Below are 222,316 nucleotides of genomic sequence, written 5' to 3' on the forward strand. Positions count from 1 at the left end.
TGCCGCCGCCTTCGCCACGCAGGATACATGGCAGACCTTCCTCGTCGGCCTTTCGGCCTCGGTCGGTGCCGGCATCTCGATGGGCTTCACGGAAGCCGCACACGACGACGGCAAAATCTCCGGCCGTGGCTCCCCGATCAAGCGTGGCCTTGCCTGCGGCATCATGACGGCGCTCGGCGGCCTCGGCCATGCACTGCCCTACCTCATCCCGCAGTTCTGGACCGCGACCATCACTGCTGCCATCATCGTCTTCTTCGAGCTTTGGGCGATCGCCTTCATCCAGAACAAATATATGGAGACTCCGTTCCTGCGCGCCGCCTTCCAAGTGGTCGTCGGCGGCAGCCTGGTGCTGGCCGCAGGCATTCTGATTGGGAATGGGTGAGCTGCGGTCGGGCAAAGCCCGAGCAATCGATCCGGTGGATCGATTGCAGCAGCGAACGCCCGGAGCCGAAGCGCAGGACCGGGCACCGGCAGCGGCACACTCAACATGAGAACCCCTTGGGCAAAGTCCGAGCACATGAACAGGAACTGAGAACCCCAAAATGAAAAAACCGGCTTTCGCCGGCTTTTTCACACTCCCCCCTCAAACTCTTTATTTCAAAGCGCCGACCAGAACGTCGCGGCCATTCTCGATAGTGACCCAGCGACCGGCATTGAAGCTCGACTGGCGCTTGATGAACGTATAGGGCGTCGAAAACCATGGCCTGACATCGCTCGCAAGGTTATCGAGCACGAAGTCGCCTTCAGCCGTGCGCAGCGTCAGTACCGCGTGGCCTTCGCCGTCAGGTTTGCGCACGACGGTCATCAGCAGGTCAGCGGGCGAAAAGCCGCGCTGGATGAGGATACGGCGCTTCAGGAGTGCGAAGTCCTCGCAATCGCCGGCTGTGGTCGGATAGGCCCAAACCTCGTCCTTGCCGTAGATTTCCTTGTCCGTCATCGGCGTGACGGTGCGGTTGACCGTCGCGTTGACGGCGCGAACGGTAGCCCATTTGCCGCCGGTCATGACCACCGGGCCGCTATTGCGATTGGCACCGCATTCGGCGCGGTGCGACTGACAGAAATCGTAGTGACCAATCGGCTGCGAGGTCGCGCTGCCGGTTACCATGGATGCATTCTTGCTCGGAGCCGGAATAGCCGCCGGTGCCATAGCAAACACGGCCATCATGGCCACGAGGAAACCCTTGATCCGCACGCCCTACTTCCCTGCATCGCCCTTTATTTATTAACAAACAGTTAACGGAGAGGGCCGAAAGGAGTCAATCGTTACTTCTTGGGAGGGCTTTGCAACTCGCAGACATGGTTAAAATGCGACGTAACCTTTGGGTGATCGAACGGAACTTCTTCAACCATTGCCTTCTATTCGGGCAGTTGCATATTCTTTGGTAAGTGAGCAGCTTCCGCTCAGCGGATTAGGCCTTTGACAGCGCTGCGCAGCCGGTCGATATCCTGAGGACGCGAGAGCCTGTGGTCGCCGTCGCGAATGAAGGTCAGGATAACGTCGTCTGCGGGCAGGTGTTCTACCAGCTTTATCGCATGCATATAGGGAACATCCGCATCCTTCATGCCCTGCAGGATATGGATCGGGCAGCCCGTCTCGATGATGCCGGTCAGCACCCGGCTTTCGCGCCCGTCTTCAATCAGTGCACGGGTATAAATATTGGGTTCCGGGCTGTATTGCGAACGCTCTTCGAAATAACCGCGCTGTTCGAGGGATGCGCGCTCCTTCTTCTTGAGGTTCGGTTCGATGAGGTCGGAGGTGAAGTCGGGTGCCGGCGCGATCAGCACCATGCCTTCGAGCTTTGGTCCGCCGTGCTTGGCAAGCTCCTGCGCTGCCCTCAGCGCGATCCAGCCGCCCATCGACGAGCCGATCAGGATCATCCGCTCCGGCGCATGATGGCGGATGACCGCAAGCGCTTCCTCCAGCCAGCGCGAGATCGTACCGTCGGTGAAGGCGCCGCTGGAAAGGCCGTGGCCGGAATAGTCGAGGCGGATACAGGCCGCTCCCAGTTCCGCCGCCAGACGATCGGTCTCGATCGCCTTGCTGCCGCTCATGTCGGATCGGTAGCCGGATAGCCAAACGAGAGCAGGAAGGTCTATATTGTTCCGGGCCGGACGCACCAACATGGCGATCCGTCGCGCTGCCTCGCCTTCGCCGACATCGAGGAACTGGGGCTCAAGAACGGGCATTTGATCGGACATCGGGTTCAACTCCTATTGTTTTGGCCTATAAAACAGATTCTTGACGGGCTGACAGCGGATGATTTTTCCGCTAAAGGATGTTATTGAATCCGTTGCAGTGATGACGTGACCCGTTTGTGCCCCCATTGGATTAGGGACACGAAGCTGCAACGTTCCGATCAACGCGAGGAGAATACGACCATTCGCAGACCCTTTAAAGCCGACGCGCCCGTAAAGGATGGGCCGCGCTCGAACCGGGAGATCCGCATTCCCAAAGTTCAGCTGATTGCAGCTGACGGACAGAATATGGGCATCGTGCCCACCGACCAGGCCTTGAGAATGGCGGAAGAAGCCGGCCTCGACCTCGTTGAAATTTCCCCAAATGCCGAACCGCCGGTGTGCAAGATCCTCGATCTGGGCAAGCTGAAATATGCCAACCAGAAGAAGGCCGCCGAGGCGCGCAAGAAGCAGAAGATTGTCGAAGTCAAAGAAATCAAGATGCGTCCGAACATCGACACCCATGACTATGAGGTGAAGATGAAGGCGATGGGCCGCTTCTTCGACGAAGGTGACAAGGTGAAGGTGACGCTGAAGTTCCGCGGCCGCGAAATGGCCCACCAGGAACTCGGCATGAAGCTTCTCCAGCAGGTCAAGGCCGACACGCTTGAGATTGCCAAGGTCGAGGCCGAACCCAAGCTCGAAGGTCGCCAGATGATGATGGTGCTGGCGCCGAAGTGATCGGTGCCATAGCCTTTCGCTCAAAGCCGTCCGACAGGGCGGCTTTTGTGCTTACTGGGGCAGCAAGATTCGTCATTCGCCCCGTTGCACTTTCATGACGCTGCGGTTATAAGCGCGCGTCCGAACTGACCGGCAGGGCATGCCGTGGCAGTTTCGAATGCTCGCGGGCAGGTTTCGTCACTGGACCCGCAGATCAACAACAAACGCTCCCGCGCCTTGGCGAAGACCGGCAAACCGGGCTTTCGCAGAAGGGCTTCTTTAACGAAGCGAGTGAGGAGCTCTCAGAACGGAGTAGCAAAATGCCCAAGATGAAGACGAAGTCCTCTGCCAAAAAGCGGTTCAAGATCACCGCTACCGGCAAGGTCAAGGCGGCTGCCGCTGGCAAGCGCCATGGCATGATCAAGCGCACGAATAAGTTCATTCGCGATGCACGCGGCACCATGGTTCTGGCAGAACCCGATGGCCGCAAGGTCGTGAAGAACTATCTGCCGAACGGTCTCTGAGACTATTCCGGTAACGCGTTAGATTAAGGAGATCATGAAATGGCACGTGTAAAAAGAGGCGTCACCGCCCACGCCAAGCACAAGAAGGTTCTGAAGCAGGCCAAGGGTTTCTACGGCCGCCGCAAGAACACCATCCGTACCGCCAAGGCTGCCGTCGATCGCGCCAAGCAGTACGCATATCGCGACCGCAAGGTTAACAAGCGCAATTTCCGCGCCCTCTGGATCCAGCGTATCAATGCTGCCGTCCGCGAATTCGGCCTGACCTATGGGCGCTTCATCGACGGTCTGAACAAGGCTGGCATCGAAGTTGACCGCAAGGTTCTCTCCGATATGGCAATCCACGAGCCGGAAGCATTCGGCGCTCTGGTTGCTGCCGCCAAGAAGGCCCTTGAGTACCTCAAGGAAACCGGCACGGCTAACGAGTTTGAAGGCGCGGTTCGTTGAGCCGCGCGCGTTCCTAAGAACGCGCAAAGCTGGCTCAACTGCTTAAAGTGGCGCATGTACCTTTCGAGCGGGCTTCGCCCACACGGGACATGCGCTGCCAGCGCTTCCCAAGCTTGACGCTTTTTTGAATTTTGGGAAACCCGCGCTGGTTTGGGCTAGCGCGGGTTTTTCTTTCTCTATAGTGCTGGTGCGGCCTTGCCGAGCCCGCCTTTCGAACGCCGCCTGATCCGGACGGAAAGAAGACAATGTCAGATATCGACCAGCTCAAATCCTCTCTGCTTGCCGAAATTGCCGCAGCCAATGATGAGCCTGCGCTCGAAGCCGTCCGTGTTTCCGCGCTCGGCAAGAAGGGCTCGATTTCCGAGCTCCTGAAGACGCTCGGTGCTATGACTCCGGAAGAGCGGCAGACCCGTGGTGCCGCGATCAATGCCCTGAAGAACGAAGTAACCGACGCCCTTGCCGACCGCAAATCGGTTTTGAAGGAAGCGGCGATCAACACTCGCCTCAAGGCCGAAACGGTCGACGTCAGCCTTCCGGTCCGCTCCTCGCCCGCCGAACGTGGCCGCATCCATCCGATCAGCCAGATCGTCGATGAAATCACCGCGATCTTCGGCGACATGGGCTTCTCGATCGCCGAGGGGCCGGATATCGAGACCGATTATTACAATTTCACGGCCCTGAACTTCCCCGAAGGCCATCCGGCCCGTGAGATGCACGACACCTTCTTCTTCAATCCGGATGAGAACGGTGAGCGCAAGGTTTTGCGAACGCACACCTCGCCGGTGCAGGTGCGCACGATGGAATCGCAGAAGCCGCCGATCCGCATCATCATTCCCGGCAAGACCTATCGCCAGGATTCCGATGCCACGCATTCGCCGATGTTCCATCAGGTCGAAGGCCTCGTCATCGACAAGAAGTCGAATGTCGCCAATATTCGATGGGTGCTGGAAGAATTCTGCAAGGCCTTCTTCGAGGTCGATAGCGTGACGATGCGTTTCCGCCCGTCCTTCTTCCCGTTCACTGAACCCTCCTTTGAGGTCGATATTCAATGCGACCGTTCCGGCCCGATCGTCAAGTTCGGCGAAGGCACGGACTGGATGGAGATTCTCGGCTGCGGCATGGTCCACCCGAACGTGCTGCGCTATGGCGGTCTCGATCCGGACGAGTATCAGGGTTTTGCCTGGGGCATGGGCCTCGACCGCATCGCCATGCTGAAGTACGGCATGCCGGACCTGCGCGACTTCTTCAATGCCGACGTCCGCTGGATGAACCATTACGGCTTCCGCCCGCTCGACATGCCGACCCTGTTCGGCGGTTTGAGCGTTTAAGGGAGGATTGGACCTATGAAATTCACGCTCTCCTGGCTGAAGGATCATCTGGAAACGGATGCAACGCTCGATGAAATCTGCACTCGCCTGACTGAGATCGGGCTGGAAGTGGAAGATGTCGACGACAAGGCGGCTTTCCAGCCTTTCGTCATCGCCAAGGTTCTCTCTGCCGAAAGGCACCCGCAGGCCGATCGCCTGAAGGTGCTCATGGTAGATATTGGTCAGGGTGCTCCGGTGCAGGTCGTCTGCGGCGCGCCGAATGCGCGTGCCGGCCTCGTCGGCGCCTTCGCCGCTCCCGGCACATATGTTCCCGGCATCGACGTAACACTGTCGGTCGGCAATATCCGCGGTGTCGAAAGCCGCGGCATGATGTGCTCGGAAAAGGAACTGCAGATCTCCGACAATCACGACGGCATTATCGACCTGCCCGATGACGCGCCTGTGGGTACGAGCTATGCCGCCTACGCTCATCTCGACGATCCGGTCATCGAGATCAACCTGACGCCGAACCGTCCGGACTGCACCTCGATCTATGGCATCGCTCGCGATCTCGCAGCCTCCGGCCTCGGCATGCTGAAGACGCGTCCTGCGCCATCCTTCGCTGTCGACGGCGAAACACCGGTCAAGCTGACGCTCGATCTCGATGATCCGAAGCTCTGCCCGGGCTTCAGCCTCAGGCTCGTGCGCGGCGTCAAGAACGGCCCTAGCCCGCGCTGGATGCAGCAGCGGCTGCTCGCTATTGGCCTGCGCCCAATCAATGCCCTCGTCGATATTACCAACTATATGACTTTCGATCAGGGCCGGCCGATGCACGTCTTCGACGCCGCCAAGGTCACGGGCAACCTGACTGTGCGCCGCGCCAGGGAAGGCGAAACCGTGCTGGCGCTCGATCAGCGCGAATACAAGCTCGGCCCGAACAACGTCGTCATCGCCGATGAAGACGGCATCGAATCGATCGGCGGCATCATGGGCGGTGAACATTCCGGCTGCGATGAACACACGGTCGACGTGCTGATTGAATCGGCCCTCTGGGATCCGATGAACATCGCCAAGTCCGGTCGCGCCCTCGGCATCATCACAGATGCCCGCTACCGTTTCGAACGCGGCGTCGATCCGCAATATATGGTTCCCGGCCTCGAGCGCACGACGGAACTGGTGCTTGAGCTTTGCGGCGGGATCCCGGCCAGGGCAGAGATCGTCGGCTATAAGGGCTACGAGCCGAAGATCGTCGACTTCCCCTATTCGGAAGTTAAGCGCCTGACAGGTCTCGAAGTCTCGACCGATGAGAGCAACACGATCCTGACCCGCCTTGGCTTCAAGGTTTCGGGCTCGGGTGAGCGCGTCTCCGTCGCCGTTCCCTCCTGGCGTCCGGATGTGGACGGCAAAGCCGATCTTGTCGAAGAGATCATGCGCATTCATGGCGTCGATAAGATCAAGCCCGCCCCGCTCGAAAGCCATGCTGCCGTCAACAGCCGCATCCTGACGGTGCTGCAGATCCGCACCCGGACCGCCAAGCGTGCGCTCGCCGCGCGCGGGATGCTGGAAGCGGTCACCTGGTCTTTCATTGCCGAAGATCAGGCAAAGCTCTTCGGCGGCGGTTCTGCGACCCTGAAGCTCGCCAATCCGATTGCTGCCGAAATGTCGGACATGCGACCCTCGCTGCTGCCGGGTCTGCTGACGGCTGCCCAGCGCAACGCCGACAAGGGCTATGGTGACGTGGCGATCTTCGAAGTGTCAGGTACCTACGAAAACGACAGGCCTGAAGGTCAGCGCCGCGTGGCGGGCGGCATTCGCCGCGGCACGGCTTCGCTCGCCGGTGCCGGCCGCATGTGGTCGAACGCGGCTAAGGGTGGTGGCAAGCTAGTCGATGTCTTCGACGCCAAGGCCGATGCATTGGCGGTTATTGAAGCCTGCGGCCTGCCGATGGCCAATATACAGGTTGAGCAGGGTGGTCCTGAATGGTACCACCCCGGCCGTTCCGGCACGATCAAGATGGGTCCGAAGGCGATTCTTGGTTACTTCGGCGAGTTCCACCCGACCACACTTGAGAAGCTCGATGTCTCCGGCGCGCTCTGCGGCTTCGAAGTCTATCTCGATGCCATGCCCGAGCCGAAGAAGAAGGCGACCCGCACCAAGCCGGCGCTCGACCTCCCACCCTTCCAGGCCGTCAAGCGAGACTTCGCCTTCGTCGTCGACAGGACAGTGGAAGCCGGCGCCATCATCAAAGCCGCCACCGGCGTCGATCGTAAGCTGATAACAGGCGTGACTGTTTTCGATATTTTCGAAGGCGCCTCGGTCGGCGAAGGCAAGAAGTCTGTCGCGATCGAAGTCCAGATCCAGCCGGTCGAGCGCACCTTGACCGATGAGGATTTCGAAGCGCTGACGCAGAAGATAGTCGCCAGCGTTGCCAAGTTCACCGGTGGCGTATTGAGAAGCTGAGCCGGCTACAGCAGAATCTCGATGGCCGGCGGCGTGAGCTGCCGGCCTTTTCATGCTTGAATCTTTTCATATGTGAAGATGATAGAGTTTGCTGACGATTATCCAGCGGCCTTCAATCTTCAGCAGCGAAAGATAATCGGTGAAGCGCATGCCAGCGAATTCGTCGGTCACTTTTACGGATGCAGCATCGCCTGATATGTCGATGCTGCCGATATCCATGTAAGGCTGAGTACCGGGCGGTGCTGCCCCTTCCTCGATGATGGCGGCAATAAATTCATCGCGCGAGAGCCATTCCACCGCATCTTGGTAGTGCCCGATGATCGAACTCTTCGGGTGGAAAGCTTTTTTCAAGGCCGCCTCGTTGGCGAAGGCCATGCCTTCCACGTAGAGATGAACCGTCGCTTCGATTGCCTGCCTGTCGGCCATATCGACACCTCGCCTCATATTCTGAAGGAAATGATAGTGGGGTCCTTGGCGAAGACAAGGCTGGAAGAAGGAGAGCAGCCGGTGCCGCCTGCTCTCCTTACCGGTGTGAGGGCAAATATCAGGCTGCGCGAGATGCCTTCTGGTTTGCTGCAGTTGTTGCAAGCTTCGTCAGAAGCTGATCGGTCCTGGCTTCTTCCTGCAGCGTCAAGTCGAGAAGCGTGACAGCTTCCTTGAAGCCGAGTGTCTGCGCCCAGGTTTTCAGCGTCCCATAGCGGGCGATTTCATAATGCTCGACGGCTTGGGCGGCAGAAATCAGGCCGGCATCGACGGCCGATGTGCCTTGGAATTCTTCCATGATTTCTTCGCCTTCGGCGATGATGCCCTGGATCGCTTCACAGGTTTTGCCCTGGGCACGCTTGCCGATGATCTCGAAAACCTGCTGCAACCGCTCGACATGGCCTTCGGTTTCTTCACGGTGCTTTTCGAAACCCGCCTTCAGTTCCGCCGATTGGGCGGCGCGTGCCATTTTCGGCAAGGCGCGCAAGATCTGCCGTTCGGCGAAATAGATGTCCTTCAACGTATCGTAAAACAGATCTTCCAGTGTCTTTTCCTTGGCCATTGTTCCGTTCCTTTGTTGATGGATTCGCGCCCCTTGGGCGACATTCTTAGAAGTTGGCACTGGGCTAATTGTTCCCTCGCGTTTCGGGTGGAAACACCGCATGGTCGGCGCAATGCTATCGTGAAGAATTGGGAGGGCCGCGCATGAAGAAACCGGGATCGATGAAGGGGCTTGAAGATCTCGGCCGGGTGCGCCTGTCGAAAAACTTCTTCTTCCGCGATTTCCTCCACTCCGAGATCGCCGATTTCTATCGTATCCAGAATATCCCCGAAAATCCCGATCTTGCTATCGAGACAGGACGTCGCCTGTGCGAGGAACTTCTGGAGCCGCTGGAGGCGACCTTCGGGCGCCTGCATATCCGCTCTGGCTACCGCTCACCCGAGGTCAACCGCTTCGGCAACGAGAATAAACTGAACTGCTCGACCAACGCCGCCACTGCCGCGCACCACATCTGGGATGCCAGAGATTTCGACGGCTGCATGGGTGCCGCAGTTTGCATCGCGATACCTTGGGTAGTCGATCACTATCGTGATGAAAGCGACTGGCAGAGGCTCGCCTGGTGGATCCATGACCACTTGCCCTATGCCTCGCTCTGTTTTTTTCCGAAGCTATGGGCCTTCAATATCCAGTGGCACGAGCGCCCGAAGCGTGTGATCCAGAGCTATGTGCGCCCGCGCGGCATCCTGACCAAGCCTGGCATGGCCAATTGGGAAGGCGATCACTCGCAATGGTATGAAGGCTTTCCGCACCTCAGAAATTGATGCGGTAACGGATGTGTCCGTCGCTTTTGACATAGCTGTCGTAGAGTGCGCGTGCCGTCTTATTCTGCTCGTTCGTATGCCAGTAGAGCCGCGACCAGCCGTTCTCTTTGCAGAGAGCCACGAGGTCGTCCATCAGCGCCCGGCCGACTCCCTTGCCGCGCATCTTCTCTGAGACGAACAGGTCTTCCAGATAGCAGTCCTTGCCGCGGATCCAGGTGCCCTCATGGGTCAGGCAGAGTGTGAAGCCCACGGCTTCGCCGTCGAGTTCTGCCACCCGCATGAAGATCGCCGACGCCGGATTGAAGATCCGGCGCCAGGTGGAATCGGTGATGTCGGCATCGACGGTGACTTCGTAGAAGGCGAGATAGTCCGCCCAGAGCGCGCGCCAGCGCGCTTCATCTTCGGGCTTCGCATCGCGGATCGTCACGGTCATGCCATCACCTCGCTTTCAGGCGCCTGCCTGATCGAGCAGCGCCATCGACTCGTCGGAGAGTTTGAGCGTTGCTGCTTTCACCAGGCTTTCAAGTTGGGAAAGGCTCGTAGCACTGGCGATCGGCGCCGTCACGCCCTTCTTGCACAGAAGCCAGGCAAGCGAGATTTCCGCCGGCTTGGCGCCCGTCTCGGCCGAGACTTTATCGAGGGCCGCAAGGATGCGCATACCCTTGTCGTCGAGATACTGGGAAACGCGGCCTTCACGTGCGCGTCCCTCCGTATCCTTCTTGCTGCGGTACTTGCCGGAAAGGAAGCCGGCCGCGAGGCTGAAATAGGTGATGACGCCGATATCTTCCTTCACACAGAGATCGGCAAGCGGGCCTTCGAAGCTCGAACGCTCATAGAGATTATATTCCGGCTGCAGCGCCTGATAGCGCGGCAGGCCGGCCTTGTCGGCCGCGTCGAAGGAGGCCTGCAGCAGGCTCGCATCATAGTTCGAGCAACCGAAGGAGCGGATCTTGCCTTGCTCCTTAAGCTTGGCATAGGCGCCGAGCGATTCCTCATGCGGCGTATCGGCATCCGGCCAGTGCGAAAGATAGAGATCGATATAATCGATCTGTAGCCGGCGCAGCGAATCCTCGACCGCCTTGAAGATATAGGATGCCTTCAGCGTCCTCCCCTGGCCCATATCCGAGCCGACCTTGGTGATGATGATGGCCTTGTCGCGGGAAACCCTTCCCTTCTTCAGCCACTTGCCGATGATCTCTTCGGAATCGCCGCCCTTGTTGCCCGGCACCCAGGCGGAATAGACGTCGGCCGTATCGATGGTGTTGAGACCGGCGTCGAAAAAAGCATCCAGAATGTCGAACGATGTTTTCTCATCGGCCGTCCAGCCGAATACATTGCCGCCGAAGACGATCGGCGAAACTGAAAGACCTGTTTTTCCAAGCCGGCGCATTTCCATGGCGCTCTCCCAAAATGCTGAAGTGATTGAAATCAGGAGCGGCAGAACGCCGTCCATCGGTAACCTAGCGCGGAGTACTCTCGAAGGAAACCAAACTTCCGTGATCACACGTCGCGCCATTGCGCCGCATGAGAGGGCTGAATAAGGTGCGCCCCACTGATTTCAGGAGGATCTTTCATGTTGCGCTTCGGTATAATTTCAACGGCCAAGATCGGCCGGGACAATGTCGTTCCCGCCATTCAGGATGCGGAAAACTGCGTCATCACCGCAATCGCCAGCCGTGATTTTGTGCGCGCTCGCGAAATGGCGGACCGCTTCTCCGTGCCGCATGCCTTCGGCTCCTACGAGGAAATGCTGGCATCCGACGTGATCGATGCCGTCTATATTCCGCTGCCGACCTCCCAGCATGTCGAATGGTCGATCAAGGCTGCCAATGCCGGCAAGCATGTGCTGTGCGAAAAGCCGATCGCGCTGAAGGCATCCGAAATCGACGATCTCATCGCCGCGCGCGACCGCAACAAGGTCATCATCTCCGAAGCCTTCATGGTGACCTATTCACCGGTCTGGCGCAAAGTGCGCTCGCTGCTGCAGGAGGGCGCAGTCGGCGAGCTTCGCCACGTCCAGGGTGCTTTCACCTATTACAATCGCGACCCCGGCAACATGCGCAATATTCCCGAGCTCGGCGGCGGTGGACTGCCCGATATCGGCGTCTATCCCGTCATCAGCACCCGCTTCTCCACTGGCAAGGAGCCGTCCTGGATTCAGGCGATCACCGAGCGCGATACGGAATTCGGCACCGATATCTATTCCAGCGTGAAGGCCGATTTCGGCGATTTCGAGCTGAGCTTCTACATCTCCACCCAGATGGCCGGCCGTCAGATCATGGTCTTCCACGGCACCGACGGCTATATCGAGGTGAAATCGCCCTTCAACGCCAATCGTTGGGGGGCTGAGGAGATCGAAGTGACCAATCGCGGCCACAATGAATCCCGTATCATCCGCTTCCAGGACACCCGCCAATACAGGTGCCAGGTGGAAGCCTTTGCCCGCGCCGCATCGGGCGAAAAGGAAGAAATCGTCACGCTGGAAGATTCCAAGCTCAATCAGAAGGTCATCGACGCCATTTACCGCGCCAGCGAGCAGGATGGCTGGGAAGCAGTTTGATACCTACTCGGCTTCGCCCCGGAAGACGAAGCGGGAATAGCCGAAGAAGCTCAAGAACATCGACGCTGCGGTCGCGAGCACCATTGCGGCAAGCGGCTGTAGCGCCGGTAATGACAGAAGCAACGCCGAATAAAGCCCGTAATTAACGAACGCGGCCGTCACGCCGACGGAGCCGTAGCGAAAACCTTCCGCAGCCAGCGACCGGCCGGAACGGGCGAAAGTGAATGTCCGGTTCAAGGCCCATGTCGTTGCCATTGCGAGCGCAATAGCAATCAGCCGGGCAATGAAGGGGCCGAGCGTCAGGTGCAGAAGGGCCGCGAGCACGCCTGCATCGACGATGAAGCCAACCCCACCCGCAATCGCAAAGCGGATGAGCTTCTTCATGCGGCGTCCGCCTTTCCGCCATCAAGCGTTATCGGCAAGGTCTTGTCCTTTGCAGAGACCGGTGCTGCTAGGCTGATATAATGGATGCGCAACTGCTCGGCGCGCGCCCGTGCAACGGAGTCGAGAATGACGCCGGCCGTAAACAGCATGATGGAGATCATTGCGAGCGCTGTCGAGAGCACCCAGGTCGGCATGCGGCTGACGAGGCCTGTTTCGAAATATTCCGCCAGCACCGGGCCCATGAAGCCGAGACTTGCCAGCATGAAGAGCGCGCTGATTGTGCCGAAGAAAGCGAAAGGTCGCGTCTCCTTCATCAGCATGGCGAACATCCAAAGAATCTTGCCACCGTCGCGAAAGGTTGAGAGCTTCGACTGCGAGCCTTCCGGGCGCCTGCCGTAATGCAGTTCCAGTTCACTGACAGGCAGCTTCAGCCGTGATGCATGCACCGACATTTCCGTCTCGATCTCGAAGCCGCCGGAAACTGCGGGAAAGCTCTTGACGAAGCGGCGCGAGAAGGCCCGGTAGCCGGAGAAAATATCGGTGAAGTCAGGCCCGAAGATTGCACGATAGAGGATGTTGAAAAGCCGGTTGCCGAGGGCATGTCCCTGCCGGCCGGCATCGTCATGCACGCCGCGCCGCGTGCCGACCACCATGTCGGCCCGTTCCGTCAAGAGCGTTCGCACCAGTTCTTCGGCATCCTCGGGTGCATAGGTCCCGTCGCCGTCGGCGATGATGTAAATGTCGGCGTCGATATCGGCGAACATGCGGCGCACCACATGGCCCTTGCCCTGCCGCCGCTCGCGCACGACATGCGCGCCGGCGAGCATGGCATGCAACGCCGTGCCGTCAGTGGAATTGTTGTCGTAGACGTAGATATGCGCATCGGGCAGTGCCGCCCGGAAGCCCCTGACGACGGGGCCGATCGTCGCCGCTTCATTGTAGCAGGGAAGCAGAACGGCAATAGCAGGACTTTCGCTGAGCGATCGCGCCATAAGGTTACACTCGTTACAAGAAACCGCAGAGAGTTTACCGCATCCAGCGTTAACAAGCCTCTACGAGGAAATGAAAGCCGGCACTTCCTGTGGTTTACACTTTCTTGATAAGCCAGGGCTAAGGTTCGCCCATCACGCAACGACCTGGCTATCATGATGAACGCAGTGCAGCCGATCGCCAAGGCGCAATCCGCATCAGCCAGGACTGGATTCATCGGCAGGATCCGTCAGCGGCTGACACATCTCCTGCCGTCCGCCCTCATCTACACGGTGATCCTGATCGGCATCATCGCCGTGATGAAATATGCCGGCGGTCCGGTCGACTATGTCGGCCCCGATAATGACGACGGCATGCGCCTCGTGGAAGTCAGGGATTTCCTGGACGGGCAGGGCTGGTTCGATCTGATGCAGTATCGGCTCGGCCTTGGCGAAGGTACGCTCATGCACTGGTCACGGCTGATCGATCTGCCGATCGCCGCCTTGATCCGCTTCTTCGGTTTGTTCCTGGGACATGATGCGGCAGAAGCTGCCGCACTCGTGATCTGGCCGTTGTCGCTCGTTTTTCCTGCCATGCTTGCCATGGGCCTTGCCGGCCAAAGGGTCGGCGGCCTTGCCGGCATGCACCTGTCTTTCTGCTTTGCAGGCATGGCGATCTATACCGGCAATCGCTTTGCGCCGGGCGCCATCGATCATCACAACGTCCAGTTTGCGCTCGTCGCAACCATGACCGCGATGCTCTTCGATGAAAAACAGCGTGCCTGGAACTACGCTGTTGCCGGCGCGGCAGCTGCTTTGGCGATCGCGATCGGCGCGGAAACCACGCCCTTCGTCGCCACCTATTGTCTTGTCGTGGCGCTGCTCTGGGTCTGGGAAGGCGAGCCGTTCGCTGCCGCTACCAAGGCTTTCGGCCTCAGCCTCGCCGTCACGGTCAGCATCTTCTTCTTCGCGACAGTGCCGCCACAGCACTATTCGGCAGTGACGTGCGACAACCTCTCGCTCGGTTTCTACAGCCTGGCGACGATAGGCGGTGGCTTGCTGCTGGCTTCCGCGGTCTTTGCCAGCCGTTTTAGCCGCAGCCTGCGCTTTACTGTGCTCGCTGCCGTCGGCGCTGCTATTTTCGGTTCGGCACTGGTCATCGCACCGCAATGCCTGCGAAATCCGCTTGCCGATCTCGATCCTATGCTAGTCGAGCTCTGGCTTCGCAATGTCTCAGAAGCGCAATCCATTCTCGCGCTCAGCCGCACAGATCCCGTCTCCATTGGCGCATTCTATGCGCCCGGCCTGCTCGCGATCGCCGTCTGCATTTTCCGCTCGGCGCAGGGCGATCGTGTGCAGGTCCATCTCGTGCTTCTGGCGCTCTTGAGCGTCAGCTGGGTTGTCGCCCTCGTCCAGGTCCGGGGCGCCGTCTTCTCAAACCTGCTGTCCATCCTGCCGCTTGCCTTGCTGATCATCGACGTCCGGCGCATGTCGAACGGCGATAGCGAGAATGCCGCGGCTGCTCTCGTCTATATCGTGGCGGTTCTGGCAAGCGTACCACCGGTATGGGCCGTCGGCGGCGCACTCGTCGAAATGCAGATCGACAAGAAGAATGCCGCTGATACGGACAACCTCTCCTGCTCGTCGAAACAGGCACTCGCTCCGCTTGGCGATCTGCCGGCAGGTCTGGTCTCCGCACCATCGGAAATGGGTGTGCCGATCCTGCGTTACACTGCCAACCGCGTCTTGTCGGCGCCGTATCATCGCAATCAGGGCGGCATGCTGACCGAGATGCATGTTGGCCTGGCCGAGCCGCAGGAGGCGGAAGCATTTCTGAGAGGGGCGGGCGTCACCGTGCTTGCCTTCTGCCCGAATGATCTGCAGACAAGCAAAATCGCCAGATTGAAACCCGACGGGCTTTATGGGCAGCTTGGCAAGGGTAATATTCCAGCCTATCTCGACCCGCTGCCAAAGGCCGCTGATAGCGGCGCGCAGTTCTTCCGTTACCGTATGACGCCGAAGTAACGCCCTTTTCTCAGGAGAGGGCGCGAACCGCCCGCAGACGATCGGTGGTGAAGAGGCCGCCGAGAAAAAGCAAGAGGCCGGCATTGTAACCAAGGATCGTGTAGAAGAGCGCCAGGAATGAAACCGCGCCGCCCGAGACAATCGCGGCGATGGCAAAGGTTACGCCGATCAGCATGGCGACGATCGCGATAACGCCGGCCGAGCGCATCAGGCCAGCGGTGAGGCCCAGGGTAGTTGCTGTCAGGATGATCATGTTGTCACCTCTTCTTCAGGTCGTTTGCGAGGAACCTAGGGATCCTCCGCTAACAAAAGTTTATTGGCCACCCTTAATGAAAGCTGCACTTGCAGCCATGGTTACGGATGCGTTCACCTGACGGCATTTCCTCCGGCTTGCGCCGGGCATGTGTTTCGTTACAGATCAACTCTGTTACAGGCTGAAAAGTTCCGTTACCCTCTCGCTTACGTAAACGGAACTCACCGGCTGCAACAACCGCGCTCGCACGAAGCAGCATTACGCTGTCAATTCGATCGCGCCTGATCGATCAGTTGTTCGGAAAGAGGGCGAGCCGGTACCTAGAAGGTTGAGCAATAGCGACGACGATAGAAGCGACCGCTCCCGCGTCATTCATCGACGGGGAATTTTCACTCTCACCAGCATGCTCATTTTCGGGTCGGGTGTTCGCCACTCCCTACGAACATGAATGATACTAAGATTTTTTTTAGAGTAGCGATATCCCTATTTCTTGGGTCTCCCACCGTTTTTTGAATAAAAATCTGTCCTTCCCCTACCCCGACCTTTTCGTTCGGGGGCGATCAAAATAGAAAGAGGGGATGAGCAATGTCTTTGATGGCGATTCGCCTACGAATCTTGCGGAATATTCGGTCTCGGAGCTCTCCGGTTCCATCAAGCGGACCGTCGAGACAGCCTTCGATCAGGTGCGTGTGCGCGGCGAGATCTCGGGTTACCGTGGTCCGCATTCCTCGGGCCATGCTTACTTCTCGCTGAAGGACGATCGCGCGCGGATCGATGCGGTCATCTGGAAGGGCACGTTTTCCCGACTGAAATTCCGCCCGGAAGAGGGCATGGAGGTGATCGCGACCGGCAAGGTAACGACCTTTCCCGGTTCCTCCAAATACCAGATCGTCATCGAGACGCTCGAGCCCGCCGGCGCCGGCGCGTTGATGGCGCTGATCGAGGAGCGCAAGCGCCGACTCGGTGCCGAAGGCCTGTTCGATCCCTCGCGCAAGAAGCGTCTGCCTTTCATGCCCAAGGTGATCGGTGTCGTGACCTCGCCGACGGGCGCCGTCATCCGCGATATCCTGCATCGCATCTCCGATCGTTTCCCCGTCCATGTCATCGTTTGGCCGGTCAAGGTGCAGGGGGAGGGCTCCGGCGAGGAGGTGGCAAACGCCATCAACGGCTTCAACGCCCTGGAACATGGCGGCGAGATCCTGCGTCCTGACGTGCTGATCGTTGCTCGCGGCGGCGGCAGCCTCGAAGATCTCTGGAGCTTCAACGACGAAATCGTCGTGCGGGCCGCAGCCGATAGCCGGATTCCGTTGATCTCTGCTGTCGGTCACGAGACTGACTGGACGCTGATCGACTACGCCGCCGATATCCGCGCGCCGACACCGACGGGCGCTGCCGAAATGGCCGTGCCCGTCAAGGCCGAGCTTGAGGCGCAGATTGCCGGGCTTGCCGCGCGCCTGCAGGGTTGCATGAGCCGCCAGATGGATCAGCGCCGTCAGTCCGTCCGCGCCTTGATGCGCGCCCTGCCATCGCTCGATCAACTGCTGGCGCTGCCCCGCCGTCGCTTTGACGAGGCGGCCGCAGGCCTTGGTCGCGGGCTGGAGCTCAACACTATCAACAAGCGCCGTGGCTTCGAGCGCGTCGCCTCGCATTTGCGGCCAGACGTGCTCTCCAATCGCATCACTGAGCGCCGCCAGCGTCTCAGCGAGCGTATGGCCCGGGCTGAACGCAGGGTCGAGCGCATGCTCGACCAATCGAAGTCCCGCATCGAGCGCGCCGAGGCGATCCTTGCCTCGTTGCCGGCACGGCTGAAGACCCAGACCGAACGCGGCCGCGAACGCCTCGGCAATCTGTCGCGGCATGCCGATACGGCAATCCGTCATCAATTGAGCCGAGCGCGCGCCGAGCTTTCCGCACAGGACCGTGTCTTGCAATCGTTGTCCTACAAGAACGTACTGAAGCGCGGTTACGCCGTCATCCGCGACGAGGACAACAAGCCGGTCTCGCAGGCTGCCGCGCTCTCTGCCGGCACGGGCATCGCCATTGAGTTCGCCGACGGCCGCGTCGGTGCCATGACGACGGAAGGTGGTGTGCCACCGGCAGGATCAAAGAAGCGCGTGGCAAAGGCCGCGGAGCCACCGCCGAAACAAGGAAGCCTGTTTTAGTGATGCGAGTCCTGCTGGTGCTTGCCCATCCGCTGCCGGAGAGCTTTGCCGCCTCGGTGGCACGCACGGCCCGCGAAGCGCTCGGAGCCTCAGGTCACACCGTCGATCTGCTGGATCTTTATGCCGAGGACTTTGATCCTCGTCTGTCAGAAGCCGAGCGCCGCGGCTATTTTAACATGCCCTACGACACCTCAGCCATCGCCGGCGTCGTGGATCGATTGAAGGCGGCGGATGGCCTGGTGCTGGTTTTCCCACAATGGTGGTTCAACTTCCCGGCAATATTGAAGGGCTTTATCGATCGGGTTTTCGCACCGGGCGTAGCCTTCACGCACGATGCTGCCGGCGGCCGCATCGTGCCGCAGCTCACCAATATCAAGCAGCTCTACGCCCTGACGACGACAGGCTCGCCCTGGTGGCTGGTGCATTTCTATATGGGCAATCCGGTCCGGCGCCTGCTGAAGCGCGGCATTGCCAATTTCTGTTCCAGACGTCTGACGTTCCGTATGCTCAGCCTGCACAACATGGACCGTGCGACGGAGGCTAAGCGCAGAGCGCACCTGGCACGTGTCCGCAAGGCGCTTGCCGCCATCTGACTATTCGAAATCCGAAAGGAATTTCTTCAGCAGCCGATCAAGCTCCGCCTTGTCCTCGGCTGTCAGATTACGCGTCAGCCGCTGCTGATTGGCGACATGGGCACCGACAGCATCTTCCACGGTCGCAAGCCCCTTGTCGGTGAGCGCGATCAGGACGCTGCGCCTGTCCTCTGGATTGAACAGGCGCTCCACGAAGCCGGCCTTTTCCAGCTGGTCGATCCGATTCGTCATCGTGCCGGAACTGACCATCGTCATGCCGAGCAGCTCTCCAGGCGAAAGCCTGTAAGGAGCGCCGGAGCGGCGAAGGGTCGCTAGGACATCGAAGGCAGAAGAAGAGAGACCGTGCTTGAGAAGAACTGCCTCGACCTCGCGGCCGATATGCGTCGTCAGCCGTTTCAGCCGGCCGAAGATGCCCATGGGTTCGACATCCAGCTCCGGCCGCTCGCGCCCCCATTGCGCCAGGATCCTGTCAACATGATCTTCTTTCGTTTCACCCATAGCGCATCGATATCAGCAGATCCCTTGACGTCAAGATAAAATACTCTATCCTGATTTTATCTTGAAGTAGAGATTCTTGATATGAAGACAAATCTCCGTTACGCCGCCGATGTTTTGACGACTGCGGTTGCGCCCGCCATCTGGGGCAGCACCTATTTTGTCACGACCTCCTTTCTGCCGCAGGGTTATCCGCTGACGGTCGCCATGCTGCGCGCATTGCCGGCCGGCCTGCTTCTGCTGCTGATTGTCCGGAAACCGCCTACTGGCATCTGGTGGAGCCGCGCCTTCATTCTCGGCGCGCTGAATTTCTCCTTCTTCTGGGCAATGCTCTTCGTTTCAGCCTATCGCCTGCCGGGCGGCGTGGCCGCCACCGTTGGCGCTATACAGCCGCTGATCGTCATTGCATTGTCGCGTTTCTTTCTTGGCAAGTCGATCCGCATCCTTGCGCTGATTGCTGGTCTCATCGGTATGGGCGGGGTGGCGCTTCTGGTGCTGACCCCAAGAGCGGCTCTCGATCCTGTCGGCGTTGCCGCTGGTCTTGCCGGCGCCATCTCCATGGCTTTTGGCACGGTGCTGACCCGCCTTTGGCAGCCGCCCGTCTCCAGCCTGACCTTCACCTCATGGCAATTGACCGCGGGCGGCATCCTGCTCGTGCCTGCGGCCTTCATTCTGGAACCAGCCCTTCCCACGCCGACGACAATCAATATCCTCGGCATCGCCTGGCTCGGCCTCGTCGGCGCAGCCTTTACCTATCTGCTCTGGTTCCGCGGCCTGTCGCGCATCGAACCGTCGGCGGCCTCGTCGCTCGGATTCCTGAGCCCGGTCGTAGCAACCCTGCTCGGCTGGCTGGCGCTCGGACAGAGCCTGACGCCGACGCAGCTTGCAGGATTTGCCATGGTGCTTGTCAGCGTCTGGCTCAGCCAGCGCAGCCTGATGCCGAAAGCGGGCGCTGTTACGCCCATTCCCCCTGGCGCATCACCGGCACCCGCGATCCGTCAGGCGTGATGCCGTCGATATCGACCTTGTCGGAGCCGATCATCCAATCGATATGGATCAGGCTGGAATTGCCGCCCTGCGTCTTGATCTGCTCCTGGCTGAGCTTTGCCCCATCGAGGAAGCACTTCGAATAGCATTGGCCGAGCGCGATATGGCAGGAAGCATTCTCGTCGAACAGCGTGTTATAGAAGAGGATGCCGCTTGCCGAGATCGGCGAGGAATGTGGTACCAGCGCCACTTCGCCCAGCCGGCGCGCACCTTCATCCGTGTCCAGCACCTTGTTCAGCACCTCTTCGCCGCGTGATGCCTTGGCTTCGACGATGCGGCCGCCTTCGAAACGTACCCGGATATTGTCGATCAGCGTGCCCTGATGCGAAAGCGGCTTGGTGCTCGACACATGGCCTTCGACACGAAGTGCGTGGGGCGTGGTGAAGACCTCTTCGGTCGGAATATTCGGGTTGCAGGTAACACCGTTTTTCGCCGTCGAGGCACCGCCATGCCATTCGTGGCCGTCTGCCAGTCCGACGGTGAGGTTCGTACCCGGTCCGGTGAAGTGCAGCGCGGCGAAGCGCTCGCCGTTCAGCCAGGCTGACCGCTTGGCGAGATTGGCATTATGTTCGGCCCAGGCTGCGATCGGATCAGGCAGGTCGACACGCGACGCTGCGAAGATCGCCTTGGCAAGCTTGGCGACGGCAATTGCTTCAGGATCGTCGGGGAAGACGATTTTTGCCCAGGAGGGGTTGGGGTAGGAGACAATGTTCCAGTTGATGTCGAAATTGGAAATCTTCTCCAGTGCCGGCTTGTAGGCCGTGGAATTGGCGCGGTTGGCGCGGCCGACCTTGCTGGGGTCCTGCTCGGCCAGCAGCATCGGATTATCTCCGGCAACGGCAAGGCGCGCAGCACCGTTCTCATAGGCTTTTGCCATGCCGTCATAGAGCCAGCCGGAAGCCCGGTCGAAGCTCTCGTCGCTACCATACTGATAGCGCGCCAGCGTCGTCTCCTCGTCGGAATAGAAGGTGGAAACCAGGCCGGCACCTGAGAGGTAGGCGTGCTTGGTGATCAGCCGCACCAGCGGCAACGCCACGACAGGGGCGGTGATGACCAAATCCTGCCCCTCTTGAAGCTGAAGACCCACTTTGATGGCGACTTCCGCGAGCTTCTCAAGTTTGACGGGATCAACCGAGCTGTGACTCTGGGGCATGAATGTCATGGGATCAACCTGCCTTCTCTGATCTGCGATGGGGTAGAGACTTAGACCCCTTTAAGGCGAAATTGAAGCGTCCCGCATCCGATTTGAAGGCGGCCGGACGCATATCCGGCCGCTTGCGCGCGTCAAGCGGCGGCGGGCAGCCTGAGCAGGATCGAGTTATGCTTCTCGAGGAACTCCATCAGCCGCTGCGGATAGTCTTCGCCAATGGCGTTGCGGACGCTTGCCCGTTCGGATAGTGCTCCGCGCCAGCGCTTGACCCGCTCGAGCCCGTCGAAGATGTCGCGGTTGCCGAGCGTGTCGAAGAGATCGAAATATCGGAAGATCGGTCCAAAGACGGCGTCGACGAGGCTGAAGGTGGCTCCGCCAAAATAGGGTCCGTCTGTCAGCGCACCCTCGATCGTCGTGAATTTGGCGATAAGCGCCTTGTGCTTGGCCTCCAGCTGCGCACCGTCCTGCGCCGTCTCGTAGCCCCAGAGATCGGAAAGCACGGAAGAGCCGAATTCCATCCATCCGCGATGGCGTGCGCGGGTCAGCGCGTCAGTGGGATGCAGGGCGGCACCTGACTGCGTTTCCTCCAGATATTCGCAGATGACGCTGCTTTCGAACAACACCTCTTCGCGCCCATCGTCTTCCTCTATCCGGAGCAACGGCACCTTGCCGAGTGGAGAAATTTTTAAAAACCAGTCCGGTTTGTCGGCCAGATCGATGTTGATGCGCTCGAAAGGCACGCCTTTTTCGAGGAGCGTAATCGCGGCGCGCTGCACGTAGGGGCAGAGGTGATGACTGATGAGGGTAAGCCTGCTCATAAAGGTCTCCTGGTGGTTCATAAAGAATGCCTGCCAATATAAATGCAAATGCATATAATATTGCTTGCGATGAGATTCAAGATAAATGTATCTGCATTTATGTCTGAGAAAATGCCGAAGCCGAGCGCAGCAATCGTCTCTGCCTGGACGCGCATCATGCGAGCCCGCGAGCGGCTGCTGAATGTGATCGAAGCCGATCTGAAGGCGGCCGGCCTGCCGCCGCTTGCCTGGTACGATGTGCTTTGGGAACTGGCGCGCGCGCAATCAGGCAAGCTCCGCCCCTATGAGCTCGAGGAGCGCACGCTGTTGGCGCAGTATAATCTTTCCCGCCTGATCGATCGGCTGGAAAAAGAGGGGCTGGTCGGTCGCGAGGTCTTCGCACAGGATGGGCGCGGCCGCTGGGTGGTGATCACGGATGCCGGCCGGAAGCTTCGGGAGCGCATGTGGATCGTCTACGGCAAGGCGATCGAAACTCATATAGGCTGCAAGCTTTCCGAAGGCGAGGCGAAGACGATTGCCGGCCTGCTGGATCGCTTCCTCTGATCAGGCGATCAGGGGAGCAGCAGTGGCCTTCAGTGCTTTCAACGCGTCCTTCGGATCGAGCCGCACCTGTAACCCGCGCTGCCCGCCATTCATATAGACCAGGAGCTCGGTAAGCGCTGTTTCCTCGATCGCCGTCGGCACGAGCTTCTTCTGGCCGAACGGGCTGATGCCTCCGACATGATAGCCTGTCAGACGCTCCGCATCGGCAGGCTTCATCATATTGGCCGATTTGCCGTGAAAGGCGCTCGCAAGCCTCTTCATGCTGACCTCGCGGTCGGAAGGCACGACCACGCAGACCGGCTTTCCGTCCACCTCCGCCATCAGTGTCTTGAGCACGCGATGCGGCTCTTCACCAAGTGCCTCTGCCGCCTGCAGCCCGACGCGTTCGGCGTTCGGATCATAATCGTAGGTGTGAAGCGTAAAGGCGACGCCGGCTTTCGTCAGTACCTGGGTCGCGCGGGTGGTCTTGGACATGGCTCAACCTTTGAATGTCTGCGCGTAATTCTCCGGCTTGAAGCCGACCAGCAGCTTGCCGCGGGTTTCCAGCACCGGCCGCTTGATCATCGAAGGCTGCTCGAGCATCAGAGCGATTGCCTTATCGCGGTCGAGATTCTCGCGCGCGGCGTCAGGTAGATTGCGAAAAGTCGTGCCGGATCGGTTCAGCACCGTTTCCCAACCTGCCTCATCGATCCAACGTTCCAGATGTGCGCGGTCGACACCGACAGCTTTGTAATCGTGAAAGTCGTAGGCGACGCCGTGGTCGTCCAGCCAGCTGCGGGCCTTCTTCATCGTGTCGCAGTTCTTGATACCGTAGATGGTAATGGCCATGCCTACTTGATCTCCCTGTTTCGGCAGGGAGATAACATGCGGAATGAACGCTGCAAACGATGTCCGACGCTTATCCCTAAAGCTCGTCGATGAGTAGCATGCGAGTACGCCTGTGTGACAGTTGCGTGGGGGCTTACATCAGCGTGCGGAAAAGAACCCGATTCAGTCTTCCAGCGTACCGGCCTTTCGCGTTGCCTTGCTCGGCTGGTCAGCCACAATCTTCATCAGGTCGCCGCGCCTGCGCACGAGCCGGTCGGAAGTACGGGTCAGCAGCAGCCCGTCCTGTGGCGCCCGGATGTCGATATCGCCTTCGGCAAAGCCGGGTTGGGTGACGATTGTCGCCAGAAGCTCTCCTTCCGAGACGCGCTCCCCGATATTGCGCTGGAAGAGCACGGTACCACCGTGCGGCGCGCGCACGATCTCCACATTGTCGAGCGGCACGGCCGGCCCTGAAAAGGGAGCGTGTCCGGTAGCTCCGCCGCTGATGACGCCGCGCCCCATCAGGAATTGCAGCAGGCCTTCGGCATCCTTCTCGGCCATACCAGGATAGACGTCGCGCCTGCCACGCAATTCCACCGTCACCGAAAGCTTGCCCGGAAGCTTCGCCCTGCGCTCGCCTGGCACCTCATATTTCCAGGCAAAGCCGACCGCTTCCTCGAAGGCGGAGCTTTCGCCGTCCGAAAGCAGCACCGCTTCCACGTCGAGCGCGGCCGCCAGATCCGCCGCCTCCGGCCAGAAGGCCTCGTCGATATAGGCATATTGCAGCGATTCATCGTCACAGTGCAGGTCGAGAACCAGATCGGCGGCAAGCGCCATATGAATCAGCTCCCGTTTCAATCGATCTATAGCCGGATAGCTACAGAGTCCGTCAAGCAGCTCTGCCCGATCACGGATCGAGATCAGCGGGAAATCACGGTTGAAGTTGGTTCGCGATCCCAGATCGAAGCGCCCCTGCAATTCACCGAAATGCGATTGTGCTGCTCCAACAGGGTTTGCCTGCGGCACCAGTGTAATATCGCCGGCGATCCGCCCCTCGCTTTCAGCCTGCCGCAGCTTGCCGCAGAGAAAGTGCGCGAGCGCCGTGCCCGGCAGCTCGTCGGCGTGCAAGGCAGCCTGGATATAGACTTTAGGTGCTGCAGGATCGTTTCCCTTGAAGCGCATGACTGGCAAGCGCCATTCGATACCTGGCGTATCGCCGGAAAGGATGATCTCTGAAACGTCCACCGTCTTGCTCCGCATCTTCTTATGGGGTGGAGCGTTTTTATGCGAAACCCCACCCGCGGCGCAAGCGCAGCTCAGCCGAGCAGTGGCCAGCGGTTGATGACGTGATGCTCGCTCTTCCCGTAGATACTGTGGATCAACAGGAACTCCCGGATCGTCCACCGTAGAGGCTGGTCAAGCTTTTCAGGCAGAACGGTCTTGCGATCATATACCAGTGTCATGTGCGGCGTTATATGGCCGCCGGCATTATATGGCAGTCCGGCTTTGAACAGACCGTCTTGAATTTGCCGCCGAAGATCCATCAGCGCCTGATTTTCTTGTCTGCTGCAGACGACAAAGGCTTGTGACTGGCCCGGATGGAGAAAGCTCATAACTTCGTCGAGCACAAGTTCGAAGGGCTCGGCACGAACTGCACCGGCGATCTGTTCCGCACCGAATACGACATCATCCGGTAGCCGACGGTAGGAGCCGATGCCGTTGAGCGTGACGTTGAGAACAGAGCTGGGGCGCGAAGGACCAGTCAAAAAATGGGTATCGCGATAGAATTGAGCGATTTCCAGCGCTCCGGAGGTCACTTCGAGGGTCGGTCGAACTGCGAAGAAGATCGTGTGGTGAGGTTTCCCGATAGGACGTGATTTCCTGGGATCAGTACCGCTCGGATCGAGTGGAAGATGAGGCATTTGAACTACGGACTACATCGCCCGCCTCCTTGTTTTGCAAGGAGGAGCATACCTGCAATGGCACTTTAGCCAAGAACAAAACATGAACAGACTGCGTTGTAAGGGGTATCAAAACAGAAAGGGCCACATTCGCGGCAGCCGTTTTAGCGTCAATCAAGCCGTTAGGCATTTTTGGCAGAGTTGTTGACGAGCCCGGGATTTGGACGCTGAAACACCCGCTGTTCGGGTATTTAGGTATCCTCCAGAACTCTGGAGGCCGAGGCAAAAACGAGAACCTCTATCGGATTCCCCAGATCGTCACTCCCATTCGATTGTTCGGGGTCGAATTAACCAATTGAATTCATTGAAGAAAAATATTTCTTCGTCCAAATACTATCGGCCCATGACCCGTCAAAAAGATAAACTGCTGATATCGTTAAGGAATTTCAGCCGACGTCCGCAAGCCATCTATCGGCTACCATCGGTTCTTGTACAGCTCTGACGCCCGAACCCAGATTGCGGCGAAAAGTACCGTCAACGTTGGCACAACCCGGCGCCTACGCGAACAGGCAAAGTCTGGCTTGCATCGGATCCGGCGCCTACCGGAATGACCACCAAGTCGTTGCCTAGCGTATCGTTCGGCATTGCCACTGGCGAGATGCGCCTCCGACGCAGCAAATTGGCCAACAGCTTTCTCGGCCTGGTCCATATCGCCACCGCTCGACACTGGCTCAAATTTGTCCACACACGCCTCAGCTTGCATCATACCGGACGCGAGCGTCCTGGATGTTCTCCTGATTGGCGTACGCCCACGTGACGAGACCCATTACCGGCGCAAGAAGCGTCCGCCCCACCTCCGTCAGCTCATAATCCACGCGCGGCGGAATAGTGGGGAACAATGTCCGCTTCACCAACCCGTCGCGTTCCAGTCCGCGCAAGGTGATCGTCAACATCCGCTGCGAGATGCCGTCGATCCGACGCCGCAGCTCATTGAACCGAACTGGTCCATCTTTGAGCGTTGCGATGATGTACAGGCTCCATTTGTCGCCGACGAGATCAAGGATTTCCCGAACCGTCCGGCAGTCGTCCCCTTTGCTGGGGGTAGGAAAATCAATGTCACCAAGTGTCATGGGGGTGCCTTCTTGCGGAGGATCGAACAGTTACCTTAATAGTGTCGGTAACAAGAATTTACTACCTTGCTCAAGTCAGTTCAAAGGCCTGTCGAAGGCGCCGGTCCGTTCTCGCCGTGAACGCGGACATGAATAGCGCGAGCAACAAGACCACGAGGAATGAAATGAAGATCGCTCTCTTTGGAGGGACCGGACCAACCGGAAGGCACATCATCGAAGAGGCGCTCCAGCAGGGATATCAGCTCTCCGTCTACACGCGGGATGCCGGAAAGCTCTCGACCTTCGGTGACAGGATCGACGTCGTCGTCGGTGACTTGAATAATCGCGAAGCGATCAAGGCTTGCGTCGCGGGCGCAGACGCAGTGATGAGCGCGCTGGGGCCTAACAGTCTGAAATCGCGCGCGAAGCGGCCGATCAAGCGCGGCCTCAGTACGATTATCTCCGTCATGGAAGAGCAGAAGGTTCGTCGGCTCATTCAAATTTCGACGGCCGCCTATCGTGATCCGAAGGACGGCTTCGACTTCAAGTCGCGAGCATTCGTGCTGCTGTTCAAGCTGATCGTTCACAACGCCTATGACGACATCAAATCGACCGCTGAACTGGTGAGCACCTCACGCCTGGATTGGACGCTGGTACGGATTCCCAACCTGAAGGATGGACCCGCAACAGGTCAGGTGGACATTGGCTGGTACGGCAGGACGAAGCTCGGCACGAAGCTGTCGCGCGGGAACCTCGCGAAGTTCCTGGTCGATCAGGTCACGGCCAAGGAGTTCGTGAACGCAGCGCCGGGGATAGCCAATCGTAGCTGAGGGCAAAGGGTATCCGCGATCTGCGGGACAGACCCAGTCGCTCGTCAAGCGGAAGGAGAAACCTATGCCATCCGAGGGGTTCACGACGGCTGATGTGCCCGATCAGTCAGGCAAGTGCTTCATCGTCACGGGGGCCAATACCGGCATAGGCTTTGAAGTGGCGAGCGCGCTGGCGGCGCGGCGTGCGCGAGTGCTGCTCGCGTGCCGCGACGAGGCGAAGGCGAGAGCCGCGATGAGCCGGATTCGTCAAAAGACTTCGGGAGCTGAGCTCGCGTTCCTACCACTTGACCTGGCGGATTTGGCGAGCGTGCGACGGGCGGCTGAACTGGCCGCCAAGGAGCCGTGTGTCGACGTGCTGATCAACAATGCCGGCGTGCAGGGACCGACGCTCAAGCACACAGCGCAGGGCTTCGAGCAGACGTTCGGCGTCAATCATCTTGGCTGCTTCGCGTTCAGCGCGCTTATGCTGCCGAAGCTCATGGAAACGTCCGGATCGCGCATCGTCGTCACGAGCAGCGGGCAGCATAAGGGCGCGAAGATCGAGTGGAACGACCTTAACGCTCAGAAGAGCTACCGGTGGCTTCCACGCTATGGCGCCAGCAAGCTCGCGAACCTGCTCTTCGTCTTCGAGCTGGATCGGCGGCTGAGGGCGGCGGGAGCGCCGGTAACGGCGGTGGCCTGTCACCCGGGTCTTGTCGGGACAAACCTCGCCCGCGGCAGCTGGTGGGGCAACATAGTGATGTCGCTGATCGGCTTGCTATTCGCCACGCCCACCATGGGCGCCTGGGGCGCGCTGCGCGCAGCGACCGGACGAGTAAAGCCAGGCGGTTACTACGGGCCGACGGGATTCTCCGGGCTGCGCGGTCCTTCCGGTGAAGGTGTTCCCTCCGAGGACGCGAGGAATCCGCAGCTCGCCAAGCGACTGTGGGATGTGTCCGTCAAGATGACCAGGATCGACCCTGGCTTGCCCTCCGTCGATGGCCCGTCCTGACTTAGGGATGCAAGGCGCTGCAGTCGACGCGAAACGGCTCAATTAATCCCAGACTGTCGGTTCAACGACCAGAAGAATGAGATAATGCTGCAAATCGATCTTTACACCGAGATCACCTGCCCCTGGTGCATCATCGGGCATCACCGTCTCGACAAGGTCCTGGCGGAACGCTTCCCCGATCTGGACGTGGACATCCGCCAACATCCGGTCCTTCTGCTTCCCGATGCACCGGCCGAGGGCCTCTACATTCCCGATCTTCTCCTCTCGCGCTATGGCGTGACGGATCCGAAGGCGTCGTTCGCCCGGCCGGAGGTGGAAGCGCGGGCATCCGGCCTTGATCTCGACCTGAGCCGTCAGCCCTGGACCTACAGGACGCAGGCAGCGCACGGGTTGATCCTTGCGGCGCGAGCAAAAGGAACGCAGCATCAGCTCGCGGTCGCGATCACCGATGCCCATTTCCTGAAAGCAAGGAACATCTCAGACGCCGATGTCCTCGCGGACATTGCCGTGGCCTATGGGTTCGAACGCGAAGAAGCTCGTGCGACAGCGCTCGACCGCGAGCAACACAGACGTGTCGAGCAGGAGGCGGCCAAATCGATGGCGGCCGGGGTCAGGTCAGTGCCCCACTTCGTATTTGGCGGACGCATCGCCATCAACGGAGGACGCAGCGAAGACGAGATTGCATCGGCCATCCGTGAGGCTGCTGGTGTCGCCGCGTCCGCCTAGCAGCGACCGGGTCACCATCGCAGCGAAACATTCAGGGTTGCGCTCCAATGCAAAAGCGGCCGGCAACTTCCGCTCTATCGTCGGCCACAGGCCCATGCTTGCTCAAAGTCGTTTACACGCCTAGCCGAGTGGCGGCTGGAGGCCCACGCTCCGGGTGTCATTAGGTTGCGGCCGCGAGGACAAATTTGGGGATAACGCTAGTTCGTGAATTGTGAACTACGAGCTTTCGATAGCTATCGAAACGCCTACCTCGCCGAGACCCCGACGCACTATCCTTGAATATCCAAAAGCACGCCCCCTACTCCCACTCGATCGTACCGGGTGGCTTGCTTGTCACATCATAGACCACACGGTTGATGCCGCGGACTTCGTTGATGATGCGGGTCGCGGCTCGGCCGAGGAATTCCATGTCGTAGTGGTAGAAATCCGCCGTCATGCCATCGACCGAAGTGACGGCGCGCAACGCGCAGACGAACTCATAGGTGCGGCCGTCGCCCATGACGCCGACGGTCTGGACCGGCAGCAGCACGGCGAATGCCTGCCAGATTGCGTCGTAAAGGCCGGCCTTACGAATCTCGTCGAGATAGATCGCATCGGCTTCGCGCAGGATGTCGAGCTTTTCGCGAGTAATGCCGCCCGGGCAGCGGATGGCAAGGCCCGGACCCGGGAAGGGATGGCGGCCGATGAAGCTGTCGGGCAGACCGAGCTCCTTGCCTAGCACGCGTACTTCGTCCTTGAAGAGTTCGCGCAGCGGCTCGACGAGCTGCATCTTCATGCGCTCGGGCAGACCGCCGACATTGTGGTGCGACTTGATGGTGACGGACGGGCCGCCGGTGAAGGAGACGGATTCGATCACATCAGGGTAGAGCGTGCCTTGGCCGAGGAAATCGGCGCCGCCGAGCTTCTTGGCCTCCTCCTCGAAGGTTTCGATGAACAGGCGGCCGATGATCTTGCGCTTCGTTTCCGGATCGGAAACGCCCTCAAGCTCGCCGATGAAGCGGTCGGAGGCATCGACATGGATCAGGTGTAGATTGTAGTGCTCGCGGAACATGGCGACGACTCCAGCCGCCTCGTCCTTGCGCATCAGGCCGTGATCGACGAGGATGCAGGTCAGCTGGTCGCCAACGGCCTCGTGGATGAGCAGGGCTGCAACAGAGGAGTCCACTCCGCCGGACAATGCGCAGATGACGCGCTTGTCGCCGACCTGCTTGCGAATATCTTCGACGGCCTTCTGGCGGTAGGCCGACATGGTCCAGTCGCCCTTGATGCCGGCGATGTTATGGATGAAATTCGCAATCAGCTTGGCGCCGTCGGGCGTATGCACCACTTCCGGATGGAACTGCACGCCGTAATATTTGCGCTTCTCGTCGGCGATGAAGGCGTAGGGCGCGTTGGACGAGGTCGCAACAACTTCAAAACCCTCAGGCAGCTTCGTCACGCGGTCGCCATGGCTCATCCAGACCTGATGGCGCGAACCCTTGGACCAAAGGCCCTCGAAGAGAACGCAGTCCTCATCGACCTCCAGGAAGGCGCGGCCGAATTCGCGGTGATGGCCGCTTTCCACCATGCCGCCAAGCTGCATGCACATCGTCTGCTGGCCGTAGCAGATACCGAAGACCGGAAGGCCGCTGTCGAAGATGATCTGCGGCGCCCTAGGCGATCCTTCGTCCACTGTCGAGGCCGGGCTGCCGGACAGGATCACGGCTTTCGGCTGAAGGCGCTGGAAACCTTCTTCGGCGGATTGGAAGGGAACGATCTCGCAATAGACACCGGCTTCGCGCACGCGTCGTGCGATGAGCTGGGTCACCTGGCTGCCGAAATCGACGATGAGAACGCTGTCGGGATGTGCTGTCTGGGTCATGGCGAGCCTTTAATGAAAAGCGCCTCTTCTTGCAATGCGGGAATTCAGCTGCAGCAGGCTTTTATTGTCCCGATTGTCCCTGCTTCCAAACCCTCAGAACCAGAAAACGCCGTCCTCCAGAGCGGTGAAGAGGCTATCGACGGCATAGGAAAGCTTGCGGTCGACGATATGCAGATACTCGGTCCAGCCGGAAATATGCTGAAGTTCGACCGCGCCATCCGAAATGCCGCGAAGGCCGATCAGCGGCAGCTTGTAACCCTGGCAGGCGCGCAGCACGGCATAGGTTTCCATATCGACCATGTCGGCCGCGATATTAGCATAGGCGGCACCGGAGACGACATTGCCGCCGGTGGAAAGAGTGGCTTCGGGAATGCCGGGGATGCGCAGCGGCAGGTCGAGATCCGCCGGGAGGTCGAGGAAGGGCGTTTTACCTCTTTCGAAGCCGAGCGGCGAGGCGTCCATGTCGCGATAGGAAACCGTGGTGACCTGATAGACCTCGGTCTGCTGCAGGCGCGCCGAACCGGCCGAGCCGAGCGAGACGACGAGATCGGGCAAATCGTCGGATGCATCGAGACGGGAAAGGGATTTGGTGATCGCAATCGCAGCCTCGACCGGCCCGACGCCGGTCATCAGTGGTTCGATGCGTGAACGCAGGAAGGGTCCATATTCGGCCTCGGCCGCCATGACGAACAGGATCGACTTTCCTGCGACCGACTTCAGTTCGAACTTCATCCCGTAATTCCCTCTCTTCCGCGAATGACCATCATCGTTCCGGTCATGGAGGCGATGAGCTTGGCCGGCCCGTCGCTGATCGCATAACCTCGCCCATCGGCAACGATAATGTTGGAACCGGGTTTGGTGATTTCGCCCCTGAAGAGGAAGCGTTCGCCGCGCCCCGGCGACATGAGATTGACCTTGAACTCGATCGTGAGGATCGAGGCATCGGCATCGATAACGCTATAGGCGGCAAAACCGCAGGCCGAATCGAGCGCTGCGGAAATGATGCCGGCATGCAAAATGCCGTGCTGCTGTGTCAGTTTGACGTCGAAGGGAAGCTCGATTTCCACCATGCCGTGCTCGACGCGCGTCAACTCCGCGCCGATGGTATGCATGGCCGCCTGTCGTGCAAAACTCTGGCGGATCCGCTCCCGGAAGTCGCCTCTGTCGGTATCGTTCATCGCAGCCCTCTCGCGACCGCGAAAGTGGCATGGTCGGCCGGATTCGACAAGGTTGCAATCCGGCTCCTCATGCTTTTGTCTTTCAGCCAAGGCTTTTTGAACACGCGACCTGTCGGTAGTTGCCGATGCGGCCCCGTCGCGATTGAGCATCGTTTTTGCCTATTTGTGCCATGGGATATCTTCTGAACAGGCTTCCACGGGATTATGATCGCTCGAACCTGAGGGCGAGCCGATGAAGAAGTTTCCTCAATCTATGAGCGATTACGAGGCTTGGCTGGCAAACGAGCTGGAAAACGAGCTCGTGCAGGAAGATCTCGACGAGAAGCACCGAAAGATGCGTGAGGAAGCATTCTACTTCCTTCGCGCCACCTATTGGCGCTGGGCGGAGATCATCTATGACGTCAAGCCGGAGCTCGCCGATATGCCGCAAGTGCTGTCGATCGGGGATACGCATCTGGAGAATTTCGGAACCTGGCGGGATATTGAAGGACGGCTCGTCTGGGGGGCCAACGATTTCGACGACGCAGCAATCATGCCTTATGGGCTGGATCTCGTGCGGCTGGTGGCAAGTGCCGTTTTGGCCCGGCGGGACGATGAGATTTCCGGCAGGGCGATCGCCGAGCTCATTCTCGCCGGCTATGTACGCGGCCTTGACCATCCGGCTCCGATCAATTTGGAGCGCGATCATCCTTGGCTGCGCGACAAGCTTTTGCTTTCGGAAGAGGAGCGGGAAGATTTCTGGAAAAAATGCGACAAGCGCCAGCCCGGCAAAAAGCCGGTGCCCGGCCGTTTTGTCGAAGCCTTGAAAAACGCGCTGCCGAAGGGTTCGGGAAGCGTCACGCCCGTGCCGGTGACGAAGGGAACGGGGAGTCTCGGGCGGCCGCGTTTCATCGCTTATGTGAAGGAGTGGCGCGGCGGACCCGTGCTGCGTGAAGCCAAGGCGCTTGTGCCCTCCGCCTGGTCGTTGGCGCGGCCTGGAGATTACGTCATCAGGACCGGGGTTATCGCCGCCGGGCGGATGCGCAGCCCTGATCCTCATTTCGCCGTATCGGGCCGCATTCTCGTTCGCAGGCTCTCGCCGAACAGCCGCAAGATCGAGATCAAGACCGATGCGAAGACCCTGCTGAACGGTTCGATGCTGGAACTGATGGGATTTGAGATTGCCAACTGTCATTCGGACGACGCAGCAGGTGCTACGGCAATACGCAATGACCTGCGCTCTCGCGGCGAAGACTGGCTTTATGAGGCGGCGCGGGTATCCGCCGAAGCCACGGAAAGGGAATGGAAGGCCTACCGCACGGACGCTTGATGAGCGATATGCACGATATGCTGATCCCAGGCGACATCGCTGTGAGCGGACAGGAAATCGCCGTCATAGGAAGAAACTGCAAAGCCGCCGGGGGCAGGCGCAATGCCTGCGGCATCCGGGACGTTCTCCTCGCGTAGCACCTTGCCCGTCTTGGCATCGATGGTGATAGACGCGCCGCCGATCGGCGAGGTGACGCCGACCAGCCCTTCCCTACGGTTGACCGCGATTGCCCCGACATAATTGGCAAGTCGCCGCGTCGTCTCCTCGGGCAGATCGATGAAAACAAGATGCTCGCCTTTGGCGAAATGACCAACGAGTGGCGGCAGATCCTTGCGATGGCCTTCATACTGACAGGCAAACCAGATGCGGCCATCGGCGTCGATATCGACATGCCGTGTTGAGACAGAGGACCATTGCTCTGGCAGCGTGTGTTTTTCGATCAGCGCGCCGGTCGTCGCATCGATGAGGACGAGCGACGGCTGCATATTGCCGAGATTGAGCTTGGTGCGGCCGAAATCCGGGTGGGTCTCGATGCCGCCATTGGCAACGATCAACATACGGCCGTCATCGGAGATCGTCATGTCATGCGGGCCGACGCCATAGCTTTCGTATTCGCCGATGCGGGCAAAACGATTCATCGCATCGTAGAGACCGATCATGCCGCGGTTGTTGTCGAAGTCGTTCTCGCTGGCGTAGAGCAGCCGCCCATCGGGCGAAAAGGCACCGTGGCCATAGAAATGCCGCCCCTCCGGCGAGGTGATGACAATGGGCCCTCCCTTGTTCCAGGGATCGAAGATCATGGCAAAGGTGCCTGGCCGGCGTGCGAAGGCGACTGTGCGGCCGCTGGCGGCGCTATAGGCCATGCCGTGGGCGCGGGCGGGCAGCGTCATCTGATCGACGATCTCGCCGCGCTCGGTGACCGTCGCTATGGCAAAGGAGCCGTTGGCGGCGCGGATGCCCGAGGCATAGACGGCATCGGCGCGCTGGACCGCCAAAAGTGCTTGCGGCTTCAACCCTGCAAGAAAGCCGATGCCGGCGGCCTTGATGAAGCCGCGGCGGTCGATAGCGGCGCTGCGCCACACCGGCTCAGTCTCCATCCGAGAAGGAGAAGCCGGCCGAAAGACCGATTGCCGTCCCATATTGATCGCTGATCGTGGTGATGAGATCACGGCTTTCGGTAAGTAGCATATCAAGCTTGGCCTTCTCCGAATCGCTGGTCGCAACCTCGATATCCGGGTTCAGCTTCGACACGCCGTCGATGATCGTCTTCAGCTTGGTATCGATCGCCTCGGCGACCTGCTTCTTCTCCGGCGGCAACAGGTCGGCCATCCCGGCCTTCTGCCAGAGTATGCGGATACCTTCTAGATTGGCGGCGATGGACTTCCAAGTGTTCTTCGAGCGCCAGTAGATCGCCATATGTGGGCGAGCGGGCGTATCCTTGCCTTTGTAAAACTGCTCGAGCCGCTGGTCGCGGACATTCTCGGCGCCGTGGACGAGGATGCCGAGTAGAGCGGTAACGGCTTCCTTGTTGTCCATGAAGTCATTGCTCTGCGGCCCGGGATGCTTCCAGCTCACCTGCACGCCGTCGGGCTTCTCCCAGGCGGCGACCACTTCGCCGGCCTCGCGCTGGATATTGCCCGCCACTGCCTGGCCGTAGAGGCAACGGAAGCCGCCCTTCTGCTTGATGAGGTCCTCCGAGCCGTTGCCATAGAGAACATATTCGAGCGCTGTCAGGCCCTGCAGCGCCACACTCTTGCCGGCGATCGCGTCGACGGTCGCGTCTTTTGGATCCGCCTTGGCGATCAGCGCCTGAACCTGCTTGAGGCCAACCCCTTTGCGGTCAGGGTAGAAGAGGATGTGTTCGAAGAGATTGTCCTGGATGACAGGACCGGTCTGCACGATTTCGATCGTCGACCAGTAGCGGATTGTATCGTCGAAAGCAGATTTGGCACGGTCAAGCGTCTGCTGCGTCCCGGCAGCGCAGAGATCGTTCATAGCTGTCGTCAGCCGCGCGGATGATTGCTGCATGTTGCGATAACCGGGCCGGATGACCTCATCCACGGCACGTTGCATGACCGAAGGCACGGCATCCTCGTTGAGGCCCGAAGCGGGTGCGGCGCTCTGGGCGCCGGCCGATGTGGCAAGGCCGGTCAGGGCGAGGCAAAGGAGGGTGTGCCAGGGGCGCATCAAAGTGACTCCAGAAATGCAATTAGAGCCTCTCTATCGTCTTTTGACAGCGAGGAGAATGCGTTACGGGCTTTTTCAGCTTCGCCGCCATGCCAGAGGATCGCTTCGGTGAGATTTCTGGCGCGGCCGTCGTGCAGGAAGAAACTGTGTCCGCTGACAGTCCGGGTCAGTCCTATACCCCACAGCGGAGGCGTACGCCATTCACGTCCGTCTGCAAATCCCACCTGCTGGCCATCAGCAAGGCCGTCGCCCATGTCGTGCAGCAGGAAATCTGAATAGGGCCAGATAAGCTGGAAGGATTGCGCTTTTTCGGCCGTATCGCGGCGGGTAACGAACTTCGGGACATGACAGGAAATGCAGCCCGATTCATAGAAGATCTTCTTGCCACGTAGGGTCTCGGCAAAGCTTGCCTTGCGGCGGGCTGGCACAGCGAGGTTCTCCGAATAGAAGGTGACGAGATCGAGTACCGGGCCTGGAGCCTCCTCGTTACCGAGGCGTTTCTGCACGCCGATTGGCATGACGAGGCACATTGACTCAGCTGCAGTGCAATCGCCATGGGCATCGGGTCTGTCCGGTGTCGAAATGCCGATATCGTTGAAGAAGGCATCGGCGCTCTGATCGCGCACATTGGCATTCTGCGCCTTCCAGCCGAAGCGGCCGAGTGCGATCTTGCTGGTGCGATGGTCGCGTACGGTGGCTGCCTTCCCAGATATGCCGTCGTGATCCAGATCGTCAGGATCGGCATACGCGAGGATATCGGCCTCGGGAATGGCTTGGATGAGCCCAAGGCCGATCATCGGAGGAGCGACGCGCGCCGAGATTGTCGTCGCAGGGTCGAGTGGACCATAAGCGAGGTCCTTGACGGAATAAGCGGGCTTACGCAGCCGCACCGTCTCGCCATCGGCAAGTGTGACCGCTTCCTCCGTATAGGTAATCGCGACCTTGCCCTCGGCCGGAAGCCCGGGAACGGCGAGATCCTGAAGTTGGTGACCGTAAACCGGATCGGGGAAAGTGACGACATCCGCATCGGCGAGCGCCTTTTCCTCCTCAGGCGTCTTTGCCGCACGGGCAAGGCGCAGGAACATGGAGGTGGCGCTCGGGCCGCCTTCCGGCGGTTTGCCGCGGCCATCGTTGAGATGGCAGCTCATGCAGGAGCGGGCGTTGAAGAGCGGGCCGAGGCCGTCGGAGGCCTGCGTCGAGGAGGGCGCGGAAACCCAGAGCTTGCGGAAGAGCGCGTTGCCGAGCCGGAAATTCTGCTCTTCCTCGAAAGGGATATTGGCCGAAATATGAGAGAAGCTGTCTTCGGTGACCGGATCGACGGAGGTCGCCGCACCCGCCTGCATGGCCTCGTATGGCTCGGCCTTACTGAAGTCGCTGGTCGGCCGTGTGATTTCGTCGACACGCTTCAGGTCCGCATCGGAAAGGTCGGTCCGTCTGGTTGGAAGATCGAAGGCGCCGGCGATGGCGACGGGAAGCCCGGCGAGCATAGCGCAAAAAGCTGCGCTGACAAGGAGACGACGGGCCGGTTCATGCGACATTACAAGGGTTCGGGCCGCTCCGGTTTCAGAGCGGCCCGCCTTTTGCTTATTTGAAGACGGCGTTAGGATTATCCAAGCTGTCGGAACCTTCAAGCTCGACGGTGCCGAGGTCAAGTGCGGCAATAACGCGCTGGACCGACTTCGTTTGGTCTATAAGCCCGTCGATGGCGGCCTGGACGACGGCGTTGCCTTCCTTGTTGCCCTCGCCGATCATCTGGTCGTACTTCTCGACCGTCTCGCCGCGCTTGGCCATGGCGTGCATGGCATCCAGCGTTTTGTTGAGTTTGCCGGTCATTTCGGCGTCGAGGGCCTTGTCCTTTGCTGCGACGAGGTCGTGCAGCGACGGGCCGGTCATCTTGGTGCCGTCGACGCGGGTATATTCGCCCGTATAGGCGGCGGCGATGCCGATCGCGTCGTTCAGATGCGAATTGTAGGTATTGTCCGAGAAGCAATCATGCTCTTCTTCCGGATCGTGCAGCAGCAGGCCGAGCTTCATGCGCTCGCCGGCGAGCTCGCCGTAGGAAAGCGAGCCCATACCCGTCAGGATGGCGACGAGGCCAGCCTTCGGATCAGCTTCGACATGCTTGGTGGCTTCGCCATCCGCCGCCCAGTCGTCGGTCATTTCCTGCAGGTCGGAAACGAGCAGCGTGGAAGCTGACTTCAGATATTCGGCGCGGCGGTCGCAATTGCCATGCGTACAATTCTTTAGATCGTAATCCGTGGCGGGGCGCTCGCCGGCGCCCGGTCCGGTGCCATGCAGATCCTGGCCCCAGAGCAGGAATTCGATGGCATGATAACCGGTCGCGACATTGGCTTCGATACCGCCGGCTTCGGCCAGCGTGCCGGAGAGGAATTCGGGCGTCAGTTTGGAAGCATCGACATCCTTGCCGTCGATCTTGATCGTCTTGTTGGCGATGACGTTGGCGACATAGAGAGAGTTCTCATCGCTTTCGGTGCCGTAGGAGGGATCGACGTAATCGATGAGGCCTTCGTCGAGCGGCCATGCATTGACCTCGCCTTCCCAGTCGTCGACAATGGGGTTGCCGAAACGATAGACTTCCGTCTGCTGATAGGGAACGCGCGCCTTTATCCAGGCGTCCCTGGCAGCCTTCAGCGTCGCGTCGTTAGGCGTCTTCAGCAGCGCATCTATCGCTGCATCGAGCGTCTTGGCTGTTGTCAGCGAATCCTCGTACTTGGCATGGGCGATTTCGGCATAGTGCTTCACGACAGCGGCTGCGTCGATTTCCGCGTGGGCGGGAAGGGCGAGCAGGGCGGCGGGGGCAATCGCCAGCGCGGCTGCGCGGAACGTGCGTCTGAGCTTCATAATCCTCTCCTGTGACGGATTTCCGTCTGAATCCGGCAACGTCTCTTCGCGCAAAAGCAAACTGGTGTCAAATACTCTAGTTTGGAATGGTTTTAGGACGATGTCCGTTGCTGTCGCCGTCGGCTCAGCCGTTCCTTCTCAGGCGGCAGAAGAAGAAGCCGTCCGTATCCGTCGAAGCCGGCGTCAGCGTGATGGTCTTGCCGTCAGAGGAACGCGGGCGCGTTCCTGCCTGGCCGAACAGGCTGTCCCAGGCGGGCAGGGCGCTGATGATTTCGAAATCGCCGTTGTCGGCAGCAAATCGCCGCACTTGTTCTTCATTTTCCTGCGGCAGCACCGAGCAGGTGACGTAGATCAGCTCGCCGCCCGGGCGCACGAAGCTGCTTGCCTGCTTGAGCGCCTCCTGCTGCTGAGCTGTACGTTCATCGAGATTCTTTGCGGTCAGCCGCCATTTCGTATCCGGGCGGCGTCGCCAGGTGCCGGTGCCGGTACAGGGCGCATCGACCAGAACCTTGTCGCAGCGATCACGCAGATTGGAGAGGTCCTTGGCATCGTCATGGACCTGCACATTGCGGGTGCCGGCGCGCTTCAGCCGCTCGATGATCGGCGCAAGCCGCTTACGATCAGCATCATAGGCGTGGACCTGGCCCTTGTTGTGCATGGCGGCGGCCATGGCGAGCGTCTTGCCGCCACCGCCGGCGCAGTAATCCAGCACCTGCTCCCCATCCTTCGGCAGCACGAGATCGGCAACGATCTGTGATCCCTCGTCCTGAACTTCGAACCAGCCCTTCTGGAACGAAAGTTCGGCGGTGACGTTGGGAAGACGTGAGGCTCCTTCGCCGGCGGGAATCCGGATGCCATAGCGTGCGATCTTCGCCTCGTTTGCGCCCGCACGTTCCAGCGCCTTCACGGCCTTTTCGCGGGTAGCCTTCAGGATATTGGCGCGCAGATCGAGTGTCGGGCGCCCGGCAAGTGCCTGCGCCTCGGAAAGCCACTCGTCGCCGAAAGCCTGCTCGAAGGAGGATTGGACCCATTCTGGAATATCGCCCTGAACATGTAGCGGCGCATCGGAAAGAGAACGGCTGGTGAAGGCCGCAAGCGCTTCTGTCGAGAGCGGTGTGGGCGCAAACTTGTCGTCGGCAAGTTCGGCAGCCAGCGTTTCCGGCGTGAAGCCCCATTGGCGGAACATGACGGCATGAGCAATCGCGACGGCGCTGTCGTCGTCCATCAGGTAGGCATGGGAGAGCCGCATGCGCAGCGCGTCATAGACGATGTTGCCGATCGCCGCCCGGTCGCCGGAGCCGGCGAAACGGTGGGCGAGGCCCCAGTCCTTCAGCGCATCGGCAACGGGCCTTTTGCGGGCATCGATATCAGCCAGAACCGAGATCGCCCCTTCGAGGCGGCCGCCCAAACGCATTCAAACTTCTCCTGTTGCCTTGGCTGGTGAACTATCCGCGCAAGAATGAGCACCCAGAAACCTGACCGGCTGGGCAGATTGTTCACAAGTCTCAACCGCGTGGTACCCGCGATTGACGGCAAGAGCAAGCGCCGCATCCGGCGCAGATATTGTGCGGAGGACTTAACCTCAGCTGATGACTTCGTAGCAGACCTTCGCAGTGCCTGTAGAGACCATGCCGATATTCTGTGCAGCAGCGCGCGACAGATCCAGCACGCGACCGCGGATGAACGGACCACGATCATTGATGCGAACGACGACGCTGCGGCCGTTGTTGCGGTTGGTGACCTTCACCTTGGTGCCAAATGCCAGAGAGCGATGTGCGGCTGTGTAGACGGCCGGGTTCATGCGTTCCCCGGAAGCAGTTTTGGAGCGAAGTGCGTACCACGAAGCACCGCCGCATCCGTTGGCAGCAAATACTTCAGCCGGGAGGGCGAAAGAACAGGCTGCAATCGCTGCGACAGTGATTAGAGAACGGCAGATTTTCTTCAAAACGGATTGTCCCTCAACTATTGAACTCACGCCTTTGCGGGCGGCGGGGCTTAAATCCGGCGAAAAATGGCGAAAAAGTGCCAAAGGCGATCACGGAATGCTACAGTCTGTAATATTTGTGATTCCGATAACATTGCGGTAGCAGGACACCGCTTTCGCAACTTGTGGAAAAAACCCAATAAAATCAGCTAAAATATGAACGATTTTTTCGCAGAAATGCTAAGTATCTGATGATGGCGTCAAATCACAAAATTTTTTTACTCAGCCTGCCATATTTGCTGCCACATTTGCGCAAATTTAAGGGCTGTTAACCATAATGCGGAGCGAAATTCAGCTCGTGAAATTTAGAAAGTAGGAATTTTCTACTCTTTACGGGTTATAACCCGCTCACCCGAACGGGAGGGCTTCGTCAGCCTTTCCAGCGGCCGTTTTCCCAAAGTTGGGCGAGCGACATCGGATAGTCGGGGAAGGCAAAACGGTAGCCTGCAGCCTTCAATTTAGCATTCGAAACCCGCTTGTTCTCGCCATAGAAAGAGCGGGCCATCGGCGTCATCTCGGCTGTCTCAAAAGCCTGTTCGGGCGGCGGCTCCACCCCCATCAGGCGGGCCGCTTCGACGATAACATCCTGCGGCGGGCCGGGCCGGTCGTCTGTGACATTGTAGATGCCGCCGAGCGCGTGCTCTGACAGAAAGCGGGTCGAAGCGCCGATATCCTCAACGCGGATGCGGTTGAAGACCTGGTCCTTCTTGATGATGCGACGCGCCGTGCCGCGGTCGAGATTGACGAACGCATTGCGTCCCGGCCCATAGATGCCGGCCAGACGCAATATTGCGGCCGGCACGTCCCGCGCGCGGCCAAGCGCTAGCCAGCCCTCCTCGGCTTCCAACCGTTCCTTCGAGCGGCCGGAGACCGGCACGCAAGATGTTTCTTCCGTTACCCAGCCGCCCTTATGGTCGCCATAAACGCCCACGGTGGAGAGATAACCGATCCATTGAAGGTCGGGCAGAAGTGCCGTGCCATCATAGCCGAGCAAGGCGAGCAGCGGATCGGCATCGCGCGGCGCGATCGACTGGATGAGATGGGTGACATCCGCCATCGCCTTCCGCAGCTCATCGCCCAAAGTCTCGCCATCGAAGAGGAAGGTTTCAATCCCCGCGTTCCGCAACTCCTCGGCTTTCTCCTGCGAACGAGTCGTGCCGGAGACGCGTATGCCGCTCTCGCCAAAGGCCTCGGCGATCACAGTGCCGGAATAGCCGCAGCCAAAGATCATCACGTGCATCAACTTACCCCCGCCAGTCGCCATTCGTTGAGGACGTCTTCGTTCGACTCATTTTCCCTTTGTGCGGCAAAGGCTCCGAATTCGCCAGCCTCCATAAGCCTCGATAGTGCCCAGACCGCCATGCCGCGAACAACAGGCGAGGCATCGAAGGCGAGCAGGCGACATTGTTCGATTAGGCTCCGCTCGCCGGAATTGCCGGCAGCGATCAGTACGTTGCGGATGAAGCGGTCACGGCCGATGCGCTTGACCGGCGAGCCGCTGAAGAAGGTCCGGAAGGTCGGATCGTCGAGCGTCAGAAGGAAGGCGATGGAGGGTTCCTTCAGATCCTCGCGAGCCTTCAGCTTCATTTCCGAGGCTTCGCTGGCGAACTTGTTCCACGGGCACGCGGCAAGACAATCGTCGCATCCATAGATGCGATTGCCGATCAGTGGCCGGAACTCGGGATCGATCGCTCCTTTGTGCTCGATACTCAGATACGAAATGCAGCGTCGCGCATCCATCTGGTAGGGTGCCGGAAAAGCGGCGGTCGGGCAGGCATCGAGGCAGGCGCGGCAGGAACCGCAATGATCCGTCTCCGGCCTGTCGATGTTGAGCTTAGCGGTCGTGAACATGGAGCCGAGGAACAGCCAGGAACCGTGTTCGCGGCTCAGGAGATTGGTGTGTTTGCCTTGCCAGCCGAGACCGGCGGCCGCGGCGAGCGGCTTTTCCATGACGGGTGCGGTATCGACAAAGACCTTCACGTCCGCGCCCGCCCTGGCGGCAAAGCGCGTCGCAATCTCCTTCAGCCGGCCCTTGATAACGTCATGATAGTCGCGATTGCGGGCATAAACGGAGATCGCTGCCTTGTCCTTCTTGCCAAGAACGTCGCGGGGGTCCTCATCCGGCCCGTAATTGAGGCCAAAAACGACGATGGAGCGCACATCGCTCCAGAGGACGCGCGGATCGCCACGGCGCTCGCGCGTCTCCGCCATCCATTCCATGCTCCCATGCCGGCCTGCATCGATAAATTGGCCGAGCCGTTCCTTCGCTTCAGGAATCGAATTCGGACCGGTGATGCGGCAGAGATCAAAGCCGAAAGCGACCGACTCCGCCTTCACGAAGGTGGTCAAATTGTCGCGGCGCTTCCGCTCTCTGATATCGACTGTCTTCGTTTCGGGCATCAAAAGCCCTCGTCAGAAATCCAGATCGGCGTAATGGGAAACCGGCGTCAGTCCGCGTACGCGCTCGGTCAGCATCGGCCGGAAGGAGGGGCGCGATTTCAACCGCTGGTACCAGTCCTTGGCGAGCGGCGATTCCGACCAGTCGATTTCCCCGAGATAATCGAGGATGGAAATGGAGGCTGCGGCGGCCAGATCAGCGTAACTCATCCGGTCGCCGGCAAGCCACTGACGCGAGCCTGCGAGCCAGGTGAGATAACGCATGTGCTGGCGGATATTGGCGCGTGCGGTACGCAGCACCTTGGAATCCGGAGCTCCTCCGCCCTGATCCGCCGTCATTTGCAGCTTGTAGACGCGTTCACGCGCCAGCGGCTTTGTGACGTCGTTTTCCATCTTCTGCATAAACCATTCCGTCAGGCGGCGGATTTCCGCGCGCTGGAATGGATCTTCGGCGAGCAACCGGCGGTCGCGCTTCAACACGCCATGCGTCTCGTCGAGATATTCTGAGATGACGGTCGCGCCACAGAGCGCCCGCATGCTGTCATCGACATAAACCGGCAGCGTACCGGCCGGGTTGAGCGCCAGGAAGTCGCGGCGCTTCTCCCAGGTCTGTTCCTCGATCAGCTCAGCCTGATAGCCGTATTCGGCCAGGATGAGCCTGACGAAGCGGGATGCGGACGACATGGGATGATGATAAAGCGTGGGCATCGATACTCGGACTTTGATTGCGATAGATGGGCTAAGGGCGCGCCGACTATACCGCCCTAGTCATGACTCATTGGTTGAAGCTATAGGAGCTTGGCTCCTCCAATACAAGCGAATCGGGCCGCACATGCCTGACAACGGACAAAACATGACTGCATGGATCATCGCAACTCCCGCCCGCTTTTTCTTCCCCCGCTCTGGCGAATTATGATTGTGCAGTGCAATATGCGCCTGATCGCTATTCCAGTCCGACCGAACCCCCAACCGGAGACACTTTATGGACTATGTAAGCTCTATAATTCTGGGCATTATAGAAGGGATTACCGAGTTCCTGCCGATATCGAGCACCGGCCACCTGATCATTGCCGAACAGTGGCTTGGCGCACGCAGCGAGACGTTCAATATCGTCATTCAGGCAGGTGCGATCCTCGCCGTCACGATCATCTATTGGCGCCGTCTGCTCGATCTGCTGCTTGGCTGGCGCGATCCCAAGAACCGGGACTATGCCTTCAAGCTGATCATCGCATTTCTGATTACGGCGGTCCTCGGTCTTATCGTCAAGAAGCTCGGTTTCGAACTGCCGGAAAACGCCACGCCGGTCGCCTGGGCACTGATCATCGGTGGTATCTGGATGATTTTTGCTGAATGGGCCGCCGCCCGTCGCCCCCCGAGCACGCACATCACCTGGCTCGTGGCTGTTCTGGTGGGTATCGCTCAGATCGTGGCGGGCGTCTTCCCTGGAACGTCCCGCTCTGGCGCGACGATCTTCGTCGCCATGCTAGCCGGTACGGCTAATCGCGCTGCGGCGACCGAATTCGCCTTCCTCGTCGGCATTCCGACCATGTATGCGGCGAGCGCCTTCTCGCTGCTGAAAACCGTCAAGGATGGCGGCGTGGCCAATGAGGATTGGACAGCGCTCGGCATTGCCTTCGTCGTCTCGACGGTTGTCGCCTTCATCGCCGTCAAATGGCTGCTGACTTATATTAGGAGCAACCGTTTCACGGTTTTCGCGATTTATCGCATCATATTGGGTGTCGTACTGCTCGGGATGGCGATGGCCGGCTTAATCGCCTGAGTCGCTAAATCTGCCGGCGACCGAATATGTGTCGCTTGCACCGGGATAAAAATAGAGCCGGCCCGAAAGAGCCGGTTCTTTTACTAATGAGTGATGGAGGCCGTCGAGCAGGGATCGACGCCATAGGCCGGCGAGCAACTGCCCTTCACCGCTGCGACGGAGCCCGGCGCAATGAAGGAGCCTGCGAGGATTACCAGTGCCGCACACGCAAAAAGAAGCGCGATTGACTTGCCCATCAGAAATAGCCTTTCACAGTGATTGCCGCACGCCTGCGAGGCGCCTTGAGTCCATCTGGAGTTGCGCGGGGTGTTTAGTCAGTGGAATAGCAAATAGCAATAAATGTTCCCGCTAAATTTGGTGTTAATTTCACTAATTTTCCTATGCGTCTTTTATGCAACGTCACACACTACCGAACGCGTCATGACACGTCATGCTTGCGCCAAGTTTGCAACTCACAAAAAGTAAAACGCCGCCCGCGAAACTTCACGAGCGGCGCTTGAACTGTCGGCTATCGATTCTCAGGCAGCCTTGCCGGAACCGGTATACTGGCCGTGCGGGCGATACTGCACCAGATAGGAGCCTAGCACCGAGGTCACCATCGTCGGTGTGATGCCAAGGCCCTTCAGAGTACGTCCTTCGGCTTCGGCTTCCTTGGAAACGACATTGTCATGTTTCAGCAGCTTGACCTGATCGGGCGTGATCGGCGGCGTAATGAATGGGACGAGCGAGGCAATGCTGCCGATCAAAGACGCGATGCTGAAGGGCAGAGAAACGAGCGAGTTCTTACGAGCCGTGACCTTGAGCATGGTCTCCATGCATTCACGGAAGCTCAGGACTTCGGGGCCGCCGAGCTCATAGATCTTGCCAGTTTCGACCTTGCCGTCGACGGCGCGGGCAACGGCCTCGGCGACATCTTCGACATAAATCGGCTGAAACTTCGTCTTGCCGCCGCCCACGAGCGGCAGAACCGGGAACGTGCGCGCCATGTCGGCGAATTTGTTGAAGAAGCTGTCTTCCGGGCCGAAGACGATAGATGGACGGAAGATCACCGCGTCCGGCTTGATCGACAGGATCGCCGCTTCCGCACGGCCCTTGGTGCGGCCGTAACTGGACTGCGAGCCTGAATTTGCACCGATGGCGGAGATGTGGGTGAGTGTCGCACCGGCGTTGCGGGCGGCTTCAGCTACGGCGCGGCCGCCGAATTCCTGCACGGCGTCGAACGTGTTACGGCCGCTCTCGAAGAGGATGCCGACACAGTTGATGACGTGATCAGCACCTTCGACTGCGCGATCGATCGAGTTGCGGTAGCGCAGGTTAGCCTGAACGAAAGAGATCTGGCCAACATTGCCGAGGGGCTGCAGAAAGCCGGCGAGATCGGGACGGCGCACCGCAACGCGGATGCGGTAACCACGCTTGGCCAGCGCCCGCACGACGTGTCTGCCGATAAAGCCGGACCCCCCGAACACGGTGACGAGCGGCGGCAGGTTGGCAAGGGTCATGGCAGGCTCCTCGAAAGGCTTTGGAATGCTGAGATAGATTTCGTCTTAGCCGAATCCCGGCGCGACGAAAAGAGCCATCGCGCCGCAGTTTTTACCTGTTTAAACAGGCTTAGACGCCTTCGACGACAACCATTTCGGCATCGGCCACTTCATGCCGGATTTTCGCAGCAGCTTGATATTCCGGCGAATTATAGCAGTCGACGGCATGCTGCATCGATGGGAACTCGATAACGACATTGCGGGCGCGCGCCTTGCCTTCCAGTTCGGTGATCGCACCGCCGCGGGCGAGGAAATTCGCACCGTATTTTTCGAAGGCAGGCTTTGCCGTTGCCACGTAGTCTTTGTAGCGCTCGAGGTCGCGCACATCGACACGAGCGATCCAGTATCCCTTGGCCATTATTCTCTCCCTTTCAGCGGTTTGCCGGCCAGAGCGCGGCAACCATTTCATTGAGGATCGCCCGTGCGGCTTCCTGCGGTTCCGGCGCCTTGACGATCGGCCGGGCGACAACGAGATGGGTGGAGCCGGCCTTCAACGCATCGGAAGGCGTCATCACCCGCTTCTGATCGCCCTTTTCAGAGCCGGTCGGCCGAATGCCTGGGGTGACGATCGCCATGTCTGGCCCAATGATTTCGCGCACGCTCGCCGATTCCTCAGCTGAGCAGACGACGCCGCCCATTCCAGCAGCACGTGCCTGCTCGGCTCGGCGCGCGACGAGCGTCTTCGGATCATATTGATAGCCGGCCTCGACGAGATCTTCGGCGTCCATCGAGGTCAGCACGGTCACGCCGAGCAGACAGAGGCCGGAGCCCTTTGCCGCTTCGACCGCCGCCTGCATCGCTTTCGGATAGGCGTGTAGCGTCAGCATCGACATGCCCATCTTGGCGATGTTCTCGACGCCTGACGCAACTGTGTTATCGATGTCGAGCAGCTTCATGTCGAGGAATATCTTCTTGCCGCTGGCGGCAAGGTCGCGGGCAAATTCCAGCCCGCCGGCAAAGACGAGCTGATAACCGATCTTGTAGAAGAGAATATCGTCGCCAAGCGCAGAAACCAATCTTTCCGCTTCGCCAATCGTTGGAACATCCAGCCCGACGATCAACCGCTCGCGTGCGTCCATCTCAAATCATCCCCGCCAGTCTTCGATGGGTGTCCAGTCGCATGATAGACGCCGGTCTGCAAGACCGAAAGCATAGAGATTGCCGCCACCGCCCGGCTGGTCGCGATCGCGTGCAATGGGTGCACTCATCAAATGGCACTTGAGGAGCGTTCCGACACCCCCATGGCCGACAAAGGCGATCGGTGCATTTTGATCGTGCGATGAGAGGATTGCTTCGACCGCAGAGACGATGCGGGCTTGCGCGTCGATAGCGCGCTCCCAGCCCTTAAAACTTTCCTGCGGATGGGCGAAGAACCAGTTGGCCGCCTCTTCAAACTTGTCTGGTGGCAGGAAGCCTGTCGCGGAGCGATCGTTCTCATGCATATGATGCACGATCTCGATTTTCACGCCGGAAGCCTCGGCAAGGATTTCCGCCGTCTCGATCGCCTTTGTCTCATCGCTGGAGATGATGCGGGTCAGGCGCTTTGCCCAGCCATTCGCTGCAGCCTTGCGGGCACGCTCGGTGCCAATGTCGGAGAGTCCCCATTTAGGAACCGGAATCTGCGGGTCGATCTTGACCTGAGGGTGAGTAATATAGAGGCCGAACATTTATCCGCGCCGATAGATCCAGAGTTGAGCTGGAGGAATATTGCGCACGATGAAATCAAAATGATGAATGCTGTAACGATCGGCATTGGCAACGATCGGCGAGACCGCGCCATAGGAAATCTGCACCATGGGCCGACCGGCGGGCATACGGTCGAGTAGGCTTTCCAGGAGCGCAATGCGCGCCTGCATAGGAAAGTTCAGAAGCGGTATGCCTGAGATCACGCAATCGAACCTCTGATCTTTGAGCGCACCTAACGTCCGGTCGAGGTCGAAGGCGTCGCCGTTAATGAAGGTCACACCAGGATAAAGCTGCACGAGATGCTGGTAGAAATCCGTCGAATATTCGATGGCGACCAGCTTTTCCGGCTTCACGCCATGAGCGAGGATCGCCTTGGTGATGGCGCCGGTGCCGGGCCCGAGTTCCAACACGGGCAGATCCGAATGCGGATTTGCGACACTCGCCATCTTGCGGGCGGTGATTGAGGACGTAGGCACGATCGAGCCGACAGTCTTCGGGCCCTGCATCATGCCTTTGAAGAAGCGGATCTCTTCGTCGAATTTTTTGCCGAGCCGTTCCTTGAGCCGCAATGCCATGCTGTCCTCCCATGCCTGCCGTCAACGCTCCTTTAATTGCAGGAGGATGAAGCAAAAACAAGGGGTGATGTCGCAATCAGAAAGGTTTTAAGAGCAAAAGCGACGCGCGTTTACACGCGCATCGGCATCAGCACATAAAGGGCATCGTCACCTGCGGTATCGCGCACGAGCGTGGGCGAACCGGCATCCGCCAGCAGGAAGATCGCCTCATCGCCGGAAAGCTGCGCAGTGATGTCGAGCAGGTACTTCGCGTTGAAGCCGATTTCCATTGGATCCGTATCGTAGCCGACGGCGACTTCTTCCGTAGCGCTACCGGAATCCGGATTGTTGACGGTGAGCAGCAGCTGACCGTCGGAGAGTGCAAGCTTCACGGCACGGCCGCGTTCCGACGAAATGGTGGAAACGCGGTCAACGGCCTGGGCGAAGCTCGTGCAATCGACGCGCATCTCCTTGTCGTTGTTGGTCGGGATGACGCGCTGGTAGTCCGGGAAGGTGCCGTCGATCAGCTTTGATGTCATGACGATGGAGCCGATCGTGAGGCGAATTTTGGCATCGGAAACTTCGATGGTGACGATCGCATCAGGTGCGTCCACGAGCTTCTGCAACTCGCCGACCGTCTTGCGCGGAATGATGATGCCGGGCATGCCTTCCGAACCGGAGGGTGCGTCCACATCGGCGCGGGCTAGGCGATGGCCGTCTGTCGCGACGGCGCGCAGTTTCAGGTCGCCGTTGCTTTCGATCGTGTGGAAGAAGATGCCGTTCAGATAATAGCGGGTTTCTTCCGTCGAGATCGCAAACTGGGTGCGGTCGATCAGCATCTTCAGGTCGCTTGCCTTCAGCTTGAAGGAATGCGTAAAGGTACCGGCCGTCAAATCCGGGAAATCGGATTCCGGCAGGCATTGCAGGGAGAATTTCGAGCGGCCGGACTGGACATTCATGGAGCCGCCGTCCTGTGTGGTGGCAAGAAGCACTTCTGCTCCATCGGGGAGCTTTCGCACGATATCATAAAGAAGATGAGCGGGAACGGTCGTGGCGCCTGCCTGCTCGACATTGGCAGGCGTCGCTTCGGTGATTTCGAGATCGAGGTCGGTCGCCTTCATGTCGAGGTTCTGGCCGTCCGCCTTCAGGAGCACGTTGGACAGGATCGGGATCGTGTTGCGGCGTTCGACCACGCGGTGGACGTGGTTCAGCGACTTCAAAAGGTTTGACCGCTCAATAGTAATACGCATGGGATGCTACCGCTTTCGACCTTCATTGTCCGGGCGCCTGCAAGCGCCGCGTCACTGCTTTCCCCTTTGGGAGAGGGGAGTGGACAGGCAAAATGGCAGAACTTTGCCAGCGATTGCAAGAGGCATGGCTGTCCGCAGGCCCGCAAATGCCGTTTTGCGGTGCAATGCTCACAGAAATTGCGGCCCCTTGTCGAAGCGGCACGGCTCGCTCATAAATAGAGGAGCCGGACGGGACGAAAGCGAGTGACATGACGGAAGAGATGACAGCGGAAACCGGCGCCCGGCGCGGCTTTCGCCTGCACAATATTGCGGTGCCGGCGCGCCCGCTCGAACCGGCTCTCTATCTCGTCGCAACGCCGATCGGCAATCTCGGCGACATCACGCTGCGTGCACTGGAAACGCTCGCCGGCGCCGACGTTTTAGCCTGCGAGGACACGCGCGTTACACGCATCCTGCTCGACCGCTACGGTATCCAGAACCGCCCTTTTGCGTATCACGAGCACAATGCCGATGAAGCCGGGCCGCGGCTTCTGCAGGCGCTTGAAGCCGGCAAATCGGTGGCGCTCGTCTCCGATGCCGGTACGCCGCTCGTCTCCGACCCCGGCTATCGCCTGGCGCAGCAGGCGATCGAGGCTGGCTACCGTGTCGTTCCTATCCCTGGCGCCTCTGCGCCGCTTGCCGCTCTCGTCGGTTCGGGCCTGCCGAACGACGCCTTTCTCTTTGCCGGCTTTCTGCCGACCAAGGACAAGGCGCGGCGCGACCGGCTCATGGAATTCGCAACCGCGCCGGCCACGCTGATCTTCTTTGAATCGCCCCATCGCATCGGCGCGACGCTGCTTTCGGCCGCCGATGTGCTCGGCGGCACGCGTGAGGCATCTGTCTGCCGCGAGCTGACCAAGACTTATGAGGAGTTCCGCCGCGGCACGCTCTCCGAGCTTGCCGCCTATTATGAAGAGCATGACAATGTGAAAGGTGAGATCGTCCTCGTAGTCGGTCCGCCGAAGCACGAGCCGGCGACCGCAGCGGATGTCGATGCGGTTCTCGCGGATCTTTCAAAATCTCTGCCGACGGCCAGAGCCGCGACGGAGGCTGCCCGTTTGACCGGCCTCCCGCGGAAGGTGCTCTACCAAAAGATACTCGACATGAAGGCGGCGAATGGCTGACGGCGAGGTTACGCTCCGCAGAAGAAAGGCGCTGCGTCGCGGCTGGGCGGCGGAGTATATGGCCGCCATTTTCTTGATGCTGAAAGGCTATCGCATTCTCGCTCTGCGTTACAAAACGAAGCTTGGTGAGATCGATATCATCGCCCGCAAGGGGGATCTGGCTGTCTTCGTCGAAGTCAAGGCACGCGCCGACGAGATCGGCGCTGTCAATGCAGTCTCCTATGCTTCACAAAAGCGTATCCAGGCTGCCAGCGATCTCTGGCTTGCCGGTCAACGCGATTTTGCTCGCCTTTCGCAACGCTACGATATTGTTGCGATATTGCCGCGGAAGCTACCTCGTCATTTCCCGGATGCTTTCTAAGCATAGCCATGAAGTCGTGAGCGGCCATGCTCCTTCCAACAAAATCCGCTGGCATAAACGAGCCTGCCTTCGTTAAAATTTTAGTGTCTGCTTGAACGCGCTTTTACGACTCTTTTGTTATCCACGGCCCAGCTAGGGGTAGCAACTGGGGGTAATTCATGGCCTGGAAGATGATGCTTGCAACCGCCGCCGCGACGGCTGCGCGGTCTGTGCCTTATGCTGGGTTGAAGTCGGCCGGCAAATCTTTTGTCGCGCAGGCAAGTGAAGGCATGGTGCTGAAGTCGACACCGATCAATCCGGATTGGATCATCAGCGGCAACCCGCAAGCGCGTACGGCGGAACATTCCCGAGGCCACGACGAAGCAGCACTCACGGCGATCTGGGATTGCACGGCTGGCGAATTCCGCTGGCGCTTCGGCTGGGACGAGACGGTCATGATCCTTGAAGGCGAGGTGCACGTGACCACCGAAGACGGCATGGAACGCACGCTGCAAACGGGCGATGTCGCCTTCTTTGCCGGGGGCACCTGGGCGAACTGGCGGGTGGACAATTACGTCCGCAAGGTCGCCTTCCTGCGCAAGCCCTTCCCGAAGCCGCTCGCCATCGCCTACCGCCTGCGCAACCTCTTGCGCAACAACGGCAACGCGGGCATCGCCGCCTGAAAGTGGCGCCCGCGAAAACATCCGAAGCCGTTGATTGCCGTTGCGTTTGATGTCTGACCGACCTAAATCTGGGCGGCATCAGCTCAAGGGATGGAAATGGCCAAGATCAAGAATGTAGCGGTCCAGATGGACCATGTCGCCGGTATCAATATCGCGGGCGATTCCACCTTCGCCATGAGCATCGAGGCGCAGGCGCGCGGCTACAAGCTCTTCCATTACACACCTGAGCGCTTGAGCTTCCGCGACGGCACGCTCTATGCGTCCGTCGAGCCGATGGTGCTACGCGACGTCAAGGGCGACCACTATGAGCTGGGCGCGCCGGAGCGTGTCGACCTGTCGACCATGGATGTCGTCCTGCTGCGCCAGGACCCGCCCTTCGACATGGCCTATATCACATCGACGCATCTGCTTGAGCGCATCCATCCCAAAACCCTCGTCGTCAACGATCCGGCCTGGGTGCGCAACTCGCCGGAAAAGATCTTCGTCACCGAATTTTCCGACCTGATGCCGAAGACGCTGATCACCAAGGATCCGACCGAGATCCGCCGCTTCCGCGACGAACTGGGCGATATCATCTTGAAACCGCTTTATGGCAATGGCGGTGCCGGCGTTTTCCATTCCACCAGGGACGACCGCAATCTGTCCTCGCTGCTCGAAATGTTCGGTCAGCTCTTCCGCGAACCCTTCATCGCCCAGCAGTACCTGCCTGACGTGCGTAAGGGCGACAAGCGCATCATCCTGGTCGACGGCGAATTCGCCGGTGCCATCAACCGTGTCCCGGCAGAGCATGACAGCCGCTCCAACATGCATGTCGGCGGCCGCGCCGAGCCGACCGAACTGACGACGCGTGAAAAGGAAATCTGCGCGCGCATCGGCCCGGCACTCCGCGAACGAGGCTTCCTGCTCGTGGGCATCGATGTGATCGGTGACTACATGACCGAGATCAATGTGACCTCACCGACCGGCATCCGTGAAGTGAAGAAGTTCGGCGGCGCCGACATTGCAAGCCTGTTGTGGGATGCCATCGAGCGCAAGCGCGGCTAAAGCAGTCCTGGCGAGAGTGTGCGCGGTTTTGCGTCTGGAATTGTATGATAAGAGCAATTCCCGCAAACTGCGTGTCGGTGTGCCTGGAGAAGGCGTTCCGCGTTTGATCGCCTTCGTTCCAACTTTACAACCCGTCACAATTGGACTGCCGTTTCTGGGTGAATCCGTTCGCTAATCGTTCTTGTTTTATTCTAAATTCCATGCCAAGTTGTGACCGCCTTCATAGGCAGGGTGTAAAAATATGGGGCAGAGGCATGGTGGCGCGCGTCAGCACGGTGGCATTTCAGGGGATTGAAGGTGTGCCGGTCGAGGTCCAGGTGATGGTCGCTCCCGGTAAGATGGGAATCCAGATCGTCGGCCTGCCGGACAAGGCGGTTGCGGAAAGCCGCGAGCGAGTGCAGGCCGCCTTGCATGCTTCCGGCCTGGCGCTGCCGTCAAAACGCGTGACGGTCAATCTCGCACCTGCCGACCTTCCCAAAGAAGGCAGTCACTTCGATCTTCCCATTGCACTCGGCCTGATGGCGGCACTCGGTGCGATCCCGGCAGACGCCTTGTCGGACTATGTCGTCGTCGGCGAACTCAATCTCGACGGTACGATTGCGGCAATCGCCGGCGCATTGCCGGCTGCCATCGGCGCCAATGCGCTTGGGAAGGGACTGATTTGCCCGGCAGAAAGCGGCGCGGAAGCCGCGTGGGCAGGTTCTGACGTCGATATCCTGGCACCCCGCAGCCTGATTGCGCTCGCCAACCATTTCCGCGGTACCCAGATTCTTTCGCGTCCGGAGCCATCCATCCGCCCCAACGCCGCCAACCTGCCCGACCTTTCCGAGATCAAGGGGCAGGAAAGCGCCAAACGAGCGCTGGAAGTGGCGGCTGCCGGCGGCCATAACCTCCTGATGGTCGGGCCGCCTGGTTCCGGGAAGTCGATGCTGGCCTCGAGACTGCCATCCATCCTGCCGCCACTCTCGGCTGCGGAACTGCTGGAAGTCTCGATGATTCATTCTATCGCCGGCCAGCTTTCCGGTGGAAAGCTCTCCGACCGCCGCCCCTATCGCACGCCGCATCATTCGGCGACCATGGCAGCCCTCATCGGCGGCGGCCTGCGGGCTCGGCCGGGCGAGGCTTCGCTTGCTCATCATGGCGTGCTTTTCCTTGATGAGTTTCCGGAATTCGCGCCGCAAGTGCTCGATGCCTTGCGCCAGCCGCTGGAAAGCGGCGAATGCGTCATCGCACGCGCCAATCACCGTGTCTCCTATCCGGCGCGGATCCAGCTCATTGCCGCCATGAACCCCTGTCGCTGCGGCATGGCGGGAGAACCCGGCCATACCTGTGCTCGCGGTCCGCGCTGCATGACCGATTATCAGGCACGCATCTCGGGTCCACTGATGGATCGCATCGATATTCGTATCGACGTGCCGGCTGTTTCCGCTGCCGATCTCATCCGACCGACGGCCGCTGAAGCGAGTGCCGACGTTGCCCGGCGTGTTGCGCGTGCCCGCGAAATCCAGCGCGAGCGCTATGTTGCTGCGGGCGCCGCCGGCATTTCCACCAATGCCGGTTGCTCGACGGCCATGATCGAGAAATTCGCGGAGCCGGACGTGGCCGGATTGCAGCTGTTACGCGATGCCGCAGACAAGATGAAGTTTTCGGCGCGCGGTTATCACCGCGTCCTCAAGGTCGCCCGCACGCTGGCCGATCTCGACGGCAAGGAAACCGTAAGCCGGATCCATCTTGCGGAAGCAATCTCCTATCGCGTTGCCGGCGCCCGGCTGACGGCAGCGGCATGATAAATGGGGCGCCGCAACGCCCCAGATCGGGTGAGAGGATCAACCAGGAGAAATTTCGGATCAGCTCCCCAAGCCTTCAAACAACGCCGTCGAAAGATACCGTTCGGCAAAGGAAGGGATAATGACGACGATGTTCTTGCCGGCATTTTCCGGACGACGTCCGACTTCGATCGCCGCAGTCAGCGCTGCACCCGAGGAGATGCCGACCGGCACGCCTTCAAGCTTCGCGACGAGCCTCGCCTGCTGGAATGCATCGTCATTACTGACGGTGACGACCTCGTCATAGATGCTGGTATCGAGGATCTTCGGGGCAAAGCCCGCGCCGATGCCTTGGATCTTGTGCGGGCCTGGCGTGCCGCCTGACAGGACCGGCGAGTCCGTCGGCTCGACGGCCACGACGCGGATATCCGGTTTGCGGCTCTTCAGCACCTGACCGACGCCGGTGATCGTGCCGCCGGTGCCGATGCCGGCAACGAAGATATCGACCTTGCCGTCCGTGTCGTTCCAGATTTCCTCGGCCGTGGTCTTACGATGGATTTCCGGGTTGGCCGGGTTTTCGAACTGCTGCGGAATAATGGCGTCGGGCAGCGAGGCAGCGAGTTCCTCTGCCTTGGCGATCGCTCCCTTCATGCCCTTTGAACCTTCGGTCAGCACCAGTTCCGCGCCGAGCAGCGCCAGCATCTTACGGCGCTCGACAGACATGGTTTCCGGCATGGTGAGGATCAGTCGATAGCCTTTGGCGGCCGAGGCGAAGGCAAGCGCGATACCGGTATTGCCCGATGTCGGTTCGATCAGCACGGACTTGCCGGGCGAAATCTTGCCCTGTGTTTCCAGGCTGTCGATCATCGCGACGCCGATACGGTCCTTCACCGAGGCGATCGGATTGAAGAATTCCAGTTTGGCGAGGATATTCGCCGCCACGCCTTTTTCTTTGGCCAGTTTTTCGAGGCGAACGAGCGGTGTGTCGCCGATCGTATCGGTAATAGAGGAATAGATACGGCCGCGGCCCGGTTTGTGCGACATGGCGCTCTCCCTTTGAAACTCCGTCCTGAAATCTGCGGAGAGAATAAGGTCAAATGGGCGGTGAGACCAGAGTGGCTTCATCCGCCGGCCGCTCAAGCCGAAGAAAAAATGCTGTGAAAACCGTTCGTTGTCGAATGTTTATTTCAGGCCGCGCGTGTGGCGATAAAGGCTGCCGTGCCCGCCAGAATACTCGCGGCGACACGGTTCAGCGCCTGAAGTGCCCGTGGCTGCTTCAGCATCGTCCGGGCGCGAGATGCGAGCATCATATAGGGAATAAGCACGATCATCAGCACCGCGAAAGTGACGGCCAGCAGTATGAGATATTCGCGCATCCCGATGCTGTTCAAATCGATCAGCGTCGGCACCAGCGCTACGTAGAAGAGCATGGTCTTGGGATTGCCGAGCGTCACCAGCAGGCCGGACAGGAAGGACATGCCGGCGCTGCTGGATTTCTTCGCTGCGATCTCCTGCGGCAGCAGTCCGGCCGTCCAGAGCTTCCAGGCGATATAGGCGAGATAGAGGGCGCCAGCGATCTTTATGACGAGGAAGATCTCGGTAAAGGCCTGTGCTACGAAGGCAAGGCCAAGAATGACGGCGGTAAGATAGGTCATGTCGCCGAGCACGAGGCCGAGACCCATGAAGAAGGTCTCGCGGAAATTCGAGCCGAGCGCACGCGCCACGATCGCCGTGATCCCCGGACCGGGAATGGCAGCGGCGATGAAAAGAGCTCCAGCATAGGCGATCAGGGCGGTAAGGCTCATCTTCAGATCCAAAAGGTTGCGCGGTCTTCCTATAGGCGGCGAGCTAGGCTCCATCAATCGCCTCGGGCTGATCTGTCCATAACCATAAAGAATAGATCAGCTGAACCTTGATCTACTTGGAAACTGATCCGGCCTTGCTATTTTCCTCTTGCAAGCGGCCGGAGACGGCCTGCCGCGGCTTCCTCTAAGCCGTTGGCGCTGACGATTTTCATCACCAAGGAGAGAATGCATGTCGCCTACTACAGCTGAAGTCCGCAAACGTTCGCCGCTCAATACGCCTTCCGACCTGCCGACAAACGCGATCACCGATATCTCGGCCGCGCTGACGGGATTGCTCGCCGATGTCTTCACGCTCTATGTGAAGACCAAGAATTTCCACTGGCACATGTCCGGGCCGCATTTCCGCGACTACCATCTGCTGCTCGACGAGCAGGCAGAGCAAATCTTCGATATGACGGATGAAGTTGCCGAGCGCGCCCGCAAGATCGGCGGCACGACGCTACGCTCGATCGGCCAGATCGCGCGGCAGCAGCGCATTCCCGACAATGATGCGGATTATGTCACCCCTGAGGACATGCTCTCGGAACTCCGCGAAGACAATCTTCACCTCGTCTCCATCCTGCGCGAAGTGCATGAAGTGTGCGACGAACATAATGACGTTGCGACCGCCAGCCTCATCGAGAACTGGATCGATGAGAGCGAACGCCGCGTCTGGTTCCTGTTCGAGACGACGCGCCAATCGAGATAACAAGTATGGTGAGGTAATGGTTCAGCTTCTGGCCGCCGGCAGGCGAATAAGCCTGCCTGGCGACCAGCCGAGATTCATGCCCGCGGCGGCAAGCAGAATGACCGCCGCCCCGATGATTTGCATCGGCTGCAGCGTGTGACCGAAAGCGAAACAGTCGACCAGGATGGCGGCGATCGGATAAATGGAGGATAGAGCGCCGGTCAGATGCGTCGGCAGCTTCTGTATTGCGCCATAGAGCAGCACATACATCAGGCCGGTATGGATTACGCCGACCGCGATCAGGATCAGCCATGATTTCATATCGGCTGGCAGGTTCGTGAAATCGGTCATCGGCGCCAACATGATGATACCTGTCGAAACCTGAATTAGTGCGATCAAATGCGGCGGTGTGCCGCACAGCCATTTGGCGGCAAGTGCGGCCAGCGCATAGAAGAAGGCAGCGCCGAGCGCTAATAGAATGCCGAGCCCATAGCTACCGGAGACCGCATCTGCCTGCGGTTTCGCCTCGACGATAGCCGCCATGCCAGCAAAGGAAAGCCCGAGCCAGAAGAGTTTTGTGCCGGTGATTTTCTCACCGAGGAAGAGTGCGCCGAGCGCAAGCAGCATGAAGGGCTGGGTATTGTAGACCGTCGTCGCGATCGAGATCGACGCGTGCGAATAAGAGGCGAACAGCAGCAGCCAATTGGAAACGATGGCGATGCCCCCAAAGACAGCGATGCCGAGGGAGCGCAGGCTGATGATGCCGGGCCTGAGCAGGCCGAGGCCGGTACAAATGACAAGCAGGGTCAGCGCACCGAAGAAGCAGCGCCAGAAGACGACGCCGCTGACGGGTTGGCCCGATATGACGACGAACCAACCGATCGTTCCTGAGATCAGCATCGCTGCTGTCATCTCCATCGTGCCTCTTCTGATATTGTCGTGCATCGCCATCTCCGTTCGTTAGCGGGAAATTGTATTGCGGCAGCGCAGCATTTTCTATATGATAAGAAAGGGAACGGCTGGATAAACCTAATCTTGTTAGGAGTTTTTGCCATGTTGGCTAACGAGATACAGGCAGTCGACGATATTGACCGCGCAATGATAGAGGCGCTGGCAGGAAACTCGCGTATTTCCCTAAAAGAACTCGCTCAGGCTGTAGGACTTTCTTCGCCGAGCGCCGCTGAGCGTCTGCGGCGGCTTGAGGATCGCGGCGTGGTGACGCTCTTCACCATCGATCTCGATCCGACAGCGATCGGCTATCCGCTTCAGGCGATCGTGCGGGTGCGCCCGCTGCCCGGCCAACTCCATATCGTTGAGCGGATTATCCAGGACACGCCCGAATTCATCGAATGCGACAAGGTGACGGGTGACGATTGTTTCATCGCACGCCTCGTCGTCCGGTCCATGGGCGAACTCGACAGCATTCTCGACAAGGTTGCCGAGCGGGCGGAAACGAATACTTCGATGATCAAGTCGTCGCCGGTCAAGCGCCGCCTGCCACCGCTGATACGGAAAAAGTGATCTCAAAAGTCCGCCATTGGTGAGAGCATTGCCGGGTGATCGAGGCCCACCGCTTCCACCCCGCGCAGCATCAGCCGCGTTCCGCCCTCGTAAGCCACTGCCGCGCCGGACCAGCCGAGCTTGTCCGGCCGAAAGAGTGTGTCGACAGCCGTCGCCTGAATGCCGAGACCGGCAAGGATTGCGGCAAGTGGGGGAATTTCGGGCGCAACCACGTCGAGAAGGATGAAATGTCCCGATGCCGGCACCTTCCAGGCAATGGCGGCCTTGCTCTCTTCCAGATAGTTGAGGCGAATATCACGGTCGAACTGCGTGTTGATGAGAAACATCGCTGGGCTGCTGGCGACGGCGAGCGTCTCGGAAACCGGTGTGCGGTTCCTAAGCAGGTCCTGAAGCAGGGCAAGATCACTGGCATTGTGCGGCTGCAGCGCCCGCGATGCTGTTGGGCTTGCAGGAGCTGGTGCAGGGCCGGCATATTTATGAAGCGGAAGCGAACGGAAGCCATAGGGCTCGTAGAGACCAGGCTTGTCCGTATAGAGGATGATGGCCTCAAAGCTCTGCGCCTCGCACCAGGCGAGCGCCTTGCACGTCACATCGCGGTAGAGGCCGCGCCCGCGCCATGGCGGACGGACCGCACCGGATTGCAATGCGGCCGCATTGATAAGTCTGCCGTTGAAGACGAAAGGCATGGCAAAAGCCGACAGGTTGGCTACAAGTATGCCTTCCTCGTTAAACCAGCCAAAGGGCATGCTGGTCGGATCCGCGCCGCCGAGCTTGCGCAGCGGATCGATATCAATGCCGAAGGTATCGTCGAGAAGGGAGACGAGAGCTTCCCAGGCCGCTGGATCACTGAAATAATCCTGTCGGAATATGAGGTCGCTCGTATCTGCCGCGCTCATACGCCGGTGGAGCCGAAGCCGCCGGCGCCGCGCACCGTTTCGGTCGTCTCCGAGACTTCGGCCACGCGCGCCTGGATGAAAGGCGCAATCACCATCTGCCCAATGCGCATGCCGCGGGTGACGGTGAAATCCTCCTCGCCATGATTGATGAGAATGACCTTCACTTCGCCGCGATAGTCGCTGTCGACGGTGCCCGGCGAATTCAGGCAGGTGACGCCGTTTTTGGCCGCAAGGCCGGAGCGCGGGCGAACCTGGCCCTCGAAACCTTCGGGGATTTCGAAAACGAAGCCGGTCGGAACGAGCGCGCGTTTGCCGGGCGCCAGCACCAGCGGCTTGTCCTCGTCGATCGCCGCGCGCAGGTCCATGCCGGCGGCACCGCGCGTTTCATAGGCGGGCAGATCGAGGCCCCGGCCGTTCGGCAGCCGGATCAGATTGAGGGTCGGAAGCGTATCGGTGCGAATGGTCATGCGGCATTACTTCGCGCCCCATGCCGCAAGGTCAATTGCAATGGCGCGCTTTAATCGTTAGATACGCCGCAATTCCACAGGATTCACATCATGGCCGAAAGTCTCGCCGAGGCGGTCTCCCGCCGCCGCACATTCGCTATTATCGCTCACCCGGACGCGGGCAAGACGACGCTCACGGAAAAGCTGCTGCTTTTCGGTGGCGCCATTCAGCTCGCCGGTGAAGTGAAGGCGAAGAAGGACCGCATGCAAACCCGCTCGGACTGGATGAAGATCGAGCGCGAACGCGGCATTTCGGTCGTCACCTCAGTCATGACCTTCGAATATGAAGGCAATGTCTTCAATATCCTCGATACGCCCGGCCACGAAGACTTCGCCGACGATACCTATCGTACGCTGACGGCAGTCGATGCGGCCGTCATGGTCATCGACGCCGCCAAGGGTATCGAGCCGCGCACGCTAAAACTCTTCGAAGTCTGCCGCATGCGCGACATCCCGATCATCACCTTCATCAACAAGATGGACCGCGAAAGCCGCGACCCATTCGAAATCCTGGATGAGGTCGAAGAGAAGCTGGCGCTGGACACGGCGCCGGTCACCTGGCCGATCGGCCGCTCCAAGACCTTCTGCGGCTCCTATCATCTGAAGGAAAACACCGTCCGCGGCTCCGATACGGAAGTCGACGTCACAGCCGTGAACGGCCCGCAGAGTGTCGCCGACCGCTTGCCGGAAAACGAACGTGATGCCTTCATCGAAGAGGTCGAGTTGGCGATCGAGGCCTGCCGTCCCTTCGACCGCCAGGCCTTCCTTGAAGGCCATATGACGCCGGTCTTCTTCGGTTCGGCGCTGCGTAATTTCGGTGTCCGCGATCTCATCAACGCGCTTGGCGAATTCGCGCCGCCGCCGCGTGACCAGGTCGCCGATATCAGAACCGTGCATGCTGCCGAAGACAAGATGACGGCCTTCGTTTTCAAGATTCAGGCGAACATGGACCCGAACCATCGCGACCGCATCGCTTTTGCCAGAATCTGCTCCGGTAAGCTGGAGCGCGGTATGAAAGCCCGCCTCGCGCGCACAGGCAAGCAGCTTGGCCTGACCGCGCCGCAGTTCTTCTTCGCCTCGCAACGTCAGCTCGCAGATACGGCCTTTGCCGGTGACGTGGTCGGCATTCCGAACCATGGCACGCTGCGAATCGGCGATACGCTGACGGAAGGCGAAAGCCTGGTCTTCCAGGGTGTGCCGAATTTCTCGCCGGAAATCCTGCGCCGCGTCCGCCTGGAAGATGCCATGAAGGCCAAGAAGCTGAAGGAAGCTCTGCAGCAGATGGCGGAAGAAGGCGTGGTCCAGCTCTTCCAGCCGGAAGACGGCTCGCCCGCCATCGTCGGTGTCGTCGGCGCGCTGCAGCTCGATGTCCTTAAGGAGCGGCTGATGGCCGAATACGGTCTGCCCGTCTCCTTCGAAATGTCGCGCTTCTCCGTCTGCCGCTGGGTCTCGTCCGACCAGCCGGCCGATCTCGAAAAGTTCCTCACCGTCAAGCGCGGCGATATCGCCCGTGATCTCGACGGCGACCCGGTTTTCCTGGCGCAGGACGGTTTCTCGCTGCGTTACGAGGCGGAGCGTTATCCGGCGATCAAGATGGTGGCGGTCAAGGAATATCACGCGGCCAAAGCCGCCTGATCATCCCGCCAGCCGCTCGGTAGGGAACTCGACGACCGCACGTACGGACGGCAATTGTCCGCGCCGATGCGTCATGAGGAGAGTCGTGGTGATGCTGCCGGCAGTCCAGCCCGGCAGCAACCCGACCAGCCGCCCGTCCCGTAGGGCCTCGTGACAAACCGAGGTGGTCAGCCGCTAGTGCCAACGCCCATCTCGGCACCCGCAAGGATCGTCCACAGCTTTGCCCAGATGAGATCAAGTTCCGCCGACAGATCCTTGCCCGCCGCAGCTTTCGCATCGCAGCCCATCGTACCGCTTACGAACAGGAAGCGGCAGGGTTCCTGACTTCCATCGTGTGAACATAGTCTGACCTCGCGGCATAGATGCCGCGGCTCGGGCCGGGCGGGCTTACCCGGCAAACCGCTCAGGCAGCGAGATCACGCAGGAAATTGTCGCACCAGCGTGAGACATCGTGCTCGAGGAGATGGTCCATCATCCGCCGCCAGCGTTCACGGCGCTCATCGAGCGGCATATTGAGCCCGCGCGCCAGCGCATTCGACGTACCGACGATATCGTAAGGGTTGACGAGAAGAGCCCCTTTCAGCTCACGGGCCGCGCCGGCGAAGCGGGAGAGAACCAGCACGCCCGGATCGTCAGGGTTTTGAGCGGCAACATACTCCTTGGCGACGAGATTCATGCCATCCCGCAGCGGCGTAACGAGCCCGACCTTGGCAAGCCTGTAGAGGCCGGCCAGCACCGGCCGGCTGACGGAGCGGTTGATATATCGGATGGGCACCCAGTCGACCGTGCCGAGCGCGCCGTTCACGCGGCCGGCCTGTTCGGCGACCATCCGCTGCATCGCCTCGTATTCTGGCACTTCCGAACGAGATTTCGGGGTTATCTGCAGGTAGGTGACCTTGCGCTGGTGCGCTGGATTGTTGGTTACGAAATGCTCGAAGGCATCGATGCGCTGTGTGATGCCCTTGGAATAATCCAACCGGTCGACGCCGATGATGAGGCTGCGATCTTCGATGCTCTGCTGTGCCTTCAGCACCATGCTGTGGCTGCCGGCTTTTCTCGCAAATTCCGCGAAGGCGGCCGTCTCTATGGAGATCGGGTATACGTCACCGCGGAATATCCGTTCGCCGGCGGTAAAGCGCCCCGCACCAGTCAGATCGCCCATTCCCTCGCGGCGCAAGCAGCCCGCGAAATTTTCCAGATCGTGATCGGTCTGGAAGCCGACGAGATCGTAGGCAGCAAGCCCTCGCATGATTTCCTCGTGGACGGGCATTGCGAAGAGCACGTCTGCCGGCGGCCAGGGAATGTGCAGGAAAAAGCCGATCCTGTTCTTCAACCCCATCTGCCGAAGCTCGGCGGCGAGCGGAATGAGGTGATAATCGTGAACCCAGATGACGTCGTCAGGCTTGATCAAAGGCGCCAGCCGATGGGCAAAGAAGCGGTTGACACGAAAATAGCCGGCCATTTCCGTGCGCCCATATTCCGCAAGATCCAGCCGGTAATGGCAGATCGGCCAGAGCATGCGGTTGGCGAAGCCGAAGTAATATTCGTCGACATCCTTGGACGTCAGGTCGGTGAGCGCATAGGTGATGTTGCCCCGTTCCTCGATCGAAAGCGGGCTAGGTTCACCCTCGTCGCTGATCTTCCCCGACCAGCCCATCCAGATGCCGCCGCGTTTTTCAAGGGCGGCTTCCAATGCCACAGCAAGCCCACCAGCGGATGCAGCCCCTTTTTTCTCCGGAACAGGGACACGATTGGAGACGACGACAAGGCGGCTCATGACAAATTCCTTTCATTAGAAATAATGGCAAATTCAATCAGCTGGCAAAATATGCGATGATTTTGCGAACCGTTTCAGGGGAAGGCAGCGTGCCACGCGCGGCGGTTGCGGCAGACGCGGGGCCGACGCGGATGGAATATCCGCCGTGCTGGTTCGCTACGCCGAACATCGCCTCGTCCGTAAGGTCATCGCCTATGGCGATCGGATGACGGCCATTGAACGGTGGAACTGCGAGAAAGCTCTCCAGTGCATCGCCCTTGTTGGCTCTGGCAGGCCGGATTTCGAAGACCATCTTACCCTGCTGCAGCGTCCAGTCCGGTCCCGCACGATTTGCGAGACGCTGCATCAATTCCGCAAGTTCCGCTTGCCGCGCCGGTGCAAGGCGAAAATGGGCGGCGACAGCCGCGCCCTTGTCCTCGATAAGGATGCCGCTCCATCCTGCCGTCTCTGCCCTCAGTTCGATCTTCAGCCTCTCGAACTCGGCTGTCGGCTCCACTTTGAAAATGTTGCCGTCAGAGGTGCGGCGCTCGGCCCCATGCAGGCCGGCGATAGGAAATTGGAAGGGGGCGAAGAGGCGGTCGGCATAGGAAAGTCCTCTGCCCGTCACCAGAGCAAGTGCCCCCCCGAGCTTCTGCGACAGCGCGTTGAGCTGCGCCGGAAGCGAAGGCGGCACGGATATTTCATCCGGCGTCGGCGCGAGATCAAGGAGCGTGCCGTCGATATCGAGAAAGAGGGCGCCGTCCTGGAGATAGGAAGAGAGTGTGGAGAGGTTTTCATCCTGTCGGAAAGCGTCGCCGGATGGCGGAGCTTCTGATAGCTGATTGCTGTTTGTCATGACTGGGAAACTAGGTCAGCCCAGCCCTCCGGCAACCCTTAGCTGCCGTCAATCCGCCGGTGGACCCGCAGGATGTTCGGCATAAAAGGTCTTCGCATCCGCGGTGAATGCGGCGCGCTGGCCGGCAGTCGTATAGAACATGTGCCCGCCACGATAGAGCTTCAGTGACACGCGATTACCCGCAAGCGACGGCGGAAGATGATCGACCACATAACGGCTGACGCCGTAAGGCGTCACGAGGTCGCTATAACCATGGGCGATCAGCAGGTGAAAGGACGGGTTGGAGGCGAGAATCTGCCTGATGTCGTCGGTGGCGCTTGCCTGGAAGCGCGAGCCGCCGCCACGTCCGCTGCCCCATTCCCAGCGCCGACTGATATCGTTTTCGAGCAGGGTATAGGTCATCTCCGTTTTGAAGCCGAGTTCGTTGCGGGCATAATCGGCGAAGGCGCCGCCATAGGCGCGGGCGAAGCCGTCAAGGATTGGGTCGTCGCCTCGATCGGAATCGGATTCCGGATAGGGATCAGGTGTTGCGAAAGAGGCGTCATAGGGGCTCATCACTTCGCCGCTCTTGTCGCCGGAATGCTTGGTGAAAGCATAGCCGAGGAAGCCGCGATTGCGGGTAACGACATCTTGCGGAATGCCGGTGAGGTTGGAGATCTTGCCGTAGAAGGCCGTCGCCGCATCCCCCGTGGGTGCGGCGCCGGCAAGCGTTGTCAGGTATTCGCCGAGCGCGAATCTTTCGGCATCGCGCTGGATGGATTCGCTGAAACCTTTGCGCCGGTCGGCCTCGGCGGCCGCCAGCGAGGGAAATTCCAGCGCCGCTCCAAGCGCGAACTGGTCGGCATTGAACATCAGCTGCCCTTCGAGCAGCGGCGACAGCATGACAATGCCGGCGATGATGATGCCCTGGCTCTCCTGTAGCGAGGACGCCACTTTGGCGGCACGGAAGCCGCCATAGCTCTCGCCGAGCAGGTACTTCGGCGAATTGGCGCGGTTGTTATGAGCGATGTAGAGCGCGATCGCCTTCGCCATCGTCTGCGCATCAGTGCTGACATTGTAGTAGTTCGAAGCGTCGTCGGCCTTCACTGTGCGACTCCAGCCGGTGCCGATTGGGTCGATCAGTACGAGATCGGTGAAATCGAGCCAGCTATTCTTGTTATCGATGAGCTTCGAGTTCGCCCCGTCACGCCCATCGGGGCCGAAGTCTAGCACTTTCGGGCCGACGAGGCCGAGATGCAGGAATGCGGAAGCCGCACCCGGTCCGCCATTGAAGGCGAAGGTGATCGGGCGGCTCGGCCCGGCGTCCTTGGCGACATAAGCAGTGTAGAATATTGCCGCATTCTGCACACCATCCTGGCCAAAGAGGTCAAGCGTGCCAGCAGTTGCCGTATAGGCGATCTTGCGCCCGCCGGCGGTCGTAAGCTCATGTTCGGTGACGGAATCGGCCGGCAATAATTTCAGCATGCCCTCGCGGGCTGAACTCTGTTGGGCTGGTGCGCGTCGTTCCCCAGCTTCCTGCGCAAAGCTGAGGGAAGGCGCGAGCGTGGCTGTCAGCGCAGCGAATAAAAGCAGAGATCGAAAGCGCAAATACATATCCTCCGGCGGGCGCAATGCGGCTGAAATAGGGTAGCAGCCATGCCATTGCGATGGAGATCAAGAGATGGTGATGCGCAAGTGAGCCTGGCTCATTGGCGCTTCTCGATCGTGCGCGCGTTCACATGCAGCGCGCGTCCGGCCTGCCATCCGTTGAAGGCTGCACCAAGGCCGAGTGCAACGAAAAGCACTGCGCACCAGGCGAAGCTTCCCGTCCAGCCGCGGATCAGGCCGACAATGAACGGCCCAATTGCGGCGAGCAGATAGCCGACGCACTGCGCCATGCCCGAAAGATGGGCGGCGACGTGCGGATCGCGCGAACGCAGCACGATGGCTGTCATCGCCGCGGCAATGAGCCCGCCCTGGCCGATCCCCTGCAGGACAGCCCAGAGCCAAACGGTGGAGAGTGGCGCGAAAAGCAGACCGAGAAGCGCCGCAACGGCGAGGGCGCAGAGCGTGACGTTGATAAGGCGCTGGTCCCTACCGCGCACGGCGATGTGCGGCACGACGAGGCAGGCGGCGGCCTGCACCATGACGGACGCCGAGACAATGCCGCCGGCAGTAACGCCATCAAGCCCGCGCTCGCGCAAGATGGGAACCAGCCAGCCGAAGACGCAATAGGCGAGCGCCGACTGCAGGCCCATGAAGAGCGTGACTTGCCAGGCGAGCCTGTCACGCCAGAGCCCTTCGACGCGAAAGCCGCTGCGCCGCGGCTGTCGGCCGCTCGCAACGACCTGGGGCATCCAGATGAGCCCAGTAACGAGAACGGGCAAAGCCCAGACGGCAAGTGCGCCTTCCAGCGAGCCGCCAAGCGCGTGTTCGATCGGCAGCGTCAGGCCGGCCGCGCTTGCAGCACCTGCGCAAAGCGCCATCGTATAGAGGCCGGTCATCAGAGCGGCGTTCGCGGCGAAGTCGCGCTTCACCAGTCCGGGAAGCAGCACGTTGCCGACGGCGATCGCAGCACCTGCAAGAGCGGTGCCAAGAAAGAGCAGCGGAATGGAAGAAAGGCCGCGCAGCGCCGTGCCGATGGTCAATAGCAGGAGCACGCAGAGCAGCGTCCGTTCCGAGCCGATGCGCTGGGCAAGGCGTGGAGCCAGCGGCGAGAAGGCGCCGAGGCAGACGACTGGAAGCGTCGTGAGAAGACTGGCGCCGAGCGCCGAAAGGTCGAGTTCGGCCCGAATTTCCGGGAGCAGCGTAGAGGCGCTGGAAAATACTGGCCGCAGATTAAATGCGATCAGCACGAGGCTGGCACCAAGCAGGAAGCGGGCGGCCGTGCTCTGCGTCTGCGCCGGCAGCGGGGCCGGCACACTGTCGATTTCTGCATCGACTATCGTCTCATCGACAGCGTCGAGCGTGGCATTCTTTATGGACATGGTCACGAAAGAAGCATCCGGTCGAGGGCGGAAAGGACGGGCGCCATGAAGCCGCGCACGGCTGCGTCGGCCTTGCCGGGATCGCCGGTCTCGATGGCGTCGACGATCACCTGATGTGCTTTCATGTCGGGCTCGGGGATTGCTTTATCGAGTGTGGCGGCAATGGTCTCTGCAATCGAGGCGGAGAAGAAATCGTAGATCTCGATCATTGCCTGGTTACCGGATGCTGCGATCACGGCCTTGTGGAAGGCGAGGTCGCGTTCGATGAAGCCTGCCGTATTGCCGCCTTCATAATTGCCGCGTTCTGCAAGCAGCGCGCGAAGCCCGGCGACGACATCAGGCGTCTTGCGAATGGCGGTCAGCCGCGCGCCTTCGACATCAAGCGCGCAGCGAGCCTCGAATTGATCGCGCAGGCTGGCGCGGCGCGCCATCGTGAGCGGTCTGCTGTTATCGGTGGTCGAAACCACGTAGGTGCCGGAGCCCTGCCGCGTGTCCAAAAGGCCCTGCGAGACGAGAACGCGTACGGCTTCGCGCACCGTGCCACGGCTGACCGACAGCATTGCCGAGAGCGAGGCTTCGTTCGGAAGTTTCTCGCCGACAGGCCAACGTTTGGCGAGGATTTCGCTACGGATGGCCTCGATTGCCGTATCGGCCAGATTGGTCCGGTTGATCGGTTGCATTGGCATTATTCGTAAAGTCATCAGATGATTTTATCAATAATGCCTTTTGATCCGGGCGTCAACGCATGAACAGCGGAAATAAAAAAGGGCCGCTTTCGCGACCCTTTCCATGAGGTTTGGCCTGTAACCGGCCGGACCGTCTACGCGGCCCTAGGAAGGTAGGGTTTTAGAGCGAGGGCTGCCTCGCTTTCATCACCACTTCCATGCCCGTTACGAGGTCCGAAAACTCACTAGACATCGGATCACCTTCCTTTCGTTACGTTGAACACGAATTAAACGTAGGCCGATTCTTCTGAGATGCAAGAAAAAATCACTTGCCAGAATTGTAACCGGCGTTCGACTTCAATGCGCGGCCTTGATGAAGGTGCCGTTCTGCAATTCGCGCATTGCCTGTTTGATCTCCTCATGGGAATTCATGACGATTGGCCCATGCCAGGCGACCGGTTCTTCGAGCGGTTTTCCGGAAACGAGCAGGAATCGGATCCCTTGTTCGCCGGCCTGCACCGTCACTTCGTCGCCGGTGTCGAAGACCACAAGCGTACGATTGCCAGACATGTCGCGGATATTCAGTTCCTCGCCGTTGACTTCCTTTTCGACGCGCACGCCGAATGGTTTAGAGGCGTCGCGGAAGGTACCGGAACCTGCGAAGATATAGGCGAAAGCATTGCGATAGGTGTCGACCGGCAGCCGCTTCTTCTTTCCTGGAGGCACCGAGACATCGAGATAGATGGGATCGGCGGCGATACCATCGACAGGCCCGCTCTTGCCCCAGAAGTTGCCGCAGATAACGCGCACGGCCGTGCCGTCATCATCGACGACGACAGGAATATCCGCGGATTTGACGTCCTGATAGCGGGGAGCGATCATCTTGAGCGACGAGGGCAGATTGGCCCAGAGCTGGAAGCCGTGCATTCGGCCGGCAAAATCACCCTTCGGCATTTCCTGATGCATGATGCCGCTGCCGGCCGTCATCCACTGGATATCGCCGGCATTCAGCAGGCCGCGATTGCCGAGGCTGTCGCCGTGCTCGACCGTACCGGCAAGCACGTAGGTGATCGTCTCAATGCCACGATGAGGATGCCAGGGGAAGCCGCGGATATATTCAACCGGGTTGTCGTTGCGGAAATCATCCATCATCAAAAATGGATCGGTCATAGACGGATCGCCAAAACCAAAGACGCGGTGGAGCTTCACGCCGGCGCCTTCTATCGTGGGAGTGGCGGTGCTTTGATGTTTTATCGGGCGGATCGACATTGCATCCTCCAAGGGTTCAATTTGCGACAACTATAACGGCCGCAGGATCGGTCGCGAAGTCACCGGGGCCGACAACGGACTGTTCACAAAGACCGCTATGGTTTTTGTCAAAAGTGATCCCACGAGGCGTCAAGAATTTGTCATCTTCGCCTTGCAAATCGGGTAGCCATTAAGTCGTTGTTAGCCATAACGTCCGACAATCCAAGACGTTTTCAGCATTCCTGCCGCAGCAGGCGGTGGGCCGGAGCAAGAACATGTGTCGCTGGGCAGCCTATCGTGGGGACCCCCTCTATCTCGAGGAGTTGGTATCTTCGCCCGCCCATTCCCTGATCGAGCAATCACATTGCGCCACGCGCGCCAAGACGGCGACGAACGGCGACGGCTTCGGCATCGCCTGGTATGGCGACCGGCCGGAGCCGGGGCGCTACCGTGATATCCTGCCGGCCTGGTCTGATTGCAATCTGAAGAGCCTGGCGCGGCAGATCCGATCGCCGCTTTTCCTAGCCCATGTCCGAGCTGCGACCGGCGGCGGCACACGGCGCGACAATTGCCATCCCTTCACGCACGAAACCTGGTCCTTCATGCACAACGGCCAGATTTCGGGTTTCGAACGCCTGCGCCGGCCGATGGAAACCATGCTCGACGATGAACTGTTCAATGCCCGCAGCGGCACGACCGATTCCGAGCTTCTGTTCCTGCTCGCACTGCAGTTCGGGCTCCGGAAGGCGCCGGTTGCTGCCATAGCCCAAACCATCGCCTTCGTTGAAGGCCTGGCCGAGAATATCCTTGGCTCCGCGCTGTTGCGATTCACGGCAGCCTTCTCGGACGGAAAATCGCTTTATGCAATCCGCTATGCGACCGACCGCAAGGCGCCGACGCTCTATGCTTCGCCGCTTGCTGGGGGCTATTGCCTCGTTTCCGAGCCGCTGAACGATGATGGTGATGCCTGGGAGGAAATTCCCGATGGCAGTGCCGTAACCGTCAGCGCCGATGGTCTGAAGGTCAACGCTTTTCAGCCCGATAAGCGTGCGTTCGCAAGGCCGGAACCTGCCTCTATCCTCGCATAAGCTGTTCGGAGATCATTGCCGCCAGCCGTTCAGCCACCTCGTCTTTCGAGAGATCGGGCCACTGTTCAACGCCGTCCCGGCTGACGAGTTTCACGCTGTTGCGTGTGCCCCCCATGACACCGGTTGCGGGAGACACGTCATTGGCGACTATTATGTCCGCGCCCTTGCGATCCAGCTTCACCTTGGCATTGGCCTCGACATCCTGTGTCTCCGCCGCAAAGCCGATCACCAGTTTCGGCCGCGTCGTGTGATGGCCGACGGTTTTCAGAATGTCGGGATTCTCCGTCAGCGCCAGCGTGGGGATGGATTCGCCCGGATGCTTCTTGATTTTCTGGTCGGCGGCCGACGCGACGCGCCAGTCGGCAACTGCGGCGACCATGACGGCGACATCGGCGGGAAGGGCGGCGAGCACGGCATCGCGCATTTCTTCCGCCCGCTCGACATGCACCACCCTGACGCCCGCAGGGTCGGGAATGGTCACCGGACCGGACACCAGCGTCACATCCGCGCCGAGCCGCGCCAGCGCGGCTGCGATGGCGTGTCCCTGTCGGCCGGAGGAGCGGTTGGCGATATAGCGTACCGGATCGATCGGCTCATGAGTCGGGCCTGAGGTGACGATCGCTTTTCTGCCGGTAAGCGGTTTTGGACCATCGTCGAGGAGGGAGTCGGCAGCCGCGACGATTTCCAGTGGTTCGGCCATACGGCCTGTGCCAGCTTCCCGACTTTCCGCCATCTCACCAGCTGCAGGGCCGATGAAACGGATGCCGTCGTGCTGCAGCGTTTCGATATTGCGTTTCGTCGCCGGATGCGCCCACATCTTCGGGTTCATTGCCGGCGCGGCGAGCACCGGCCGGTCGGTGGCGAGCAACACGGTGGAGGCGAGGTCGTCGGCAAGCCCATGTGCCGCCTTCGCCATCAGGTCGGCGGTGGCGGGCGCAATCAGCACTAGATCGCAGTCGCGTGCCAGCCGGATATGGCCGACATCCTGCTCGTCCTGCCGCGAAAACAGGTCGGTGAAGACATGGTCCGCCGCAAGTGCGCCGACGGCAAGCGGAGTCACGAACTCCTGCGCACCCTTCGTCATGATCGGGCGCACGGAAGCGCCGCGTTCGCGCAGGCGGCGAATCAAATCGAGGCTCTTGTAGGCCGCGATGCCGCCCGAGATGATGAGGAGGATGCGTTTGCCGCTGAGAGCCATGATTTTTCCCGCCGCTTCTTTGGTTGGGCAAAACCCTAAGCCTTTGGCGGAAAACATGCAATCGCCGATGCTCAGGCCTGCTTGGGCCGCGTCGGCGTAAAGATCGCAATTGCCATGCCGACGCCGACCAGCTGGAGGATCGCACCGCCGGCTTCGGGTACTGTCGGCATGCGCTGCTCGAACAGGAAACCATAGAACAGGCCGAAGACCGTCTCCGCAACGATGAGTTGGGCGGCGAGTGCCAGCGGCAAAAGGCGCGAGGCAATCATCCAGCAGAGTGTGGCAAGCCACGAGCCCGCAACGCCCATGACGGCCGCCCAGAGCAGGAAGTGAAGGGTCTGCGCGCCGGTGAAGCTGACTGTCTCTCCAAGCGAAGTAAAAGGCAGGAGAACAAGTGCGCCGATGCCGGCGCCGATCCCCTGCAGAGCGGTCCAATGGATGGCGCTTGGCGCATCCTGCGACTGCATGACCGCAGCGCTCATCATGCCATAGGTAACCCAGAGCGCCAGTCCGATCAAAGCGGCGACGATGCCGATCAGGATCCCCGCCTGATCGCTGGAGGATGTTCTGGCAAAGATCGAGACATTCACCCAGCCGATGCCAATGGCTATCAGGATCAGCGGTATCGCCAGTGCTCTCCAGCCGATGGACCGGTCCTTGATATTGGCAATGACGGCAAGCAGTACGGGCATCGTGCCGATGACGAGCGGTGGGATGGCAGTGCCTGCGTAACGCACAGCATAGGAAATACTCATGAAGTAACCGACATAGCCGACACTGCCGAGCGCGAGCCCGGTAAGAACAAGCGAGCGGCGCAAACCCACCGGACGAAAGCGCGGATTGATCATCAAGATCAGGCTGACGACGGCAAACAGCCCGTAGCGCGCCACTGTCAGGTCGATCGCCGTATAGGGCGCGACGACACGCGGCGCAACGAAGCTGAGCCCCCATAGCGCACAGGTGGCAAGACCGCACATGATGCCGATCAGCATGTGAAACTCCGAAGAGGCGAGGCGAGGCTCCGACAGGAAAGGGATAGGGAGCGGTCACACGGAAGGATATTCCTAGCCGATATGTCCTAACGGGCATCGAAACAAGGGCCAGCCTGCGACACCCGGATGATAGTCGGGACAAAGATCGCAAAATTGATGCGCAGAAGTCACTAATCATGTGACATAAGCGCACTTCAGTCAAAGACGCCGCATCGGCATAGTGGGCCGACCCGAATAAAGGAGTTGCCCATGTTTGCTGTAACAGGAATGACAGGTCAGGTCGGCGCCGCTGTTGCCGATCATCTGCTGAAGGATGGCGCCGAGATTCGCGCTGTCGTCAGAAACCCTGAAAGGGCGGCCGTCTGGAAAGCGCGCGGCTGCGAACTCGCCGTCGCCGACATGAGCGACGCACCGTCGCTGACATCGGCCTTCAAGGGTGCAGAGGCCGTTTTCCTCGTCATTCCGCCACTCTTCGATCCGGCGCCGGGCTTTCCGGAGGTGAAGGGCATGCTGGCGACGCTGAAGACCGCGCTTGAGGCGGCAAAACCCGGAAAGCTGGTTTGTCTGTCGACGGTCGGCGCGCAGTCGACGCAGCCGAACCTGTTGAGCCAGCTTGGCATCGTGGAGAAGGAGCTTTCGACACTCCCCATCCCGGTCGCTTTCCTGCGCGCTGCATGGTTCATGGAAAACGCCGCCTGGGATGTGGCGCCGGCCCGCGAAAGCGGTATCATCCCGAGCTTCCTTCAGCCTCTCGACCGTGCAGTGCCAATGATTGCCGTTGATGACATCGGCGCGCTCGGTGCGAAGATGCTGCGTGAAGACTGGCGGGGTGTGCGTGTAGCCGAACTGGAAGCACAAGCGCGTGTTAGCCCGGCCATGGTCGCGGCTGCCTTTGCCAAGGCGCTTGGCAATCCGGTGTCCGCGCAAATGGTGCCGCGTGAGAGCTGGGAAGAGCTATTCCGTGCCCAAGGCATGAAAAACCCGGAACCTCGCATGCGCATGCTCGACGGTTTCAACGAGGGCTGGATCGATTTCGAGGGCGGCCGCGAGAAGTCGCTGAAGGGCACGACGACAATCGAAACGGCGATCCGCCGCCTCGTCGCCGGTGCATGAACGAAAAGGCCGAGGTAGAAGACGGAACCGCGGCCTTTTTCATTTGGAGCAATTCCAGCAAAAGTGTGCAGCGGTTTTGCGTCCGGAATTGCGTGAAAACAAAAAGATAGGGCATTTTCGTGATTCGAAGAAAAACGGAAATGCTCTTGGGAAATGCCTCACCGTCAGGTGCGGGTGATCGATATTCCGCCATCAATCAGAGAAGCCGTGCCGGTGACGAAGCTTGCATCGTCGGATGCGAGATAGAGCACAGAACGGGCGAGTTCTTCAGGCGTTGCGACGCGCTTCAGCGCGTGAAGGTTGGTGATGAAGGACTGCTTGTCCGAGGTGTCATTCATTTCGCGATACATGTCGGTATCAACCGCACCGGGCAGAACGGCGTTGACGCGGATGTTTTGCGGGCCGTATTCGGCGGCAAGCGCCTGCGTCAGCCCGATGAGGCCGGACTTGCTGGCGGCATAGGCGGCGACACCAGGGAACGAGAAGCTGTAGCCGACGAAGGTCGAGGTGAAGATCACTGAACCGCTGCCGTGCTTGACCATTTCGGCGATCTGATGCTTGGCGGCCAGGAAGGAGGCCGTCAGGTTGATCGCCACCGTGTCGGCAAAGCCTGCTTCCGAAACTTCGGTGCTCGGACCTGCTTCGCCGATCGTGCCGGCATTGTTGAAGGCGATGTCAAGTTTGCCGTAGTTTTCTAGGGCGGCTGCGACCAACGCCTTTTGATAGTCTTCCGACCGGACGTCGCCGGCAACGGCAACAGCGTCACCACCGGCAGCCTTGATTTCGGCCACAAGGCTTTCAAGTTCCACCTGGCGGCGGGCGCCGACGACGACCTTGGCGCCTTCGGCAGCGAAGAGTGTTGCGGTGACACGACCGATACCCGAGCTGGCGCCGGTAACGATCGCGACTTTGTTGATCAGACGATTCATTGTTCCATTTCCTCCATTTGTACTGGATCGGCAGAGCCATCCGATTTCGATGACTGGAAGATGGCATTGTTCTTGCGTTCGGATTAGTCTCCCGGTTGCGGAGCTCAAATTCGGAAAAGCCGAACGATGATGAAGATCGAAGGTATTGCGGCTTTCGTCGCCGTGGTGGAGGCAGGCTCGGTGAGCGAGGCCGCACGGCGGCTCCGGCTTTCGAAGTCCGTTGTCAGCGAAAGACTGGCGGAGCTGGAGAAGACGCTAGGCGCCATGCTCGTGCACCGCACCACCCGCAAACTGACTTTGACCGAGGATGGGGCCGCCTTTCTGAAGCGTGCCGCGCGTATCGTCCGCGAAATGGAAGATGCCGAGGCTGATATGGCCGAACGCCGCGGCACGCTCTCAGGCCCGTTACGCATAGCAGCCCCCGTCACTTTCGGTCGTCTGCATCTTGGACCAGCGCTCTACCCGTTCCTGAACGCGCACCCGCAGATCGCACTGACGCTGGATATGGATGATCGGCGCGTCGATGCGTCCTCTGACGGATATGACGCGATCATCCGCCACGGGGCCATAGCGGACTCACGGTTGATAGCCTGGAAGCTAGCCCCCAGCCGGCGACTGCTGGTCGCATCGCCTGATTATCTGGAGCGGCATGGCACGCCGTCGTCGCTCTCCGATCTCAATAACCATCGGGGCATCTTCTATACCAACCGTGGTGTCGCCGACTGGCGCTTTCAGACTGATGAGGGCGCCGTGCTTGTCCGCGCCACACTGGGCCTCGGCATCAACAATGGTGATATGCTTCACGATGCAGCGATATCGGGTCTTGGTATCGCACTGCTGCCGACCTTCATCATCGGCTCCGCAATCCGTGAAGGCCGCTTGATGGAGATCAATGTAGGCGCCCGGCCGGAGCCGGAATTCATTTACATGGCTCATCCAGAAGGCCGAAATCCTTCTGCCAAGTTGCGCACTATCGCCGATCATCTGAAACAGACCTTTGGCAATCCACCTTATTGGGATCCAGACTGCTAAGCCAGAAGGCTCATGAGGTTTTTCGTGACGGGGGAGCGCTTACTGCGCAACACGGCAAGCGCCGGTCGTGCCAGGCGATGGACGGATGGCTGCGTCGTAATCTTCATGCTCGCCCAATGGTGGCGTTCTTTTCTGCGCTCGCGGCGCGAAGCTCGCTCGGCGTTCGACTTGACTTCCGTTGCTTACTGATTAATTTAACCGATAGGTTAAATATGAATCGGAGGAGCATCGTGAAGAAGACTTACCATGGAAGCTGCCACTGCGGCGCCGTCGCCTATGAGGTTGGACTCGATCTTTCAGCCGGTACGTTCAAATGCAATTGCTCGATCTGCCGCAAGAAGCGGAACTGGCTGGCGGTCGTGCAGCCGGCCGATTTCCGGCTGGTATCAGGCAGAGGGCATTTGCGTGAATATCTCTTTGGCGCAGGCTCGATCCATCACCTCTTCTGCGAGACCTGCGGCATAGCGTCCTTCGCCCGTGGCGAAAACGAGGCGATCGGCCCCTTCATAACCGTCGCCGTCAATTGTCTCGACGATGCGAGTGCCGAAGAGCTTGTCGCAGCACCGATTTCTTATTTCGATGGTCTGCATGACCGCTACGACTCCGCGCCGGTCGAAACGCGACATCTCTAAGCGGATGGCCTTCAGCCGAGCAGGATATAGGGCACGTCCTTTTTCGCTATTTCGTCCAGCGCCTCGTCATAGCCGGCGTCGGCATAACGCATGACGCCGAGTGCCGTATCGTTGGTGAGCGCATGGTCGAGGCGCTCGTCCGCGGCTTCGGAGCCGTCGGCAACCACCGTGACGCCACAGCTCGTCATGTAACCGGCATAACCGCCGCCGCCTGAATGGACGACGACGAGATCGGCCATCGAGGAGCAAAGCATCATCGCGTCGATCAGCGGCCAGTCGGCGATGGCGTCCGATCCGTCCTTCATGCGCTCCGTCATGATGTTCGGATGCGCCATGGCGCCAGCATCGAGATGGTCGCGCGAAAAGGCGATTGGGCCTTTGAGCTCGCCATTGGCGACGAGTTCATTGACACGCCGCGCAAGTGCCGTGCGCTCGCCATGGCCGAGCCAGGCGATACGCGCCGGCAGGCCTTCGAAGGGAATATGCTCGCGCGCCAGCCGGATCCAGTTGGTGATGATCTTGTTGTCGGGAAACATCTCCAGGAGCAGATCGTCGACGCGGGCGATATCGCTCTCCTCGCCTGAGAGCGCCATCCAGCGGAACGGGCCGATGGCGCGGGCAAAGAGCGGGCGCAGATAGGCTTCGGTAAAGATCGGGATGTCGAAAGCATTGGCGACACCGCCCTCGCGGGCCTGCGTGCGGATGAGATTGCCGTTGTCGAAGACTTCAGCGCCACGTTTCTGGAATTCCAGCATCGCGGTGACGTGCTCGACGATCGAGGCACGGCTGGCAGTCATCAACTGGCCCTGGCCATCGTCGCGCAGCCCCTTCACCTGATCGATGCTCATGCCCTTCGGCACATAGCCATAGACGAGGTCATGCGCCGAGGTCTGGTCGGTGACGACATCGGGCACGATGCCGCGCCGGGCAATCTCCGGATAGACCTCCGCCGCATTGCCGACGAGGCCGACAGAAAGCGCTCGCTTTTCATTGACCGCGGCATCGATCATCGCAAGGGCGCTGTCGAGATCGGTCGCGATCTCCTGCAGGTAACCGATCTGCTGGCGCTTGCGGGCGCGTTCCGGATCGATGTCGACGCAGAGGATCGCAGCACCCGCCATGCGGCCCGCCAGCGGCTGCGCCCCACCCATGCCGCCAAGCCCCGCCGTCAGCACAAAACGGCCGGAGAGGTCGCCGCCGAAACGGCGCTCCGCAATGCGCATGAAGATTTCATAGGTGCCCTGGATGACGCCCTGGCTGCCGATATATTGCCAGGCGCCGGCTGTAAGCCCGCCCCAGCAGATCAGCCCCTTGCGCTGCAATTCATAAAAGACCTCGGCTTTCGCCCATTGCCCAACGATGTTGCAATTCGCCATGATGACGAGCGGTGCTTTGGAATGGGTCTTCACGAGGCCGATCGGTTTGCCGGATTGGATGAGCAGGGTCTGATCCTCATCCATTTCGGTGAGCGCCCTGACGATACCACGATGCGCCGGCCAGTTGCGCGCCGCCTTGCCGAGTGCGGCATAAACAACGAGATTATCAGGATCTTCCCCGACCGAAAGCACATTTTCCAGGAGCCGCAACAGTGCTTCCTGCCGCCAGCCCTTGGCGCGCAGCCCCGGCCCGCCGGGAATCGGAAATTTCGGATGGCGTGGATTGGCCTTCGGCATCTTGGGTTCCTCGTCTCTAGTCGTCGGCGCATTCAGCACCGGTGATTTCACTTGGCTTGCATCGGTTCCACAAAGGCAAGCGCCGCATCGATCAGGCGCCGCCTCATGGCATCGTCGCCATAAACATCGGCATTGGCCCGCACCCAGCCATGCATGATCCGCTCGCCCGACAGCATCTGGATTACACCCGGCTGCGCCAGCGCCCAGCCGTCATTGCCCTTGCCGAGACGCAGCAGCATGCCGTCATGGCGCGCGCAGCAGAGCAGGTTGCCGTTGAGCATGAAGGCCCAGCCGCCGAACATGGATTTTTCGCTCAGCCCCGGTCGGTCGCCGAGCTCTTCGCGCATCAGCTCTTCCAGACCGCGATCGCGTGCCATAATTCAGGCCCTCGTCTCCAGTGCATAGCGTGCTATCTCAACACCCATCGCCTTTTCGACGGGCGGATAGACGGTTGGATCGAGCACGCTGGCCGACAGCGGAATTATGTCCTTCGGCACGTGCAGGATAAAGACATGCATGCCGCTCTTGAGTTGCCCGACGGAGAGCGGCTCACCCTCCATGGAAAGCGTGGTGATGACGGCGGGGAAGGTTGCCACACGTGTGCCGCTGGCATCATCGACCGCCATATATTCGTTCATCACATGCAGAGTGATGGCCTTGTCGCCGGCGCCGACCGTGATCGTGCCGATGTCGAAGGCTTCCTTCGTATAGATCACATCCTTCTTGGTGATCGTGCCCTCGGCGAGGATATGGCCGCCCGTCGTCTTGCAGATCGCGTCGATGATTGCCGATCCGCCCTTCTTTTCCGCCTCCATGATCGATTCGCCGAGCTTCAGCGCCATTGAGATGCCGCCAAGCGCCGCATTCTTGCGGACATAGGAAGCGCGCAGGGGATTGCGGCAGCTGGCGATGAAGCCGCCGGACTGGTCGGCTGCCGCCCGCAGCACCGGCGATATCTTTGCCGTCGCGCCCTTCACGACCAGTTCGATGTAGCGGTTCTCGGCGCGATTGCCGCCGACAGCCGTCTGGATCATCTGCTCCGGCGAACCTGCCATGCCGATCGATCCCATGTCGCCGGTCGGATGGGCGCGGATATCGCCAACCGCATCCACGACCTTGGTGCCGAGAATGGCCGAAGGCAGCCAGCCGTTCAGTGTCGAGGATTTGCCGTTCTGGCCGATGATGAGACCGGAGAGTTTTTCGCCAAGCGCCTCCTGCAGAAGCTGCACGGCTTTCACGTAGTCGATGCCCTGCATTTCCCAAGGTGTGGTCGAGGCCGGTGCGCCGATAGCAGCGGCAGTCGCGATCCAGTCATTGTCACCGAGTTCCTCAATGGAGACGAGTTCAGGCTTGCCGACATTGACGGCCGCATAGCCCAGCATGCGGCCGTGATCGGCCCAGCCACCACCGCCGGCGGCGTAGACGGAACCGCCCTTGACGGCGGCTTCAACGTCCTTATCAACCAATATGCGTCCCATTATCCTTCTCCGTCGTAAGTGTCCTATCCATCTCGCGCACCGCCTCGAACAGTACGGCGGCGCCGAGCGTTATGTCGTCATTTTCAGCCCATTCATCCGGGGAGTGGCTGCGGCCTTCCCTGCAAGGCACGAAGATCATTGCGGCCGGCGCCACGCGGGCGATCCAGGCGGTATCGTGGCCCGCACCCGAGGCCATGAAGCGATGTTTGGCGCCGACAGTCTCGCAGGCCCGTTGCAGAGTCGAGAGTAGACCGTGGTCGCTTGGTGTCGGGAAATTGTCGGAGATACGGTACGGGGGCGTGATCGTCACGCCAAAGGCCAGAGCGAGCTTTTCCGTATGGCCGTCCAGCCAGCGGCAGAAGGCTTCCATGTCAGCACGGATTTCGGCGCGCCCGTCAATCAGCAACACGACACGCGACGGCACGACATTGGCGGCATTCGGCTCCATGCGGAATTCTCCGACGGTTGCCGCAAAATGGCCAGGCGTCTTGGCGAGCTCGCTTGCAGCATTGCGGATATCGAGCACCAGCTGCGAAGCAGCAACCAGCGCATCGGCGCGCGAATCCATCGGGGTCGTGCCGGCGTGATCGGCACGACCCTCGACGGTGATTTCAATGCGAGTGATGCCCGATATCGCCGTGACGATGCCGACATCCTTGTGCTCATTCTCAAGGACCGGGCCTTGTTCGATATGCAGTTCCAGAAAACCGGCAATATCGGGCTTATTCTCATGAACAAGCACCCCTGGCGATCCGCCGACCTCGGCAATCGCTTCGGCCAGGTTGCGGCCTTCGACTGTTCGGGAGAGCCATACTTGCGGCAGTTGCCCCGTCATGCCGCGGCTGCCGATGCAGGAGACGCCGAAAATGCTGACCTCTTCTGCCAGAAAATCGACGATCTCCAGATCGTGGTCGAGGTGAATTTCCTGTTCGCGCAAGGCCCGCGCGACTTCGAGTGCCGCGGCAACGCCAGCAATACCGTCGAAGCGCCCGCCATCGGGCACGGTGTCGGAATGCGAACCGAGCATGATGATACCGGAGCCCGGTTTTGCGCCTTCCCGCCGGCCGATCAGATTACCGGACGGGTCGATGCGAGTATCGAGGCCGATCGCACGCATACGCGCCTCGAGATAGGCGCGACCTTCGAGAAAAAGCGGCGAAAAAGCCCGCCGTGTCCACGGATGCCCCGGCTCGGTAATATTGGAGAGAGCTTCGATGTCAGCGGATATCCGGCCAGGATTGACGGGCAGGTTGCGGTTCATGCCAGCACCTGTCTGGCAAGCGGTCGCACGAAGCGGCCGGTGCCGGGTTCGGCCAGAACCTCCGACCTCTCGGTGATCTTCTCTCCGCGCAGCCATGCGGCTGAAACTGTCCACGGCAGGCGGATGCCGTTATAAGGGCTCCAGCCAACGACATTATTGCCGCTGGACGAGGCGTCGTAGACCATCTCCTTCGGCTCCAGCACCACGATATCGGCATCCTTGCCCGGTGTGAGCGCTCCCTTGATGTGGTCGAGGCGGAAATGCCTGGCCGGGTTTTCGGCCATCAGCTTCGCCGCCCAGGTCAGCGGTACGCCGCGTTCCAGCGCGCCTTTGACGAAAAGCGGCACCATTACTTCCAGACCCGGAACACCTGATGCATTCGCCAGCATGTCGGGATTGGTCTTGCGGTTTTCGGACCAGCTCACATGGTCGGTCGACACCAGCCAGACGTTACCTTCGGCAACCTTGCGCCAGAGCGTCTCGACTTCGGCGCGCGGCCGCACTGGCGGATTGATCTTCGCTTTGCCGCCGAGCCGCCTCACATCGTTTTCCTCGTCGAGCGTCAGGTAGTGAATGCAGCATTCCACCGTCGCCTCGAAACCGTCGCGGCGATAGGCCCGCGCGATGTCGTAACCGCGCCCGAGCGAGCAATGCACGACATGCGACGGACAGCCGGTATTTGCGCCGGTTTCGAAGATCGTGTGCATGGCAAGCAGTTCGGTTATCGGCGGGCGTGACAGGCCGTGCGCCCGCCAGTCGGTGATGCCGCTTGCCTTCACCTGTTCCATATAGGTGCGGACCGCCTCGTCATCCTCGTTGTGCACGCCGGCCGTCAGCCCGGTCGGCGCAATCGCCGCAAAACAGGCGTCGAGCAGGGCCGGTGGGATGCGCGGGAAGCGTTTGGGATCGGTGCCGAACGTGGAGAATTTGAAGGCGGCGACACCCGCTTCCACCATTTCCGCGATGCGTGTCGCGCCTTCCTCGGGATCGACCGTACCATAGAGCGCAAAATCGACGCGGGCCTGCGGGCCGGCATGATCGACCTTCTTCTTCACGGCTGCCGCCGAGCAGACGAGATTGCCTTCGTCATAGGGCATGTCGACGATGGTCGTGACACCACCGGCCGCAGCCGAGCGCGTTGACCAGATGAAGTCCTCCTGGTCCTTCTGCGAAAGCGAATGGACTTGCGCATCGATAGCGCCCGGTAGGATCAGCGCGTTGCCGAGCAGATGCCGCTCTCTGGCCGATGGCGGCACGCCAAGTCCGACTTCCGCGACCTTCCCATCATAAACGGCGACATACCCGCCTTCGACAATGCGCTCCGGCAGCACTACGGTGCCCTGCAGAACGAGATCGAAATCCATGCCGCGTCTCCTCGATAGGTCGAAATTCAGATAATGGCAGCTTCCCGTGTCAGCCGTTCCTCGATGCGCTCAAGCGAGCCGAGCGCAAAGAAATCGTCGAAGGAGGCGATCGGCGCCTGCTCGATCAGCTTGGAGAGGAAGTCATCTGAGCCGAGTTCCTCTTCGATCGCCTCGACTTCAGCAGATAGTGGCCGGTCGACCGTATAGAAGGCGGCATGTTTGCGCACGATTTCGTAGAGCATGCCGGCTACACCCTTCGGCGTGTCGCCGATAATATCAATCGCCTGCGCAGAAAGCAGGGCTTCGAGTGCGGCCAGGCGCTTCAGCGCTCGCATCTGCCGGTCGAAACGTTCGATGACGAGCGGCAGGAAGGCCGCCTCGTCCTCCAGGCCTGCTGCAACGACAAGCGACTGCGCCGAAACCGGGTTCGACATGGATAGAACACGTGAGAAGATTTCACCGGCGAGCTTGATGATGGGGCCGAAGCCTGTGGCGATGCGGCCCGGCGGCACGAGATTGACCGGCAGATCGCGGCGCTGACCGTTGCCGAGCAAGACGCAGCGGTTGAAGGCGTTGCGCGCCGCATGCGCCATGCAAAGCGCCGCTGATTCCAGCAGGATCGTTACATCGAGCGGCAGCGAGCCGCCCGAGGTCATTACCCGCCCCTCGACGACAACGGGATTGTCGTCTGAACGGCCCGTGGCAGCAAGGATCTTGTGACCGGTCGACAACAGGTTCTCGATAACGGCACCGAAGACCTGAGCGATCATGCGCAGGCTGAGCGCATCCTGCACATGGGTCGCGACAGGCCATTCCCAATCTTCCGATGCATTGCAAAGCCAGGAGCCGATCAGTGCCTCGCGCGCCGTACCGACATGGCGCACGGCCCGCCAGGGGTCGCGCGAAGCGCCGAGCGCACCTGACGCCATCATGCCGGTCGCGAGCAGCACGCGGATCGAGGCAGCCGCATTGCGTGTCGTCTCGGCGGCCGCGGCAAAGCTGACGGCATTGACGCTGAGCGAGGCGAGGCTGTCACGCGGCGCCATCTTCACCGGCTCCATGCCAGCCGCCTGGAATGCTTCAGCCGCCTGCATGCGCTCCCCGCGATAGATCGCTTCGCCGACACCGGTCAGCACCGCGCCGATCTGGCCCATGAGACCGATATCCGCACAGCCGATGGAGCCGGTGCGGCGTACGACCGGAATGAGATCGGCCGAGAGCATCCGCATATAGGCTTCGATCAGGTCTGGCGTACAGCCGACCTGGCCCGTCAGCGCCGTGTTAACGCGCATCGCCATGGCATTGCGTACGACATTGCAGGAAAAGGGCGTGCCAGTGCCGAAATGGTGGGCGCGCACGAGGCCGAGATTGAAGGTCTCGAGATCTTCGGGCGACCATTCGACATCCTTCATGGCGCCGACACCCGTGGTTGCGCCGTAAACCGGCATGCCGGATTCGATGGCATCCTCGACGATCGAACGCGCAATCTTTACGCGCTGCATACCGATCTCAGACGCCCAAAGCGCAACCTTGCCGGAACCGATCCTCACCATCTCGGCAAAGCTGAAGGGCTGGCCGCTCAGTTCGATTCCGGGGCGTTCATGCTTCATGTGCTCATCTCCATGGAGGTGAGACTAAGCGAGCCTCACGTCTGGCGGGATATCCCAAATGCCGAACACATCATGCTTTTGCTGGTTCCCGATCAGCTTATTGCCCAGGCAATATAGAGAAGCGTGAGCGCAATGATCCAGAGGGCGACTTTCGCGGAACGATTATGGCGCGCTTCCGCCTTGCCGATCGCCTCGGCGGTGTGATCATCGAAACGCAGCCCATGCTCGCTCATATGCAGAAGCTGATGGTGGAATTTCTCCGTCTGGGCGGCAATTTCAGGGGCGGCTTCGGCAAGCTTTACGGCCGCCTTCAGCCCGTCTTTGAGATCGGTGACGATACGCTTGGGGCCGAGATTGTTCTTGATCCAGTCGCCGACCACGGGCTCGGACGCCTTCCACATGTTGAAGCGAGGATTGAGCATGCGCGAAACGCCCTCGACGACGACCATCGTCTTCTGCAGCATCACGAGTTCCGGTCGCGTCTGCATGTCGAAGAGTTCCGTCACCTCGAAGAGCAGCGTTAAGAGCTTGCCCATGGAGATCGTCTCGGCCGGCTGACCGTGGATCGGCTCGCCGATCGCGCGGATCGCCTGGGCAAAGCTTTCGACATTGTGGTGGCCGGGCACATATCCTGCCTCGAAATGCACTTCCGCCACCCGGATATAGTCGCGTGTGATGAAGCCGTAGAGGATTTCGGCAAGGAAGCGGCGTTCCTTCTTGCCGAGACGTCCGACGATACCCATGTCGACGGCGACGATCATGCCGCCGGCATCGACGAAAAGGTTGCCCGGATGCATGTCGGCATGGAAAAAGCCGTCCCGCAGCGTGTGGCGCAGGAATGACTGGATCAGCGTATCGGCAAGCGTGTTCAGATCGTGGCCGGCGGCCTTGAGCCCCTCGACGTCGGACATCTTGATGCCGTCGATCCACTCCATTGTGATGACGTCGCGGCCGGTGCGCTCCCAGTCCACTTTCGGCACCCGAAAGCCGGGATCCTTATCGGTATTTTCGGCGATCTCCGAAAGGGCGGCGGCCTCAAGGCGCAGGTCCATCTCCACCTTGGTGGTCTGTTCCAGCGTCTTCGTCACCTCGACCGGTCGCAGGCGGCGGCTCGCCGGCATGAAGCGTTCCTGCATATGGGCGACGAGGTACATCGCCTCGATGTCATGGGCAAACCGTGCCCTGACACCCGGCCGCACGACCTTCACGGCGACCTTTTTTCGCCCTGCTGGTGTGTCGACCTCGGCCGGGTGCACCTGCGCGATGGAGGCGGCGGCAATCGGATCGCCGAAGCTCGCATAGAGCTCCGAGATTGGCCGTCCGAGCGAGCCCTCGATATTGGCCTTGGCGGCAGAAGCCGGGAAGAAGGCCATCCGGTCCTGAAGCTGCGACAGGTCGTCGGCAAACTCGACGCCGACGACATCAGGACGCGTCGCGAGAAACTGGCCGATCTTCACATAGGACGGCCCGAGCCGCTCGACGGCCTGCGCCAGCCGGTCGCTGCGCTTCTTTTGTTTGCTGCGTTTGCGTGCAAACAGGCCGACGAAGGATTTTGCGAGGCTGACGGATGGCGGCAATCCCTCTGAAGGAAGCGCCGAAATGACGCCTTCGCGCACCAGAATCCAGCCGACCCTTGCGAGCCTGAAATATGCCCCGAAAGCACTCATGCGGATCAGAGCTTCCAGCCGGAATGCAGCGCTGCGATACCGCCGGTATAATTGGTATAGGTCACGCGGGAAAAGCCGGCCGTGCTGATCATCGCCGCGAAATTCTCCTGGTTCGGGAACTTGCGGATCGATTCCACGAGATACTGATAGGGTTCTGCGTCACCGGTGATCGCCTTGCCGAATTTCGGAATGGCGTTGAAGGACCAGGCATCATAGACCTTGTCGAGAATCGGCAGGTCCACTTCCGAAAACTCCAGCACGAGCAGCCGTCCGCCGCGCTTCAGCACGCGATAGGCCTCCGAGAGCGCCACCTCGATCCGCGGCACGTTGCGGATGCCGAAGGCGATCGTATAGGCATCGAAACTGTTTGCCTCGAAGGGAAGCTCCTCGGCATTGGCCTCGACGAAGGTGAGATTGTCCGAGAGCTTCTTTTTTTTGGCCCGTTCGGCGCCGACGGTCAGCATCGAGCCGTTGATGTCGAGAACGGTTGCATGCGCCTGGCGGTTCGAGGCTTCGACGATGCGGAAGGCAATATCGCCGGTGCCGCCGGCAACGTCGAGAACCTTGTAGCCACGCTCCTTGCGAGGGTTGAGCGACACAATCATCGCGTCTTTCCACGCGCGGTGCATGCCCATGGACATGACGTCGTTCATGATGTCGTAGCGTTTGGCGACCTTGTGGAAGACCTCGTTGACGAGGCCTTGCTTTTCACCGGTCGGCACCTCGCGGAAGCCGTAGGACGTTTCCATGCCGCCATCGGCGGAGGTCCGGCTGTCTGACATCAAGCAACTCCGTTCACATCAAGAATTCGGCGCGGCGACCATAGCGAAAGCGAGGGCGCGGCGCTATCTCTGGGCCACGGTCCGCCCGCGGCACGTTGGCGCTATAGCGCACATCGCGGGCGGTTGATACACGTTAGACATAGATGAGTTAAGATGCCGGAATTGCCAGAAGTCGAAACGGTGAAGCGCGGCCTGGCGCCGGCCATGGAGGGTGCGCGCATCGAGAGGCTGGAATTGCGCCGCGGCGACCTGCGGTTTCCTTTCCCCCAGGATTTCCAAGCCCAGGTCTCTGGCCGCACGATCATCGGCCTCGGACGGCGCGCCAAGTATCTGCTGATCGATCTCGACAGTGGCAAGACGATCATTTCCCATCTTGGCATGTCCGGCTCTTTCAGGATCGAGCAAGGGCCGCTTTCCGCCACGCCCGGGGACTTTCACCATGAACGCTCCAAGGACGAGAAACACGATCATGCGATCTTCCATCTGCAAGGCGAGGGCGGCCCCCGCCGTGTCATCTATAATGACCCGCGCCGCTTCGGCTTCATGGATATCGCTGACCGCTCCGAGCTCGATGCTACCCCTTTCCTGTTCGCCCTGGGGCCGGAACCGACCGGCAACGAACTGTCTGCCACCTATTTGGCGGATCGGTTCGACGGCAAGGCCCAGCCGCTGAAGAGCGCGCTCCTGGATCAGAAAAACATCGCCGGGCTCGGCAATATATATGTCTGCGAGGCGCTGTGGCGGGCGCATCTCTTGCCGACACGCGCTGCCGGTACCCTGGTGACGAAGGCTGGAAAGCCGAAGGAACCGCTGAACAGGCTCGTCAGCTCGATCCGCGATGTCATCGCAGAAGCAATCGCCGCCGGCGGATCGTCGCTGCGCGACCATATCCAGACGGATGGCTCGCTCGGTTATTTCCAGCATTCCTTTTCCGTCTATGATCGCGAAGGTCTAACTTGCCGCACGCCGGGTTGTGGCGGTACGGTCTCGCGCATCGTGCAGGCTGGCCGTTCCACCTTCTTTTGCGCCACCTGCCAGAAATAGGAGAGCGCCATGGTCTACGAAACCTTGATCGTCGAAACCCGCGGCAACGTCGGCCTCATCACCCTGAACCGGCCGCAGGCGCTGAACGCGCTGAATTCAACTGTGCTCAAGGAATTGAAGCAGGCCTATGCAGCATTTCACGACGACGAGAGCGTCGGCGCGATCGTGCTGACTGGCTCTGAGCGCGCCTTTGCCGCCGGCGCCGACATTAAGGAAATGCAGCCGCTCGAATTTGCCGAAGTCTATAAGAGCGATTTCATCAGCGGCTGGGACGAGATCGCCAAGGCTCGCAAGCCGATCATCGCTGCCGTCGGTGGTTTTGCGCTCGGTGGCGGATGCGAACTCGCTATGCTCTGCGATTTTATCATTGCCTCTGAAACCGCAAAGTTCGGCCAGCCGGAAATCACCCTCGGCGTTATCCCCGGCATTGGCGGCTCACAGCGCCTGACGCGCGCAGTCGGCAAGGCCAAGGCGATGGATCTCATTCTGACCGGTCGAATGATGGATGCGGCGGAAGCCGAGCGTGCCGGACTCGTTTCGCGGGTGGTGGCGCCTGGACGGCTTCTGGATGAGGCGCTGGAGGCGGCAGCTAGGATCGCGTCGCTGTCACGCCCCTCGGTGCTGATGGCTAAGGAGGCGGTCAGCCGAGCCTTTGAGACGACGCTGGAGGAGGGTTTGCGTTTCGAGCGCCGTCTCTTCCAGAGCCTGTTTGCGACCGAGGACCAGAAAGAAGGCATGGCCGCCTTCATCGAGAAGCGCAAGCCGGCCTTCAAGAACAGGTGAGCGGACGGCGTCGTGAAAGGGGCTTTTCCTTGAAAATGCGCGTTGACGTGGATGCGCTTTAGCGTTATATGCCCGCCCACGGTTCGGAAAGCCCATCAGCTTTTCCGCTAATGCTCCCGTATTGCTGAATTGAGTGGCCGCAGGGCCGGCGCGGCAATGGTGGAGTTTGTTCGAATTCTTGAGAGAGGCATCCATGGCCAATACAACTTCGGCGAAAAAGGCGACCCGCAAGATCGCTCGCCGTACCGCAGTAAACAAGGCTCGCCGTTCGCGCGTTCGCACTTACGTTCGCCAGGTCGAAGAGGCGCTTGCCGCCGGTGATGCCGTCAAGGCAAAGGAAGCCTTCAGCGCCGCTGAGCCGGAGCTGGCGCGCGCCGCAAGCAAGGGCGTCATGCACGCCAACACGGCATCCCGCAAGGTCTCGCGCCTTGCTGCTCGTGTGAAGGCTCTTTCGGCTTCCGCGAACGCTTAAATATCTCATTAACGAACTGCTCGTTATGATTAGCCCGGTAATTTTACCGGGCTTTTTCGATTCCGGCGGCCGCCGCAGATATAGTTAATTCGGCGACGATTTCGTGTCAGGGGCATGACAGGAAAAATCATTTTAAAACAATAACTTACGCAAGGATCTTTTTAAAGGTTGCGACTCTGGTCACGCAACCCGCGGCATCAAATGAGTCAAGAAGATTTTTTCTTTTTTCTTTTTATGCGTGTCCAAAATAGCCCAGTTGGGGAATCTCCTTGATTCAAAAGCGATTCTTTTTTGACGCTGGTGTGACGCCCTAAAAGCCTTGCCCGAGTCAATGGCCGCTTCTTAATTTTGCGTAAAATTCATCGTTGATCTTGCCATTTGATCCTGCCTAAATGGCCTCCAGCAAAGGGCGCGGACATCATCTGCAGAAGTCAGTCCAAACTGCCATGTCGGCAGGATGGTGGCGCTGTGTCACTTGCGACGGAGCGCATAGCTTCCGTTTTCTCAAAGCACTCGACGGCATTGTACCGTGACGTGGCTGTCACGGAACGGGGACGTTTTGTGCCAAGGCCACACGTTTTACGCGAGGCCGGGAGAAGGGCAGGGGAAAGTAATAGTGCGTTCGGGCTGGCGGGCGAAAAACGAGGATCGGCCGCTGGTCTGACTGAGGGAATTGGGACGGTTGCCGCATGAGCGCGGCCACCGGAGGGTTTTTGTGTCGATCCCGAAAGGGACAGTGTTTGAGTGAACCGGCAGGCGGGCGGCTCATGAGGGTGTCGTCGGTTTTGTCAAAGCGGGGAATGATCGGGCGGCTGTCAATGAATGACCGCCCGAGGAAATGAAAGGCGGCATTATGCAGATGAATTCGATGACGACGGGTGCGCTGGATAACGGGGAAGCTGCACCGCAGTCCTTCGGTTCCATTCACCTGAGCGCGGCGGAAGAAAAGAGCGAGATGAAGCATGGCGTTCTCTTCGACCGCGTCAGCGCGCGTCTGAAGGCACAAGTCGGTCCTGATGTCTATGCAAGCTGGTTTGCGCGGCTCAAGCTTCATTCGGTTTCCAAGAGTGTCGTTCGTCTCACCGTCCCCACGACCTTCCTGAAGTCGTGGATCAACAACCGCTATCTCGATCTCATTGTCGGTCTGTTCCAGGCCGAGGATTCCGAAATTTTGAAGGTCGAGATCCTTGTGCGCACGGCAACGCGCAGCGGCGTGAAGGCGCTGGATGAGGCGGCTTCGATAGAGCCGGCTGCCCAGCCGACCGTGCTTCGCCGTCCGGCGTCAGCCCAGCCGGCGGGGCAGATCGTTCAGCAGGCGGTATCGGCGGTCGTTGCGGCCCGTCCGGCGAGCGTAGGTTCGCCGCTCTTCGGCTCTCCGCTGGATTCCCGTTTTACCTTCGACACTTTCGTTGAAGGCAGTTCCAACCGCGTGGCGCTCGCCGCCGCAAAGACCATTGCGGAAGCGGGTCAGGGTGCTGTGCGCTTTAATCCGCTGTTTGTTCATGCGACTGTCGGCCTGGGCAAGACCCATCTGTTGCAGGCGATCGCCAATGCCGCGGTGCAGAACCCCCGCGGCTTACGCGTCGTCTATCTGACGGCCGAATACTTCATGTGGCGTTTCGCGACTGCGATCCGCGACAATGACGCGCTGACGCTGAAGGACTCGCTGCGCAACATCGATCTTCTGATCATTGACGACATGCAGTTCCTACAAGGCAAGATGATCCAGCATGAGTTCTGCCATCTGCTGAACATGCTGCTCGACAGCGCCAAGCAGGTCGTCGTCGCGGCGGACCGGGCGCCGTGGGAGCTGGAATCGCTTGATCCGCGTGTCCGTTCGCGTTTGCAGGGCGGTGTGGCGATCGAGCTTGATGCTCCGGACTACGAGATGCGCCTCGAAATCCTGAAGCGCCGCCTGACGGCTGCACGTCTTGAAGATCCGTCGCTGGAAATCCCGGCCGAGCTGCTGCAGCATGTCGCTCGCAACATCACCGCGAGCGGCCGTGAACTCGAAGGCGCCTTCAACCAGTTGATCTTCCGCCGCTCCTTCGAGCCGAACCTGTCGATCGAGCGCGTGGATGAGCTTCTGGCCCATCTCGTCGGTTCCGGCGAGCCGCGTCGCGTGCGCATCGAGGACATCCAGCGTATCGTCGCGCGTCACTACAACGTCTCGCGCCAGGAGCTGGTCTCGAACCGCCGTACACGCGTCATCGTCAAGCCGCGTCAGATCGCCATGTATCTGTCGAAGACATTGACGCCACGCTCCTTTCCGGAGATCGGCCGCCGCTTCGGCGGACGCGACCATACGACGGTTCTGCACGCCGTGCGAAAGATCGAGGAACTGATTGCGGAAGACACGAAACTTTCGCATGAAATCGAGCTTCTGAAGCGCCTCATCAACGAATAGGCTGGGATTGCCACCGATCCGGCAGCCGGGATCGCTCCCGGCTGTTTTCTTTTATAAGCCTTTTATTCTATACAGCCTCCACATGAACAAACCGTGCCGGCGAAGACGTCGGCGCTCGGGAGGAGACATCAATGAGTTTTGAAAGGATTGCCGTGATCGGCCTGGGCAAGGTCGGGCGGCTCGCGGCGACGCTTTTGCACGAGGGCGGCTTCGAAGTTATCGGAGTCGACGCGCAACTGCCCATGGGCGAGCTGCCCTTCAAATGCCGGAGCGGCGATATCACTGACGCCTCTGTCATCGGCGAATTGCTATCGAGCGTCGAGGCTGTCCTGTCTTGCCTTCCGTACCATTTGAATATCGAACTGGCGCGGGCCGCCCATCTCGCGGGGATCCACTACTTCGATCTGACCGAAGATGTGCCGACCACAAATTTCATCATCGAGCTTTCCAAGACAGCACGCGGCCTGATGGCGCCGCAATGCGGTCTGGCGCCGGGCTTCGTTGGTATTGTCGGCGCAAGTCTTGCCGATGGCTTCGATCGCTGCCGCTCGATCCGCATGCGCGTCGGCGCTTTGCCGCAGAACCCGACCGGACTCCTGGGTTATGCCTTCAACTGGTCGCCGGAGGGCGTGGTTAATGAATATCTGAACGACTGCGAGGTCATCGAGGGCGGCGTTCGCAAGCTCGTCTCGCCGATGGAATGGCACGAGACGATCTATGTTGACGGCGTCAAGCTGGAAGCCTTCACGACCTCCGGCGGCCTCGGCACCATGTGCGACACTATGCTCGGCAAGGTGGATAACCTTGACTATAAGACAATGCGTTATCCCGGCCACATGGAGCTGATGAATTTCTTTTTTCATGAACTCCTCATGCGCGAAAGGAGACGGCTGGCTGGCGAAATCCTGACCAATGCCAAGCCGCCTGTCGATGACGATGTCGTCTACGTGCATGTCGCAGCCGAAGGCACTGTCAATGACGTGCTCCGCCGCAAGGAATTCGTACGCGCCTATTATCCGATCGAGATTGCCGGCGCCCGCCGCACGGCCATTGCCTGGACCACTTCCGCGTCCGTCGTTGCCGTGATCGAGATGGTCCGAGACGGCTTGTTGCCGGCCAGCGGCTTCCTGCATCAGGAGCATATTCCGCTGGAGATGTTCCTGAAGACGCCGACGGGCAGCCTGTTCAAGGCGGGTGCTGCCGACAGGGGTTAGGCCTTCGCTTCCGAAAGCAGCCAACGCCGGAACGCTGCGACCGCGGGTCGTTCCACTGCTGTGCCCGGATAAACGAGATGATAGGCAAGCTTGCTTGCAAGTCCCAGCGGAAACGGTGCGACGAGCCGGCCTTCGGCAAGCTCCTTCTCGATAAAGGAGCGGCGCATAAGGGCCACGCCGAACCCTGACTTCATTGCTTCGAAGGCGCCGCTGCCGTCGCTGAAAATTGGACCGCGGGAGGCATCCACCTTGGTGGCGCCTGCCGCGGCGAGCCACAGTTGCCAGTCACGGCGGTAGACGTCATGGATGAGTTGATATTCTGCGAGCTCATCGGGCGAAGGATTGGCACCAAGGGCTGCCGCTATCGCCGGCGTGCAGACGGGCATCAGTTCGTCATCCACCAGCCGTTCGCTGATCAGCCCTTCGTAGCCGCCAAGCCCGTGGCGAATGGCGAGATCGATGCCATCACGTTCGAAATCGAACATGCGATGGGAGGCACTGATACGCACATCGATATCCGGATGCATATCCTCGAAGCGCTGAAGCCGCGGCAGCAGCCAGTGTGTCGCAAACCCGGCCGTGCAGGTAAGTGTCAGGGCATTGCCGCGCCGCCGTGCGGTAAGCGATGCCGTCGCCTCGCGCACGAGCTGGAAGGCGGTGCGCAGTGTGACGAAATAATCTCGGCCCTCCGCCGTCAACAGAATCTGCCTCGGGCGCCGTTCGAACAGCGAGACGCCGAGCGAAGCCTCGAGGTCACGGATCTGCAGGCTGACGGCGCCGGGCGTGACATGCAGCTCATGTGCCGCCTGCGTCATGCTGAGATGGCGCGCCGCCGCCTCGAAGGCGCGCAGAGCCGACAGCGAAGGCAGCGGATCGGTCATGATTTAACTCAACTCAATCATGTGAGGAGAAATGCTCGTTTGTTAACGACGGAGAATACTAGTAAAAACGTGGGCAGTTGGCAAATCCGGACGGATGAGCTGAGAAGGATACGTTAGCGGAACTCAATAAGGGGATAGGCATGGCCACGCAGAAATCCATGGGAGGCGCAGAATGGACTATGCTGATCGTGCTTTCGCTTCTCTGGGGTGGCTCCTTCTTCTTCAACGGCATTCTCGTAAAGGCGCTGCCGCCTTTCACCATTGTGACCGGGCGTGTATTGCTCGCTGCCATTGCGCTCAATCTGATCGTGCGCGCCATGGGCCAGACCATGCCGCGAGACCGGCAGAGCTGGGTCGCTTTCTTCGGCATGGGTTTCTTGAACAATATGATCCCCTTTTGCTTGATCGTCTGGGGGCAGACACATATTGCAAGCGGCCTCGCCTCGATCCTCAATGCGACGACGCCTCTTTTCGCCGTGGTCGTTGCCCACGTGCTGACAGCGGATGAGAAGCTTACGGCAAACCGGTTCTTCGGCGTAATCGTCGGCTTTGCAGGCGTGGCCTACATGATCGGCATCGATGCTTTGAAGGATCTCGGCTCGAACGTGCTTGCCCAAGTCGCGGTCCTCGCCGCAGCCTTCTCCTATTCGCTCGCCGGCATCTGGGGCCGGCGCTTCCGTCGCATGGGCCTTGCACCGCTCATCCCTGCGGCAGGGCAGGTGACTGCATCGACAGTTCTGATGCTGCCGGTCGCCCTGATCGTCGATAAGCCGTGGACGCTTGCCATGCCCTCAGCCGAAATCTGGCTGGCGCTATCAGGCCTTGCGGTCCTCTCGACCGCCGTGGCCTACGTGCTCTTCTTCCGCATACTGGCAACGGCAGGCGCCACCAATCTGATGCTGGTGACTTTCCTGATCCCCGTCAGTGCAATCCTGCTTGGCGCACTCGCACTCGGCGAGCAACTGCAGCTCAAACATCTGATCGGCATGGCGCTAATCGCGATAGGCCTTGCAGCGATCGACGGAAGGCTCGTCAATTTCGGGAGGAGGCGGGCTGCTTGAAAGGCTCAGCACGCCAAATCTGCGACGACGGAATCCAGAATCAGCATACCGGCCGGCGTACAGCGCAGGCGAGAATTGCCGATCCGTTCGATGAAGCCGTGTTCCAGTAAAAACTGTTCGCGTTTCGGATCGGGATCGCGGCCGGAAAGCTGCTGCCAGCGAGCAAGATCGACACCTTCCTTCAGCCGCAGACCCATCAGCAGCAGTTCGTCGGACTGCTCCTCGAACCCAAGCCGCTCTTGGTCGATGATGCCGTGCCCGTTGCGCTCGACGAGATCCAGCCACGCTTCCGGATTGCGCTCTGTTGCCGTGGCAATCTTCTCAGCCCCGCGTGTCAGGCGGCCATGCGCACCAGGTCCGATACCGGCATAATCGCCGTACCGCCAGTATGTGAGATTATGGCGGCTCTCAGCGTCCGGCCGAGCGTGGTTGGACACCTCATAGGCCGGCAGCCCTTCGCGTTCGGTGATTTCCTGCGTGGCCTCGTAGAGTGCGGCGGACTGGTCACCATCGGGTACAATTAGCTTTCCGGCCTTATGCAGGCCGTAGAACGGCGTGCCTTCTTCGATCGTGAGCTGATAGAGCGAGAGATGATCGACTGCATAGGAGATCGCTTGCCTGAGCTCGTGTTCCCATTCCTCGACCGTCTGGCTTGGCCGCGCATAAATCAGGTCGAAGGACATGCGCGGGAAGATGTCGCGCGCCAGCTTAATCGCCTTGAGCGCATCGGCGACGTCATGCAGCCGCCCGAGGAATTTCAGATCGCGATCATTCAGGGCCTGTACACCGAGCGAAACACGGTTGACGCCGGCGGCACGATAACCGCGGAAACGCTCCGCCTCCACGCTGGAAGGATTGGCCTCCATCGTGATCTCGATACCGTCAGGCACATGCCAGCGCCGCGAAATGCCATCAAGGATCGCATCGACCGTTTCCGGCTTCATCAGCGACGGCGTGCCGCCGCCGAGAAAGATGCTGGTCACCGTCTTCGGCCCGCTCATCAGGCGGGCATTTGTGATCTCCTTCAGGAAAGCGGCGACATAGCGCTCCTGATCGACCGCCTGATGGCGGACATGGCTGTTGAAATCGCAGTAAGGGCACTTCGCTGCGCAGAAAGGCCAATGCACATAGATCCCGAAACCGGGCTCGCCGGTATCTGGCAGAAGCTTGGCATCGCGTGTTAGCGCAGGCTGTTCGATCATGTTCAAAGCGTAGCCTTATGCTTCCAGGCAGGTTTCGACAAAGGGCTTGAAGGCACGCGCGCGATGCGACAAAGGCTGCGGCTTTCCAATGCTCCAACCGTGCTTTTCTTCTGCGCTCATCTCGCCGAAGGTCACTGTATAGCCTTCCGGCTGGAAGAGGGGGTCATAGCCGAAGCCCTGCATCCCGCGCGGCGGCCAGACGACCGTCCCTTCCACTTGACCGCGGAAAAGTTCGGTATGACCATCCGGCCAGGCGAGGCAAAGCACGCTGACGAAGCGGGCGGTGCGCTGCTCAGGCTTCGTTGCGCCGGCCTTTTCCAGTGCCTTCTCGACCTTTTCCATGGCCATGTTGAAATCGCGGGTGCCGTTGCCTGTTTCAGCCCAGTCGGCGGTGTAGACGCCCGGATCACCGCGGAGTGCATCCACGACGAGGCCAGAATCGTCTGACAGTGCCGGCAGACCCGAGGCCCGAGCTGAGGCGAGCGCTTTAATCGTGGCATTTTCCTCGAAGGTAGTCCCGGTTTCCTTGGGCTCGATGAAATTGAGCTCTGCCGCCGATTTGGCGGTAAAGCCGAGTGGCCCGATCAGATCCTGGATCTCGCGAATCTTGCCCTGATTATGGCTGGCGACGACAATGGTCTTGGTTTCGAGCTTACGCATAAATATCCTTATCCCATGCCCCAGATTTTTGCCTCCGCGCATTCCAGGCTGTTGCCATCGGGATCGCGGAAATAAATGGACCGGCCGCCCTGCGGCCAGTGAACTTCAGATTCGATGGCGACACCTGCAGACTTCAGCTTTGCAGCCATCGTGTCGAGATTGTCTCCCGATACGCGAAAGCAGGCATGCCCCTTTCCGGTGGTGCCATGCGGCGGAACCTGCAGACTATCAGGTGCCGGCGGCTTCATCGTTTCCTCCGGGTTGAAGATCAGGAGCACGCCCGGTCCGCAGCGGAAGAACACATGACGGTTGCCCAAACGCGCAATCTTCTCGAGGCCAAGCACATTTCCGTAAAAGGCTTCGGCCGCATCGAGATCGGTCGCGTAAAGCGCGGTTTCAAGAATGCCTTCTATGGGTTGCGCCATTGCTGCCTCTTGTCCGGCCTTGCCCCCGAAGCAGGGACAAGGAAATTCACTGGCGAGATCCCGAATAGAAGCCTCAGGCGATCGCCTGCTTCTGCAAGTCGACGAGTTCGGCAATGCCTGACTTGGCAAGGCCCATGAGCGAGGAGAATTCCTCCTCGCTGAAAGGCGTGCCTTCTGCCGTGCCCTGGATTTCCACAATGCCGCCGGCACCCGTCATGACAAAATTGGCGTCGGTCTCTGCCGAGGAATCTTCGAGATAGTCGAGGTCGATGACGGGCTGGTTGGCGAAGATGCCGCAGGAGATTGCTGCGACATGATCCTTCAGCACGCGATCGGCTTTGATCATGTTGCGCGTTTCCATCCAGCGCAAGCAGTCGTAAAGTGCGATCCAGCCGCCGGTGATCGAGGCCGTGCGCGTACCGCCATCGGCCTGAATAACGTCGCAGTCGAGTGTGATCTGGCGTTCGCCGAGCGCGGTCAAGTCGATCACGGCGCGCAGCGAGCGGCCGATCAGGCGCTGGATTTCCTGCGTGCGGCCACCCTGCTTGCCGGCGGCAGCTTCACGCTTCATGCGTTCGCCGGTTGCGCGCGGCAGCATGCCATATTCGGCGGTGACCCAGCCCTTGCCGGTATTGCGCAGCCATGGCGGCGTCTTGTCTTCCAGGCTTGCCGTGCAGAGCACGTGTGTATCGCCGAACTTTACCAGGCAGGAGCCTTCCGCATGCTTGGAAAAATTGCGCTCGAAGGAGACCTTGCGCATCTGGTCGGTTTTTCTGCCTGAAGGCCGCATTCTCTTCTCCTGAAACATAATGCCGAAGGCGTAGGCGGCTCTCGGGCAATGTCACGCGTGCATTGTATCGTCGCCCGCTTCTACGATTGGCCGCGTGCATTTGCAAATTCCCTTTTGCCACGGGGACGAGTTTGGCTATATTTTCGGAGACATCATTCAGTATGGGTACGAAAAGTTCATGAGCTACAGGTCGACATCGGTTTCGGATGCCGTGGCTGCGCTGGATGAACGATCGAAGGAAATCTTCCGGCGTATCGTCGAAGGCTACCTGGAGCATGGTGAGCCGCTCGGCTCCCGGAATCTGTCGCGCCTTCTGCCCATGTCGCTGTCACCTGCCTCCGTGCGCAACGTCATGAGCGATCTGGAAGAGCTCGGGCTCATCTATTCACCGCATGTCAGCGCCGGCCGCCTGCCGACCCAGGTGGGTTTGCGTTTCTTCGTCGACGCCTTCATGCAGGTCGGCGATCTCTCGGCTGACGAGCGTGCCAGCATCGACCGCCAAGTGCGAGCCGAAAGCCGCGACAATCCGGTGGAATCGATGATGAACGAGGCTAGCCGCATGCTGTCGGGCATTTCGCGCGGCGCCGGCCTCGTCATCACCTCCAAGAGCGATCCGGTGTTGAAACACGTCGAGTTCATCCGCCTGGAGCCGACCAAGGCGCTGGCTGTGCTGGTGGGCGATCACGATCAGATTGAGAACCGGATTATCGAACTGCCTGCAGGTGTTACCTCTTCGCAACTAACCGAAGCCGCCAATTTCCTCAATGCGCACATGACCGGCCAGACGCTGCCGGAATTGCGGCTGCAATTGAGCCGGTTGAAGGATGAAGTTCGCCACGAGCTCGATGCGCTGTCGCGGGATCTCGTAGAACGCGGTGTTGCCGTCTGGGCTGGCAATTCGGACGAGACCAAACCGGCACAGCTCATCATCCGCGGTCGCGCAAATCTGTTGGAAGGTGTAGGCGGTGTGGAAGATCTCGACCGGTTGCGCCTGCTTTTCGATGACCTCGAGAAAAAGGACAGCTTGATCGAGCTCTTGAATCTCGCCGAAAGCGGACCTGGCGTGCGTATCTTCATCGGTTCGGAGAACAAGCTCTTTTCGCTTTCGGGTTCCTCCTTGATTGTTGCTCCTTATCGCGATGACGACGACCGCATCGTCGGCGCTGTCGGCGTAATCGGTCCCACGCGGCTCAATTACTCGCGCATCGTGCCTATGGTGGACTATACCGCCCAGCTCGTGTCGCGTCTTTCGCGTGGTTCCCTCTGACCCCTCACGCGAAACCGGCGGAATTTCAGCTTCTTCGTAACGCAGACTTGATTTTTTCCGGCCAAACATCGATATCGGGCGCATCTGAGAATATACGAACCGGAGATCGTCATGACTGATGAAACGACGCAAAACGGACCGGACGCAGCTGCAGCGGAAGCCGCAGCCGAGGCTGCCGCAAACGTCGAGAATGAAGCCGTGAAGGAAGCAGATGCAGGCGAACCGGATGCGCTTGAGCTTCTGAAGGCCGAAAATGCCGAACTGCGCGACCGCTATCTGCGTCTCGCTGCCGAAATGGATAATCTGCGTCGCCGCACCGAGCGTGAGGTCAAGGACGCCAAATCCTATTCGGTTGCAGGATTCGCCCGCGATATGCTGGCAGTCTCGGACAACCTGCGCCGCGCGCTCGACGCGATTTCGCCCGAAGCCAAGGCTGCTGCCGACGCCGGCTTGACGACGCTGATCGAAGGTGTCGAGATGACCGAGCGTTCCATGCTCTCGGCTCTGGAGCGCCACGGCGTTCGCAAGCTGGAGCCGGTCGGACAGAAGTTCGACCCGAATTTCCATCAGGCGATGTTCGAGGTGCCGAATACGGAAGTGCCGAACAATACGGTCGTGCAGGTCGTGCAGGCCGGTTTCTCCATCGGCGAACGCGTGCTGCGCCCGGCCATGGTAGGCGTTGCCAAGGGCGGTCCGAAGCTCGTGGAGGCCGAGGCCAACTCGGTGCTCGACGAGAAGGACGCCTGATCCAATAAGAATACCCGGTAATTAAGAAAGGCCGCGCGAGCGGCCTTTCTTATTCCTGTCTGATCTTGGCAGATCATATCCGCGCGAAGCGCTCGATCAGCAGGTCGAAAAAGCCGTCGGCATCCACATGGCGCATGACCTTCGCATTGCGCTTGCGGTCCGTCACATGCCACCAATCGACGACGGTCATGCCGACGGTCAGTTCCGATTTCACTTCGATCTCGACATTGCAGTCGCGGCCTTTGAAGAGTTCGGGTTTCAGCAGATAGGCGACCGTCGTCGGATCGTGCAGTGGACCACCGTCCGAGCCGTATTTTTCAATGTCGAAGCGCTCGAAGAATTCCAGCATCTCCACCATCGCCTTGGCCGGCGGGGTGCCGATTTCCGCCATGCGTTTTACGCGCTCCTTGCGGGTCAGAAGCTGGTGCGTGACATCAAGCGGCATCATGACGACAGGCACGCCGGAGCGGAACACGATATCGGCGGCTTCCGGATCGACATAGATGTTGAATTCGGCAGCCGGCGTGATGTTGCCGCCTTCAAAGAAACCGCCGCCCATCATGACGAGTTCGCGGATTCGCGGCACGATGTCGGGCGCCTTCTGGAAGGCCAGGCCGATATTGGTCAGGGGCCCGAGTGTGCAGAGCGTGATTGTGCCTTCCGGCTCGCGCCGCAGCGTTTCGATGATGAAGTCGACAGAATGCTGCGGCTGCAGCGGCATCGTCGGCTCAGGAAGGGTGGGGCCATCGAGACCTGTCTTGCCATGCACGTGCTCGGCGGTGACCAGCTTGCGGGCAATCGGCCGGTCCGCACCGGCAAAGACCTTGATGTCGGTCCGCTCGCAAAGCTCGCAGACGATGCGCGCGTTGCGGCTCGTTAAAGACAGCGGCACGTTACCGGCGACGGTAGTGATGCCCAGGACATCGAGTTCTTCCGGGCTGCCGAAGGCCAGCATGATCGCGGCGGCATCGTCCTGGCCGGGGTCGGTGTCGATAATGATCTTTCTCGGTTCTGCCATCCGGGTAGTTCCATCCTCTGGTGCGCGTCGCTATAGCATGCACCTTCTCATTGTCTTCACGCTCCCGTCGCAAATCAGCACATTGCGCTCGGGCATGTTTTGATGCGAGGCGTTGCGCCCTTTGTCAAGGAAGGGATCTGTTGGGGCTTTACCTTAAAATGCAAGAGGGCTGGACGGACCGCCATCACGCCTTGCAGCAAACAACCACCGTTCCCATATTAGGTCCACCCGGATGCTGCATGAGGTCCGGAGAGGTCGCTTGCATCAAGGACTTTGGAAGATGAACCGCATCACCCCTTTCGCCAGCCCGCTGCTTCTGGGCTTCGACGCCATGGAAAAGACGCTTGAGCGAATTTCCAAGGCGAGCGACGGTTACCCACCCTACAATATCGAACGTATCGCTGCGGGCCACGATGCGCCTGAGCGGCTTCGCATTACGCTTGCCGTTGCCGGTTTCAGTGAAGAAGAGCTCGATGTATCCACTGAGGAAAACCAGCTTCTAATCCGTGGCCGCCAAGTCGATCAGGGCGAGCATGATTATCTCTACCGCGGCATCGCCGCGAGGCAGTTCCAGCGGACCTTTGTTCTCGCCGATGGCATGCAGGTTTTGGGCGCAAGTCTCAAGAACGGTCTGCTCTCGGTTGATCTAATTCGTCCGGAACCGGCGCGCATGGTCAAAAAAATTAACATTTCGGTTTCACAGTAAGACAACGGTTCGCTGAGCCGTTGGTCCCTTCTCCCGGAGGAACAGGAATGTTGATGAAAGAAGCCACGTCGCGTCTGACCAAGTCCGAACTTGCCGGCATCGGCAATGGCGAGGTCGCTTATATCCGCAAAATACGCACCGAAGAGGTTGCCAAGTGCTTTCCCGAGGCGCCGGATATCGATCCGAGCGTTGATCTTTGGGCATTGTTCGGCGCCGACGGTACCCCAATCCTGCTGACGGACAATCGCTCGAGCACCTTCTTTAAGGCCGCCGAGGACGAGCTGAAGACAGTCAGCCTGCATTGATCACGATTGGCTGCCCAGGGTGGCCGCAACAATGCGTGTATGAAGAATGGTAATGGGCGATGCGAGGGGCTCGTGTGAGTCGCTTGCCCATGCGTATAGCCACCTTCCAGAGTTTTCCCATTTCGGACGACGCCGAGGCCGCGGCCGATAGGAATTGAGCGATTTGCTCTGGACCGAAGCATACGGCGTCTATCTCGCGCTCTTCTCCAAATCGATGGCTGCGCGGCGATCGTTGCGCCCGACGGCTCGGCGACAGGCACGGCTCGTCGAAGGCGTGGAAGATGTCGTAGTGGCCGACCTGCCCTGAGAACTAATGTCTGCGTAGTCAGGTCCGCTTGAAGGTGAGATAGGCCGAGGAGCGGCCCTCGCGGCGGGCCTTAGCTTCGTAGCGGGTGCTCGGCCAGCCTTGATAGGGCGTCAGCCAGTCGGCAGCATTCTCTGCCGTCCACGCGAAGCCGCCATGGTCGCGGCATTTCAGCAGCGTCCAGTTCACATAGGTGTCGATGTCGGAAGCAAAGCAGAAAAGCCCGCCTGGCTTCAGCACGCGATGGAAACGGTCGAGATTGGTCTTCGAGACAAAGCGTCGCTTCCAGTGCTTCCGCTTCGGCCACGGATCCGGGTAGAGCAGGTCGATTTGCTCGAGGCAGCCATCGGGAAGCCAATCGAGCAGTTGCGTCGCATCGTCGTTGTAGACACGCACGTTGCGCGCACCTGTCTCATCGATACGCGCCAGCAGCTTCTGCATGGAGTTGATGAAGGGTTCGACGCCGATAAAGCCTGTCGAGGGGGTTTCCAGCGCGCGGTGAATGAGATGCTCCCCGCCGCCAAAGCCGATCTCCAACCGCATCTTTTCGACTGCAGCGGGGAAAAGCGTCTTCAGCGGCTCCGGGGGAGCCGTTGAGAGATCGATGATGAATGCCGGGAGCAGGGTGGCAAGCCTTTCGGCCTGCTGTTCACGCAAAGCCTTCCCCTTACGGCGACCGAAAAAGGCTTCGGTCGCCCGGCTCCGGCGTTCTAAATCCGTCATGCCGCGACCTTGGTCCTGACGGCATCCTTGAGCGCCTTCACGAGGTCGGTGCGTTCCCAGGAGAACGAGCCATCGCGGCCCGCTTTGCGACCGAAGTGACCGTAGGCCGAGGTCTTGGCATAGATCGGCTTGTTGAGATCGAGATGACGACGAATACCCGACGGCGACAGGTCCATGTTCTGACGGATCGCGGCTTCAACCTGATCTTCCGATACACCCTTGCCGGTGCCGTGCAGGTCGACATAGATCGACAGCGGTTGCGCGACCCCGATGGCGTAGGAGAGCTGGATCGTGCAACGGTCGGCAAGGCCGGCGGCTACGACGTTCTTGGCCAGATAGCGGGCCGCATAGGCAGCTGAACGATCGACCTTGGTCGTGTCCTTGCCGGAGAATGCGCCACCGCCGTGGGGAGCAGCACCACCGTAAGTGTCAACGATGATCTTGCGGCCGGTGAGGCCCGCGTCACCGTCCGGGCCGCCGATGACGAACTTGCCGGTCGGGTTGATGTACCACTTGCAATCCTCTGCAATCTGCAGGTCGCCGAGGGCTTCGCGGATATAGGGCTCGACGACGCTGCGAACTTTCTTCGAATCCCAGCTTTCGTCGAGATGCTGCGTGGAAAGAACGATCGACGTAACTTCCGCCGGCTTGCCGTCGACATAACGTACGGTGACCTGGCTCTTGGCGTCGGGGCCTAGTTTGGCGACTTCGCCTTCGCCCTTCTTGCGGGCAGCAGCGAGGAGCTGAAGGATCTTGTGAGAATAATAGATCGGCGCCGGCATGAGGTCGGGCGTTTCCTTGCAGGCGTAGCCGAACATGATGCCCTGGTCGCCGGCACCTTCGTCACCCTGCTGGTCGGCGGCGCTGTCCACGCCCTGGGCGATGTCGGCCGATTGCGAGTGCAAGAGCACGTCGATCTTGGCCTTCTTCCAGTGGAAGCCATCCTGCTCGTAACCGATATCCTTAATGGCGCGACGGGCCGCAGCCTTGAACTTCGAGGGGTTGATGACGTCCTTGCCGTCCTTGTCCTTCTTCATCAGGCTCGGCGGAAGGCGAACTTCGCCGGCGATGACGACGCGGTTGGTCGTCGCGAGAGTTTCGCAGGCAATGCGCACGCCCCACGGATTGACGCCGGTCTTTGCCGCTTCACGGTAGACCAGATCGACGATCTCATCGGAGATGCGGTCACACACCTTGTCCGGGTGACCTTCGGCAACAGATTCGCTGGTAAAGAGATAATTCGCGCGCATTCCGGGATTCCCCTCAAAGAACAAAAGCAGCCTAGTAGGTACTCAGTTCGCGCCTGAATGACAAGCGCAGAAGGACATAAATATATCTTTATATCTGCGGTGAAGTGACAAATTTTGCCTCAAAAACGGAAAAAAGCGGCCTTTTGAGCCGCCTTTGAGTTCTTAGAGCGTGGGTGGACGCTCAGTCGGAGTCGGCTTCCGCTGCCAGCGCCTTCACCAGTTCGACGACTTTGCGACGAACCTTGGGATCGGTGATCTTCACAAATGCGCGGTTGAGCTGGAGTCCCTCCGAAGAGGACAGGAAATCTACCACGTAATTCGAGCTCGACGCTTCCGACATACCGGTCAAGGCAGCGGAATGTTCGCCGGGAGCATCTTCGAAGAAGAAGGAAACGGGAACGTTGAGGATGCTGGAAATATTCTGGAGGCGGCTGGCACCAACGCGGTTGGTGCCTTTCTCATATTTCTGGATTTGCTGAAAGGTGATGCCGAGGCTTTCCCCAAGCTTCTCCTGACTCATACCCAACATGGTACGGCGAAGTCGAATACGGCTACCGACATGAATATCGATAGGATTCGGCTTCTTCTTATTTTCAATCATGGTCGTGCCCTAGCAAAGAAAAATTCAACCTTGTTCTAACCGGCATGCCCTGACCTCATTCCGTAACGCCACGTTGCAAGTCGTGATAACTCACGCTGAAGCGTACGTTACTAACGCCGATTGCTACCACTATGCAATTTTAGGGGTTTTCGGTCAATTCAACCCGAATATAAAACCCTTGCGTGAAATTAGCGCAATGAGCATCAGTAACGTTTCAGTCAACCAGAAGTACGTTTGGCGAGGGTATGAGCTTCCATTGTTTTTTCCGAGTCCATTGAGGGTTGCATCAATAAAGCCAATTTCGTCCAATTTTAGACCTGTAACGATTTCGCCACGCGCGTCTACAACCGCCGAAATTCCGCTATTCGCGTCGCGAATCAGCGGTAAACCGGTTTCAACCGCTCGCACGCGTGCTTGCTGAAAATGCTGATAGGGACCCGGTGTCGAGCCGAACCAGCTGTCATTCGTGACGTTGAGAAGGGCATTCGCTTGGCCGATGTTGCCGGTCATTTCGTCCGGGAAGATGATTTCATAGCAGACGAGCGGATAGAGTTTCAGGCCGTTTGGAAGTTCGAGCAGATGACGGCTGGCGGCCGCCGAAAAGCCCCCCGGCATTTCCACCACATTCTGGATACCGAACGCATTCAGGGTATCCTCAAAAGGAAGATACTCGCCGAAGGGAACGAGGTGCACCTTGTCGGAAGCGGCGACGATCTGCCCCCGCCCGTCGATCACATAGATCGAATTATAATAGCGGGTAGGAGAACCAGGCCCGAGTTCTTCGGCGCGCACGGCGCCCGCGATCAGAATCTGGTCGTCGTCGAGCGTATCGGCAATCCGCGTCAGCGCATCCTGGTTGTCGGTGAGAATGAAGGGGATCGACGTTTCCGGCCAGACGATGATGTCAGGCTTCTTGCCGCCCTCCCTTGGCGCCTCCGCCGAAAGCTTGAGATGGGTCTCGAAGATCGCCTCGCGATCCGCATCATTGTCCATCTTGGCGGTCTGGTCGATTGCCGGTTGAACGAGGCGAACTACCGGCCGCTTGTCCGCAGGTAAAGCCTCGGGTTTCGGCGTAAGATAGAGGATGTAGGCGCCGTAACCGAGATGCACCGCAAAGAGCATGGCAGCGAGACCGAGGCCGAGTTTCGCCCCCTGCCGGGTTCCGATGAGGGCAGGGGCAGCAAAGACGAAAACCGAGAGAGCCGTTATCCCCATGGCGCCGATCACATGCGCGGACTGCATCATGACGGGCATGGGCATCATGGCATAGCCGATGGCGTTCCACGGGAAGCCGGTGAAGATGAAGCTGCGAAGCCACTCGAGCAGGCCGAAGCTCGCAGCGAGCGCCGCAATCCGCCCCATGCCATCGGACCAGAAGATGCGGGCAAGTGCTGCGGCCAACCCATAGAAGATCGCAAGGCAGGCCGGGAGTCCAAGGATCGCGAGAGGCAAAGCCCAGGCAAATTCCTCTGAATCGATCAGCAGTGCGTGTCCAAGCCACCAAAGGCCGGCAACGAAATAGCCGAAGCCGAACAGCCAACCCGTGGCAAATGCCGGCCAGAGCCTGCCGAGCAGGCTGCTTTCCGGTGAGGCCGCTGCCCCATCAATCAGCCAGACGAGCAGCGTGAAGGAAACAAACATCGCGGCGAAGAAACCGATCGGGGGCAGCGCCAGGACGCCGAAGGCACCCGCTGCGATCGCAAGCAACGACCGTTTGAACCCCCAGACGAGGATAATCCTGTCCGCAAGCCGCTCCATGCGCACTCCCATCAAAGCTGCGAATCAATCCAATCGCAGTCTTTCAAAAAAGCATGCACTTGTCGTCTTACGGAACGTTCAGTTTGCCGTCGATTCCGCCGGCCGATCATCGGTTCCTTCGCCAATCGGCGGTCCATCGCCGTCTGTCTTGACGCGGCGGCGGATTGCCTGGCGCTTACGGGTAATGCGCACCCGCTTGATGCGGCGCGGATCTGCGTCGAGAATATGGAACTCGAAATCCGGCAGCGCCTGCACGACTTCGCCGCGCACCGGGATGCGCCCCAGTGCTGAGAAGATCAGGCCGCCCAGCGTATCGACTTCGTCGATCTGTTCGCTGATGTCGAAATCTGGGCCAATGGCTTCGGCAATTTCCTCGAGCTCGACACGGGCATCGGCAACGAAGACGTCTTCCGAAACGCGCTTGAACATCACTTCTTCATCGTCATGCTCGTCGTCGATATCGCCGATCACCATCTCGACGATATCTTCATGCGACGCGAGGCCGTCGGTGCCGCCATATTCGTCGATGACGAGCGCCATCTGCGTGCGGTTGACCTGCATGCGGCGCAGGAGATCGGAGGCCAGCATGGAGGGCGGAACGAAGAGGATCTGTCTGATGATACCGGTTTCGGCGAGCGTCCTTTGCAGGTCGACGCGTGCGAGGTCGAAATTCGGCTTGGCCGAACGCGGCGCCTTCTGGATATGTTCCGGCGATACCTCGATTGCCGGTGCCCCTGCTGTGGGCTTGGTACTTCCGCGGCGCTTGTTGCGCGCCTGCTTGGCGACATAGGAGAGAAGGTCGCGGATATGCACCATGCCGCGCGGATCGTCGAGCGTTTCGGCATAGACGGGCATGCGTGAGCGACCGCTTTCCTCGAAGAGGATCATCAGTTCGCCGATGGTGATATTCTGGTCAACCGCCTCGATATCGGCGCGTGGCACCATCACGTCGGCAACGCGCACTTCCCGGAAGCGCAGAATATTGTGGAGCATCGCCCGCTCGTCGGGCGAAAAGGCATCGGCTGCGGCCGGATCGGTCATCAATGCGTCGGCAATGTCTTCGCGCAGGCGGGAGCCCTGTTGCGGCCTCAGCATACGCGCAGCGCGCGACCAGAAGGATTGCGGTCGGTGTCGACTACTGCCACCCTCGTCGGAAGAGGAGGATTGGTCGGAGTCCTTGGCGTCTGACGCCGGCTTCGTTGAAAAGTCGCTCATGGTTCCATTTTAAGGTCTTGACCCTCGTAGGGGTCAGATAGGCCGAGCATCGCCAAAATACGAGTCTCTAGCCTCTCCATAATTTCGGCCTCGTCATCATTAATATGGTCGTAGCCGAGCAGATGCAAGAAACCATGCACCATAAGATGGGTCAAATGGTCGTCGAAACTCTTTTCGAGTTCCTGCGCCTCCCGCTCCACCGTCTCCCTGGCGATGATGATATCACCGAGCATAGGGCCGGGCATCTTGCCGGGTTTCACCGGGAAGGCGGGAAACGACAGCACGTTGGTCGGCTTGTCCTTGCCACGCCATTCCGCGTTGATGTCCTGGATGGAGGCATCGTCGGTAAAGACGAGTGAGACTTCCGGAGGCATCTTCGGGAAGGGTTGCTTTTCCTCTTCCCGCAGATAAATGGCCGCCGCGCCCAGCACGCGTTCGCCAAGGGCGTGCAATACATCTTCGGCGGGCCAGCCCGTATCCTCGATGCTGATCTGTATGTCGAGCTCGGCCATCAGTCCTGCCGGCTGTCCTCTTCGTTTGCCGCTACATAGGTCGCATCATAGGCTTTGACGATGCGGCCAACCAGCGGATGACGCACGACGTCGACATCCTTGAAGCGCACCATCGAGATGCCTTCGACGTCGTTCAAGAGGTGCAGCGCCTCCACGAGGCCGGATTTGACGCCCCGCGGCAAGTCGATCTGGCTCGGATCCCCGGTGATGATCATGCGCGAATTCTCGCCGAGACGCGTCAGGAACATCTTCATCTGCATCGACGTGGTGTTTTGCGCCTCGTCGAGGATGATGGCGGCGTTGGCAAGCGTACGGCCGCGCATGAAGGCGAGCGGGGCGATTTCGATGACGCCGGCGGTAATCGCCCGCTCGACCTTGTCGCCGGGGATCATGTCGTAGAGCGCATCATAAAGCGGGCGCAGATAAGGATCGACCTTTTCCTTCATGTCGCCCGGCAGGAAGCCCAGGCGTTCGCCGGCTTCGACGGCAGGTCGCGAAAGGATGATCTTCTCAACGGCGCCGCGCTCCAGCAGCTGGGCTGCATGGGCGACAGCGAGGTAAGTCTTTCCGGTACCGGCAGGACCGACGCCGAACACCATCTCCGAGCGCTCCAGCGCCCGCATATAAGCATCCTGTGTTGGCGTACGCGCAATGATCGTCTTTTTGCGCGTCGAAATCTGCGCCATCGTCAATTTGGCTTTTTTTTCCATCGTCGGCAACGTGAGCTGGTCATCGGCTGCAACCGCCATACGGATTGCACCTTCTACGTCAGAACGCTCCACACTGCCGCCTTTCTGGAGTTTTTCATAGAGGTAATCGAGTGTGCGCCGCGCCTGATTGGTCGCCAGCACATCTCCGGTAATGACAACGGAGTTGCCGCGCGCGCGAGCATCGATATTGAGCCGCTGCTCCAGCAGCTTCAAATTCTGGTCGAACTGTCCGAAAAGTTCGCTGGCGAACCGGTTGTTCTCGAACGTCAGGACGAAGTGATTGGCGTCGCTCGCTATGCGTGGGTGGCGCGGTGAAGTAGAAACCAATTCCTGTCCGTTCAAGCGGTCGAGCTCCCTGGGTTAGACCTCAGCCTCTGCGCGTTCGGCAAACAGGCTGTTGGTTCCGGTTCCTGTGATTCGCACTTTAATAATGTCACCGATTTGCGATGCTTTTGCATCAACATTCACTGACTGCAGCCACGGCGATCTGCCGATAAGCTGGCTCGGCATGCGGCCGGGCTTTTCCAGAAGAAGATCGATTTCTTTGCCGATACAAGACTCGTTGAATTCCTGCGTCTGCTTGAGAAGCAGCGCTTGCAGGCGTTCCAGCCGTTCTGCCTTGATGTGTTCCGGCACCTGGTCCTTCAATTCCGCGCCGGGCGTACCCGGGCGCGTCGAGTATTTGAACGAGAAGGCCTGCGCGTAACGGACCTCCTCAACGAGTTTTAGTGTATCCTCAAATTCCTTGTCTGTCTCCCCCGGAAAGCCGGTGATGAAATCGCCCGACAGTGCAATATCGGGACGCGCCTTGCGGATGCGCTCTATGAGGGAGAGGTATTCGGCCGCCGTGTGCCGGCGGTTCATCGCCTTGAGAACGCGGTCGGAACCCGCCTGAACCGGCAGATGAAGATAGGGCATCAGCGCGCGGAGATCGCGATGCGCTTCGATCAGCCGGTCATCCATGTCGCGCGGATGGCTCGTCGTATAGCGCAGGCGCGCGAGACCGGGGATATCGGCAAGCCGGTAGAGCAGATCGCCGAGGCTCCATTCTTCGCCTTTCGGGCCAACGCCGTGCCAGGCATTGACGTTCTGGCCGAGCAAGGTGATTTCGCGCACACCAGCGTCGACGAGCTTCATCGCTTCCTCGACGATCTGCGAGACAGGCCGCGAGACTTCCGAGCCGCGCGTGTAGGGCACGACGCAGAAGGTGCAGAATTTGTCGCAGCCTTCCTGCACTGTCAGGAAGGATGTCACACCGCGGGCGCGGATCTTCGGCGCCTCGGCGATCGGCAGATGCTCGAACTTGTCCTCGATCGCATATTCCGTATCGACAACGCGGTGGCCTTCCTTGGCGCGTCGCAGCGCGTCGGGGAGGCGGTGATAGGTCTGCGGGCCGATGACGACATCGACGGCAGGTGCACGGCGCAGGATTTCCTCGCCTTCCGCCTGCGCGACGCAGCCGGTCACGCCGATCATCATCTCGCGGCCGTCCGCAGCCTTGCGCTTTTTCATCTCGCGCAGGCGCCCAAGCGCGGAGTAGACCTTCTCCGCAGCTTTTTCACGGATATGGCAGGTATTGAGCAGGACGAGATCAGCCTCTTCCATGTCCTCGGTCGGCTCATAGCCGTCGCGGGCTAGAGCATCACTCATGCGCGTCGAGTCATAGACGTTCATCTGGCAGCCATAGGTCTTGATGAAAACCTTGCGGCTGTTAGAGCCATCGCGGAGAGAGGTCTCCGGGGCTTGAAGAAAGGCGCTGTCCTGGGTCATGGCGGCTATTTAGTGGTTTTTGGCGCGCGAGAAAAGGGACTCTCGGTTCAGCCGATATTACGGCCGCGTAGGCTGCTGTTCAGCAGGGTGCGGATGCGAGCGGAGATCGTGGTGCTGACTGCCTTGCGATTGGTCTTCTCGCTATATTCGACCGCCTCGCCAAAAGAGACCTCGACGTCGATCGCACCGCATTTCAGGATATCGATCAGATGCGGCAGAAGCTCGATATCGCCGGGCCAGGCCGCAAGCGGGCGATGATAGCGACCCATGGCGATACCGTGAACCTGCGTATAGGCGATGGACACCGGCTGGACCATAACCGTGCCGTTCGGGGAATGAGGCACTGCCATCGCCGCCGCGCCAAAGAGCGACGATTTGACTTCCAACAGGCGATTGCCATCTGACGTGGTCCCCTCAGGAAACAGCACGACGATTTCGCCGTCCGCCATCCGCCCGGCGATCTCACTCGCCTGGTGGCCGGTGCGGCGCTTTTCCTCCCGCACCACAAAGACGCTCTTCTGCAGCTTCGCAAGCATGCCGAAAATCGGCCAGTCGCGCACCTCGATCTTGGCGATAAAGGCGACATCGGCCACGGCAGACATCACCATGATGTCCATCCAAGAGGAGTGGTTCGAACAGAGCATCAACGGGCGGCGGCTTTCGAGCGCACCGCGAACCCGAATGCGGATGCCGAGACAATAGCAGACGATACGATGCCAGCGGCGAGGCAGGGTGCGCCTCAGTTTCCAGTCGAAACGCAGCGCCAGCACCTGTAGCGGCATGAGCAGGATGCTCGTGACAATGATAATGGTAAGCGCGAAGGCGATGCGCAGCCAGACGATCAAATGCGGCGCTCCCGGACTGCCATTCTATCAGATTTCGTCTTTCTTCAGCGGGATGCCGTAGAGTTCTAGCCGATGATCCACGAGCTTGAAACCGTGTTCTCGGGCGATGCGTTCTTGCAACGCCTCGATTTCCGGCGAGCGGAATTCAATGACGGCGCCGGTTTTCAGGTCGATCAGATGATCGTGATGTTCTTCGGGAACCGTCTCGTAACGAGAGCGACCGTCGCGGAAATCGTGCCGGGCGATGATGCCGGCATCTTCGAACAGCTTCACCGTGCGATAAACTGTAGAGATCGAAATCTTTGTATCGACCTTCACGGACCGGCGGTAAAGCTCCTCGACATCGGGATGATCTTCGGAGTCCTCGAGAATGCGCGCGATCACACGGCGCTGCTCGGTCATGCGCATGCCGCGTTCAGCGCAAAGCTCCTCAAGGGTCTTGGCTACCTCAGTCATGGCTGCCTTCTCGCTATTCTTGCCGAGAAGGGAACTACCGAAGAACGCGCTTCATGACAAGCGCCGTGGAGGTAGCCCCATTGGCGTCCTTATAATAGCCCTTGCGCTCACCCGCTTGCTCGAAACCGAGCTTGCGATAGAGGCCGAGGGCCGCGGCATTGCCGTTATCGACTTCCAGGAACATGCTCTCGCCGCCGCGAAGGCGCGCTTCGCGCATCGCCGCCTGCATCAGCCGCCAGCCGAGGCCTGAGCGCGCAACCTTCGCCTGCACGGCGATCGTTAGAATTTCCGCCTCGCCCGCCACCTGGCGCGCCAGGATGAAGCCCGGCAGGGTTTTTTTCAGAATGGCATTGGTCTGGCGGGCGACGAAGCCAAAGACGGTGGCCTGCGTAAGCAGGCTGTGGAATTCGCCGTCACCCCAGGGACGGGCAAAGCGCTCGCCATGCAGGACCGAAACGTCGAGGCAATCCTCCGGCTCCATGGCGACGATTTCGAATTCCGGCTTTAGCGTCAGATAGGCTTCCAGCATCGTCATACTCTTGCAATCGCGTACCCGGCCTGCGGTTTGGCATCGGGTCCGCGCAGATAAAGGGGTTTCGGCTTTCCGGAATTCGGGCTCGCGGCCGCACCGAGGCGCGCCACGATGGAGATCGGGAAGGAGTTGGCGTGCTCGCCTGCCACATCGGGCTTCAGGAGTGGTGTCGCCGAACCGGTGATCTGACCGTCGAACCCGGCAACAAAAGCCTTGGCCTCCGATACGCTCACCGCACGCGCCTCGTCGAGCGGCGTGCCGTCGGCTGCGAAGGGCTGGAGGTAGATTTCGTCCCGCTTGGCATCCATTGCCGCAAGCACGGGCTGGCCTGGCATCTTTTCGCGCTGAGCAGCCGCCATGACTTCGAGTGTGGTGATACCGACGGCTGGCACATTGAGGGAAAGCGCAAAGCCGCGGGCCGCGGCAACACCAACGCGGATACCGGTAAAGGAGCCGGGTCCGATGGTGACGGCGAGGCGGTCGACATCGGAGAGCGTGACGCCCGCCTGATCCAGCGCACGGTCGACAATACCCATCAGATGTTCAGCATGCCCCTTGCCGATCATGTCCGATGCCTCCCCCAGCACCGTATTCCTGCCGCTGTCATAAACGGCGGCAGCGCAATCTACACCTGCCGTGTCGAGCGCCAGAACGATCATGCCATCAATTTCCGAATAAACTATTGTTGCCTATCCATAAATCCGTCTGGCCGAACGCAAAGTGAACAGCCTGACGAACTTCAGATTTTTAAGCGGCAATCACTTCCTGAACTTCCGGAACAAAATGGCGCAGCAGATTCTGAACGCCGTGCTTCAGCGTTGCCGTCGAAGACGGGCAACCGGAGCAGGAACCCTTCATGTTCAGATAGACCTTGCCGTCCTTGAAGCCGCGGAAGGTGATATCGCCGCCATCCTGGGCAACGGCCGGACGCACGCGGGTCTCCAGCAGTTCCTTGATGGTCAGCACGATCGCTTCGTCGCCTGCGTCGAAAAATTCATCGCCGGCGTCGACATCTTCCGAGAGGATCGAGGCATCACCCATGACCGGCTTGCCGGACATGAAGTGCTCCATGATCGAGCCGAGAATAGCCGGCTTCAGATGCTGCCACTCGGCATGGTCCTTGGAGACGGAGATGAAATCATAGCCGAAATAGACGCCGGTGACGCCGGGAATTTCGAAAAGACGCGCAGCGAGCGGCGATGCCTGGGCTTCATCGGCATTGCGAAATTCGGCCGTGCCGTTTTCCATTACGACCTTGCCCGGAAGGAACTTCTGCGTGGCAGGATTTGGCGTGGCTTCGGTCTGAATGAACATCTCGCTCTCCATGCGGCGGGCCGTGACCTCAACCGTTTTTAGAATTCTTCAAAAGAAAATAAGCCCATTGTCGAGCCGATTCAAGAGACTCGTACTCAAGAAATGGCTTAGCACAGGGCGTCTATTTCCTCATTGGTTAGCGTGTCCGGAAGCACGGTGACCGGAATGGGGAAAGCCGCCCCGCGTCCGGCAACGGAAGAAACCAGCGGTCCCGGCCCTTCCTTGGCGGAACTCGCTGCAAGCACAAGGATCGCGACGTCCCGGTCTTCCTCGATAACGGCATTGATCTGCTCGGCCGAATTGCCTTCGCGAATGACAATCTCGGGTTCGATGCCGATCGTTTCACGGACGATCTGGGCGGCTTTGGCAACGGTGGCTTCCGCTTCTTCGCGGGCTTCCGCCCGCATGATCTCCTCGACCCCCAGCCATTGCTGGAAATCGCCGGCCGGGATCACGTAGAGCAGGACAAGTCCGCCATTGGAATTTTTAGCGCGCCGCCCGGCATAGTGGACGGCACGTTGGCATTCGGGTGTAGCATCGATCACCGCCATGAATTTGCGGCGATGACCTTCGAGCCGTGAGAGTCGCTTCGATACCATGGCGCGGACTCTGACACCCGCGACGGAGAATTTGCAAGCCCCCGTTTTGCACGGGAGCTCTGCATGTCGATGGGATTAGTAGAGGAAGCCGATGATCTCGCGAAGTTCGCGCATCGTCACGTCTGCACGCGCCCTTGCCCGCTCGTTGCCATTGCGCAGGATCGCGTCGATATGGCTCGTATCGTTCATCAGGCGACGCATCTCACCCGTTATCGGTGACAGAACCTGAACGGCGAGATCGATCAGCGCCGGCTTGAAGACGGAGAACTGCTGGCCGCCGAATTCCGAGAGCACCTGATCCTTCGTCTTGTCGGCGAGTGCTGCAAAGATCGAGACGAGGTTTTCGGCTTCCGGCCGGCTTTCGAGACCGGCGGCTTCGCTCGGCAAACCGTCCGGATCGGTCTTGGCCTTCCGGATCTTCTTCGAGATCGCGTCCTCGTCGTCCATCAGGTTGATGCGCGAAAGGTCCGAAGGATCGGACTTCGACATCTTCTTCGTGCCGTCACGCAGCGACATGACGCGTGGCGCCGGCCCGCCGATCAGCGGTTCGACCATCGGGAAATAGGCATGCACCGGCTCGTCGCCGACGGTGATGTCGATTCCGTAGTTGGTCTTACGGATATGCGAGGCGAAATCGAGATTGAACTTCATCGCGATGTCGCGGGTCAGTTCGAGGTGCTGCTTCTGGTCTTCGCCGACGGGCACATGTGTGGCGCGGTAGACGAGAATGTCGGCGGCCATCAGGCTCGGGTAGGCATACAGACCGAGCGAGGCCTGCTCGCGGTCCTTGCCGGCCTTGTCCTTGAACTGCGTCATCCGGTTCATCCAGCCGATGCGGGCGACACAGTTGAAAATCCAGGCGAGTTCGGCGTGCTGCGGTACGGCGGACTGGTTGAAGACGATATGCTTTTCAGCGTCGATGCCGGAAGCGATGAAGGCGGCAGCGATCGATCGTGTCTGCGACAGCATGTCCTCGTGGACGAGCTGTGCGGTCAGCGCATGTAGGTCGACGACGCAATAGATGCAGTCGTTGCCGTTCTGGAGCTGCACGAAGCGGCGGATCGCGCCGAGATAGTTGCCGAGATGCAGGTTGCCCGTCGGCTGAACGCCGGAGAATACCAGCTTCTTGAATTCGCCCATGATGTTGTCCTCGATTAGGCTGGTGGAGGGCCCCAGGGCCAAGGGCCCATGTTGCTAACGCGGGCGCTTATGCACGCGCTCCAGGTTGCAATCAAGAGGCGGCGGGTGCAGCGTGTTGAATGAGATCGAAGGTGTTGCCGTAAGGATCCGAAAAGACTGCGACGGTGCCGTAAATCTCATGCCGCGGCTCTTCCAGAAAGCGCACACCGGCGGCGAGCATCCCGGCGCGGTCGCGCGCGAAATCATCCGTCTTCAGAAAGAAACCGACGCGGCCGCCGGTCTGATTGCCGATAGCGGCCCGCTGCGCCTCATTTACCGCCTGCGCCAGCAGAAAGGCCGCCCCATCGCCGCCGCCAGGTTTGACGACGACCCAGCGCTTGCCTTCCGGCTGCAGTTCATCTTGAAGGCATTCGAAGCCGAGTGCCTCACAATAGAAGGCTTTGGCACGGTCATAGTCATCGACGACGAGGGTGACGAGGAAGAGGGACTGGGTCATGTGATCTCTCGAATTTGGGAATTTTTTCTACTAATGCGTAGATTAAGGTCTGATTTTACGCCAAATTGATCAGTACGTTTAACCACAATTGAGTATAAAATTTCACAGAAAAGCTTTCTTTGAACTGAGAATCCTCCGACTGGCGTGACGGCCGCTTGAGCCGTCGGGATAACCGACCGGAGGGATCATGCAGAACGCCAGTTTGCTCACTGTCGCAGGCCTTTTTGCCTTACAATCAGCAACCACAGCCGTTGGTCAAGATGGCCGACGAGCCACGCAACTTCCAGAATATGAAACGCGGCTCGCTTACACGATGCAGACCGTCAGCGTTCGCGCCGGGTGTTTCCCGGCACGATTGCGGGCGGTCTTGTCGCACATTGCGGCAAAGACCGGACGGCGCCCGATGATAACCTCGGGCTTTCGGCCGCATCCCAGCCGCCACGGCTCCTTGCATGGAAAATGCTTGGCGGCGGATATCCGGATTCCCGGTGTGTCGGAGCGCACCATCATCGCCGCTGCGAAAACCGCTCCCGGCATCGGCGGGATCGGCAGCTATTGCAACGGCATCGTCCATGTCGATGTCGGCCCGCAACGACGATGGGTGGACTGCTAAAGCAGAGTAAGCAGCGCTTGCTTCCCGAATTGCGTAAAACGAGCCTTACGCGTCCTTTACGGGTGCCGGCTTGCGATTGAGATTGCGCCGGATCATGCCGAGGTCCGCGCCGCCGATCAGGAAGGCGGTCGCGAAATAGACGACCATCGAGATCGCGATGAGCAAGCCAAGCGTGCTGACCTTGGTCAGAAGCGGCGCGCCTGTGGCAAGCGAGGACGCCCAATATTGTTTGAGGTAGATGATGGCAACGCCCATGACGGCGGCAGCGACGATCAGCAGCATCGCGCGTTTGGCAAGCGACCACTCCCACGTCAGATGGCCGCGGCGCAACAGCGTGGTGAAGAGCAGCACGGTGCTGATCCAGCCGGCCGTGGCTTCCGCAACGGCGATGCCCGGAGCGCCCATAAAAGGGAACAGCGTCAGCGCGGTGGCGCAGTTGGTGGCAACTGCGACTGCCGAAAAGCGCATCGGTGTCTTGGTGTCCTCGCGAGCGTAGAAGCCTGGCTGCAACGCCTTGATCAACACGAAAGCCGGCAGGCCGATGCCGTAGATCGCCAGGATCGAACCGACGATGAGGGTGTTTTCCTGATGGAAGGCGCCGCGCTCATAAAGCACGCGGATAATCTCGTCGGAGAGGATCCAGAGTGCAAAGGCGGCAGGGATCGTCAGGAACAGCACGAATTCGATTGATCGATTCTGCAGAAAAGCTGCCTCGCGCAATGCGCCGCCCTTGAGCGCGCGGGCAAGCTCCGGCAACAGCACGACACCAACCGCGACGCCGACGACGCCGAGAGGCAACTGGTAGATGCGGTCGGCATATTGCAGGGCGGCAATGGCACCTTCGCGAGAGGAGGCGATCGCCTGGCCGATGAGTTGATTGATTTGCGTGATGCCGCCGGTGACGGCAGCCGGAACGGCGAGAATCAGCAGCCGCTTGACGTTCGGCGTCATCTTCGGAAAGCGGAAACCGATGCTCATGCCCGCGTGCAGAACTCCGACATAGACGACGGCGAGCTGCAGGATACCGGCCACCAACACGCCCCAGGAGAGATACCATGCCGTTGCCAGCGGTTCGGCGCCGGTATAGAGCGCATAGAAGAGTGCGGCGATCATTACCACGTTGAGGAAGACGGGTGCCACCGCTGCGGCGAAGAAATGATGCAGCGAATTCAGCATCCCGCTCATCATCGCCGTCAGCGACATGCACATGAGGTAGGGAAACATCACTGCCGCCATACGGATGGTAATGCCGAACTTCTCAGGATCGTCAGCAAAGCCCGGTGCAATGACGAAGCGCACCAAGAGCGGCATGCAGAGTTCCATCAGGATGGTGATGAGCAGCAGCACCGAGAAGAGAACGCCGAAAACTTCCTCCGAGAAGCGCTTGGCGCCATCGGTGCCGTTCTCCTCGATCTCCTTGGCAAAGAGCGGCACGAAGGCGGCGTTGAACGCGCCCTCGGCAAAGAGCCTGCGGAAGAGATTCGGAAAGCGGAAGGCGGCGTAGAACACGTCGGCCATCGGCCCGGTGCCGAGTGCTGCAGCCATCAGCGTTTCGCGGGCAAAACCGAAGATACGGCTGCCGAGTGTAGCGCCGCCGACGGTGGCGAATTTCTTGACGAGACTCATACTGAGGAACCGGCTTTCTTTTCAGCAGCAGTGGCGGCAGGCGCGATGATGCCGGATGGCATGCGCTCGCGCAGTTCGTCCTGCTCTTCGGCCATGACCGCTTTCATGCGGGCGGTGATATTGGCCCGCTTGCTGTCGCCGGAAATCTTCTGGCCGACAAGGTCGGTGACGTAGAAGGTGTCGATGACCTTTTCGCCGAAGGTGGTGATACGAGCGGATTGAATGTCGAGGGACAGATCGGAGAGCACCGCCGTCATTTCCGATAGCAGGCCTGGCCGGTCGAGGCATTCCACCTCGATGACCGTGAACTTGTTCGACAGGTTGTTGGTGATGGTGACCGACGGCGGAATGATGAAGGCCTTGCTCTTCTTGCGATTCTTCGCGCGGGTCGCAATCACCTCGGGAAGGCGCTTACGGCCGGAAAGCACGTCCTCGATCATCCTGCCGATCGTGGCCGCGCGACGAAGCTCATCCTCATCGTTGGGAAATTCGCGGCTGACATGGATAGTATCGAGGGCGCGACCATCAGATGTGGTGAAGATCTGCGCGTTGACGATATTGGCGCCGGCCGCAGCACATGCACCTGCAATGACGGCGAGCAAGCGGGGATGGTCGGGTGAAAGAACAGTAATTTCGGTAATGGCGTGGAAGCTGTCCGTGCGCACGGAAGTTGCCAGCGCTTGTCCGGCCTTATCCGCCTGCCTGATGAAATGCGCGTGACGGATCTGGTCTTCCAGCGGCACGGAAAGCAGATACGGCTGGTAGTGCAGCTTCGTATAAGTGCGGCGATCCTTCTGGGGCCAGTCGGACAGTGCTGCATGAAGCGCGTCGGCGGCGGCCTGGGCGCGTTCCTTGCGGGACACCTCGGAGAAACCGCCGGCGAGCAAGAGTTCCGTCTCATAATAGAGCGTGCGCAGCAACTGGCCCTTCCAGCCGTTCCAGACGCCTGGTCCAACGGCACGGATGTCGCAGATCGTCAGAATCAGCAGCATTTTCAGCCGGTCCAGCGATTGAACGCGATCTGCAAAATCGGTGATCGTCTTGCGATCGGTTAGGTCGCGGGTCTGGGCGACCATCGACATGGTCAGGTGTTCCTCGACCAACCAGACGACGATCTCCGTCTGCTTCTGAGACAGACCGAAGCGGGCGCAGAGCTTACGGGCGACACGCGCGCCGGCGACCGAATGGTCTTCCTGCCGGCCTTTGGCGATATCGTGCAGCAGAACCGCGATATAGAGAGCTTCGCGGTCTTCGATATGGGGCATCAGCTTGTTGGACAGCGGATGCAGCTCCTCGGCCTTGCCCTTGTCGATTTCTGAGAGAACGTCGATGGCTCGGATCAGATGCTCGTCGACCGTATAGTGATGATACATATTGAACTGCATCATCGCAACGATCTTGCCGAATTCCGGAATAAATCGCCCGAGCACGCCGGCCTCGTTCATGCGCCGCAGGATCAGCGCCGGATCTCGCTTGGAAGTCAGGATCGACAGGAAAAGCCGGTTGGCCTCGTCATTTTCACGCAGGTCATTATTGATGAGAGCGAGTGAGCGCGTGACACGCTTTAGCGCATCCGGATGGAATTCCAACCCGTTGATATCGGCCACATGGAACAGACGGATGATGCTGACCGGATCGCGCTTGAATACGTCGGGATTGGCGACGGCGATGCGACCGCGATCTTCTACGAATTCGACGCTGCCGGGGATCTTGCGGCTGCGATGGGTAAAACGGCTGATGACGCCCGTCAGGCCGGGGATCGACTTCGCCTGCTGATCTTCGAGTGCGGCGCAGAGAATCCGCGTCAGGTCGCCGACATCCTTGGCGACCAGGAAATAGTGCTTCATGAAACGTTCGACGGCCGAAAGGCCGGGGCGGGAATGATAGCCAAGCGCCTCGGCAATCTCCCGCTGGATATCGAAGGAAAGACGTTCCTCGGCCTTTCCGGTCAGAAAGTGCATATGGCAGCGCACGGCCCAGAGAAAGTCGTCGGCCTTTTCGAGAAGCCGGTATTCCTGCTTCGACAGCACCCCGAGTGGCACCAGATCGGCCGGGTCGCGGACGTGATAATAATATTTCGAAATCCAGAAGAGCGTATGCAGGTCGCGAAGGCCGCCCTTGCCCTCCTTGACGTTCGGCTCGACGAGATAGCGTGTATCGCCGGCCTTACGATGGCGCTCATCGCGCTCGGCAAGTTTGGCGGCGATGAATTCCGGCCCCGTCCCAGTGACGATTTCCTTGTCGAAGCGGGCTTCCAGCTCCGTCTCCAGCGACTTCAGCCCGCAGATGTAGCGCATCTCCAGTATGGCGGTGCGGATCGTCATGTCGGACTTGGAAAGCGTAATGCATTCCTCGACGGTGCGGGTTGCATGGCCGACCTTGAAGCCCATGTCCCACAGCATGTAAAGCATGAACTCTACAGCCTTGTGCGTCTCCTCCGCCGGCTTCGGCAGGAAGAGAAAGAGCAGGTCGATGTCAGAGCCCGGCGCCAGCGTATCGCGCCCATAGCCGCCGACGGCCGTGACTGCAAACTTGTCCTTCTGCTTAGAAAAGACATGCGCGGTGGCGAAATTGTAGAGAATGGTAATGATTTGGTCCTGCAGCCAGGAAATACGGTGTGCGCAATCAAGCCCGCCACCTTGGGCGTCAAGCAGCTCGCGCGCCTTCCGCCGTCCGTCGACGCTCGCCTTCTTCAAGGCCGCGAGAAGATCACTGCGCAGCAGATCAGGACGGTTGCGGTTGGCTTCGGCAATGGCGTCACACTGCCCCTGCAGCAGTTCCACATCGAGGATTTCCGAGAAATCGATGCTGTGCGTCGCCATCGCCCGGTCGGCTTCCAGTTCTGGCCGGGCCGCTTGCTCGTGGCGCGCCTCTGATTTCGTCTGCATGCGTTAAAGCCTCTTTGGCCGCCTGATAATACAGGCGTTCATATTGCATGAACCTTTAAATTTGGCGAAATGGTGTTGGCTCGCCGTCGGCGAGGGACCCTTTGCCGCAAGTTCTCAGCCAGCCGGCTGCGTCAGCAGCGTATCGAGAACCTGCCTCGTCTCGCTCATGATGCTAGCGAGCGTTGCCTTGTCGCATTCGCGGTAACCGGCATCGACGATTGCGTCGCCGAGCTCACCGATCTTTAGGCAGGAGCCGGTTATCTTCGCTATGCCGATGGGCGTATTCCAGCCACGCGCTTCCAGGTTACCATCCGATTGTTTCGTGATTTCGAGCATCGAGACGATGACCGAGAGGCGCTGAGTTTCCTGGAGCAGTTTTTCCATAAACACCGGACGCGGCTCCTACTTCAACTTCTTTTTGAGATCGTAAAGCGCATCGAGTGCCTCGCGCGGCGTCATATCGTCAAGGCTCATTGCCTTCAGCGCTTCCTCGACCTTGGACGGACCGCGAGAACCTTCCTCACGGCGCACAGCGACTTGGAAAAGCGGCAGATCATCGATCAGCTGGCTCGCCGGATTCTTGCGGTCGGCGTCTTCAAGCCGGGTCAGCACATCGCGTGCGCGAGCTACGACCGACGCCGGCAGGCCGGCAAGCCGCGCCACCTGAATGCCGTAGGAACGATCGGCAGCACCGGGACCGACTTCATGCAGGAAGATAACGTCGCCGTCCCATTCTTTTACCCGCATCGTGGCGTTCGATAGCCGGGCGAGCTTTTCCGAGAGCACGGTCAGCTCGTGAAAATGCGTGGCGAAAAGCCCGCGGCAACGGTTCGCCTCATGCAGATGCTCGACAGCCGCCCAGGCGATGGAAAGGCCGTCGAAGGTCGCCGTGCCGCGACCGATTTCGTCCAGAATGACGAGGGAACGATCGGTTGCCTGGTTGAGGATCGCAGCGGTCTCGACCATTTCCACCATGAAGGTGGAGCGCCCGCGTGCCAGATCGTCGGATGCGCCGACGCGCGAGAACAGCCTGTCGACGATGCCGATATGCGCCGCTGTCGCCGGCACGAAGGAACCCATCTGGGCAAGGATGGCGATCAGGGCATTCTGGCGCAGAAACGTCGACTTACCGCCCATGTTTGGACCGGTCAGCAGCCAGATCGCCCCATCCTTGCCGTCTGAGACGGGCGACAGATCGCAGTTATTGGCGACGAACGGACCAATGGACTGCCGCCGCAGGGCCTGTTCGACCACCGGATGACGGCCGCCTTCGATCGCGAACATCTTCGAGCCGTCGACCGTTGGCCGGCAATAGGCCTGCTCCTCGGCAAGCAGCGCAAGGCCCGCCGCGACGTCGATGACGGCAAGTGCGCGTGCGCCGGCCTTGATTGCTTCGGCCTCGGAGACGGTGGCTTGTGTCATCCGGTCGAAAGCTTCGAGCTCGATTTGCAGCGCGCGATCGGCAGCGTTGGCGATGCGGCTTTCCAGATCGGCAAGCTCCGTCGTGGTAAAGCGCATGGCGTTCGCCATCGTCTGGCGATGGATGAAGCGGGCCTTCGCCTCCGGGGTATCTGTCATCGGGCCGGCATTGCCGGCTGTAACCTCGATGAAGTAGCCAAGAATGTTGTTGTGCTTGATCTTCAGCGACTTGATGCCGGTCTCTTCGGCATATTGCAGCTGGAGGCCGGCAATCACGCGGCGCGATTGGTCGCGCAGCGCGCGGACCTCATCGAGATCGGCATTGGCGCCATCACGCAGAAAGCCGCCATCACGCTTCAGGAGCGGTAGTTCCTCCGCGAGCGTATCCGCTAGCAAGGCTTCGAGCCCTGATGGCAGAGCCTGCAGCCCGATACGCGCCTGCTCCAGCTCTTGCGGCAGCATCGCGTCTCCCAGAAGACCAGCAACATGTGCGGCAGCGCCGAGTCCTTGACGAATGGCCCAGAGATCGCGGGGGCCGCCGCGGTCGAGCGCCAGGCGTGAAAGCGCTCGTGGCATATCGGGCACGTGCTTGAGCGCATCCCGCAGCTCGCCACAGAGCGATGGCTCCTGCATCAGGAAACCGATCGAATCCAGCCGCTCGTTGACGCGGGCGGGATCTATCAGCGGCGACGTCAGCCGCTCGGCAAGCAGGCGCGCCCCCCCACCGGTGGTCGTACGGTCGATCGCCCTTAGAAGCGAGCCGTTTCTATCGCCGGAAAGTGTGCGCACAAGCTCCAGGTTGGCACGCGTCGCCGGATCGATGAACAGCGTCGAGGCGCCGCTTTCCCGTTCCGGTCTGCCAAGCGGCGGCCGCTCGGCAATCTGCGTCTTCTCCACATAGGCGATGGCTGCTGCGGCAGCTGCCAGCTCGGCGCGCGAGAAGCTGCCGAAACCATCGAGCGTCGAAACGCCGAAATAGCGCGCTATGCGGGTTTCCGCCGTCGCGCTGTCGAAAAGCACAGCCGGCTGCGGAACGGCTGTGCGCCCCAGCACGTCGAAGACCGACTTCAGCTCGCCATCATAAAACATTGTATCCGGCACGATGAGTTCGCGCGGATCGATGCGCAGAATATCGGCGAGCAGCCGCGATACGTCCGTTTCCGCCAACCGGAAGACGCCGGTGGAAATATCGATCCAGGCAAGCGCCAGCGCCGGCTCGGAAGAACCGCGGATCCGCGACAGCGTCATCAGATAATTCGATTCCGAGGGGGAAAGCAGTTTCTCCTCGGTAATGGTGCCCGGCGTGACAAGGCGAATGACGTCGCGCTTTACGACGGATTTCGAACCACGCTTCTTGGCTTCCGCAGGGTCTTCCACCTGTTCGCAGACGGCGACGCGGTAGCCGAGCGCAATCAATTTCTGCAGGTAGTCGTCGGCTGCATGCACGGGCACACCGCACATCGCAATGTCCTGCCCCATGTGCTGGCCGCGCTTGGTGAGTGTGATGCCGAGTGCTCGCGAAGCCTCGAGCGCATCCTCGAAGAACAGCTCGTAAAAATCGCCCATGCGATAGAAGAGCAGCGAATCCGGATTGTTCGCCTTGATCTCGATATATTGTTCCATCATCGGTGTTGCCGAAGCGCGACTTTCCTCAGTCGCGAGTTCGGCTGCCGAGAAGGCTTCGTTTCTGCTGTCTATTCGTGCGTTCACGGAGGTGCAGTTTTTCCCAAAAAAACAGGTGCCAACCCTATCCGCGCGCCGCTATAGATGACAACAGCAATTGGGGAAGTGGAAAACGTCACCCACAGACGTTTGGAGGAGGCATGTCCCAGATGACGAAGAAAGAACGGCCGGTGACGTCTGTTACCGACACGGAAGCGCTCGAATTTCACGCGATGGGTCGGCCCGGCAAGCTGGAAATCAACCCGACCAAGCCGATGGCGACGCAGCGCGACCTCTCGCTGGCCTATTCACCTGGTGTCGCTGTACCAGTCAAGGCAATCGCCGCCGATCCGGCCACTGCCTATGACTACACGACCCGCGGCAATATGGTTGCCGTGATTTCCAACGGCACGGCCATTCTCGGCCTCGGCAATCTCGGCGCTCTGGCCTCCAAGCCGGTCATGGAAGGCAAGTCGGTGCTCTTCAAGCGGTTCGCCGACGTCGATTCCATCGACCTTGAAGTCGATACGGAAAATGTCGACGAATTCATCAACTGCGTGCGCTTCCTCGGCCCCTCCTTCGGCGGCATCAATCTGGAAGATATCAAGGCGCCGGACTGTTTCGTCATCGAAAGCCGGCTGCGCGAACTGATGGATATTCCTGTATTCCATGACGATCAGCACGGCACAGCCATCATCGCCGCCGCCGGCCTCATCAATGCGCTGGAACTGACTGGCCGTGACTTGAAGACGACGAAGCTCGTCTGCAATGGCGCAGGTGCTGCCGCTATCGCTTGCGTCGAGCTCATCAAGTCGATGGGCTTTGCACCGGAAAACATCATCCTCTGCGATACCAAGGGTGTCATCTACCAGGGTCGCTCCGAAGGCATGAACCAGTGGAAATCGGCCCATGCGGCAAAGACTGATACCCGCACGCTGGAAGAAGCCATGAAGGGCGCAGATGTCGTTTTCGGCCTGTCGCAGAAGGGCGCCTTCTCCGAGGAAATGATCCGCTCCATGGCCGATCGGCCAATCATCTTCGCTATGGCCAATCCCGATCCGGAAATCACCCCAGAGGAAGTTTCCCGTATCCGTGACGATGCCATTATGGCGACCGGTCGTTCGGACTACCCGAACCAAGTCAACAACGTGCTGGGTTTCCCCTATATTTTCCGCGGTGCCCTCGATGTCCGCGCAACGACCATTAACGACGCGATGAAGATTGCAGCCGTGAAAGCGCTCGCCAGCCTCGCCCGCGAGGATGTACCCGATGACGTCGTTGCCGCCTATCAGGGCAACCGTCCGCGCTTCGGAGCGCAATACATCATTCCGGTTCCCTTCGACCCTCGCCTGATATCGGCCATTCCGGCCGCCGTCGCCGAAGCAGCGATCGAAACCGGCGTCGCCCGCAAGATCATTACCGACATGGCAGGCTACAAACGAGAGCTTTCCGGACGTCGTGATCCGATCGCCTCCACGCTCGCCAGCCTCTATGAGCGTGTGCGCCGTCATCCGAAGCGCGTGGTCTTTGCCGAGGCCGAGGAAGAGCAGGTGCTGCGCGCCGCCATGTCCTACGCCAACCAGCAGCTCGGCACCGCCATCCTTCTCGGCCGCGAGGATCTGATTCGGGCGACTGCCGAGCGCGCCGGCATCGACCTCAATCGCCCCGGCCTGGAGATCGTCAATGCCCGTATCTCGACCAGGGTCGACGCCTATATCGACTATCTCTATGCCCGGCTGCAGAGGAAGGGCTACCTGCATCGCGACGCGCAGCGCCTCATCCATAACGACCGCAACCATTTCGCTGCGACCATGGTGGCGCTCGGCGATGCCGACGGCATGGTGACCGGTATCACGCGCAACTATTCGACGGCACTCGAAGATGTCCGCCGCTGCATCGACCAGAAGCCCGGCCATCGTGTGATCGGCGTATCGATCGCGCTTTGCCGCGGCCGTACGGTCTTCGTTGCCGACACTGCGGTTCACGACATGCCGACGGCCGAGGAGCTTGCCGATATTGCCGAGGAAGCCGCCGGTCTCGCACGGCGCATGGGTTATCAGCCGCGCGTCGCGTTGCTCGCCTATTCCACCTTCGGCCATCCCTCGGGTGAGCGTTCCGAGCGTGTCCGTGAAGCGGTGAAAATCCTCGACAAGCGTCGCGTCGATTTCGAGTATGACGGCGAAATGGCCGCCGACGTTGCCCTGAACCGCAAGGTGATGGAGCAATACCCTTTCTGCCGCCTCTCCGGTCCGGCCAACGTGCTCGTGATGCCGGCATTCCACTCGGCATCAATCTCGACCAAGATGCTGCAGGAACTCGGTGGCTCGACGGTCATCGGTCCCATTCTCGTCGGTCTCGATAAGGCGGTGCAGATTACCTCGATGGGCGCCAAGGACAGCGATATCGTCAACATGGCTGCGATCGCCGCTTATGGCGCCGGTTCCTGATTATGAAGAGGGCGGAACGCGCATGCGGTTCGCCCTCGAATGACCTAGGCCCGCAAAGGCAACCGGGTTCTCATCCGGATCGCGAATGAGTTGGGCATGGCGCGAGGTTTGGATATTTGGGGGCATAACCCAACGGGCATCATTGCCGATGCGCCCTGCTGAAACGCCGAAGAGACCGCTATGCTGCGTTTAGCTGGCGAAGCGGCCCGCGTCTGCACCGTAATAGTTTAGATAGCGATCGGAAATGCTTGATATCGGCAGTACGATCAGCACGTCGGTCGTGTTGAAGGCCTGATCGACCACTGCGCTGGAACCAACCATGGCGCCGAGGCGCAGGTAGCCCTTGATCAGCGGCGGCAGCGCCATCAGCGCCTTCTTGGGATTAACGCCTTCAGCCGGCATCAGGTCCATGCCGCGGGCCAGATGCGGGAGGGCGCCGACGGCCCACTCATCCTTGGCCAATACGCTGTGATAAAGGAACGAAAGAGCAAGAGCGTGGCTTTCCGGATGAACGCCCGGGAAGGAGGCGCAGCCGAACATGGCGCTCATGCCGTGTTTCAACGCATAAGCCCAGTTGCCCTGCCAGAGCAGTTCGACGGTGCGCTTGGTGCGGTATTCCGGCAGGACGCAGGAGCGCCCGAGTTCCATGAAGCGCTTGTCGGGATGGCGGGCGATCAATTCGTCGATCGCAAATTCGGAAGCCGAGTAAAAACCGCCATTGGCCATCGCTACCTCCTGCCTAAGCAGACGGTAGGTGCCAACGATCTGATCTTCGGCATCGCCTTCGATCGAACGATCGAGAACAAGAAGGTGATCGCAGAAAGCGTCATAAGCATCGAAGTCCCGTTCGCGGCGCATAGCGTCCTGCGGCAGTTGGGCCTTCATTTCCTCGACGAAAACGCGGTAACGCACAGCCTGAGCGGCATCGATCTCGCGCGCGGTGCGGGCTAGGCGCGTCTCAAGATTGCCGATGCGGCCAAAAACATCGCCTTCCTTTGGCGCAGCAGCCGTCGAAGGCCGCGGGGCCTCGGCACTGGCGTCGCAATTGAGGATGTCAACAGACATGGCGATTCTCCCGTCTCCGGCTTATCACAGGCCATAAAACACTTATATACGACAGGAAAGTGACATGCCAATTTTGTGCACGCAAGAAACGTGCCGGTTTCCCCAGAATCAACGCGCCTCGGCCCGGCGAGCTGAAAGAGCAACAACCGCCTGTACTTCGGTGAGCAGCCTGACCGGATCCACCGGCTTCACCATGACGCGATTGGCACCGTTGAGCAAGACCTGCCGTCGCGATTCGTCGCTCTTATCCGCAGTCAGTACAATGACCGGAACCGGCTGAAGATCGAGCCGCCGTTCGTGTCCGCGAAGGCGGCCGAGCATGTCGATGCCATTCCCGCCAGGCATGGAAAGATCGCTGATGATGATGTCTGGCCTATCGTCACCGAGCGCGCGGTCGAGCAGAGATTCGAAATCCTCGACGTGCCGGACCGCATGGCTGCCTTTTTCGAGCATGACGCGCACCAGCATCGCGTTGATCGGGTCGTCCTCGCCAAGCAGGATGGACAACCCTCCGCCTGTCGTCGTGCGTTCTGCAACCGAGAGTCCGATGCCCGGCTGGTTGTCGTTGAGCGCGTCGCGCTTCTCCATGCCGCGCATACGCCCGCGCAGTACGTCGATCAGCGACTGTTCGCGCAGCGGTCGGATCAGCCATGCATCGAAGAGGTCGAGCGAATGCGAATTGCGCTCTTCCGGATTGACGAGCAGCACCTTGCGCAGGCCGAGCGCTGCAATCTCAGCGCGATCGGCAATATGCAGCGAGAATTCCTCCGACATGCGGTGATCGACAATGATATCGGTCGGCCGGTCGCCGCTACGGGCAAGCGACAGCAGGCTCTCGCGTGCCGCTTCTCCACCCGCGACTAGGTGGCAGCGCCCTCCGAGCGTGGTGATCGTCTCGGCGATCGCTGTGCGTGCCGCACCTGCTGGGGCAAGCAAAACGATGCTGTTTCCCGCCAACACAGTATTTCGGACCGCGGTATCTTCCTCTGAGAGTTCGGCTGGGAAGCGGATGGTGAACTGGCTGCCCCTGCCTCTTTCGCTCACGACTGTCAGCGCGCCGCCGAACTCGCGCAGGATGCGGGCGGAGATCGCAAGGCCGAGACCGGTGCCATTGCTCTTCTGGACAAGGCTGCCGCCTTGCTCGAATTCACCGAATATGCGCGTTTGCTCCTCCGGCGTCATACCGGGCCCCGTATCGGTGACTGATATCAGCAACTCGTTGGCCGCCCTGGATACACGAATGAAGACGCCGCCGGCCTGCGTAAACTTCACAGCATTGCCGATGACGTTGAAAAGCACCTGCCGCAGCCGTGCCGGGTCGAAACTCATCAGCTCCGGAACGTCGGAGGACACTGTCGCGCCGATCTCGATCCCCTTCTCATGCGCGCGATGAGCGAGCATCTCCACGACGCTCTCGACAAGTTTGCGCAAGGATTCCGACCGCGGGCGAAGCTGAAAGCGTCCGACCTCGATGGTGGAGAAGTCGAGCAGATCCTCAACCAGCTGTGTCAGTGCCTGACCGGACTGGAGGATGCTGGTGAGATAATTCTGCTGTTCCTGCGTTAACTTCGTTTCGGAGATCAGATGCGCCATGCCGAGAATGCCTGATAGAGGCGTCCGGATTTCATGGCTGACCGTGGCGAGCAGCCGAGATTTGGCTGCGCTGTTATATTCTGCTTTTTGCCGGGCTTCCTCACGGCTTTCGGCGGCAAGTCGCTCCTCTGTCACGTCGCGCGCAATGCTCTGCAGCAGTAGGCGCCCATTTTCCGGGTCTCGGGTCACGACATCGTGCCAGAGGAAGATGCGCTGTCCAGCCGGTGTTGAAATCTCCACGTCGTATCGATGCGGCTGCGGGCCGGGGCGGAAGGCGAGACCGATCTCTTCGCAGGTCTGGCCTTCGGGGTTGGCGCGCCCGGTGAGGTGGCGGAACGTCTCGTTGGCTCCGATGATGCGCCGATCCATCATTCGGGTGACGACGATATCGCCGAGCACGTCATGGACCGTACCGAGAAGGCCGGTGGCATCGACACGTTCCGGTGTTTCCCGGCCGCGGCCGCCCTGTCTGTATCCATTTTTGAAGAGAATGGCGAGATAGCCGGCGATGGCAGCAAGTAAGATGAGGCCGAAGCCGGCCAGGAATGAACCGCTCCAATGGGAGAAAAGCAACAGCGGTATCGCCGTCAGCAGGCCTGCTCCGCCGAGCCAGTGGAAAAGCAATGCGTGGCGGCAGCGAAGAGGAGCTGGCGGCGCCAGCTGGCCTGCCGTCCGGCCTCGATCAGGCCTGAAGGCGGCTCCGCCGAATGCGGCGGACAATCGTTCCTGTAGCTGCGCCATACTCTGCATGCAGATCAGCTAACATATTGCCCGTTCCGAATGTTTTCAGGAATCCGCTAAAAGTTTAGCGATCCGCCTTTTTGGGCTTTTGCAGCATCTCGTCGAGAATGACGCAGCCGGCGCCGACAGTGATGAAGCTGTCCGCGAGATTGAAGACGGCAAAGGACCATATTTCCGTATGGAAGAGGATGTAGTCGATCACATGCCCATAGGCAAAACGGTCGACGAGATTGCCGATCGCGCCGGCGATGATCAACGCATAACCGAGATGCGCCAGCCAGCGGTCCTTGGCTGTACGATGCCACAAATAGAGCACGAAGGCGACGATGATCAGGCGCATGCCGACGATGAACCAGCCATCCATACCTGACAGCATCGAGAACGCGACGCCGAGATTATAGGTGCGGTAGAGCGCCAGCATCGGAATAACAGGCACGGCTTCCTGAAGCGGCAGATACTGGTCGACGGCGATCTTGACGATCTGATCGAGAATGACGGCGACCACGATGAAGATCAGGATCGGCAGGGGACGTGAAAAGAGCGCCGGGCGTACGGTGGTCTGGTCGGTCATTTGCCCTCGGACAGTGAGAGGAGATGGCGGCGTGCCTCGAAAAGCATGACTGCGGTGGCAACGGCGAGATTGAGGGAATCGGCGCGGCCCTGCTGGGGAATGCGGGCAAGCGCATCTGCTTCCCGGGCGAGCTGATCCGGCAGGCCGGATTGTTCGTTGCCCATAAGCAGCACGACCGGTTTCTTTTTGTACTCGATCGTGCGGTAATCGACGGAGCCGGCAAGATGGGTCGCAACGACCGAAACGCCAGCCTGCTTCTTCCAGGCGATGAACTCCTCTGCCGTCGCTTGGGCGACCGGAACGGCAAAAACCGAGCCCATCGTGGCACGCACTGTTTCGAGCGAGAAAGGATCGGTTGTCTCGCCGATAAGGATGACACCGGAGGCACCGGCCGCATCTGCGGTGCGGATGATCGTTCCGAGATTGCCAGGATCGCGTACGCGGTCCAGCGCTACCCAGGTCTCGCCTTCCTTCGGCCGGATATCCCTAAGCTTTGCCCAGCGCGTTTCGAAAATGCCGACGACCATTTGCGGATTGTCACGTCGGGTGATCGAGGAAATCACCTTCTCGCTGACTTCGAGCACAAGCCCGCCGGAAGCCACGGTCTTTGCCGCCATCTGCTCGACCAGTGGCTTGCCCTTTGCCGCCTTGGCGTAGACGAGCGTGCGGATCGTCCAGCCGAGTTCGATCGCATCGATGACGAGCTTCAGGCCTTCGGCCATGAAGGTACCGCTCTCTTCGCGCGACTTCTTGTTCGTCAGTGCCTTGATGTCTTTGATGATCGGATTGGCGAGCGAAGTTACTTCCTTCACCTGCCCGACCCTGCGGGCACCCCGAGCGTGGAATTCGTTCATTTCGGCACCCAGCGGGAAAAGAGGGAGGTGGAAAGAGCCCGACCCGGGATTTTGCCGTCGAGGCCCGCCTCGCGGATGACGAGCTCGCCGGATTCGACCACGCCGCCGGCGCCGCGCATCGTCTCGCGCATCAGCTCGTGAATGGAATAGAAACTCGCCCGGATTGAGTAGGCCGTCAGCACCAACCCGAGCGCCTTCGGTGACAGGATTTCCCGGCAGATATCCAGCATCAGCGGCAGGTGTTCGAAAAGATGCCAAACTTCTCCATTCGGTCCGCGGCCGAATTTCGGCGGGTCGGTGAGGATGATGTCATATTGGCTGCCGCGGCGCTCCTCGCGGAGGATGAACTTCATCGCATCCTCGCAGATCCAGCGGATCGGCAGTTTTTCCATGCGGCCCAGCGCCTGGTTTTCGCGTGCCCAGCCGATTGCTTTCTTCGACGCATCGACATGCGTCACTTCAGCGCCGGCAGCCGCAGCGACTAGTGATGCGACGCCTGTATAACCGAAGAGGTTCAGTACCTTCAGCGGCGGGCCGGAATTTTCTACCTGGCTCTTCATCCAGTTCCAGTGGACGATCTGTTCCGGGAAGACGCCGACGTGCCGGAAGGAGGTGAAACGGCCGAAGAAATCGACGCCGAGTAAATTGAGCGGCCAGGTTTCGCCGAGCGCTTCCTTGGGAAAGCGCCAGCGGCCTGTGCCTTCCTCATCCATGTCACCGGTGAAGACGGCATCGACCTTTTCCCACACATGAGCGGGGAGCGACGGTTGCCACAGCGCCTGTCCCTCGGGCCGCACGATTCTATAGGGGCCATATTGCTCGAGCTTCTGACCATTGCCGCTATCGATCAGATGGAAATCACCCGCACCCGTCGATTCGAGGATGACGGGTACCCGCTCGGCCGGCCGGTCGCCGTTGCGCGCCGTCAGCGGGCGCTCGATTGCCGCGGGGACTGCTGCCGGTGGCCGCTGCTCCCGCGCAGGGGCAGCCTTTGCGGTCGTCTTTTCCGGCTTTACAGGCCGCCCTTCGGCGCGGCGTCCGCCCGAAGGGCCTGCCGCCATCTTCGCGCCGGGCCGGCTTTCTCTGTGTTTCAACGTGGTCTTCCGCGTCTAAAATTCGATTGAGCCAGTGCAAATAGCATCCTGTCCGACCTTGGCAAAGCGCTTTCCCATTATGATATGGTCGGCCTATGGAAATGGGGAACTGCTGATGGACCTGATCGGGGAGGAACGTATCGCCGCGCCGCGGGATGTGGTATGGGCTGCCATGAACGATCCCGATATCATCAGGCAATGCATCCCCGGCTGCCAGAGCGTCGAAAAGCTGTCGTCCACGCAATTCCTGGCGACGGTCAAGGTCGGCTTTGGTCTGTTTTCGGTGACGTTCAACGGTGAGATCCGGCTTTCGAATGTCGAGGCGCCGCGCCGTTATACCATCGCCGCAGAAGGACAGGGCGGTATAGCCGGTTTTGCAAAGGGTGAGGCCGACGTGACCCTCATCGATGAGGGGCTGCATACGCTGCTGCGTTATGAAGCCGACGGCGATACGGGCGGTCGGCTCGCGGAACTCGGCGGCAGATTGATCCGCGCCACGTTGGAAAAGCTCGCCCGCCGTTTCTGGGGAAATTTCAATGCGGCCGTCGTCGAAAAGGCTGCAGGTTAGGCACCATGCATAATTCCTTTCACACAAGATCGATGACTTGGAATATCCGACCGAACCGTCCTGAAGACGCGATGCAGCTTGCCGACATCTATCTCTCCGTTCGGCGCAAGACCTTCACCTGGGTTGACCCTGGCAAATTTCATCGCGAGGATTTTGCCGCCCATACGAATGGCGAAGTTGTTTCCGTCTGCGAAGCGCCCAATGGGAAAATAGCCGGCTTCATCTCGATATGGGCGGCGGATGATTTCATCCATATGCTCTACATCCTGCCCGAATTGCAGGGCAGGGGAGCGGGAACCGCCTTGCTGCAATCGCTCCCCGGCTGGCCGCAGCATACCTACCGGCTGAAATGCCTCGTCAACAACCGCCATGCCAAAGCATTCTACCTGGCGCACGGCTTTCAGGTCACCGGCAGGGGTGCTTCGACGGAAGGCGATTATGAAGAGCTGAGTCTTGCTCCGGCGTCAGCGGAATAGAAGCAACTACCGCGAAGGTAACTGACCGGCGATCTCTTCGGCCCGCGACCTGTGGCGGTCTGCTTCACCTTGCCAGCGGATCGCTTCCTTGGCTTCGACGCGGGCGCGCTTGCGGTGCTTGCCCTGGTTGAACCAGGTCACGGCCGAACCCATCAGCGTGCCAAGGATAAAGGCAATCAGCAGGAAAACGAAGAAGGGCGCGGCGAAAGAAAGAACCTGATCCTCAGGCCGGAACGGATTGAAGGCGAGCGTTACGCTCTGCCGGTTGGCGACGCAGAAGATGATCAGGATGACGCCAAGCGGCAGCAAAATCAAAAGGTTGATGATCTTCTTGGTCATGTCGTTCTCCGCGCCGATTTGGCGAAGGCAAGCTTTATGGACGCCAGAATAGAAGTGTGGCGGCGAAGTTCAAGTGCGGCTTGATGACCGTTTCAGAGGATCAATCCTCTTCGTCTGCCTGTCCGGGGTTCAGGCGCTCGCGCAGTTCCTTGCCCGTCTTGAAGAAGGGAACCCACTTTTCTTCGACGAACACCGTATCTCCGGTGCGCGGGTTGCGGCCGGAGCGCGAAGGGCGGTTCTTCACGGAAAATGCGCCGAAGCCGCGCAGTTCGACGCGGTTGCCGGCGGCAAGCGCATCAGTGATCTCGTCGAGGACCGCGTTGACGATATTTTCCACATCCCGATGATAGAGATGCGGATTGCGTGCCGCAACAATCTGCACCAATTCGGACTTGATCACGGTCGCCCCCTTAAATTATTGATTTCTTATTCAATCCTGGCCAACCTGCCAAACTGAAAGCAGCCCGTCAAGGAGCAACTTTGGAGGTAGGATGCCGTTGATATCCTGACCTTTGAAAAGATCACCATAGCCAAAGATTGTAATCAATCGCGAAACAGCTCCAGCGAGTAGAAATGGCGTGCTGCTCTTCTTGTCCCAGTCGACAACTGGCAGCTTGTCACTGACATTTCGGGAGGTCAGGTAGGCCCGGATTTCCCGTTCACCACCGATGGCGTCAATGAGCTTCACCTTGAGCGCCTGCCGACCCGTATAGATCGTACCGTCGGCAAGCTTCAAAACTTCGTCGTGCGGCAATTTGCGCCGGTCTGCAACGAGGTTGACGAACCAGTCATAGCTGTCGAGAACCATGTTGCGGATCATGGTTTTGGCTTCCTCGCTGGTGTCGTGGAAGGGCGACGGCTCCGCCTTGAGCGGCGAGGATTTGATCTCCTGCAGAGAGACGCCCAGCTTGTCGAGCAACGGCTGGACCTGCGGATACTGGAAGATGACGCCGATCGAGCCGGTAATAGAGCTTTCACCGGCGATAATCGTATCGCCTGCCGTCGCGATCATATAGCCCGCCGATGCTGCAAGAGTTCTGATGTCAGAGACGACGGGCTTCTTCTCCGCAATCGCCCGGATCGCCTTGAAGATTTTTTCGCCGCCATAAGTCGTTCCGCCTGGCGAAGATATCGAGATTACGACCGCTTTGACCTGATCATTGTCCTTGATCTTTTCCAGCCGCTCGAGCAGCTCGTCATCATCGGTGATCAGGCCGGAGATCGTCACATGGGCGACATGCGGCCGCGCGGTGCTCCCCTCGCTGAAGACGAAATCATAAAGTGCGAAGCCGAGGGCCACGAGCAGCACAACCGCGACAAGGCGCCAGAAGCCAAGCCTGCGGCGCAGCAGCCGGCGGTCTGCGATAATCGAGCTGTCCATTCTAACCTCCAGAGACGAAACCCAACGGCGTATTCCCCGCTGGGGAGATAAGGCGCAGGCTGCCTCGAAAAAATGCCCGACAACCTGCTATTTTTGGTTTAGTTGCTTGTTGCAGAAAAAAATCCATATTGGCAAGCCAATGTAATAATGCGAAACGAACTGTGATCGGCGCCGGGCATTGCCATATAAGCGGCACGATCATCACACACGGACCAGGCATATGCTCGATACCCTCAGGAACAACGGGAAGCCCCCATACGCGGGGCCAAAGGACAGCGCCTATGGCCTTGCCCGGTTCCATTCTGCTCGTGTCCGCCGCCTTAAATTCTTGCTGCCGGTCGCAGCCTTCATTATTTCCCTGATCTTCATTGCAGTTTCGGTGATCCGAACTTACCTGCCGGAAACCATCAAGATCGAGGGCGCTAAGATCGAGAACGGCAAAGTCGTGATGGAAAAGCCGGCAATTGCCGGCCGCAACTCCGATGGCATCAACTATTCGATGTTCGCCGAGCGCGCGCTGCAGGATATCCGCAATCCCGATTTCATCACGCTGGAAACGATCAAGGCGGCCGTGCCGATGAATGACGGCCTGATGGCTCGTGTCACGGCAGCGACCGCTGATTTCAACCGCGCGACTGACAACCTGCACATGACGGCGCCGTTCACGCTCGTTTTGAGCAGCGGTCTCGTTGCGAATTTTCAGTCCGCACACCTTGATATCAAAGGTGGAAACTTATCGACGGACGATCCCGTCAGAATTACCAAGGACAATGCTTCGATTGTTGCGCAGACTCTTAATATAACGGATAAGGGGCGCGTGATCACATTCGAGGGGAATGTTCGCATGAATGTTGATCCATCCACCATCCATAAACAGGGCACCTAAGAGCCGGGTCATATGACAAAAGATTGTCGCAGTTCAACTCGCAAAACTGGCGTAGCTTTCATCACCGGGGCGCTTGCCTTTGTCCTGTCGGTCGCGGGGGCGACCGCCCAGTCGACGACGATGCCGGGCATGAAGCTTTCCAGCGATCAGCCGATCCAGATTGAAAGCGATAAGCTCGAAATTCACGATCAGGAGCACACGGCGCTCTTTACCGGCAAGGTCAAAGTCGTTCAGGGAACGACCACGCTCGAGGCCGGAAAGATGACGGTCTATTATAAGGACAAGGCGAAGCAGCCTCAAGCGGGGGCTGCCGCTGCACCTGCTGCCCAGCCGGCGCAGACCTCGGCAGAACAATCGAGTTCGCTTGCCTCGGGCAGCGCAGATATCGACAAGATCCTGGTGACCGACAAGGTTTTCTTGACTTCGGGCACGCAGACGGCAACAGCCGATGACGGCAATTTCGATATGACCTCGCAGGTGTTCATTCTCACGGGCAACAGGGTCGTGCTGACCGATGGCCCAAACGTCTTTACCGGCTGCAAGCTCACCGTTCACATGACAACCGGTCAGGCAGAGCTTGAAAGCTGTGGTGGTCGTGTCCAGATTCAGCTCGATCCAAAATCGCAGCCGAGCCAGCAGCCAAAGCAGAATTGAGAAGTCGGCCTTTCACGTGAAGCTATTCTCATTATCCACCAAGTCCGGCAGAGCCGCGTCGGAAGCCGCGGCTGCTCCCGTCGATAAGGCCCGTTATCAGGGCACACTGATCGCGCGCGGTTTGACCAAGACCTATGCGACGAGGCGTGTCGTTAATGGCGTTTCACTCGTGGTGCGGCGCGGCGAGGCGGTCGGCCTTCTGGGTCCGAACGGTGCCGGCAAGACGACATGTTTCTACATGATCACTGGTCTCGTTCCGGTCGATGAAGGAACGATCGAAATCGACGGCAACGATGTGACGACGATGCCTATGTACCGCCGCTCGCGTCTTGGCGTCGGCTATCTGCCGCAGGAAGCCTCGATCTTTCGCGGCCTTACGGTAGAGGAGAATATCCGCGCCGTCCTCGAGGTCCATGAAAAGGACAAGGCGGCGCGTGAGCGCAAGCTCGACGAATTGCTTGAGGAGTTTCATATTGCGAAGCTCCGTAAGAGTGCCGCCGTAGCTCTCTCGGGCGGTGAGCGCCGACGCCTGGAAATTGCCCGTGCGCTTGCGACCGACCCCACTTTCATGCTGCTCGACGAGCCGTTTGCCGGTGTCGACCCGATCTCCGTTGCCGATATCCAGAACCTCGTGCATCATCTGACGGCACGCGGCATTGGTGTTTTGGTCACCGACCACAATGTACGTGAGACACTGGGATTGATCGACCGCGCTTATATTATCCATGCGGGCGAAGTGCTAACTCATGGGCGTGCCAACGATATTGTCAACAATCCGGAGGTGCGCCGGCTTTATTTGGGCGACAATTTCAGTCTCTGAACCGGTCCTGCACGATAGAAAATTACTGTCGCCGCATAGGTTCCGCTTGACCAAATAGGATAAAAAAGCAATTTTTGGGCCAATTCGGATTTCCGCGGCCTGAAGTTTGATCGGACGCGGTTTCCTGGAGGAGTCGAGGGAGTTCCGCGTCCGCCATGGCCCTGTCTGCCAACCTTTTTCTGCGACAGAACCAGTCCCTGGTGATGACACCGCAACTGATGCAATCCATCCAGTTGCTGCAGATGACGCATGTCGAGCTCACTCAGTTCATTGCACAGGAAGTGGAGAAGAATCCGCTTCTCGAATTTCCGTCAGGCGAGGGTGAAACCGGCGACCGCGGTGAGGCTGCGGACGAACCATACCCTCAGCAGGCGGACGATGCGGGCGACGGCGAATACGAGGATCGTAGCGAAACGCTCTCCGGTGACTGGTATGACAATGGCAGTTCGAGCCGGCTGAGCGACGAGCTGGACGCCAATTACACCAATGTCTTCCCGGATGACGGCGCACCGCAGCGCCTCGACGCACCGGAACTCGTCAGCCAGTGGAAGTCGATGCCGGGCAGCGCTGAAGGTGCTGACGACTACGATCTCGATGATTTCGTCGCCGGTCAGGTCTCGCTGCGCGACCATCTTGCTCAGCAGATACCCTTCATATTGCCCGACATGGCTGATCGCCTGATTGCCCAGAATCTGATCGATCAGCTCGACGAGGCTGGCTATCTGCAGGCAGATGTGGCAGAAGCCGGTGAGCGTCTCGGAACGGATGCCGAAGATATCGAGCGCGTGCTTGCTGCATTGCAGACGCTCGATCCTCCCGGCGTCTTCGCCCGCAATCTCGCTGAATGCCTTGCAATCCAGCTTCGTCAGAAGGATCGCTACGATCCCGCCATGCAGGTGCTCGTTGAAAATCTCGAGCTGCTCGCCAGGCGCGACTTCGTCACCCTGAAACGCCTCTGTGGTGTCGACGAGGAAGATCTGCTCGACATGCTCTCGGAAATCCGTCAGCTCAATCCGAAGCCGGGCAGCGGTTTCGAGGCCGGCGTTTCCGAGGCGATCATGCCTGACGTGGTGGTTCGCCCGTCCGCGGATGGAAGCTGGCTGGTGGAACTTAATCCAGACACGCTGCCGCGTGTCCTAGTCAACCAATCCTATTTTTCACGCGTGACGAAGAACGGCGAGGACCATGCATTTCTCTCCGAATGTTTACAGAACGCCAACTGGCTGACGCGCAGCCTGGACCAGCGCGCCAAGACCATCATGAAGGTGGCAAACGAGATTGTGCGCCAGCAGGATGCCTTCCTGTTGCACGGCGTCGATCACTTGCGACCGCTAAACCTGAAGACGGTCGCCGAAGCGATCAAGATGCATGAATCGACGGTCAGCCGTGTCACCTCGAACAAATATATGCTGACGCCGCGCGGCCTCTTCGAGCTCAAATATTTCTTCACGGTTTCGATCGGCGCCGTCGAGGGCGGCGACAGCCATTCTGCCGAAGCGGTTCGCCACAAGATTCGCACGCTGATCATGCAGGAAAGCCCCGATGCAGTGCTCTCCGATGACGATATCGTTGATATGCTCAAGAAGGGCGGAATCGATCTCGCACGGCGTACGGTCGCCAAATACCGCGAAGCGATGAACATAGCCTCCTCCGTCCAGCGCCGTAGGGAGAAGCGCGCTCTGGCAAAGGTCGCCGGCTTCTGAGTTGCAACGCCCGGGCGAGCGAATGGTCGCGGCCCGGAACTTTTGATGGCGGATGCCTCCCCATTTCGTGGGATTTTCGCCGCACGTTTTCCGCGTATGCTAGACCCCATTGTGCCTGGGTATTGACTTTCCGAGATGCTGTCGCTAGAAGCCCGCCGCAATCGGAGCAGCGAAGGGCATCCGGGCATTATCCCCATCATCCTCAAGGCACCAGGGACACGCAGACTTGAGCTCATCTTGCTTGAGATTGCGCGAAGTGCTTGGATGAGCTTGAGGCTTGGCGTAAACTGATACTCGCAAACTACCATAAGAAGGGAAACTCCATGAGTGTGCGTGTATCCGGTAAACATATGGAAATTGGTGACTCCTTCCGTCAAAAGATCGAGGACCAAATTGGTGTGGCCGTCACGAAATACTTCGACGGGGGATATTCCGGTCAGGTGATCGTGGAAAAATCGAGCTCTCGTTTTTCCGCTGATTGCAAGCTTCATCTCGACAGCGGGGTCGTGCTGCATGCGGCAGGCGAGGCAATGGATCCGCAGATTGCCTTTGATGCGGCATCCGAGCGTATCGAGAAGCGCCTGCGCCGCTACAAGCGAAAGCTCAAGGATCACCATGCTGGCAATCACCTGAACGGTTTCGCGGAAGTCGCCTACACCGTCATGGACGCGGTTCCCGATCACGAAGACGAAATCCCGGACGATTTCGCTCCGGCCATCGTCGCCGAAAGCACCAAGCAGCTCAAGACGATGTCCGTCGCAACCGCCGTAATGGCTCTCGATATGACCGACGAGCCGCTTCTACTGTTCCGCAGCCCCGGCAAGGAACAGCTCAACATCGTTTACCGTCGTCACGACGGAAATATTGGCTGGATCGATTCAGCCAATATCAAAAGCTGAGATCCGGACGAAGGAGCGGTGCGACGTATCGCTCCTTCGCACGCGTGATCTCGGTGACAGAAGGAAAAAGAAATGGCATTGGCAGATTTGCTGCACCAGGATGCGATCATTCCCGCCCTCAGGGTAAACTCCAAGAAACAGTTGCTTCAGGAACTGGCAGCAAAAGCCTCCAGGATTACGGGGCTTTCCGAGCGGGAAATCTTCGACGTTATCCTGCAGCGTGAGCGCCTGGGTTCGACCGGCGTCGGCAACGGCATCGCCATTCCTCACGGCAAGCTCACCAATATCCACTCCATCGTTGGAATCTTCGCCCGGTTGGAACAACCGGTCGATTTCGAGGCGCTGGATGACCAGCCTGTCGATCTCGTATTCCTGCTTCTGGCGCCGGAAGGCGCCGGCGCCGATCACCTGAAGGCGCTTTCGCGCATCGCCCGCGTGCTGCGTGACCACGACTTGGTCGCCAAGCTGCGTGCGACCGATTCCGCCTCGGCGATTTATGCCTTCCTCAATGAAGAGCAGGCGTCGAATGCCGCCTGATGACGGGTGACCTATCCGGAATGCAAAAGGCGCCCGAGCGATCAGGCGCCTTTTTCTTGTCATGCGATCAGCGATCAGAATTCTTCCCAATTATCCTGAGCAACGGCGGCCGAGCCGTAAGATTGGGCAACGGCACGGCGCGGTGCGGGAGCGGTTGCGCGTGGCACTGACGAGGCCGGTGGGCGCATCTGCTGCGCGGTGGAGCGCAGGACTGCTGCATTTCCCTGGCCGGAGACGCGGAAGCGGCTGACGAGCGTCTTCAGCGTCTGGGCCTCGTCGTTCAGCGTCACGCTGGCTGCGGTGGTTTCTTCCACCATTGCGGCGTTCTGCTGCGTGACCTGGTCCATCTGGTTCACGGCCTGATTGATCTCCTTCAGGCCGACGGCTTGTTCGCTGGCCGAGGCCGATATTTGGCGGATAAGGCCGTTGATGCCCATCACCTGCTCGGCAATCTTGTGCAGCGTCTCACCAGCGCGGCCGACAAGATCGACGCCTTCCTTGACCTGGACGGCCGAGGTGTTGATGAGTGTCTTGATCTCCTTGGCGGCATTCGCCGAACGTTGCGCGAGCTCCCGGACTTCCTGTGCGACGACTGCAAAGCCCTTGCCTGCTTCGCCGGCACGGGCAGCTTCGACACCGGCGTTCAGAGCCAGAAGATTCGTCTGGAAGGCGATCTCGTCGATGACGCCGATGATGCGTGAAACTTCGGTCGAGGACTGTTCGATACCGTGCATGGAGGCAATTGCCTTCTGCACCACTTCACCCGATTTTTCGGCGTCTTCGCAGGCGAGATTGACGTTGTCGGCTGCCGTGCGGGCATTCTCGGCGCTGGAATTGACCTGGGCTGTCAGCTCGTTGAGCGCCGCTGCCGTCTCTTCGAGGCTTGCCGCCTGCTGCTCGGTACGCTTGGCAAGATCGGAGGCGCTGTTACTGATTTCACCTGTGCCAGAGCCGATGTTGACGACGCTGAGGTTCATCGTGTTGATAGTTTCCTCGAGGCTTGCAAGAGCGGCATTGAAGTCCTGCTTGAGTTTGCCGTATTCGCCGGGGAATTCCTCTATAATGCGATGGCCGAGATTGCCCTGTGACAGTTCGGAAAGGCCCGCGCCGACGATCGAGACGATATGGCGCTGCAGGTTGACCGATTGTTGGCGCTCCGATTCCGACCGGCCGCGTTCGGTTTCAGCCGCAAGGCGCTGATTGTCCGCCTCGGCTTCAAGACGCCGCGTATCGGCAAGTGCGAAGCGGAAACCTTCAAGAGCCTTGGCGACCGATCCGATTTCGTCGGCGCGGTTCTGGCCGGCGACCGCTTCGTCGTATTTTCCGTCGCTCAGCGCCTTGACGCTGGAAACCAGGCCGGCGAGCGGGCGCTGAACGAGCGAGCGTACGGCGAAGTAGAGGGCAAGCAGCACGGCGCCGAGCACGATGATTCCGTTAATGATCATCATGAAAGTCTGGTCCTGAACCGGGGCATTCATCGCCGTATGCGGAACGTCAACCAGCACGACCCAGTTGGCATTCAGGCCGGGCACTGCGAAGGGATAGACGACGCGGTCGAAGGGATCGAGGCTGTCGAAGCTGAGATTCTTGACGAGGCCGACCTTCATGGAGGACAGCGCAGCCTTTACGTCGGTCGAGCCAGGGTTGTCACCATAGGGCTTGGACATCAGGTCGGGGGTGGGGGCGACAATCCAGTTGCCGTTCTGGGCGATCAGCGTCACACGGCCCGAGCCGAAAGGTCGCAGCGCCTGCACCTTGTCGGTGAGCGACTTCAGCGAAATATCGACGCCTTCCACACCGATCATCTTGCCGCCGGACATGACTGGATAGGCGATCGAGGTCAGCAGCGTCGGGACATCTGTGCCTTCGGCGAGGTAAGGCGCGGTGATCGCGCCCTTGCCGCTGTCGGCAGCAAGCTTCCACCATTCGGCGGTATAGTCGTTGTCAAAGGTCGAGAACTGGATGTCGCCGGTCCTGTTCTTCGACCAGTAGGGCGTGAAGGCGCCGGCCTTGTTGGTGCCTTCGTCGTTGTTGTTGGCGATCTCAGTGGTCTTTCCGTCAAACGCGCCGAGCTGTTCGCAGAACCAGCTGCCGAAGGCGAAGGCGTTCTGTTCGAGATTGGCCTTCAGAATGCTGATGATGCCCTTGCGATCGAGGATATGGCCTTCATGCCCGCGTCCGACGACGCCCGACATGGTGCGGGCAGCACTCGCAAGCTCGCCGACATTGGCTGCAATCTCGTTGGCTATCGATTTAGCTTCGGAATTGGCCTGATCCAGCGTCAGGGTCTGGACGCGATTACGGGTCTGGTCGATGAGGAAGAGGTTCGAAACGACGAGCACAAGTGCAATGGCGGCACCGGTAATGACGATGAGCTTCGCCGCAAGCGATTTCATTCTGAAGATGAACATAGGTTCCTCGGGGCAAGGACGCACCGAAGGGCCATTCTCCGGCGCAGCGGGTAGGGCACGCTCTATCATGGAGCTGCCATTGGGGCCGCCTCGAAGATGAACGAGGGTGGCGGTCGCTCGAAGGATCGCCAGAAACCTCTTAAATTTGAATGAAATTTCATGCGTCTGGGCAGCAAATCCCGCACGGTACCCTAAAACTAACGGGCGTGTTTCACGGCCAGTTCGCAGCCAGACTGGACTATAGTCTGTCCGCGACCTCGGCTGCGAGCGGTATGGAAGGTTGAGCCCCCGGCTTCAGGCAGGCGAGCGAGCCGGCGACGGCTGCGCGGCGGAGCGCCGAGTGAAAATCAAGCCCGTCATCGAGGCTGGCTGCGAAGTAGCCGCAGAACGTATCGCCGGCGCCGACAGTGTCGACGGGTTCGATGACGAGGCCTTGCGCGCGGGCGATCTGACCATCCCGGATCGCGATGACGCCATCACCGCCGAGCGTGACGATCAGGGTCTGGCCGGTCTCTGCATGCAGGCGCTCCAAAGCCCTCTCACGGTCACTGGCATTCATATTCTCCTGTCCCGCAAGCCGCTCGAATTCAGTCTCGTTGGCAATGACGATATCGGCCAGCCGTCCAAGGCGCGGCGCATCCGGAATAAGTGGCGCGAGGTTGAGAATGCTGGTGATGCCTTTGGTGCGAGCGGTGGCAAGGGCACGCTCGACCGCTTCAACTGGGACCTCGAGCTGCAGCATGAGGATATCGCCCTCATTCATGGCATTAACGGCAGCCTCGGCATCGTCGCCAGTGACCTTGCCGTTCGCGCCTGGAATAACAGCGATCATGTTTTCACCATCGCCGCCGACGAGAATGAGGGCCGTACCAGTAGGCCCATCGACATGGCTGACGCGGGATAGATCGGTGCCGGCGGCGTCGAGAAGTTCGAGAGCACCTTCGGCAAAGGTATCCTTGCCGACAGCACCCGCCATATGGACATAACGGCCCCCCCGGCGGGCGGCGAGCGCTTGATTGGCGCCTTTACCGCCGGCAGCCGTCGTAAAGCTGTTGCCGGCAACCGTTTCGCCGGGCCTCGGCAGGCGCTCGGTGGTGGCGATAAGGTCCATATTGATGGAGCCGAAAACTGTAATCATCGAATGTCCGTCCCTTGCTTTGGGTCGCGACACTGCCGAAGCGATCACTCCTCGTCAACCACCCTGAGCTTGAGCAATCCAGTGCGGCTTTCGACGGATTTGGCAGATGACTCATTCTCGCGGATCGGTTTGCCGTCACCGCCTGCCTCGAATTCCAGCGCCTCGATCTTTGCGCCTCGCTTTGAGAGCTTGTCCGCCGAGGTGATGATCTGGTCGACATCGCGCTGTGTCTGGGAGAAATGCCCCTGTAGTTTGCGCACGCGCTCATCCAGCCGGCCGAGATCATCCATGAGAAGAGCAACTTCGCCCTGGATGACATGCGCCTGCGCGCGCATGCGCTGATCCTTCAGCACGGCCTGGATGACCTGGATCGACAGCATCAGCAGCGAAGGCGAGACGATGACGACACGCGCGCGATGCGCCTTTTGCACGATTGCTTCGAAATTCTCATGGATTTCGGCGAAGATCGATTCCGAGGGAACGAAGAGGAAAGCCGTATCCTGCGTCTCGCCCTGGATCAGATATTTGTCGGAAATATCCTTGATGTGCACTTCCATATCACGCCGAAACTGCTGGGCGGCAAGCTTGCTACTGTCTGGTCCGCCGGCATCGCGGATCGCGTTCCAGGCCTCGAGCGGAAATTTTGCATCGATAACCAGCGGCGGCGCGCCGTTTGGCATCTTGATCGTGCAGTCCGGACGCGAGCCGTTGGAAAGCGTCTGCTGGAAGGCATATGCGCCCATCGGCAGGCCGTCGGCAACGATGGTCTCCATGCGCGACTGGCCGAAGGCACCGCGCGTCTGCTTGTTGGAAAGAATGGCCTGCAGCCCAACGACATCCTTAGCGAGCGTCTGGATATTGCTTTGGGCGGCATCGATGACAGCCAGGCGCTCCTGCAGCTTTTGCAGATTGTCGTGTGTCGATTTCGTCTGCTCGGTCAGGGTCGAACTCATGCGCTGTGACATGCCATCGAGCCGCTGGTTGATTGCTTGATTGAACTCAGCCTGCCTCGAACCAAAGACCTCGGCCATCGCCGAGATGCGCCCCTGCATCTCAGCCTGGATTTTCAGAAGCTCGGCCATACGCGCTTCGCTTTCTGCAGCGCGAAGATTGGCCTCTTCAGCCTCCTCGCGACGAATGCCGGCATTGCGCAGCGCAAACACGATCGTCGCGAGAATGATGACGGCGAGAGCTCCGCTGGCAAGCGCAAGCACGCCTGGGCTCAGCATAGGCAGGGAGATGGTGAGTGAGTCGGGTGTCATGGTCATACCGCACCATAACAAAATGTCCAGCGATATCCAGATCAAAACGTGAACAGTCTTCGTCGACATTTTTTGCCGCCATCCAGCTACTTCGCTGTAACGGAAGAAAAATTAGCGATGCGTTTAACGATTGCTCAACCATATTCGCCAAATCTGGCGTCGTTATTCCCTCCGCATTTGCGCCAGATAGAGATCTCCCATGACTTCCCAGCAGACCGACAATGCCCTCCGGCAGCGCCTCGACTTCATTGAACTCGACGATGAAGCGCGCAAGAACCTGCGGGAACTGCGCCCGGCGATCTCGGAGCTCCTCGGCGATGCGCTGGACAGGTTCTACAACAAGCTTGCCAAGACCCCGGCTGTCTCGGGGTTCTTTTCCGACAAGGCTCACATGGGCCATGCGAAGAAGCGCCAGCAGGAGCATTGGGGCAATCTTTCAGGCGGCAATTTCGATCAGAACTATGTGAACGGCGTCACGGCCGTTGGCCGCACCCATGCCCGCATCGGCCTGGAGCCGCGCTGGTATATCGGCGGCTATGCCCTTATCATGTCGGATCTCGTCCGCGGCCTAATGGAAAAGCAATGGCCCTCGCTCTTCGCTCGCCAGCAGGGAAAGGCGCTTGCCGAGAAGCTGACCGCCGTCGTCAAGGCAGCGATGCTCGATATGGACTATTCCATCTCGGTCTATCTGGACGCCCTTGATGAAAAACGCCGCTCGCTGGAAGAAGAGCGTGCTCGTACCGAAGCCGATCAGGCCTTGGCGCTGGAGCACCTGCGCCATGGTCTCGAAGCTCTGTCGCGTGGTGACCTCGAAGCGACGCTTCCTTCGGACCTGCCCGGAAATTTCCGTGGAATGGCCGAGGACTACAACAGGGCCGTCAGCGCCCTCCGGGAGAGCTTCACCTCCGTTCGCGCGACATCCAGCCACATTCTCGAAGGCGCCGATGTGATTTCCAAGGCCGGCGACGATCTCGCCTTGCGCACCGCCCAGCAGGCAGCCGGCGTCGAGCAAAGCTCCGCTGCCCTTCAGCAGCTTTCGGTCAGCGTTAGCCAGACTGCCGCCAATGCCGAGAAGGCATCCGGTGCCGTACGTGAAACGCAGGAGAGGGCCAAGAATTCCGGTGAGCTCGTCACCAGTGCCGTTTCAGCCATGGCGGGCATCGAGAAGTCTGCCACCGAGATCGCCAAGATCATCGGCGTCATTGACGAGATTGCCTTCCAGACCAACCTGCTGGCACTGAACGCCGGTGTCGAGGCCGCACGTGCCGGCGATGCCGGAAAAGGCTTTGCCGTCGTCGCGCAGGAGGTCCGTCAACTGGCCCAACGTACGGCAGATGCCGCCAAGGAAATCAAGAACCTGATTTCCCAAAGCTCGGAGCAGGTCAATGAAGGCGTCAATATCGTCAGCAGCACAGGAGAAGCGCTGAGCGACATGATCAGTCGTATCGACATTATCAACAGCTTCGTCGCTGATATTGCCGCGGCCGCCCGCGACCAAGCGACGGGTGTGAACGAAGTCAGCGTCGCAATTCGCAACATGGACACGATCACCCAGCAGAATTCCGGCATGGTGGAGCGTACCTCGGCAGAAACGCGCAGACTGAAGGACGAAGTTGAGAGCCTCATCGAGCTTCTTCAGCATTTCCGCGCACGCGTCGAAGGCCGGCAGGGAGCCGCTGCCACGCGCCGGGCGGCGTAATTAACCGAAATAAAATCCGGGTAGGTACTGCAAAAAACCGCGATCCCTGCCCGGCAGATGATTCCCTAGTCTAAAAAGATGCGTTATGGGAACGCCATGACCATCAAGCCACTCATCATTCTTCCCGATCCCGTCCTTCGTCAGGTTTCCAAGCCGATCGAGCGAGTGGACGCCGATCTCCAGCGTCTGTCCGACGACATGCTGGAAACCATGTATGATGCGCCGGGCATCGGCCTTGCCGCGATTCAAATCGGTGTGCCGCGCCGCATGCTCGTCATCGATCTGTCGAAAGAAGGTGAGGAGAAGCAGCCGCTCGTCTTCATCAACCCGGAGATCGTCAGTTCCTCGGAGGACCGTTCCGTCTATGAGGAAGGTTGCTTGTCCATTCCCGACTATTATGCGGAAGTCGAGCGTCCTGCGAAGGTTACGGTCAAATATCTGGACCGTGAAGGCAAGGAACAGAGCGTGGAGGCCGACGGCCTTTTGGCGACCTGCCTCCAGCATGAGATCGATCACCTGAACGGCGTGCTCTTCATCGATCATATTTCGCGGCTGAAGCGCGAGATGGTGATCAAGAAGTTCACCAAGGCTGCCAAGTCCAAGGCGCTCTGAGCCGACCCCGCGGCGGTGATACAATAGATTTCGAGCGGGCTTGATTGTAAGCCGGCAAACCCGTTTGAAGACGGTTGATCCTCAATTGGCGAGATAGAATGTCTCTTCGTATCGTTTTCATGGGCACGCCTGATTTTTCCGTCCCGACGCTGCGCCTGCTCGTCGAAGCCGGCCACCAGATCGTGGCCGTCTATACCCAGCCGCCCCGACCCGGTGGACGGCGGGGGCTCGATCTTCAGAAATCGCCGGTGCATCAGGCGGCCGAGTTGCTGGGCCTGCCGGTGTTCACGCCGATCAATTTCAAGGATCCGGAGGAGCGTGAGCGCTTCCGTGGGCTGCGTGCGGATGTCGGCGTCGTTGTCGCCTATGGCCTGTTGCTGCCCGAAGCGATCCTCACCGGCACGCGTTACGGCTGCTATAACGGCCATGCCTCGCTGCTGCCGCGCTGGCGCGGTGCGGCTCCCATCCAGCGAGCGATCCTGGCAGGCGATACAAAGACCGGCATGATGATCATGAAGATGGATAAAGGCCTCGATACCGGCGACGTGGCACTGACGCGGGAGGTCGAGATCGGCCCCAACATGACGGCCGGCGAGCTGCATGACAGGCTGATGTATATCGGCGCAAAGGCAATGGCCGAAGCCATGGTCAAGCTTGAGATGAACGACCTGCCACTGACCCCGCAGCCAGCTGAAGGCGTGCTCTATGCCGCCAAGATCGACAAGGCGGAAACGCGCATCGATTTCAGCCGTGACGCCAAAGACGTCCACAATCACATTCGCGGTCTCGCGCCGTTCCCCGGCGCCTGGTTTGAACTCGATAGCAACGGCAAGACGGAGCGCGTCAAGGTGCTCGGCTCGGAGCTTGCGACGGGTGAGGGCACAGCCGGCACGCTTCTGACGGACGATCTCGTAGTTGCCTGCGGCGCAGGCGCCGTCAGCCTCACCAAGCTTCAGAAAGCCGGTGGCAAGCCGCTTGCCGCGGCCGACTTCCTGCGTGGTACGCCGCTTGCCACGGGTACGAGGCTTACCTGATGCCGCGATACCGCATGATCGTCGAATATGACGGCGGCCCCTATGTCGGCTGGCAGCGCCAGGACAATGGGCCTTCCGTGCAGGGCGCGATTGAACAGGCGATCTTCTCGGCATCAGGCGACACCGTTTCCATCCGCGGCGCGGGGCGCACCGATTCCGGCGTTCATGCTCTGGGGCAGGTCATCCACGCCGATCTTTCGAAGGAATGGTCGCCTTTCAAGCTGCAGAATGCGCTGAACGCTCATCTGAAGCTTGCCGGCGAAAAAGTGGCGATCTTGAATGCCGAAGTTGCAAGCGAATTCTTCGACGCCCGCTTTTCCGCACTCCGCCGGCATTATCTCTATCGCATCATCAGTCGCCGCGCGCCACTGGCGTTGGAAGCGGGCAAGGCTTGGTGGGTGCCGAAGGTGCTCGATCACGAGATCATGCATGCTGCAGCCCAGACGCTCGTTGGAAAGCACGATTTTTCCACCTTTCGTTCTGCGCACTGCCAGGCAAACAGCCCGGTGCGCACGCTCGACCGGCTGGATGTGACGCGCAGCGGCGAGCTGATCGAGATTCGCGCTACCGCCCAGAGCTTCCTGCACAATCAGATCCGCTCCTTCGCCGGAACGCTGAAGCTCGCAGGCGAGGGCAAGTGGACGCCTGGCGATGTGCGGGCAGCGCTCGACGCACGCGATCGCAAGGCCTGCGGTCCTGTGGCGCCGCCGGACGGGCTCTACTTCATGCAGGTCGATTATCCTGAAGTGATCACCGATCGCCGCAAACATGTGGATGACAACGATGACGGTGACGATCTATCATAATCCCGCATGCGGCACGTCGCGCAATACGTTGGCGATGATCCGCCAGTCCGGCGAGGAGCCTCAGATTATCGAATATCTGAAGACGCCTCCTGCGCGCGAAAAGCTTGTCGAGTTGATCACTGCGATGCGCATCTCCGTCCGCGATCTGCTACGTCAGAAGGGAACGCCCTATGATGAACTGGGGCTGGACAAACCTGATCTGAGCGATGAACAATTGCTCGATGCGATGATGGCGCATCCGATCCTTATCAACAGGCCGATCGTGGTGACGGAAAAGGGCGCGCGCTTGTGCCGCCCATCTGAAGCGGTGCTAGAAATTCTGCCCAATCCAGATATCGGAGCCTTCACCAAGGAAGATGGTGAAATCGTCAACCTGAGCTGATCACGCCGGATAGATGCCCAGAAAATTCTGAAGATATTCCGACAGCATCATCGAAGGCACAAGGAGCACCAGCGTCAGGGCGCCGACCATCAGAGCATGGCCGTGGCAGATCATCCTGAGGATACGCGCCAGCACAAAGACCTGTGCCAGCATGAAAACCAGCAGCAGGAGTGAAACGACGCCGACGGAGCCGGGCAGGAAGAAGACCAACGCCAGCAGCAGCCCGTTAATATAGGCGAGCGGGACGCCAAGCCAATTTACGCTGACGACGAGAGGCGCAAAGCGCTCGCCCATGCGGAAGGCAAGCAGCAGCAGGCCGGCGAAGACAAGCGGCACGAACCAGTTCGCGAGCTCGACGAGCCCAAGCCGGAAATAGAAGGGAAATCCGACATCCGTCTCCGGCGGCATGGATCGTAGAAACGCATTGCGCCACCAGAGCCAGGAAATGCCCGTCGGCGGCAGGCACCAGACGATTGCCCAGAACGATCGGTCGACACCGCGATCAGATATGTCCAGGAATCTAAAGCCGCGCTGATCGAGCTTGATCAGCAACCAGATGCCGGCGAGATAATATTGAACCTCTCTAAAGCCCGGCATTCGCAAACCATCGTTCGATGAAGGTCTCGTAGATCGCCGTCAGCGTCTCCAGATCCGCAACGGCGACCCGCTCGTCGACCATGTGCATGGTCTGACCGACAAGACCGAATTCCACGACCGGGCAATAATCCTTGATGAAGCGCGCGTCCGAGGTGCCGCCTGTGGTCGATAGTGCCGGCGATGCGCCCGTGACGCTTTCGACAGCTGACGACAATGAGGCGATCAGAGCGTTGTTACGCGTCAGGAAGACATGGCTCGGGCGGTCGGCCCAGATGATTTCGTATTTCACCGGCTCGCGGTCCGGCCGCAAAGCGCCGTCAGCGGCGGCCGCATCGAGGCGCCTGATGATCTCGGACCGCAGCGTATCGGCCGTCCAGGTGTCGTTGAAACGGATGTTGAAGCTCGCAGAAGCCCTAGCCGGAATGACATTCGTCGCCGGATTGCCGACATCGATGGTCGTTACTTCGAGGTTGGACGGCTGGAAATTGTCGGTGCCTGCGTCGAAGGGCGGATCCATGAGCGCCTGGGTCAGCTGCAGCATGCCACGCACGGGATTGTCGGCAAGATGCGGATAGGCGGCATGGCCCTGCACCCCATGCACGACGATCTTTCCGGAGAGCGAACCGCGACGGCCGATCTTGATCATGTCGCCGAGCTTGTTCGGGTTGGTCGGCTCGCCGACGACGCAGGCATCCCACGTCTCGCCGCGTTCAGCCGCCCATTGTAAGAGTTTGATCGTGCCGTTGATCGATGGACCTTCCTCGTCTCCGGTGATGAGGAAGGAAATCGAACCTTTCGGCGCGCCATGCTTTCCGACATGCCGGGCGACGGCGGCTGCAAAGCAGGCAATGCCGCCCTTCATGTCGACCGCGCCGCGACCGAAAAGCTCACCGTCGGAAATCTCGGCGGCAAAGGGTGGATGCGTCCAGGCATCTTCGTCGCCGATCGGCACCACATCGGTATGTCCCGCAAACATCAGATGCGGTCCTTCTGTACCGAGGCGGGCGTAGAGGTTTTCGACGTCGGGCGTGCCGGTCTCTTTCGCTACCATCCGATTGACTTTGAAACCGAGCGGCGAAAGCATGGCTTCCAGCGCAGACAGCGCTCCGCCCTCCGCCGGCGTCACGGACGGGCAGCGGATCAATGTCTGAAGATTGGCAACAGGGTTCGTGGCGGTCATGGCGGTCGAATTATCTAGTGGGAATGGCAAAGACGTGGCAAAGCGCGAGCCGCCTTGCCCAAAAAGACGCCGACTGTTTACCGGATCAATATCGGCCTGTCATCAATCGCGGAGCAGTTCGTTAATGCCCGTCTTGGAACGGGTCTGTTCATCAACGCGCTTGACGATGACTGCGCAATAGAGGTTCGGCGCCGGCTGGCCGTTCGCCATGGTCTTGTCCGATGGCAGGGAGCCTGCAACGACGACGGAATAGGGCGGTACTTCGCCATAGGTGATTTCGCCGGTGGCACGGTCGACGATCTTGGTCGACTTGCCGATGAACACGCCCATGCCGAGCACCGAGCCTTCACGCACGATGCAGCCTTCGACCACTTCCGAACGGGCGCCGATGAAGCAATTGTCCTCGATGATCGTCGGGCCGGCCTGCATCGGCTCCAGAACGCCGCCGATGCCGACGCCGCCGGAGAGATGCACATGCTTGCCGATCTGCGCGCAGGAGCCGACGGTCGCCCAGGTATCGACCATCGTGCCTTCGCCGACATAAGCCCCCAGATTGACGAAAGACGGCATCAGGATAGCGTTAGGAGCGATATAGGCCGAGCGGCGTACGACCGCATTCGGCACGGCACGGAAGCCGGCAGCGCGGAACTGGTTCTCGCCCCAACCTTCAAACTTCGAGGGAACCTTGTCCCACCAGGTTGCCTGGCCGGGGCCGCCCTTGACGACTTCCATGTCGTTGAGGCGGAAGGAGAGCAGCACGGCCTTCTTCAGCCATTGATTGACTTTCCAGGCGCCGTCGGCGCCGCGTTCGGCCACGCGTGCCTTGCCCTCGTCGAGCAAATTTAGAGCCGCCTCGACGGCATCGCGCACTTCGCCCTTCGTCGACGTGTTCACATTGTCGCGATTGTCGAAAGCGGTTTCGATGGTCTTTCCGAGGGATGGGAGGTCGATGGCGCTCATGGGAATTCCTTAAACTTCGATCTATATCGTGGAGACAGCGGAGTCTCCGGAATTGCGGTTGGCGGGTTGTCACCCGATCTACAGCAAGCGCCCGTAAAATGGAATGATTTTTCGGACAAGATCATATCTGGATTCAAGGCGTTATAGCGACATATCCGATCACTTGTGACCGGTGACACTGAAAGGCATTTCGATATGGCAAAGGCAAGAAACGGTGGCGCGCGGCGCAAGGACGGTGTCTGGGATCCGTTGAAGAGCAGTTCGAGCGACAGGCAGCGCGCCGAAGCCGTTCCGAAGACGCCGCAGACGCTTTCGCCGGCCTATCGTCTTGCTTATGTGGACGAGGATTTCCTTTGCCGTGAGGAACTACGCCCGATCCGCCTGCAGCTCGAACTTCTGAAGGTGGAAATGCTGATGGCCGAGCGCGGCATCACGTCAACCGTCGTCATGTTCGGCGGCGCCCGTATTCCGGCTCCCGGGCAGAGCGCTTGGGCGGCCCGCAACGAGACTCAGCGTGCGAACCTCGAAGCCGCATCGGTCTATTACGACGAAGCCCGCAAATTCGCCCGTCTCTGCTCGCGCTATGCAGCCGGCTTCGACTTCCGCGAATATGTCGTCGTCACCGGCGGTGGACCTGGCGTCATGGAAGCTGGTAACCGTGGTGCAGCCGATGAAGGCGCGCCCTCGATCGGTCTCAATATCGTGCTGCCGCATGAGCAAGCTCCGAATGCCTACGTGACGCCCGAGCTCAGCTTCAATTTCCACTATTTCGCGATCCGAAAGATGCACTTCATGGTACGCGCTAAAGCGGTCGCGGTCTTCCCGGGCGGCTTCGGCACGCTAGATGAATTCTTCGAATGCCTGACCTTGATCCAGACCGGCCGCATGGAGCGTATCCCGCTGCTCCTTTTCGGCTCCAAATTCTGGCACAGTATCATCAATTTCGATGCGCTCGCCGAGTTCGGTACGATCGCGCCTGAAGACGTAAACCTGATCAGCTTCGTCGATACGGCCGACGAGGCCTGGAAAATTGTGCAGGACTTTTATGAGCACCGCGAATAGCGCACTTTCAGCGCGACTATGCGGTGTTTTTGCATCGTAGACTGCGTGAAAAAGCCCTCTCCCCCGGACGGGAAGAGGGCTTCGAGTGAAGGTAAAACCCGACAATATTCAGTGAAGGACAACCACTGCCTTACTATTACAGGAAGGGGCGGTCGGGCATATCGTCTATCGAGATCACACCGTCCTTGTTGCGGTCCATACGATCGAAAAACTTGGTAAAGGCGGCTTCCGCCTCCTGCTTGCTGATCTGGCCGTTCTCATCGGTATCGATGCGATGCATCATCAGCGAAGCACCCATGATGCGCATGCGCATCTCGTGACGACCGTCCCGGTCCGGGCGGCGATGATCATTGCTTTCAGCCATGTCAGGCGCGGCATCGTCATCAGCGTCGCCCTGCTTGACTGAGGCAGCTTCGCGGCGAGCCTTGAACTGAGCCTGACGGTATTCGCGGATTTCGCCAGGGGTCAACGAGCCATCATGATTAGTATCGATTGCGGCAAAGATCTTCTCCATGCCGTCGGTTGCCTCTTGCCTGGAAACCTGTCCGTCCTTGTTAGCGTCGAACTGCTTCAGCATGCGCACAAAGGCAATTTCGCGAAATGCGGCGCCACGTGGTCCGCCCATCATGCCATGCTCCATCTTTCCATGGTGTCCCGGACGATCAGGCCGGTCGCCCGGTGCTGCGAAGCTGGCCCCGGCGGCTGCGCCGAGAAGAAGAACAGAAGAAAGCGCCGTCAGGATAAGCTTGTTGCGGTACATATCAGTGCGTCCTTTCGTAGGATGTCCCTCATTACGAAAGGTAGGGCCGAAGACTGCCACAGCCCAATTAAACATCTGTAAGATGAATGAAATTTTGGTAATTCAGGCGGTAATCTTCTTCAGAAAATCAGCAAGGTCGTCGGTGACGAAATCGATGTGATCGTCCTCGCCGCTTGTCTTCTCCCACCATTCGACAACGGTATCTTCGAGATTGCGCGGCACGAGCAGAACGGTTTGCATGCCGAGCGCCTTTGGCACAGTCAGATTCCGCGGCAGATCCTCGAACATGGCCGCCTTGCCAGTTTCGACCTGCTTCAGCGCCGTGAACTTGTCGTAGGTCGCCTGCGCCGGCTTCGGCAGGTAGTCGGCTGCCACGATATCGAAGATGTCGTCGAAATGATCGAGAATGCCGAGTGCGCCGGCAGTCGCCTGCGCATGCCTGACGCTGCCATTGGTGAAGATGAACTTCCTGCCCGGCAGGGATTTAATGGCTTCGGCAAGTTCCGGCTGCGGGGTCAGCGCCGAATAGTCGATCGCATGGGCTTTTTCGAGAAAGTCGTTGGGATCGACCCCGTGATGGATCATCAGACCCTGCAGCGTCGTGCCATGATCGTAGTAGTATTGCTTCTGCAGCTTTCGTGCCTCATCGTGATCCATCTGTAGGAGCGCCGAGACATAGGCGGTCATGTTCTTGTCGATCTGGGCGAACAGATTGACGTGATGCGGATAGAGCGTGTTGTCGAGGTCGAAGACCCATTCCGTTACATGCTCGAAATCGTTCTTGCTGGGCGTACGGTCGATCTTTGTCATGGCCGCCCTTATGGCACGGCTGCGGCGTCAAGCAAATCACGAAGACAAAATAGACGCCCGATTTTCGGCGGACGGCGCGAACGCGGGATGCTAGAAAGCGGGCATGCTTTTCGAACGCCCCAATGATGATACGCTCTACGATGCCCTGATCGCCCGCAGCGCCGATTATGAGGGCCAGGCCTATGTCTGTGTGAAGACGACAGGCATCTTCTGCCGTCTAACTTGCCCAGCACGCAAGCCGAAGCGGGAAAACACCATCTTCTTCGAGACGATCGCCGCCTGCATCCATTCCGGCTTTCGGCCGTGTCAACGCTGCAGGCCGCTGGAACAGCCTGGCCGAGAGCCGATCGTCGATGAACTGCTGGCACAACTGGACAGTGAGCCGCAAATGCGCTGGACAGAAGATGAGCTTGTTCGCAGGGGCTATGATCCATCAACCGTGCGCCGTGCCTTCAAGCGCGCGCTGGGCATGACGTTCCACGATATCGCCCGGTATCGCCGGTTGGGAGAGGCTGCTCGACAGCTCGCCCATGGCGCACGTGCCATCGATGCGCAGCTGGATGCGGGCTATGAATCACCAAGTGGCTTCCGGGCAGCCTTCCAACGCCTCGTCGGCAAGGCGCCAGCGCTCTCGCAGAATCGCGAGCTCTTGTTTGCCGATTGGTTCGATACGCCGCTCGGGCCGATGGTCGCGGTTGCCGACAAGACGCATCTTCATCTTCTCGAATTTCACGACCGCAAAGCGTTGCCGGCCGAACTCGAGGCGCTGCAGAGGCGCCTCCGCTCTTCGGTTGCGATCGGCCGCACGCCGGCGATCGACCAGATCGAGGCGGAGATCGGCGACTATTTCCAGGGACGGCTGACCGTCTTCAAGACACCGCTGGCGCTCGGTGGTACGCCCTTTGAAAAACACGTCTGGGCCAAGCTCATCGAAATCCCCGTCGGCCAGACGCGTGCCTATGGCGATCTCGCAAGAGAGATGGAACGCCCCGAAGTTGTCCGCGCCGTCGGCCGCGCCAATGGCGCGAACCAGCTCGCCGTCATTGTTCCCTGCCATCGCATCCTCGGCGCAGACGGATCGCTGACGGGCTATGGCGGTGGACTCTGGCGCAAGCAATGGCTGCTGCGTCACGAGGAAAAGATCAGTGTACCCAAGATGGAGAGGACAGCATGAACCAGACCGAGAAAGCCGAGCTTTTCAGGGCGCTGCACCGCAAAGGTGCTCCTGTCATTCTATATAACATCTGGGACGCTGGAACGGCCAAAGCCGTGACGGACGCGGGCGCGAAGGCGCTTGCGACTGGAAGCTGGTCAGTGGCCGCCGCCCATGGTTATGGCGACGGCCAAAAGCTTCCGATGAACGTGCTGATCGAGACGGCGCGCTCGATCACCGCCGTCAACGACCTGCCGCTCTCCGTCGATTTCGAAGGCGGCTATTCGACCGAGCCTGCCGGTGCCGCCGCCAATGTCGCAAAGCTGATCGAGGTCGGCGCTGTCGGTATCAATTTCGAGGATCAGAAGGTAGGCGAAACCGGCCTTCATTCTATCGAAGCACAGGCGGCCCGTATCCGCGCCATCAGGGAAATGGCCGAGGCGCGGGGCATCGATTTCTTCATCAACGCCCGCACCGACCTCTTCTTGCAGGAAGGCGATGGGTCCAGACATGGAGAACTGGTCGACGCGGCGATAGAGCGTGGCAAGGCCTATGCGGCTGCGGGTGCCAGCGGCTTCTTCGTACCCGGTCTCATCGAGCCGGCGCTGATCGAGAGGATCTGTGCGGCCTCTACGCTGCCCGTCAATATCATGATGAAGGCAGGCGCGCCCGATCCGGCTCATCTCGCAAGGCTCGGCGTTTCTCGCATCAGCTATGGTCCGGGGCCGTATCGAGCCATGATGGAAAAGCTCAGGGAAGCGGCCGCGGCGATCTATTCGCCGAACTGACCTTGGCTGGCAAGGCTCGGCTTTACACCAAGCGCCTGGGTCAGGAAATTGCGAACTATGGGGGAGCGCTCGTCGCGCCGGGTTGCGAGCGTCAACCTCGCTTTCGGCGCCTCGCCTTCAATGGCAATATAGCGAACGCCGGGAACATTGATCTTTACCATCTCCGCCGGCACGATCGAGACGCCGAGGCCGACGGCGATCAGGCTGGGGATTGATGTGATCTGCGGCGCGAGCTGGCCAAGGATGGGTTCAAATCCCGCTTGCCGGCACGCGGCGATAATATCGTCGAAAAAGCCAGTGCCCGCCTCGCGCGGAAAGAGCACGAAGCTCTCTTCAGCGACTTCGTCAAGGCGCAATGCCTCTGCTTCCGACCGGGGATCTCTTGATGGCAGTGCGATGACCATGCGCTCTTCAGCCAGCAGGTGGCATCGGGCTTTCATCTGATCGCCACTGCCTGGGCGGACGAACACGGCGTCGAGCTCTTCCACATCCAGTTGTTCCAGCAACCGTGTAGTGGGCGCTTCTTCCAGGCTGAACTCGACATCAGCGTATTTCTCGCGGAAAGCATTCACTGCGGCGGGTACGAGCGGATTGAAAACCGCTGAACTCGTGAAGCCAACCCGCAGCCGCCCGCTCTCACCGCGCGCTGCGCGAATGGCAGATCGCTTTGCCTGTTCCGCCTGGAACAGGATCGCCCGGACTTCGGGCAGGAAGGCCTTGCCCGCTTCCGTCAGTTCCGCGCCGTTCGGCAGGCGCCGAAAGAGCGCCGTACCGATCTCGTTTTCAAGATCGCGAATCTGATTGCTGAGTGGTGGCTGACCGATGCCGACCCGACGCGCCGCACGCGTAAAATTCAGTTCTTCGGCTACGGCGATGAAATATCGAAGGTGACGCAGTTCCATTCCATACTTCTAAGATATCGAATGAGCCTGTGCAATATATTGGAACAACCTCTCCCGGCTCACCACATGGCGAGGCGCGTCATCTCGTCACGCGAAGCAGGAAAGGACTTCCCAATGAGTTTAAATGAAAAGCAGTTCCTGATTACCGGTGTCAGCTCCGGTTTTGGCCGTGCCTTTGCGGAAGCGGCACTGGAAAGAGGTCATAGGGTGGTTGGTACGGTGCGCAATGATGAAGCCGCTGCAACGTTTGAGTGCCTGGCGCCCGGCCGCGCTCATGCCGTCCAGCTCGATGTCGCCGATACCAAGGCAATCGTGCCTATCGTTGCCGGAATTGAGCGTTCGATCGGTCCGGTGAATGTCCTCATCAACAATGCTGGCTATGGGCATGAGGGGACGATGGAGGAATCGCCGATCGAGGAAATGCGCAGGCAATTCGAGGTCAATGTCTTCGGGGCGGTCGGAATGATGAAGGCCGTCCTGCCGTTCATGCGCCGGCGGCGGGCGGGCCGTATCATTAACATCACATCCATGGGCGGCTTCATCACCATGCCGGGCATTGCGTATTATTGCGGCAGCAAATTTGCGCTGGAAGGCATGAGCGAGGTTCTGGCAAAGGAGGTAAAGGACTTCGGTATCGCGGTCACGGCAGTGGCGCCTGGCTCATTCCGCACTGACTGGGCTGGACGCTCGATGATACGCAGTGGCAGGAGCATTGCCGATTACGACGCGCTCTTTGATCCAATCCGTAGGGCACGGGAGGAAAAGAGCGGCAAACAGGCCGGCGATCCTCGCAAGGCAGCGGCTGCCGTCATGGCGTTGGTAGAGGCCGAAAATCCGCCGGTGCATTTGCTGCTCGGCCCCGATGCGCTCCAACTCGTTCGCGATAAGCTCAAGAACCTGAGCGCCGAAATCGACGACTGGGAAGATCTGACACTTTCGACGAGCTTTGTCGAAGCATGAGAAAAGGCGCCACAAAAGAGCGCCTCTTTCAATCAGGGAACGATCAGCGTGCCGACGCCGTGCTCGGTGAAGATTTCCAGCAGAACCGAATGGGCAGTCTTACCGTTCAGGATAACGACGCCCTGCACGCCGGCCTTGATCGCGTCGATGCAGGTTTCGACCTTCGGGATCATGCCGCCTGAAATCGTGCCGTCGGCGATCAGCGCGTGGGCTTCGGCGACCGAGAGCTCCTTGATGAGCTTGCCCTGCTTGTCGAGCACGCCGGGCACATCCGTCAGGAATAGCAGGCGTGTGGCGTTCAAAGCGCCGGCGATGGCGCCGGCGAAGGTGTCGGCGTTGATATTGTAGGTCGCGCCGTCGCGGCCAGGAGCAACCGGCGCAATGACCGGGATCATCTCGGAGCGAGCCAGAAGATCGAGCAGCGTGCGGTCGACTTCGACCACTTCGCCGACGAAACCGAGATCGAGCACGCGCTCGATGTTGGAATCTGGGTCCTTGACGGTCTTGCGCGCCTTTTCCGCAAAGACCATGTTGCCGTCCTTGCCGCAGAGGCCGATCGCCCATTCACCGGTCTGATTGATCAGCGCGACGATTTCCTTGTTGATCGAGCCGGCGAGAACCATTTCGACGATCTCGACCGTCTTCTGGTCGGTAACGCGCAGGCCGCCCTCGAATTTCGACTCGATACCCATCTTCGTCAGCATCGCGCCGATCTGCGGGCCGCCGCCATGCACGACGATCGGGTTGACGCCGGATTGTTTCAGAAGCGCGATATCGCTGGCGAAGGCCTTGCCGAGTTCGGGATTGCCCATGGCGTGGCCGCCGTACTTCACGACGATCGTCTTGTTTTCATAGCGCTGCATGAAAGGCAGCGCCTGAGCGAGAAGACGTGCCTGGATTTCGCTTTCGGACTCGTTCATGGGGGACCCCGCGGAATTGATCGCGGCCTTTTATCTCAAGTTTTTGACGGATGGAATAATCCGGCACGCAATAGTTTTTCGTATCTAAGGTCGACCTGGGAACCTGCCAGCTCATAAAGAAACTATCGAAGCGGAAATCGTTCACCCGAGGGCGACATGATTGGCGATTTTTCAGATTTGATCGGCCGTATTGCGCTTGGCGACCGAAAGGCCTTCGCTGCGCTCTATAATCGGACCAGCCCGAAACTTCTGGCGATCTGCCTGCGTATTCTTGGAAACAGGAACGAGGCGGAAGAGGTATTACAGGAGGTCTACATCAAGATATGGCAGCGCGCCGGCGCCTTTACGGCCGGCTCCGCCACATCGGCTGCGTGGCTTGCGGCAATAGCGCGCAATCAATCGATCGACACGATGAGAGCACGCAAGCCCATAGCCGACGAAATCGATAGCGTGCTCGATCTCGCCGATGCTGATCCTGATCCGGAAACGCAAGTCGTGATAAGGGATGAAGGAAGGCGGATTGACACCTGCATGGAAGAGTTGGAAGCTGACCGTGCGGTCGCGGTGAAACGGGCTTATGTCGAAGGACAGAGCTATCAGGAACTGGCCGATCAGTTTGGTGTCCCGCTGAACACGATGCGGACATGGCTAAGACGAAGCCTGCTGAAACTGAGAGAGTGCATGGAACGATGACATCGCCCGACAGAAGCAAGGGAGACCGCTCGCGGGATGAGGTTCTTGCCGGCGAGTATGTGCTCGGTGTCCTCTCACTTCAGGACCGCAGGATCGTAGAGGAGCGAATGCGCCGCGACCGGCAGTTTGCTGCCATCGTCAGTCGCTGGGAGGTCAATCTCTCCAGCTTCAACGATGAATATGGTACGGCTGCACCGAGCCGCGAGACTTTCAGGCAGATAGAAGCCCGACTCTTTGCCGATACGGAAACTACGCCGCGGTTTTCGCATGGGTTGTGGAATTCCGCGGTTTTTTGGCGCTCGGTGGCATTTGCCTCACTTGCCGTCACGCTTGGTGTGATTGCCTTCGCCTGGGGCCTCGTGCCGCAGCCTCCGACAATGCCGCCGCTGGTAGCCGACCTTTCGGGGCAGGGCAATCAGGTCAATCTGGCGGCGTCTTACCAAGTCCAGAGCGGCAGGTTGAAGATCGTACCGGTTGCGGCTGGCAAGCCCGAAGAGAAATCGCTTGAACTCTGGCTGATGCCTGCAGCCGGTACGCCTCGCTCCCTCGGCATTTTCCAGCCCGGCATGGATGGCGAACTGGTGATCCCGACGGATCTGCGCGGCCAGATTTCCGATGGCGTGACGCTCGCGGTCAGCCTGGAGCCATTCGGTGGCTCGCCCAACCATCAACCGACCGGTCCCGTTCTGGCTAGCGGCTCGCTCCGTCGGCCGTAAACAAAGGAATTTTTCCTGAAACTCTTCTGCAGCGCCTTCCGTAGTTGCTGATATCCGGGCGGCGCAAGGCATAAAGCCGGCGGCTGCGACCGGGTGCAGAGGAGAAAGTCATGATCAAGTCCGCATTGCGTGCCACAGCGCTCGCCGCCGCCTTTTCAGCAATCGCTTTCGCCGCCCAGGCAAACCCGATGGTCGGCGGTGCCGCGATGTATGCGAATAAGAACATCGTCGAGAACGCCGTCAACTCCAAGGATCACACCACGCTAGTCGCTGCCGTTAAAGCCGCCGGCCTTGTCGGCACGCTGGAAGGCAAGGGCCCATTCACCGTCTTTGCACCAACCAACGAGGCCTTTGCCGCCCTGCCGAAGGGCACCGTCGATGCACTGCTGAAACCCGAAAACAAGGGCAAGCTCGTCAAGATCCTCACCTGTCATGTCGTTGCAGCCAATGCCCTGTCCAAGACCGTCGCCAAAATGATCAAGGACGATGGCGGTGAGCATGACATTAAGACGGTCGGCGGCTGCGTGATCAAGGCCAAGGAAAGCATGGGCAAAATCACGCTGACGGATGAAAACGGCGATGTCGCCCACGTCACCATAGCCGACGTTAAACAGTCGAACGGCGTCATTCACGTCGTCGACAAGGTGCTGCTGCCGAAGATGTAGACCCGAGGTGTCAGCCGCAATTGAGGCGCCATTCGGCGCCTCTGTTATTTCCAGTTGCTGATGCCGACCGTCTCGGCAATCGCCTGCCGCAATTCGTCCAGCCCCTCATTCTTTTCCGAGGACGTGGACAGCACGGCCGGATAGGCAGCAGGACGCTTGCGGATCTTCTCCGATGTTTCGGCAATCAGTTTGGGTACGGCGGGTGCCTTGATCTTGTCCGTCTTGGTCAACACGATCTGATAGGAGACAGCCGCCTTGTCGAGCAGCGTCAGAACGTCATCGTCGTTCTTCTTGATGCCGTGGCGGCTGTCGATCAGGACATAAACGCGCTTCAACGTGGCGCGGCCGCGCAGATAGTCGAAAACGAGTTTCGTCCAGGCATCCACCTGTTCCTTCGGTGCCTGCGCGTAACCATAGCCCGGCATGTCGACCAGCGCCATTGGCGGCAGGTCTTTGCCTTCACCGGAATAGCCGTCGGGAACGAAGTAGTTGAGCTCTTGCGTGCGTCCGGGCGTATTGGAGGTTCGCGCCAGGCCTTTCTGACCGACGAGTGCATTGATCAGAGACGACTTGCCGACATTCGAGCGGCCGGCGAAAGCGACTTCCAGTGGTCCTTCCGGCGGAAGGAATTTCAGGGAAGGCACGCCGCGGATGAAGATCCAGGGATGGCCGAAGAGCGGCTTTGCGATTTCAGTCATATGAATTCTGCAATCTCCGGGTTCGGGAATGAAACCGGCTTCGTGTTTTTAAGATGGATTGTCAAGATTCGCGACGGCTGTGCGATCCTGAGGATCGAAACAAAAAGCCCCGCCGGAGCGGGGCTTTCCGATTATTTCCGGCCGATTATTTCGATGGCGCCGGTTTTCGTTTGAATATGCCCTTCAGATTGTCGAAGAGCTCGATCTTCACGCCGTGGCGCTTCATGATGACCGACTGCTGGATCACCGAAAGCGTATTGTTCCAGGCCCAATAGATGACGAGACCAGCCGGGAAGCTTGCCAGCATGAACATGAAGACCAGCGGCATCCAGTTGAAGATCATCGCCTGCGTCGGATCAGGCGGCGTCGGGTTCATACGCATCTGCAAGAACATGGTGATACCCATGATCAGCGGCCAGACGCCGAGATGCAGCAGGGTCGGAGCCTCGAAGGGCAGCAGGCCGAACAGGTTGACGATAGACGTCGGATCGGGCGCTGAGAGGTCCTTGATCCAGCCGAAGAACGGCGCATGGCGCATCTCTATAGTGATGTAGATCACCTTGTAGAGCGAGAAGAAGATCGGGATCTGCAGCGCCACCGGCCAGCAGCCGGCGATCGGGTTGATCTTCTCTTCCTTGTAGAGCTGCATCGTCGCCTGCTGCAGACCCATGCGGTCGTCGCCGAACTTGGCCTTCAGCTCTTCCATTTTCGGCTGCATGCGCTTCATGTTCGCCATCGAAGCATACTGCTTGCTGGCGAGCGGGAAGAACAGCGCTTTGACCACGATGGTCGTGCAGAGGATCGCCACACCGAAATTGCCGAAGTAGCGGAAGAAGAAGTCCATCAGCTTGAACATCGGCTTGGTAATGAAATAGAACCAGCCCCAGTCGATCAGGCGGTCGAAGCGCGGAATATTGTAGGTTGTTTCGTAACCGTCGATGACGGGAACTTCCTTGGCTCCGGCAAACACCATGTTCCTGATTTCGACAGACTGACCGGGAGCAATCGTAAAGGCATCGCCCTTGTAATCTGCCTGATAACGCGGCTGACCATCGGTGAAATGCGAGAAGCGGGCGTCATAGGCCGTCTGTTGCGGCGGGATGACCGTTGCAGCCCAATATTTGTCGGTGATGCCGAGCCAACCGCCGGTGGATTTGGCCGGCGTAACAGCTTCCTTCTCAACCGCCGTATACTTGCTCTCGATCAGGCCGTCGTCGCCGATGACGCCGATGAAGCCCTCATGAAGAACGTACACGGATGGCGTCGTCGGCTTGTTGTAGCGCGTGACACGGCCGTAGGAGGAGAGGGAAATAGGTGTCTCGCCCGTATTCTGGATCTTGTCCGTCACCGTAAACATATAGCGTTCGTCGACGGAGATCGTGCGGGCGAAGGTGATGCCCCTGTCATTGGTATAGGTCAGCGTCACCGGCGTCTTTTCCGTGAGCTTTGCGCCGTCGGGGGCGGTCCAGACGGTGGACGGCCCGGGAACGGTGCCGATCGCATCGCCGCCGACATAACCGAGTTCGGTGAAATAGCCGTCTTTGGTTTCAGCCGGCGAGAAGAGCGTGATAATCGGGCTCGAGTCGTCGACGGTCTCGTGATAGCCCTTGAGCCTCAGATCGTCGAGGCGGGCACCGATGAGATTGACGGAGCCGGAAAGGGCTGCAGTGTCGATGACAACGCGGGGGGTCTTCGCAAGTGCTTCTTCACGGGTCGCGGTCGCGGCGGCCTGACCGGTCGGGGCGGCACCATTTGTCTGGGCGGCGCCCTGGCTGCTGGCTGCCGGCTTCTGCGTCTGCTCGGTCTGCTGCTGCGCCTTCTGGGCTTCCTGGGCTTTGCGCTGGGTCTCGATGCGTGGGTTCATATAGAGGAACTGCCAGCCAAGGACGATCAGCACCGAGAGAGCGATCGCAATGAAGTAATTGCGGTTGTTTTCCATCATACGTTCCTGGGGCGCTCGTCTTTCGGGCGCCTGTGTTTCGGCCTGGTTTCCACGCGGGCTTTCAGCTCGGTGGCCAGTTCATCGAAGGACGCGGTCAATACGTCCCTGCGGGCGACAACCACATAGTCGTGTCCGGGCCGCATTGCAAACCCTGCATGAAGCCGCACCGCCTCTTTGAGGCGTCGCCGCATGCGGTTTCTCTCGACTGCATTGCCATGTTTTTTAGTGACGGTGAAGCCGACGCGGGCTTCGCTGTCTTCTTCCTTGCGGTTCAGGACCTCGAGAAGGAAGAGACTGCCACGGCGCTTTTCGCCTTCGCGGACTGCAAGAAATTGCGGGCGGCTCTTCAGCCGCCCGACAATCTTTTTGTCTTCTTTAGTCTTCAAGTCGCCCGTCATTATTCTATCGGGCAATTCCGGCCTTAGGCCGAAAGACGCTTGCGGCCGCGTGCGCGGCGAGCAACGATGACCTTACGGCCGCCCTTAGTGGCCATACGCGCACGGAAACCGTGGCGGCGCTTGCGAACAAGCTTCGAGGGCTGATATGTACGCTTCATTTATTTAAACACCGCGGAGTGCGGCCCTTCTTGAATTTGCATAATGCAAGGAGCGTGGTTTTTCGAACGGGCTAGGTCGCGAAAGACCTTGAATGACCGGACGTGCGGCGGCTTATACGGATGAAGCTTTCCAAAGTCAATTAACGTGGTCGGATTCGCTGGATCTCAGCGGTGGAAGGCAAGATTTCGCACAGCGGTGTTAACCAATGTGTCGCCTCGCTATCTGGTTGCATATTTCTATTTAAGGGGTCCGCAAGCTTACAGCTGCAGCTTTATTCCCTGGAAATGCTCGATTTCAGACGAAGCAGTCGGTCTATCGCGGCAAAATACGGGTAATTTCCTGTAGTTATTATTGTTAATATTCGAAATACAACATTAACGAATTTACCCGATCTTCTACCTGTCGGCTGGGAATGTGCTTTCCAGGCGCTGTGCAAAGCGAGGGAGCGTTCGTTGAAAATTCGCGGCAAAATCAATCTTCTTGTTTCAGTCATGGGCGGCGTTGCGCTTCTGATTGGTGCCACCGCGCTCTCTGCGATGCGCGAATACAATGAAAAGCTCACAGCTTACGAACATGCGGCAGCCCGGGCCTATGCCGGCGAACGCCTCAACCGCTTCGTCACCGCCGTCGTCATGGAAGCGCGCGGCATCTATGCTGCAAAGAGCCTTGAACAGACGCCGGGTTTCGCCAAGGGCCTGATGGCCGATCTGGATGAGATCGACAAGGTCGTCGCCGGCTGGGCGCCGCTGGTGCCTGACAGCCAGAAGGATTCCTTCGCCAAGCTTGTGGACCGTGCCAAGGAATTCCGTACCTTCCGCACGGAAACGGCCCGCCTCGGCACAGAGGTCAGCTTGCAGGCAGCCAATGAGCAGGGCAACAACGACGCCAATCGCGCCAACCGCAAGGCCTTTCAGGCAGAGATCGACGCCGTCGTCAACACCGATAAGGCAGAGCTGACGCGGGTCCACGATGAGATCGAGGATTTCCGTAGCTGGATACTGATGCTGGTTTTGAGCATCACCGGTATCGGCATTGCAGCCGGCGTCGGCATGGGCTTCTATATCGGCACGAGCCATCTGAGCCGGCCGATCAAGAAGGTGACGCACGCGATCAAGGAAGTCGCAAACGGTAATTTCCAGGCCGAGGTGCCTTTTGCCGGCCGCAAGGATGAAATTGGCGAAATGGCTGCCGCTGTCGCCGTCTTCAAAGAAAATGGCCTCGTCATCCAACGTATGAATGCCCAGGAGGCTGCGATGCGTGCAAAGAGTGACGACCTGCAGTCCAGCATGTCGGTCGTCGTGGCTGCCGCTGCCGCCGGCGATTTCAGCCACCGCATCGACAAGGATTATGAGGACGAGAGCCTCAATCAGTTCGCCGGCAATATTAACAGGTTGCTGTCGAGCGTCGATACCGGCGTCAACGAAACCCGCCGCGTCCTTGCAAGCCTTGCCGAAGGCGATCTTACGCAGACCATGCGCGGTCAGTTCCAGGGTGCTTTTGCCGAACTGCAGAGTAACGTCAACAGTACGTTCGTGACGCTGCAGACGACCATGCGCGAAGTGCGCGAGACGACCGAAGCGATCAACGGCAATACCAACGAACTCAGGAACGCCAGCGACGACCTCTCCAAACGTACGGAGCAGCAGGCTGCCGCACTGGAGGAAACCTCCGCTGCTCTCGACGAGATCACGGCCGTTGTTCTGAATTCGACCGAACGCGCACAGGAAGCGACCGTCATGGTCTCCGAGGCAAAGGAAAATGCCGGCCGCTCCGGCGTCGTGGTTCGCAACGCAGTCGATGCCATGGGGCGCATCGAACAGGCCTCCCGAGAGATCAGCCAGATTATCAACGTCATCGATGAGATCGCCTTCCAGACCAACCTTCTCGCCCTGAATGCCGGCGTTGAGGCTGCGCGTGCCGGTGAAGCCGGCAAGGGCTTTGCCGTCGTCGCGCAGGAGGTGCGCGAACTCGCCCAGCGCTCGGCGACTGCGGCCAAGGATATCAAGGCGCTCATTACCAAATCCGGCGATGAAGTGCAGGTCGGCGTCAAGCTTGTCCAGGCGACGGGAGAGGCGCTTTCCGAAATCGAGACAAGGGTCATTGCCATCAACGACCATATCCATTCGATCGCGACTGCAGCGAAGGAACAGTCGACCGGCCTTAAGGAAGTCAACACGGCCGTCAACCAGATGGACCAGGTCACGCAGCAAAACGCCGCGATGGTGGAAGAGACCTCGGCTGCGACGCACAAACTGTCGGCCGAAGCCGATGGCCTCCTACGCCTGATCTCCCGTTTCAAGGTTTCCAACGAAGCGCCGGCCGCCGTTGTCCGTCAGGATCATTATCAGCCGGTCGTCTCTCCGGCTCGCCGCGCGATAGGCCGCGTCGCGCGCGCATTCGGCGGCAAAGCCGCCGTTGCCGAACAGAATTGGGAAGAATTCTGATCTTGCCTCAGCAGAAAATCGGAATGCCGCCTGCGGGCGGCGTTTTCGTTTGTGACGACTTGCCGCTCCTCGCAAAGATTTGAAAGCGGAGCATTCTCGTCTAATATAAGAGCTCATTCTGATGAGCGGCCTTTCGCCGCACGGACAGGACGAGATGCCGGTTGAAAACCAGGGCGATACTTCCACAGCGGAAAACATAGCTGCCAGCGAGGCCGTAAAGGGTTCGTATCCGCGCGCCGGCAGGTTCGGAGGCCTCTCGGGCAAGCTGCTATGGCTGACGGTATTCTTCATCATGCTGGCGGAAATCCTGATCTTCGTACCCTCGATCGCAAGCATGCGCATCCGCTGGCTTGAAGATCGGCTGAATACGGCCGCAGCCGCTGCCATCGTCATCGACGGGCTGCAGCCGATAGAGCTGCCGCGCGCCCTGCAGAAGGAGACGCTGGAAGCAACGGGCACCAAGGCGATCGTACTGCGAAAGGATGGAACCTCCCGTCTGCTTGCCATGAGTGACATGCCGACCTCTGTCGATGAATCCTATGATCTCAGCGACATCCCGCCATTGACCGCGATGCGCGATGCGCTGGATACGATGATCTTCGGCGGCAACCGCATGATCCGCGTCTACGGTGCGGTGGGCGAGACCAATACCGGCGTCGAAGTGGTCATGAAGGACAAGCGGTTGCGCAAGGCCATGTTCGTCTACGCCCGCAATGTGTTCCTTCTGTCGATCCTCATTTCGCTCTTTACCGCGACGCTGATTTTCTTCGCGATCAACCGCATTCTCATCCGCCCGATCCGCAGGCTGACGGGCAGCATGCAGCAATTCGCCTCCGACCCTGAAAATCCGCAGCATGTCTATGTTGGCGATGGTGGGCGGGACGAACTGGCCGTTGCCGGTCGCAATCTCACCTCCATGCAGCTCGAACTGCAGAAAACGCTGAAGCAGCAGAGAAACCTCGCTGCGCTCGGCCTAGCGGTCTCGAAGATCAATCACGACATGCGCAACATCCTGGCATCTGCCCAGCTCATGTCTGACCGCCTTGTCGATGTCGATGATCCCATGGTGAAAAGCTTCGCGCCGAAGCTGCTGCGCACCATCGATCGTGCTGTCGGCTACACGACCGAAGTGCTCTCTTATGGCAAGGCGACCGAATCAGCGCCGCATCGTCGTCATATCCGCCTTTATGAGCTGGTGCAGGAGGTGAAGGATATCCTGGCGATCGATCCGCAAAGCGGCGTCGAATTCATCGAGCTGATGGGACCGGATCTGGAAGTGGATGCCGATAGTGAGCAACTGTTCCGCGTCATCCACAATCTCTGCCGCAACGCCCTGCAGGCGCTGTCTGCACCGGGTGAGCAGGGGGGTGAAGGCGTCAGACGCATCACCGTCGCCGCCCATCGGGTCGGCAGCGTCGTCAGCATCACGATAGACGACACAGGTCCAGGCATGCCGCTGAAGGCGCGCCAGAACCTCTTTGCCGCATTCCGCGGCTCAGCGCGTTCCGGTGGCACGGGCCTTGGCCTTACCATCGCCCGCGAACTCGTGCTGGCGCATGGCGGCACCATCGCCCTTGTGGAAAAGCCCTCTGTCGGCACCCAGTTCCGCATCGAAATTCCGGATCGCCCGGTTTCGCTGGACGATTACCGCACCCGGTCGCACGCCGAAAAGTGATGCGATTTTCGCAAGTGAGCTTTGCGGAATCAAAGTCGCGATTTTTTTCGAATAGCTATTGCATTGCCCGAAAAGACCCTTTAGAGAACCGCCCACGCAAGCGGCACGGCCGCTTCTGCAAGCGCACCCGTAGCTCAGCTGGATAGAGCACCAGACTACGAATCTGGGGGTCAGGAGTTCGAATCTCTTCGGGTGCGCCATTCTTTCCCAATTTTGACGACGATGCGAAATAGTCTCGGGTGATCCTCAAGCGTCCCTGTTTTGCGGGCCGAACCCCGTTAAAATAGAATCTGAAGCCGCTTTTCAAACTCCGGTCTCGGCCTCAGCCGCCTCATATGCGCTCAAGCTAGAGCGGCGATATCCCCGCGCAATTGCCCGGTGCGGACCGATGGCAATGTGCGATGCTTTGCATTTCATCGTCGCCTCCGGTCGCCTCGACCGCCGTAGGCACCTATCGCGACTTGTCTTATCGTCCTCAGGTGCTATATGTAGGTAATTACCTACATGGAGATGCGGCGTGAATATTACGACCCTTTCCGGCCGCGAGTTGAACCACGACGTCAGCAGCGCCAAAAAAGCGGCCAGAAATGGCCCCGTCATCATCACTGATCGGGGCAGACCTTCCCATGTTCTGATGACCTATGAAGAATTCAAACGCCTCACTGGCAGATATCGTAGCCTTGTCGACGCCCTTGCCATGCCGGGCCTCTCCGAAATCGAATTCGATCCGTCCCGCGTTGAGATCGCACCGCGCGGGCTCGACCTGTCTTGACCTTTCTGCTGGACACAAATGTCATCTCCGAACTGCGCAAGATCGGTGACGGCAAGGCCGACGCCAATGTCGTGGCCTGGTTCGGTGCGAAGGATGCAGCCAGTTTCTACATTTCGGCGATCACCATCCTTGAGCTTGAACGGGGTGTGCTCGGCGTGCAGCGGCGGGACGCCGCACAGGGAGCTCGCCTGCGCTCATGGCTCGACAACCGCGTGCGTCCGGAATTTGCAGGCCGTATTCTGCCGGTAGACGATGCGATTGCGACACGATGCGCACATCTGCACATCCCAGACCGACGTAACGAGGTCGACGCCCTGATTGCAGCGACCGCCCTCATTCATGGTCTGACTGTTGTGACCCGCAATATCAGGGATTTCGAGGGCACCGGCGTAGTTGTCATCGATCCCTGGCAGGGCGGCCTCAAGCCCTGATGGACGCCGCGTTCTCATAACCTTGCATTTCCGCGCCTAGTTTCGCGCAACCTTCGACGTCTATCTGCGAAAGCGATGGATTATGTCAGACGGAAGCCGGAGGATTGCATGAAGACGGGAATTGTTAGTACAGTAGGTCTCGTTGCAATGATTGCGGCCCTTACTGGCTGTGTTGATCGTGCCAATGCGCCGGTGCTTGTGCCCGTCGCTTCACCGGTCAATCCCCCTGATATCGCTCACAGCCTCTGTGTGTCCGACGCCAACGCCATGTATGACGAAGCTGACAGGCAGTACGACTTGCGTGCGCAAATGACGGGCCACCGCGATGCTGTGGAGAAGGAAACGAACGCGAGCGGCGCCGCTCGTAGGCAATATCTCTCGTGCATCGCGAGCCAGGGCTACCGTCCATTATACGCCAATTGAGAATACTGAATTCATGCACCTGATGAATGGCCGCAGCCGCCCGCTCGCGGGTCTTTGTAGGCATTGTATTTTTTGATTTTTATGTCTTTCAGTCACGCCGGATCGCCTGCAATCACGAGTTAGGAAGCTGGGTGTGATGGCGGAACTTCACGCGCTGAGCGCGCGTTTTTCATGGGTAAATCCAGTAAGGAGGGTTTATCATGAAAATGTGTATTCCAGTCCCGTCCGCCGTTGCGCTCAGCGCTCTTCTCGCCCTCTCGTCTACCGTTCCTGTGCTGGCGGCACCCGTTCGACAGGCCAAAATCCCAGTCCCGTCGAACGTGGAGATGGTGCAATATAAAGGTAAAGCCGGTTATTGGCATGGCTATCGCGGCTTTCGCACGGAACGTCCGGGTACCCGCCGTCACTCCGACGGTTACTGGTATCCGCTTGCTGCGTTCGGAGTTGAATCCGGCACCACGGGCTCCATCGTTCGCAAACCTTTGGATCGTCCCGAGCCCAAAACGATGTGCCATTCCACGTTTGGCGGATCGATCGGTCCCGGCAGCATGCCGTGCGACAACGGCTACTGAGCCGGCAAAGAAAAAGGCGGTGAAAGCCGCCTTTTTCTTGTATGCCACCGAATTTCACGTGTTCGTGATCTCTGTTGCAGCGCAGTGGAATGTGACAAATCCGCTTCCTAGCTCCTTGGCGTAACTCCGATCATCCTCCCAAGGAGACAAAAAATGAACAACGTAGTGAAGAATGGCCTCGTGGCTGCAGCCTTTGGCGCAATCATCAGCGTTTCGGCCTTCGCAACTGCCAATGCAGCTCCAGCGCAGCAGATCATAAAGCACCAAAAGAATACCAGCGCTCGCCAGGAACCGCGCACGACCAGCTCGGTCGACGGCACACCCGGCAAGTCCACACCTTATCAGTACAGCCCCAAGAAGCCGCTCAACATGGCTTGCGGCCTCCGTTTCAACCCGACCAGCAGCTCGGGCTGCAACTACTAAAGAGCCTGATGGCACAAGGCGGGGGCTGACCTCCCTACCAAAGGGGGCAGCTCCACGGCTGCCTTTTCCGTCCCAGAGGTACGCCCTCACCCTCCATCTATCGGAAGCTCTTCTTTGTGAGAGTTGACGTTTCGAACAATTTTCGATCAAGGAGGTGGGGGTAGGTGATGGATAAAGATATACACACAGACGGCGGATTGACGAACCTGCCTTGGAATTGCCATGCTGCGGGAGATCGTCGTATCAACCGTAGATCAGGTTTCAGACAGGTAGGATAATCATGATCGCAAAAAATGCATGCTCCGATTTCCTGCATTTTTTCCGCTCCTGGCTGAACAATCCGCTGAGGGTTGCTGCCATTGCGCCCTCCGGCGACTCGCTCGCCCGCATCATGACCAGCGAGATTGCTGCACTGGATGGCCCGATTATCGAACTCGGTCCGGGCACCGGCGTCTTCACCCGTGCGCTGCTGGCGCGCGGCATCAGCGAGCGCGACCTGACGCTCATCGAATATGGACCCGAATTCATCGGGTCGCTTCAGAAGCGTTTTCCAGATGCGCGCATTCTCCAGATGGATGCCGCCCATCTGGCACAGGCCGATATTTTCGAAGGCGAGCCGGTTGGTGCCGTCATCAGCGGCTTGCCGCTGCTCTCGATGTCGCCGCGCAAGATCGCCTCGATCCTGGCCGGGGCTTTTGTCTATATACGGGCCGGCGGCGCCTTCTATCAGTTCACCTACGGACCACGCTGTCCCGTGCCGCGGCCCATCCTCGATCGCCTGGGCCTGAAAGCGACGCGCATTGGCGGAACGGTACGCAATCTGCCACCAGCCTCCGTCTATCGCATATCGCGGCGTAAGCCGCTCGAGCTCTCGCGTGAGCGTTTCAAATATCGCGCTGGCGGAGTGGACATGGAGATCACCGCTTTCTCCGAAGCGGATGACTGAATGATGTCTGATGGCGTTCACCGAGAAGAAGCAGCCTGAAACCATCGAGGGTAGGCCCGAGCGCGGGCGGCGCCAGACCCGCGAGCACATCGGGCAGGTGATCATGAGAATTTATTGGTGAGCTCTGGAAGATGCTGGCCGAACTCGGTGAATAAGCAAAATCCGCCCCTGTTAATCCCGCCGACCAGCGTCCGGCGATGCTTCTCGTCGATGCCGTCACTGTAAGAAGTCCACGAGCCCAGCTTACTGGAGGAGCAGCACCGCCAGTTCGAAGCGAATGTTTTCGCTTGGTGGCTGTTATGTCGGCGGTGCCGCCCTATATGGGCAGACGCCCAATGTCCTGCTTGGGCGTGACGCGATCAGCCTCGTTCGCGGGAAACTTGGATCTCCCAAGACCGAATTCGATGCACTGATTTTGAGTCATTTTTGGCCAGAGAGGAAAAGACGATGAGCAATTACAATGCAGCAAAATCGGGTACCTTCAAAATCGGCGGCGACATGGAGGTCAACCGCCTCGGCTTCGGCGCCATGCGCATCACCGGCGATGGCATCTGGGGCAATCCCGCCGATCATGATGAATCGATCCGCACGCTGAGGCGTCTGCCGGAACTCAGCGTTAACTTCATCGATACCGCCGATTCCTATGGTCCTGACGTTTCCGAATGGCTGATCAAGGAAGCGCTTCACCCTTACAAGAACGGCCTCGTCATCGCCACCAAGGGCGGCCTGACGCGCCATGGCCCGAACATCTGGCTGCCGCTCGGCCGTCCGGAATACCTGATCCAGCAGGTGCACAAGAGCCTGCGCAACCTGGGCGTCGAGCAGATCGATCTCTGGCAGTTGCACCGCATCGACCCGAAGGTTCCCGCCAAGGAGCAGTTCGATACGATCAAGTCGCTGCTCGATTCCGGCCTGATCCGGCATGCGGGCCTTAGCGAAGTCTCGGTGGCCGACATCGAAGCCGCTTCCAAGATCTTCAAGGTCGCGACGGTGCAGAACCGCTACAACCTCGTCGATCGCACCAGCGAAGATGTGCTCGATTATTGCGCCAAACACAGTATCGGCTTCATCCCCTGGTATCCGCTGGCCGCCGGCGATCTTGCAAAACCTGGGTCGCTGCTCGATACGATTGCCAGGAAGCACAACGCAGCACCAAGCCAGATCGCACTGGACTGGGTGTTGAAACGCAGCCCCGTTATGTTGCCGATCCCCGGCACGTCCAAGGTCAAGCATCTCGAAGAAAATGTTGCAGCCGTCGACATCACGCTGTCTGACGAGGAGTTCACTGCTCTCGATGCCGAAGGCAAGAAGCTCTTCAAGGCGGCTTGATAGATCCAGGACTGGGTATTAACGGCCGCGATTTCAGCCGTGGCCATTTTCGTTTCGTTCTCGCACCATCTTGAGCGCGTCAAGAAACGCACGCAGCGTTGGCGGTACGCGGCAGGAACCAGCTGCGTTTCATGTCGGCGATGATGCGCGTGGTTCGTGAAAGCGTCGCAACATGCATGGGCCTATATGGACTTCACACGGTCACAATTTGTGGATTATTTTTGATAGTCAGGTCAAAGATGCTGCAAAATGAGGCGCCTACGGGGCACTTATGAGGCAAGCATTGCGCTCCATGCATTGCTGCATTGCGGTAATTTCGCTATTCTCCATCAAATGAATTGGGTATTGATAATCACGAAGGCAGCGCACTCCTCCTCCCAGCGCTCCCTTCATCGGACTGACAACACTCCTCCTCCCAGTTGTCAGTCAGGATCAAGAGCCCGACGCACCTCCTCCCGCGTCGGGCTCTTTTCTTTTCGGCGGATGCGGCATCTCGCGCAAAGCTCTCAGCAGCCCTCCCATTCGGCATTTGGCCTGTTTCCCGCGGACGAGCTGCGTCGTGCGGAAGGCCTTTATGGTTCCCTCGAGCACATCGCGCCGAAACAGGCGCTGTAAAAAATCATAGGCATTCGCATCGTTGTGATATATCACAACCGAACGGCGATCGACTCTACCGCGGTGGATAAGACATGGCGAATGAAATGTGCAAGGCGGTGGCCGTCGTCGGCGCCGGGGTGATCGGTGCCTCGATTGCTTTCGAGCTGCAGCGGCGTGGATTTCAAGTCACGTTAATCGACAAGGGCGAGCCGGGCAGGGGAACCTCCTATGGCAATATGGCGAGCATCGCCCTCGATTTCGCAGCCGGCTCGGGTCCTTCAACCTGGAAGAAGCTGCCGCGCTGGCTGATTGATCCTGAAGGTCCTGTCTGGCTGCGACCCTCTTATGCGCCGAAAATCCTGCCCTGGTTCCTGCGCTTCCTCGCCGCCGGTCGTCCAACGCGACTGAGAGAAATCGAGGATGCGGGCATGAGTCTATCCAATATCGCCCTCGGTGACATCAGCACCATGCTCGATGCCATCGGCGCGCCCGAGCTTATGACCGAAGAAGGCTGCCTGGCGATCTATGAGACCGAGGCCGAGTTCGATGGAGATCGCGGCCATCTTGATCTGATGCGGCGCTACGGCATGAAATTCGAGGTGCTGAGCAATGGCGCGATCCAATATTACGAGCCGACGCTGTCGCCGAAAATTGCCAAGGCCGTGCTGCTGCCGGACAACAAGTCGATCCGCGATCCCTATAAGCTGGTCGTAAAACTCACCGAGGCGGCGAAGGCGCGCGGCGCCGGTTTCGTTTCCGGCCAGGTAAAGGGCGTGGAGCGCAAAAGTGATGGCAGAACAGCCGTCCTTCTCGAAAACGGCAACCGTATCGAAGCCGATAAAGTCATTCTGGCTGCCGGTGTCCATACGCGTTTCCTCGCCGAAGCCCTCGGTGAACCGATCCCGCTCGAAACCGAGCGCGGCTACCACACACAGATCATGCAGCCCGGCATCTCCATGCGCTATTCGGTGATCTGGCCGCATCGCGCCTTCATGGTGACACCGACCGCAGGCGGCATCCGCGTCGGCGGCAATGTCGAGCTTGCCGGCCTGACGGCTGCGCCTGATTTCCGTCGCCCACGTGTGCTCGTGCGCCACGCGCAGCGCATCCTGCCAAGCCTCAAGGTTCAGGAGACCAGCGAATGGATGGGCCATCGTCCGGCACTGCCGGATACGATACCGATCATCTCGCCGTCCGCGAAAATGTCCGGCGTCTTCTATGCCACCGGCCATGGCCATCTGGGCCTCACCTATTCGGCAACGACAGCACGGTTAATCGCGGATATGGTGATGGGCGACCAGACGCCCGTTGATATCAAGCCGTTCCGTATCAACAGGTATTGAGAGCAGTCATGTGGGCACCTGTTGCCGACCGGAGAACCGCGGTGATGGCGGCATCCCGCTTTATGTCAGACCTGGAGTTCGAAAGATGAGATGGAAGCGCACGATCCAGCTTCTGGATGTTCACGCTGAAGGTGAAATCGGCAAGGTCGCAATCGGGGGCGTACCGAAAATTCCGGGCGAGACGGTCGCCGCCCAGCTTCACTGGCTGAACACCGACCCCAAGGGGCAGGCGCTTCGTCGCTTCCTCTGCCTCGAGCCGCGCGGCGCACCGATCGGCTCCGTCAACCTATTGCTGCCGCCGAAGCATCCGGATGCCGACGCCGCTTTCATCATTCTGCAGCCCGATCAGGCGCATGCGAGCTCCGGCTCGAATTCCATTTGCGTGACGACCGCTCTCCTGGAATCCGGCATTGTCGAGATGAATGAGCCGGAAACCATCGTCACGCTTGAAACCGCAGCCGGCTTGGTGAAGGCGACGGCTACCTGCCGCGATGGCCGCTGCGAGAAGGTGAAACTCACGATGGTGCCGTCCTTCGTCCACGAACTGGATGTCGAGATTGACACGCCCCATTGGGGGAAGATCAAGGCCGACATCTGCTATGGCGGCATTTTCTACGCGCTTGTTGACGTCGGCCAGATTAATCTGACGATCGAGAAGGCCAACGCCGCAGTCCTTGTGCAGGCCGGCATGATCCTCAAGGAGCTCATCAACCGCCATATGCCTGTCGTGCACCCGGAAATCCCGGCAATCTCAGGCGTCGCCTATGTCATGTTCCGCGATCTGGAGGCCGATGGCACGGTGCGTACCTGCACGACCATGTGGCCGGGCCGCGCCGACCGTTCGCCCTGCGGCACCGGCAACTCGGCCAACCTTGCGACGCTCTACGCGCGTGGAAAGGCCAAGGTAGGAGATGTCTTCAAGTCGAAGTCGATCATCGGCTCGGAATTCGAGGTTGGCCTGCACGCGGTAACGGAAGTGGCCGGCAAACCGGCCGTCATCCCGACAATCACCGGCCGCGGCTTCACCTTCGGCCTGTCGCAGGTCGCACTCGACCCCTTCGATCCGCATCCCCTCGGCTTCGCCCTGACGGATGTCTGGGGACCGTCGGCGGGAGAGATCTGAGCGATCCTGGTGGGTCTGCACGATTGGCCCATGGGCGGAAACAATATATGGCTGAATCGATAATTCCGGTAAACTGGCGGAAGCGCTTGGCGGCATCTTTGGTCTTCATCCCGCTATGCGGCTGCGATCCTATGATCCAGTATTTTGCCGATTTTGAAATGAGCGGCGACTATAAAGCTATAGCTAACTGCGCAACTAAGTATCTGCCCAGCAATTATTGGCTTCGCGAAGACCCTGATGACGCCAAGAAAGTGAAATTCCTTCAGTCGCAGCAAGATAAATTACAAACGATCATCGAGGTTGTTGAATCGGGAGCAGGGCGAACTCACATCAGTGTATCGGATTGGTCGATAGGAAGCGGTATGACTGAGTTGTACAGGAGCTATTTCACCTACTGTGCGTCGACGATAGCTGGATGACTTGCCTAGAGACCGGCCGGGGCCTTGGACATCCGCACCCGACCTTACGCTCACTTGCCGCATGCTGATGCGCCCGCACGACCGTGCTATCGATCATCGGCCATTCCAAGTCGCTTCTCGGGCGGGCAGCTAGGATCTCATCAAGCGCGCCTATTTCGATACAGCGGCAAGGGTGCCGTTGTATTGCATGACTTCACCGACGAGGAGGCGAGGGTAATCGCTGCCCTGATCGCAGACTTCGATCGGATCGTACGGGTTAAAACCTAGTAAACGAAGGGATCGACTTTGGCCGCCTGGGCGTCCGTTTCCTTGGGATAGATCACGCCCTTGCGGAGGATGATATTGGCGTAGAGCCGCGGCTCGCTGGTCTGGATGACCGCATGGGCCGCGCGCACCCGACCGTAGAAATCCTGCCCGACGAGGGGGACGACCTCACGCTCCGGCTCATGCTTGGCACAGCAGGTGATCATCTCCTCATGCACCGGATCAAGCTTGTCGCGCTCGGCTTTGACGGTCGAGCGGAAGATGGCTTCGGGTACGAAATCGTCAATCGGCAGGACGCTGAGCACTGCATCGAGTACCGGAATGAGATGGTGTCCGTCGAGTCGGACCAGCCGTCGCGCATGTTCGATGCCCGGATAGTTGCCGTCGACGATGGCGATCTCGTCGCCGTGGCCCATGCCCCGCAGTGTTGCGAGCAGGTCCGGGCTCAGTAGCGGGTCAAGCCCTTTCAGCATTGTCGATCTCCTTGAAAAGTACATTCTGGTCGGTGAGATAACGCGCAAAGATTGGCAGGCTGGCGCCGCCGATGGCACGCGCCTGCGCACCGACCACGCCTTCGACGATATCGGGCATCACGACGCCTTGCAGGTCGAGCTTTTCCGCTTCATGGATCGTCGCCTGCACGATGCGCCGGCGCACCCAATCGGGAAAGCCGCCATCGATGACGGCAGCGCTGAAGTCGATGATCGAGGCTGCGGCCACGATTGCCTGTGCCAATGCCTTGGCCGTATCCTGGATCCAGGCTTCCATCGGCTCGCCGAAATCAACCCAATCGTCGGCCGAATACCACAGCGGTTGCGGATCTATGCCGCGCTCGCGCAGCATGTTTTCGAGCACGAAGATGGAGGCGATCTCCAGAAGCTGCAGCGTCTCGCCATTCTTGCCGCGCACCGGCAGCGGACCGATGGCGCCTGCTGTTCCTGTCTTGCCGGAAAAGATCGCCGAATTCAGGACGATCCCGCCGCCGATGAAGGAGCCGATGAAGAAATAGACGAAATCCGGATAGGAAGGGCCGATACCGAACACCAGTTCTGCGCCGCACGCGCTGGTGGCGTCGTTCTGCAGGAAGACCTGATAGGAAACTTGTTCAGCAATTTCGGCCTGCAGATCGAAGTCGCGCCAGACCTCCATGGCCCCCGCAGGTGCGCCCACTTCGTCCGCCCAGTTCCAGAGCTCGAAAGGTGCGGCAATTCCAAGGCCGGCGATGCGGCTGCGCTCTCGCTCGTCGAGCTTGCCTTCCAGTTCCTTGATCCCTTGGGTAACAAAGGACAGAATCTCATGGGGCAGGGGATAGGCATAGATCCTGTGCAACTGCAGCCGGATCTTGCCGACGAAATCCATCAGCACGAGGTCGGCGCTTCGCCGGCCGATCTTCACGCCGAAGGAATAGACGGCATCCGGGTTGAGCCGCATCGGAATGGACGGCTGGCCGACGCGGCCGCGGATCGGTTCGCCGCGCGATAGCAACCCTTCCTTCTCCAGTGCCCGCATGATGACGGAAACGGTCTGGGCCGAAAGCCCGCTGCGGCGCGCGATATCGGCCTTCGATAATGCGCCATAGAGGCGCACAAGCGACAGCACGAGGCGTTCGTTATAGGCGCGTACCCTGATCTGGTTCGCACCTCCCGACGGATTCAGAATTGGCGGTGGGGCCGGCATCGAATCCGGGCCTTCCAAGGACGACATTGGCCACTCCTCCCAATTACGGCCTATGCCCTAATTTCAATCAGCATGCCACATCGAATTAATAATTCAATTGGATTTATTTATTGACAAGCCGTTTTCTTTCGCTCTTAATTACTATCGTCAACGGCACGGGGACGGCTTTGGGAGGGGCTCATGTCACATTCCGCAAGTCTCATCGTGCATGAATTCCGGCGCCGCCTTGGGGTGGGCCGGCTAATCTCTGGGAGGAATTCATGAAGAAATCAGTTCTCGCTTTCGGCGCGCTCGCGCTCGGTGTCGCCTTTTCCGCTCCGGCAATGGCTGCAAATGTTTCCGCATGCCTCATCACCAAGACCGATACCAACCCCTTCTTCGTCAAGATGAAGGAAGGTGCCACGGCCAAGGCCAAGGAACTCGGCGTTTCGCTGAAGTCCTATGCCGGCAAGATCGATGGCGACAGCGAAAGCCAGGTCGCGGCAATCGAAAGCTGCATTGCCGACGGCGCAAAGGGCATCCTGCTCACCGCTTCCGACACCAAGGGTATCGTCCCGTCGGTCAAGAAGGCTCGTGATGCTGGTCTGCTGGTCATCGCACTCGACACACCGCTCGAGCCGGCCGATGCCGCAGACGCCACGTTTGCGACCGACAACCTGCTCGCCGGCAAGCTGATCGGCCAGTGGGCCAAGGAAACGCTGGGCGACAAGGCCAAGGACGCAAAGGTCGGCTTCCTCGACCTGACGCCGTCGCAGCCGACGGTCGACGTTCTGCGCGACCAGGGCTTCATGATCGGCTTCGGCATCGATCCGAAGAACCCGAACAAGATCGGCGATGAAGATGACAAGCGTATCGTCGGCCATGATGTGACCAACGGCAACGAAGAAGGCGGCCGCAAGGCCATGGAAAACCTTCTGCAGAAGGACCCTGGCATCAACGTCATCCACACGATCAACGAACCGGCCGCTGTCGGCGCCTATCAGGCGCTGAAGGCTGTCGGTATGGAAAAGAACGTACTGATCGTATCGGTCGACGGCGGTTGCCCGGGCGTCAAGTCGGTCAAGGAGGGCGTCATCGGTGCTACCTCACAGCAATATCCGCTGCTGATGGCATCGCTCGGTATCGAGGCGATCAAGAAGTTCGCCGACAGCGGTGAAAAGCCGAAGCCGACGGAAGGCAAGTCCTTCTTCGATACCGGCGTCTCGCTCGTCACCGACAAGCCGGTCTCCGGCGTCAAGTCGATCGACACTAAGGAAGGCACGGCCAAGTGCTGGGGCTGAGCCTCGCCTGATTGACAACAGAATGGCCGGGGCTTGATCCCCGGCCGTTTTAGGCGGACGATACGCCGTCGCCCGACAAACCGGCTAAGCAAGACCGGAAGAATATCGGTCGCGGCTTCCGCGTCGGTTCGGCATGCGGATGCGAAGGAGGAACAATGACCGGAGCACAGGAATTTGAACGTGTCCTCGACGAGAGCGACAAGAACGTCGCTTCGTTCGAGCACGAGAATATCTCGCTGATCAAACGCGCCCAGCATTTTCTGCACTCGACACCGGCCGCCGTGCCGCTGATCGTGCTGGTGCTGGCGATCATCATTTTCGGGATAACGATCGGCGGACGGTTCTTCTCGTCTTACACCCTGACACTGATCCTGCAGCAGATCGCCATCGTCGGCATTCTCGGTGCAGCCCAGACGCTGGTGATCCTGACCGCCGGCATCGATCTTTCGATCGGCGTCATCATGGTGATTTCGGCCGTCATTATGGGAAATGCAGCCATCACCTACGGCATACCGACGCCGATCGCGGTGATCGCGGGCCTCCTCGTCGGCGGCCTGTGCGGATTGCTGAACGGCTTCCTCGTCGCCTTCATGAAGCTGCCGCCCTTCATCGTGACACTCGGCACCTGGAACATCGTCATGGCGACGAACTTCATCTATTCGGCCAATGAGACGATTCGTGATACGGACGTCGACGAACAGGCGCCGCTCCTGCATCTTTTTGCAGCGAGCTTCAAGCTCGGCAGCGCTGTGCTGACGCTTGGCGTCGTCGCAATGGTGCTGCTCGTCCTGCTCCTGTGGTATGTGCTCAATCACACCGCCTGGGGCCGGCATGTCTATGCGGTCGGCGACGATCCGGAGGCCGCAAAGCTTTCCGGTATCCAAGCCAAGAAGGTATTGCTGACCGTCTACACGATATCGGGCGTCATCGCCGCCTTCGCCGCCTGGGTCTCGATCGGCCGCAACGGTTCGATTTCGCCGTCCTCGGCCGTCACCGACTACAATCTCCAGGCGATCACCGCGACCGTGATCGGCGGAATCTCGCTCTTCGGCGGCCGCGGCTCCATTCTCGGCACGCTCTTCGGCGCCATGATCGTCGGCGTCGTGTCGATGGGCCTCAATATGCTCGGCGCCGACCCGCAATGGAAAGTCCTGCTGACCGGCGTGCTGATCATTGCCGCCGTCGCTATCGACCAGTGGATCAGAAAGGTTTCGGTGTAATCATGGCTGGCGAACCCATTCTCACTGCCAGAGGCCTCGTCAAGCGTTATGGACGCGTGACCGCGCTCGACAATGCCGATTTCGACCTGTATCCGGGCGAAATCCTTGCCGTCATCGGCGATAACGGTGCCGGCAAGTCCTCGCTGATCAAGGCGATCTCAGGTGCGGTCACTCCCGACGAGGGCGTGATCACGCTCGAAGGCCGGCAGGTGCACTTCAGATCGCCGATGGAGGCGCGTGAAGCCGGCATCGAGACCGTCTACCAGAATCTCGCTCTGTCGCCGGCACTGTCGATCGCCGACAACATGTTCCTCGGTCGCGAGATCCGCAAGCCCGGTCCGCTCGGGTCGTTGTTCCGCATGCTCGACCGGCCGGCGATGGAAAAGCAGGCGCGCAACAAGCTTTCCGAACTCGGCCTGATGACCATCCAGAACATCAACCAGGCGGTGGAGACTCTGTCGGGCGGCCAACGTCAAGGCGTCGCCGTCGCCCGTGCGGCGGCCTTCGGCTCGAAGGTCATCATCATGGATGAACCGACCGCAGCTCTCGGCGTCAAGGAAAGCCGCCGCGTGCTGGAGTTGATCCTCGACGTGCGCGCCCGCGGCATTCCGATCGTCCTCATCTCGCATAACATGCCGCATGTCTTCGAAGTGGCCGATCGGATCCATATCCATCGCCTCGGGCGCCGCTTGACGGTCATCAATCCCAAGGAATATACGATGTCCGACGCCGTAGCCTTCATGACCGGTGCCAAGGCAGCCCCTGCGGAGCCCGTTGCTGCATGAGTGCAAGAATAGAGGAAATTGTCGGCGAGGTTCTGAACCGCGCCGGCAATACGAGGCGCTTCCTCATCGCGATCGCCGGCCCGCCCGGCGCCGGCAAATCCACCATGGCCGACAATGTCGCCAGCGCCTTGAAGGCCAAAGGCGAGAGTGCCTCGGTGCTTCCCATGGATGGCTTCCATATGGATAATGCTGTTCTTATCGAGCGCGGTCTGCTGGCCCGCAAGGGCATTCCGGAAACGTTTGACGTGCGCGGCTTTCTCGATATCATCAAGGCCGTACGCCTTGCCGATCAAGAAGTCCTTGTTCCCGTTTTCGATCGCTCGCGTGAGCTTGCCATCGCTTCTGCCCGCCCGATCGATCCCCAGGATCGCTTCATTATCATCGAAGGCAACTATCTGCTTTTCACACAGGGCAAATGGGCCGAACTTGACGGTATCTTCGATTACACAATCATGCTCGCCCCGCCGATGGAAGTGCTGGAAGAGCGCCTCTGGGATCGCTGGCGCGGCTATAAGCTGACCGAGGAAGAAGCGAGCGCCAAGGTCTATGGCAACGATTTGCCGAACGGCCGCCTCATTCTCGAGAATCGCCGTCATGCCGATATGACATTGGAAATCGCGCTGGCCTGAACAGTTGTTTCCGGGCCAGTCTTGGTGCTATCGAGGCGCAACCCGCATCGCTTCGGAGGCTCTCATGCAATCGATCACCATCCGCCGTCCTGACGACTGGCATCTGCATCTGCGCGATGGCGCGATGCTGGAGGGCGTGATCGCTGATACAAGCCGCACCTTCGCGCGTGCCATCATCATGCCGAACCTCGTGCCGCCGGTCGTCACGACATCGGATGCGGCCGCCTATCGCGAGCGCATCATGAAGGCGCTTCCATCAGGCCATCGTTTCCAACCGCTGATGACGCTCTATCTCACCGAGCATACGAGCGCCGACGATGTGGAAGAGGGCAAGAAAAGCGGGCTGATTACTGCCGTAAAGCTCTATCCCGCCGGTGCTACGACGAATTCGCATGGCGGCGTGCGCGATATGGAGAAGGCAATGCCTGTGCTGGAGCGCATGGCGAATATCGGCCTGCCGCTCTGCGTCCACGGCGAGGTGACGACGCCGGATGTCGATATTTTCGATCGCGAGGCTGTCTTCATCGAGACGGTGCTGGACCCGTTGCGCAAGCGCCTGCCGGAACTGAAGGTGACGATGGAGCATGTGACGACGGCCGATGGCATCGACTACATCAAGTCGGCCAAGGGCAATCTTGCCGGCTCCATCACGACCCATCACCTGATCATCAACCGCAATGCCATCCTCGTCGGCGGCATCCGTCCGCACTATTACTGCCTGCCCGTCGCCAAGCGGGAAAATCATAGGCTGGCGCTGCGCGCTGCCGCGACGAGCGGTGATGCCAGGTTCTTCCTCGGCACGGATTCCGCGCCACATGTCGATCCATTGAAGGAATGCGCCTGCGGCTGTGCAGGGATCTACACTTCGATCAACACGATGAGCTGCCTTGCGCATGTCTTCGAGCAGGATGGCGCGCTCGACACGCTGGAGGCTTTTGCCTCCTTAAATGGCCCGGCCTGGTATGGGCTGGAGCCCAACGAGGAGCGTATCACGCTGGAACGGCAGGCCGAACCCGTGGTCTTCCCAGCCAAGATCGAGACCGGCGCCGGTCCTGTCACCGTCTTCGATCCGATGTTTGCACTGCATTGGCAGATCAAAGCCTGAGAACAGACGTTGCGGGCTTAAATATTATTCTTCTTATAGCTGCTGCCGAATGTTGAATTTGTAACGCTCGGCTGCGAAATCGCCCCGGGCGCTCCAAGCCGCTGATTTCGATGCCATGCTGGGCGAAGCAGATAAGGCGCTCTATGCTGCCAAACGCGCCGGTCGCAACCGCGTCGAACTCGCCAGTCACCTTCATTCGGTGCCATCGTGTCGCGCGCTCGGCCTCTTGATCCCTCTCCCGCGCTTTCGTAAGCTGACGACCGGCCGGATGCAGCCAGCCGCCCCGCGATGCGCAAGCATTATGGTGAATGCGTCCTAATCCACCTTCACATCCTTGTCTCCCAGGCAATCGATGGCGAACGGGTCAGCAGACGCGGGCACTGATCTTTCTGTTTGCCGCCAACGGAGAAGGATGAACCATGCGCGATTTTCGCGATGCCAAGCTTATGGCAAAAACCCTGCGGCAGGCGCTTGCCGACCGCGATATTTCCCTCACCCACAGCGAAACCCTGGAGATTGTCGCCAGACAATTCGGCCTCGAGCAGTGGAATATTCTCGCCGCAAAACTGGATGAGGCGGAAGGGGCAAAGTCCGCAATCGGCATCGAGCCCGCGGTGCCGATCTTTCGCATATTCTCCGTCGAAAAAGCCATGGAATTCTACTGTGGCTTCCTAGGCTTTACGCTGGATTGGGAGCACCGGTTCGGCGAAAATTTTCCGCTCTATTGTCAGGTTTCGCGCGAAAACATGCAGCTGCACCTCAGCGAACATTCCGGTGATGCCAGCCCCGGGGCACGGGCCTTCGTGCGGGTGAAAGATATCCGCGCCTATCAGGCCGCACTGGCGGCCAGGGACTACCGCTATATGAAGCCGGGCATCGAAGAGGCCCCCTGGGGGCTGGAGATGACTGTTATCGACCCCTTTAACAACCGCATCACCTTCTCCCAGCAGACATAGTCTAAAGCTCACCGCGGACGTCGGAATGCGGATCGAGGCTGTAGGGGTAGACCGGACAGTCGGGTCCGATGGCATCTCGAACGCGACCGCACCAGGCTACGAACGCGGGATAGGCTGCGAGAGAGAAGCCGCAATCCTCAACCCGATGGCTATAGGCATAGACCGCAATATCCGCGATGGTTAGCTGTTTGCCGACAAGAAACAGGCTGTCGGCGAGGCTGCGGTCGATTGCAGCGAGCGCGCGGATTGCAGCTTCGCGCTTCCCCGCGATCATGCTCTGGTTGTGCTCCAACCGTCCGGTCAACGTCCAGAAGCGCAGTGAGCCAATGACAGGCTCAACATGATATTGTTCGAAGAACAGCCATTGCATGACCTTTGCGCGTTCGTAGGTGTCAGACGGTAGGAAGGGCGTGCCCTCCGCGAGATAGGTGAGAATTGCATTGGATTCGGCGATCGCGCGGCCATCGTCGAGTTCGAGAACCGGGATGGCGCCGACCGGATTGAGTTTCAGGAACGTTTCGGTACGGCTCTCACCCTCAAAGATCGAGACACTGCGACTGCTGTAAGGCATTTCGAGCAGGCCGAGCAAAACCCTTACCTTCCAGCCATTTTGCGACGGCAGATAATCATGAAGTGTGAACATGGCGGTCCCCTCGCTGCGACTGGCTGATGTTCGCATACGGGCTAGAAGCCGGCCACCCGAATCCTGCGGACGGCGCACTGGATCGCTGCGGCGAGCAGTCGTTCATACGAGCATCAGCGCCCGGACAAAGGCAACCGACGCCAGCAGCGAGGCAATGGTGCGCAGGTGGTTCCACCAGGTCCAGTCCCTGAGATAGATCGTCCAGAGCTGTACCGCGTCCGGTCCGTTGCCGCTGACTTTCGCAAGCGCATCGTTCATCGGCACGTTGAAGACGATGGTCGCGAGGAAGGACGCGAAAACATAGAGTGCTGCGCCGGCCAGCATCATCGAAGAGGCGCCGCCGCGCCAGTTCATGAAGGCCAGCACTGCGATCACGACGCAGAGGATCGCCGTTGGCACGAAAAGCAGCATGAAGGGCGAGCGCACGATTGTCACGTTGATGGAATTCATCGCGGCAATGCCCTGTTCTGCCGGGATGCGCGAAAAAGCGGTCATGATGAAGGTCGAGAAGGCAAAGAAGATGCCCGCGACAAGACCGCTGCCGATTGCTGCTGCAATAAGGGTAATGACGAGAACGATCTGCATGGTCAGGCGCTCCACAATCCGGTTGCTGCGGTCTCCCGTGCATATTGGCTGAAATCCTTTGCCGGGCGGCCGAGTATCTCTGTCACGCCACCCATCGCCTCGGAATTGCGCCCGTCGAACACCTGTCCGAAGAGTTCTTCCAGAAGTTCCACGATCGGCCCGGGTATTCCTGCAGCGGCAAGCCCGTCTCTGAAATTCGCCATCGATACCTGCTGGTATTCTATCGGACGGTCCGCGGCTGCGGCAATCTCGGCCACGGCGTCGCGGAAGGTCAGGGCGCGAGGGCCGGTCAGCTCGTAGATTCTGTTGCGATGCCTGATATCGGTGAGTGCCGCCACCGCCGCATCGGCAATGTCGTCGGCATCGATGAAGGGCTCCTTGATATCGCCGGCCGGCAGCTCCAGTCTGCCGGCAATCAGCGGTTCCACGAACGCGCCCTCGCTGAAATTCTGGCAGAACCAGGAAGCGCGCAGGATCGTGTAGTCAATTCCGGCTGCCCTCAGCGCTTCCTCGCTCCGCTGCGCCCCTTCTTCGCCACGGCCGGAAAGCAGCACGATATGCTGTAGCCCGCACTCCCTTGCAAGTTTGGAAAACGCCTCGATGGCCTCTGCCGCCCAGGAGACGGTAAGGTCCGGCTGGAAGGCGACATAGGCGCTCGCTGCACCCGTGAGCGCAGCGCGCCAGGTCGCGCGATCCTCCCAGTCGAAGACCGGCATCGTGGAGCGGGACGCCTTGCGCACGTCAAGTCCCAGGTTTTCCAGCCTGTCGGCAATGCGGCCACCGGTTTTTCCCGATCCGCCGATCAGAACGATTTCGGAATTCTGCATTTCGAAACTCCTCCTCGGTTGAAAATAAGAGAAACTCTCTCATTTGCAAAATGAGATAAACTCTCTTATTTTCTTTGTCAACAGTCGGAGGAAGCGGAAGATGGCAGAAGAAGTGATCGCACGGCGCAGGCGTCAGCAGGAGTCGACCGGTCAGCCACGCCGCATCCCGAGCCAGCAGCGCGGCCGCGAGCGCTTCGAAAAAATCCTGACGGTCGCTTCCGACCTCATCGAAAAGAATGGTAGCGATGCTCTGAAGATGAGCGAGATCGTTGAAAAAGCTGAGCTTTCCTTCGGTGCCCTCTATCAGTATTTCCCGGACAAGACCTCGATCATTCGCACGCTTGCGGAGCGCTTCAACGAGCAGGGCCGGCAATGTGTAGCCGACGAACTGGCTAAGGTGACGGATGCCGACAATCTGCGCACGGCGCTCTGCATCATCGCAGATGAATATTATGCCTTCTTTCGCCACGAGCCTGTCATGCACGATATCTGGCACGCGACCCACACGGACAAGCTTCTTCAGGAAGTCGATGCCGAAGACATGGAATTTCACTCGCAGGCCCTGCTTTCAGTGTTAAAACAGCTGTGGCCGGAGCGGAGCGAAGCCGAGCTTCTGGCCATCGCCCGGCTGACGATGCAACTTCTTGCGGCTGCTGTCCGCTATGCTGTCTCGCTGGATGAGGAAGAGGGCGTGCAGGCGATCGCGCTCTTCAAGAAGATGCAGGTTGCGGATATCGGCCGCCTGCTTGGCTGATGGTCTTCTTCCGTCTGGAAACCGGCCGCTCTTGCTGCTATTGCCGCTGGAACGTCAGCCGAAGGAGAAAGCCGCATGATCCAGACCACATTCCCCGATCGCGCCGTGATGGCAGAGCTGCTGGCCAAGATGCTCTGGGAGATCAAGGCGGTGCATTTCAACGCCGAGACGCCCTACAAATATGCTTCCGGCATCATGAGCCCCGTCTATATCGATTGCCGCAAGCTCCTGTCCTTCCCGCGTGTCCGCTCGACCGTGATGGATTTTGCCGCCAGCACCCTGCTGCGCGACGCCGGTTTCGAGCAGTTCGATTGCATCGCCGGCGGCGAGACCGCGGGCATTCCCTTTGCCGCACTGCTCGCAGATCGGCTCGGCCTGCCGATGATCTATGTCCGCAAAAAGCCGAAGGGCCATGGCCGCAATGCGCAGATCGAAGGCGAGATGAAGGACGGCGCCCGCGTTCTCGTTATCGAGGATCTGACGACGGCGGGCGGCAGCATGCTCACCTTCATTGATGCCATCAGAGCCGCCGGCGGTGTCGTCGATCACGGCATCGCGCTCTTCTTCTACGGAATCTTCCCGGAGGCACATCAGCGCTTTGCCAATGGCAAGGTCAACCTCCATTATATCGCCACCTGGCGCGAGGTTCTGGCTATCGCCCGGCAGCAGAAGCTCTTCGAAGACAGGACGCTGCAGGAAGTCGAGGCCTTCCTCGATGCGCCGCTCGCCTGGTCGGCAAGGAATGGTGGCGTAAGCGAGCTTTCGCTCTAGCCTTTTGACAAAAGCTCGCTTAATCGATTGAGAAACGTGCAAGTCCTGTTGGGAGGAATTCGATGATTTTGTGCTGCGGCGAGGCCCTGATCGACATGCTGCCGAGGGATACAACCCTGGGCGAAAAGGGCTTTGCGCCTTATGCCGGCGGCGCGATCTTCAACACTGCGATTGCGCTTGGCCGCCTCGGTATCCCGACCGCCTTCTTCACCGGCATTGCCGATGACATGATGGGAGAGATCCTGCTCGCTACACTGAAGGCGAGCAATGTCGATTACAGCCCTTGCGCCATCACGCCGCGCCCTTCGACGATCGCCTTCGTCAAGCTCGTCAACGGCCAGGCGACCTATGCGTTCTACGACGAAGGTACGGCCGGCCGGATGATCACCACCGATGATCTGCCAGTCCTCGGCGATGATTGCGAAGCGCTGCATTTCGGCGCGATCAGCCTGATCCCGAGCCCCTGCGGCGAAACCTACGAAGCGCTGCTCGACCGTGAAGCGGCCACGCGCGTCATTTCGCTCGACCCCAACATCCGCCCCGGCTTTATCAAGGACAAGGCTGCGCATATGGCCCGCATCAAGCGCATGGCCGCGAAGTCCGACATCGTGAAATTCTCCGATGAGGATCTCGACTGGTTCGGCCTGGAAGGCGACCATGATGCGCTCGCCGCCCACTGGCTGAGCCACGGCGCCAAACTCGTCGTCCTCACCAAGGGTGCGGAAGGCGCCACCGGCTATACGAACGCGTGCAAGGTCACCGTGCCGAGCGAGCGCGTCACTGTGGTTGATACAGTCGGCGCTGGCGACACTTTCGATGCCGGTGTCCTGGCTTCGCTGAAGATGGATAACCTGCTGACCAAGGCGCAGGTCGCCAATCTCGATGAGCAGGCCCTGCGCAACGCCCTGGCTCTCGGTGCCAAGGCTGCCGCAGTGACCGTCTCCCGCGCCGGTGCAAATCCGCCCTGGGCGCGCGAAATCGGCCTCTAAGGCCGGAGCCGCAATCTCTCGATTCCCCTTCGCCCGGAAGAGAAGGGGGATAGGCCACAACGTATCGACGCCCTGTTTCTCGCGCCACGCGAGCGCAGGATCTGTCCGGTTCTCAAGGCAATTCTTTCGCGCGGGCGCGCGCCTGGCTTTCCTTCTTGATTGGCCGACCGACCGGGCAGACTTCTTGCACGAAGCCGTTGAGCGTGTTGACGAGATTGTTCTCGATCAGGGAATAGTGGACGAACTGGCCGTGTTTCTCTCGCCGGATCAGCCCCGCCGTCTCGAGGACGGAAAGATGTTGCGAGACGGCTGGCTTGGACATGCTGAAGCGGTCGGCGATCTCGCCAGCAGTCAGGCTCGATGCGGAGAGATAGGCCAGGATCTTCCGGCGCGGCGCACTGGAAAGCGCGTGGAATATCCGCTGGGCGGCGCTGACGGATCCGTCTTCTGCAGCGTCATCGAACGTCTCTTCTTCCAAGTCTGATCTCCGTGCCTGCGGCATCGCCGCATCGAGTCGTTAAACAATTAAGCAATTAACGCATTGCTTAATTGTTTCTTTTGATGCAAAGTAATTAGGTATTTCCTTAAATAATGAATTGGCGGGCGATGTTCAAGCGTTGAATGCGCCCGATGGGAAGGAGTTTGCCATGAGCAGTATTTCCACCGGACGCATGATCGATGACAACAGCGATCCAGTAAAGGGTAGAGTGGTCTGGATGCCCGCAAAGTCGATCTGGATCACCGCCGTGACCTCGATTGCCGTCATTGGCGGGCCGCTGACCTTTACGTGGAGCGCCTTTGCCGTCTTCATCCTGTTGACCGCCGTCACGATCTGCCTTGGTCACTCGGTCGGCATGCACCGGTTGTTGATCCACCGCTCGTTCAGCACGCATATCTGGATCGAGCACTTTCTCGTCTATCTCGGTACATTGGTCGGCATGGCCGGCCCCTTCGGCATGATCTACGCACATGACATTCGTGATTGGGCGCAACGACAGCGAGACTGTCATGATCTCTTTGCCCATCGGCGGTCTTTCTTCATAGATGCCTTCTGGCAAATGCATTGCACGGCGATGCTGGACCACCCGCCGCGGTTCGTCCTTGGCGAACGAGAACGCCGCGATCGCTTCTATCGCTTCCTGGAGGCGACATGGATGGCGCAGCAGCTTCCTCTGGCGCTTCTGCTCTTCACGCTGGGCGGATTGCCGTGGGTGGTTTGGGCCATTGCCGTGCGGATATCGGTGTCATTGATCGGACATTGGCTGGTCGGTCATTTTGCCCATCGAGACGGCCATCAGGGCTGGAGTGTCGATGATGTTGCCGTGCAGGGTTATAACCTGCCGCGTTTTGGGCTGATGACCTTTGGCGAGAGTTTCCACGGTAACCATCACGCTTTTCCGGAATCGGCCAGGCTCGGCATCGAGCCGGGCCAGTTGGATCTCGGCTGGTATTTCATCCGGCTGCTGGCAAGTCTCCGTCTGGCTTCGGCAATCAAGCTCCCGCACAGGATTGCGCCAAGGCGAGGGTTGAAGCGTGTCAACGCGTCCGAAACGGCTGGTGATCGCGCAAATCCGCCCTGGGCACGCGAAATCGGCCTCTAAGCCTATTCGATCCGATCGAGAAATGCCCGCACCTCGCGATTGAAGAGGTCCGGTTGCTGGAGCGGCGCGAAATGGCTGACATCCGGCAGGAGCACGAATTCCGCGTCCGGGATCGTCCTTGCCAGATAATCGGCATGTTCAGGCTTGATGAACTCGTCGTGTTCGCCGAGCACGATGGAAACCGGAACCTTGATGCCTGCTAGTCCTTCGGCCGTATAATTCGGCTCCGTCGACATCATCTTCGACACGTCGGCGACGAAGGCCTCGAACTCGTCAGGCGTCGCCGATAGCGCCTGGTAATCCTTCCTGTGGCGGCTGAAGCAGCGGTCGATGATAGGAGTCGCCTTGAATTCCTTGGTACCGCTGGGATCCATGTTGCAGGCGAAGAAGAACACGCCGCAGACCCGCTCCGGATTCTGGTCGGCGAGGATCAGCGACGTGCAGGCGCCGTCGCTCCAGCCGACGAAGGCCGCTTCCTCGATCCCGGCGTGATCCATCACGGCCAGCACATCGGAGGCCATCAGGTGATAGGTATAGGGACGGTCGTCACGGGTGCTGCGGCCATGGCCGCGGCTGTCGATCACCACGACCCGGTGGCCGGCCTCGACGAGATCGGGAACCTGATAACCCCAGTTGCCACTATTGCCGAGCCCGCCATGCAGCAGGATGACGGCCGGACCGGCGCCGTAACTCGCATACCAGATACGCGAGCCCTTGTTCTCGACGAAGCCCTGCTCGTTCGAAGGCGGCAATGGCGGCGCCCCCTCGGCCTCGAATCTCACCAGCTCATCATCCGTTGCAGTCATCGGCTCCTCCTCTGTTACTCCCTCTTTAGACGACGAGATGCGCTGCAATTCGACAGGGTCAAATAAAAAAGCCCACCCGGGTGACGGATGGGCTTCGATAGCAGCGAGCTCGCCGAGATTACTTCGCGAGCTTTGCCAGCGCGGCAACCAGACCCTGCGTCGAGGAATCGTGGTCGGCAGCGCTCTCCTTGCCTTCGACGACGGGCAGCAGGCCGGTCGCCAGTTCCTTGCCGAGCTCCACGCCCCACTGGTCGAAGGAGTTGATGCGGAAGAGCACGCCTTCGACGAAGACGCGGTGCTCGTAGAGCGCGATCAGGCGGCCGAGAGCGTAGGGCGTCAGCTTGTCGTAGACGAAGGTGATCGACGGGCGGTTGCCGGTAAAGACGCGGTGCGGGGCGATGAAATCGGCCTTCTTGTCGTCCATGCCCTTGTCGGTCAGCTGCTTCTTGGCTTCCGCGAAGGTCCGGCCCTTCATGAGAGCTTCCGACTGCGCGAGAACGTTGGAAATCAGAAGCTGATGCTGGTGGCGCAGTTCCGGCTCGAAGCCGTTGGCGGCGATCATGAATTCAGCCGGGATGATGCTCGTGCCCTGATGGATGAGCTGGTAGAAAGCGTGCTGGCCGTTGGTGCCGGGCTCCCCCCAGGCAACAGGGCCGGAATTGCCTTCGACCGGCGTGCCGTCGATGGTCACGCCCTTGCCGTTCGATTCCATGTCGAGCTGCTGCAGATAGGCCGGGAAGCGCGACAGGCGCTGGTCATAGGGCAGGATGGCGCGCGTCGGGTAACCCAGTACGTTGCGGTGATAGAAGCCGATAAGGCCGAGCAGCATTGGCAGGTTTTCGGTAATCGGCGCCTTGCGGAAATGGTTGTCGATGGCATGCGCGCCATCGAGGAACTTGCCGAAATTCTCCGGGCCAACGGCGATCATCAGCGGCAGGCCGATCGCCGACCAGATCGAGTAGCGGCCGCCGACCCAATCCCAGAACCCGAAGACGCGTTCGCTTCCGATGCCAAAGGCCGAGACCTTGTCGAGTGCCGTCGAAACGGCGGCAAAGTGGTGCTGAACGGCCGCTTCACCAAGTGCGTTGGCGATGAACCTGCGGGCCGTCTGCGCATTGGTCATCGTCTCGACGGTGGTGAAGGTCTTGGAGGCGACGATGAAGAGCGTCGTTTCCGGCTGAACCAGCTTCAGGATATCGGCAATATGAGCGCCGTCGATGTTGGAGACGAAATGGGCGCGCGGGCCGTCATGGAAGGGCGCGAGCGCCAGCGTCGCCATGACCGGGCCGAGATCCGAACCGCCGATGCCGATATTGATGACATCGGTGATCTTCTTGCCGGTCGCGCCCTTCAGCGCGCCCGAGCGTACGCCGTCGGCAAATTTGCCCATGGCTGTCAGCACGGCGTTGACGTCAGGCATGACATCCTTGCCATCGACCAGGACAGGCGTGTTGGAACGGTTGCGCAGCGCGGTGTGCAGCACGGCGCGGTCTTCTGTGAAGTTGATCGCCTTGCCGGAGAACATTTCCTCGCGCTTCTTTTCGACGCCGCCTTCTTCGGCGAGCTTGATGAGAAGCTTCAGGATCTCGTCGTTCACGGCCGTCTTGGAAAAATCCATCAGCAGGTCGTCAAGCGAAACGGAAAAATGCGAGAAGCGCTGCGGATCGGCTGCAAATGCAGCGCGCAGATCGGTAGCCTTGGTGGCAGCCGCGGTGCTCTTCAGCTGTTCGACGATGGCATTCATGGGAGACTCCTTTGGAGGCGGAGAGGGTTGCGGAAACTATTCTCTTTCCCGCAGTCAAATCAAGTTCAGCCATATGTCGAAATATGAAAAAAGCCACCCGTGACAAGCGGATGGCCCTCAATTTCACAAGACCGTCAAATTCAGCCGCGCAGGTCCTTGCGCAGGATCTTGCCGACGGGTGTCTTCGGCAGCTCGGTGCGGAATTCGATGAAGCGCGGTCGCTTGTAATTGGTGAGATTGGCCGAGCAATGAGCCCTCACATCGGCTTCGGTAAGATCGGGGTCTTTGCGTACGACGAAGAGCTTCACTGCCTCACCCGAGTGCTTGTCCGGAACGCCGATTGCTGCGGCTTCGAGAATGCCCGGATGCATGGCGGCCACTTCCTCGATCTCGTTCGGATAGACGTTGAAGCCCGAGACCAGGATCATGTCCTTCTTGCGGTCGACGATCTTGGTGTAGCCGCGCTCGTCCATGAAGCCCATGTCGCCGGTGCGGAAATAGCCATCCGGCGTCATCACCTGCGCTGTCTCTTCCGGCTTGTTCCAGTAGCCGGCCATGACCTGCGGACCTCGGATGCAGATCTCACCGATCTCACCCAGCGGCAGTGAATTGCCCGCCTCGTCGCGGATGTCCAGTTCTGTCGAAGGAATGGGAAGACCGATCGAGCCGGTGAATTCAGGAGAATCGAAGCGGTTGGCTGTGGCGACAGGCGACGTCTCCGAAAGTCCATAACCCTCGGTGATATGCGAGCCGGTGACCTTCAGCCAGCGCTCTGCCACCGGCCTTTGTACGGCCATGCCGCCGCCGAGCGACATGACCAGCGATGAGAAGTCGAGCTTGGCGAAGTCAGGATTGTTGAGCAGCGCGTTGAACAGCGTGTTGAGGCCCGGGAAGATATGGATATCAGACTTCTTGAATTCCTTCACCAGCCCCGGAATGTCGCGCGGATTGGCAATCAGCACATTATGGGCGCCGAGCGACATGCCCATCAGCGAATTCACCGTGAGCGCGAAAATATGGTAGAGCGGCAGCGCGCAGAGGAAGTTCAGCACATCAGGCTGCTTCTTCTTGTCGAAGGCGGATTTCAGCCAGAGCTGCAGCTGCATCTTGTTGGCAAGCAGGTTCTGGTGTGTGAGCACCGCCCCTTTGGCAATGCCGGTCGTACCTCCTGTATACTGCAGGAAGGCGATGTCGCGGCCGGAGAGCGCGACGGGCGCAAGCGTCTTTTTCGCGCCTTCGGCGAGCACCTGCCGGAAGCTTTTATGTTGCGGAATGGCCCAGGATGGTACCAGCTTCTTTTTCCTACGGACGATGAAATTGACGATATGCCCCTTGAGCCCGAGCATTTCGCCGAGAGAGGTGACGACGACATGACGCAGGTCGGTCTTGTTGATCACCTGCTCGACAGTGCGTGCGAAGTTTTCCAGAACGAAAATCGCCTTGGCACCGGAATCGTTGAGCTGATGCTCGAGTTCGCGCGGCGTGTAAAGCGGATTGACATTCACCACGACCAAGCCCGCACGCAGGATGCCATAGACCGCGACGGGGTTCTGCAGCACGTTCGGCATCATCACTGCAACCCGATCGCCTTTCTGCAGGCCGACGCTCTGCAGCCAGGCAGCCACTTTGCGGGTCTGTGTCTCTAGCTCGCGATAGGTCATCGTCTTGCCCATGCTGGCGAAAGCTTTGCGATCGGCAAAGCGCGCGCAGTTCTTTTCCAGGAGGTCGGGAAGCGATGTGAATTCCAACGGGGGAATCTGAGCCGGAACGATGTCCGGATAGGTGGCAAGCCATGGTTTTTCCGGTTTCGCACCACTCGGGTGGACGGAAATGTTGCTCATTTTCTCTCTCCCACTCGGCCGCCGAAACCCGATTTGCATCGGCATCGATCGGAAGATTCCTCCATCTCCCGCCAAGGCAGCTTATGCCATCGCTTGAACGGTTCAAGCAACTTGAAGCTACAATAACCTTAACGTAAACGTCAATATCGCCGAACGCGTGGGCGGGAACGAGAAGCGGGAACTTTGAGGCAGAGGGCGCGTTTTGCCGGTGTGGGTGAAACCACCAGGAAACGATAAAAAGGAGGTTCACAATGCTCAATCAGGATACTGACGCCACTCGCCGCGACCCTAACGTGAAGGATACGCCTACGCTGATCGCCAGCGACCGCGTTGAAGGCACTCGCGTCTATGGTGCCGATGGCAAACATATCGGTTCCATCGAGCGCCTTATCCTCGGGAAGCAGGATGGTCGCGTTGCCTATGCCGTCCTGAGCTTTGGCGGCTTCCTCGGTATCGGCCACGATCACTACCCGCTGCCTTGGGAAAAGCTCACCTACGATACCCAGTTGGACGGTTATCGCATCGATCTCACCAAGGAGCAGATCGAGGGAGCGCCAAGCTACGCGGATGATGACGACACCTGGTACAATGAGAATGGCCGCCGCGTTTATGATTACTACGGCGTGCCGCCCTACTGGATGTAACACCATCCGCGAGGACGAGCCGGATGAGGCCCCGCGAGAGCGGGGCCTTTCAGTTTGCGTTCACGAGATCATTGGCAGAACGCAGTACCGTCCCAAGGATGATATCCTCTGCCGACAGCTGCCTGTCGGTCGTTATCCGGAAGACGTGCCTTTCGCCGGGCAGCAGGGTCACCAGCATGGAATCGACGACCGCCGCCGGATCGAGCCGATCCGCCATCAGGCAGAGATCTTTCAGGAAGCTCTTTGCCGTGACAACGACCTCGTAGCCGCCTGCCGATTTCGCCAGTGAAATATCGAGCGCCGGGGCTGGAAGCTTCAGTTCGATATCCTCGACGAAAAAATGGAACGCGCGCTTGTCGAGCATCTGCACGACGATGACTTCCTCGTCCGCTGCGCCGGCCTTTGCGATATCCTCCGGTAGAGGAAATTCCTTCGCTTCGAACCGGTCGCAGAGCAGCCGCCAGAATTCGAACTCCGCCAGAACGGTACCATCGAGCCGCATGCGCTTGCCGCTGATCTTCGAGCGCCAGAACAGCGTCTGCTCGTTGACGGCGATCGCCGAAAGACCATCATCGCGCGGTTGGATGGTCAGCAGGCGAGGGTGGAAGGCCTGCTGCATCGCATACCAGAGCGGCTTGCGCCTTCCGGCGGAATCGAGTGCTGCCCAGGACGTGACGGGCCAGCAATCGTTGAACTGCCAGACGACGGCGCCCTTGCAGATATCGCGGTGCGAGCGCATGTGCTCGACGGCGAACCGGATGGCGCGGGCCTGATTGAGCTGGGTCGCGAAATGCCAGTCATCCATCGTTTGCGGCACGGGCATATGCCCGGCAAGCCCCTTGATGAGCTTGTCATTGCCCAGGGTCGCCTTCTGATGATGGAAGATGCCGCGCGATTCTGGCGTCAGCGGTTCGTCATGCACGCTCTCCTGAAGGGTCGACCATGTCGGCGGCGCTTGCCAACCGAATTCGGAGCAGAAGCGTGGGATGTAATTGCGGTAGACCTCATAACCGACGTCGTTCCACACGTCCCAGATATGCTTGCAGCCATGCCGGTCGTCATTCGGCTCGATATCCATGGAGCCCGAATAGGGGCTGCCGGGATAGTAGGGCCGGTCAGGATCGAGTTCCGCGCAGAGCTTTGGCAGGACATCGAGATAATAGCCAAGCCCCCAGCTCACGCCGGTCTTGATAATCGGCCGCCAGCCCCACTCGTCGAAGCCCCAGATATTCTCGTTATTGCCGTTCCAGATGACGAGCGATGCATGCGGCATCAGCCGCACGACATTGTCGCGCACCTCGGCGACGATCTCACTGCGCAGCGGCTCTTCTTCCGGATAGGAGGCGCAGGCAAAGAGGAAATCCTGCCAGACCAGCATACCGGCCCGGTCGCAGGCTTCGTAGAACTCGTCCCGCTCGAAGATGCCGCCGCCCCAGACGCGCAGCAGATTGATATTGGCGGCCTTCGCCTCATCGATCCGCACCGCATAGCGCTCCGCCGTAACGCGCGAGGGAAAGCAATCATCCGGTATCCAGTTGGCGCCACAGGCAAAGATCGGCACGTCGTTGATGACGAAGGTAAAGGCCGAACCATGCGCATCCGGCGAAGTATCGAGCCGCAGTGACCGGAAGCCGATTTGCTTCGAGTAGCTGTCGAGCAAATCGCCGCTCTCGTCTTCCAGCCGGATCTCCAGCGGATAGAGCGGCTGAGCGCCGAGATGATGCGGCCACCACAGCTGCGGCGAGGGGACGCGAACTTCGAACGAAACCTCCTCCGCATCCGCTTCGACGACGACCGTCTGCGTCACGTCACCGATCTCGGCCGTGAGCGTCGCCGGTCCGGCCTCGCCATGTCGCGCTATCAGCGCATGCACCCTGACCAGGCCATCACCACCGGCAAGTGTCGCCGAAACACGTGTTTCGGCAAGCCGCGCCCGATCCCAGCTTTCCAGCCGCACCGGTTTCCAGAGCCCGGCCGTGACCAGCGTCGGACCCCAGTCCCAACCGAAATTGCAGGCCATCTTGCGCATTAGGTTGCCCGGCCCCGGATAGTTGTTCGGGCGGTAGCCGTAATGTTTCTCCATCTCCGCGCCATAGGAATAGGCGGAGTGGAAGGTGACGCTCAGTTCGTTTGCACCAGATCGCAGGAGAGACGAAACGTCGAAGCGATAGGTGCGGTGCATGTTGAAGGTACGACCGATCTCCTCGCCGTTCAGCCGGATCGTTGCGATCGTATCGATGCCGTCGAACACGAGCTCCCGCATCGCGCCGTCATTCGGCCCCGCCTCGAAATCCAACCGGTAGACCCATTCCGTCTTCCCGATCCAGTCATTGGTGATCTCGTTGATATCGAGATAGGGGTCGGGGATCAGCCGGTTTGCGAGCAGGTCGAGATGCACGCAGCCAGGCACCGTTGCCGGAATGATTTCAGGCAGACCGGTTCTTCCTGTATCGTTACAGGAAAGCGTCCAGCCGTTATGGATATCTCTCCTCACGATCATGTCAGCCTCTTATGTTTTATTGAAAACGGCCGTAGCGCTGCAGCACTTCGATCTTGTAGCCGTCGGGATCGGTGATGAAGAAGAACAACCCGAAGAGCTTTCCGTCGCGGTTGAGTTCCACGAGCTTGCCGGGATTGAGGCCGAGATCCGTCAGCCGCTTATGCTCAACCTGCACTTCCTGGACCGATAAGGCGAGATGTCCGTAAGCGTCGCCAAGGTGATAGGGCTCGATACGGCCCTTGTTGACCGTCAGTTCCAGCTCGAAACCGGTCTCGTCATTGCTCATATAGATCAGCGTGAAGGTCTCGAAATCGACGCGGTCGGCGACCTTGAGCCCGAAAACCTTGCTGTAGAATTCGACCGAGCGCGCCTCATCCAGAACGCGGATCATGGAATGGATCATCTTGGCCAAGGCGGTCTCCCATTACTACTGTCTCCGCTGCCTTGGTAGCCGTCCTCTCAAGTCGGACGCAAGCCCATTCTGCGGGTGATCGCACCTTCGAGCAGGCCGACGACATCATAGATCAGCACCGCCATCAGGCCGACGATCAAGCCGCCCTGCAGGATGAAGGCGGTATTGTCGGAAATGAGCCCAGCGATGATGACCTCGCCGAGTCCCTTGGCCGCAACGGTCGAGCCGATCGTCGCCGTCCCGATATTGATGACCACTGCGACCTTCAGCCCTTCGAGGATCAATGGCAGCGCCAGCGGCAGCTCGACCTGGAAGAGACGCTGCGTGCCGTTCATGCCCATGCCGTCGGCTGCGTCCAGCACCTGCGGCGATACCTGCTTGAGGCCCGCGACCGTATTCTCGAAGATCGGCAGCAGGCCGTAGAGAAAAAGCGCGATCAGCGTCGGCGCGGCACCGAATCCAGTGGCGGGAACGGCAAGTGCCAGCACCGCCACCGGCGGGAAAGTCTGCCCGGCATTGGCAATCGCCCGCGACAGCGGCAGGAAATCCGCCCCGCTCGGCCGGGTGACGAAAATGCCGCCCAGCACGGCAAGTACCGCGCTGCCGATGATGGAGACGAAGACCAGCTCCAGATGTCCGAGCGCCAGAGAAGCCAGGCTGTTCTGCGTGTAGACCGGCGGTGCATTGTTATTGGTGAGCGGCACCAGCATGAAGGAGAGCCACTCCGTCCTGAAGATCAGGATGAGCAGCACCACCAGTGCCAGCGTGCGAAAGAGATTGGCGACGATGAATTTCATGCCTTGCGGCCCAGTTCGAGCAGCCGTTCCATCGAGATCGAACCGACCGGCGCCTGGTTGGCATCCTGCACCGCTGCCTCGTCGACGCCCTGCCAGATCATTTCGGCAAGTGCATCGCGCAGGCTGAGCGACTGTGCCAGCGAATAGGGCAGACCGGGTTTGGCGGGCTGCATGCTATCCTTCAGCGGCGTCAGCGACATCAGCTTCAGCGCCCGGTCCGACGTGCCCGTCAATTGCTGCACGAAGGGATCGGCGGGCTCGGTCAGGATCTTCTCCGGCGTCGAGCACTGCAGCATCTTGCCGCCGCTCATGACTGCGATCTGGTTGCCGAGATGGAAGGCCTCGTCCATGTCATGCGTCACGAGCACGACCGTCGTCCCGAACTGTTTCTGGATCGCAAGGAGATCGTCCTGCGCCTTGCCGCGGATGACCGGGTCGAGCGCGCCAAAGGGCTCGTCCATCAACAGCAGTTCCGGTTCGGCTGCCAGCGCCCTGGCCACGCCGACGCGCTGCTGCTGGCCGCCCGACAGTTGATGCGGATATTTCTCCGCGAAGGTTGCTGGGTCGAGATTGAAGAGGCTGAGCAGTTCTCTCACGCGTTTGTCAGTCCGGGCTGCATCCCAGCCGAGCAGTTGCGGAACGGTGGCGATATTTTGCGCCACCGTCCGGTGCGGAAACAGGCCGTGGCCCTGGATGGCATAGCCGATCTTGCGGCGAAGCTCCGTCGCCGGCACGTCCATGATATCCTGTCCGCCGACGAAGATCTGTCCCTCGGTGATCGGCACCAGCCGGTTGATCATTCGCATCAGTGTCGATTTGCCGGAACCCGACGTGCCGACGATGACGGTGATCGAGCCCTTATCGACACTGACAGAGACTTTGTCGACGACGGTTGCCGAGCCGTAGCGCTTGGTGACGTTCCTGATCTCGATCATGCTCATGCGGCTGGCCCCTGGATGCTTTCGATGACCGCATCGAGGATGACGGCCGAGGAGAAGGCGAAGAAAACGGTCGGCACGGCGCCGAGCAGGACAAGGTCCATGGCCGTCTGGCCAAGCCCCTGGAAGATGAAGATGCCGAAGCCGCCACCGCCGATCAGGGCGGCGATCGTCACCATGCCGATTGCCTGCACCAGCACGATGCGGATACCGGTGAGAATGACCGGGAAAGCAAGCGGCAGGTCGATTCCAACAAGGATCTGCCGGCGCGTCAGCCCCATGCCGGCCGCCGCATCGCGCACCGAGGGATCGACGCCTTCGAGGCCGACGACCGTGTTGGCGACGATCGGCAGCAGCGAATAGAGCACGAGCGCAATCAGCGCCGGCGCCGTGCCGATGCCGCGAATGCCGATATCGGCGGCAAGCGGCACGTTCGCGGCCAGATAACCGAGCGGCAGCATCAAAATGCCGAAGAGTGCGAGGCTTGGAATGGTCTGGATCAGGCTCAGCGTCCGCAGCACGATCGCGCGCAGTTTCGGCACCCAGAAGCAGAGGATGCCGAGCGGCAATCCGAGAACGATGGCGATTGCGAGCGAACCGAGGGCCAGAACCAGATGCGAAACCGCCTCGGTCCAGAACTGAGCCGAGCGCGTGGAAAATTCCCTCAGGATCGACAGGCTGTCGAGCATGCCTGAGGAAAGGCAGATGCCGAGCAGTGCCGTATAAGCGACGAGGACCACAACCCGCATCCAGGGCGTCAGCCTGATCTTCACCAGCGCGTCTGAAATGATGAGGCCGATGACCCCGAAGAGCACCCAGAAGCTCCCGCCCGGTGTCATGCGCGCCACGGTACTGCCGGGCGGTGTCGCAGCCGTCGCGGTCAGCCCGATGGCGGCGATCAGCGCTGCAAGGCAAAGCGTGCCGAGGGCGAGCCGGATGAAAGCGTTGCGCAGGAAGAGCGTTGCCAAGGCTGTGGCAACCAGCAGAGCCAGCAGGATGAGGACTGATGTTTGGGGAAGAAGCTGCGTCAGCAGCATCGGCCTGCCGGCGGCGATCCGGTTCGCCTTTACATAGATGAAAGGCAGAAGCGCCGTTGCGGCAATGCCGCCTGCCACCAGTACGACGCCGAGCCGGTCCAGCTTGCGGACCGCTAAGGTTTCTTCCATCGATCCACCCCTGTCCGGAAAGTGCCCCGCCCGAATGCCGGACGGGGCATCAAGCGATTACTTCAGGAATCCTTTTTCCTTCAGGTAGGCTTCTGCAACGGACTTCGCCGGCTCGCCATCGACCTGGATCTTGGCGTTGAGCTTGCGCAGCTCGTCTGCCGTCAGGCTCTGGAAGATCGGAGCAAGGATTTCCTGGATCTTCGGATTTGCCTGCAGCACGGCTTCGCGGATGATCGGGGTCGGCGCGTAGACCTGCTGCACGTTCTTGTCGTCTTCGAGAACCGTCAGTTCGGCCGCCTCGATAGCTCCGTCGGTGCCGTAGACCATCGCGGTATTGACGCCGTTCGTCTGATCGGCTGCAGCCTTGATCGTTGCGGCCGTATCGCCGCCCGACAGCACGACTTCCTGATCCGGCTTCAGCGTGAAGCCATAGGTCGTCTGGAAGGCAGGCAGGGCGCCGGCGGAGTTCACGAATTCGGCTGATGCCGCAAGCTTGGCGGCACCGCCGCCGGAAACCCACTTGCCGAAATCGGACATGGTCTTGAGCTTGTTGGGGCCGGCGACGTCGTTCCGTACTGCGAGCGCCCACGTATTGTTGGCCGGTGAGGGCGTCAACCAGACGATCTTGTTGGCGTCGTAATCCAGCTTCTTGGCTTCCTGGTAACCCTGCTCGAGGTTCTTCCAGGCGGCGTCATCGGCCTTGTTGAAGAAGAAGCCGGCATTGCCGGTATATTCCGGATAGATATCGATTTCGCCAGCCGTGATCGCCTTGCGCACGACGGGCGTTGCGCCGAGCGCGATACGGTCCTGCGTCTTGATGCCGTTGGCTTGCAGCGCGAGTGCAATGACGTTGCCGAGCAGGGTGCCTTCGGTGTCGATCTTCGACGAAACGACGACATCAGCGGCGTGGGCCGCGCCAGCCGCAAAGGCGGAAAGCGAAACGGCGAGTGCGATTTTCCTAAGCATGATTATCCCCTTGGTTGAACACCGATAAACCTCGCGAAAGCCCCGGACGCGAAGCCTGCGCGCATGAAACAACAGCCGGCAGATCGGCTTTGAGGCCATCATGCCGGAAATACGTGCGTCATGGAAATAGTGTGCGTGCCCGAAAATTCGATGCCCGAAAATCGAAGCAGCCCCCTCCAGTATTCGCTGTCGCGGCGCGATTATGGCTGTCAATGCAGATCCGTGCGCGGAATTGCATTCCCTTTTCCAAGGCCGGCGCGATTTGTTTTTGTCCCCTTGCGTGTTCCCACGGTGTTCCGGTGCTTTTGAGCGGTTCTGCCGCCGCCCGGATTTCTTATGGATTGAACGATAGCCTGCGTGTTTCTGGGCTGGGATATCTTTTTTCACGAACACGTCATATCCTCCGCCTTTTCAGTAGTTTCCGGAGAAAGACTTGCATCTCGGCTCCCTCTTCATCGCAAGCCATGTCCTGTCTTCCGGCTCCATGCGCCAGACGGCGCGCCGCTTCGGCATCTCCGTCTCGACCGTGTCTGCAGCGATCGATAATCTGGAGACGGAGCTTGCCCTGAAGCTCGTCGAACGTTCCTCCGGCGAACTGGTCGTTCTGCTTGCCGGAGGCAGAGTTCTTGAGGGCTTGGCGCCGATCCTTGCTGCAATAGGGCAGTTCGGCGACAAGTTCGGTCATCGTGAACCGGAAGCTTACGGACAATGGGCCGCCCGCATCCCGGTCAAGCTTGTCACCATGGAACGTTACCTAGAGGTTGCCGACCAGGGCAGCATCAATCGCGCGGCCCGGCGTCTGCACCTTGGTCAGCCGCAGCTTTCGCTACAGATTGCCAATCTTGAGAAATTCTTCGCCGGCAGGCTCTTCGAGCGACAGGCTCAAGGCTCCGCACTGACGGAGGAAGGCCGCTTTGCCTATACGGTCTTTTCCACCATCAGCCTTGCCTGGAACGAACTGAAATCCGCTGCGGACGAACGCTATCAGCGCGCCGCCCGCTCGCTGCGCATTGGCGCCATCATCCCGACGGGCTCGGAAAGCTGGGTTGCACGTTGCCTGGGTAGCCTCGTCGCCGAGTGGAATACGGGTCGCAACAAGAATGCCTTATCGCTGGTCTCGATGACAGCGGACGATCTGCGCGAGGCGTTGAAATCCGGGCGCATCGACGTCGCAATCCTCGATTCCGTCTTCGGCCTGGAAAGCTTCCGCCATCGCGAATTGCTGCACACGGACATGGTGGCGATCGCCCCACTTGATAGCGAGGAAGCGACCGCTACGGAACTCGTGGCTAACCATCCGATCTGCACCCCGAGTCCGCGCACCGGCATCGGCCATGCCGCCATGGCCTTCGGTTATGATCGTACGCTGCATCGCCGCCTTCGCGACCGAGACATCACCGCGGCGGATTCGCTGCCCGTCATCGTCGATCTCGTCGCCAATCACGGCTATGTCTCCTTTCTCGGCCGCGTCAGCGCCATGCCGATCGCCGACCGCGTGCGCATCGTCGAACTCGAGGAGCCTATGCCCATGTCATATCATGTGGCCTTCAATCATCGGAAAGCGGCTGCTGACGCTTGCGACCTGCTGATCGCGACCGCGGCGAAAATTGTCCCGCCACCTGTCGCGAAAGATGCCGCCTTCGCGTAAATAGGCTGCGGCAGGCCGCAGCCTGCGAAGATGAGTACGACATGTATGCCATGCGCCGTACAACTTCAGTGGTCGGCTGAACTCGAATGCACGCTCTCCAATGCCTTCTGGCCGGCCAGGCGTAACGCTGCCTGCGCTACGAGATGGGCGATCCGGTCCGACAACTCCGGGTCCGATACGGCTCGGGCAAGCGTTACGCCGCCGCTCAGCATGGCGAGCAGCACGATCGCCCGATCTTGTTGCGAACCGATAGGACTGCCTGAAGCATCGTTCTCCGGCAAACCTGCGGCGACCTCGTCGATTAGGCGCATCAGCTCCGCCGTATAAGCAGCGCGCGTATCGTCATCGGCACGCATCACGTCGGAGGAAAGGCTCGGCAAGGCGCAACTTTCGCCGAGATCGCAGGTCCGTTTGTAACCGAGATAGAATCCCACGAAGGTCGTCAGCCAATTTGTCTTGTCGCTGCCTTTGAGGGCTGCAATCCCTTGCCGCAACTCTTCCAAACCTGACTGGACGGCGGTGCGGAACGCTTGGCTCTTGGACTTGAAATGCCCATAGAAGGCGCCGTTGGTCACGCCAGCGGCCTTGGTCAATGCTTCGATGCCGCCGCCACCATAGCCTTCCTTCCGGAAAACTCGGCCCGCTGCCGCCACGATCTTGGACTTGGTCTCCTCTTTATGTTCTGGGCTGTAGCGCATAGTCGACCTTATTGAGAGTGATCGCTCTTTATGGCTTGCATAGAGAGCGATCCACGTTTATGGATAGAGAGTGTTCGGTATATATCAAATGCCGTTCTCGTTCAAATGAGGAGAACCCTATGCCCATTACGCTCACCGTGCCCGAAGGACTGCTATCGTCACAAGCCCAGGCTGAGGTCTTTTCAGGACTGACAGACGCGCTTCTCGAAGTCTCGGAACTGACTGGAAATGCCTTTATGGCGGCCAACATCGTCGGCTCGATCAACGTGTTGCCGAAGGAGCAAATCCTTGCCGGTGGCAAGATGGCGGCGGCAGCCTTTGTCGAACTCAAGCTTCCCGAGATCGCACTGACGACGCCCGAGGCAAAAAGCGCTTTCATTAAAAAGGCAACGGATATCGTTGAAAAGGCGGCCGGGGGACGGCTGAAGCGTGAACATATCTGGTCAAATATCGTCTACGCTCCCGAAGGAGCTTGGGGCATCGCTGGCCGCAGCTACGACAATGCTAGCTTGATCGAGGCTATAGTGAAAACCGGTGTCGCCGGTAGCGGTTCGCGCTGCTGAATCCCTCAAGGCCAGACTGCGAGACGCGATTTCGCAGTCTGGAAGATTATTGGGAGGTCACGTCATGCAGCTTGCCAACTACCTCTTTTTTACCGACCAGTGTGAAGCAGCGCTCGACTTCTATACCAAATGTGGCCTTGGTCGGGTTTCCGCACTCATGCGTCATGGCGAACACGGAGTGCCGCTCGCCAACGAGGCCATGCGCGGAAAGGTCATGCACTCCCGCTTCGAGGGACCGGGTCTTCTTTTCTTTGCATCGGACAATCACGATGCCGAGCCGATGCGAGGCTCCGCTCACATGCTCATCATGGACTACCGCGCCATTACAGATGAATTATTCGCGACACTTGCCGACGGCGGCAAGATCACCACTCATCTCGCGGTGCAGCCGTGGGGAAGCTATTACGGCAAACTCACCGATCGGTTCGGCGTCCAGTGGATGTTGGATTGTCTATCGTAGACAGTCCTGCGATAGACATGCGAAACGTAATAGCCGCCGCGCAGAATAGAGCGCTGTAGCCGGCGATTGGCGGTATTTGGCGGAGGAAGAGGGATTTGAGGACGGTTTTGCTGGAAGTGTGCGTCGATAGCGCCCAGGGCCTCGAGGCGGCAATCGAGGGCGGCGCTGGCCGCATCGAGCTCTGCTCGGCGCTGGAGCTCGGCGGGCTGACGCCGCTGCCGAGCCTGATGCGGATCGCGGCGCAGGCGCCGATCCCTGTCTACGCGATGATCCGCCCGCATGCCGGTCCCTTCATCTTCGACGCGACGGATGAAAAGGCGATGCTGGCCGATATCGATGCTGCCAGAGCCTCAGGCCTTGCCGGCGTCGTCATCGGCGCCAACCGGCCGGACGGCACACTCGACATGCCGCTCATTCATCGCTTGAAGGCCCATGCTGCCGGCCTCGGTTCGACCCTGCATCGCGCCTTCGATCTGGTACCCGATCCGGATGCCGCACTCGAACAGGCTGTCGAGCTCGGCTGCGAGCGCATCCTCACCTCAGGCTGCGTGCCGAAGGCGCTCGATGGACTGGAAACGCTGAAGCGCATCTCCGCCAGGGCAGCCGGTCGCATTTCGATCATGCCAGGCAGCGGCGTGCGCCCGAGCAATGCCGCCGAAATCCTGCGGGCGACGGGTGCTCGCGAAATCCACGGCTCCTGCAGCTCGACCGTTGCCAGTGCCGATCCGCGCGCTGTTTCCTTCGGCTTTGACGTGCCGACCTCGAACCGCACCGATGTCGAGGTCGTCAGGCAGATGCGTGCCGCGATCGATACGCTTTAATCGGCGACCTTGATCACGGCCTTGATGAGGCCGCTCTTCTCATGCGCCCAGCGGGCAAGATCGCGCGGCGCATCGGCAAGCGTCGTGCGATGCGTGACCAGCTTGTCGACCGGAACGAGGCCCTTGGCGATCGAATCCGCGACATGTTCGAAGTCGACGCGCGTTGCATTGCGGCTGCCGATGACCATCATTTCCCGCTTGTGGAATTCCGGATCGGAGAAGCGGATATCGTCTTTGACCACACTGACGAGCACCAGCGCGCCGCCATGGGCGACAAAGCTGAATGCCTTCTCTATCGACGGTCCAAAGCCTGTCGCGTCAAAGACGACATCAAAACCGTCGCCGTCCGTCTTGGCCTTTACGGCATCTGCGGTCCCATCATTGGCGACGATGCCTGACGTAAAGCCGAAGCGCTCCGAGGCCATCTGCAACCGTTCCGCACTCGTATCCAGCAGCGTCACATCGTGACCGGCAATGCGCGAGAAGATTGCCGCGCCAAGGCCGATCGGGCCTGCCCCGATGACGAGCGAACGGGAGCCCGCGGGCGCCAGGGATCGGCGTACCGCATGCGCCCCAATGGCCAGGAATTCGACGGTCGCCGCAGCTTCCAGGCTGAGCCCCTTGGCAGCGTAGAGATTGCCCGCAGGCACCACGATCTCCTCGCAGAAAGCGCCGTCGGTATGAACCCCGAGTACCTTGATATTGGTGCAGCAGTTCGGCTTGCTCTGCCGGCAGGCAACACAGCTACCGCAGGAAAGGTAAGGATTGACGATCACCGGCGTGCCCGAGGCCATCGCCACGCCGTCGCCTGCTTCGAGCACGGTCGCCGAGATCTCGTGTCCCATTACGCGCGGATATTCGAGGAACGGATGCTTGCCCTCAAAGATGTGATAATCCGTGCCGCAGATGCCGACATGGCTGACGGCAAGCCGTACCCAGCCGGGTGCCGGTCTTTCGGGGGAGGGGCGCTCGACGAGATCGAGGACGCCGGGTTCGCGGCAAAGGACTGCTTTCATGACGGTTCTCGCATTGCTGAAATGAAGAAAGCCGGCCCTCTGGGCCGGCTTCGTTTGTATCTCGCTCAGCCCGCCCGGCGCCGGCGAAGCTGATCGAAGTAGACGATGACGATGATCAGCAGGCCGGTGATGATGCGCTGCCAGAACGAGTTGACGTTCAGAAGGTTGGCGCCGTTGTTGATGGTCGCCAGAATGAAGGCACCGATCAGCGGGCCATGCACGGAGCCGACGGCGCCGAAGAGGGACGTGCCGCCGATGACCGAGGAGGCGATCGCCTGCAATTCCCAGCCGTCTGCCTGTGTTGCGTTGCCGATGGCAATACGCGAGGCAAGCAGTACGCCGACGAAAGCTGCAAACGAAGCCGACAGGACATAGGCGAGGTAGATCATCCCCTTGACGTTGACGCCGGAAAGGCGCGCGGCTTCCGCATTCGAACCGACCGCGAAGAGATAGCGGCCCCAGCGGCTCAGATGCAGGAAGACGAAGGAGGGGACCGCCACCAGGATGACCATCCAGAACAGGCTTGGAACGCCAAGGAAATCGGCGCGGGCGAAGTTGCTGAAGCCCTCGTCGGTGATGCTGATCGTCGAGCCGTTGGTGATCAGCAGGCCGATGCCGCGCAGCGATGTCAGTGTCGCCAGCGTGATGATGAACGGCGGCAGGCCCATATGCACGATGCCGAAGCCATGGAAGGCGCCGATCGCAATGCCGATGGCCAGCGTCAGCACGATCGCGGCCCAGAGCGGCACGCCGGTCTGTAAGAGCCAGGCGATGATGACGGTGCAGAAGCCGACGATCGCGCCGACCGAAAGGTCGATGCCGGCGGTGATGATGACGAAGGTCTGGCCGAGGGCCAGGATCGCTGTCATCGCGCCTTGGCGTAGCAGGTTGGAAATGTTGAGCGGCGTCCAGAAGGCCTCGGTAACGAAGCCGAGCACGATCCAGAGGAAGATCAACAACCCGATCAGCGTCAGGCCGAACAGAATGTTCATCTTCCGGCGCGGCGGCGGCGCGACGATTTCGGTGGGGGTGACAGTCATGAGTTTTCTCCCTCTTAGTCTTTTGGCTCAGACGCCGATCGCTTCGCTGAGCACTTCTTCATGCGTCGCCGCGTGGAAATCATGGCTCGCAACGAGCTTGCCGCTGCGGAAAACGTGCAGCCGGTCGGCCAGTTCATAGACCTCGGGCAGGTAGGAGGAGATCAGGATGATGCCCGCCCCCTCCTTCAGAAGCTTGGCGAACAGCCGGTAGATTTCCGCCTTGGTGCCGACGTCGACGCCGACGGTCGGCTCGTCGAAAATGAAAAGCCGGGCGCCGTGGCTCAACCACTTGCCGATGACGATCTTCTGCTGGTTGCCGCCCGACATGCTGGAGGCGGGCACACGCCGGCTCGGCGTCTTGATGCTGAGATCGCGGATCTGCTTGTCGGCATTTGCCGATTCGCGTGTGTGGTTGATGACCGGGCCGTTGCTGAGGCGTCCGAACACCGGCAGGTTGATATTGAGGCCGATCGGCAGGTTGAGGCAGAGCCCCTGGTCGCGCCGGCTTTCGGGCGCCAGTGCAATGCCAAGCTCCATCGCGGTGCGTTCGTTCCTGATGTCGACGCGCTTGCCCATCCAGTGGATTTCGCCCGCACTTGTCGGCTGGCGCCCATAGAGCCCGAGCGCGAATTCGCTGCGCCCGGCGCCGATCAGCCCATAAAGTCCGACGATCTGTCCTGCCTTGACGGAGAGCGTCACGTCCTCGAAGCCCGGGCCTGTGAGACCCCTGACGTCGAGGATTGTCTCGCCGATCGGAATGTCTTCCTTATGGTAGATCTGCTCGATTGAGCGGTTGATCATCAGCGCGATCAGCTCGGCCTCATTGGTCTCGCCGATCAGGCGTGTACCGACATGCGTGCCGTCGCGAAGCACCGAAACGCGGTCGGCAAGCTCGAAGACTTCTTCCATGCGGTGGCTGATATAGACGATGGTGACGCCCTCGCCCTGCAGACGGCGGATCAGCTTGAAGAGCTGGGCGGATTCCTGACGGGTGAGATAGGCGGTTGGCTCGTCGAAGATTAGGAACTGCGTGCCGCGCATGGCCGCGCGTGCGGTGGCGACGAGCTGCTGCTGACCGATCGTCAGCGAACTCAGAAGCGCACCGGCTGGCAGGCCGAAACCGAGATCGTCGAGGACGGACTGCGCCATCTTCTCCATCTGCTTCCTGCGCATCAGCCCGTAACGGTTGACCTCGTCACCGAGGAAGAGGTTGGCGGCCACGGTCAGGTGCCGGCAGAGCACGACTTCCTGGTGGACGGCGTTGATGCCGCGGGCGATCGCCTCGTTCGGCGTCGACAGTCCCACCGGATGGCCGCACCACAGCACCTCGCCCGCCGTGCGGGTGATGACACCGGTGAGCAGTTTGATGAGTGTGGATTTGCCGGCGCCGTTTTCGCCGACGATGGCGTGGATTTCACCGGCAAGGAAGGTCAGCGTCGCAGGCTTCAGCGCCTGCACGTGACCGTAATTCTTCTGCAGGCCTTTCAGTTCGAGGATAGGCGATCCGGCGGGAATTCGATTGGCTTCTTTCAGCGTCGCGCTGTCATCGTGGCGATGACTGACCTCTTCCAGTCCGACCATGGACCTCTCCTCCTCTTGTCACGTCTGCTCCATCCCTGGTGAATCATACCATGGATGAGAAAGGCCGCGCCGGTTTTTACAGCGCCGCGCGTCTTTTAAGACACGCAAAGGACGCTGTAACACTTTGAGTTTCTGCATAATTTTGTCCTTAGATCGATCCGATTTAAGGAATTATGCAGTAGCCGGCGCGGCCGTCTGTCGTCTTACTTGATCTTCGGGTTCAGCAGCGCGTCGATCTTCGGCTCTTTCATGTTCGCCTTGGTGACGAGGTTTGCGCCGGTATCGACATTTGCCGGGACCTTCTCGCCCTTGGAGACGGCAAGAGCGGTCTTGATGCCGTCATAACCCATGCGATAGGGGTCCTGAACGACGAGGCCGGCAATCGCACCATCCTTGAGGAAGCCGACCGTCTTGTCGTCACTGTCGAAGCCGATGACCTTGATCTTGCCACCGAGCTTGTTTTCGGCGATCGCCTGGCCGACGCCCTGCGCCATGATCAGGTTCGAGGCGAAGACGCCGACGAGCTTCGGATTTGCCGTGATCAGGTCGGTCATCATGTTGAGGCCGGTCGTTGCCTGGCCGTCGCCGTACTTATCGGCGACCACCTTCAGGCCCGGATGCTTGGTCTTGATCTGATCCAGGAAGCCTTCGCGGCGCTGTTCCAGCGAGCCGACGCCGGGAAGGTTGGTCAGGATGACGACGTCGCCTTCTTCCTTGCCGGTCGCTTCCTTGATGGCGGCGGCAAGGCCGTCGGCAGCGATACGGCCGCCCTGGACGTTGTCAGTCGTCAGGAACGACTTGAATGCCTTGGAGTCGGCTGCCGAATCGATGCCGATGATCGGAACGGACTTGGCGGCTTCATCGATCGGCTTGCCGAGCGCCTTGAACTCGGTGGGCGAGATCACGATGGCGGCCGGCTTGCCGGCAACGGCGTTTTCCAGGATCGAGATCTGGCCGTTGATGTCGGATTCGGCCTGTGCGCCGAGTTCCGGCACTTTCACGCCGAGATCCTTGCCGGCCTTGCGTGCGCCGGCCAGAACGATCTGCCAGTAGAAAGACGTCGTGTCCTTGACGATGATCGGGATCGTCACCTCGGCGGCAAAGGACGCGGCCGGCATCGCCGTGGCGATGACGGCAGCGCCTGCAAGTGCCGTAAAGGCGCGGCGAGACAGAATGGATTTCACGATATTCATAAGGGTTCTCCTCTCAGGTGCGTTCTCCTCCAATGAAACCGGACCGCTGAACGCAGGCGGACGATTTTTATCGATAAAAAACATTTACGATGAGAAGCTAGCTGAGGTCCAGGCAAATTGCAAGTGCGCTGATCTCGCCTTTATGATTCACTGAATTGCCTCCCAACCGATTGTTTTTATTTCATATACATAAAGACCTAAAATGAGGTCTTTAGTTGAATTGCACCTCATGCGGATGCACGACGCCCTTCTTCAAAATGAGGTTGCCGTACAGTCGGAATTCGGTGGTCGCGACGATATAGGCCGCCTTCCGTGCCATTTCGTAGAAAGCGAAGCGTTCGACGGATGCGATCGGAAAATCACCCGCGCGCCGCGTGACGATTTCCTGGAATTCGGCGCAGACCTCCGGCACCGCCTTGGGGTCGCCGACCACTTCCATCCGCCATGCCGATTGCGGCACGAACGTATCGAGCGGCATGTGGGTGAGGATCGCTTCGGCCATGGCCGTAGCGCTGACGCCATCAGCGCGGATGACGTCGGGGCCCATGCTGCTGGCAGGGAAATTGGCATCGGCGATGACGATATCGTCGCCGTGCCCCATGCTCTTCAGCGCGTAGAGCAGATCGGGACCAAGAAGCGGATGAATACCTTTAAGCATGTTGTCTCCTCAGACCCGGACGGCTTCTTCGCCAAGCGGCGCGGCAACCAGCGTGTAGGGTTCGAATTCGGGGTAGATATCCGCAGGCAGCTGCGGCTCGAAATTTTCCATATTGCGCACGAGGCTCGAAGGTTTCGCGGTGCCGATCAGCACCGAGGAAACGATCGGGTCGCGCAGCGGAAACTGCAGGGCAGGGGCGGCAAGCGGCACGCCGTGGCGCTTGGCCACCTCTTCCATCGCACCGACCTTGCCGAGAACCTCGTCGGTGGCGGGCATGTAATCGAAATGCGATCCCGGCACCGGCCCGGTTGCGAGAATGCCGGAATTGAAGACGCCGCCGACGACGAGCGACGTGCCCTTCTGCCGGCAGAGCGGGATGAGTTCGGCAACGGCAGACCGGTCGAGCAGCGTGTAGCGGCCGGCCATCAGGATCGTGTCGATATCGGCATTGCGCATCACGTCGAGGCAGACGGGCACTTCGTTGACGCCGAGACCGAAAGCCTTGATCGCGCCCGAAGATTTCAGCTTTTCCAGCGCCTTGATGCCGGTATCGAGGAAATTCTTCAGGTGCACGGCATTCCTGGCAGCGCCATGCGTATAGCTGCCGATGTCGTGGACGTAGAGAATATCGATGCGGTTGAGGCCGAGGCGCGCATAGCTGAAATCGACCGACCGCATGATGCCGTCATAGGAATAGTCGTAGTCGGCATCGAAGGAGAGCGGGTCGACATAGCTGTAATCGGGAACAGTGCCTGTCGGCACCGGGCGCAACAGGCGGCCGACCTTGGTGGACAGCACATAATCGTTTTCCGGCTTGTCGCGCAGGAAATCGCCGACGCGTCGTTCGGCAAGCCCAAGGCCGTACCACGGCGCCACGTCGTAGTAGCGGATGCCGTAGCTCCATGCTGTTTCCAGCGTTTCCATCGCCTGTTCGCGCGGGCAGGCGCGGTAAAGGCCGCCGAGGGCTGCGGCGCCGAAGCTGATTTCGGTCACTTCCAGCGCCGTGTTGCCAATTCTCCTCGTCTTCATCATTCCTCCTCGTGAAGACCCGAAATTCAATAAATACTATTCAGAGTGTGGCGCCGAGATGCCACGGGACGAATTCGTTGTCGCCGTAGCCGAAGATTTCACTTTTCGTCTTTTTGCCCGAGGCCGTCTCGACGATCAGATCGAAGATCTCGCGGCCCTTGCCGCTGATCGTCGCATCGCCCGTAACGATCGTGCCGCAATCGATGTCCATGTCCTCTTCCATGGAGGCATAGAGCGCCGAATTGCTGGCGAGCTTCAGTGAGGGGGCGGGACGACAGCCGAAGCAGCTGCCGCGGCCGGTCGTGAACGCGATCATGTTCGCGCCGCCGGCCACCTGGCCGGTGGCCGAAACCGGGTCGTAGCCGGGCGTATCCATGAAGACGAGGCCGGGGGCCGTGACGCGCTCGGCATAGCCATAGACCGCAGTCAGCGGCGAGCGCCCGCCCTTGGCAACGGCGCCAAGGGATTTTTCCAGAATGGTCGTCAGCCCGCCGCGCTTGTTGCCCGGCGATGGGTTGTTGTCGAGCGAAGCGCCGTGCAAAGCCACATAGTCTTCCCACCAGGCGATCTTCTCGTCGAGCTTTTTGGCGACCTCGTCGCTGACCGCGCGGCTGCGCAGCAAGTGCTCGGCACCGTAGATCTCCGAGGTTTCCGAAAGGATCGCCGTACCGCCGGCAGCTGCCAGCAGATCGGCAGCAACACCGAGCGCCGGATTGGCGGTGATGCCCGAAAAGCCGTCGGAGCCGCCGCACTGCAGGCCGATGATGATCTCGCCGACGGATATAGGCACGCGCTTTTCCCGGCCGACATCGGCAGCAATCTCGCGCAACACACCCATGGCGCGCTCGACCGCGCGGCGCGAACCGCCGGCATCCTGAATGTTGAAGTGCCGCTTGGAGGCGCCGGCTCCGCTCTGGCCGTAGAGGGTGAGCTGGTTGACCTCGCAGCCGAGGCCGATCATCAGCACGCCGCCGAAATTGACGTGGCGGGTGTAGCCGGCAAGAGTCCGGTGCAGCACGTTCATGCCGTCGCCGGTCGAGCTCATGCCGCAGCCCTGGTCGTGAACGATCGGCACGAAACCGTCAATGCCGTCGTAATGCGGCAGGATGGTGCGGTTGGCCTCGTCGGCGATTGCCCGGCAGACCGTGGTGGAACAGTTCACGCTGGCGATGATGCCGATATAGTTGCGTGTCGCAGCGCGCCCGTCGGCACGGCGATAGCCCATGAACGTGCGCGCCTTGTCATCAGCACTTGCTTCTTCCGGCGCGGAATTGGCCGTTGCCGCAAGCCTGTCGTTCTCGAAATGGAGATTATGGCTGTGCACGTGGTCGCCCGCTTTTACATCGGCAGTCGTGCGGCCGATCGCCTGGCCGTATTTGACGACCGGCATTCCCTGCGGAATGTCCGTGATGGCGATCTTGTGGCCGGCGTCGATCTTCTGCCGCGTCTTCACATTGGCGACATCGGATCCTTCAGCGATTGGTGCCGTTGCGACCGCGACATTGTCTCCGGCCGACAGGATGATCCAGTTCTGTCTGTCCAATTTCTTCTCCCTAGGGAAGCGTTCGCTACATCGGCGAAATGCGCATTGATTTTGTTTTTTATCTACAATAAACATTTTCAAGTCAACGGGAATATTGATCCTGTGGACGAGGGAGGCAAACAGCCGCATGCGACTGAAAATAAGATAAAAGTCGCTTGAAGAGGCTCCTGGTCCGGCTATGCCCGTTCTCGGCGGCGGGCATCATCGCCGCGTCGCCAGGACCGTCGGGTTGGGCGGAAAGCAGGGTCTGATGGCAAGACAGAATACGGTCTTCAAGGAAGCGTATAATCGATATGCGGCAGCGTTGCGCCTGGACACAGCGCTGCCTTCGGAGCCCGAAATTGCCGCCCAGCTCGGCGTCAGCCGCAGCACGGCGCGCGCCATCCTGACCCGCCTCAGCGACGAAGGCATCATCCGCTGGAACAAGCGCCAGAAGATCGTGCTGCGCCAGCCGACCGATCGCGACTTCTTCCCCTCGGAAGAAACCGACTCACTGCACGACATCATCGAGCGCAGCTTCATGCAGCGCATCCTTTCCGATGAGGCCGCACCCGGCATGCAGATCAACGAGCTGGAGCTCGCCCGCGAGATCGGCACGGGCACGACGAGCGTGCGCGAATTTTTGATCCGCTTTTCCCGCTTCGGGCTGATTGAAAAACGCCCGAACAGCCATTGGACGCTGAAGGGCTTTACCCGCGAATTCGCCTTGGAACTCGCGGACGTGCGCGAAATGTTCGAGCTGCATTCGGCCGCCGAATTCGGCAAGCTTCCCGCCGACCATCATGCCTGGGCCGATCTTGCGGCGATCAAGGCGGAGCATACGTCCGTACTCTCCGATATCGACGACCGCTTCAAGGAATTCTCGGCCCTCGACGAGCGCTTCCACCTTTTGATCCACCGCGCTTCGAAGAATCGCTTCATCGCCGATTTCTACGACGCGATCGCCATCATCTTCCACTATCACTATCAATGGAACAAAACGGCCGCCCGTGATCGCAACGAGCGTGCGATCTACGAACATCTCGATTATATCGCAGCCCTTGAAGCTCGCGATCAGGCAAAGATCGAGGCCGCCTGCCGCGTCCACCTTCGCTCGGCGCGGCAGACGCTGCTGCAGTCCATCCCGCAGACGACGGAAAGTATCTGAATTGTCATCATCAAGGGTGTGCCGTGTGGCCCCCTCATCCGCCCTTCGGGCACCTTCTCCCCGATGGGTAGAAGAGGGAATCGAGACGCCGCGGCATGTCCCTTCGCCCCACAGGGGAGAAGGTGGCCCGAAGGGCCGGATGAGGGGGCCAAACCCACCGATTCCAACCGATCAGCTCTATTCTAACGCGACGCCGCCTCGCTCGCCGCACCTCCCGCACCTTCGCTCTTCACCCCCCGGCCGATCGGAATGAGCCAGGTCGTCGCAAAGGTCAGCACCGCCACGACGACGACGCCCCAGAAGCTCCAGTGCAGCGCCGCATCGAAGACGCCACGCACCGCCGGATCGCTTGCAAGCGCCGAGAGGCCGGTCGGCTCGTTGAGGACATCGTGCAGGCGGTCCGCCGCTGCACCCGTCGCATAATGATCGATCCCGGCATTGAGGATCGCGCCGAGCACGGTGGCGCCGAGCGTATTGCCGAGGCTGCGGGCGAAGATGATCGAGGCCGTGGCGCTGCCGCGCATCGACCATTCCACGCTGTCCTGCACCAAAGCGATGCTGGTGAGGTTGATGAGCCCCATGCCGAAGCCCATGAAGAAGGAGCCGGCGCCGGCGACGGCCGGATGGCTTTCCGGCGTGAGGAACAACAGAAAGAAGGCGCCGAAGGGGAACATGAAGCTGCCGACCCTCAGCGTATTGCGGATGCCGAATGCCCTGAAGAAGCGGCTCGACAGCATCACCGACAAAGGCCAGCCGACCACGAGCATGGTGAGCGTGAAACCGGCGACGATCGACGAGCGGCCGAGCACGCCCTGCACATAGAGCGGCAGGATCGTCGATAGGCCGATCAGCGCCATGCCGGCGAGCAGCATGCAGGCATTGCTGGTTGCGACAAGCCGCCGGCTCCACAGCGCAATCGAAATGATCGGCTCCGGCGTGCGCTTCTCCTGCAGCACGAACAGGATGCCGGTGACGACGAAAACGATCACCAGCGAACTCAGGAACCAGCCCGGCGCGCTCGTTTCCGTCAGGATCGTCAACAGCGCGATGATGGAAATCGAAAACAGGATGGCGCCGAGATAGTCGATCCTGGCGTTCTTATGCGCCACGTCCTCCTTCAGGAAGATCAGGAAGGCGATGATCGACAGGACGCCGATCGGCAGGTTGATCCAGAAGATCCAGGCCCAGGAGATCGTATCGACGATAATGCCGCCGGCGAGCGGTCCGACGACCGCCGAGGTTGCCCAGACCGTTGCCATCACGCCCTGCACCTTGCCGCGCTCTTCGAGCTTGAACAGGTCGCCGATAATAGTCATCGTCACAGGTTGGATCGCACCGGCGCCAAGCCCCTGCACCAGACGGAAGACGATGAGCGAGGCCATCGACCAGGCCAGCCCGCAAAAGAGCGAGCCGACGAGGAAAACGAGGATGCCGCCGATCAGCACCGGCTTGCGGCCGAAAATATCCGAGAGCTTGCCGTAGATGACCGTCGTCGTCGACTGCGCCAGCAGGAAGGCGGAAAAGACCCAGCTGTAATAAGTGAAGCCGCCGAGCTGGCCGACGATCCGCGGCATGGCGGTGGCAACGATCGTGGCCTCGATCGCTACCATGAAGGTCGCAAGCATGATGGTGGCAACGACGAGCGTGCGGTTGGATCGCTGGGTAGTGGCGGACATGAGAACCTCTCGGGCTTTCTCAGCGAGACGGGTGTCGACTACAGCATCGGTCTGAAAATCGGAATCGATTTTCAGAAAGCCTGATGCGTAGCTTCAGAAAGCTAGAGCGTCCTTTGTGCGTCCGAATGGACGCACGGCGCTCTAGTGGCCAAGTTGCAATGCGTGATGTCGGCAGTCTTTTATGCTCCTGCTGGTAGCAGGTAAAGCGCAAGTGAATCCTTTCTACTATATCGACGAGTTAAACTGCTTCCGGCCCCGGCAAATTTCAAATACAAGGCATTTTGCGAAGGAAGTTTTGGCGGGTACCCGCCGGAAAAGGAGATCTGGCAGGCTGCCAGGGCTCTCGGATGTCAGGATTGCATTTCCGCCAGGTTATTCCCAACTGAAAACCTGACGCAGGCCTGTGAACCGGTCCATCGCGGATGCGAAGGGTTCGGGTCCGGGCACGGAAATGGCAAGATATGATGACGCATGTTTTGGCCGCGAGCGGCGGCGTTAAACAGGTAATTTGCATCAATTGGGGTACGAAATACGGACCGACTTTCATCAACCGGCTGTATGCGATGGTGGCGCGCAACATCACGCCGCCCTTTACCTTCACCTGCTTCACCGACTGCCGGGACGATCTCCATCCCGCCATCCTGTGCGAGGACCTGCCGCCTCTGGACGTTAAGATGCCCGTCAATACGAGAGGCATCTGGCCGAAGGCGATGCTTTGGGGACCGAAACTCGGAAGCCTGAGCGGGCCGGTCCTCTATCTCGACCTCGACCTGGTCGTCGTCTCTTCCCTTGACGGCTTTTTCGAAGTCGGAGGCCCTGACGATGTCGTCATGGCCCGCAACCAGACGACGCCTTTCGAAAGGCTCGGCCAGAGCTCGCTCTTTCGCTTTCCGGTCGGCAAGCTCCTGCCGCTGCAGGAAAAGTTCAGGGCCGACCCGCAGAAGGTGGCCGACGAGTATCAGTACGAACAGCGCTTCGTTACCCGCAATGCACCCGGAGGCGTGAAGTTTTTCCCGCGCCGGTGGGTTCTGCACTTCCGGCAGGACTGTCACTGGGCCTTTCCGCTGAACTATTTCCTCGCCCCGCGCCTGCCCTCCAGCGCCCGCGTCGTCCTCTTCCCGCGCGGCTTCCATCCGCAGAACGCCATCGAAGGGAAATTCGGCCCGAGAGGCCGGGCCGAAACCAGGCTCGAGCACATCAAGCGTGTCGTCCACGCCAGCCAACGCGACGGCAAGCCGCCCTTCCGCTACCTGCGCCACTATATCCTGCCCACGCCCTGGGTGGCCGAGCACTGGCATGAGTGACGGCCAAACTTTCCGATTCAGCGGAACAATTTCTCGCTTTAAATGTTCACTGCCCAGGAAAATCCCTGGGTGCTCTCATGCGTCCTTTTCTGTTCGCAACGTCGCTCTCGCTCGCTGGCCTGGCTGCCGGCGCCAATGCGTCCGAGGCAGATTTTCTCAATTCGCTGGCAGGCGACTGGAGCGGAACCGGCATGGTCCTGACCAGGATCGGCGGCGCGAAAGTCAATGTCTCCTGCAATCTGAAATCCGATGCGAGCCCCTCGACCGTTGACATGAATGGCAGCTGCCGCGGTCTCGCCTTCATCACAAGAAGCTTTACGGCCAATGTGAAGGCAGCCGGCCAACGCTACACCGGCAACTATACCGGCCCCTCAGGCCTGCCTTCCAGGCTTGTCGGCAGCAGGAAAGGGGATGCCCTGACCTTCGATATCACCTGGGCGCGTGTCACCAATGGCGACCGAAGCGCGAATATGATGATCCAAAAGGTGGGTCAGAACGGGCTTCGCCTGCAGACCATCGATCGCGATCCTGTGTCGGGCCGGTCCGTGGTGACGAGCCGCATCGATCTGCAGCGCGAGTGAGGGCGTTAAAAGATGCGGGCGGTCATCGCACCGCAGATCCATCCGACAGCGGTCCGTCGATCCAGGCATAGCCGAGGGAAAAGACATGCTTGGGATTTCCGTAGAGATAGGGCAGCGTCAGGGCCTGTGTTTCGGGCAGTTCAATCCCAGCTGCCTGCAGGCGGGCTGCAAACTCCGGTGGAATCGTCGCGTCGCTCGCCGTGCGGCCGCGCCAGACGATGAGCACCGGTCCATCGGCGCGTGCGTAGCTGCTCGTTTGAGGATCGGGAAAATCGGGTAAGACGGCAGGCACGTCGGGCCATTGCAGGCGAATATTGCCGGCCAGGTATTTGTTCGATGCGATGACGAGAACCGGCTTCCGGCTTTCGCCCAATCTTGATGCGAATTCCGCCATCGGTACGTTGAGGATCGGATAGCTCCCAAGGAGGCCGGCCCCGACGATCCTGAGGGTCAACACCGATACGATAATGACCATCGCCACCGGCACGATCGGCAGAAAACGGCGAATCCCGGCCGACATATCGAAGCCCGCAGCCTGCATTTTCAGGAAAAGGGTGATCGGCAGGACGAGAAGAAACGGGTCGAGCCACCGTTCATGAATATGACTTGCGCCGCCGATGATGACGATGACGACCGAAAGCAGGCTTGCCGCCATCATGCGTTCGATCAATCGTATCAGGGGGCTGGTTGCCCTGAGAGCGCGGAAAAAATCGCGCCGGAAGCAGGCTGCAAACACGGCAATCGGCAGTGCCGTGAAACCGATGATGGCAATGAAGAGTGAGACAAGCCCCTGGCCGATCCGCAGGATCGCGCTCCCCGCTTCGTGGTCGGCGGTCATCCGCTCGAGGGTTGCAGCCGAAGCGCTCTCGATGTTGTCCGGCAGCCACAGCGCATGCGGCAGAACGATGAGAATGGCAACGGCAATCGCGACGAGCATGCGCCAGTCAAAAAGATGGCGGCGCCACTGTCTGTCCGGCAAGACCGCAAGGAAAGCCGCAGCCGGCAGAATGGCGAAATTATATTTGGCGATCAGCCCGACGCCGACGGCGATGCCGACCAGCAGATAGGAGGCAAGCGTCGGCCGCCGAAGCGTCCTGAAAAAACCGTAGAGAAACAGCGAGGTCGCAACCAGAAGCGCCACGGTGTGGGTAAGCTCGCGCTGCGCGAGAAAGCCGACCTGCGGCAGGATAATAAGGCTCAGCATGGCAATGGCTGCGAGCGACTTGTCCTTCAGCGCTTCTCGTGCGGCAAAGCCATAGAACAGATAGCAGAGAAAAAGTAGGATGTTTTTGGGAACCACGAGCGTCCAGAGCGACAGGCCGGCCACCGAAACGACCGCATATTGCAGCCAGTTGTAGAATGGCGGCTGCGGGCCGTAGCCCAAGAGGAGAAACTGCGAGAAGAACGCCTGCTCGGATTCATCAAGGCCGAGCGTGTCGGGCTGTATCAGGCGAAGCACGATGTTGAGAACGAAATAGCCCGCCAGGAAAAACCCTGCCGCCGCAACGCTTTGACCAATGCCGGAGAGCACCGATCCGCGTTCGGCAATCACATTTTCCCCGCCCGGCGAGGGCAACGTGCTTTCAATTGTCATGATAGGCCGACTTGAATGGAGAACATTTAGGGGAGGGTTCGTTGCGATATGTCGTTCGGCCTTGGCCTCGTCTTATGCGATGCGGCATCTCCGGCCTGACCTGGGCCAAGCCCGAGCCAGTCAGTCATTTCTCTCATCGTCGTCGGTCCCCCGGCATTCGCAGGTCGTCTCCTGACAGATCGCAACATGCGGTCGCAAATAGCAAGCCTGTCGCGGGTGGAGATATCAGTAAGTCGGGGCTGAAATTTTCAGGCGTGGCACAGCGGCCACAGGTTGCCGCCGTGGATCCTGCCTGTGATTGGACATCCCTTGAGCAATGCCGTTAGCGCACCGGCATGGGTCCCGTTGAAATACATCGCATTTCTTATAATCAACCGTCGCCGCGCATCCTGCTTCTGATCGGAAGTTCAGAGGAACGAGCATGACTGGCAAGACAATCCCCTACACACTCTTAAGCACGAGCGACGTTCAGAAGATCGCTCCGGTTTCGAACGTGACGCTCTGGCGCTGGGTGAGGGACGGCAAGTTTCCCGCGCCCATACAGGTCGCGAAAAACAACTTCTGGAGGTCCGACGAAGTCGGCGCCTGGATGGATGAAATGTCCTTGAGGCGCGTTGCGTCAAATCCGAAAGCCCCTTCTCAGGAACGCGAATAAGCGTCGGCCCCCCAAGTTTCATCGGAAAATCCATGGATAGAATCTCGCAATACGCGCCATCGCAGGCGGCGGGCGTCTCAGGCTGCGTCGAACGGCTGCGCCGCGACGTTTCCCTGTCTTCGACAGCAGCGCAATACGGCTGCAAGCTTACCCGCAGCGGGCAGGAATTTTCCGCCTGCTGC

At 59.8% G+C, this 222,316-nt stretch carries 226 protein-coding genes, 1 tRNA gene and 2 pseudogenes (2 of these 229 only partly in view); 97 read left to right on the plus strand and 132 right to left on the minus strand.

Annotated elements, in window-relative coordinates; genetic code table 11:
* A protein-coding gene (gene mbfA / locus FHX15_RS05400) for an iron exporter MbfA (protein WP_184394404.1) crosses the window boundary here: on the plus strand, positions 1-382 show its end. The gene continues 602 nt to the left of window position 1, outside the view; the window shows 382 of its 984 coding nt (coding positions 603-984); its start codon lies off the left edge, out of view; the stop codon is at positions 380-382.
* Between the two features lie 210 nt (positions 383-592).
* Here mbfA and FHX15_RS05405 read toward each other — a convergent pair whose 3' ends face one another.
* On the minus strand, positions 593-1,192 hold the full coding sequence (locus tag FHX15_RS05405; RefSeq protein ID WP_184394406.1) for a transglutaminase-like cysteine peptidase: 600 nt from the start codon (positions 1,190-1,192) through the stop codon (positions 593-595).
* A gap of 209 nt (positions 1,193-1,401) precedes the next feature.
* Positions 1,402-2,199, minus strand: coding sequence for an alpha/beta hydrolase (locus FHX15_RS05410; RefSeq protein WP_184394407.1), 798 nt, complete (start codon positions 2,197-2,199; stop codon positions 1,402-1,404).
* Between the two features lie 180 nt (positions 2,200-2,379).
* Between FHX15_RS05410 and infC the strand changes: the two genes are divergently transcribed.
* The 5 genes from infC to pheT all read left to right on the plus strand — a co-directional run bounded on the left by infC (position 2,380) and on the right by pheT (position 7,630).
* Positions 2,380-2,916: a translation initiation factor IF-3 gene (gene infC, locus FHX15_RS05415; protein WP_132653231.1), complete on the plus strand. Its 537-nt coding sequence runs from the start codon at positions 2,380-2,382 to the stop codon at positions 2,914-2,916.
* Between the two features lie 299 nt (positions 2,917-3,215).
* The gene (rpmI, locus tag FHX15_RS05420) at positions 3,216-3,419 is read left to right on the plus strand and encodes a 50S ribosomal protein L35 (protein ID WP_004108077.1); all 204 of its coding nucleotides are present in this window, start codon (positions 3,216-3,218) and stop codon (positions 3,417-3,419) included.
* 39 nt (positions 3,420-3,458) lie between these two features.
* Positions 3,459-3,863, plus strand: a complete 405-nt coding sequence (gene rplT / locus FHX15_RS05425; protein ID WP_007813309.1) for a 50S ribosomal protein L20 — start codon at positions 3,459-3,461, stop codon at positions 3,861-3,863.
* A 245-nt stretch (positions 3,864-4,108) separates the two neighbouring features.
* Positions 4,109-5,191 carry a phenylalanine--tRNA ligase subunit alpha gene (pheS, locus tag FHX15_RS05430; protein ID WP_184394409.1) on the plus strand — a complete coding sequence of 361 codons (1,083 nt, stop codon included), beginning with the start codon at positions 4,109-4,111 and terminating at the stop codon, positions 5,189-5,191.
* Positions 5,192-5,206: 15 nt separating this feature from the next.
* On the plus strand, positions 5,207-7,630 hold the full coding sequence (pheT, locus tag FHX15_RS05435) for a phenylalanine--tRNA ligase subunit beta (RefSeq protein ID WP_184394411.1): 2,424 nt from the start codon (positions 5,207-5,209) through the stop codon (positions 7,628-7,630).
* A 66-nt stretch (positions 7,631-7,696) separates the two neighbouring features.
* Here pheT and FHX15_RS05440 read toward each other — a convergent pair whose 3' ends face one another.
* Positions 7,697-8,056, minus strand: coding sequence for a nuclear transport factor 2 family protein (locus FHX15_RS05440; RefSeq protein ID WP_184394413.1), 360 nt, complete (start codon positions 8,054-8,056; stop codon positions 7,697-7,699).
* A gap of 118 nt (positions 8,057-8,174) precedes the next feature.
* Entirely contained in the window at positions 8,175-8,675 is a 501-nt protein-coding gene (locus tag FHX15_RS05445; RefSeq protein ID WP_184394415.1) for a ferritin-like domain-containing protein, read from the minus strand.
* A gap of 143 nt (positions 8,676-8,818) precedes the next feature.
* On the opposite strand from FHX15_RS05445, the gene FHX15_RS05450 reads away from it, so the two are divergent.
* Positions 8,819-9,436, plus strand: coding sequence for a hypothetical protein (locus FHX15_RS05450; RefSeq protein WP_184394416.1), 618 nt, complete (start codon positions 8,819-8,821; stop codon positions 9,434-9,436).
* Here the strand turns inward: FHX15_RS05450 and FHX15_RS05455 are convergent.
* Positions 9,426-9,869 (minus strand): GNAT family N-acetyltransferase, encoded by a 444-nt coding sequence (locus FHX15_RS05455; RefSeq protein WP_184394419.1) that lies wholly within the window; start codon positions 9,867-9,869, stop codon positions 9,426-9,428. The genes FHX15_RS05450 and FHX15_RS05455 overlap by 11 nt on opposite strands.
* A gap of 15 nt (positions 9,870-9,884) precedes the next feature.
* Entirely contained in the window at positions 9,885-10,832 is a 948-nt protein-coding gene (locus tag FHX15_RS05460; protein WP_184394421.1) for an aldo/keto reductase, read from the minus strand.
* Positions 10,833-11,009: 177 nt separating this feature from the next.
* Here FHX15_RS05460 and FHX15_RS05465 point away from each other — a divergent pair, with 177 nt between their 5' ends.
* A complete protein-coding gene (locus FHX15_RS05465) occupies positions 11,010-11,996 on the plus strand; it encodes a Gfo/Idh/MocA family protein (protein ID WP_184394423.1) in 987 nt (328 codons plus the stop codon).
* Positions 11,997-11,999: 3 nt separating this feature from the next.
* Here FHX15_RS05465 and FHX15_RS05470 read toward each other — a convergent pair whose 3' ends face one another.
* Positions 12,000-12,380 (minus strand): GtrA family protein, encoded by a 381-nt coding sequence (locus tag FHX15_RS05470; protein ID WP_184394424.1) that lies wholly within the window; start codon positions 12,378-12,380, stop codon positions 12,000-12,002.
* Positions 12,377-13,372: a glycosyltransferase gene (locus FHX15_RS05475; RefSeq protein ID WP_184394426.1), complete on the minus strand. Its 996-nt coding sequence runs from the start codon at positions 13,370-13,372 to the stop codon at positions 12,377-12,379. The genes FHX15_RS05470 and FHX15_RS05475 overlap by 4 nt, the downstream gene beginning before the upstream one ends.
* Before the next feature lie 156 nt (positions 13,373-13,528).
* Here FHX15_RS05475 and FHX15_RS05480 point away from each other — a divergent pair, with 156 nt between their 5' ends.
* Entirely contained in the window at positions 13,529-15,373 is a 1,845-nt protein-coding gene (locus tag FHX15_RS05480; protein WP_184395337.1) for a hypothetical protein, read from the plus strand.
* A gap of 10 nt (positions 15,374-15,383) precedes the next feature.
* Here FHX15_RS05480 and FHX15_RS05485 read toward each other — a convergent pair whose 3' ends face one another.
* Positions 15,384-15,626 (minus strand): hypothetical protein, encoded by a 243-nt coding sequence (locus FHX15_RS05485; RefSeq protein ID WP_184394428.1) that lies wholly within the window; start codon positions 15,624-15,626, stop codon positions 15,384-15,386.
* 578 nt (positions 15,627-16,204) lie between these two features.
* Here FHX15_RS05485 and xseA point away from each other — a divergent pair.
* Complete coding sequence (gene xseA, locus FHX15_RS05490; RefSeq protein ID WP_184394430.1) at positions 16,205-17,788, plus strand: exodeoxyribonuclease VII large subunit; 1,584 nt, start codon at positions 16,205-16,207, stop codon at positions 17,786-17,788.
* Positions 17,789-17,790: 2 nt separating this feature from the next.
* Positions 17,791-18,381 carry an NAD(P)H-dependent oxidoreductase gene (locus FHX15_RS05495; RefSeq protein ID WP_184394431.1) on the plus strand — a complete coding sequence of 197 codons (591 nt, stop codon included), beginning with the start codon at positions 17,791-17,793 and terminating at the stop codon, positions 18,379-18,381.
* Here the strand turns inward: FHX15_RS05495 and FHX15_RS05500 are convergent, their stop codons facing one another.
* On the minus strand, positions 18,382-18,879 hold the full coding sequence (locus FHX15_RS05500) for a MarR family winged helix-turn-helix transcriptional regulator (RefSeq protein WP_184394433.1): 498 nt from the start codon (positions 18,877-18,879) through the stop codon (positions 18,382-18,384).
* An 81-nt stretch (positions 18,880-18,960) separates the two neighbouring features.
* Here FHX15_RS05500 and FHX15_RS05505 point away from each other — a divergent pair, with 81 nt between their 5' ends.
* Positions 18,961-19,884, plus strand: a complete 924-nt coding sequence (locus FHX15_RS05505; protein WP_184394435.1) for an EamA family transporter — start codon at positions 18,961-18,963, stop codon at positions 19,882-19,884.
* On the opposite strand, the gene FHX15_RS05510 is transcribed toward FHX15_RS05505, so the two are convergent.
* Entirely contained in the window at positions 19,832-21,085 is a 1,254-nt protein-coding gene (locus FHX15_RS05510; RefSeq protein ID WP_184394437.1) for an aminopeptidase, read from the minus strand. The two genes, FHX15_RS05505 and FHX15_RS05510, sit on opposite strands and share 53 nt — an antisense overlap.
* 122 nt (positions 21,086-21,207) lie before the next feature.
* Entirely contained in the window at positions 21,208-21,891 is a 684-nt protein-coding gene (locus FHX15_RS05515; RefSeq protein ID WP_184394439.1) for a glutathione S-transferase family protein, read from the minus strand.
* Between the two features lie 99 nt (positions 21,892-21,990).
* On the opposite strand from FHX15_RS05515, the gene FHX15_RS05520 reads away from it, so the two are divergent.
* On the plus strand, positions 21,991-22,434 hold the full coding sequence (locus tag FHX15_RS05520; RefSeq protein WP_184394441.1) for a MarR family winged helix-turn-helix transcriptional regulator: 444 nt from the start codon (positions 21,991-21,993) through the stop codon (positions 22,432-22,434).
* Here the strand turns inward: FHX15_RS05520 and ybaK are convergent, their stop codons facing one another.
* The 5 genes from ybaK to FHX15_RS05545 all read right to left on the minus strand — a co-directional run bounded on the left by ybaK (position 22,435) and on the right by FHX15_RS05545 (position 26,272).
* Positions 22,435-22,908, minus strand: a complete 474-nt coding sequence (gene ybaK, locus FHX15_RS05525; RefSeq protein WP_184394447.1) for a Cys-tRNA(Pro) deacylase — start codon at positions 22,906-22,908, stop codon at positions 22,435-22,437.
* A gap of 3 nt (positions 22,909-22,911) precedes the next feature.
* Positions 22,912-23,262: an ArsC family reductase gene (locus FHX15_RS05530; RefSeq protein WP_184394449.1), complete on the minus strand. Its 351-nt coding sequence runs from the start codon at positions 23,260-23,262 to the stop codon at positions 22,912-22,914.
* A 162-nt stretch (positions 23,263-23,424) separates the two neighbouring features.
* Complete coding sequence (locus FHX15_RS05535) at positions 23,425-24,486, minus strand: succinylglutamate desuccinylase/aspartoacylase family protein (RefSeq protein WP_184394451.1); 1,062 nt, start codon at positions 24,484-24,486, stop codon at positions 23,425-23,427.
* Between the two features lie 71 nt (positions 24,487-24,557).
* Positions 24,558-25,163: a 2'-5' RNA ligase family protein gene (locus FHX15_RS05540; protein ID WP_184394453.1), complete on the minus strand. Its 606-nt coding sequence runs from the start codon at positions 25,161-25,163 to the stop codon at positions 24,558-24,560.
* 731 nt (positions 25,164-25,894) lie between these two features.
* Entirely contained in the window at positions 25,895-26,272 is a 378-nt protein-coding gene (locus FHX15_RS05545; protein WP_184394455.1) for a helix-turn-helix domain-containing protein, read from the minus strand.
* Positions 26,273-26,436: 164 nt separating this feature from the next.
* On the opposite strand from FHX15_RS05545, the gene FHX15_RS05550 reads away from it, so the two are divergent.
* From FHX15_RS05550 to FHX15_RS05560, 3 genes are all read left to right on the plus strand, one after another.
* On the plus strand, positions 26,437-27,081 hold the full coding sequence (locus FHX15_RS05550; protein WP_184394457.1) for an NAD(P)-dependent oxidoreductase: 645 nt from the start codon (positions 26,437-26,439) through the stop codon (positions 27,079-27,081).
* 64 nt (positions 27,082-27,145) lie between these two features.
* A complete protein-coding gene (locus tag FHX15_RS05555; protein WP_184394459.1) occupies positions 27,146-28,072 on the plus strand; it encodes an oxidoreductase in 927 nt (308 codons plus the stop codon).
* Between the two features lie 84 nt (positions 28,073-28,156).
* Positions 28,157-28,798 (plus strand): DsbA family oxidoreductase, encoded by a 642-nt coding sequence (locus tag FHX15_RS05560; protein WP_184394461.1) that lies wholly within the window; start codon positions 28,157-28,159, stop codon positions 28,796-28,798.
* A gap of 298 nt (positions 28,799-29,096) precedes the next feature.
* On the opposite strand, the gene guaA is transcribed toward FHX15_RS05560, so the two are convergent.
* The 3 genes from guaA to FHX15_RS05575 form a co-directional block, all read right to left on the minus strand.
* On the minus strand, positions 29,097-30,659 hold the full coding sequence (gene guaA, locus FHX15_RS05565) for a glutamine-hydrolyzing GMP synthase (RefSeq protein ID WP_184394462.1): 1,563 nt from the start codon (positions 30,657-30,659) through the stop codon (positions 29,097-29,099).
* A gap of 93 nt (positions 30,660-30,752) precedes the next feature.
* The gene (locus FHX15_RS05570) at positions 30,753-31,391 is read right to left on the minus strand and encodes a 5'-methylthioadenosine/S-adenosylhomocysteine nucleosidase (protein WP_184394464.1); all 639 of its coding nucleotides are present in this window, start codon (positions 31,389-31,391) and stop codon (positions 30,753-30,755) included.
* Positions 31,388-31,837, minus strand: a complete 450-nt coding sequence (locus FHX15_RS05575; protein ID WP_184394466.1) for a PaaI family thioesterase — start codon at positions 31,835-31,837, stop codon at positions 31,388-31,390. Before FHX15_RS05575 ends, FHX15_RS05570 begins: the two co-directional genes overlap by 4 nt.
* Before the next feature lie 232 nt (positions 31,838-32,069).
* Here FHX15_RS05575 and FHX15_RS05580 point away from each other — a divergent pair, with 232 nt between their 5' ends.
* A complete protein-coding gene (locus FHX15_RS05580; RefSeq protein ID WP_184394468.1) occupies positions 32,070-33,146 on the plus strand; it encodes a DUF2252 family protein in 1,077 nt (358 codons plus the stop codon).
* On the opposite strand, the gene FHX15_RS05585 is transcribed toward FHX15_RS05580, so the two are convergent.
* The 9 genes from FHX15_RS05585 to FHX15_RS05625 form a co-directional block, all read right to left on the minus strand.
* Positions 33,128-34,228, minus strand: a complete 1,101-nt coding sequence (locus FHX15_RS05585; protein WP_184394469.1) for a DUF1513 domain-containing protein — start codon at positions 34,226-34,228, stop codon at positions 33,128-33,130. The two genes, FHX15_RS05580 and FHX15_RS05585, sit on opposite strands and share 19 nt — an antisense overlap.
* Positions 34,229-34,232: 4 nt before the next feature.
* Positions 34,233-35,333 (minus strand): imelysin family protein, encoded by a 1,101-nt coding sequence (locus FHX15_RS05590; protein ID WP_184394471.1) that lies wholly within the window; start codon positions 35,331-35,333, stop codon positions 34,233-34,235.
* Entirely contained in the window at positions 35,333-36,871 is a 1,539-nt protein-coding gene (locus tag FHX15_RS05595; RefSeq protein WP_184394473.1) for a di-heme oxidoredictase family protein, read from the minus strand. Before FHX15_RS05595 ends, FHX15_RS05590 begins: the two co-directional genes overlap by 1 nt.
* A gap of 46 nt (positions 36,872-36,917) precedes the next feature.
* Positions 36,918-38,195: an imelysin family protein gene (locus FHX15_RS05600; RefSeq protein ID WP_184394474.1), complete on the minus strand. Its 1,278-nt coding sequence runs from the start codon at positions 38,193-38,195 to the stop codon at positions 36,918-36,920.
* 124 nt (positions 38,196-38,319) lie between these two features.
* Positions 38,320-39,609 carry an RsmB/NOP family class I SAM-dependent RNA methyltransferase gene (locus FHX15_RS05605; RefSeq protein WP_184394476.1) on the minus strand — a complete coding sequence of 430 codons (1,290 nt, stop codon included), beginning with the start codon at positions 39,607-39,609 and terminating at the stop codon, positions 38,320-38,322.
* A gap of 168 nt (positions 39,610-39,777) precedes the next feature.
* Complete coding sequence (locus tag FHX15_RS05610) at positions 39,778-40,140, minus strand: septal ring lytic transglycosylase RlpA family protein (protein WP_184395339.1); 363 nt, start codon at positions 40,138-40,140, stop codon at positions 39,778-39,780.
* A gap of 409 nt (positions 40,141-40,549) precedes the next feature.
* Positions 40,550-41,419 (minus strand): SDR family oxidoreductase, encoded by an 870-nt coding sequence (locus tag FHX15_RS05615; protein WP_184394478.1) that lies wholly within the window; start codon positions 41,417-41,419, stop codon positions 40,550-40,552.
* Positions 41,419-42,579, minus strand: coding sequence for a tRNA epoxyqueuosine(34) reductase QueG (gene queG / locus FHX15_RS05620; protein WP_184394480.1), 1,161 nt, complete (start codon positions 42,577-42,579; stop codon positions 41,419-41,421). Before queG ends, FHX15_RS05615 begins: the two co-directional genes overlap by 1 nt.
* Before the next feature lie 12 nt (positions 42,580-42,591).
* Complete coding sequence (locus FHX15_RS05625; protein WP_184394482.1) at positions 42,592-43,284, minus strand: glutathione S-transferase family protein; 693 nt, start codon at positions 43,282-43,284, stop codon at positions 42,592-42,594.
* Positions 43,285-43,558: 274 nt separating this feature from the next.
* Here FHX15_RS05625 and FHX15_RS05630 point away from each other — a divergent pair, with 274 nt between their 5' ends.
* Positions 43,559-44,356, plus strand: a complete 798-nt coding sequence (locus FHX15_RS05630; RefSeq protein ID WP_184394484.1) for an undecaprenyl-diphosphate phosphatase — start codon at positions 43,559-43,561, stop codon at positions 44,354-44,356.
* 83 nt (positions 44,357-44,439) lie between these two features.
* Here the strand turns inward: FHX15_RS05630 and FHX15_RS05635 are convergent, their stop codons facing one another.
* The 7 genes from FHX15_RS05635 to dnaN form a co-directional block, all read right to left on the minus strand.
* On the minus strand, positions 44,440-44,592 hold the full coding sequence (locus tag FHX15_RS05635; protein WP_007813451.1) for a hypothetical protein: 153 nt from the start codon (positions 44,590-44,592) through the stop codon (positions 44,440-44,442).
* A gap of 282 nt (positions 44,593-44,874) precedes the next feature.
* Positions 44,875-45,855 carry a complex I NDUFA9 subunit family protein gene (locus FHX15_RS05640; RefSeq protein WP_184394486.1) on the minus strand — a complete coding sequence of 327 codons (981 nt, stop codon included), beginning with the start codon at positions 45,853-45,855 and terminating at the stop codon, positions 44,875-44,877.
* A gap of 109 nt (positions 45,856-45,964) precedes the next feature.
* Complete coding sequence (locus FHX15_RS05645) at positions 45,965-46,252, minus strand: DUF1330 domain-containing protein (RefSeq protein WP_184394488.1); 288 nt, start codon at positions 46,250-46,252, stop codon at positions 45,965-45,967.
* A 13-nt stretch (positions 46,253-46,265) separates the two neighbouring features.
* A complete protein-coding gene (gene pyrF / locus FHX15_RS05650; protein ID WP_184394489.1) occupies positions 46,266-46,973 on the minus strand; it encodes an orotidine-5'-phosphate decarboxylase in 708 nt (235 codons plus the stop codon).
* 6 nt (positions 46,974-46,979) lie between these two features.
* Positions 46,980-47,561: a histidine phosphatase family protein gene (locus FHX15_RS05655; protein WP_184394491.1), complete on the minus strand. Its 582-nt coding sequence runs from the start codon at positions 47,559-47,561 to the stop codon at positions 46,980-46,982.
* Positions 47,562-48,155 (minus strand): phospholipid N-methyltransferase PmtA, encoded by a 594-nt coding sequence (gene pmtA / locus FHX15_RS05660; RefSeq protein WP_184394493.1) that lies wholly within the window; start codon positions 48,153-48,155, stop codon positions 47,562-47,564.
* A gap of 110 nt (positions 48,156-48,265) precedes the next feature.
* Entirely contained in the window at positions 48,266-49,384 is a 1,119-nt protein-coding gene (gene dnaN, locus FHX15_RS05665; protein WP_184394494.1) for a DNA polymerase III subunit beta, read from the minus strand.
* Positions 49,385-49,632: 248 nt separating this feature from the next.
* Here dnaN and rsmI point away from each other — a divergent pair, with 248 nt between their 5' ends.
* The 5 genes from rsmI to FHX15_RS05690 all read left to right on the plus strand — a co-directional run bounded on the left by rsmI (position 49,633) and on the right by FHX15_RS05690 (position 54,401).
* Positions 49,633-50,547, plus strand: a complete 915-nt coding sequence (rsmI, locus tag FHX15_RS05670) for a 16S rRNA (cytidine(1402)-2'-O)-methyltransferase (protein WP_184394495.1) — start codon at positions 49,633-49,635, stop codon at positions 50,545-50,547.
* The gene (locus FHX15_RS05675; protein WP_184394497.1) at positions 50,540-50,908 is read left to right on the plus strand and encodes a YraN family protein; all 369 of its coding nucleotides are present in this window, start codon (positions 50,540-50,542) and stop codon (positions 50,906-50,908) included. Before rsmI ends, FHX15_RS05675 begins: the two co-directional genes overlap by 8 nt.
* A 158-nt stretch (positions 50,909-51,066) precedes the next feature.
* Positions 51,067-51,570: a cupin domain-containing protein gene (locus tag FHX15_RS05680; protein WP_184394498.1), complete on the plus strand. Its 504-nt coding sequence runs from the start codon at positions 51,067-51,069 to the stop codon at positions 51,568-51,570.
* Positions 51,571-51,666: 96 nt separating this feature from the next.
* Positions 51,667-52,614 carry a glutathione synthase gene (gshB, locus tag FHX15_RS05685; RefSeq protein ID WP_184394500.1) on the plus strand — a complete coding sequence of 316 codons (948 nt, stop codon included), beginning with the start codon at positions 51,667-51,669 and terminating at the stop codon, positions 52,612-52,614.
* 254 nt (positions 52,615-52,868) lie between these two features.
* Positions 52,869-54,401: a YifB family Mg chelatase-like AAA ATPase gene (locus tag FHX15_RS05690; protein WP_184394502.1), complete on the plus strand. Its 1,533-nt coding sequence runs from the start codon at positions 52,869-52,871 to the stop codon at positions 54,399-54,401.
* Positions 54,402-54,461: 60 nt separating this feature from the next.
* On the opposite strand, the gene cysK is transcribed toward FHX15_RS05690, so the two are convergent.
* Both cysK and FHX15_RS05700 read right to left on the minus strand, forming a co-directional pair.
* Positions 54,462-55,424, minus strand: coding sequence for a cysteine synthase A (gene cysK / locus FHX15_RS05695; protein ID WP_184394504.1), 963 nt, complete (start codon positions 55,422-55,424; stop codon positions 54,462-54,464).
* A 143-nt stretch (positions 55,425-55,567) separates the two neighbouring features.
* Positions 55,568-56,185 carry a LysE family translocator gene (locus FHX15_RS05700; RefSeq protein WP_184394506.1) on the minus strand — a complete coding sequence of 206 codons (618 nt, stop codon included), beginning with the start codon at positions 56,183-56,185 and terminating at the stop codon, positions 55,568-55,570.
* A gap of 229 nt (positions 56,186-56,414) precedes the next feature.
* On the opposite strand from FHX15_RS05700, the gene FHX15_RS05705 reads away from it, so the two are divergent.
* The gene (locus FHX15_RS05705; RefSeq protein ID WP_184394507.1) at positions 56,415-56,933 is read left to right on the plus strand and encodes a Dps family protein; all 519 of its coding nucleotides are present in this window, start codon (positions 56,415-56,417) and stop codon (positions 56,931-56,933) included.
* Between the two features lie 21 nt (positions 56,934-56,954).
* On the opposite strand, the gene FHX15_RS05710 is transcribed toward FHX15_RS05705, so the two are convergent.
* Positions 56,955-57,857, minus strand: coding sequence for a DMT family transporter (locus FHX15_RS05710; RefSeq protein WP_184394509.1), 903 nt, complete (start codon positions 57,855-57,857; stop codon positions 56,955-56,957).
* A gap of 108 nt (positions 57,858-57,965) precedes the next feature.
* Here FHX15_RS05710 and FHX15_RS05715 point away from each other — a divergent pair, with 108 nt between their 5' ends.
* Positions 57,966-58,433 (plus strand): Lrp/AsnC family transcriptional regulator, encoded by a 468-nt coding sequence (locus FHX15_RS05715; protein WP_409526999.1) that lies wholly within the window; start codon positions 57,966-57,968, stop codon positions 58,431-58,433.
* Between the two features lie 2 nt (positions 58,434-58,435).
* Here the strand turns inward: FHX15_RS05715 and FHX15_RS05720 are convergent, their stop codons facing one another.
* Together FHX15_RS05720 and dut are read right to left on the minus strand one after the other, a co-directional pair.
* A complete protein-coding gene (locus FHX15_RS05720) occupies positions 58,436-59,329 on the minus strand; it encodes a GNAT family N-acetyltransferase (protein WP_184394511.1) in 894 nt (297 codons plus the stop codon).
* Positions 59,326-59,796: a dUTP diphosphatase gene (dut, locus tag FHX15_RS05725; RefSeq protein ID WP_184394513.1), complete on the minus strand. Its 471-nt coding sequence runs from the start codon at positions 59,794-59,796 to the stop codon at positions 59,326-59,328. The genes FHX15_RS05720 and dut overlap by 4 nt, the downstream gene beginning before the upstream one ends.
* A 90-nt stretch (positions 59,797-59,886) precedes the next feature.
* Here dut and FHX15_RS05730 point away from each other — a divergent pair, with 90 nt between their 5' ends.
* Positions 59,887-61,470: a peptide chain release factor 3 gene (locus FHX15_RS05730; RefSeq protein ID WP_184394515.1), complete on the plus strand. Its 1,584-nt coding sequence runs from the start codon at positions 59,887-59,889 to the stop codon at positions 61,468-61,470.
* Here the strand turns inward: FHX15_RS05730 and FHX15_RS31710 are convergent.
* The 7 genes and pseudogenes from FHX15_RS31710 to FHX15_RS05760 form a co-directional block, all read right to left on the minus strand.
* A pseudogene (locus tag FHX15_RS31710) lies at positions 61,471-61,641 on the minus strand (LysR family transcriptional regulator); the annotation flags it as partial. It lies immediately after the preceding gene.
* A 232-nt stretch (positions 61,642-61,873) separates the two neighbouring features.
* Positions 61,874-63,247: an alpha,alpha-trehalose-phosphate synthase (UDP-forming) gene (gene otsA, locus FHX15_RS05735; protein WP_184394516.1), complete on the minus strand. Its 1,374-nt coding sequence runs from the start codon at positions 63,245-63,247 to the stop codon at positions 61,874-61,876.
* Positions 63,248-63,284: 37 nt separating this feature from the next.
* A complete protein-coding gene (gene otsB, locus FHX15_RS05740; protein ID WP_184394518.1) occupies positions 63,285-64,082 on the minus strand; it encodes a trehalose-phosphatase in 798 nt (265 codons plus the stop codon).
* A gap of 48 nt (positions 64,083-64,130) precedes the next feature.
* Complete coding sequence (locus tag FHX15_RS05745) at positions 64,131-65,669, minus strand: S10 family peptidase (protein ID WP_184394519.1); 1,539 nt, start codon at positions 65,667-65,669, stop codon at positions 64,131-64,133.
* Between the two features lie 98 nt (positions 65,670-65,767).
* On the minus strand, positions 65,768-67,048 hold the full coding sequence (locus FHX15_RS05750) for a CynX/NimT family MFS transporter (protein WP_184395343.1): 1,281 nt from the start codon (positions 67,046-67,048) through the stop codon (positions 65,768-65,770).
* 2 nt (positions 67,049-67,050) lie between these two features.
* Positions 67,051-67,728: a FadR/GntR family transcriptional regulator gene (locus FHX15_RS05755; RefSeq protein ID WP_184394521.1), complete on the minus strand. Its 678-nt coding sequence runs from the start codon at positions 67,726-67,728 to the stop codon at positions 67,051-67,053.
* Positions 67,729-68,070: 342 nt separating this feature from the next.
* Entirely contained in the window at positions 68,071-68,982 is a 912-nt protein-coding gene (locus tag FHX15_RS05760) for a pirin family protein (RefSeq protein ID WP_184394523.1), read from the minus strand.
* Between the two features lie 254 nt (positions 68,983-69,236).
* On the opposite strand from FHX15_RS05760, the gene FHX15_RS05765 reads away from it, so the two are divergent.
* Positions 69,237-70,049 (plus strand): class II glutamine amidotransferase, encoded by an 813-nt coding sequence (locus FHX15_RS05765; RefSeq protein WP_184394525.1) that lies wholly within the window; start codon positions 69,237-69,239, stop codon positions 70,047-70,049.
* Here the strand turns inward: FHX15_RS05765 and coaBC are convergent.
* Together coaBC and FHX15_RS05775 are read right to left on the minus strand one after the other, a co-directional pair.
* A complete protein-coding gene (gene coaBC / locus FHX15_RS05770) occupies positions 70,036-71,247 on the minus strand; it encodes a bifunctional phosphopantothenoylcysteine decarboxylase/phosphopantothenate--cysteine ligase CoaBC (protein WP_184394526.1) in 1,212 nt (403 codons plus the stop codon). The two genes, FHX15_RS05765 and coaBC, sit on opposite strands and share 14 nt — an antisense overlap.
* Positions 71,248-71,318: 71 nt before the next feature.
* The gene (locus tag FHX15_RS05775) at positions 71,319-72,239 is read right to left on the minus strand and encodes a DMT family transporter (RefSeq protein ID WP_184394528.1); all 921 of its coding nucleotides are present in this window, start codon (positions 72,237-72,239) and stop codon (positions 71,319-71,321) included.
* A gap of 249 nt (positions 72,240-72,488) precedes the next feature.
* Between FHX15_RS05775 and FHX15_RS05780 the strand changes: the two genes are divergently transcribed.
* A complete protein-coding gene (locus tag FHX15_RS05780) occupies positions 72,489-73,352 on the plus strand; it encodes an NmrA family NAD(P)-binding protein (RefSeq protein ID WP_184394530.1) in 864 nt (287 codons plus the stop codon).
* A gap of 164 nt (positions 73,353-73,516) precedes the next feature.
* Here FHX15_RS05780 and FHX15_RS05785 read toward each other — a convergent pair whose 3' ends face one another.
* A complete protein-coding gene (locus tag FHX15_RS05785; RefSeq protein WP_184394532.1) occupies positions 73,517-74,281 on the minus strand; it encodes an SDR family oxidoreductase in 765 nt (254 codons plus the stop codon).
* Between the two features lie 126 nt (positions 74,282-74,407).
* On the opposite strand from FHX15_RS05785, the gene FHX15_RS05790 reads away from it, so the two are divergent.
* Together FHX15_RS05790 and FHX15_RS05795 are read left to right on the plus strand one after the other, a co-directional pair.
* Positions 74,408-75,313, plus strand: coding sequence for a LysR family transcriptional regulator (locus FHX15_RS05790; protein ID WP_184394534.1), 906 nt, complete (start codon positions 74,408-74,410; stop codon positions 75,311-75,313).
* A gap of 230 nt (positions 75,314-75,543) precedes the next feature.
* Complete coding sequence (locus FHX15_RS05795; RefSeq protein ID WP_184394536.1) at positions 75,544-75,945, plus strand: GFA family protein; 402 nt, start codon at positions 75,544-75,546, stop codon at positions 75,943-75,945.
* A gap of 11 nt (positions 75,946-75,956) precedes the next feature.
* Here the strand turns inward: FHX15_RS05795 and FHX15_RS05800 are convergent, their stop codons facing one another.
* The 8 genes from FHX15_RS05800 to ubiE all read right to left on the minus strand — a co-directional run bounded on the left by FHX15_RS05800 (position 75,957) and on the right by ubiE (position 85,780).
* Complete coding sequence (locus FHX15_RS05800) at positions 75,957-77,618, minus strand: urocanate hydratase (protein ID WP_184394537.1); 1,662 nt, start codon at positions 77,616-77,618, stop codon at positions 75,957-75,959.
* 47 nt (positions 77,619-77,665) lie between these two features.
* Complete coding sequence (locus FHX15_RS05805) at positions 77,666-77,995, minus strand: TfoX/Sxy family protein (protein ID WP_184394538.1); 330 nt, start codon at positions 77,993-77,995, stop codon at positions 77,666-77,668.
* 3 nt (positions 77,996-77,998) lie between these two features.
* Positions 77,999-79,096 carry a DUF917 domain-containing protein gene (locus FHX15_RS05810; protein WP_184394539.1) on the minus strand — a complete coding sequence of 366 codons (1,098 nt, stop codon included), beginning with the start codon at positions 79,094-79,096 and terminating at the stop codon, positions 77,999-78,001.
* Positions 79,077-80,357: a Zn-dependent hydrolase gene (locus FHX15_RS05815; RefSeq protein WP_184394540.1), complete on the minus strand. Its 1,281-nt coding sequence runs from the start codon at positions 80,355-80,357 to the stop codon at positions 79,077-79,079. The genes FHX15_RS05810 and FHX15_RS05815 overlap by 20 nt, the downstream gene beginning before the upstream one ends.
* Positions 80,354-81,721, minus strand: a complete 1,368-nt coding sequence (locus FHX15_RS05820; protein ID WP_184394541.1) for a dihydroorotase family protein — start codon at positions 81,719-81,721, stop codon at positions 80,354-80,356. The genes FHX15_RS05815 and FHX15_RS05820 overlap by 4 nt, the downstream gene beginning before the upstream one ends.
* 26 nt (positions 81,722-81,747) lie before the next feature.
* Positions 81,748-83,331, minus strand: coding sequence for an aromatic amino acid lyase (locus tag FHX15_RS05825; protein ID WP_184394542.1), 1,584 nt, complete (start codon positions 83,329-83,331; stop codon positions 81,748-81,750).
* A gap of 92 nt (positions 83,332-83,423) precedes the next feature.
* A complete protein-coding gene (gene ubiB, locus FHX15_RS05830) occupies positions 83,424-84,998 on the minus strand; it encodes a 2-polyprenylphenol 6-hydroxylase (RefSeq protein WP_184394543.1) in 1,575 nt (524 codons plus the stop codon).
* Between the two features lie 5 nt (positions 84,999-85,003).
* Complete coding sequence (gene ubiE, locus FHX15_RS05835) at positions 85,004-85,780, minus strand: bifunctional demethylmenaquinone methyltransferase/2-methoxy-6-polyprenyl-1,4-benzoquinol methylase UbiE (protein WP_184394545.1); 777 nt, start codon at positions 85,778-85,780, stop codon at positions 85,004-85,006.
* 153 nt (positions 85,781-85,933) lie between these two features.
* Between ubiE and mutM the strand changes: the two genes are divergently transcribed.
* The 5 genes from mutM (at position 85,934) to FHX15_RS05860 (ending at position 91,700) form a co-directional block, all read left to right on the plus strand.
* Positions 85,934-86,824 (plus strand): bifunctional DNA-formamidopyrimidine glycosylase/DNA-(apurinic or apyrimidinic site) lyase, encoded by an 891-nt coding sequence (mutM, locus tag FHX15_RS05840; RefSeq protein WP_184394546.1) that lies wholly within the window; start codon positions 85,934-85,936, stop codon positions 86,822-86,824.
* A gap of 9 nt (positions 86,825-86,833) precedes the next feature.
* Positions 86,834-87,607, plus strand: coding sequence for an enoyl-CoA hydratase (locus FHX15_RS05845; RefSeq protein WP_184394547.1), 774 nt, complete (start codon positions 86,834-86,836; stop codon positions 87,605-87,607).
* A gap of 193 nt (positions 87,608-87,800) precedes the next feature.
* Positions 87,801-88,079: a 30S ribosomal protein S20 gene (rpsT, locus tag FHX15_RS05850; RefSeq protein WP_184394548.1), complete on the plus strand. Its 279-nt coding sequence runs from the start codon at positions 87,801-87,803 to the stop codon at positions 88,077-88,079.
* 853 nt (positions 88,080-88,932) lie between these two features.
* Positions 88,933-90,486, plus strand: a complete 1,554-nt coding sequence (gene dnaA, locus FHX15_RS05855; RefSeq protein ID WP_184394549.1) for a chromosomal replication initiator protein DnaA — start codon at positions 88,933-88,935, stop codon at positions 90,484-90,486.
* Between the two features lie 131 nt (positions 90,487-90,617).
* Positions 90,618-91,700 carry a saccharopine dehydrogenase C-terminal domain-containing protein gene (locus FHX15_RS05860; protein ID WP_184394550.1) on the plus strand — a complete coding sequence of 361 codons (1,083 nt, stop codon included), beginning with the start codon at positions 90,618-90,620 and terminating at the stop codon, positions 91,698-91,700.
* Here FHX15_RS05860 and gcvA read toward each other — a convergent pair.
* Positions 91,697-92,581, minus strand: coding sequence for a transcriptional regulator GcvA (gcvA, locus tag FHX15_RS05865; RefSeq protein WP_184394551.1), 885 nt, complete (start codon positions 92,579-92,581; stop codon positions 91,697-91,699). The two genes, FHX15_RS05860 and gcvA, sit on opposite strands and share 4 nt — an antisense overlap.
* A gap of 140 nt (positions 92,582-92,721) precedes the next feature.
* On the opposite strand from gcvA, the gene FHX15_RS05870 reads away from it, so the two are divergent.
* Positions 92,722-93,642: a DMT family transporter gene (locus tag FHX15_RS05870; protein ID WP_184394552.1), complete on the plus strand. Its 921-nt coding sequence runs from the start codon at positions 92,722-92,724 to the stop codon at positions 93,640-93,642.
* A gap of 5 nt (positions 93,643-93,647) precedes the next feature.
* Here the strand turns inward: FHX15_RS05870 and hemW are convergent, their stop codons facing one another.
* From hemW to rph, 4 genes are all read right to left on the minus strand, one after another.
* A complete protein-coding gene (gene hemW, locus FHX15_RS05875) occupies positions 93,648-94,844 on the minus strand; it encodes a radical SAM family heme chaperone HemW (protein WP_184394554.1) in 1,197 nt (398 codons plus the stop codon).
* A 15-nt stretch (positions 94,845-94,859) separates the two neighbouring features.
* Entirely contained in the window at positions 94,860-95,504 is a 645-nt protein-coding gene (gene rdgB, locus FHX15_RS05880; RefSeq protein WP_184394556.1) for an RdgB/HAM1 family non-canonical purine NTP pyrophosphatase, read from the minus strand.
* Positions 95,505-95,512: 8 nt separating this feature from the next.
* Positions 95,513-95,929, minus strand: a complete 417-nt coding sequence (locus tag FHX15_RS05885; RefSeq protein WP_184394558.1) for a VOC family protein — start codon at positions 95,927-95,929, stop codon at positions 95,513-95,515.
* A gap of 73 nt (positions 95,930-96,002) precedes the next feature.
* Positions 96,003-96,719 carry a ribonuclease PH gene (gene rph / locus FHX15_RS05890; protein WP_184394560.1) on the minus strand — a complete coding sequence of 239 codons (717 nt, stop codon included), beginning with the start codon at positions 96,717-96,719 and terminating at the stop codon, positions 96,003-96,005.
* A 178-nt stretch (positions 96,720-96,897) separates the two neighbouring features.
* On the opposite strand from rph, the gene hrcA reads away from it, so the two are divergent.
* Both hrcA and grpE read left to right on the plus strand, forming a co-directional pair.
* Complete coding sequence (gene hrcA / locus FHX15_RS05895) at positions 96,898-97,986, plus strand: heat-inducible transcriptional repressor HrcA (protein ID WP_184394562.1); 1,089 nt, start codon at positions 96,898-96,900, stop codon at positions 97,984-97,986.
* Between the two features lie 111 nt (positions 97,987-98,097).
* Complete coding sequence (gene grpE / locus FHX15_RS05900; RefSeq protein WP_184394564.1) at positions 98,098-98,733, plus strand: nucleotide exchange factor GrpE; 636 nt, start codon at positions 98,098-98,100, stop codon at positions 98,731-98,733.
* Positions 98,734-98,806: 73 nt separating this feature from the next.
* Here grpE and FHX15_RS05905 read toward each other — a convergent pair whose 3' ends face one another.
* Complete coding sequence (locus FHX15_RS05905) at positions 98,807-99,751, minus strand: nucleoside hydrolase (RefSeq protein ID WP_184394565.1); 945 nt, start codon at positions 99,749-99,751, stop codon at positions 98,807-98,809.
* Positions 99,752-100,031: 280 nt separating this feature from the next.
* Here FHX15_RS05905 and FHX15_RS05910 point away from each other — a divergent pair, with 280 nt between their 5' ends.
* The 3 genes from FHX15_RS05910 (at position 100,032) to FHX15_RS05920 (ending at position 101,069) form a co-directional block, all read left to right on the plus strand.
* Positions 100,032-100,457 carry an Hsp20 family protein gene (locus FHX15_RS05910; protein ID WP_184394566.1) on the plus strand — a complete coding sequence of 142 codons (426 nt, stop codon included), beginning with the start codon at positions 100,032-100,034 and terminating at the stop codon, positions 100,455-100,457.
* Between the two features lie 47 nt (positions 100,458-100,504).
* Positions 100,505-100,762, plus strand: a complete 258-nt coding sequence (locus tag FHX15_RS05915) for a DUF1150 family protein (protein WP_112565322.1) — start codon at positions 100,505-100,507, stop codon at positions 100,760-100,762.
* Between the two features lie 154 nt (positions 100,763-100,916).
* Complete coding sequence (locus FHX15_RS05920) at positions 100,917-101,069, plus strand: hypothetical protein (RefSeq protein ID WP_184394568.1); 153 nt, start codon at positions 100,917-100,919, stop codon at positions 101,067-101,069.
* An 18-nt stretch (positions 101,070-101,087) separates the two neighbouring features.
* Here the strand turns inward: FHX15_RS05920 and FHX15_RS05925 are convergent, their stop codons facing one another.
* The 16 genes from FHX15_RS05925 to FHX15_RS06000 all read right to left on the minus strand — a co-directional run bounded on the left by FHX15_RS05925 (position 101,088) and on the right by FHX15_RS06000 (position 114,987).
* On the minus strand, positions 101,088-101,789 hold the full coding sequence (locus tag FHX15_RS05925) for a tRNA (guanosine(46)-N(7))-methyltransferase TrmB (RefSeq protein WP_184394570.1): 702 nt from the start codon (positions 101,787-101,789) through the stop codon (positions 101,088-101,090).
* On the minus strand, positions 101,786-103,039 hold the full coding sequence (metK, locus tag FHX15_RS05930) for a methionine adenosyltransferase (protein ID WP_184394571.1): 1,254 nt from the start codon (positions 103,037-103,039) through the stop codon (positions 101,786-101,788). The genes FHX15_RS05925 and metK overlap by 4 nt, the downstream gene beginning before the upstream one ends.
* Before the next feature lie 181 nt (positions 103,040-103,220).
* Entirely contained in the window at positions 103,221-103,640 is a 420-nt protein-coding gene (locus tag FHX15_RS05935; protein WP_184394573.1) for a helix-turn-helix domain-containing protein, read from the minus strand.
* Positions 103,641-103,793: 153 nt separating this feature from the next.
* Positions 103,794-105,398: an apolipoprotein N-acyltransferase gene (gene lnt, locus FHX15_RS05940; RefSeq protein ID WP_184394575.1), complete on the minus strand. Its 1,605-nt coding sequence runs from the start codon at positions 105,396-105,398 to the stop codon at positions 103,794-103,796.
* A 78-nt stretch (positions 105,399-105,476) separates the two neighbouring features.
* A complete protein-coding gene (locus tag FHX15_RS05945; RefSeq protein WP_184394576.1) occupies positions 105,477-106,613 on the minus strand; it encodes a hemolysin family protein in 1,137 nt (378 codons plus the stop codon).
* Positions 106,610-107,125, minus strand: a complete 516-nt coding sequence (ybeY, locus tag FHX15_RS05950; protein ID WP_184394577.1) for an rRNA maturation RNase YbeY — start codon at positions 107,123-107,125, stop codon at positions 106,610-106,612. Before ybeY ends, FHX15_RS05945 begins: the two co-directional genes overlap by 4 nt.
* Positions 107,125-108,177, minus strand: coding sequence for a PhoH family protein (locus tag FHX15_RS05955; RefSeq protein WP_184394578.1), 1,053 nt, complete (start codon positions 108,175-108,177; stop codon positions 107,125-107,127). Before FHX15_RS05955 ends, ybeY begins: the two co-directional genes overlap by 1 nt.
* An 18-nt stretch (positions 108,178-108,195) precedes the next feature.
* On the minus strand, positions 108,196-109,605 hold the full coding sequence (gene miaB, locus FHX15_RS05960; RefSeq protein ID WP_184394579.1) for a tRNA (N6-isopentenyl adenosine(37)-C2)-methylthiotransferase MiaB: 1,410 nt from the start codon (positions 109,603-109,605) through the stop codon (positions 108,196-108,198).
* A 47-nt stretch (positions 109,606-109,652) separates the two neighbouring features.
* On the minus strand, positions 109,653-110,450 hold the full coding sequence (locus FHX15_RS05965) for a 1-acyl-sn-glycerol-3-phosphate acyltransferase (RefSeq protein WP_184394580.1): 798 nt from the start codon (positions 110,448-110,450) through the stop codon (positions 109,653-109,655).
* A 27-nt stretch (positions 110,451-110,477) separates the two neighbouring features.
* Complete coding sequence (locus tag FHX15_RS05970) at positions 110,478-110,906, minus strand: Fur family transcriptional regulator (protein ID WP_184394581.1); 429 nt, start codon at positions 110,904-110,906, stop codon at positions 110,478-110,480.
* A 34-nt stretch (positions 110,907-110,940) separates the two neighbouring features.
* Entirely contained in the window at positions 110,941-111,441 is a 501-nt protein-coding gene (locus tag FHX15_RS05975; protein ID WP_184394582.1) for a GNAT family N-acetyltransferase, read from the minus strand.
* On the minus strand, positions 111,438-112,097 hold the full coding sequence (gene tsaB / locus FHX15_RS05980) for a tRNA (adenosine(37)-N6)-threonylcarbamoyltransferase complex dimerization subunit type 1 TsaB (RefSeq protein WP_184394583.1): 660 nt from the start codon (positions 112,095-112,097) through the stop codon (positions 111,438-111,440). Before tsaB ends, FHX15_RS05975 begins: the two co-directional genes overlap by 4 nt.
* Positions 112,098-112,185: 88 nt before the next feature.
* On the minus strand, positions 112,186-112,752 hold the full coding sequence (locus FHX15_RS05985; RefSeq protein WP_184394585.1) for a NifU family protein: 567 nt from the start codon (positions 112,750-112,752) through the stop codon (positions 112,186-112,188).
* A gap of 107 nt (positions 112,753-112,859) precedes the next feature.
* A complete protein-coding gene (locus FHX15_RS05990; RefSeq protein WP_132652873.1) occupies positions 112,860-113,351 on the minus strand; it encodes a universal stress protein in 492 nt (163 codons plus the stop codon).
* 75 nt (positions 113,352-113,426) lie between these two features.
* Complete coding sequence (trpS, locus tag FHX15_RS05995; RefSeq protein ID WP_184394587.1) at positions 113,427-114,491, minus strand: tryptophan--tRNA ligase; 1,065 nt, start codon at positions 114,489-114,491, stop codon at positions 113,427-113,429.
* Positions 114,492-114,582: 91 nt separating this feature from the next.
* On the minus strand, positions 114,583-114,987 hold the full coding sequence (locus FHX15_RS06000; protein WP_184394589.1) for a VOC family protein: 405 nt from the start codon (positions 114,985-114,987) through the stop codon (positions 114,583-114,585).
* A 187-nt stretch (positions 114,988-115,174) separates the two neighbouring features.
* Between FHX15_RS06000 and FHX15_RS06005 the strand changes: the two genes are divergently transcribed.
* Positions 115,175-115,600 (plus strand): D-Ala-D-Ala carboxypeptidase family metallohydrolase, encoded by a 426-nt coding sequence (locus tag FHX15_RS06005; RefSeq protein ID WP_184394590.1) that lies wholly within the window; start codon positions 115,175-115,177, stop codon positions 115,598-115,600.
* Between the two features lie 45 nt (positions 115,601-115,645).
* Here FHX15_RS06005 and murJ read toward each other — a convergent pair whose 3' ends face one another.
* From murJ to mutS, 4 genes are all read right to left on the minus strand, one after another.
* Complete coding sequence (murJ, locus tag FHX15_RS06010) at positions 115,646-117,226, minus strand: murein biosynthesis integral membrane protein MurJ (RefSeq protein WP_184394592.1); 1,581 nt, start codon at positions 117,224-117,226, stop codon at positions 115,646-115,648.
* A complete protein-coding gene (locus FHX15_RS06015; protein ID WP_184394594.1) occupies positions 117,223-120,114 on the minus strand; it encodes a [protein-PII] uridylyltransferase in 2,892 nt (963 codons plus the stop codon). The genes murJ and FHX15_RS06015 overlap by 4 nt, the downstream gene beginning before the upstream one ends.
* Before the next feature lie 114 nt (positions 120,115-120,228).
* The gene (locus FHX15_RS06020) at positions 120,229-120,504 is read right to left on the minus strand and encodes a hypothetical protein (RefSeq protein WP_184394596.1); all 276 of its coding nucleotides are present in this window, start codon (positions 120,502-120,504) and stop codon (positions 120,229-120,231) included.
* A gap of 12 nt (positions 120,505-120,516) precedes the next feature.
* Positions 120,517-123,243 (minus strand): DNA mismatch repair protein MutS, encoded by a 2,727-nt coding sequence (gene mutS / locus FHX15_RS06025; protein WP_184394597.1) that lies wholly within the window; start codon positions 123,241-123,243, stop codon positions 120,517-120,519.
* A 113-nt stretch (positions 123,244-123,356) separates the two neighbouring features.
* Between mutS and FHX15_RS06030 the strand changes: the two genes are divergently transcribed.
* Entirely contained in the window at positions 123,357-125,642 is a 2,286-nt protein-coding gene (locus tag FHX15_RS06030) for an NADP-dependent malic enzyme (protein ID WP_184394599.1), read from the plus strand.
* A gap of 189 nt (positions 125,643-125,831) precedes the next feature.
* On the opposite strand, the gene FHX15_RS06035 is transcribed toward FHX15_RS06030, so the two are convergent.
* The 5 genes from FHX15_RS06035 to FHX15_RS06055 all read right to left on the minus strand — a co-directional run bounded on the left by FHX15_RS06035 (position 125,832) and on the right by FHX15_RS06055 (position 131,560).
* Entirely contained in the window at positions 125,832-126,707 is an 876-nt protein-coding gene (locus FHX15_RS06035) for a GNAT family N-acetyltransferase (protein ID WP_184394601.1), read from the minus strand.
* 108 nt (positions 126,708-126,815) lie between these two features.
* Positions 126,816-129,050: a hybrid sensor histidine kinase/response regulator gene (locus FHX15_RS06040; protein ID WP_184394603.1), complete on the minus strand. Its 2,235-nt coding sequence runs from the start codon at positions 129,048-129,050 to the stop codon at positions 126,816-126,818.
* A gap of 55 nt (positions 129,051-129,105) precedes the next feature.
* Positions 129,106-129,612, minus strand: a complete 507-nt coding sequence (lspA, locus tag FHX15_RS06045) for a signal peptidase II (RefSeq protein ID WP_184394605.1) — start codon at positions 129,610-129,612, stop codon at positions 129,106-129,108.
* Positions 129,609-130,466, minus strand: a complete 858-nt coding sequence (locus FHX15_RS06050) for a TrmH family RNA methyltransferase (protein WP_184394607.1) — start codon at positions 130,464-130,466, stop codon at positions 129,609-129,611. Before FHX15_RS06050 ends, lspA begins: the two co-directional genes overlap by 4 nt.
* Positions 130,463-131,560, minus strand: a complete 1,098-nt coding sequence (locus tag FHX15_RS06055; protein ID WP_184394609.1) for a class I SAM-dependent methyltransferase — start codon at positions 131,558-131,560, stop codon at positions 130,463-130,465. Before FHX15_RS06055 ends, FHX15_RS06050 begins: the two co-directional genes overlap by 4 nt.
* 115 nt (positions 131,561-131,675) lie before the next feature.
* Between FHX15_RS06055 and FHX15_RS06060 the strand changes: the two genes are divergently transcribed.
* Both FHX15_RS06060 and FHX15_RS06065 read left to right on the plus strand, forming a co-directional pair.
* Positions 131,676-132,128, plus strand: a complete 453-nt coding sequence (locus tag FHX15_RS06060; protein ID WP_184394610.1) for a CoxG family protein — start codon at positions 131,676-131,678, stop codon at positions 132,126-132,128.
* A gap of 32 nt (positions 132,129-132,160) precedes the next feature.
* Positions 132,161-132,604, plus strand: a complete 444-nt coding sequence (locus FHX15_RS06065; protein WP_184394612.1) for a GNAT family N-acetyltransferase — start codon at positions 132,161-132,163, stop codon at positions 132,602-132,604.
* Between the two features lie 6 nt (positions 132,605-132,610).
* On the opposite strand, the gene FHX15_RS06070 is transcribed toward FHX15_RS06065, so the two are convergent.
* The 3 genes from FHX15_RS06070 to sppA form a co-directional block, all read right to left on the minus strand.
* On the minus strand, positions 132,611-132,943 hold the full coding sequence (locus FHX15_RS06070; RefSeq protein ID WP_184394614.1) for a LapA family protein: 333 nt from the start codon (positions 132,941-132,943) through the stop codon (positions 132,611-132,613).
* A gap of 100 nt (positions 132,944-133,043) precedes the next feature.
* Positions 133,044-133,343: an integration host factor subunit beta gene (locus tag FHX15_RS06075; protein ID WP_003544934.1), complete on the minus strand. Its 300-nt coding sequence runs from the start codon at positions 133,341-133,343 to the stop codon at positions 133,044-133,046.
* Between the two features lie 30 nt (positions 133,344-133,373).
* Complete coding sequence (gene sppA / locus FHX15_RS06080) at positions 133,374-134,324, minus strand: signal peptide peptidase SppA (protein WP_184394615.1); 951 nt, start codon at positions 134,322-134,324, stop codon at positions 133,374-133,376.
* Between the two features lie 220 nt (positions 134,325-134,544).
* Here sppA and lptC point away from each other — a divergent pair, with 220 nt between their 5' ends.
* From lptC to ptsN, 6 genes are all read left to right on the plus strand, one after another.
* Complete coding sequence (lptC, locus tag FHX15_RS06085) at positions 134,545-135,210, plus strand: LPS export ABC transporter periplasmic protein LptC (protein ID WP_184394617.1); 666 nt, start codon at positions 134,545-134,547, stop codon at positions 135,208-135,210.
* A gap of 12 nt (positions 135,211-135,222) precedes the next feature.
* Positions 135,223-135,864: an LptA/OstA family protein gene (locus tag FHX15_RS06090; RefSeq protein WP_184394619.1), complete on the plus strand. Its 642-nt coding sequence runs from the start codon at positions 135,223-135,225 to the stop codon at positions 135,862-135,864.
* A gap of 16 nt (positions 135,865-135,880) precedes the next feature.
* Positions 135,881-136,684 carry an LPS export ABC transporter ATP-binding protein gene (gene lptB, locus FHX15_RS06095; protein ID WP_184394620.1) on the plus strand — a complete coding sequence of 268 codons (804 nt, stop codon included), beginning with the start codon at positions 135,881-135,883 and terminating at the stop codon, positions 136,682-136,684.
* 155 nt (positions 136,685-136,839) lie between these two features.
* A complete protein-coding gene (rpoN, locus tag FHX15_RS06100) occupies positions 136,840-138,387 on the plus strand; it encodes an RNA polymerase factor sigma-54 (protein ID WP_184394622.1) in 1,548 nt (515 codons plus the stop codon).
* A 323-nt stretch (positions 138,388-138,710) separates the two neighbouring features.
* A complete protein-coding gene (hpf, locus tag FHX15_RS06105) occupies positions 138,711-139,286 on the plus strand; it encodes a ribosome hibernation-promoting factor, HPF/YfiA family (RefSeq protein ID WP_184394624.1) in 576 nt (191 codons plus the stop codon).
* Between the two features lie 72 nt (positions 139,287-139,358).
* A complete protein-coding gene (ptsN, locus tag FHX15_RS06110; RefSeq protein WP_184394626.1) occupies positions 139,359-139,823 on the plus strand; it encodes a PTS IIA-like nitrogen regulatory protein PtsN in 465 nt (154 codons plus the stop codon).
* A gap of 74 nt (positions 139,824-139,897) precedes the next feature.
* Here ptsN and FHX15_RS06115 read toward each other — a convergent pair whose 3' ends face one another.
* The 3 genes from FHX15_RS06115 to FHX15_RS06125 all read right to left on the minus strand — a co-directional run bounded on the left by FHX15_RS06115 (position 139,898) and on the right by FHX15_RS06125 (position 144,640).
* Positions 139,898-142,234: a methyl-accepting chemotaxis protein gene (locus FHX15_RS06115; protein WP_184394628.1), complete on the minus strand. Its 2,337-nt coding sequence runs from the start codon at positions 142,232-142,234 to the stop codon at positions 139,898-139,900.
* 238 nt (positions 142,235-142,472) lie between these two features.
* Positions 142,473-143,372: a ribokinase gene (locus tag FHX15_RS06120; RefSeq protein WP_184394630.1), complete on the minus strand. Its 900-nt coding sequence runs from the start codon at positions 143,370-143,372 to the stop codon at positions 142,473-142,475.
* A gap of 44 nt (positions 143,373-143,416) precedes the next feature.
* Positions 143,417-144,640, minus strand: coding sequence for a DNA recombination protein RmuC (locus FHX15_RS06125; protein ID WP_184395345.1), 1,224 nt, complete (start codon positions 144,638-144,640; stop codon positions 143,417-143,419).
* Between the two features lie 193 nt (positions 144,641-144,833).
* Between FHX15_RS06125 and FHX15_RS06130 the strand changes: the two genes are divergently transcribed.
* The 5 genes from FHX15_RS06130 to arsC all read left to right on the plus strand — a co-directional run bounded on the left by FHX15_RS06130 (position 144,834) and on the right by arsC (position 149,167).
* A complete protein-coding gene (locus FHX15_RS06130) occupies positions 144,834-146,333 on the plus strand; it encodes a globin-coupled sensor protein (RefSeq protein ID WP_184394632.1) in 1,500 nt (499 codons plus the stop codon).
* A 96-nt stretch (positions 146,334-146,429) separates the two neighbouring features.
* The gene (gene def, locus FHX15_RS06135) at positions 146,430-146,945 is read left to right on the plus strand and encodes a peptide deformylase (protein WP_184394634.1); all 516 of its coding nucleotides are present in this window, start codon (positions 146,430-146,432) and stop codon (positions 146,943-146,945) included.
* Between the two features lie 98 nt (positions 146,946-147,043).
* Positions 147,044-147,979, plus strand: coding sequence for a methionyl-tRNA formyltransferase (gene fmt, locus FHX15_RS06140; protein WP_184394635.1), 936 nt, complete (start codon positions 147,044-147,046; stop codon positions 147,977-147,979).
* Positions 147,979-148,785: a tRNA pseudouridine(38-40) synthase TruA gene (gene truA / locus FHX15_RS06145; protein WP_184394636.1), complete on the plus strand. Its 807-nt coding sequence runs from the start codon at positions 147,979-147,981 to the stop codon at positions 148,783-148,785. The genes fmt and truA overlap by 1 nt, the downstream gene beginning before the upstream one ends.
* A complete protein-coding gene (gene arsC, locus FHX15_RS06150; RefSeq protein WP_184394637.1) occupies positions 148,763-149,167 on the plus strand; it encodes an arsenate reductase (glutaredoxin) in 405 nt (134 codons plus the stop codon). The genes truA and arsC overlap by 23 nt, the downstream gene beginning before the upstream one ends.
* Here the strand turns inward: arsC and FHX15_RS06155 are convergent, their stop codons facing one another.
* From FHX15_RS06155 to dapD, 3 genes are all read right to left on the minus strand, one after another.
* Positions 149,168-149,764, minus strand: coding sequence for a hypothetical protein (locus FHX15_RS06155; protein WP_184394638.1), 597 nt, complete (start codon positions 149,762-149,764; stop codon positions 149,168-149,170).
* A complete protein-coding gene (gene dapE / locus FHX15_RS06160; protein WP_184394639.1) occupies positions 149,751-150,944 on the minus strand; it encodes a succinyl-diaminopimelate desuccinylase in 1,194 nt (397 codons plus the stop codon). Before dapE ends, FHX15_RS06155 begins: the two co-directional genes overlap by 14 nt.
* A gap of 102 nt (positions 150,945-151,046) precedes the next feature.
* Positions 151,047-151,904, minus strand: a complete 858-nt coding sequence (gene dapD / locus FHX15_RS06165; protein ID WP_184394640.1) for a 2,3,4,5-tetrahydropyridine-2,6-dicarboxylate N-succinyltransferase — start codon at positions 151,902-151,904, stop codon at positions 151,047-151,049.
* A gap of 195 nt (positions 151,905-152,099) precedes the next feature.
* Here dapD and FHX15_RS06170 point away from each other — a divergent pair, with 195 nt between their 5' ends.
* Positions 152,100-152,966, plus strand: coding sequence for an LOG family protein (locus FHX15_RS06170; protein ID WP_184394641.1), 867 nt, complete (start codon positions 152,100-152,102; stop codon positions 152,964-152,966).
* A 136-nt stretch (positions 152,967-153,102) separates the two neighbouring features.
* Here FHX15_RS06170 and FHX15_RS06175 read toward each other — a convergent pair whose 3' ends face one another.
* On the minus strand, positions 153,103-153,726 hold the full coding sequence (locus FHX15_RS06175) for an EF-hand domain-containing protein (protein ID WP_184394642.1): 624 nt from the start codon (positions 153,724-153,726) through the stop codon (positions 153,103-153,105).
* A gap of 102 nt (positions 153,727-153,828) precedes the next feature.
* Complete coding sequence (locus FHX15_RS06180; RefSeq protein WP_184394643.1) at positions 153,829-154,536, minus strand: pyrimidine 5'-nucleotidase; 708 nt, start codon at positions 154,534-154,536, stop codon at positions 153,829-153,831.
* A gap of 103 nt (positions 154,537-154,639) precedes the next feature.
* On the opposite strand from FHX15_RS06180, the gene FHX15_RS06185 reads away from it, so the two are divergent.
* Both FHX15_RS06185 and FHX15_RS06190 read left to right on the plus strand, forming a co-directional pair.
* The gene (locus FHX15_RS06185; protein WP_184394645.1) at positions 154,640-155,710 is read left to right on the plus strand and encodes a bifunctional transcriptional activator/DNA repair enzyme AdaA; all 1,071 of its coding nucleotides are present in this window, start codon (positions 154,640-154,642) and stop codon (positions 155,708-155,710) included.
* Positions 155,707-156,477 (plus strand): isocitrate lyase/phosphoenolpyruvate mutase family protein, encoded by a 771-nt coding sequence (locus FHX15_RS06190; protein ID WP_184394647.1) that lies wholly within the window; start codon positions 155,707-155,709, stop codon positions 156,475-156,477. Before FHX15_RS06185 ends, FHX15_RS06190 begins: the two co-directional genes overlap by 4 nt.
* On the opposite strand, the gene FHX15_RS06195 is transcribed toward FHX15_RS06190, so the two are convergent.
* A complete protein-coding gene (locus FHX15_RS06195; protein ID WP_184394648.1) occupies positions 156,462-157,379 on the minus strand; it encodes a LysR family transcriptional regulator in 918 nt (305 codons plus the stop codon). The genes FHX15_RS06190 and FHX15_RS06195 overlap by 16 nt on opposite strands.
* A 114-nt stretch (positions 157,380-157,493) precedes the next feature.
* Between FHX15_RS06195 and FHX15_RS06200 the strand changes: the two genes are divergently transcribed.
* Complete coding sequence (locus FHX15_RS06200) at positions 157,494-158,339, plus strand: oxidoreductase (protein ID WP_184394650.1); 846 nt, start codon at positions 157,494-157,496, stop codon at positions 158,337-158,339.
* A gap of 32 nt (positions 158,340-158,371) precedes the next feature.
* Here the strand turns inward: FHX15_RS06200 and argB are convergent, their stop codons facing one another.
* Positions 158,372-159,259, minus strand: a complete 888-nt coding sequence (argB, locus tag FHX15_RS06205; protein ID WP_037100983.1) for an acetylglutamate kinase — start codon at positions 159,257-159,259, stop codon at positions 158,372-158,374.
* 156 nt (positions 159,260-159,415) lie between these two features.
* Here argB and FHX15_RS06210 point away from each other — a divergent pair, with 156 nt between their 5' ends.
* From FHX15_RS06210 to FHX15_RS06220, 3 genes are all read left to right on the plus strand, one after another.
* Entirely contained in the window at positions 159,416-159,952 is a 537-nt protein-coding gene (locus FHX15_RS06210) for a sigma-70 family RNA polymerase sigma factor (protein WP_184394652.1), read from the plus strand.
* Entirely contained in the window at positions 159,949-160,668 is a 720-nt protein-coding gene (locus FHX15_RS06215) for an anti-sigma factor domain-containing protein (protein ID WP_184395347.1), read from the plus strand. Before FHX15_RS06210 ends, FHX15_RS06215 begins: the two co-directional genes overlap by 4 nt.
* Before the next feature lie 110 nt (positions 160,669-160,778).
* Positions 160,779-161,333: a fasciclin domain-containing protein gene (locus FHX15_RS06220; protein WP_184394654.1), complete on the plus strand. Its 555-nt coding sequence runs from the start codon at positions 160,779-160,781 to the stop codon at positions 161,331-161,333.
* 44 nt (positions 161,334-161,377) lie between these two features.
* Here FHX15_RS06220 and yihA read toward each other — a convergent pair whose 3' ends face one another.
* From yihA to rpmH, 4 genes are all read right to left on the minus strand, one after another.
* The gene (gene yihA, locus FHX15_RS06225) at positions 161,378-162,031 is read right to left on the minus strand and encodes a ribosome biogenesis GTP-binding protein YihA/YsxC (protein WP_184394656.1); all 654 of its coding nucleotides are present in this window, start codon (positions 162,029-162,031) and stop codon (positions 161,378-161,380) included.
* A gap of 145 nt (positions 162,032-162,176) precedes the next feature.
* Positions 162,177-163,970 (minus strand): membrane protein insertase YidC, encoded by a 1,794-nt coding sequence (gene yidC, locus FHX15_RS06230; RefSeq protein WP_184395350.1) that lies wholly within the window; start codon positions 163,968-163,970, stop codon positions 162,177-162,179.
* Positions 163,970-164,371, minus strand: coding sequence for a ribonuclease P protein component (gene rnpA / locus FHX15_RS06235; RefSeq protein WP_184394657.1), 402 nt, complete (start codon positions 164,369-164,371; stop codon positions 163,970-163,972). The genes yidC and rnpA overlap by 1 nt, the downstream gene beginning before the upstream one ends.
* A 23-nt stretch (positions 164,372-164,394) precedes the next feature.
* Positions 164,395-164,529, minus strand: coding sequence for a 50S ribosomal protein L34 (gene rpmH, locus FHX15_RS06240; RefSeq protein ID WP_016552555.1), 135 nt, complete (start codon positions 164,527-164,529; stop codon positions 164,395-164,397).
* Between the two features lie 453 nt (positions 164,530-164,982).
* Here rpmH and FHX15_RS06245 point away from each other — a divergent pair, with 453 nt between their 5' ends.
* From FHX15_RS06245 to FHX15_RS06305, 13 genes are all read left to right on the plus strand, one after another.
* Positions 164,983-166,974: a methyl-accepting chemotaxis protein gene (locus FHX15_RS06245; RefSeq protein WP_184394659.1), complete on the plus strand. Its 1,992-nt coding sequence runs from the start codon at positions 164,983-164,985 to the stop codon at positions 166,972-166,974.
* A 154-nt stretch (positions 166,975-167,128) separates the two neighbouring features.
* Entirely contained in the window at positions 167,129-168,649 is a 1,521-nt protein-coding gene (locus tag FHX15_RS06250) for a HAMP domain-containing sensor histidine kinase (RefSeq protein ID WP_184395351.1), read from the plus strand.
* Positions 168,650-168,772: 123 nt separating this feature from the next.
* Positions 168,773-168,849 (plus strand) — tRNA-Arg (locus FHX15_RS06255).
* 317 nt (positions 168,850-169,166) lie between these two features.
* A complete protein-coding gene (locus tag FHX15_RS06260) occupies positions 169,167-169,421 on the plus strand; it encodes a type II toxin-antitoxin system Phd/YefM family antitoxin (RefSeq protein ID WP_184394661.1) in 255 nt (84 codons plus the stop codon).
* Positions 169,418-169,852, plus strand: coding sequence for a type II toxin-antitoxin system VapC family toxin (locus FHX15_RS06265; RefSeq protein WP_184394663.1), 435 nt, complete (start codon positions 169,418-169,420; stop codon positions 169,850-169,852). The genes FHX15_RS06260 and FHX15_RS06265 overlap by 4 nt, the downstream gene beginning before the upstream one ends.
* 108 nt (positions 169,853-169,960) lie before the next feature.
* Entirely contained in the window at positions 169,961-170,275 is a 315-nt protein-coding gene (locus tag FHX15_RS06270; protein ID WP_184394664.1) for a hypothetical protein, read from the plus strand.
* Positions 170,276-170,475: 200 nt separating this feature from the next.
* A complete protein-coding gene (locus FHX15_RS06275) occupies positions 170,476-170,847 on the plus strand; it encodes a cell surface protein (RefSeq protein WP_184394666.1) in 372 nt (123 codons plus the stop codon).
* 153 nt (positions 170,848-171,000) lie between these two features.
* Complete coding sequence (locus FHX15_RS06280) at positions 171,001-171,270, plus strand: hypothetical protein (protein WP_184394668.1); 270 nt, start codon at positions 171,001-171,003, stop codon at positions 171,268-171,270.
* A gap of 280 nt (positions 171,271-171,550) precedes the next feature.
* Positions 171,551-172,216 carry a class I SAM-dependent methyltransferase gene (locus FHX15_RS06285; protein WP_184394670.1) on the plus strand — a complete coding sequence of 222 codons (666 nt, stop codon included), beginning with the start codon at positions 171,551-171,553 and terminating at the stop codon, positions 172,214-172,216.
* A 447-nt stretch (positions 172,217-172,663) separates the two neighbouring features.
* On the plus strand, positions 172,664-173,545 hold the full coding sequence (locus tag FHX15_RS06290; protein ID WP_184394672.1) for an aldo/keto reductase: 882 nt from the start codon (positions 172,664-172,666) through the stop codon (positions 173,543-173,545).
* Between the two features lie 689 nt (positions 173,546-174,234).
* On the plus strand, positions 174,235-175,485 hold the full coding sequence (locus tag FHX15_RS06295; RefSeq protein WP_184394673.1) for an NAD(P)/FAD-dependent oxidoreductase: 1,251 nt from the start codon (positions 174,235-174,237) through the stop codon (positions 175,483-175,485).
* A gap of 85 nt (positions 175,486-175,570) precedes the next feature.
* Positions 175,571-176,608: a 4-hydroxyproline epimerase gene (locus FHX15_RS06300; RefSeq protein WP_184394674.1), complete on the plus strand. Its 1,038-nt coding sequence runs from the start codon at positions 175,571-175,573 to the stop codon at positions 176,606-176,608.
* 47 nt (positions 176,609-176,655) lie between these two features.
* Complete coding sequence (locus tag FHX15_RS06305) at positions 176,656-177,027, plus strand: hypothetical protein (protein ID WP_184394675.1); 372 nt, start codon at positions 176,656-176,658, stop codon at positions 177,025-177,027.
* Positions 177,028-177,290: 263 nt separating this feature from the next.
* Here FHX15_RS06305 and FHX15_RS06310 read toward each other — a convergent pair whose 3' ends face one another.
* The gene (locus FHX15_RS06310) at positions 177,291-177,764 is read right to left on the minus strand and encodes an RbsD/FucU family protein (RefSeq protein ID WP_184394676.1); all 474 of its coding nucleotides are present in this window, start codon (positions 177,762-177,764) and stop codon (positions 177,291-177,293) included.
* Positions 177,748-178,995, minus strand: a complete 1,248-nt coding sequence (locus FHX15_RS06315; RefSeq protein ID WP_184394677.1) for an ROK family transcriptional regulator — start codon at positions 178,993-178,995, stop codon at positions 177,748-177,750. The genes FHX15_RS06310 and FHX15_RS06315 overlap by 17 nt, the downstream gene beginning before the upstream one ends.
* Before the next feature lie 233 nt (positions 178,996-179,228).
* On the opposite strand from FHX15_RS06315, the gene FHX15_RS06320 reads away from it, so the two are divergent.
* From FHX15_RS06320 to FHX15_RS06345, 7 genes and pseudogenes are all read left to right on the plus strand, one after another.
* A complete protein-coding gene (locus FHX15_RS06320) occupies positions 179,229-180,248 on the plus strand; it encodes a sugar ABC transporter substrate-binding protein (protein ID WP_184394678.1) in 1,020 nt (339 codons plus the stop codon).
* 155 nt (positions 180,249-180,403) lie between these two features.
* Positions 180,404-181,468, plus strand: coding sequence for an ABC transporter permease (locus tag FHX15_RS06325; protein WP_184394679.1), 1,065 nt, complete (start codon positions 180,404-180,406; stop codon positions 181,466-181,468).
* 2 nt (positions 181,469-181,470) lie between these two features.
* Positions 181,471-182,253 carry an ATP-binding cassette domain-containing protein gene (locus FHX15_RS06330; protein WP_184394681.1) on the plus strand — a complete coding sequence of 261 codons (783 nt, stop codon included), beginning with the start codon at positions 181,471-181,473 and terminating at the stop codon, positions 182,251-182,253.
* Positions 182,250-182,882 carry a nucleoside triphosphate hydrolase gene (locus tag FHX15_RS06335; protein ID WP_184394683.1) on the plus strand — a complete coding sequence of 211 codons (633 nt, stop codon included), beginning with the start codon at positions 182,250-182,252 and terminating at the stop codon, positions 182,880-182,882. The genes FHX15_RS06330 and FHX15_RS06335 overlap by 4 nt, the downstream gene beginning before the upstream one ends.
* A gap of 64 nt (positions 182,883-182,946) precedes the next feature.
* Positions 182,947-183,987: a dihydroorotase gene (gene pyrC / locus FHX15_RS06340; protein ID WP_184394685.1), complete on the plus strand. Its 1,041-nt coding sequence runs from the start codon at positions 182,947-182,949 to the stop codon at positions 183,985-183,987.
* An 80-nt stretch (positions 183,988-184,067) separates the two neighbouring features.
* Positions 184,068-184,192, plus strand: a pseudogene (locus FHX15_RS30900) (GGDEF domain-containing protein); the annotation flags it as partial.
* Positions 184,193-184,406: 214 nt separating this feature from the next.
* Positions 184,407-184,943, plus strand: coding sequence for a glyoxalase superfamily protein (locus tag FHX15_RS06345; protein WP_184394687.1), 537 nt, complete (start codon positions 184,407-184,409; stop codon positions 184,941-184,943).
* A gap of 1 nt (position 184,944) precedes the next feature.
* On the opposite strand, the gene FHX15_RS06350 is transcribed toward FHX15_RS06345, so the two are convergent.
* The 3 genes from FHX15_RS06350 to FHX15_RS06360 form a co-directional block, all read right to left on the minus strand.
* Positions 184,945-185,586: a glutathione S-transferase family protein gene (locus FHX15_RS06350; protein WP_184394688.1), complete on the minus strand. Its 642-nt coding sequence runs from the start codon at positions 185,584-185,586 to the stop codon at positions 184,945-184,947.
* A gap of 102 nt (positions 185,587-185,688) precedes the next feature.
* The gene (locus tag FHX15_RS06355; protein WP_184394690.1) at positions 185,689-186,171 is read right to left on the minus strand and encodes a DUF1772 domain-containing protein; all 483 of its coding nucleotides are present in this window, start codon (positions 186,169-186,171) and stop codon (positions 185,689-185,691) included.
* 2 nt (positions 186,172-186,173) lie between these two features.
* On the minus strand, positions 186,174-186,998 hold the full coding sequence (locus FHX15_RS06360; protein WP_184394692.1) for an SDR family oxidoreductase: 825 nt from the start codon (positions 186,996-186,998) through the stop codon (positions 186,174-186,176).
* A gap of 100 nt (positions 186,999-187,098) precedes the next feature.
* On the opposite strand from FHX15_RS06360, the gene FHX15_RS06365 reads away from it, so the two are divergent.
* From FHX15_RS06365 to FHX15_RS06375, 3 genes are all read left to right on the plus strand, one after another.
* A complete protein-coding gene (locus FHX15_RS06365; protein ID WP_184394694.1) occupies positions 187,099-187,752 on the plus strand; it encodes a TetR/AcrR family transcriptional regulator in 654 nt (217 codons plus the stop codon).
* 75 nt (positions 187,753-187,827) lie between these two features.
* A complete protein-coding gene (locus FHX15_RS06370; protein ID WP_184394696.1) occupies positions 187,828-188,523 on the plus strand; it encodes an orotate phosphoribosyltransferase in 696 nt (231 codons plus the stop codon).
* A 62-nt stretch (positions 188,524-188,585) separates the two neighbouring features.
* Positions 188,586-189,512: a carbohydrate kinase family protein gene (locus tag FHX15_RS06375; protein WP_184394698.1), complete on the plus strand. Its 927-nt coding sequence runs from the start codon at positions 188,586-188,588 to the stop codon at positions 189,510-189,512.
* Positions 189,513-189,624: 112 nt separating this feature from the next.
* On the opposite strand, the gene FHX15_RS06380 is transcribed toward FHX15_RS06375, so the two are convergent.
* Entirely contained in the window at positions 189,625-189,990 is a 366-nt protein-coding gene (locus FHX15_RS06380; RefSeq protein WP_184394700.1) for a metalloregulator ArsR/SmtB family transcription factor, read from the minus strand.
* 169 nt (positions 189,991-190,159) lie between these two features.
* Between FHX15_RS06380 and FHX15_RS06385 the strand changes: the two genes are divergently transcribed.
* Complete coding sequence (locus tag FHX15_RS06385) at positions 190,160-191,113, plus strand: acyl-CoA desaturase (protein WP_184394702.1); 954 nt, start codon at positions 190,160-190,162, stop codon at positions 191,111-191,113.
* A 2-nt stretch (positions 191,114-191,115) separates the two neighbouring features.
* Here the strand turns inward: FHX15_RS06385 and FHX15_RS06390 are convergent, their stop codons facing one another.
* The 3 genes from FHX15_RS06390 to FHX15_RS06400 all read right to left on the minus strand — a co-directional run bounded on the left by FHX15_RS06390 (position 191,116) and on the right by FHX15_RS06400 (position 195,504).
* Positions 191,116-191,919, minus strand: a complete 804-nt coding sequence (locus tag FHX15_RS06390; RefSeq protein ID WP_184394704.1) for an alpha/beta fold hydrolase — start codon at positions 191,917-191,919, stop codon at positions 191,116-191,118.
* Positions 191,920-192,037: 118 nt separating this feature from the next.
* A complete protein-coding gene (gene pgi, locus FHX15_RS06395) occupies positions 192,038-193,663 on the minus strand; it encodes a glucose-6-phosphate isomerase (RefSeq protein ID WP_184394707.1) in 1,626 nt (541 codons plus the stop codon).
* A 140-nt stretch (positions 193,664-193,803) separates the two neighbouring features.
* Positions 193,804-195,504 (minus strand): long-chain fatty acid--CoA ligase, encoded by a 1,701-nt coding sequence (locus tag FHX15_RS06400; protein WP_184394709.1) that lies wholly within the window; start codon positions 195,502-195,504, stop codon positions 193,804-193,806.
* A 251-nt stretch (positions 195,505-195,755) separates the two neighbouring features.
* On the opposite strand from FHX15_RS06400, the gene FHX15_RS06405 reads away from it, so the two are divergent.
* The gene (locus FHX15_RS06405) at positions 195,756-196,148 is read left to right on the plus strand and encodes a PRC-barrel domain-containing protein (protein WP_183823280.1); all 393 of its coding nucleotides are present in this window, start codon (positions 195,756-195,758) and stop codon (positions 196,146-196,148) included.
* A 49-nt stretch (positions 196,149-196,197) separates the two neighbouring features.
* Here FHX15_RS06405 and FHX15_RS06410 read toward each other — a convergent pair whose 3' ends face one another.
* From FHX15_RS06410 to FHX15_RS06435, 6 genes are read right to left on the minus strand one after another with little or no spacing between them, the layout of a single operon-like run.
* Positions 196,198-198,648, minus strand: a complete 2,451-nt coding sequence (locus tag FHX15_RS06410; protein WP_184394710.1) for a glycoside hydrolase family 2 protein — start codon at positions 198,646-198,648, stop codon at positions 196,198-196,200.
* 16 nt (positions 198,649-198,664) lie between these two features.
* Positions 198,665-199,060 carry a VOC family protein gene (locus tag FHX15_RS06415; RefSeq protein WP_184394711.1) on the minus strand — a complete coding sequence of 132 codons (396 nt, stop codon included), beginning with the start codon at positions 199,058-199,060 and terminating at the stop codon, positions 198,665-198,667.
* A 47-nt stretch (positions 199,061-199,107) separates the two neighbouring features.
* A complete protein-coding gene (locus FHX15_RS06420) occupies positions 199,108-199,857 on the minus strand; it encodes an ABC transporter permease (RefSeq protein ID WP_184394712.1) in 750 nt (249 codons plus the stop codon).
* Entirely contained in the window at positions 199,854-200,798 is a 945-nt protein-coding gene (locus tag FHX15_RS06425) for an ABC transporter ATP-binding protein (protein WP_184394713.1), read from the minus strand. Before FHX15_RS06425 ends, FHX15_RS06420 begins: the two co-directional genes overlap by 4 nt.
* Complete coding sequence (locus tag FHX15_RS06430) at positions 200,795-201,961, minus strand: ABC transporter permease (protein ID WP_184394714.1); 1,167 nt, start codon at positions 201,959-201,961, stop codon at positions 200,795-200,797. Before FHX15_RS06430 ends, FHX15_RS06425 begins: the two co-directional genes overlap by 4 nt.
* Positions 201,962-202,018: 57 nt before the next feature.
* Positions 202,019-202,927, minus strand: coding sequence for an ABC transporter substrate-binding protein (locus FHX15_RS06435; RefSeq protein ID WP_184394715.1), 909 nt, complete (start codon positions 202,925-202,927; stop codon positions 202,019-202,021).
* A 433-nt stretch (positions 202,928-203,360) separates the two neighbouring features.
* Between FHX15_RS06435 and FHX15_RS06440 the strand changes: the two genes are divergently transcribed.
* A complete protein-coding gene (locus tag FHX15_RS06440; RefSeq protein ID WP_184394720.1) occupies positions 203,361-204,575 on the plus strand; it encodes a LysR family transcriptional regulator in 1,215 nt (404 codons plus the stop codon).
* Between the two features lie 65 nt (positions 204,576-204,640).
* Here FHX15_RS06440 and FHX15_RS06445 read toward each other — a convergent pair whose 3' ends face one another.
* On the minus strand, positions 204,641-205,273 hold the full coding sequence (locus FHX15_RS06445; protein ID WP_184394722.1) for a TetR/AcrR family transcriptional regulator: 633 nt from the start codon (positions 205,271-205,273) through the stop codon (positions 204,641-204,643).
* A gap of 119 nt (positions 205,274-205,392) precedes the next feature.
* Between FHX15_RS06445 and FHX15_RS06450 the strand changes: the two genes are divergently transcribed.
* The 3 genes from FHX15_RS06450 to FHX15_RS06460 all read left to right on the plus strand — a co-directional run bounded on the left by FHX15_RS06450 (position 205,393) and on the right by FHX15_RS06460 (position 207,117).
* A complete protein-coding gene (locus tag FHX15_RS06450) occupies positions 205,393-205,836 on the plus strand; it encodes a Tautomerase enzyme (protein ID WP_184394724.1) in 444 nt (147 codons plus the stop codon).
* Between the two features lie 64 nt (positions 205,837-205,900).
* Positions 205,901-206,296, plus strand: coding sequence for a VOC family protein (locus tag FHX15_RS06455; RefSeq protein WP_184394725.1), 396 nt, complete (start codon positions 205,901-205,903; stop codon positions 206,294-206,296).
* A gap of 95 nt (positions 206,297-206,391) precedes the next feature.
* A complete protein-coding gene (locus FHX15_RS06460; RefSeq protein WP_184394727.1) occupies positions 206,392-207,117 on the plus strand; it encodes a copper homeostasis protein CutC in 726 nt (241 codons plus the stop codon).
* On the opposite strand, the gene FHX15_RS06465 is transcribed toward FHX15_RS06460, so the two are convergent.
* The 7 genes from FHX15_RS06465 to FHX15_RS06495 form a co-directional block, all read right to left on the minus strand.
* Complete coding sequence (locus tag FHX15_RS06465) at positions 207,114-208,133, minus strand: zinc-binding alcohol dehydrogenase family protein (protein ID WP_184394729.1); 1,020 nt, start codon at positions 208,131-208,133, stop codon at positions 207,114-207,116. The genes FHX15_RS06460 and FHX15_RS06465 overlap by 4 nt on opposite strands.
* Before the next feature lie 65 nt (positions 208,134-208,198).
* The gene (locus tag FHX15_RS06470) at positions 208,199-209,173 is read right to left on the minus strand and encodes an ABC transporter permease (RefSeq protein WP_184394730.1); all 975 of its coding nucleotides are present in this window, start codon (positions 209,171-209,173) and stop codon (positions 208,199-208,201) included.
* A gap of 27 nt (positions 209,174-209,200) precedes the next feature.
* Positions 209,201-210,754 carry a sugar ABC transporter ATP-binding protein gene (locus tag FHX15_RS06475; protein WP_184394732.1) on the minus strand — a complete coding sequence of 518 codons (1,554 nt, stop codon included), beginning with the start codon at positions 210,752-210,754 and terminating at the stop codon, positions 209,201-209,203.
* 203 nt (positions 210,755-210,957) lie between these two features.
* On the minus strand, positions 210,958-211,947 hold the full coding sequence (locus FHX15_RS06480) for an ABC transporter substrate-binding protein (RefSeq protein ID WP_184394734.1): 990 nt from the start codon (positions 211,945-211,947) through the stop codon (positions 210,958-210,960).
* A gap of 211 nt (positions 211,948-212,158) precedes the next feature.
* Positions 212,159-212,605 carry an RbsD/FucU family protein gene (locus tag FHX15_RS06485; protein WP_183746391.1) on the minus strand — a complete coding sequence of 149 codons (447 nt, stop codon included), beginning with the start codon at positions 212,603-212,605 and terminating at the stop codon, positions 212,159-212,161.
* Positions 212,606-212,614: 9 nt separating this feature from the next.
* Positions 212,615-213,634, minus strand: a complete 1,020-nt coding sequence (locus tag FHX15_RS06490) for an aldo/keto reductase (protein WP_184395353.1) — start codon at positions 213,632-213,634, stop codon at positions 212,615-212,617.
* A gap of 40 nt (positions 213,635-213,674) precedes the next feature.
* Positions 213,675-215,177, minus strand: a complete 1,503-nt coding sequence (locus FHX15_RS06495) for a UxaA family hydrolase (protein ID WP_184394736.1) — start codon at positions 215,175-215,177, stop codon at positions 213,675-213,677.
* A gap of 250 nt (positions 215,178-215,427) precedes the next feature.
* Here FHX15_RS06495 and FHX15_RS06500 point away from each other — a divergent pair, with 250 nt between their 5' ends.
* On the plus strand, positions 215,428-216,324 hold the full coding sequence (locus FHX15_RS06500) for a GntR family transcriptional regulator (RefSeq protein ID WP_184394739.1): 897 nt from the start codon (positions 215,428-215,430) through the stop codon (positions 216,322-216,324).
* A gap of 182 nt (positions 216,325-216,506) precedes the next feature.
* Here FHX15_RS06500 and FHX15_RS06505 read toward each other — a convergent pair whose 3' ends face one another.
* Complete coding sequence (locus FHX15_RS06505) at positions 216,507-218,000, minus strand: MDR family MFS transporter (RefSeq protein WP_184394741.1); 1,494 nt, start codon at positions 217,998-218,000, stop codon at positions 216,507-216,509.
* Between the two features lie 461 nt (positions 218,001-218,461).
* Here FHX15_RS06505 and FHX15_RS06510 point away from each other — a divergent pair, with 461 nt between their 5' ends.
* Both FHX15_RS06510 and FHX15_RS06515 read left to right on the plus strand, forming a co-directional pair.
* Positions 218,462-219,304: a glycosyl transferase gene (locus FHX15_RS06510; protein ID WP_184394743.1), complete on the plus strand. Its 843-nt coding sequence runs from the start codon at positions 218,462-218,464 to the stop codon at positions 219,302-219,304.
* 77 nt (positions 219,305-219,381) lie between these two features.
* Complete coding sequence (locus tag FHX15_RS06515) at positions 219,382-219,885, plus strand: hypothetical protein (RefSeq protein WP_184394744.1); 504 nt, start codon at positions 219,382-219,384, stop codon at positions 219,883-219,885.
* A gap of 22 nt (positions 219,886-219,907) precedes the next feature.
* Here FHX15_RS06515 and FHX15_RS06520 read toward each other — a convergent pair whose 3' ends face one another.
* On the minus strand, positions 219,908-221,416 hold the full coding sequence (locus tag FHX15_RS06520) for a glycosyltransferase family 39 protein (RefSeq protein WP_184395355.1): 1,509 nt from the start codon (positions 221,414-221,416) through the stop codon (positions 219,908-219,910).
* 484 nt (positions 221,417-221,900) lie between these two features.
* Between FHX15_RS06520 and FHX15_RS06525 the strand changes: the two genes are divergently transcribed.
* Both FHX15_RS06525 and FHX15_RS06530 read left to right on the plus strand, forming a co-directional pair.
* Positions 221,901-222,134: an AlpA family transcriptional regulator gene (locus FHX15_RS06525; protein ID WP_184394746.1), complete on the plus strand. Its 234-nt coding sequence runs from the start codon at positions 221,901-221,903 to the stop codon at positions 222,132-222,134.
* Positions 222,135-222,166: 32 nt separating this feature from the next.
* Positions 222,167-222,316 carry the 5' end (the start) of a VapE domain-containing protein gene (locus tag FHX15_RS06530; protein WP_184394749.1) on the plus strand. It continues 2,382 nt past the right edge of the window, so only the first 150 of its 2,532 coding nucleotides appear in the window; the start codon lies at positions 222,167-222,169; its stop codon lies beyond the right edge, outside the window.

Origin of the sequence: Rhizobium sp. BK650 (genome assembly GCF_014195325.1) — a bacterium.
GTDB lineage: Bacteria > Pseudomonadota > Alphaproteobacteria > Rhizobiales > Rhizobiaceae > Rhizobium.

What these genes read in the sequence shown, in the direction of transcription:
- FHX15_RS05410 (WP_184394407.1), bottom strand. Translation starts at nt 2,199, where the DNA reads ATGTCCGATCAAATGCCCGTTCTTGAGCCCCAGTTCCTCGATGTCGGC.
- rpmI (WP_004108077.1), top strand. Translation starts at nt 3,216, where the DNA reads ATGCCCAAGATGAAGACGAAGTCCTCTGCCAAAAAGCGGTTCAAGATC.
- rplT (WP_007813309.1), top strand. Translation starts at nt 3,459, where the DNA reads ATGGCACGTGTAAAAAGAGGCGTCACCGCCCACGCCAAGCACAAGAAG.
- pheS (WP_184394409.1), top strand. Translation starts at nt 4,109, where the DNA reads ATGTCAGATATCGACCAGCTCAAATCCTCTCTGCTTGCCGAAATTGCC.
- pheT (WP_184394411.1), top strand. Translation starts at nt 5,207, where the DNA reads ATGAAATTCACGCTCTCCTGGCTGAAGGATCATCTGGAAACGGATGCA.
- FHX15_RS05440 (WP_184394413.1), bottom strand. Translation starts at nt 8,056, where the DNA reads ATGGCCGACAGGCAGGCAATCGAAGCGACGGTTCATCTCTACGTGGAA.
- FHX15_RS05445 (WP_184394415.1), bottom strand. Translation starts at nt 8,675, where the DNA reads ATGGCCAAGGAAAAGACACTGGAAGATCTGTTTTACGATACGTTGAAG.
- FHX15_RS05450 (WP_184394416.1), top strand. Translation starts at nt 8,819, where the DNA reads ATGAAGAAACCGGGATCGATGAAGGGGCTTGAAGATCTCGGCCGGGTG.
- FHX15_RS05455 (WP_184394419.1), bottom strand. Translation starts at nt 9,869, where the DNA reads ATGACCGTGACGATCCGCGATGCGAAGCCCGAAGATGAAGCGCGCTGG.
- FHX15_RS05460 (WP_184394421.1), bottom strand. Translation starts at nt 10,832, where the DNA reads ATGGAAATGCGCCGGCTTGGAAAAACAGGTCTTTCAGTTTCGCCGATC.
- FHX15_RS05465 (WP_184394423.1), top strand. Translation starts at nt 11,010, where the DNA reads ATGTTGCGCTTCGGTATAATTTCAACGGCCAAGATCGGCCGGGACAAT.
- FHX15_RS05470 (WP_184394424.1), bottom strand. Translation starts at nt 12,380, where the DNA reads ATGAAGAAGCTCATCCGCTTTGCGATTGCGGGTGGGGTTGGCTTCATC.
- FHX15_RS05475 (WP_184394426.1), bottom strand. Translation starts at nt 13,372, where the DNA reads ATGGCGCGATCGCTCAGCGAAAGTCCTGCTATTGCCGTTCTGCTTCCC.
- FHX15_RS05480 (WP_184395337.1), top strand. Translation starts at nt 13,529, where the DNA reads ATGAACGCAGTGCAGCCGATCGCCAAGGCGCAATCCGCATCAGCCAGG.
- FHX15_RS05485 (WP_184394428.1), bottom strand. Translation starts at nt 15,626, where the DNA reads ATGATCATCCTGACAGCAACTACCCTGGGCCTCACCGCTGGCCTGATG.
- xseA (WP_184394430.1), top strand. Translation starts at nt 16,205, where the DNA reads ATGAGCAATGTCTTTGATGGCGATTCGCCTACGAATCTTGCGGAATAT.
- FHX15_RS05495 (WP_184394431.1), top strand. Translation starts at nt 17,791, where the DNA reads ATGCGAGTCCTGCTGGTGCTTGCCCATCCGCTGCCGGAGAGCTTTGCC.
- FHX15_RS05500 (WP_184394433.1), bottom strand. Translation starts at nt 18,879, where the DNA reads ATGGGTGAAACGAAAGAAGATCATGTTGACAGGATCCTGGCGCAATGG.
- FHX15_RS05505 (WP_184394435.1), top strand. Translation starts at nt 18,961, where the DNA reads ATGAAGACAAATCTCCGTTACGCCGCCGATGTTTTGACGACTGCGGTT.
- FHX15_RS05510 (WP_184394437.1), bottom strand. Translation starts at nt 21,085, where the DNA reads ATGACATTCATGCCCCAGAGTCACAGCTCGGTTGATCCCGTCAAACTT.
- FHX15_RS05515 (WP_184394439.1), bottom strand. Translation starts at nt 21,891, where the DNA reads ATGAGCAGGCTTACCCTCATCAGTCATCACCTCTGCCCCTACGTGCAG.
- FHX15_RS05520 (WP_184394441.1), top strand. Translation starts at nt 21,991, where the DNA reads ATGTCTGAGAAAATGCCGAAGCCGAGCGCAGCAATCGTCTCTGCCTGG.
- ybaK (WP_184394447.1), bottom strand. Translation starts at nt 22,908, where the DNA reads ATGTCCAAGACCACCCGCGCGACCCAGGTACTGACGAAAGCCGGCGTC.
- FHX15_RS05530 (WP_184394449.1), bottom strand. Translation starts at nt 23,262, where the DNA reads ATGGCCATTACCATCTACGGTATCAAGAACTGCGACACGATGAAGAAG.
- FHX15_RS05540 (WP_184394453.1), bottom strand. Translation starts at nt 25,163, where the DNA reads ATGCCTCATCTTCCACTCGATCCGAGCGGTACTGATCCCAGGAAATCA.
- FHX15_RS05545 (WP_184394455.1), bottom strand. Translation starts at nt 26,272, where the DNA reads ATGACACTTGGTGACATTGATTTTCCTACCCCCAGCAAAGGGGACGAC.
- FHX15_RS05550 (WP_184394457.1), top strand. Translation starts at nt 26,437, where the DNA reads ATGAAGATCGCTCTCTTTGGAGGGACCGGACCAACCGGAAGGCACATC.
- FHX15_RS05555 (WP_184394459.1), top strand. Translation starts at nt 27,146, where the DNA reads ATGCCATCCGAGGGGTTCACGACGGCTGATGTGCCCGATCAGTCAGGC.
- FHX15_RS05560 (WP_184394461.1), top strand. Translation starts at nt 28,157, where the DNA reads ATGCTGCAAATCGATCTTTACACCGAGATCACCTGCCCCTGGTGCATC.
- guaA (WP_184394462.1), bottom strand. Translation starts at nt 30,659, where the DNA reads ATGACCCAGACAGCACATCCCGACAGCGTTCTCATCGTCGATTTCGGC.
- FHX15_RS05570 (WP_184394464.1), bottom strand. Translation starts at nt 31,391, where the DNA reads ATGAAGTTCGAACTGAAGTCGGTCGCAGGAAAGTCGATCCTGTTCGTC.
- FHX15_RS05575 (WP_184394466.1), bottom strand. Translation starts at nt 31,837, where the DNA reads ATGAACGATACCGACAGAGGCGACTTCCGGGAGCGGATCCGCCAGAGT.
- FHX15_RS05580 (WP_184394468.1), top strand. Translation starts at nt 32,070, where the DNA reads ATGAAGAAGTTTCCTCAATCTATGAGCGATTACGAGGCTTGGCTGGCA.
- FHX15_RS05590 (WP_184394471.1), bottom strand. Translation starts at nt 35,333, where the DNA reads ATGCGCCCCTGGCACACCCTCCTTTGCCTCGCCCTGACCGGCCTTGCC.
- FHX15_RS05595 (WP_184394473.1), bottom strand. Translation starts at nt 36,871, where the DNA reads ATGTCGCATGAACCGGCCCGTCGTCTCCTTGTCAGCGCAGCTTTTTGC.
- FHX15_RS05600 (WP_184394474.1), bottom strand. Translation starts at nt 38,195, where the DNA reads ATGAAGCTCAGACGCACGTTCCGCGCAGCCGCGCTGGCGATTGCCCCC.
- FHX15_RS05605 (WP_184394476.1), bottom strand. Translation starts at nt 39,609, where the DNA reads ATGCGTTTGGGCGGCCGCCTCGAAGGGGCGATCTCGGTTCTGGCTGAT.
- FHX15_RS05615 (WP_184394478.1), bottom strand. Translation starts at nt 41,419, where the DNA reads ATGCACGTGATGATCTTTGGCTGCGGCTATTCCGGCACTGTGATCGCC.
- queG (WP_184394480.1), bottom strand. Translation starts at nt 42,579, where the DNA reads ATGCCCGAAACGAAGACAGTCGATATCAGAGAGCGGAAGCGCCGCGAC.
- FHX15_RS05625 (WP_184394482.1), bottom strand. Translation starts at nt 43,284, where the DNA reads ATGCCCACGCTTTATCATCATCCCATGTCGTCCGCATCCCGCTTCGTC.
- FHX15_RS05630 (WP_184394484.1), top strand. Translation starts at nt 43,559, where the DNA reads ATGGACTATGTAAGCTCTATAATTCTGGGCATTATAGAAGGGATTACC.
- FHX15_RS05635 (WP_007813451.1), bottom strand. Translation starts at nt 44,592, where the DNA reads ATGGGCAAGTCAATCGCGCTTCTTTTTGCGTGTGCGGCACTGGTAATC.
- FHX15_RS05640 (WP_184394486.1), bottom strand. Translation starts at nt 45,855, where the DNA reads ATGACCCTTGCCAACCTGCCGCCGCTCGTCACCGTGTTCGGGGGGTCC.
- FHX15_RS05645 (WP_184394488.1), bottom strand. Translation starts at nt 46,252, where the DNA reads ATGGCCAAGGGATACTGGATCGCTCGTGTCGATGTGCGCGACCTCGAG.
- pyrF (WP_184394489.1), bottom strand. Translation starts at nt 46,973, where the DNA reads ATGGACGCACGCGAGCGGTTGATCGTCGGGCTGGATGTTCCAACGATT.
- FHX15_RS05655 (WP_184394491.1), bottom strand. Translation starts at nt 47,561, where the DNA reads ATGTTCGGCCTCTATATTACTCACCCTCAGGTCAAGATCGACCCGCAG.
- pmtA (WP_184394493.1), bottom strand. Translation starts at nt 48,155, where the DNA reads ATGGCATTGCGGCTCAAGGAACGGCTCGGCAAAAAATTCGACGAAGAG.
- dnaN (WP_184394494.1), bottom strand. Translation starts at nt 49,384, where the DNA reads ATGCGTATTACTATTGAGCGGTCAAACCTTTTGAAGTCGCTGAACCAC.
- rsmI (WP_184394495.1), top strand. Translation starts at nt 49,633, where the DNA reads ATGACGGAAGAGATGACAGCGGAAACCGGCGCCCGGCGCGGCTTTCGC.
- FHX15_RS05675 (WP_184394497.1), top strand. Translation starts at nt 50,540, where the DNA reads ATGGCTGACGGCGAGGTTACGCTCCGCAGAAGAAAGGCGCTGCGTCGC.
- FHX15_RS05680 (WP_184394498.1), top strand. Translation starts at nt 51,067, where the DNA reads ATGGCCTGGAAGATGATGCTTGCAACCGCCGCCGCGACGGCTGCGCGG.
- gshB (WP_184394500.1), top strand. Translation starts at nt 51,667, where the DNA reads ATGGCCAAGATCAAGAATGTAGCGGTCCAGATGGACCATGTCGCCGGT.
- FHX15_RS05690 (WP_184394502.1), top strand. Translation starts at nt 52,869, where the DNA reads ATGGTGGCGCGCGTCAGCACGGTGGCATTTCAGGGGATTGAAGGTGTG.
- cysK (WP_184394504.1), bottom strand. Translation starts at nt 55,424, where the DNA reads ATGTCGCACAAACCGGGCCGCGGCCGTATCTATTCCTCTATTACCGAT.
- FHX15_RS05700 (WP_184394506.1), bottom strand. Translation starts at nt 56,185, where the DNA reads ATGAGCCTTACCGCCCTGATCGCCTATGCTGGAGCTCTTTTCATCGCC.
- FHX15_RS05705 (WP_184394507.1), top strand. Translation starts at nt 56,415, where the DNA reads ATGTCGCCTACTACAGCTGAAGTCCGCAAACGTTCGCCGCTCAATACG.
- FHX15_RS05710 (WP_184394509.1), bottom strand. Translation starts at nt 57,857, where the DNA reads ATGCACGACAATATCAGAAGAGGCACGATGGAGATGACAGCAGCGATG.
- FHX15_RS05715 (WP_409526999.1), top strand. Translation starts at nt 57,966, where the DNA reads ATGTTGGCTAACGAGATACAGGCAGTCGACGATATTGACCGCGCAATG.
- FHX15_RS05720 (WP_184394511.1), bottom strand. Translation starts at nt 59,329, where the DNA reads ATGAGCGCGGCAGATACGAGCGACCTCATATTCCGACAGGATTATTTC.
- dut (WP_184394513.1), bottom strand. Translation starts at nt 59,796, where the DNA reads ATGACCATTCGCACCGATACGCTTCCGACCCTCAATCTGATCCGGCTG.
- FHX15_RS05730 (WP_184394515.1), top strand. Translation starts at nt 59,887, where the DNA reads ATGGCCGAAAGTCTCGCCGAGGCGGTCTCCCGCCGCCGCACATTCGCT.
- otsA (WP_184394516.1), bottom strand. Translation starts at nt 63,247, where the DNA reads ATGAGCCGCCTTGTCGTCGTCTCCAATCGTGTCCCTGTTCCGGAGAAA.
- otsB (WP_184394518.1), bottom strand. Translation starts at nt 64,082, where the DNA reads ATGACAAACAGCAATCAGCTATCAGAAGCTCCGCCATCCGGCGACGCT.
- FHX15_RS05750 (WP_184395343.1), bottom strand. Translation starts at nt 67,048, where the DNA reads ATGTCCATAAAGAATGCCACGCTCGACGCTGTCGATGAGACGATAGTC.
- FHX15_RS05755 (WP_184394521.1), bottom strand. Translation starts at nt 67,728, where the DNA reads ATGCAACCGATCAACCGGACCAATCTGGCCGATACGGCAATCGAGGCC.
- FHX15_RS05760 (WP_184394523.1), bottom strand. Translation starts at nt 68,982, where the DNA reads ATGTCGATCCGCCCGATAAAACATCAAAGCACCGCCACTCCCACGATA.
- FHX15_RS05765 (WP_184394525.1), top strand. Translation starts at nt 69,237, where the DNA reads ATGTGTCGCTGGGCAGCCTATCGTGGGGACCCCCTCTATCTCGAGGAG.
- coaBC (WP_184394526.1), bottom strand. Translation starts at nt 71,247, where the DNA reads ATGGCTCTCAGCGGCAAACGCATCCTCCTCATCATCTCGGGCGGCATC.
- FHX15_RS05775 (WP_184394528.1), bottom strand. Translation starts at nt 72,239, where the DNA reads ATGCTGATCGGCATCATGTGCGGTCTTGCCACCTGTGCGCTATGGGGG.
- FHX15_RS05780 (WP_184394530.1), top strand. Translation starts at nt 72,489, where the DNA reads ATGTTTGCTGTAACAGGAATGACAGGTCAGGTCGGCGCCGCTGTTGCC.
- FHX15_RS05785 (WP_184394532.1), bottom strand. Translation starts at nt 74,281, where the DNA reads ATGAATCGTCTGATCAACAAAGTCGCGATCGTTACCGGCGCCAGCTCG.
- FHX15_RS05790 (WP_184394534.1), top strand. Translation starts at nt 74,408, where the DNA reads ATGATGAAGATCGAAGGTATTGCGGCTTTCGTCGCCGTGGTGGAGGCA.
- FHX15_RS05800 (WP_184394537.1), bottom strand. Translation starts at nt 77,618, where the DNA reads ATGCCGAAGGCCAATCCACGCCATCCGAAATTTCCGATTCCCGGCGGG.
- FHX15_RS05805 (WP_184394538.1), bottom strand. Translation starts at nt 77,995, where the DNA reads ATGGCACGCGATCGCGGTCTGGAAGAGCTGATGCGCGAAGAGCTCGGC.
- FHX15_RS05810 (WP_184394539.1), bottom strand. Translation starts at nt 79,096, where the DNA reads ATGGGACGCATATTGGTTGATAAGGACGTTGAAGCCGCCGTCAAGGGC.
- FHX15_RS05815 (WP_184394540.1), bottom strand. Translation starts at nt 80,357, where the DNA reads ATGAACCGCAACCTGCCCGTCAATCCTGGCCGGATATCCGCTGACATC.
- FHX15_RS05820 (WP_184394541.1), bottom strand. Translation starts at nt 81,721, where the DNA reads ATGGATTTCGATCTCGTTCTGCAGGGCACCGTAGTGCTGCCGGAGCGC.
- FHX15_RS05825 (WP_184394542.1), bottom strand. Translation starts at nt 83,331, where the DNA reads ATGAAGCATGAACGCCCCGGAATCGAACTGAGCGGCCAGCCCTTCAGC.
- ubiB (WP_184394543.1), bottom strand. Translation starts at nt 84,998, where the DNA reads ATGAGTGCTTTCGGGGCATATTTCAGGCTCGCAAGGGTCGGCTGGATT.
- ubiE (WP_184394545.1), bottom strand. Translation starts at nt 85,780, where the DNA reads ATGTCAGACAGCCGGACCTCCGCCGATGGCGGCATGGAAACGTCCTAC.
- mutM (WP_184394546.1), top strand. Translation starts at nt 85,934, where the DNA reads ATGCCGGAATTGCCAGAAGTCGAAACGGTGAAGCGCGGCCTGGCGCCG.
- FHX15_RS05845 (WP_184394547.1), top strand. Translation starts at nt 86,834, where the DNA reads ATGGTCTACGAAACCTTGATCGTCGAAACCCGCGGCAACGTCGGCCTC.
- rpsT (WP_184394548.1), top strand. Translation starts at nt 87,801, where the DNA reads ATGGCCAATACAACTTCGGCGAAAAAGGCGACCCGCAAGATCGCTCGC.
- dnaA (WP_184394549.1), top strand. Translation starts at nt 88,933, where the DNA reads ATGCAGATGAATTCGATGACGACGGGTGCGCTGGATAACGGGGAAGCT.
- FHX15_RS05860 (WP_184394550.1), top strand. Translation starts at nt 90,618, where the DNA reads ATGAGTTTTGAAAGGATTGCCGTGATCGGCCTGGGCAAGGTCGGGCGG.
- gcvA (WP_184394551.1), bottom strand. Translation starts at nt 92,581, where the DNA reads ATGACCGATCCGCTGCCTTCGCTGTCGGCTCTGCGCGCCTTCGAGGCG.
- FHX15_RS05870 (WP_184394552.1), top strand. Translation starts at nt 92,722, where the DNA reads ATGGCCACGCAGAAATCCATGGGAGGCGCAGAATGGACTATGCTGATC.
- hemW (WP_184394554.1), bottom strand. Translation starts at nt 94,844, where the DNA reads ATGATCGAACAGCCTGCGCTAACACGCGATGCCAAGCTTCTGCCAGAT.
- rdgB (WP_184394556.1), bottom strand. Translation starts at nt 95,504, where the DNA reads ATGCGTAAGCTCGAAACCAAGACCATTGTCGTCGCCAGCCATAATCAG.
- FHX15_RS05885 (WP_184394558.1), bottom strand. Translation starts at nt 95,929, where the DNA reads ATGGCGCAACCCATAGAAGGCATTCTTGAAACCGCGCTTTACGCGACC.
- rph (WP_184394560.1), bottom strand. Translation starts at nt 96,719, where the DNA reads ATGCGGCCTTCAGGCAGAAAAACCGACCAGATGCGCAAGGTCTCCTTC.
- hrcA (WP_184394562.1), top strand. Translation starts at nt 96,898, where the DNA reads ATGAGCTACAGGTCGACATCGGTTTCGGATGCCGTGGCTGCGCTGGAT.
- grpE (WP_184394564.1), top strand. Translation starts at nt 98,098, where the DNA reads ATGACTGATGAAACGACGCAAAACGGACCGGACGCAGCTGCAGCGGAA.
- FHX15_RS05905 (WP_184394565.1), bottom strand. Translation starts at nt 99,751, where the DNA reads ATGGCAGAACCGAGAAAGATCATTATCGACACCGACCCCGGCCAGGAC.
- FHX15_RS05910 (WP_184394566.1), top strand. Translation starts at nt 100,032, where the DNA reads ATGAACCGCATCACCCCTTTCGCCAGCCCGCTGCTTCTGGGCTTCGAC.
- FHX15_RS05915 (WP_112565322.1), top strand. Translation starts at nt 100,505, where the DNA reads ATGTTGATGAAAGAAGCCACGTCGCGTCTGACCAAGTCCGAACTTGCC.
- FHX15_RS05925 (WP_184394570.1), bottom strand. Translation starts at nt 101,789, where the DNA reads ATGACGGATTTAGAACGCCGGAGCCGGGCGACCGAAGCCTTTTTCGGT.
- metK (WP_184394571.1), bottom strand. Translation starts at nt 103,039, where the DNA reads ATGCGCGCGAATTATCTCTTTACCAGCGAATCTGTTGCCGAAGGTCAC.
- FHX15_RS05935 (WP_184394573.1), bottom strand. Translation starts at nt 103,640, where the DNA reads ATGATTGAAAATAAGAAGAAGCCGAATCCTATCGATATTCATGTCGGT.
- lnt (WP_184394575.1), bottom strand. Translation starts at nt 105,398, where the DNA reads ATGGAGCGGCTTGCGGACAGGATTATCCTCGTCTGGGGGTTCAAACGG.
- FHX15_RS05945 (WP_184394576.1), bottom strand. Translation starts at nt 106,613, where the DNA reads ATGAGCGACTTTTCAACGAAGCCGGCGTCAGACGCCAAGGACTCCGAC.
- ybeY (WP_184394577.1), bottom strand. Translation starts at nt 107,125, where the DNA reads ATGGCCGAGCTCGACATACAGATCAGCATCGAGGATACGGGCTGGCCC.
- miaB (WP_184394579.1), bottom strand. Translation starts at nt 109,605, where the DNA reads ATGACCCAGGACAGCGCCTTTCTTCAAGCCCCGGAGACCTCTCTCCGC.
- FHX15_RS05970 (WP_184394581.1), bottom strand. Translation starts at nt 110,906, where the DNA reads ATGACTGAGGTAGCCAAGACCCTTGAGGAGCTTTGCGCTGAACGCGGC.
- FHX15_RS05975 (WP_184394582.1), bottom strand. Translation starts at nt 111,441, where the DNA reads ATGACGATGCTGGAAGCCTATCTGACGCTAAAGCCGGAATTCGAAATC.
- tsaB (WP_184394583.1), bottom strand. Translation starts at nt 112,097, where the DNA reads ATGATCGTTCTGGCGCTCGACACGGCAGGTGTAGATTGCGCTGCCGCC.
- FHX15_RS05985 (WP_184394585.1), bottom strand. Translation starts at nt 112,752, where the DNA reads ATGTTCATTCAGACCGAAGCCACGCCAAATCCTGCCACGCAGAAGTTC.
- FHX15_RS05990 (WP_132652873.1), bottom strand. Translation starts at nt 113,351, where the DNA reads ATGGTATCGAAGCGACTCTCACGGCTCGAAGGTCATCGCCGCAAATTC.
- trpS (WP_184394587.1), bottom strand. Translation starts at nt 114,491, where the DNA reads ATGGGCGAATTCAAGAAGCTGGTATTCTCCGGCGTTCAGCCGACGGGC.
- FHX15_RS06000 (WP_184394589.1), bottom strand. Translation starts at nt 114,987, where the DNA reads ATGACCCAGTCCCTCTTCCTCGTCACCCTCGTCGTCGATGACTATGAC.
- FHX15_RS06005 (WP_184394590.1), top strand. Translation starts at nt 115,175, where the DNA reads ATGCAGAACGCCAGTTTGCTCACTGTCGCAGGCCTTTTTGCCTTACAA.
- murJ (WP_184394592.1), bottom strand. Translation starts at nt 117,226, where the DNA reads ATGAGTCTCGTCAAGAAATTCGCCACCGTCGGCGGCGCTACACTCGGC.
- FHX15_RS06015 (WP_184394594.1), bottom strand. Translation starts at nt 120,114, where the DNA reads ATGCAGACGAAATCAGAGGCGCGCCACGAGCAAGCGGCCCGGCCAGAA.
- FHX15_RS06030 (WP_184394599.1), top strand. Translation starts at nt 123,357, where the DNA reads ATGTCCCAGATGACGAAGAAAGAACGGCCGGTGACGTCTGTTACCGAC.
- FHX15_RS06035 (WP_184394601.1), bottom strand. Translation starts at nt 126,707, where the DNA reads ATGTCTGTTGACATCCTCAATTGCGACGCCAGTGCCGAGGCCCCGCGG.
- FHX15_RS06040 (WP_184394603.1), bottom strand. Translation starts at nt 129,050, where the DNA reads ATGCAGAGTATGGCGCAGCTACAGGAACGATTGTCCGCCGCATTCGGC.
- lspA (WP_184394605.1), bottom strand. Translation starts at nt 129,612, where the DNA reads ATGACCGACCAGACCACCGTACGCCCGGCGCTCTTTTCACGTCCCCTG.
- FHX15_RS06050 (WP_184394607.1), bottom strand. Translation starts at nt 130,466, where the DNA reads ATGAACGAATTCCACGCTCGGGGTGCCCGCAGGGTCGGGCAGGTGAAG.
- FHX15_RS06060 (WP_184394610.1), top strand. Translation starts at nt 131,676, where the DNA reads ATGGACCTGATCGGGGAGGAACGTATCGCCGCGCCGCGGGATGTGGTA.
- FHX15_RS06065 (WP_184394612.1), top strand. Translation starts at nt 132,161, where the DNA reads ATGACTTGGAATATCCGACCGAACCGTCCTGAAGACGCGATGCAGCTT.
- FHX15_RS06070 (WP_184394614.1), bottom strand. Translation starts at nt 132,943, where the DNA reads ATGACCAAGAAGATCATCAACCTTTTGATTTTGCTGCCGCTTGGCGTC.
- sppA (WP_184394615.1), bottom strand. Translation starts at nt 134,324, where the DNA reads ATGGACAGCTCGATTATCGCAGACCGCCGGCTGCTGCGCCGCAGGCTT.
- lptC (WP_184394617.1), top strand. Translation starts at nt 134,545, where the DNA reads ATGCTCGATACCCTCAGGAACAACGGGAAGCCCCCATACGCGGGGCCA.
- FHX15_RS06090 (WP_184394619.1), top strand. Translation starts at nt 135,223, where the DNA reads ATGACAAAAGATTGTCGCAGTTCAACTCGCAAAACTGGCGTAGCTTTC.
- rpoN (WP_184394622.1), top strand. Translation starts at nt 136,840, where the DNA reads ATGGCCCTGTCTGCCAACCTTTTTCTGCGACAGAACCAGTCCCTGGTG.
- hpf (WP_184394624.1), top strand. Translation starts at nt 138,711, where the DNA reads ATGAGTGTGCGTGTATCCGGTAAACATATGGAAATTGGTGACTCCTTC.
- ptsN (WP_184394626.1), top strand. Translation starts at nt 139,359, where the DNA reads ATGGCATTGGCAGATTTGCTGCACCAGGATGCGATCATTCCCGCCCTC.
- FHX15_RS06115 (WP_184394628.1), bottom strand. Translation starts at nt 142,234, where the DNA reads ATGTTCATCTTCAGAATGAAATCGCTTGCGGCGAAGCTCATCGTCATT.
- FHX15_RS06120 (WP_184394630.1), bottom strand. Translation starts at nt 143,372, where the DNA reads ATGATTACAGTTTTCGGCTCCATCAATATGGACCTTATCGCCACCACC.
- FHX15_RS06125 (WP_184395345.1), bottom strand. Translation starts at nt 144,640, where the DNA reads ATGACCATGACACCCGACTCACTCACCATCTCCCTGCCTATGCTGAGC.
- FHX15_RS06130 (WP_184394632.1), top strand. Translation starts at nt 144,834, where the DNA reads ATGACTTCCCAGCAGACCGACAATGCCCTCCGGCAGCGCCTCGACTTC.
- def (WP_184394634.1), top strand. Translation starts at nt 146,430, where the DNA reads ATGACCATCAAGCCACTCATCATTCTTCCCGATCCCGTCCTTCGTCAG.
- fmt (WP_184394635.1), top strand. Translation starts at nt 147,044, where the DNA reads ATGTCTCTTCGTATCGTTTTCATGGGCACGCCTGATTTTTCCGTCCCG.
- truA (WP_184394636.1), top strand. Translation starts at nt 147,979, where the DNA reads ATGCCGCGATACCGCATGATCGTCGAATATGACGGCGGCCCCTATGTC.
- arsC (WP_184394637.1), top strand. Translation starts at nt 148,763, where the DNA reads ATGACGGTGACGATCTATCATAATCCCGCATGCGGCACGTCGCGCAAT.
- FHX15_RS06155 (WP_184394638.1), bottom strand. Translation starts at nt 149,764, where the DNA reads ATGCCGGGCTTTAGAGAGGTTCAATATTATCTCGCCGGCATCTGGTTG.
- dapE (WP_184394639.1), bottom strand. Translation starts at nt 150,944, where the DNA reads ATGACCGCCACGAACCCTGTTGCCAATCTTCAGACATTGATCCGCTGC.
- dapD (WP_184394640.1), bottom strand. Translation starts at nt 151,904, where the DNA reads ATGAGCGCCATCGACCTCCCATCCCTCGGAAAGACCATCGAAACCGCT.
- FHX15_RS06170 (WP_184394641.1), top strand. Translation starts at nt 152,100, where the DNA reads ATGGCAAAGGCAAGAAACGGTGGCGCGCGGCGCAAGGACGGTGTCTGG.
- FHX15_RS06175 (WP_184394642.1), bottom strand. Translation starts at nt 153,726, where the DNA reads ATGTACCGCAACAAGCTTATCCTGACGGCGCTTTCTTCTGTTCTTCTT.
- FHX15_RS06180 (WP_184394643.1), bottom strand. Translation starts at nt 154,536, where the DNA reads ATGACAAAGATCGACCGTACGCCCAGCAAGAACGATTTCGAGCATGTA.
- FHX15_RS06185 (WP_184394645.1), top strand. Translation starts at nt 154,640, where the DNA reads ATGCTTTTCGAACGCCCCAATGATGATACGCTCTACGATGCCCTGATC.
- FHX15_RS06190 (WP_184394647.1), top strand. Translation starts at nt 155,707, where the DNA reads ATGAACCAGACCGAGAAAGCCGAGCTTTTCAGGGCGCTGCACCGCAAA.
- FHX15_RS06195 (WP_184394648.1), bottom strand. Translation starts at nt 157,379, where the DNA reads ATGGAACTGCGTCACCTTCGATATTTCATCGCCGTAGCCGAAGAACTG.
- FHX15_RS06200 (WP_184394650.1), top strand. Translation starts at nt 157,494, where the DNA reads ATGAGTTTAAATGAAAAGCAGTTCCTGATTACCGGTGTCAGCTCCGGT.
- argB (WP_037100983.1), bottom strand. Translation starts at nt 159,259, where the DNA reads ATGAACGAGTCCGAAAGCGAAATCCAGGCACGTCTTCTCGCTCAGGCG.
- FHX15_RS06210 (WP_184394652.1), top strand. Translation starts at nt 159,416, where the DNA reads ATGATTGGCGATTTTTCAGATTTGATCGGCCGTATTGCGCTTGGCGAC.
- FHX15_RS06215 (WP_184395347.1), top strand. Translation starts at nt 159,949, where the DNA reads ATGACATCGCCCGACAGAAGCAAGGGAGACCGCTCGCGGGATGAGGTT.
- FHX15_RS06220 (WP_184394654.1), top strand. Translation starts at nt 160,779, where the DNA reads ATGATCAAGTCCGCATTGCGTGCCACAGCGCTCGCCGCCGCCTTTTCA.
- yihA (WP_184394656.1), bottom strand. Translation starts at nt 162,031, where the DNA reads ATGACTGAAATCGCAAAGCCGCTCTTCGGCCATCCCTGGATCTTCATC.
- yidC (WP_184395350.1), bottom strand. Translation starts at nt 163,970, where the DNA reads ATGGAAAACAACCGCAATTACTTCATTGCGATCGCTCTCTCGGTGCTG.
- rnpA (WP_184394657.1), bottom strand. Translation starts at nt 164,371, where the DNA reads ATGACGGGCGACTTGAAGACTAAAGAAGACAAAAAGATTGTCGGGCGG.
- rpmH (WP_016552555.1), bottom strand. Translation starts at nt 164,529, where the DNA reads ATGAAGCGTACATATCAGCCCTCGAAGCTTGTTCGCAAGCGCCGCCAC.
- FHX15_RS06250 (WP_184395351.1), top strand. Translation starts at nt 167,129, where the DNA reads ATGCCGGTTGAAAACCAGGGCGATACTTCCACAGCGGAAAACATAGCT.
- FHX15_RS06270 (WP_184394664.1), top strand. Translation starts at nt 169,961, where the DNA reads ATGAAGACGGGAATTGTTAGTACAGTAGGTCTCGTTGCAATGATTGCG.
- FHX15_RS06275 (WP_184394666.1), top strand. Translation starts at nt 170,476, where the DNA reads ATGAAAATGTGTATTCCAGTCCCGTCCGCCGTTGCGCTCAGCGCTCTT.
- FHX15_RS06280 (WP_184394668.1), top strand. Translation starts at nt 171,001, where the DNA reads ATGAACAACGTAGTGAAGAATGGCCTCGTGGCTGCAGCCTTTGGCGCA.
- FHX15_RS06285 (WP_184394670.1), top strand. Translation starts at nt 171,551, where the DNA reads ATGATCGCAAAAAATGCATGCTCCGATTTCCTGCATTTTTTCCGCTCC.
- FHX15_RS06290 (WP_184394672.1), top strand. Translation starts at nt 172,664, where the DNA reads ATGAGCAATTACAATGCAGCAAAATCGGGTACCTTCAAAATCGGCGGC.
- FHX15_RS06295 (WP_184394673.1), top strand. Translation starts at nt 174,235, where the DNA reads ATGGCGAATGAAATGTGCAAGGCGGTGGCCGTCGTCGGCGCCGGGGTG.
- FHX15_RS06300 (WP_184394674.1), top strand. Translation starts at nt 175,571, where the DNA reads ATGAGATGGAAGCGCACGATCCAGCTTCTGGATGTTCACGCTGAAGGT.
- FHX15_RS06305 (WP_184394675.1), top strand. Translation starts at nt 176,656, where the DNA reads ATGGCTGAATCGATAATTCCGGTAAACTGGCGGAAGCGCTTGGCGGCA.
- FHX15_RS06310 (WP_184394676.1), bottom strand. Translation starts at nt 177,764, where the DNA reads ATGCTGAAAGGGCTTGACCCGCTACTGAGCCCGGACCTGCTCGCAACA.
- FHX15_RS06315 (WP_184394677.1), bottom strand. Translation starts at nt 178,995, where the DNA reads ATGTCGTCCTTGGAAGGCCCGGATTCGATGCCGGCCCCACCGCCAATT.
- FHX15_RS06320 (WP_184394678.1), top strand. Translation starts at nt 179,229, where the DNA reads ATGAAGAAATCAGTTCTCGCTTTCGGCGCGCTCGCGCTCGGTGTCGCC.
- FHX15_RS06325 (WP_184394679.1), top strand. Translation starts at nt 180,404, where the DNA reads ATGACCGGAGCACAGGAATTTGAACGTGTCCTCGACGAGAGCGACAAG.
- FHX15_RS06330 (WP_184394681.1), top strand. Translation starts at nt 181,471, where the DNA reads ATGGCTGGCGAACCCATTCTCACTGCCAGAGGCCTCGTCAAGCGTTAT.
- FHX15_RS06335 (WP_184394683.1), top strand. Translation starts at nt 182,250, where the DNA reads ATGAGTGCAAGAATAGAGGAAATTGTCGGCGAGGTTCTGAACCGCGCC.
- pyrC (WP_184394685.1), top strand. Translation starts at nt 182,947, where the DNA reads ATGCAATCGATCACCATCCGCCGTCCTGACGACTGGCATCTGCATCTG.
- FHX15_RS06345 (WP_184394687.1), top strand. Translation starts at nt 184,407, where the DNA reads ATGCGCGATTTTCGCGATGCCAAGCTTATGGCAAAAACCCTGCGGCAG.
- FHX15_RS06350 (WP_184394688.1), bottom strand. Translation starts at nt 185,586, where the DNA reads ATGTTCACACTTCATGATTATCTGCCGTCGCAAAATGGCTGGAAGGTA.
- FHX15_RS06355 (WP_184394690.1), bottom strand. Translation starts at nt 186,171, where the DNA reads ATGCAGATCGTTCTCGTCATTACCCTTATTGCAGCAGCAATCGGCAGC.
- FHX15_RS06360 (WP_184394692.1), bottom strand. Translation starts at nt 186,998, where the DNA reads ATGCAGAATTCCGAAATCGTTCTGATCGGCGGATCGGGAAAAACCGGT.
- FHX15_RS06365 (WP_184394694.1), top strand. Translation starts at nt 187,099, where the DNA reads ATGGCAGAAGAAGTGATCGCACGGCGCAGGCGTCAGCAGGAGTCGACC.
- FHX15_RS06370 (WP_184394696.1), top strand. Translation starts at nt 187,828, where the DNA reads ATGATCCAGACCACATTCCCCGATCGCGCCGTGATGGCAGAGCTGCTG.
- FHX15_RS06375 (WP_184394698.1), top strand. Translation starts at nt 188,586, where the DNA reads ATGATTTTGTGCTGCGGCGAGGCCCTGATCGACATGCTGCCGAGGGAT.
- FHX15_RS06385 (WP_184394702.1), top strand. Translation starts at nt 190,160, where the DNA reads ATGAGCAGTATTTCCACCGGACGCATGATCGATGACAACAGCGATCCA.
- FHX15_RS06390 (WP_184394704.1), bottom strand. Translation starts at nt 191,919, where the DNA reads ATGACTGCAACGGATGATGAGCTGGTGAGATTCGAGGCCGAGGGGGCG.
- pgi (WP_184394707.1), bottom strand. Translation starts at nt 193,663, where the DNA reads ATGAATGCCATCGTCGAACAGCTGAAGAGCACCGCGGCTGCCACCAAG.
- FHX15_RS06400 (WP_184394709.1), bottom strand. Translation starts at nt 195,504, where the DNA reads ATGAGCAACATTTCCGTCCACCCGAGTGGTGCGAAACCGGAAAAACCA.
- FHX15_RS06405 (WP_183823280.1), top strand. Translation starts at nt 195,756, where the DNA reads ATGCTCAATCAGGATACTGACGCCACTCGCCGCGACCCTAACGTGAAG.
- FHX15_RS06410 (WP_184394710.1), bottom strand. Translation starts at nt 198,648, where the DNA reads ATGATCGTGAGGAGAGATATCCATAACGGCTGGACGCTTTCCTGTAAC.
- FHX15_RS06420 (WP_184394712.1), bottom strand. Translation starts at nt 199,857, where the DNA reads ATGAAATTCATCGTCGCCAATCTCTTTCGCACGCTGGCACTGGTGGTG.
- FHX15_RS06425 (WP_184394713.1), bottom strand. Translation starts at nt 200,798, where the DNA reads ATGAGCATGATCGAGATCAGGAACGTCACCAAGCGCTACGGCTCGGCA.
- FHX15_RS06430 (WP_184394714.1), bottom strand. Translation starts at nt 201,961, where the DNA reads ATGGAAGAAACCTTAGCGGTCCGCAAGCTGGACCGGCTCGGCGTCGTA.
- FHX15_RS06435 (WP_184394715.1), bottom strand. Translation starts at nt 202,927, where the DNA reads ATGCTTAGGAAAATCGCACTCGCCGTTTCGCTTTCCGCCTTTGCGGCT.
- FHX15_RS06445 (WP_184394722.1), bottom strand. Translation starts at nt 205,273, where the DNA reads ATGCGCTACAGCCCAGAACATAAAGAGGAGACCAAGTCCAAGATCGTG.
- FHX15_RS06450 (WP_184394724.1), top strand. Translation starts at nt 205,393, where the DNA reads ATGCCCATTACGCTCACCGTGCCCGAAGGACTGCTATCGTCACAAGCC.
- FHX15_RS06455 (WP_184394725.1), top strand. Translation starts at nt 205,901, where the DNA reads ATGCAGCTTGCCAACTACCTCTTTTTTACCGACCAGTGTGAAGCAGCG.
- FHX15_RS06465 (WP_184394729.1), bottom strand. Translation starts at nt 208,133, where the DNA reads ATGAAAGCAGTCCTTTGCCGCGAACCCGGCGTCCTCGATCTCGTCGAG.
- FHX15_RS06470 (WP_184394730.1), bottom strand. Translation starts at nt 209,173, where the DNA reads ATGACTGTCACCCCCACCGAAATCGTCGCGCCGCCGCCGCGCCGGAAG.
- FHX15_RS06475 (WP_184394732.1), bottom strand. Translation starts at nt 210,754, where the DNA reads ATGGTCGGACTGGAAGAGGTCAGTCATCGCCACGATGACAGCGCGACG.
- FHX15_RS06480 (WP_184394734.1), bottom strand. Translation starts at nt 211,947, where the DNA reads ATGAATATCGTGAAATCCATTCTGTCTCGCCGCGCCTTTACGGCACTT.
- FHX15_RS06485 (WP_183746391.1), bottom strand. Translation starts at nt 212,605, where the DNA reads ATGCTTAAAGGTATTCATCCGCTTCTTGGTCCCGATCTGCTCTACGCG.
- FHX15_RS06490 (WP_184395353.1), bottom strand. Translation starts at nt 213,634, where the DNA reads ATGAAGACGAGGAGAATTGGCAACACGGCGCTGGAAGTGACCGAAATC.
- FHX15_RS06500 (WP_184394739.1), top strand. Translation starts at nt 215,428, where the DNA reads ATGGCAAGACAGAATACGGTCTTCAAGGAAGCGTATAATCGATATGCG.
- FHX15_RS06505 (WP_184394741.1), bottom strand. Translation starts at nt 218,000, where the DNA reads ATGTCCGCCACTACCCAGCGATCCAACCGCACGCTCGTCGTTGCCACC.
- FHX15_RS06510 (WP_184394743.1), top strand. Translation starts at nt 218,462, where the DNA reads ATGATGACGCATGTTTTGGCCGCGAGCGGCGGCGTTAAACAGGTAATT.
- FHX15_RS06515 (WP_184394744.1), top strand. Translation starts at nt 219,382, where the DNA reads ATGCGTCCTTTTCTGTTCGCAACGTCGCTCTCGCTCGCTGGCCTGGCT.
- FHX15_RS06525 (WP_184394746.1), top strand. Translation starts at nt 221,901, where the DNA reads ATGACTGGCAAGACAATCCCCTACACACTCTTAAGCACGAGCGACGTT.